We start from the raw sequence: 230,686 nt of genomic DNA, 5'->3' as shown, positions 1-230,686 counted from the left end.
CCGGCGCGTGCAGCCGGTCGTGCGAGGCGGAGTACATCGCCTCCAGCACCGTCCGGGCCGTGTCGATGCCGATCAGGTCCAGCAGGGCCAGCGGCCCCATCGGCAGCCCGCAGCCCAGCTTCATGGCCGCGTCGATGTCCTCGCGGGAGGCGTAGTTCGCCTCGTACATCGCGGCGGCCTGGTTCAGATAGCCGAACAGCAGACCGTCGGCGACGAACCCCGGCCGGTCACCCACCGCGACCGGCTCCTTGCCCAGCTGCCGGGCGAGCGCCGTGACGGCCTCGACGGCCGGCGGCGCGGTCAGCACCGAGGAGACGACCTCGACCAGCTTCATCGCGGGCGCCGGGTTGAAGAAGTGCAGGCCGAGCACCCGCTCCGGGCGCTGCGACTCCGCCGCGAGCCGGGTCACCGACAGGGCGTTGGTGCCGGTCGCGAGGATCGTCGTGGGGGAGACGATGGCGTCGAGCTCCCGGAAGACCTGCTGCTTGATCTCGTACGTCTCCGGCACGACCTCGATGACCAGCTCCGCGTCGGCGGCGGCCTGGAGGTCGCAGAAGGTGCGGAACCGGGAGAGGACGTCGCGCCGCTCCTGCTCGGTGATCCGTCCGCGCTCCACGGCGCGGGCGGTGGAGGCCTCCAGGGACGCGACGGCCTGACGTGCGGCCGCCTCGCTGATGTCGATGCCGATGACCTCGCGGCCGGCCCGGGCCAGGACCTCGGCGATGCCGGTGCCCATCGTGCCGAGGCCGACGACGGCAATGGTGCTGAGCGGGGTGTCCATCACGGGACTCCAGGGATGAGTGACGACTGAGGGACGCACGGCGCGCGGCCGATGAGGGAGGGCCGGGGGCCCGACCGGCGCATGGCGTGCGGGAATTGCCTGTCGTGGTGCTCGGGCCCCGGGCGCTGAGCACGCGCCGGGACCGCGAAAGGGGCGACGGACTCTGTCCCGGAGTCACGTCTCGCAAAGCTGCCGAACCGACAAACACTCCGGGTGGCTGCGTCACCAGGCCACCGGAGCCGGCGGGGGAGTGTCCCGCTCACATGAGGTTAACCGGCGAGTAACGAGCGCGCCAGCCCTCGATTGTTGTGGCCCCCCTCACATTCCCCGTCTCCCTGTGTACGCTGCGTGCCCACCGATACGCTGAGCGTCATGGACGAGGAGTTCCGGTCGCTCGCGCACCGGCTGGCGGACGAGGCGGGGAAGTCGGCGGAGTACCGCAGACTGCTCGCCACCGAGGACGACGAGGAACTGGCCGGGGTGCTCGTCGAGCGCGAACGGCCGCTGTGGGCGCGCGAGATCGCGGCGTACCGGCTGGGCTGCGGCGGCGACCGCCGCGCCTTCGAGACCCTGGTGCTGCTGCTCAACCACCGCGACCCCGAGCGCTGTGTGAGCGCGGCCCACGCCCTGGCCCGCCTCGGCGACCCCCGCACCCCGCGCGCCGCCGCCGCGCTCGCCACCAACTCCCTGCGCACCGCCTACGCCCTGCACCCGGTCCTGCTCCTCACCGAGCTGAGGGCCCCCGAGTCCGTCCCGGCCCTGGTGAGCACCCTGCGCCGGCTGCTAGGCCCCGACGAGGTCCACTGGCGGGTGGCGCTGGCCTGTGTGGAGGGGCTGGGGCGGCTCGGTGACGTACAGGCCCGGCCGGTCCTGGAGGCGGCGCTGCCGCACCCGCGGCTCGGCAGCGCGGCGGAGCAGGCGCTCCGCCGGCTGCCGGCGGACTGACGGGGCGGCCGGTCAGCCCCGGAAGCCGATCATGCCGTGCAGGGCGGCGCCCCTGCCGTCCGCGTCCGGACGGACCGCCGGACGCGCCGACTTGGCGGCCGCCGGCTTCGGGTCCGGCGTCTTCGCGCAGACCGCGTCCACGTCGCCGCGCTTGGCGCGCGGCACCGTGCCCTTGGCCAGATAGTCCGCCAGATAGCGGTCCAGACAGGCGTTGCCGCTCAGCGTGACCCCGTGGTTCCCGCCGCCCTGCTCGACCACGAGGCTCGAACCGCGCAGCTTGCGGTGCAGTGTGACGCCGCCCTCGTACGGGGTGGCCGCGTCGTCCGTGGCCTGGAAGAGCAGCGCCGGCGGCAGGGCGTGGTTGGAGATCCGTACCGGATTCAGCGGCTCCACCGGCCAGTCGGCGCACGGGGCGTTGTACCAGGTGTTGCTCCACGCCATGAAGGGCGCCTTGGCGTGCACCCGCCATGTGTCGCTGCGCCAGACGTTCCAGTCGGCCGGCCACTCGGCGTCCCGGCACTGCACGGCCGTGTAGACCGAGTAGCCGTTGTCGCCCGCCGCGTCGACCGCGCCGAGCCGCTCGTACGCCTTGACGAGCGGCTTCTCGTCCTTGTCGTTCACATAGGAGGCGAACGCCTCGGCCAGCGCGGGCCAGTAGCCGTTGTAGTAGCCGCCCGGCAGATAGGTGTCCTCCAGCTCGCCGGCGCCGACCTTCCTGCCCGCCGGGTGCTTCTTCACCGCGGCCCGCATCCGGTACCAGGCCGCCTCGACCTTCGCCGGGTCACTGCCCAGCCCGTACGTGGCGTGGTACTTGGCCACCCAGGCGGCGAACGCCTTGTGGCGGGTGTCGAACGCGTAGTCCTGGCTGAGGTTGTCCTCGTACCAGACGCCGTCCGGGTCCACGTTCGAGTCGAGGACCAGCCGCCGCACCCGGTCCGGGAAGAGCTTGGCGTACACCGCGCCGAGGTAGGTGCCGTAGGAGTAGCCGAGGTAGTTGAGCTGCCGTGCGCCGGTCGCGCGCCGGATCACGTCGAGGTCCTTGGCCGCGCTGACCGTGTCCATGTACGGGAGCAGGGCCGGGTACTTCTTCCCGCAGGAGGCCGCGAAGTCGCGGGCCCGGTTGCGGTTGGCCTGCTCCTCCCGCAGCGAGCGCGGCACCGGGTCGGGCCGCACCGGATCGGAGTACTTCGGTACGCAGTCCAGCGCCGGCCGGCTCTTCCCGACGCCGCGCGGGTCGAAGCCGATCACGTCGTACTGGGCGGCGACCGCCTTCGGCAGCGACCCGGCGACGAAACCGGCCATCGAGAGCCCGCTGCCTCCGGGGCCGCCGGGGTTGACCAGCAGTGGCCCCTGGAAGGTCTTCGCGGTGTGCGGGACCCGCGTCAGGGCGAGGGTGACCTGCCGGCCCGACGGATCGTCGTGATCGAGCGGGGAGCGCACCGTCGCGCACTGGAGTGTCGGGGACGACTCCGTCCCGCAGCCGGTCCACTTGAGCGGCGCGGCGCGCGGCGCCCCGGTGTCCGCGGTCGCCGGGGCGGGCGCGGCGGTCACCAGACCGGCGACCGTCGCCCCGACGGCGAACAGCATTCCTGAACGATTCGTCATATGGCCTCCCGTGGTGGGGGAACACGGCTGCGCGTGAGGCAGCCCCCGCCGCATGCTCCCCGCATTCGGGGCCGGAAGGACCTGATCCGGTGAGAGATGACCCGTTTGCCCCTGCGGACACGCCCGGGGTCAGAGCAGCGTCAGCTGGGTGGGCTCCGGCCCGGCCGGCGGGGTTTCCGGCTCGGCGCGCGGGACCTTGCGGTGCGCTCCGGGCCGGGAGGGGCCGATGCCGTACTCGGCCGCCAGCTCGTGCACGTACCGGGTGATGCGGCGCTGGTACCAGGTGGGCGCGTAGGCGCCGTCCGCGTACAGCCGCTCGTACCGCCGCACCAGCTCCGGGTGGTGGTGGCCGAGCCACTCCATGAACCACTCCCGGGCTCCGGGGCGCAGATGCAGGACGAGCGGGGTCACCGAGGTCGCCCCGGCCGCCGCCACCGCGCGGACCGTCGCCCGCAGCTGCTCCGGCCGGTCGCCGAGGTAGGGGATGACGGGAGCCATCAGCACCCCGCAGCCGATGCCGTGCTCGCTCAGGGTGCGGACGACGTCGAGCCGGCGCTCGGGGGAGGGTGTGCCGGGCTCCACGGTCCGCCACAGCTCGGGGTCGACGAAGCCGACGGAGACCGAGACGCCGACCTCGGTGACCTCGGCGGCCTGCCGCAGCAGTTCCAGGTCGCGCAGGATCAGCGTGCCCTTCGTCAGGATGGAGAAGGGGTTGGCGTGGTCGCGCAGGGCCGTGAGGATGCCGGGCATCAGCCGGTAGCGGCCCTCCGCCCGCTGGTAGCAGTCGACGTTGGTGCCCATCGCGATGTGCGCGCCGTGCCAGCGCGGCGAGGCCAGCTCGCGGCGCACCAGCTCGGGGGCGTTGACCTTGACCACGATCTGCGAGTCGAAGCCGAGCCCGGTGTCGAGGTCGAGATAGCTGTGGGTCTTGCGGGCGAAGCAGTAGACGCAGGCATGGGTGCAGCCGCGGTACGGATTCACCGTCCATTCGAACGGCATCCGGGAGGCGCCGGGCACCCGGTTCACGATCGAGCGGGCCCGGATCTCGTGGAAGGTGATGCCCCGGAATTCCGGGGTGTCGAAGGTGCGGGTCGTCACCGCGTCCGCGGCGAAGAGCGCACCCGTACCGCTTCTGCTGTTGTTGGCGTTGTTTTCGGCCAGATTGTCCCAGCGCATGGACGCCTCCTCGGTAGCACTGCCCCGAGAATAGAACACTTGTTCCCTTGATCGTTTTCTCCCCTTCGTCCCGGAGCGGATTTTGAGCCCGGCTGCCGAGGTGGTTGGCTCAGCACACCCCGAACAACCGAGTGCTGGAGGAACAGCCATGGCGCAGGTCGAGGCCACCACAGAGCGGATCATCGCGGCGGACGCGGAAGCGGTGTTCGACGCGCTGGCCGACTACAAGGACGTCCGGGGCAAGGTGCTGCCCGGCCACTTCAGCGAGTACGAGGTACGTGAGGGCGGCGACGGCGAGGGCACCCTCGTCCACTGGAAGCTCCAGGCCACCAGCAAGCGGGTGCGCGACTGCCTGCTGGAGGTCAGCGAGCCCACGGACGGTCAGCTGGTCGAGAAGGACCGCAACTCCTCGATGGTCACGACCTGGACCGTCACCCCGGCCGGGGAGGGCAGGTCCAAGGCCGTCGTCTCCACCGTGTGGAACGGCGCGGGCGGCATCGGCGGCTTCTTCGAGAAGACCTTCGCACCCAAGGGCCTCGGGCGCATCTACGACGAGCTGCTGCAGAACCTCGCCGCCGAGGTGGAGAAGTAGTCTCCGCCGCCGTCGGCCGGCCTCACCGGTTCGGGTGGTTTTTCCGGCCGGTCGGTTGTGCGCCGTAGTGGCTCCCACCGGGGGATACGCCCCCTGAGTGCGCCGCCAGCGCCCCCCGTCGCGTTTGCCCAGCCTTGTCGCGCAATGCGAGAAATGGGCGGCGGCAGTGCGACGAGGGGAGCGGCACGTGGTGGGTGGCATCACTCTGGTGAAGGACGAGCCGGAGGGTACGGAGGGCGCCGCGACGGTGCTCGCGGCCGACCCGCCCCCGCCGCCTCCCGCCGAGACGTCACCGGCGGCCCCGGCCCCGGCCGGTGACGGGTCGACCGATCCACGCCGGATCCGGCTCGTCTTCGTCGGGCTGATGCTGACGCTCCTGCTCGCGGCGCTCGACCAGATGATCGTCGCCACCGCGCTCCCGAAGATCGTCGGTGAGCTGCACGGCCTGGAGAAGATGTCCTGGGCGGTCACCGCCTATCTGCTCGCCTCCACGATCGGACTGCCGCTCTACGGCAAGCTCGGCGACCTCTTCGGGCGCAAGGGCGTCTTCCAGTTCGCGATCGTCGTCTTCGTCGTCGGCTCCGCGCTGGCCGGCTGGTCGCGCACCATGGACGAACTGATCGCCTTCCGGGCCATCCAGGGCATCGGCGGCGGCGGCCTGATGATCGGCGTCCAGGCGATCATCGCGGACGTGGTGCCGCCCCGCGAGCGCGGCCGCTACATGGGGCTCATCGGCGCGGCCTTCGGACTCGCCTCCGTGGCGGGCCCGTTGCTCGGCGGCTTCTTCACCGACCACGCCTCGTGGCGCTGGTGCTTCTACATCAACGTGCCGTTCGGCCTGGTCACCCTCGCCGTCATCACCGTCGTGCTGAAGCTGCCCAAGCCCGCCGTCCGGCCCCGGCTCGACATCCTCGGTGCCGTACTGCTGGCCGCCGCCTCCACCTGTCTGGTGCTGCTGACCAGCTGGGGCGGCACGGAGTACGCCTGGGGCTCGCGCACCATCCTGGGACTGGCTGCCGGCGCTGCCGGAACGACTCTGCTGTTCCTCGCAGTCGAGCACCGCGCGCCCGAACCCATCATCCCGCTGCGGCTGTTCCGCGACTCGATCTTCAACGTCACCGCCCTGGTCGGTGCGGTCGTCGGCGTGGCCCTGTTCGGCGCCGCCAGCTATCTGCCGACCTTCCTGCAGATGGTCGACGGGGCCACCGCCACCGAGTCCGGGCTGCTGATGCTCCCGATGATGGGCGGCATCGTCGGCGCCTCCGTCGTCTCCGGCCAGCTGATCTCGCGCACCGGGCGCTACCGCGTCTACCCGATCGCCGGCAGCGCGATCTCGGCGGTGGGTATGTGGCTGCTGTCCCGGCTGGAGACCGACACCCCGCGCATCGAGTACAGCATCGCGCAGGCGGTCCTCGGCCTCGGAATCGGGCTGATCATGCCGGTGCTGGTCCTCGCCGTGCAGAATTCCGTGCGCCCGGCCGACCTCGGCACCGCCACCAGTGCCAACAACTACTTCCGGCAGATCGGCGGCAGCGTCGGCGCCGCGGTGTTCGGCACCCTCTTCGCCGGCCGGCTGGCCGATGCCCTCGCCGTGCGGCTGCCCTCCGGGGCCGGTCTGCCCGACCCCGAGTCGATCACCCCGCAACTGGTGCACTCCATGGCGCCCGCGCTGCGCGACGCCTACATCCAGGCGTACGCCGACGCGATGCCCCGCATCTTCCTCTACCTCGTGCCGGTCCTCGCGCTCGGCCTGTTCTTCGCCCTCTTCCTCAAGGAGAAACCGCTGGTGTCCCACCACAGCCCCGAAACCGCCGCCGAGCCCGCGTCGATCCCCTCCGCCCGCTCCGACTCCGCCGCCCCGTCCGCCGGATACGCCTCCGGGGTCCCGGTCAGCGGCAGCGTCCAGCACTCCGACGGCACGAAGGTCCCGCGCGCCGCTCTCACCCTCATCGACGTCCAGGGGCAGCAGGTCGGCCGGGGCGCCAGCGGGGAGGAGGGGCGCTACGCGCTCAGCGTGCCCGGCGCCGGCTCGTACGTCCTCATCGCCGCAGCCGGGGGCCACCAGCCGCAGGCCGTCAGCGTCACCGTGGGCGAACGGCCCGTGGAACTCGACGTGGTGCTCGGCGGCGCGGGCCGGCTCGCCGGCACCGTCGTGACGGCGGACGGCGTGCCCGTACGGGACGCGGCCGTCACCCTGACCGACGTACGGGGCGAGGTCGTCGCCTCCACCCGCAGCGGCCGCGAGGGCGGCTATGTGATCACGGAACTGGTCGCCGGCGAGTACACACTCGCCGCCTCCGCCCCCGCCTTCCGGCCCGCCGCGCTCCCGGTCAGCGTGCAGGCGGCCCGGGAGACCCGGCAGGACATCGAGCTGGCCGGCGGCGCGGTGCTGCGCGGCACCGTCCGGGCCAGTGGCGGTCGGCCCGTCGAGGACGCCCGGGTGACCCTGCTCGACGCGGCCGGAAACGTCGTCGACACGCTCACCACCGGACCCGACGGTGCCTTCCGCTTCGTCGACCTGTCCACGGGCGAGTACACCGTCATCGCCGCCGGATACCCGCCGGTGGCCACCGTCCTCCAGGTCGCCGGGGGCGGGCGCACCGAGCGCGACCTCCAGCTCGGCCACGAGGACTGAGCACCTGCGGTGAGGTGGTGCGCCGGTGAATGCGCCGGGCGCACCACTCCCGGGGGTGATTCCGCCGATGCCCGGCGGGAGCCGGACACGGAGCCGTACCGTGGGGTCACGCACCGCAGAACCTTGCGGTGAGGAGGGAGCCTTCCACCCATGGAGCTCGGTGTGCCGCCGCAGAGGACACCACAGCCGCCCGCCACCGCGGCGGGCCGTGTGCCGCTCGCCGTGGTCGTCGTCGACACGGACGGCCTCGTCTCGCACTGGTCGGCCGGCGCGAGAAGGATCTTCGGCGTCTCCCGCGAGGAAGCGGTCGGCCACCCCGCCGGTGAACTCCTGCCCGTCGCGGGCGCGTTACGGGAGAGCGGCGCCCCCTCCGGGGCGGCCGCAGCGGATGCGGAATCGGGCCCGAGCCTCGACAGCTCCCTCAGCGGGGCCGTGGCCTTCCAGACGGCGGGCCGCGCCCGGGTGGACGAGCCGGGGCGAGGGCGGATCGACGTCCTGTGGTGGGCCTACCCCCTCGTCGGCCCCGGCCGCGCGCGGCTGCTGGTCCTCGCCGCCGACGCCGGGCGGCTGCGGGACGGCGCGGCGGAGTCGGACCACGACGGTACGGCCGTCGCCCCCGGCTTCGCCCTTGACGCCGACTTCCCCGGTTACCGGGAGCTGTCCGGGCGGCTGCCCGAGATCCTTCCGAGCATGAGCGTCCACGAGGCCACCGAAATCGTCGCCCAGGTCCTCGAACTCGGCTATCCCGTCATCGAATTCAGCCACCTCGACCGGGTCCCCGTCACCCCCGACTGGGGCGTGCCGAAACACTCCGGTCCCCGGCCGTCACCGGACCCGCGCCGCCCCGCCGACCACTCACCCGCCCCGCGCGCCGCTCCCCGCCCCGAGCTGGACCTCGAATACGCGGCGGTCCGCGAACGGCTGGAGTTCCTCAACGAGGTCAGCGGCCGCATCGGCACCTCCCTCGACCTGGAACGCACCATCCGCGAGGTCACCAGCGCCGCCGTGCCGCGCTTCACCGACTTCGCGGGTACGCATCTGCGCGCCGCGGTCCTGGCCGGCGAGGGCTTCCCGGACGGACCGCCCGACGTCACCACGGTCTGGCACCGCGTCTGGGTCGAGCACAACGACGAGCCGGGCCGCTGGGACGACACCGTGCCCGTCGGCGAGTCCATCGCCTTTCCCGAGCACACCCCGTTCTTCCAGTGCATGGTCACCGGCGAACCGGTCGTCATCCCCCACGTCGGCGAGGAGTTGAGCAACCGGATCTCGGGCGCGTTCGAGAAGCGCGACCTGCGCCCCCTGATCACGCACCGCTCGCTGCTCATCGTGCCCCTGAAGGCCCGGGACGTGGTGCTCGGCTTCATGGTCCTGATGCGGCGTCCCGGCCGGGAGCCCTTCGACGCCATGGACCGCACCACCGGCGCCGAACTCGCGGCCCGTGCCGGGCTCGTCCTCGACAACGCCCGCATGTACACGTACCAGGAGAACGTGGCCGACACGCTCCAGGACAGCATGCTGCCCCAGGTCCAACCCCGCACGGCGGGCTGCGACGTCGCCACCCGCTATCTGCCCGGCACCCGGCTCGGGAGGATCGGCGGCGACTGGTTCGACTCGGTGAAGCTTCCCGGCTCGCGCACCGCGCTCGTCGTCGGCGACGTGATGGGACACGGGCTCAACTCGGCCGCGATGATGGGGCAGTTACGGACCGCCGTGCTGACCATGGCCACCATGGAGATGCCGCCGGCCCAACTGCTGCGCACCCTCGACGACCTCGCCCAGCGCCTCGGCGAGCAGTATCTCGCGACCTGTCTCTACGCGGTCTACGACCCGATCGCCTCCGAGCTCCGGATCGCCAACGCCGGACACATCCCACCTGTCCTGGTCCGTGCCGAGGACGGCCGCGCCGAACTGCTCGACCTGCCCACCGGCGCGCCGATCGGCGTCGGCGGGGTCGCCTTCGAGACCGCGACCGTGCGCGTGCGGCCCGGCGACCGCCTGGTGCTCTGCACCGACGGGCTCGTCGAGGTGCGCGGCCAGGACATCGGGGCCGGACTCGCCGCGCTCTGCGCCTCGGCCGCCCACCCCGCCGCCTCGATGGACGACGCCTGCGACACGATCATCCGCGCCCTCAACCCCAGCGGCGGCCGCAAGGACGACGTGGCCCTGCTGATGGCCCGGCTGAACGGGATCGGCGCGGACGACGTCGCCGAATGGCAGCTGGCCCTGGATCCGCGCGAGGTCTCCCGGGCCCGCCGGCTGGTGCGTGGCCGGCTGCTCGACTGGGAGCTGCCGGACGCCGTGGAGGCGGCCGAGCTGATGGTCAGCGAGCTCGTCACCAACGCCGTGCGGCACGGCCGCACCCATCACATCGGGCTCCGGCTGGTGCGCACCGACGCCCTGCTCTGCGAGGTCAGCGACGACGAGCCCGCCCCGGCCACCCTGCTGGGGGTCTCCGCCGACGACGAGGCGGGGCGCGGACTCGTGGTGGTGGACAGCCTCGCCCGGGAATGGGGCACGAGCAGCACGGCACGCGGCAAGACCGTCTGGTTCGAACTGGCGCCGTCGCGGGTCCCCCGCCCCCGGCCGCACCTCTGGTGAACGCCGCATCCCCGGACAGGAGAGTGCACATGGGTGTCTCGCAGCCCTACCGCGAGGCGTGGGAAGGGTACTGGTCGGCCACGTCGGACGCGCCGGGCGAGGCGATCTGGGACGCCGACCCCTCGCTGAGCGCCGTCCCGCACAGCGCGCTGCTGCTGCCGTACGCCGACACCTCGCTGCCCGTCGTCGACCTCGGTTGCGGCAACGGCACCCAGACCCGCTGGCTCGCCGGCCGGTTCGCCGGCGCGCTCGGCGTGGACCTCTCGCACGCCGCGATCGCCCACGCCCGGCGGGCGGACCCCGAGGGCGTCGCCGCCTACGAGCAGCTGGACCTGGCCGACGGGGACGCGGTGCGCGCCCTGGCCGGGCGGATCGGCGACACCAACGTCTACATGCGGGCGGTCATCCACCAGAGCGATCCCGAGGCCAGACCGGCGGTCGCCGCGGCCGTGGCGACCCTGCTGGGCACACGCGGCCGGGCCTTCGTCGCCGAGCTGACCCCCGCCTCCAAGGCCGTGCTCCAGCAGGCCGCACAGGGTCCGCAGGGGCCGCCGCCCAAGCTGCGCCGGGTCTTCGAACACGGGCTGAAACCGGCGGGCGCCACCGACGAGGAGGTGCCGGAGGTGCTGCGGGCGGCCGGCCTCGCCACCCTGGACAGCGGCGACACGGTCCTGCCGCAGACCGAGCGGCTGCCCGACGGGACCCGGATCGACCTGCCGGCGCGCTGGTTCGTGCTGGCCCCGGGCTGAGCCCTCCTCCTACCGGCCCCCGGCCGGTGCTCAGGGCCCGGTCCCGCCCCGCACCAGCGCCATGAGCGCCCGCGCCCCCGGGCTCATGCCCCGCGCCTCGGGCAGCACCACGACGCTCTCGTAGTACGCCTGCTCGGCGCCGTCCAGCCGCACCGCAACCAGGCCCCGGGCCTCCGGCTTGCGGGAGAAGTGGTGCGGCACGACGGCGACGCCGAGCCCTTCGTGCACCAGCTCCAGGAGGCTGTGCACGTCGTTGACCTCCAGGGCCACCGTGCGGCGCACGCCGGCCGCCCGGAACGCCGCGTCGGCCGCGCGGCGCGGCCCGAAGTCCGGATGGAAGTCGATGAACGGCTGGCCGGCCAGCTCCTGCCACCCGGCCCCGTCCGCCGCCGCCAGGCGGTGCCCGGGGGCGCACAGCAGGACCATGGGCTCCCTCGCCAGCGGGATCAGCTCGCCGCGCCAGTCCACCGGGCTGACCGTGGCGGCGAAGGCGATGTCGAGCCGCCCGCCCGCCACCCCGTCCACCAGATCGGTCGTGCCCTCCTGGCGGAGCCGGATCTCCATGTGCGGATGCTCGCGGTGGAAGGCGGCGAGCAGCCGGGGCAGGCTCACCCCGGCCACGCACTGCTCCACGCCCACCGACAGGGTGCCGCGCAGCAGCCCCCGTACCGCGTCGACGGCGTCCTTCGCGGCCCGTGCGCCCGCCAGCGTGCGCTCGGCCTCCACCAGCAGGGCGCGCCCAGCCTCGGTCAGCCGCACGCTGCGCGTGGTCCGGCTGAACAGGGGCGTGCGCAGCTCCTGCTCCAGTGCCCGCACGGAGGCGGAGAGGCCGGACTGCGACACGGCGAGACGCTCGGCGGCCCGGGTGAAATGCTGCTCCTCGGCGACGGCGACGAAATGTTCCAGCTGGCGCAACTCCATGATTGAGCAATATAGGTCCTGAATCCAAGCGGAATCTCCTGTTGGACTGCTGGATCGTTCTGCGCGAGCCTGGACCCCGCACGGCGTACCCCGTCGTGAACCCGCACGATCTCTCCCGTGGAGTCCCGCATGTACATCCCGTCCGCCGACCGCTACCAGGACATGCCCTACCGGCGCACCGGGCGCAGCGGCCTGAAGCTGCCGGCCCTCTCGCTCGGCCTGTGGCACAACTTCGGCGGCGACCGGACCCCCCAGGCGCAGGGAGAGATCCTGCGCCGGGCGTTCGACCTCGGCATCACCCACTTCGACCTGGCGAACAACTACGGCCCGCCGCCCGGCTCCGCCGAGAGTGCGATGGGCCGTGCCCTGGCGGGCGACTTCGCCCGGCACCGCGACGAGATCATCGTCTCCACCAAGGCCGGCTATCTGATGTGGGACGGCCCGTACGGGGAGTGGGGCTCGCGCAAGAACCTGCTGTCCTCGCTGGACCGGAGCCTCACCCGGCTGGGCCTGGACTACGTCGACATCTTCTACTCCCACCGGCCCGACCCCGAGACCCCGCTCGAGGAGACGATGGGCGCCCTGGACTCGGCCGTGCGGCAGGGCAAGGCGCTCTACGTGGGCATCTCCAACTACTCCGCCGAGCAGACCCGGGAGGCCGCCCGCATCCTGAAGGACCTCGGCACCCCGCTGCGCATCCACCAGCCGCGCTACTCGATGCTCGACCGCTGGGTCGAGGACGGGCTGCTCACCGCCCTCGACGAGCTGGGCGTCGGCTCCATCGCCTACTCGCCGCTGGAGCAGGGCATCCTCTCCGACCGCTATCTGCGCGGCATCCCGGAGGGTTCGCGGGCCGCCGGCTCCAGCCCCTTCCTGTCGGCCGACGCGGTCACCCCCGAGCTGGTCTCCCGTCTCCGCGAGCTGGACCAACTGGCCTCCGAGCGCGGCCAGTCGCTGGCCCAGATGGCGCTGGCCTGGGTGCTGCGCGGCGGCCGGGTCACCTCCGCCGTGGTCGGCGCGAGCAGCGTCGCCCAGCTGGAGAACAGCGTGGAGGCGGTCCGCAACCTCGAATTCGGCGACAAGGAACTCGCCAGGATCGAGAAGCTGCTGAAGGGCGCGAAGCGCCGCTGAGGCACACGACGAGGCCGGCACCCCTGGGCGGGGTGCCGGCCTCGCGCGCGTACGACAGGCGCCGCCTCAGACGCCGTCACCGCGCAGCAGCAGGTCCAGCAGTCCGGGGAAGCGGGCCTCGAACTCCTCGCGGCGCAGCCGGTTGAACCGCTTCGGGCTGTGTCGTGCTGTTCGACCAGCTCGCGGACGGGGCGGTCTGCCATGCGTACGGTCGAATTCAAGGAGTACGGCGGGCCCGAGCCCGGCCCCGGACAGGTCACCGTCGACGCGGCCTACGCGGGCGTCACCTTCGCCGACGTCAGGGCCCGGTCCGAGGGATACCGGGTGCCCCGGCTGCCATTCGTGCCCGGCCCGGAGGCCGGGCCGCATCAGGGCCGTCGGTGACGGCGTCCGGGGCCTGCGTCCCGGGCAGGAGGTCGCGGCCTCCCTCGACAGCGGCGGGTACGCGGAGGTGGTGACGGCACCCGCCGCCACGGTCTTCCCGCTCCCGGACGGCGCGAACTCGACGGCGTTGCCGCGATGCTGACGCAGGACGGGTCGCCGCTCACCGCCTCGCTCTACCGCGATGTCGTCCAGGGCGCCACCACGGAGGCCGAACACGTCTTCGGCGACCTGGTGGACCGCGCCCGCTCGCACGGTGTCCGTACCCCGCTGCTGGACCTGGTCACCCTCCATCTGCGGGTGCACGAACACCGCGCCGCGCCGCGCTGAGCGGGCCGGTCCCGGGCCTGCCCGCCGGGACCTCCAGAGGAATGGACCTCTGGAGGTCCCGGCAGCCCTGGCCTGCGGGTTCTGCGACGCGTACCGTGTGGCCGCATGAAGATCCTCGTCAGCGCCGACATGGAAGGCGCCACCGGCGTGACCTGGCCGGCGGACGTGCTGCCCGGCACCCCGCAGTGGGAGCGGTGCCGCTCCCTGTTCACCTCCGACGTCAACGCCGCCGCCCTCGGCTTCTACGACGGGGGCGCGGACGAGGTGCTCATCAATGAGGCCCACTGGAGCATGCGCAACCTGCTGCTGGAGCGGCTGGACGAGCGCATCCAGATGCTCACCGGCCGGCACAAGTCGCTCAGCATGGTCGAGGGCATCCAGCACGGGGACGTCGACGCCGTCGCCTTCGTCGGCTACCACACGGGTGCCGGTACGGAGGGCGTCCTCGCCCACACCTATTTGGCCAACTCCATCACCGGGGTCTGGCTGAACGGGGTCCGGGCCAGCGAGGGGCTGCTCAACGCCCGGGTGGCCGCCGAGTACGGCGTACCCGTCGTGCTCGTCACCGGGGACGACCTGACCTGTGTGGACGCCCAGGGGTACGCCCCCGAGGCCCGCAAGGTCGCCGTCAAGGACTATGTGTCGCGCTACGCGGCGGTCTGCCGCACCCCCGCCCGTACCGCCGCCGACATCCGTGCGGCCGCCAAGGAGGCGGTCGCGCTGGCCGGCCGGTACACCCCGGCCGACGCCGGCCCGTTCACCGTTGAGCTGGAGTTCGACGCCGAACACCTGGCCGCCGCGGCCACCGTCGTCCCCGGTGTGGCACCCTCCGGCGAGAGGCGTGTCGCCTACACCAGCGCGACGATGTACGAAGGAATCCGCACGTTCAAGGCGGTGACGACGATCGTGTCGTCGGCCGTGGAGGAGCAGTATGGCTGAGGCGAGCACCCCCCAGGACGGCGTCGACGCCCTCGCGCTCGACGAATCGGTGACGTTCACCTCGGAACTGATCCGCATCGACACCACCAACCGGGGCGGCGGCGACTGCCGCGAACGCCCCGCCGCCGAGTACGTCGCCGAGCGGCTGGCCGCCACCGGACTCGAACCGGTGATGCTGGAACGCACCCCCGGCCGCACCAACGTGGTCGCCAGGATCGCCGGCACCGACCCGTCCGCCGACGCGCTGCTGGTCCACGGCCATCTGGACGTGGTGCCCGCCGAGGCCGGTGACTGGAGTGTGCACCCCTTCTCCGGCGAGGTCCGCGACGGCGTCGTCTGGGGCCGCGGCGCCATCGACATGAAGAACATGGACGCGATGGTGCTGGCCGTCGTCCGGTTCTGGGCCAGGGCCGGCATCCGCCCCCGCCGCGACATCGTGATCGCCTACACCGCCGACGAGGAGGCCAGCGCCGACGACGGCTCCGGCTTCCTCGCCGACCGGCACGCCGCCCTGTTCGAGGGGTGTACGGAGGGCATCAGCGAGTCCGGGGCCTTCACCTTCCACGCCGGCCCGAACATGCCGCTCTACCCCATCGCGGCGGGCGAGCGCGGCACCGGATGGCTCAAGCTCACCGCCCACGGCAAGGCGGGCCACGGCTCCAAGGTCAACCACGCCAACGCGGTCAGCGCGCTCGCCGCCGCAGTCGCCCGGATCGGCGACCACGAATGGCCGGTCCGCCTCACCCCCACCGTCCGCGCCGCCCTCACCGAGATCGCCGCGCTGCACGGCATCCACCCCGACCTCGACGCCCCCGGCTTCGACGTGGACGAACTCCTCGGCAAGATCGGGCCCGCCGCCGACCTCGTCGCCCCGACCGTCCGCAACAGCACCAACCCGACGATGCTGGACGCCGGTTACAAGGTCAACGTGATCCCGGGCCACGCCACCGCGTACATCGACGGCCGGATGGTGCCGGGCGGCGAGGACGAGTTCCACACCACCCTGGACCGGCTCACCGGCCCCTCGGTCGACTGGGAGTTCCACCACCGCGAGGTCCCCCTCCAGGCCCCCGTCGACTCACCCACGTACGGCAAACTCCGCGCCGCCGTCGAGCGGTTCGACCCCGACGGGCATGTCGTGCCGTACAGCATGTCCGGCGGCACCGACGCCAAGCAGTTCTCCCGGCTCGGCATCACCGGCTACGGCTTCTCGCCGCTGAAGCTGCCCGTCGGCTTCGACTACCAGGCGCTCTTCCACGGTGTGGACGAGCGGGTCCCCGTGGACGCGCTGCACTTCGGCGTCCGGGTCCTGGACCACTATCTGCGCACCGCCTGAACCGCTGGGGGGACTTTGACCATGGGATCCACGCAGGCCTACGGAAGCTGGCCGTCACCGATCGGCGCCGCGCTCGCTGCCTCCCGCGACGGCCGTCCGGAGTATGTCGGCGCGGTCGGCGACGAGCTGTGGTGGACGGAGCCACGCCCGGCCGAGGCCGGCCGGCGTGCCCTGATCCGCAGGTCGCCGGAGGGCACCACCGCCGAACTGCCCGCCCCCTGGAACGTCCGCAGCCGCGTCATCGAGTACGGCGGACGCCCCTGGGCCGGCATCGAGCGCGCCGAGGGCGGACCGCTGATCGTCTTCGTCCACTTCGACGACCAGCGGCTGTACGCCTACGAGCCCGACGGCCCCCGCGAGCCCTGGCCGCTGACCCCCGTATCGGCCGTCGGCGGGGGGCTGCGCTGGGCCGATCCGCGCCCGCGTCCGGAGCAGGGCGCGGCGGGTGAGGTCTGGTGCGTGCTGGAGGAGTTCACCGGCGAGGGGCCCACCGAGCTGCGCCGCGTCATCGCCGCCGTACCGCTGGACGGATCGGCCGCCGACGACCGGTCCGCCGTACGCGAACTCTCCGACGGCCGGCACCGGTTCGTCACCGGACCCGAGGTCTCGCCGGACGGGCGGCGCGCGGCCTGGATCGCCTGGGACCATCCGCGCATGCCCTGGGACGGCACCGAGGTGCTGCTCGCCGGCATCGCGGCCGACGGCACCTTCCACGACGCCCGCGTCCTCGCCGGCGGCCCGGAGGAATCCGTACCGCAGATCCAGTGGACCGCGGACGGGCAACTGCTGCTCGCCAGCGACCGCAGCGGCTGGTGGAACCTGTACCGCGCCGATCCGGACGGCGGCGAGATCGTCGAACTCTGCTCCAGGGAGGAGGAGTTCGCCGGACCGCTGTGGAAGATCGGCCTCACCTGGTTCCGCCCTCTGGACAACGGGCTGATCGCCACCCTCCACGGCAAGGGGTCCACCACGCTCGGCGTCCTCGACCCGGAGACCGGCGACCTCGTCGACATCGCCGGGCCCTGGACCGAATGGGCCGAGACCCTCGCCGTGCAGGGCAGCCGGGTCACCGGCATCGCCGCGAGCCCGCGCAGCGCGTACGAGATCGTGGAGCTGGACACCGCGACCGGGCACACCCGGATCATCGGCGCCCGGCACGAGGACGCGGTCGACCCCGCGTACTACCCCGCACCCGTCGTCCGCACCTTCACCGGCCCCGGCGGCCGCGAGATCCACGCCCAGGTCTACCCGCCGCACAGCCCGGACCGGACCGGGCCCGAGGGGGAGCTGCCGCCCTTCGTGGTGTGGGCGCACGGCGGCCCCACCGGGCATGCCGCCCTCGTCCTGGACCTGGAGATCGCCTACTTCACCTCGCGCGGCATCGGCGTCGTCGAGGTCAACTACGGCGGCTCGACCGGCTACGGCCGTGCCTACCGCAACCGGCTGCGCGAGCAGTGGGGCGTGGTCGACGTGGAGGACTGCGCGGCCGTCGCCGGGGCGCTCGCCGCCGAGGGCACCGCCGACCCGCGGCGGCTCGCCGTGCGCGGCGGCAGCGCCGGCGGCTGGACCGCCGCCGCCTCGCTCACCGGCACCGACGTCTACGCCTGCGGCACCATCATCTACCCCATCCTCGACCTGACCGGCTGGGGCACCGACGAGACCCACGACTTCGAGTCCCAGTACCTGGAATCCCTGGTGGGACCGCTCGCCGAGGTCCCCGGGCGCTACCGTGAACGGTCCCCGATCAGCCGCACCGACCGGCTCGCCACCCCCTTCCTGCTGCTCCAGGGCGAGGACGACCCGATCTGCCCGCCCGTGCAGTGCGAGCGCTTCCTCGCCGCCGTCGAGGGGCGCGGAGTCCCGCACGCGTACCGCACCTATCCGGGCGAGGGCCACGGCTTCCGGCGCGCGGACACCATGACGGACGCGCTGGAGTCCGAACTCGCCCTGTACGCGCAGACGTTCGGCATCGACCGGCCCGATGTGCCGCCGCTGGAGCTGAAGAAGTGACCCTGGTTCCCCTGGCCCGCCCGGCCCGGCTGCGCGCGGGCGCCCGGGTCGCCGTCGTCTCCCCGAGCGGGCCGGTACCGGCCGACCGGCTCGAACCCGGACTCGCGATCCTGCGGGACTGGGGCCTCGACGCCGTGCCGATGCCCCATGTCCTGGACGTGCACCCGGACCTGGACTACCTCGCCGGTACGGACGCGGGGCGCGCCCGGGACCTCCAGGACGCCTGGTGCGACCCGTCGGTCGACGCGGTGATCTGCGCCCGGGGCGGGTACGGGGCGCACCGCATGGTGGACCTGGTCGACTGGGCCGCTATGCGGGCCGCCGGGCCCAAGGTGTTCGTCGGCTACAGCGACATCACCGTGCTCCACGAGGCGTTCGCGCTGCGGACCGGGTTCGCCACCCTGCACGGCCCCATGGTGGGGACGGAGGCCTTCCTCAAGGACCCGCGCACCCAGGAGTCCCTGCGGGCCACCCTGTTCGAGCCGGAGACGGTGCGGACGCCTGGGCTCGACGAGGCGCGGGCGCTCGTCCCGGGCCGGGCGCGGGGCGTCACCTACGGCGGCTGTGTCAGCCTGCTCGCCGCGGACCTCGGCACCCCGCACGCCCGGGCTTCGGCCCGGGGCGGGCTCCTCGTCATCGAGGACACCACCGAGGACCCGTACAGCCTCGACCGCATCCTGACCCAGCTGCTGCGGGCCGGGGCGCTCGTCGGCATCGCCGGGGTGGCCTGCGGTTCCTGGGCCGGCTGCGGGCCGTACGAGCAGGTGCGGGCCGTGCTCGCCGACCGGCTCGGCCCGCTGGGCGTCCCGGTCGTCGAGGAGCTGGGCTTCGGGCACGGACCGACCGGGCTGACGATCCCGCTCGGCGTGACGGCCGTGCTGGACGCGCCGGCGGACGGCGGCCGCGCCACGCTCACCGTCGAGGAGCCGGCGCTGCTCTGACGCCCCGGCCGGAGCCGCCGCCAGGGGCGCGGCCGTGATGCGAAGAAGCTGAACAACCTTCAGGAAACGCTGTCATGAGCGTTGACACCGCCATGACCTGTGTCACAGCATGAGCGCGGCCCAATACTTACCAGTCGGTAAGGTGTCCTCGGTGTGGAGGTCTCGTGTCGCGTGCTGTCCCCGGTTCCCGCTCCCGGTCGAAGTCACTGTCCCGTAAGCCACTCGCCCTCGTCGCCGGCGCGGTGCTCGCCGCACCCCTCGCGCTCGCGGGCACCGCGCACGCGGGAACCGCCGCCGCCGAGGCCGAATACACCGTCACCCCGCTGAAGTTCACCGTCTCCACGGGTGGCCGCTCCTGCACCGTGGACGCGGACCTCTACCGCCCCTCGGGCGCCGATGCGGGGCACCCGGTGCCCGCCGTGCTCGCCACCAACGGCTTCGGCGGCAGCAAGTCGGACGGCTCGACCGACGGCATCGGCAAGGCCTTCGCCGCGCGCGGCTACGCCGGACTCGTCTACTCCGGCCTCGGCTTCGGCAGGTCCGGCTGCCTCATCACCCTCGACTCCCCGGAGACCGACGGCAGGGCGGCGGCCGCCCTCGTCGACTTCCTGGCCGGCACCCGCGCCGCCGACGACGGCACCAAGGCGGACTTCGTCACCCAGGACGGCCCCGGCGACCCCCGGGTCGGCATGGTCGGCGGCTCGTACGGCGGGGCCATCCAGATGGCCACCGCGGCCGTCGATCCCCGCGTCGACGCGCTCGTCCCGCTCATCACCTGGAACGACCTGTCCTACGCGCTCGCCCCCAACAACACCGGCGCGGCCGGCGGCGGTTTCTCGTCCGACACCCCCGGCGTCTTCAAGTGGCAGTGGACCAACGGCTTCTACCTGATGGGGGAGGGGCAGACGATCCTCAGCCCCAGCCTCGACCCCTCCCGCTTCGGCAGCCTCGGCTGCCTGCACTTCGCGGCCCAGGCGTGCGACACCATCCGGCTCCTCAACTCCGGCCGCTACCCCGCGGACAAGGCCGCCGCGATGCTCGACTACGCACGCAGCGTCTCGCCCGCCTCCTACCTGAACCGGGTCAAGGCGCCCACCCTGCTGATCCAGGGCCAGACCGACAGCCTGTTCAACCTCAACGAGGCGACGGCCACGTACAAGACGCTCAAGGCGCAGGGCACCACCGCCAAGATGATCTGGCAGTCCTGGGGCCACAGCGGCGGCCAGGCCGAAGGCGAACTCGACCTGGGTCAGGGCAATCTGGAGAGCAGCTACGTCGGCGGACGCATCCTCGCCTGGTTCGACCGCTACCTCCGCCACGAGACGGCCACCGACACCGGACCGGAGTTCGCCTACTACCGCGACTGGCAGAGCGGATACGGCACGGCGGCCCAGGTCCCGGGCCTCACGCAGAAGATGTACCTCTCCGGCGACGGCAAGCTCGTCGACAACCGCGCCAAGGTCGCACGCGGCAGCCGCCAGTACGCCAACTGGCTGATCCCCACCAGCCATTCGGAGAGCTCGCTCGCCGGACTCATCGGACTGCCCGACCCCGAGCCGTACGACACCAAGGGCACCTACCTCGGCTGGACCAGCGCCCCGCTGGACTCCGCCGTCGATGTGGTCGGCGCGCCCGAGGCGAGCCTCAAGGTCGTCTCGCCGAAGACCGAGCGCGTCCAGAACAGCGGGGACGCCGCCGACAAGCTCGTCCTGTTCGCCAAGGTGTACGACGTCGCGCCCGACGGGTCCAAGACGCTGGTCAACCGGCTCGTCTCGCCGGTACGGGTGCCGGACGTGACCCGCTCCTTCACCGTACGGCTGCCCGGCATCGTCCACCGGTACGAGGCGGGGCACCGGCTGGAATTCGTGATCGCCGCCAGTGACTCCGCGTACTTCGGCAACCGGGGCATCAAGCCGGTCACCGTCGTCAGCGCCCCCGAGGACACCGGAGTGCTGTCGCTGCCGGTGGTCGGCGGCACCCTGAACTGACGCGGCGCGCCCGCTGTACGGCCCTCACCCGGATGGCCGTACAGCACCGCCCCCCTCCGCCCGGATCCGGTCATCCTGGTGGTCCGGGGGGCGGCGCACCACGATCAGGAAGGGGCTGCCTCATGAGCCCGAAGGACGTGTCGAGCAGCGGGAAGAGCGCCAGTGGGGCCTTCACCCCGGCCCGCATCCTGGTCCTCGTCATCGCGGTCCTCTCGATCGTGTTCATCGCCGAGAACACCAAGAGGGTCGAGGTCCGCCTCATCGTCCCGCTGGTGACCGCGCCGCTCTATGTGTGGCTGGTCGTGATGTTCGTGGCCGGCATGGCCTGCGGCGCGTACGTCTTCCGCAGGCGGGCCAAGTAGGGCCGACGGCACCCGGCGCACACGCTCTACGCTGGCCCGATGTCCGACACCACGTATCTGGCCGAGGGGACGCGCACGGCGATCCGCCCCTTCACCGCCGCCGATGCCGAGGAGTTCGCCGCCCGGTCCCGCGAGAGCCGGGAACTGCACCGGCCCTGGCTTTTCCCGCCCGCCGACCCGGACGCGTACGCCGCCTACGCGGGGACCCTCATCAAGGACCCCGCGCGGGCCGGCTTCCTCGTCTGCGAGCGGCGCACCGCCGGCGACCCGGCCGACGGTGCGATCGCCGGGTTCATCAACATCAACAACATCGTGCTCGGCGCGTTTCGCTGCGGTGCGATCGGCTACGGGGCCTTCGCCCACGCGGCCGGGCGCGGACTGATGAGCGAAGGGCTCGCCCTTGTCCTGGCCCACGCCTTCGGCCCGCTCGGGCTGCACCGGATCGAGGCCAACATCCAGCCGGACAACAAGGCCTCGATCGCCCTGGTGCGCCGGGCCGGCTTCCGGCTGGAGGGCTTCTCGCCGGACTTCCTCCACATCGACGGCGCCTGGCGCGACCATGAACGCTGGGCGATCACCGCGGAGATGCGCTGACCGGTCCGCACCCGGTCAGGCCGCGTGCAGCGCCAGCGTGGGGGAGAGGCGCGAGGCCCGGACCGCCGGGTAGAGGCCCGCGAGGGTCCCGATGGCGAGGGTCGCCGCGAATCCGCCGCCGACGGCCCACAGGGGGATCACCCACGGCATGCCGCCGCTGACGGCGTACACCCCGGTGGCCAGGGCGCCCAGGACGATCCCGGCCGCGCCGCCCAGACCGGACAGAATCAGGGACTCCGTGACGAACTGGCCTCTGATCTGGCCGCGGGTCGCCCCGATCGAACGGCGCAGCCCGATCTCGTAACGGCGTTCCAGCACCGAGATGATCATGGTGTTGGCGACGCCGACGCCCCCGACGAGCAGGGCCACGGCCCCGAGCCCGAGCAGCAGGCTGCTGAACGCGCCCTCGGTGGCGGCCTTGGCCCGAAGACCGGCCGACGGATCGCTGACGCCGACATCCCGGGGCGTCCGGGGGTCGACGGCCCGGGGGATCAGGTCGTGCACGGCGGCGACCCGGTCGTCGGCGGAGCGCTCGTAGACGGTGGTGGGGCGGCCGTCGAAGCCCAGCCGTTCCCGGGCGACGTCCTGGCCCACCAGTGCCGAGCGGGCGATCTCCGGCGCGAGCGGCAGCGGGTCGAGGATGCCCAGGACGGTGAAGTACTGGTCGTCGATGTAGACCTGTCCGCCCGCCGACGCGATGCCCAGCCGCCGGGCGGCGACATCGCCGAGCACGACCGATGGATAGCGGCCGGTGGCCTGGTTGAGCCAGGTGCCGCTGCGCAGGGTCGCGCGGAGCGTGGCGGGGAGGTCCTGGCTCGCGCTCTGGACGGTGATGCCGCCGGTGATGGTGTCGGGGATCTTCTCCGAGCGCCGGACCGTGTGGGGCAGCGTGCCGGTGGCGCCGACGTGCTCGACCCCGTCGATGCGGGCCACCCGTCCCGCGGCGTCCGGCGCGAGCGGGATCTTCCGGCCGGTGAGCAGGTCCGTGCCGGGGGTGACGACGAGCATGTTCGTACCCAGCTTGTCGAGTTCGTCCAGGAGCTGCTGCTTGCTGGACGCGGAGATCCCGATCACCGCGATCATGGTGGCGATGCCGAGGGCGATGCCCAGCGCGGAGAGCACGACCCGCGTCGGGCGGCTGCGCATGCCGGCCGAGCCGGTGTGCAGGACGTCCCGGGGGGCGAGCCGCGCCGGTGCGAGGGACGCGCGCCGGCGGCTCATCGGGCGTCCTGCGGGGTACGCCGGCGCGTGTCGGCGACGACCAGTCCGTCGCGGATCCGCACCTGGCGGGGCAGCGCGTCGGCGATCTCGGTGTCGTGGGTGATGACGGCGATGGTGGCGCCCTCCTCGTTCAGTTCGTGGATGAGCCGCATCACGGCCTCCCCGGACGCGGAGTCCAGGGCGCCCGTCGGCTCGTCGGCCAGCAGCAGATCGGGTTCGCCGACGACGGCGCGGGCGATGGCGACGCGCTGCTTCTGCCCGCCGGACAGCTCGTGCGGCCGGTGGGCCAGGCGGTCGCCCAGCCCGACGCGTTCCAGCGCCCGGGCCGCGCGCCGGCGCCGCTCGCCGCGCGGGAGCCCGGAGTAGAGCAGGCCCTCGGCCACGTTGTCCTGCGCGCTGATGCCGGGGACGAGGTGGAAGGCCTGGAAGACGAAGCCGATGTGCCGGGCCCGCAGCGCGGAGAGCCTGCGGTCGGACAGGGCCGCCGTGTCATGGCCGGCGATGCGGACGGACCCGGCCGTCGGGAGGTCCAGGGTGCCGATGATGTGCAGCAGGGTCGACTTGCCGGACCCGGAGGGGCCGACGATCGCCAGCAGCTCACCGCGCGCGACGGTCAGGTCCACCCCGCCCAGCGCCGTCACCCCGCCCGGGTACTCCTTGGTCACGCCCGCCAGGTCCACCACGGGGCCCGGCGCGTTGCCCGGGATGCTCATGTCCTCGGCACCCCGACCTTCGTCCCGGCCCGCAGCCCGTCGCCGGAGACCTCGACGCGGCCCTGCGCGAACATCCCGAGCCGCACCTTCACCTCGCGCGTCCGCCCGCCCTCGACGACCTGCACGCCGAACGAGCCGTCCGCGAGCGCGAGGAGCGCGCTGACGGGGACGCTCAGGACGTCCTCACGGGTACGGCCGGTCAGCTTGACGGTGGCGGGCGACTTGTCGATACCGCCGGCCTTGCCGGGGTCGTCGAAGGTGACCGTCACATCGATGCGCGGCGTCCTGTCGTCCGGGTCGTCACCCGTCGTCGCGGTCGTGCCGACGGAGGAGACCGTGCCCGTCGTGACGGTCCCGTCGGGCAGCTCGACGCTCACCTTGCCGTCGCGCGCGACCAGCGCGGCCTCGGACACCTTCACCTTCAGCCGCACCACGCGCTCGGAGCCGGTCGTGGTGAGGACGGGCCCGCCCGGCGCGGCCCGGTCGCCGGTCGTGACCTCCGCGCTCTGCACGCGCACCGGGCCGGGAGCGAACGCGATCTGCCCGGGGCCCGTGGTGCCGGTCGGCTTCAGCCCGTGCGCCTTCTGCCAGCGGGCGACGGCCTCGGCCGTGCCCCGGGTGAACTCCTCGTCCTCGGTGATCCCGCCGCCGAACCCCAGCGCGATCAGGTTCGCCTTCAGCTGCCGTACGTCGGTGCCCTCGTCGCCCTTCCCCAGGTCCCGGTACATCGGCTCGGCGCCGTACATCAGGCGTATGTCCTCGCCGTCGAGCGCGTAGAGCCGGCCGTCCCGCCCGATCTTCGCGCCGCTGCGCGGCAGCCAGGTCACGGTGCCGGCGGCGCCGGCGTTGATCCGCTTCTTCCGGCCGTAGCCGAGCGTGCCGTCCACGCTCGTCGCGCTGACCAGGTCGCCCCGGACCACGGTGGCGGTCTCCGGCGGCAGCGCGGTCTGCCGGCCGGCCGGGTCCGGGCCCGCGCGCCCCGTCCACTCGGTGGCCGCGAAGCCGCCCGCGGCCACCGCCACGAGAGCCGCGAGCGAACCGGCGACGACGCGGCGCCTCATGCGGCGCACTCGTTCAGCGCCTTCACGAACTTCTCCGGATCGGCGCCCTCGGGGATCTTGAAACCACTCCTCGACCCGTCCGGGCCGACCTTGGGGTCGGGCATGTCGAAGCCCTTGCCCCGCACGCACTCGGCGATCCTGACCTGCTGGTCCTGGTCCTGGTCCTGCCGTGCGTCCTCGCCGCCATCCCCGGGGCCGGTGCCGGAGCCGCAGTCCTCCAGCGCCTTGTGCCACTTCTCCGGCGACACCCCTTCGGGGGCCCCGAGCGCCTGCGCGTAAGGATTGGCGCCCGGTTCGAGGTCGGGGACGTCCATGCCCTTCTCCCGCAGACAGACGCGCAGCTTCTGCGCCTTGTCCGTCGCGTCGCCGCTGTCCGAGCCACCCGCGCCGCCGGAACTGCCGGATGCCTTCTCCCCGCCGCCGTCCGAGCCGGAGCAGCCCGTGGTGAGCAGGGCCAGGCCGGCGACCGCGGTCGCCAGGGCCAGGGTGAGCCTGTGGTTCTTCATCGTCGTCTCCCTCGGAGGGTGCGCTGTCCGTCCGCCCGGACGGATGCGGCAGAGACTCACAGAACCCGCTGTTTCGTTTCCCTTACGGTTGCCGGATGGCCGCCGCCCGCCCCGGCCCGCTGTAACAGCGACGAAAGGGGGGCGTGAGGTACACAGGGGGACATGCGTGTACTGGTGGTGGAAGACGAGGCGTTTCTGGCCGCGATGATCGCCGAGGGGCTGCGGCGCGAGGCGATCACGGCCGATGTCGCCCTCGACGGGCGCACCGGGCTGGAGAAGCTGCGGCTCGGTGACTACGACGTCCTCGTCCTGGACCGCGACCTGCCCGGCGTGCACGGCGACGAGATCTGCCGCCGGGCCGTGGCCGAGGGCCTGCTGACCCGGATCCTGATGCTGACCGCCTCCACCACCGTCCCGGACCGGATCGAGGGCCTGGGCATGGGCGCGGACGACTACCTGACCAAGCCGTTCTCGCACGACGAGCTGCTGGCCCGGGTCCTCGCCCTGGGCCGCCGGGTCCGGCCCGCCCTGCCGCCGGTCATCGAACGGGCCGGCATCGCCCTGGACACCGCGCGCCGCCGGGCCACCCGGCACGGCCGGCCGCTCGCCCTGACCCGCAAGGAGTTCGGCGTCCTGGAAACCCTGCTGCGCGCCGACGGGGGTGTGGTCAGCGGCGAGGACCTGATCGAGAAGGTCTGGGAGGAGCACACGGGCTACGACACCAATCCGGTGCGGGTCGCCCTCAGCCGTCTCCGTACCAAACTGGGCGAACCCCCGGCGGTGGAGACCGTGCCCGGCGCGGGCTACCGCATCCCGCCGGACCCCGGGCCCCCGGCCCCCGGCGGCGTCCCGCAGCCCAAAGCCACCGCTCCCCGCCCGTCCCGGGACCGGCGGGCGGCGCAGTGATCCGCCGGCTCCTCCCGACCACCGAACGCGCCCGGCTCACCGCCCTGTACGGCGGACTGCTCGTCCTCGCCGGATGCGTCCTGGTCGCCGTCATCTACCTGTTAGTCAGCGACGGCCTCGACCACCGCATCCGCGCCGCGTTCACCACCGCCCCGTACCGCCGCCCCGTACCGATGGCCACCAGCACCCCGCCCAGTGAGCTGGTCCCCACCCAGCAGGCGGGAAGATACGCAAGGACCGAGACGGTCGAGCTGATCACCTCGTCGACGCTCACCCGCCTGCTCACCGTCTCCGGGATCGCCCTGGCGGTGTTCGCGGTCCTGTCCGTGTTCCTCGCCTGGTGGATGGCCGGCCGGGTGCTGCGCCCCGTCGGCCTCATCACCGCCACCGCCCGCAGGCTCTCCGGCGACAATCTCCACCAGCGCATCGAACTGGCCGGGCCGCCCGGCGAACTCAAGGACCTTGCCGACACCTTCGACCAGATGCTCGGGCGGCTGGAACACCTCGTCACCGCCCAGCGGCGGTTCGCCGCGAACGCCGCGCACGAACTGCGCACCCCGCTCGCCATCCAGCGCTCCGCCGCCGAGATCGGCCTCGCCGACCCCGACCCGGAGCGCGTGCGGTGGATCCGCAGCGAACTCATCCATGCCGCCGACCGCAGCGAACACCTCATCGAGTCGCTGCTGCTGCTCGCCACCGCCCAGCAGGACCTGGAGCAGCGGCAGCCCGTACGTCTGGAGGAGACCGTAGCCATTGCCGCCGCCGCTGTCCTCGACGAGGCCCGGCAGCGCGACATCACCGTCACGACCTCGGTGGAACCCGCCACCGTCGAGGGCGACCCGGTGCTGCTGGCCCTGCTGGTCCGCAACCTCGTCGACAACGCCCTGCGCTACAACCACCGCGGCGGCACGGTCCGCATCGGCCTCCACGACGGCACGCTCACCGTCTCCAACAGCGGCCCGCTCATCCCGGCCGAGGACGCGCCGCACCTCTTCGAGCCCTTCCGCCGGCTGGGCGAGCGCACGCACGCGGCGGGCGAGGGCGCGGGTCTGGGCCTGTCGATCGTCGCGTCCGTCGCGCACTCGCACGGTACGGAGGCCACCGCGCGGGCCAACCCGGACGGCGGCCTCACCATCGAGGTCGCCTTCACCGCCGCCGGGCCGATGACCGGCTGACCGGACGCGTCGATCAGCCCCTGGGCGCGCACACCGGCCGGTACGCGGCACGGCAGCAGCCACGGGTGTCCGGATCGGCTAAGCTGGCACCGAAGCGGAACCTTGCTCCATTTATGATACGGACCAGCGCTCCGGATATCGAACGGAGCGCTGGTCCGTCGCGACGGCGAAGGGAAGGATGTGGTGATGTCTCCAGCGGGCAAGCCCTCATCGGATGCGGCACGGAGCACGCGGGCCGACGCGGTGCGCAGTCGGCAGAAGCTGCTCGCGGCTGCGGCGGAGGTCTTCGTGGAATCGGGTGTCGACGCGCCGGTCCGTGAGATCGCGGCCAGGGCCGGTGTCGGCATGGGGACCGTCTACCGTCACTTTCCCGCCCGGGCCGACCTCGTCGTCGCCGTCTTCCGTCACCAGGTCGAGGAGTGCGCCGACGCGGGCCCGCAGCTGCTCGCGAGCGCCGACTCGCCGCTGACGGCGCTGCGCCAGTGGATCGACCTCTTCGTCGACTTCCTGGTCACCAAGCACGGACTGGCCCATTCGATGCAGCCCGACAGCAGCGGCTTCAACGCGCTGCACACGTTCTTCCTCGACCGTCTGCTGCCGGTGGCCGAAGAACTGCTCGCTGCCGCGGCGGAGGCGGGCGAGATCCGTACCGACATCCAGCCCTACGAACTCATGCGCGGCATCGGCAACCTCTGCGTCGCGCCGGACGGCGACCCCCGCTACGACCCGCGCCGTCTGATCGATCTGCTCCTGCTCGGTCTCCAGCAAGGAAAGGCGGCGTGAGCCGGCCCGGCTCGGTAGGGGTCAGCGCGGGGCACGCTCCGACGACGTCACCATGGGCAGGGAGACGAAGTCCGCGAGGGCCTGCTGGCCCGCGATGTTGACGTGCACTCCGTCACCGGTGTCGTAGGCGGGGTTGATGCTGTTCGGCTTCACCGGGTCCTTCAGGACCTGGTCGAAGTCGATGACGCCGTCGCACGTACCGGTGCAGGTGCCCCACTTCTTCACGAAGCCGGCCACCTCGTGCCTCGCCCGGTTCGCGGCGTCGCTGTAGCCGGGACGCGGGGTCACGGGCGTGACGTACACCTTGATCCCGGCCGCGTGGAGCCGTGCGAACGTCGCGCGATAGCTCGCGATGACCTGGTCGGCGCCGCACCCCGCCGCGAGGTCATTGGTCCCGTAGTAGAAGAGCACGCCGGTCACCCCGTGCAGCGACAGCACGTCACGCTTCAGACGGGCCAGCGAGTCCAGGCCCCGGAAGTAGGGGTCGGTGCCGGGGCAGTCCGCCGCGCTGGTGGTGCCGATGACCCCGGCGTTGGCGACCGCGAACCGGCGCCCGGCCGGCAGCTCCGTGTCGATCCTGCGGGCCAGGTCGTCGGTCCAGCGCCGGTTGTTGCCCAGCTCGGTGCACCCGGCGCCGCAGTTGGTGCTCCCCGTGCCGTCCACCACGGAACTCCCGTAGGCGACCAGCGTGCCCCTGAGGTCCCTGTTGCGTACGTCCACCGCCGTGACCAGATACGTCGACTCGACGGTCTCGCTGTACGCGCCCGCACCCCTGTCCGCCGTACGGTCACCGGAACCCGGCGCGGAAAGGTAGTTGGTGCGGAAGGCCGCGTCATGGCTGCCCGCGCTCGCCTCGCCCGCCACGGCCAGCGAAACCGCCACGTCGTCCTGTGCCCGGGTCCTCATCGCGACCGCGTCGCTCCAGACCTCGCCGCCCGCCGGAACGACCACTTTCCCCCGGCCCGCGAACGTGACCTTCTGCGGCCGGCCCTCCAGCGCGGCGCTCTGCCCGCCGCTCGGCGCGACGGTGGCCGCATCCACGGTCAGGGGATTCTTGCCGAAGGTGTTCTGTACCCGGATGCGGAGCGCGTCCCCGCCCTGGCTGAGACGGCTGATCATGCGTACGGACTGATCGCGCAGCGGGGTGGGTGCCAGGCTGTGCTGGGCGTTGGCCCACGAGGTGTGCCACGAGGCCGCCCCGGAGTGCTGGGGCGAACGGGCCGCCGGTGTCCCGGCCGTCGCAGCCGTCGCCGTGCAGGTCAGTGCGGCCACGATCATCAGTGCGGACGTAGCTCGAAACATGAGTGCTTCTAGTTGCCCTGGTGGAGTCCTGGGCCGCATACAAGCATGGTTACTAAGTGCTTAGTAAGCACTCGTGCCGAACTTTTGCCCAAGTCCCTTGCCCGGAAGCACCGCAGCCCTCGCCGAGGGGGGCGGCGTCAGGCCGCCCCCGGCCCCCGCGGCCCCTTGTAGTTGATCTTCATGGTGTCCATGTCCGTCGCCGTGGAGCGCAGTTCGCCGTGTCCGTACCCCGCCTCGCGCAGTGTCGTCCCCGCCCGGTCCTCGGCGATCGCGGACGCCATCTCCTTGCCGTCCTCGGCGTCCGAGACCACCACGTACCGGAAGCTGAAGTGCTTGAGTACGCGGTCGTAGGTCAGCGAGCCCTCCTCGCTGAACCGCATCGCGGCCAGGCCGTGGTCCTCCACCTCGGCGAGCAGCCGGGTGCGCGCCGCGTCCGTCAGGTTCTCCCACGTGCCGCGCACGATCACCCGGTACGTGTGCTGCGTGCTCATTGTGTCCCGCCGTCCCTGTCGCGTATGTCCCCCGCCTCGCCGGGGATCCTATGGCGCCCCGGAGGGGACCGAAACGCAATATCGCGGGGGTGAACTCCGTGCTTTGCCGAAGTCTGGCGGCTTCGCCCCTGGTCCGCGCGGCGTCGAGCGTGTTCCATGGTCATCGGGGGGCGCCCGGACCTGCGGCGGCCCGCGCGAGGGAGCGAGGTTGCCTTGGCCACCACCGTACGACGTGCCGTACTGACCCTGCCCGCCGCGGCGACGGGGCCGGAGAATCCGCTGCCCGCGCTGCGGCCTCTGGACGAGATGCATGTCATCGACGACCGGGACCGGGACGGACTGCCGCGCGACATGGCCCGCCAGCTCGGGCACGCGCCGCTGGCCACCGTCCTTCCCGTCCGCACGCTCGACGGGTACGGACGCGAGCGCACGCCCACGGACCTCGACGCGATCGTGATCGAGAACGACCGGCTGCGCGCCACCGTGCTGCCCGGGCTCGGCGGCCGTATCCACTCGCTCGTCCACAAGCCGACCGGCCGCGACCTCGTCTACGCCAACCCGGTGCTCCAGCCCGCCGACTTCGCGCTCAACGGCGCCTGGTTCTCCGGCGGCATCGAATGGAACATCGGCGCCACCGGCCACACCACCCTGTCCTGCGCCCCGGTCCACGCGGCCGTCGTCCCGGCGCCCGACGGCGGTGAGATGGTCCGCCTCTGGGAGTGGGAGCGGCTGCGCGACCTGCCCTTCCAGGTGGACCTGTGGCTGCCCGGGGACTCCGACTTCCTGCATGTCGGCGTACGGATACGCAATCCGCACGAGCACCCCGCGCCCGTCTACTGGTGGTCCAACATCGCCGTGCCGGAGGACGAGGGCACCCGGGTGCTGGCCCCGGCCGACGAGGCCTGGCACTTCGGCTACGAGCGCACCCTCAACCGGGTCCCGATGCCCGAGACCGGCGGCGTCGACCGGACGTACCCGCTGCGCAGCGACTACCCCGCCGACTACTTCTACGAGGTGCCCGACGGCGCCCGCCGCTGGATCGCCTCGCTCGACGGGGAGGGCCACGGGCTCGTCCAGACCTCCACCGAACTGCTGCGCGGGCGCAAGCTCTTCCTCTGGGGCAGCGGCCCCGGCGGCCGCCGCTGGCAGGAATGGCTCACCGAGCCCGGCACCCCCGGCTACGCCGAGATCCAGGCCGGCCTGGCCCGCACCCAGCTCGAACACGTACCGCTGGAGCCGGGCGGCGAGTTCAGCTGGCTGGAGTCCTACGGTCCCCTGAGTGCCGACCCCGCCACCGTGCACGGCGACGACTGGGCCGCCGCCCGCGCCGAGACCGAGCAGCGGCTCGCCGCGGTCCTCCCGCGCGCCGATGTGGACGCCGCCTACGAGGCGTGGCGGCGCTGCGCCGACACCGAGCCGGGCGAGATCCTCGCCACCGGATCGGGCTGGGGCGCCCTGGAAGTGCGGCGCGCCGGGCACAAGCTGCCCGGCACCCCCTTCGCCGAGACCACCCTCGGTGAACAGCAGGCGCCCTGGCTGGAGTTGCTGGAGCAGGGTGCGTTCCCCGAACCTGACGCCGCGACCCCGCCCGGGCCCTCCCTGGTCTCGCCGCACTGGCGGGACATGCTGGAGACGGCCTCCGCCGATCCGCTCACCGAGTACCACCTCGGCATCGCCCAGTGGCACGCGGACGACCGCGCCCAGGCCGTCCGCAGCTGGGAACGCGGACTGGCCGTCGCCCGCTCCCGCTGGCCGCTCCTGCGCTGCCTGGCCGTCGCCGCGCAGGAGGGCGGGCAGGCCGACCGGGCCGCCGACCACTACACGGAGGCGTTCGACGACCTGTGCGCACAGCGCTCCGACGACGGCGAGGCGTGGACCGCGGCCACGGCGGCGCTCGGCCGGGAGGCGATCGAGGCCCTGCTGACGGCGGGCCGGACGGCGCAGGCGCGCACGGTGTGGGCGGGGCTGTTCCCGGAGATCCGCGACCGGGGCCGCTTCCGTCTGCTGGAGGCCCGGCTGCTGCTCGCGGAGGGCGACCGGGAGGCCGCGCGGGCACTGTTCGACAGGGGTTTCGAGGTGGCCGACCTGCGCGAGGGGGCGGAGATCCTGGAGGAGGTGTGGGAGCAGCTCACGGACGAGCCGCTGCCGGACCGGTACAACTACCGCATGAGGCCGCGCACATGACGGGGAACAGGGCGGCGAAAGGGAGCGGCGGTACATGATCGTCTGGATCAACGGGGCGTTCGGCAGCGGCAAGACCACGCTGGTGGCGGAGCTGCGGCGCGGCGCAGACTGCCGGACGCCCTCGTCCACGACCCCGAGCAGACCGGCTTCGTCCTGCGCGCGATCGTGGAGGTGCCGAACGGCAACTTCCAGCACATCCCGCTGTGGCGCAAGCAGGTGGCCTCGCCGGCCCAGGGACTGGTCGAGGAGTACGGCCGGCCGGTCCTGGCCCCGATGACCGTCGTCCGTCCGCAGTACGCGGACGAGATCTTCGGGGCCCTGGAGACGGCGGGCGTGCCGGTCCACCACTTCCCGAAGGTGTCGGCGCCGGTGCTCGAACGCCGGCTGGACGCACGGGTCGTGGTGCCCGGCGACCCGGAGCGCGACGAAGCGGCCCGGCGCTGGGGCAAGGCGCAGATCGCCGAGTGAGTGGCCGCCGCGGACACCCTGCGGGAGGGGACCGTCGTCCTCGACGGCGAGCGCCCGGCCCCTGAGCCGGCCGACAGCGTGCTGGCCCACGCGGGGCTCGTGCCGGCCGGGTCCCCGGGACAGCACACCTAGGCGCCGATGATGCCCCGGCCGCTGAGCCTGCGGTCCACGTACTCGAAGACCGAGCCGTCCGGGTGGACGGCGATCAGGTTGCGGCCGACCGGTGTCGGCACCGGGCCCGCGATGACGCGTGCGCCGACCCGGGTCAGGGCGGCGTGCGCCTCGTCCACGTCCTTGACGGCGATCGTCGCCGTCACCTTCCGCAGGATCTCCAGCTCGGACTCGGGTCCGCTCATCAGCAGAAAGCAGCCGATCGCGGCGACCGAGACCCCGCCGCGCTCGAAGCGCTGCGCCGGACTGGCCGTGAGGCCCTCGTAGAAGGCCACCGCGGCCTCCAGGTCGTCGACGCAGATCCGCAGCGTGGTTCCCAGGATTTCCATGCGGAACAGGTTAGTTGGCCGGTGGGGGCCGTGTGATCGATTCGGGAGGGGCCGCTTCCCGGTTCCCGGCACCGGCCGGGAACCGGGGCCGTGTGCTCAGACGCGGCAGAGCACCTCGCCGTGCGGGACCATGAACCAGCCGTCCTCCTGCTCGCCCCAGCCGCGCCACGCCTCGGCGATCTCGGCCAGCTGCCCGGCGGTGGTGTGGCCGCCGTCGACGGCGAGCTTCGCGTAGACCGAGCCGACGGTACGGTCCGCCCACAGGCCGCTCCACCACGCCCGGCTCTCCGGGGTGGCGAAACACCAGGACCCGGCCGTCGGGGTGATGTCGGTGAAGCCCGCCTGCCGGGCCCAGGAGAGCAGCCGGCGGCCGGCGTCCGGCTCGCCGCCGTTGCCCCGGGCCACCCGCCCGTACACGTCCTGCCAGACGTCCAGCCCCGGCGACTCGGGGTACCAGGTCATCGCCGCGTAGTCGCTGTCGCGGGCCGCGACGATGCCGCCGGGCCGGCAGACCCGGCGCATCTCGCGCAGCGCCTGCACCGGGTCGCCCACGTGCTGGAGCACCTGGTGGGCGTGGACCACGTCGAACGAGTCGTCGGGGAAGTCCAGGGCGTGCACGTCGGCGGTGGCGAACTCGACGTTGTCCAGGCCGCGTTCGGCCGCCGCCGCAGCCGCCTGGTCCAGGATCTCCCGGGTGGTGTCGACGGCCGTCACGCGGCCGGGAGCGACCAGTGCGGCCAGGTCGGCGGTGATCGTGCCGGGCCCGCAGCCGACGTCCAGCAGGCGCCTGCCGGGACGGAGTTCGCCGATGAGGTAGGCCGCGGAATTGGCGGCGGTACGCCAGCGGTGCGAGCGCAGCACCGACTCGTGGTGGCCGTGGGTGTAGACGGCGGTCTCCTTCGACATGGCCGTGCGTCCTCTCTCGAACTCGGTCGCCACGCGGCACACGAAACGCGGACCCGGGGCGCTGATCGGTACCGCCACCGTACGCCCGGATGCCGAATGATGAGATGGGTATCTTGCGATGTGGACAGTGCCGGTCCGGGTGCGCACCCATGCGAAAGGGCGGCCGAATCGGCGTCGGCCGCCCTTCGTCCGCCCGTGACGGGCCGGTCTCACACCGGCCTGGGGCAGTAGACCGTCAGCGCCTCCGGCAGCTTGTCGATCATCAACTCCCGCTGGCTGTGCGCCACTTCACCGTCGTACGCGTAGGGGGTGCCCGGCTTCAGCCCGGCGATCCGCACCCGCTGCCGACGGACGGCGGCGTGCATGGGGGAGCGGGTCAGCGGGCCCGCCACGGCGGTGGCCAGCAGCCTGAGCCCCGGGGTCCGGCCGCCGTGCACGACACGTACGTCCAGCAGTCCGTCCGCGAGGTTGTGCCGCCGCCCCGGCGCGGGCCCGACCCGCTGGAACATTCCGTTGCCGACGAACAGCAGCCACAGCGGCCGCCGCCGGCCCTGCAATTCGGCCTCCAGCGGACGCCGGCCGCGCAGCACATGCAGGGCCGCCAGGACACCGGCCGGCCAGCCGCCGATCCGCGGTGCCCAGTGCTCCCGGGTCCGTACCAGCTCCGGGTACACGCCCAGGCTGAAGGCGTTCAGGAAGTAGCCGTGGGCGCCGCCGGGCCCGGCGGGACCGGGCCGGAAGCGGCCCAGGTCCACCTTGACCGCTTCCCCCGCCGCGAGGGCCGCGCAGGCGTCCGCCACCGTCTCGATGCCCAGGTCGTAGGCGAAGTGGTTGAGCGTCCCGCCGGGGAACACGACGAGCGGCAGACCGTGCACGGCGGCCACCGACGCCGCCTGGTTGACCGTGCCGTCGCCGCCGCACACCCCCAGCGCCCGGCCGCGCCCCGCCGCCTTCTCCAGCTCGTCGGAGAGCAGGGCCGGCGGGACCTCGACCACCTCGGCGTTCGGCAGGGCGTCCCGGACCAGAGCGGCCGTGGCCGTCGCCGTGCCCGACTCCCGGTTGACCACGACCACCAGGTCCTGGCCGTCGGGCAGGGCCGGGGCGTCGCCCGGGGGTCTGCCGGGTGCGGGCAGCTGCCCCCGCGTCGGTACGACTCCGCGCAGGGCGAAGGCCGCCCCTATGCCGAGCGCCGCACCGGCGAGCACATCGCTCGGATAGTGGACCCCGGTGTAGACGCGGGACGCGGCCACGGACAGGGCGATCGGGGCGACGACCGCACCCCAGCCCTTCGACTCCAGGGCCACCCCGGTGGCGAAGGCGGCGGCCGACGCGGCGTGCCCGGAGGGGAAGGACGTGGTCACCGGCTGCCGCTTCAGCTGCCGTATCACCGGCACGTTGTCCAGGATCGGCCGCTGCCTGCGGACCGCGCCCTTGCCGACCGTGTTGATCGCGGCCGAGGCCACGGCCAGCGAGGCGATGCCGCGCAGCGCGGCCCGCCGGGCCCGGGCGCTGCCGCCGAAGGCGGCCATGCCCGCCGCGGCGCCGAACCACAGCAGCCCGTGATTGGCGCTGCGGCTGAGCCTCGGCAGGACGGGTCCGGCGGCCGGCCAGTGCCGCTCGGCCAGATTCTGGAAGACGGCGAGGTCGTAGCGCTGCAGGCGGCCGCGGACTCCGGCGGACCGGGGCAGTCGGGAAGGGATGCTCGGTGACGACATGGGACAGCGAATACCCTGCCCGGCCGTCCCGAACCAGCAGGCGCGCCCGGCGGTGGCCGCCGCAGGACCCGGATCACACCCCGGGCCGGGGCAAACCGGGAGGATCCCGCCGCGCCGCGCCCGGGCCGCGTGCCCGGCCTCACCTCGTCGTTGTCCCCGCAAGTGGGCCGGACATAGCCTGTGTTCGTGATACCGGTCACTGACCGGAATACCGAGGGTGAGAGGGCGGTGCACAGCCATGGGGCGACTCGTTCCCGCGATGACCAGGGCGCTGGACGTGCTCGACCGCGCGTCCGGCCCCGATGCCAGCCGTGTCGCCGCCCCTGTCCGCGACCGGTCCGGACGGGTCGTCGCCGCGCTGTCAGGCAGGCCCGGACACCGGGGGAGCCAGACATGAGGGACCGTCCCGAACTCGCCGTACGGGAGAGCGCCGCGCTCGGCGAGGGCCCGACCTGGGACCCCGCCGCCGGGCGGCTGATCTGGGTCGACATCCTCTCCGCCCGCGTCCACACCTTCGACCCGGCGACCGGCCGGCGGACGGTCATGGCCACCGAACAGCACGTCGGGGCGGCCAAGCCGAGGGCCGGCGGCGGACTGGTCGTCAATCTGCGCGACGGCATCGGCCTGTACGACACGGACGGCGCCTTCCGCTGGCTGGTCCACGACCCCGAGCCGGGCAGGCGCGGCAACGACGCGGCGGTCGCGCCGGACGGGGCGCTGTGGGCCGGCACGATGCGCTACGACGGGACGGAGACCGGCGGCAGTCTGGCCCGGGTCGCGGCCGACGGGACCACCACCCGGGTGCTGCCCCTGGTGGCCTGCAGCAACGGCACCGGATGGAGCCCGGACGGCCGGCTCATGTACTACATCGACACCCCGACCCGCCGTATCGACGTGTTCGACGTCGACGCGGACGGCGCACACGTCACCGGCCGCCGCCCGTTCGCCGTCGTCGAGGAGGGCGCGGGCTACCCCGACGGACTGACGGTCGACGCGGAGGGAGCCGTCTGGGTCGCCCTGTGGGACGGGGCGGCGCTGTGCCGGTACACCCCCGACGGCAGGCTGGAGCGCACCGTGGAGCTGCCCGTGCGCCGGCCGACCGCGTGCGCCTTCGGCGGGCCCGCACTGCGGGACCTCTACATCACCTCGGCCCGCACGGGTCTCGACGCCCCGCACCCGCTCTCCGGATCGCTGCTGGTCCTGCCGGACGCGGGCACGGGCCTGCCGGGGACGCCGTTCGCCGGCTGACGGGCCCGTCGAGTGCCCGGCCGTAGCGCAGGCGCGCCGCCCCATTCCCTCGTATAAAGGGCCGGAGAGCAAAGGGCCGGAGACCGAGCGGCGGCGAAGGAGGCCCGGATGGGCCGGGAGCGGACCGGGCGTCAAGGGCACGGCACCGGCGCGGTCCGGGAGGACCGCGGACCCGTACGGTACGGGCCGCCCGCGCCCGGACCCGGGCTGCCGGTCCTGCCGGAACTCGCCGGGGTGCTCGCCGCCGCGGCGGACCGCGCGGAGCCCGAGCCCGCGGGCGGCTCGGCGGACCTGCGCGAGGCCGCCCGCGCCTACTGGGACCGGCGCGGGCTGCACGGCGGCCCCGAGCACATCGCCGCCGCCCCCGGCACCTCCCCGCTGCTCCTCGCCCTGATCGCCGCGCACGGCGGCGACGTGCTGATGCCGCGCCCCTGTCCCGCCTCCTGGATCCCGCAGGCCCGGCTCCTGGGCAGGCCCGCCTACCAGGTGCCCACCCCCGCCGAGTGCGGCGGAGTGCCCGACCCGTACGCGCTCCTGGAGACCGTGCGCCGGGTGCGGGCCGAGGGCGGCCGGCCCCGCCTGCTGCTGATCTCCGTCGTCGACGACCCCACCGCCACCGTCGCCCCGCCGGAACTCGTCCGTGAGGCCTGCGAGGCCGCCGTCGCCGAGGGCCTGCACATCGTCAGCGACGAGACCTGGCGCGACACCCTGCACCGGCCGCACGACACCGTGCTCCTCAGCCCGGCGGAGATGTGCCCCGACGACGTCACGGTCGTCTCCGACCTGTCCGGCGCGCTGACGCCGTCCGCCTGGCCGGTCGCCGTCGCCCGGTTCCCCGGCACCGAACGGGCGGCGGTGCGCCACGCCCGTACGCTCGACATCCTCACCGCCCTCGGCGCCTTCGTCGCCGGACCCGTCGCGGCCGCCGCCGCCCACGCGCTGCGCGAACCCGACGCCGTCACCGAACGCGTCCGCCGGGCCGCCGCCACCCAGGCCCGCATCGCCGCCGCAGCCCACCGGGCCGTCCTCGCCTCGGGCGCCCTGGCCCGGCCCCCGCAGGCCGGCCGCCACCTCTACGCCGACCTCGGCCCGCTGCGCTCCCGGCTCGCCGCACGGGGGGTCACCGACTCGCTCGAACTGGAGGAGTACCTCAGCGAACGGCTCGGCGCCCCGGCCCCCGGCGGCCACCGCTTCGGCGACGAACTCGGTGCGCTCAGGGTGCGCCTGGGCACCGGCTCCCTGCTCGGATCGACCCCGCGGCAGCAGCTGGAGTCGCTCACCGCGGCGGAGCCCCTCGAATTGCCGCATGTCGCGGCAGCCCTGAGCATTTTCCGAGCAGCCCTCGACGAACTCCGCTGACGCCCCGCGCCGGCGCACTCAGGGACGGGAGCCCCGATGACGGAACAGACCGAGCGCTCCCCGGCCCGGAACACACCCCGCGTGACCTCGGGCGACGTCCTCGCACCGCGTCCGCTCGGCGAGGTGCGCACCTGGCCCCGGAGCTTCGCCGACCGGCTCACCGCCCCGCTCCCCGGAGTCCTCGGCATGTCCCGGCTCGCCCGGGAGCACGCCATCCGGCCCAACGCGGAGGGACTGCGCGGCATCCACCGGCTGCCGTACGCCCCCGAGCCGCTGCCCGAGGTCCCGGCCGGCACCAGCTGCGTCACCTGGGCCGGGCACGCCAGCTGGATCATCCGCACCGGCGGCCTCACCGTCCTCGCCGACCCCGTCTGGTCCCGCCGCATCCTCGGCACCCCGGCCCGGATCACCCCCGTCGGCGTGCGCTGGGAGGACCTGCCGCCCGTCGACGCCGTCGTCATCAGCCACAACCACTACGACCACCTGGATGCCCCCACCCTGCGCAGGCTGCCCCGGCACACCCCGCTGTTCGTCCCCGCCGGGCTCGGCCACTGGTGCCGCCGCCGGGGCTTTCGCCGCGTCACCGAACTCGACTGGTGGGAGTCCGCGCGGCTCGACGGCGTCCGCTTCGACTTCGTGCCCGCCCACCACTGGTCCAAGCGGACCCTCACCGACACCTGCCGCTCGCTGTGGGGCGGCTGGGTCATCGAGGACACCAAGGGACCCGGGCAGCGGATCTACTTCGCGGGGGACAGCGGCTACGGCCACTGGTTCGGCGAGATCGGCCGCCGCCACCCCGGCATCGACCTCGCCCTGCTGCCGATCGGCGCCTACGAACCCCGCTGGTGGCTCGGCGACGTGCACACCGACCCGGAGGAGGCCGTGCGGGCGTACGAGGACCTCGGCGCCCACGCCATGGCGCCGATGCACTGGGCGGCCTTCCTGCTCTCGGCGGAGCCCGTACTCGAACCGCTCACCCGGCTGCGCACCGCCTGGCAGCGGGCCGGCCATCCGCGCGAGCGCCTCTGGGACCTGCCCATCGGCGGCTCGCGGATCCTCGACACCGTGCGCGAACCCCGTACCGCCGGCGGCTGACCCGCCGTCCGGAGCCGGTCAGCCGCCGGAGCGCGCCCGCAGCCGGCGCCACACCGCGGGCGCCCCGCTGATCAGCAGCGTCAGGCCCACCGCCGCCACCACGCCCTGCCACGGCTCCGGGAACAGCGAACCGCCCAGGATCCCGATCAGCTGGTACGTCGCCGCCCACGCCAGACAGGCCGGCACATCGCCCCGGGCGAACCGCCGCAGCGGCATCCGGCCCAGCAGACACGCCAGCATCACCGGAATCCGCCCCGCCGGCACCAGCCGGGACAGCACCAGCACCGTCGCGCCGTGCTCCTCCAGCTTCCGCTGCGCCTGCGCGAGCCGCTCCGGCGCGGCCCGGTCGCTGATCGCCCGCAGCCACTTGGAGCCGTTCTTCGACCGCACCCCGCGCTGCCCCAGCCAGTACAGGCAGACGTCCCCGAGGAACGCGGCGGCCGACGCCACCGCGAACACCACCAGCAGCGCGAACGGCGACGACTGGTGGAACGCCACCACCGCCGCCGAACTCACCAGGGCGCCCGTCGGCGCCACGGGCACCAGCGCGCCCACCGCCACCAGCAGGAACAGGGACGGGTAGCCGACCGCCTGCTGTGTCGACTCCGGGGGCAGCTGCGCGGTCTGCCGGAGGAACTCCCCGATCACCCGGCGGCCTCCGGCCGCACGTGCTCGCCGTGCCCCAGCCGGTGCACCGCCACCTTGGGCGCCCGCACCGCCGCCTGGCGGACGAATTCCTCACCCGGCGCGTGGAACTCGTGCGGCCTGACCCGGTCCATCCCGATCGGCCAGTACGTGCCGTAGTGCACCGGCACCGCCGCGCGCGGCTCCAGCCGGGCCAGCGCCTCGGCGGCGCGCCCCGCGTCGAGGTGGTTGTGGCCCAGATACGGGCCCCAGCCGCCCACCGGCAGCAGCGCCACGTCCACCGGACCGACGGCCTGCGCCATGTCGTCGAAGAGGCCGGTGTCCCCGGCGAAGTACGTACGCGCCCCGCCCTCGACGACGTACCCCAGGGCGGGGGAGCGGTGCGGGCCCACCGGCAGGCGCCGCCCGTCGTGCAGCGCCGGCACGGCCCGTACCCGCACCTCGCCGATCCGCACCTCGTCACCCGCCACCACCTCGGTGATCCGCAGCCCGCGCACCCGGCGCAGCAGCCGCAGCCCCGGCACGGCCCGGACCGCGCCGCGCGGCACGACCAGCCGGGCGCCCGGGGCGATCCGGGACAGCGACGGCAGATGCAGATGGTCGGAGTGTAGATGCGAGATGAGGACCACATCGGCGACGGCGGCCGCCGGGCCCGGCAGGGCGCCGTCGCGCCGCCGCAGATGCGCGAAGCGCCGTACGAACAGCGGATCGGTCAGGACCCGGACGCCCGAGTCCTCGATCGTGCAGGTGGCATGGCCCCACCAGGTGATCTCCACCGGCACGCCGCCACCTCCCGTTCCCCGGACCGCTCCGGACCGCCCCGGATCTGCCGACGAGCCTACGGGCACTGCCCCGCCTCCGGTCCGCGAACCCTGCCGATCACCCCGCCCACCCGGGGGCGCACGCCCATGATCGCGCGCCCCTGACTGCTCTGACGTGCGCCTTCATGGACGCGGGGGCGCCGGGTAGGGTCGGGGAACACCTAGCACGGGAGACGGTCATGGGGGACGTACGCGTGGCGGCCATCGCCAGCCTCACGCCGCTCGAGGAGCTCGACAGCGACCCCTTCCTGGTCGACACCCGCAGCCAGCACGCCATGTGCGCGCGATGGGCCGCCGACCAGGGCTACGTCATCACCCGGCAGCTGCGGCTCTACGCGCTGCGCCCCGACCACCACGCGCTCTGGGCCGACGTCGAGGGCGGCGAGATCGAGCTGTTCGTCGCCCCCAACGAGCGGGTGCTGACCCGCGCCCTGGCCTCCGTGCCCCAGTTCACCGCCGAGTGCGAGCGGCGCGGCGTCCGGCTGGAGATCGCCGGACTCGACGAACCCAGCTACAGCCCCCGGACGAAGGCCGGGGTGCACCGCAGGCTCTCCATGCCGACCGCGGGCTACGACGGCTGCTGACCGGCGGCGGAGTACCGCCTCCGGGCGGCCCGCGGTCCGCGCTGTGAAAAGCTGGGGCGGGGCCCGGAACGGCAGGGCCCGGACGTGAGGTGACAGCGGCGTGGGTGACGGGCGATGGCGAGCGGCCGGCAGCGCCCTGATGCGAGTGATCGCGGTGTGGGCGGTCTCGACGCTCACGATGCTGGCGCTCGCCGGGATCCTGCCGGACTTCCAGCTCCAGTCGGACGACGGCGACAGCATCACCAAGACGGCCTTCACGGCGGCCTGGGGCGCGGGCGCGTTCGGTCTGCTCTCGGCCCTGGTCTGGCCCGTGCTCGTACGGGCCCTGCTCATCGTGCCGGCCTACTTCCTCGGGCTGCTGGTCTTCTTCCTCAACGGCTCGCTGCTGCTGATCGCCCTGCGGCTCATCCCCGACGGCCGGGGCGCCGCCGACCCGGAGACGGCCGTCGTCGTCGCGGCCGTCATGTCCGCCGTCGCCTCCGCGACCTCCACCGCGCTCGCCGTCCGCGACGACAACGCCTACCGCAGACGGCTCTCGCGCCTCGCCGACCGGCGCCGCCGGCGCAGCGGCACGGACGGCGGCGACGGGGAGCCGCCGGGCACCGTCTTCATCCAGCTGGACGGAGTCGGCCACGACGTCCTCGTCCAGGCCGCCGCCGAGGGGCTGATGCCGACCGTCGCCCGCTGGCTGGCCGACACCGACGGCCACCGGCTCACCCCCTGGCGCACCGACTGGTCCAGCCAGACCGGCGCCAGCCAGCTCGGCATCCTGCACGGCAGCAACCACGACGTGCCCGCCTTCCGCTGGTACGAGAAGGAGACCGGCGACGTGATGGTCTCCAGCAGACCGGCGAGCGCCCTCGAACTCCAGCGCCGGGCCGTCGCCCGCACCCGTGACGGCGGACTGCTCACCGTCGACGGCGCCAGCCGGGGCAACCTCTTCAGCGGCGGCGCCGACCAGCTCGCCCTGGTCCTGTCGATGGCCGCCAGGCTCGGCAGGGGCCGGCGGTCCCGGTCCGGGTACTTCGCCTACTTCTCCGACCCGGCCAACGCCGTCCGTACCGCCGGTTCGTTCGTCGCGGAGGTCGGCCGGGAGATCGCCCAGTCGACCCGGGCCCGGCTGCGCAAGGAGACGCCCCGGATCAAGCGCGGCGGGCTCTACCCCTTCATCCGGGCCTTCGCGACCGTCGTCGAACGCGATGTGGTGGTCGCCGCCGTCATGGGCGACATGTTCGCCGGCCGCACCGCGGTCTACGCCGACCTGGTCGCCTACGACGAGGTGGCCCACCACTCGGGACCGCGCAGCCGGGACGCGGAGAAGGTCCTCGCACGGCTGGACCGCTCCCTCGCCCTGATCGCCAAGGTCACCGAGCACACCCCGCGCAGCTACCGCATCGTGCTCCTGTCCGACCACGGCCAGAGCCCCGGAGAGACCTTCGCCGGGGTGTACGGGCTGACGCTCAAGGACCTGGTCCGGGCGGGCAGCGGGCTCCCGGTGCCCCGCCGTGCGCAGCGCACCCGCAGCGGCTCCGAGGCGCGCGACGCGGTCCGGATCGCCCTGCACCGCCCGGTCGCCGAGGGGGAGGAGGCCCAGGTCACGAAGGCCTCCGACCCGGTGGTGCTCGCCTCCGGCAACCTCGGTCTGATCTCCTTCCCGGACATCGAGGGACGCGCCTCGACGGAACAGCTCGACCGCCGCCACCCCGCTCTGCTCGGCACGCTCGCCAACCACCCCGGCATCGGCTTCCTGCTCGTGCGCAGCGAGCGCCACGGCTCGGTGGTCCTCGGCCGCGACGGCGTACGGATCCCGGTGGCGGAGCTGGTGGACGGGCAGGGCCCACTGGCCCCCTTCGGCCCCGGGGCGGCCGACGCGATCCGGCGCACGGACACCTTCCCGCACGTCGCGGACGTGATGGTCAACTCCATGTACGACCCGGTGACCGGCACCGTGCACGCCTTCGAGGAGCAGATCGGCTCGCACGGCGGACTCGGCGGGGACCAGTCCCGGCCGTTCCTGCTGTGGCCGCGCGGGATGACGGACCCCCTGGAGGCGGCGGCCGGCGAGGGCGAGCCGAGAGTGGCCGAGCTGGTCGGGGCGGAGGCCGTGCACCGGGTCCTGCGGTGCTGGCTGCGCGAGGTCTCCGGACCGCAGGTGCCGGTGCGGCAGGACCGCGACCCGGCCGGCCGCACGGCCCGGTGGACCCGGCGCGGGCAGGGCAGGGGCTCCGGCGCGGACGCGGGCACGGGCGCCCGGGGCTGACCCGAGGGCCCCCGGATCAGGCCGACTGGCGCCGTACGAGGGACGGGTGGAAGATCACGGACGGGGCCGGGGCCCCCGGCTTGCCGATCTGCCGCAGCAGCAGCCGGGCCATCTCCGCCGACATCTCCTCCACCGGCTGCCGGACCGTCGTCAGCGGCGGGTCGCAGGCCAGCGCCGCGCTGCTGTCGTCGAACCCGACGAGCGCCACGTCCTCGGGCACGTCCTTGCCGGCCCGCAGCAGCACCGGCACGGCACCCAGCGCCATCAGGTCCGACGCGATGAACACCGCGTCCAGATCCGGCCGGTCCGCGAGCAGCCGCTTCATGGCCGACGCGCCGCCGGCATGGGTGAAGTCGCCCTCGGCGGTGGCCACGTCCCGGATGCCGTGCGCGGCGAGCGCGTCCAGGAAACCCGTGAGCCGCGCCTGGCCGGCCGGCATGTCCTGCGGGCCCGAGACCGTGCCGATCCGGCGGCGGCCCAGCGAGGCCAGGTGGTCGGCGGCCAGCTGCGCCCCGGCCCGCTGGTCCGCCTCGACATAGGTGATCGGCGTCGGCCTGCGGGGCTGTCCCGCGAGCACGGCGGGCAGCCGGGTCTCGTGCAGCAGCCCCGGCAGCGGGTCGTCCGCGTGCGAGGAGATCAGCACCACTCCGTCGACGTGCCCATGGCGCAGGTACGACAGCAACTGGTCGCGGGACTCCCGGTCGTCGGCCAGCATCAGCACCAGCTGGATGCCCGCGGGACGCAGCACCTCCAGCAGTCCGCCGACCACCCGCCCGAAGTACGGATCGGAGAACATCCGGCCGACGAACGGCTCGGGCACCGTGCGGCGTTCCCGCTCCGAGACGACCAGGGCGATCGAGTCGGTGCGCCGGGTCACCAGGGAGCGGGCCGCGCGGTTGGGCACGTAACCGGTGGCGTCCACGGCCTCCTCGACCATCCGCCGCAGCACCGGGTCCACGGTCGTCGCCCCGTTGATCACCCGGGACACCGTCGCCCGTGACACCCCGGCCACTCCGGCGACGTCCTCCAAGGTGGCGGGACGGGCGGGCAGTGGCGGGTCGGCAGTCATGCAGTCTTTATACCGGGTGGTACGACCGGCGCGGAAACGGCCGCGAAGGGCTTGGGAGTACGTTGACCGGGGCATCAGCCGGGGCCGCCGGACACGTCCGGAAGCCGGGCGAGTTCGGTGCGGCGGGCCGACACCAGGGCGGCGGCGAGCCGCTTGGCGTCCTGCCGGGTGCCGGCCCCGGTCTCGGAGCGCGACACCTCGGCGCTCTGGCGCAGATGGTCCCCGATCTCCGCAACCAGGAACCGGTCGAAGGCGGCGCCCCGCACGGCGCGGGCCCGTGCGAGGTCGTCGGCCGTCACCATGCCCGGCATGTCGTGGCCCTCGTGCACATTGGTGTCCGGCAGCCCCATCCGGGCCAGCAGCGGTCGCAGCCGGGCGAGTTCGCCGTTCTGCGAGGTCCGCAGCCCGGCCGCCCAGCTCCGCACCCGGGCGTCCCCGGAGCGCTCGGCGGCGAGCGAGAGGAGCGCCACGGCCTGCTCGTTCATCGGGGTCATCAGCTGGACCCAGGCGGCGTCCGTCGGATCGGCGGGGGCGCCGGAGGCCGGGGGAGCGGACACCGGGGGAGCGGAGGCCGAGGGGGGCGGTGCGGCCGGGCGGCGCGCGTCCGCGGGGGACGCGCAACCGGCCATGAGGAGAAGCAGGGTGAGTGCCGCGGTGGCGCGGGCCGCCTTCGTCACGGATCCGTCCTCGGGGGCAGGGCCCGCCCGGGGCGCGGGGCCCCGGGCGGGCGGTCGACGGGGGAGCGACGGTCAGGGGGTGCCGTCCGCACCGCACTTCACGATGGCGTTGATGCAGTCACGGACGCGCTGCGCCAGGTCGGCCTCGGGCCACACGTTGAAGAAGTCGCCGTGCATCGTGTAGCCGGGTCCGGACGCCAGCCGGAACCGGGCCGGGTCACCGTTGACCGGATACCGCAGCACCTGACGGAGCTTGGGCACCGGCACCGGGTGCGTCGAGGGGCACTCGCCGCCGACCGGGTAGGCCATGTGGCTCTTGTGGTCGGCGGAGTCGAGGTCCTTGCCGTTCCAGCACTGCGGGAAGTCGAGGTACGACTCCAGCATCGCGTCCGCCGGGCAGTTGACGAAGTCGTGCGACGGGTTGACCTCGCCGTGGTGCAGGCACGACCAGCGCGAAATGGTGTTGTCGTCGGGGCCGGTGGCCTTGGCGTTGCCCGCGACGATCCGCAGCCCCCGGGGGAAGGGCTGGATCCGCTGGATGACGTCGTCGCGGACGCCCTCGCCCAGGTAGTAGAACGTCGTGCCGGTGGGCTCGACCTCCTTGTCCCCGTCGTACAGGGTCGGCACCCAGTACGACGACAGGTCGATGTCGGGGGAGCAGCTGCTGCGGGCCTTCTCCAGCGAGGCGAGGTCGGAGTTGCCGTTGGTGGAGTCGTTGCCGAAGAAGCTGTGCATGTGCGAGGCCCCGGGCAGACCGGGGAAGACGATCGGGTCGTCGGGGGCCCGGTGGGTGTAGGGGCACTCGGCGAGGAACTCGGCCACCCGGACGACGTCGGCGGCTGCCTTGGGGGCGGGGGCCGAGGCGGCGGCGGGACCGGCGGAGGCGCTGCCGGTGGTGGCCTGGAGGAAGGTCAGGGCGAGCGCGGCGGCGGCGAGCGCCGCCGTGCGGTAGCGGCGGGGCGGCAGGGCTCTGCGGGGGCTGTCCTCGCCGGTGCGTCGTTGACGGAAGAAGAGCACGGCACTCCTGTTCGGGGAAGTGGGGGATTCCTGATCACGGAGGGTTCCTGATCATGCGAGAGAGCGCTCTCTGCTTGGAACGTAAAAGCGTGTTACGGACATGTCGATAGAGGGTGCAGACCTGCAATTCCCTGCGGGTTGAACGTAGTTGGGGACCCCTGATCGCGGGAGAGCGCTCTCTCACGTGAGGTATCCGCGGATGCCGTCCCATAGGGGGCGCGGGGCGGGCCGAAGGCGTCGCGGAGCGGCGCCCGAAGGCTCTGACCGGGGCGTTGTCAGTGGTGGACGGCAGGATGGGGGTCATGACGAACTCAGCTGTTGTGCTCGCCGATACCGCCGCCTACGCCGCCGCGGTCGAAGAAGCGTCGCAGGCCGCCGCCGCGTACTACGCCACGGGCGAGAGCACGCTCGACGACGACGCCTACGACCGGCTGGCGCGCGGGATCGCCGCGTACGAACAGGACCACCCGAAGGAGGTGCTGGCCGACTCGCCGACCGGCAAGGTGGCCGGCGGCGCGGCAGTCGGGGATGTGCCGCACACCGTGCCGATGCTCTCCCTGGACAACGTCTTCTCCGCCGAGCAGTTCGCCACCTGGACCGTTTCGCTGGAGCGCCGGATAGGGCGGCCCGTCACCGCGTGGAGCGTCGAGCCGAAGCTCGACGGCCTGGCGGTCGCCGCCCGGTACCGCGCGGGCCGGCTGGAGCGGCTGATCACCCGGGGCGACGGCACCGCGGGCGAGGACGTGTCGCATGCGATCGGCACCGTCGCCGGGCTTCCCCGGCAGCTCGCGGAAGCGGTGACGATCGAGATACGCGGCGAGATCCTCATGACGACCGAGCAGTTCGAGCATGCCAACGCGGTCCGCACCGAGCACGGCGGCGCCCCCTTCGCCAACGCGCGCAACGGCGCGGCGGGCACCCTGCGCGCCAAGGACCGTGCCTACACGGTGGAGATGACGTTCTTCGCGTACGGCGCCCTGCCGCTGCCCGACTCCGGCGAGCTGACCGCCACGCTGGCCGAGCTGCCCCACAGCGAGACCCTCGCCCATGTGGCGGGCCTCGGGGTGCACACGGCGGCGGACACGGAGGTGGCGCCGCGCACCGTCGCGACCGTCGAGGAGGTCCAGGCCCGCGTGGAGGAAGTGGCCGCGCTCCGGGCCGCGTTGCCCTTCGGCATCGACGGCATCGTGATCAAGGCGGACCTCGCCGCCGATCAGCGCGAGGCCGGTTCCGGCACCCGGGCGCCGCGCTGGGCCATCGCCTACAAGCTGCCCGCCGTCGAGAAGGTCACCCGCCTCCTGGGCGTCGAGTGGAACGTGGGCCGTACGGGCATCATCGCGCCGCGCGCGGTGCTGGAGCCGGTCGAGATCGACGGATCTACGGTCGGCTACGCCACGCTGCACAACCCGGCCGACATCACGCGGCGCGATCTGCGGATCGGCGACCATGTGATGGTCTACAAGGCGGGCGACATCATCCCCCGCATCGAGGCGCCGGTCGCCCATCTGCGCACGGGCGAGGAGCAGCCGGTCGTCTTCCCCGAGGCGTGCCCGCAGTGCGGCTCGGAGATCGACACCAGCGAGCAGCGCTGGCGCTGCGTCAGGGGCCGCGACTGCCGTCTGGTGGCCTCCGTCTCGTACGCGGCCGGGCGCGACCAGCTCGACATCGAGGGCCTGGGCACGACCCGGGTGGTGCAGCTCGTCGACGCCGGCCTCGTCGCCGACTTCGCCGATCTGTTCACCCTGGAGCGCGAGCAGTTGCTCGCGCTGGAGCGGATGGGCGAGACGAGCACCGACAATCTGCTGGCCGCGATCGACGCGGCGCGGGCGCAGCCGCTGTCCCGGGTCTTCTGCGCCCTGGGGGTGCGGGGCACCGGGCGCTCCATGTCGCGCCGGATCGCCCGCTACTTCGCGGAGATGGACCGGATCAGAGCCGCCGACGTGGAGTCGCTGCAACGGGTCGACGGCATCGGCAAGGAGAAGGCGGCGGGTGTCGTCGCGGAGCTGGTGGAGCTGGCCCCGCTGATCGAGAAGCTGGTAGCCGCCGGGCTCACCATGACGGAGCCGGGCGCGACCCCGCCGCCGGAGCCGGGCGAGGAGGGCGACGGGGACGCGGCGGACGGCGCGGACGCGGACGGACGTCCGCTGACCGGGATGACCGTGGTGGTCACCGGGGCGATGACGGGCGCGCTGGAGAAGCTCTCGCGCAACCAGATGAACGAGCTGATCGAGCGGGCCGGCGGAAAGTCCTCCTCCAGCGTCTCCAAGCGGACCACGCTGCTGGTGGCCGGCGAAAAGGCGGGCTCCAAGCGGACCAAGGCGGAGGAGCTGGGGGTGCGGATCGCGGACCCGGCGGAGTTCGCGGCGCTGATAGCGGAGTTCCTGCCGGTCGAGGTATGACAGAGGGCTCCTTCGATTATGTGTGGGAGTAGCTTTCTTTGCCTGCCTATTGCATAGTGAAGGCTCGGTCATGCCTCGCTATCAGCGGGTCTATGGGTGGGTGAGGAACGATGGCGATGCGTGCTGCGCACGGCGGGCGGTTCGGGGGCGCCACCCGGGGGCTCGCGCTCGACCTCGGCAGCTCCCGCACTCGCGTCTGGATCCCCGGCCAGGGCGTCGTCGCGGACACCGGAAGCGGCCCGGACGGTGCGCACGGGACCGGGCGTCCGGTGCGGCGCGGCCGCATCGTCGACAGGGAGTCGTGCGGCCGGATGCTGGCCCGCATCGCGGAGACGGCCCTCGGCGCCGACCGGGGCGACACGGTGATCGTCCTCAGCCACCCCGTGCTCGCCGGGTCCGGACACCGGGCCGAGGCCCGGGAGTTGCTGCGCGCGCTCGGCCCGGGGAGCGTCGTCGTCCTCGACAGCGCCCGGGCCGCCGCCGCGTACGCCGGCCCGGGGGACGGCGGCCCGCTGCTCGTCGTCGACATCGGCGCCGAGCTGACCGAGGCGACCCTGCTCGTCGACGGAAGGGTGCGCGACGCGCGGCTGGCCGAGACCGGGCTCAGTGACCTGGAACCGGGCGAGCCGCCCACCGCCCTCGTCCGCGCCGCGCTGGACATGGTCATGGCCATGTGGCGGCAGGACCGGCACGGCGCGCTGCTCGGGGCCCTGCGCAGGGGGCCGTTGCTCGCCGGCGGCGGTGCGCTGCGCCCGGACGTCACCCACCGGATCGCGGTTCGCCTGGGCGTCCCGGTCCGGCTCGGGGACGACCCCGCCACCACGGTCGTGCGGGGTGCCGGACTGGTCCTCGGCTCCGTGCTCCGCCACGGCTCGGCCGCACCGGCGTTGCCCGGCCGGTCCGGGTGACCCCCCTCCCGGGGCCACCCCGGGGGAACGCGCCCCCGAGGGGCCTGCCGGACGCCCCGGCCCACCACGGACGCGGCGCCGCCGCCCGCCGGTTCCTGGCCGCGCTGCTGTTCGCCGTCCTCACCGTCGCGGGCGGCGCCCCGGCGGGGGCGGGGCTCCCCACGCGTGCGTCAGCGGCGTTGGCCACGCTGCCCGCGTCGGCCGCCTCAACCGCCTCAACCGCCTCGCCCGCCTCGCCCGCGTCGGCCACCTCTACCACCTCGTTCGCTTCGGCCGCGTCAACCGCGTCAACCGCGTCAACCGCGTCGGCTGCGGCGCCCGGCGCAGGGTTCCGCGAGTCCCGCCCGGCGTCGGCTCCCCGCCCCTGGGCCGCCGCAGGCCATCCCCGTACACCGCAGCATCTGCCGCCGCCGGATCCCGGCACCCTGCTCCCGGGACCGCCCGGCCTTCCGCTTCCGCTCCCCGTCCCCGGTCCGGCTCCCGCCGTGCCCCGCGCCGACGACCGTTTCCGCGCCGCCCTCCCCGGGGTGCGCGGGCCTCCGAGCACTGCCCCGCGCCGGCTGCGGGTCCCGCCCCCATCACCGCCGTGACGCTCCCGCTCCGCCGACCCTCCGGTCGTACGGGGTGCGGGCGTTCGGCGCACCCTCGGAGGAAACCCATGACACGCGCCACCACGGTGCGGGCGGTGCTGGCTGCGGCCGTGCTGCTCGTCTCCGTACTGATCACCCTGACCATGTCACCCCGACTCGGCCTCGATCTCCAGGGCGGCACCAGGATGGTGCTCCAGGCCAAGGACTCCGGCACGGCGAAGGCCGACCGGACGAGCACGGACCGCACCCTGGAGGTGCTGCGGCGGCGCATCGACTCGCTCGGGGTCACGGAGCCGACCCTGACGCGTTCCGGCGAGGACCGGATCATCGTCGAACTCCCCGACGTGCAGGACCCGCGCAAGGCCGCCGACGTCATCGGCAGAACCGCGCAGCTGACCTTTCACGCCGTCACCGGCCCCGGCGCACCGGACACGGAGCAGTCGGACGGCGCGCGGTCCGGCGGCGCGCCGACGCTCCCCGACGAACAGGGCAGGCCCCTCGCGCTCGGCCCCGCCGCACTCTCCGGCGCGGGTGTCAAGGAGGCGTCCGCCGCGTTCGACGCCCAGCAGGGCGCCGGCTGGACGGTCTCGCTCGACTTCCACAAGGACGCCGGCCGGGACTGGACCCGGCTGACGGGGGAGGCCGCCTGCCATCCGGTCCAGGACGAGCGGCGCCGGGTCGCCATCGTCCTCGACCGGCAGGTGATCTCCTCGCCCCAGGTATCCCCGGGCGTCGCCTGCGGCACCGGTCTGCCCTCCGGCTCCACACAGATCACCGGATCGTTCGGCGCGGACGAGGCCCGCGAACTCGCCGTGCTGATCCAGGGCGGGGCGCTGCCCGTCCCCGTCGAGATCGTCGAGCAGCGGACGGTCGGCCCGACGCTCGGCGCCGCCGCCATCTTTGCCAGCGCCCGTGCCGCCCTCATCGGGGCCGCCGCCACGGCCCTGTTCATCACCGTCGTCTACCGCCTGTTCGGCGCACTGGCCGCCGTGGCGCTCGCCGCCTACGGAGTGATCTCGTACGCGGCCCTGGTGGCGCTCGGTGTCACCCTCACCCTGCCCGGGCTCGCCGGGTTCGTCCTGGCCATCGGGATGGCGGTCGACGCGAACGTACTCGTCTTCGAACGGGCCAGGGAGGAGCACGCCCGGTCCCGGCGCACCTCCCCGCGCACGTCCCTGCGCACCTCGCTGACCGCCGGGTTCCGGCACGCCCGGAGCGCCGTCGCCGACTCCAACGTGACGACGCTCATCGCGGCCGGGCTGCTGTTCTTCCTCGGCTCCGGCCCGGTCAAGGGCTTCGGCGTCACGCTCGGCATCGGCGTCCTCGCGTCGATGTTCTCCGCACTCGTCATCGCCCGCGCCCTCACCGAGACGGCCGCCCGGTCCCGGTTCGTCAGCGACTTCCGGGGCGTCAACGGCATCGCGTCCCCCGGCCGGGTACGGACCTGGCTCACCCGGCGCGACCCGCAGCTGATGCGCTCGCCGCACCGCTGGCTGCTCGTCTCCGCCGCCCTGGTCGCGGTGGCGGTGGCGGGGATCGTGGTGCGCGGGGTCGACCTGGGCGTCGAGTTCACCGGTGGCCGCCTCGTCGAGTACGCGACCAGCCGGCCCGTCGACGTCGAGACCGCCCGGACCGCGCTCGCCCGCGCCGGGTTCGCCGACGCCGAGGTCACCACGGCGGGCGCGGGCGACATCTCCGTACGGACCGGGAGCCTCGGCAACGACGGTGAACACACGCTGCGCGCCGCCCTGGCCGAGGAGGGCGGGAACACCGTCAAGGTCCGCGACGAGCTCATCGGCCCCAGCCTGGGCGACGAGCTGCGGCGCAACGCGCTGATCGCCCTGGCCGTCGCCGTCCTCGTCCAGCTGGGCTATCTGGCGATCCGGTTCCGCTGGACGTTCGCCGTGGCCTCGGTCGGGGCGCTGGTCCACGACGTGGTCATCCTGGTCGGGGCGTTCGCCTGGCTGGGCCGTACCGTCGACGGGATCTTCCTGGCGGCGCTGCTCACCGTCATCGGCTACTCCGTCAACGACTCGGTCGTGGTCTTCGACCGGCTCAGGGAGCTGTGGGCGAAGGCCCGGGACCGGCCGCTCGCGGACGTGGCGAACCTGGCCGTCCTGCAGACCGTGCCCCGGACGGTCAACACCGGGATGGGCGCCCTGTTCATCCTCACCGCGCTGGCCGTGCTGGGCGGCGACTTCCTCGCGGACTTCGCCCTCGCCCTGCTGATCGGCATCGTCGTCGGGACGTACTCCTCGGTCCTGACCGCCGTTCCGGCCGCGCTCCTGCTGGAGCGCACCAGCAAGGCCCCGCCGCCGGTCCGCGCCGGCCGCGCCGCGCGCTCCGGGGCCGGGCGCCGGGACCCGCACGACAACGGGGCCCGGGTGTAGCGCCGTCGCACCGCTCCCGTGCCGCGCGGCACGGGAGCGGTCACGGAGCCAGCGACCGCAGACGGTCCGCCGTGGCTCGGTCGGCGGGGAGCAGCGTCTCGATGGCCAGCTCCGCCACCGTCACGTCCATCGGGGTGTTGAACGTCGCGATCGACGCGACGAAGGACAGCACCTGTCCCTCGTGCTCGATGTGCAGCGGCAGCGCGAACGGCACCGACTCCGAGGGCGCCGCCCGGTCCGCGTCCCCGTCCGGGCCCGCCGGTACGGGATAGCCGGCGACCTCCTCGTACAGCTCGCGCAGCTCCGCCGAACGGACCAGTGCGATCTGACGTTCCATCTGCGCCAGCAGATCCGCCCGCCAGGCCCGCAGATTGCGGATCCTCGGTGCCAGCCCCTCCGGGTGCAGGGTGAGCCGCATCGCGTTCATCGGCGGGGCGAGCAGATGCTCCGCCACCCCGTCCAGCAGCCGGACGATCCCCTGGTTGGCCGCCACCACGGTGTACGTCCCGTCGACGACGAACGCCGGGTAGGGGTCGTAGCCCCGGAGCAGGCGGTCCATGCCCTCGCGCAGCGCGCCCATCGCCGGGTCGTCGAGCGCCGTCTCGGCGTAGCGCGGGGCGTAACCGGCCACCACCAGCAGGGCGTTGCGCTCCCGCACGGGCACGTCGAGGTGCTCGGCCAGCCGCAGGACCATTTCCTCGCTCGGACGGGAGCGGCCCGTCTCGATGAACGAGATGTGCCGGGCCGAGGAATCGGCCCGCAGCGCCAGCTCCAGCTGGCTGATCCGGCGCCGCTCCCGCCAGCTGCGCAGCAGCGGTCCTACCTCCGTGTCCAGCGCGACAGTCGTCATACGGAGACCGTAACGTCATCGGCACCGCCGACCGGCATGGACCACCAGTGAGGGAGCCGCCGTATGCCCGCCGCACCGCTGCCGCAGAACGAGATCGAGGACCGGCTGAGCGATCTGCCCGGCTGGACGCTGGAGGGGGACAGGATCGCCTGCACCTACCGGCTTCCGTCGCACTTCGCCGCCGCCGGGCTCACCGTCCATGTCGCCCAGATCCAGGACGAGCTGGACCACCACTCCGACCTCACCCTCGGCTACAACACCGTGGCCCTCTCCGTGAACTCCCACGACGCGGGCGGCAAGGTCACCGAGAAGGACATCACGCTGGCCACCAGGGTCGCGGCGGTCGCCCCCGGGCACGGCGCGAAGTAGGCGCCCCGGCGCGACGGCCCGTCAGGGCGCCGCGCCGAAGCGGGGATGCGTGGCGAGCCAGCGCGTGTAGCTCTCGCTGCGCTCCACCGCCTGGGCGTACGCAGCCCTGGTGTGCCCGCTCACCGCCGCGGCGGCCGCCGAGGCCGCCGCCGAGCGCGGGTGCCGGCCCAGCAGATGGCGCCAGCTCAGCGGCGTGCCGGTCACCGGCACGGTGACCACCCCCGGCGTCGGCGGGAATGTCGCCCGGCACAGCCCGATCGCCCGTCCGACCTGGACCAGATGGACGACGGACGAGGTGTCGGTCTCGTACACCGACACCGGGCTGAAGCCGGCCCGTGCGCACGCGGCCACGAAGCAGTCCGCGAAGCAGCCGTCGCCCGGCACGTCCGCCCAGCACTCGTCCGCGAGCGCGGACAGCTCCAGCTCCGCCTCGCCGGCCAGCGGATGGCTCTCCGGCAGCATCACGAAGACCGGATCGATCCCGACGACCTGCCATGTCAGCCGGTCGGCCACCGGCGGCGGGCTCTCCCCGCAGGTCCCGATGAGCGCGAAGTCCAGCCGCCCGTCCACCAGTTGACCGGCGACCTCGGCCACGGACCAGGAGGTGTACGTGGACACCGGCGCGCTCGGGTACGCGGTGGCCAGCCGGTCGACGAGCCCGCCGAGCAGCGGCCCGTGCGTACCGCCCAGCCGGAACCGCTCCATGGTTCCCCAGGCGTTGGCGAACCGCACCGCCTCCTCCTGGAGTTCGCTGACGGCGGGCAGCACCACCCGGGCCCGCTCCAGCACCAGTTCGCCGAGCAGGGTGGGGCGCGCCCCCGTGTGGTCCCGGTCGAACAGCGGACCGCCGAGCGCCTTCTCGATCCGCCGCAGCTGGGCGCTCAGCGCGGGCTGCGCCAGCCCGAGCGAGGCGGCCGCCTTGGTGAGGCTTCCGGTGTCGGCGATGGCACGCACGGTCCGCAGATGGCGCAACTCCAGCTCCATCACCGCACGTTATGGCCGCCTCGCCCGTGCGGCAATACGGACGCCGGGGTTTGTTCCGGACGAGGCCGCGGCCGTGTCCTAGAGTCGGGCGGGTGCTCGACTACACCAAGGAAGCCGCCGTCTACGACGCCACGCGCGGCGGAGTGCCCCGGGCCGAGGCGGCGGCCGTCGCGGTGCTCTCTCTGCTGCCGCCCGAGGCCCGTTCCCTGCTGGACATCGGCTGCGGTACGGGCCTGGTCACCGAGCGGGTCGCGGCCGGCCGCCCCCGGCTGCGGGTGCTCGGCTGTGACGCCGCGCTCGGCATGGCCCGCGTCGCCCGGCCGCGCGTCGGCGCCGTCGTCCTCGCCGACGCGCGGCGACTTCCGCTTCCGGACGGGGCGTTCGACGCCGTGTCGGCCGTCTGGCTGCTGCATCTGCTGCGCGAGGAGGGCGCCGTGCGGGCGGTGGTCACCCAGGCGGCCCGGGTGCTGCGGCCGGGCGGCGTGTTCGTCACCACCGTCGACAAGGACGCGGCGCACGACGTGGGCAGCGACATCGACGAGGCGTTCGCCCCGTACCTCGCGCCGGACCCGTCCGACGGCGCGGAGCGGGTGGTCGGCTACGCCGCCGAGTGCGGCCTCGCCGTGACGGGGAGCGCCGTCTTCCTCGGCCACGGCCAGGGCCGGACGCCACTGAGCGCGGCCCAGGGAGTGCGCCGGGGCTACTTCACCTCGCGGCTCGCCGTGTCCGGGGCGGCGGCCGAACACCTCGCGCGGGCCCTGACGGCCCTGCCCGACCCGGACCGGCGGCGCGCCGACCCGGAGTACCGGCTGCTGGCGTTCCGGCGCCGCCCCTAGGGCGTGTCGTCGAACTGGCGTCTGCCGGGCGACGCCATGCACGCACTCTCGCCGTACCGGCCCCGGGCCCCGGTACGTCCAGTACAGGGGGCTGGGGCCGGCACGCCGAGGAGCGGGGTCTCCCCTGGTCGAGCGAAGCCGGGAGCTTGGGGAAGCACCTGACGCCGCCCGGCCGCCCTTCGGGCAACGACGCCAGTTCGACGACACGCCCTGGGGCAGGCCGTCACGACCCCCAGGGCATGCCGTCGTGCTGCCGGCCGGCTCCTACGCTCCCCAGGCGCCGTCCCGCGCGGCCTCGTCGGCGAACGCGGTGAACGGCTTCGGGTCGCGGCCCAGGACCTGCTTCAGCCCGTCCGTCACCGATGCGTTGTGCCCGTCCAGGAGCATCGTGAACAGCTCGGCCAGGAAGCCCGCCTCGGCCTGCGGCATGCCGTACTCCACCAGCATCGCCGCGTACTGAGGCCCCGTCACCGGGACGTAGCGCACCTCGCGCCCCGTCGCCCGGGCGAGCTCGGCCGCCGCCTCGGCGAAGGTCAGCGGCCGGGGCCCGGTCACCTCGTGGACCGCACCCGCACCGCTCTCGCCGCAGAGCGCCGCGACCACCACATCGGCCAGGTCGTCGGCGTCCACGAACGGCTCGGCGCTCCCGCCCGCCGGGAACACCAGCTCACCGCCCAGCACCCCGTCCAGCAGGGCGCCCTCGCTGAAGTTCTGCGCGAAGAACGCCGAGCGCACCACCGTCAGTTCGCCGTCCCCGGCGGCCGCCCGCAGCGCCTCCTCCGCTACCACCGCCTGCGGCTCGCCGCGTCCCGACAGCAGCACCAGCCGCCGCACCCCGCATTCCCGAGCGATCCGCCCGAAGGCCGTCATCGCCTCCGGGGCGCCCGGCGCCGCCAGATCGGGGTAGTACGCGACATACGCCGCGTCCGCACCGCTCAGCGCGGCCTCCCACCCCGACGGGTCCGACCAGTCGAAGACCACCTCGCCGTTCCGCGACCCGGCCCGCACCGGCACCCCGCGCGCGGCCAGCCGCTCCACCACCCGGCGCCCCGTCTTGCCCGTCCCGCTCGTCACCAGCACCGGTCGCGTGCCGTGGAGTTCCCGCGTCTCGTTCTCCGTGTTCTGTGTCATGCCTCAAGGCTCGCCGCCCGGCCCCGCCCGCTCCATCCCCGAGCCGCTCAGCCGCCTACGCGTGCGTCTACGCTGCTGCGCATGGACGCACTCGCCGGACTGCTGGACGGGCCGCGGGCCCGGGGCGCCTTCCTGCTGCGGATGGTGATGGAGCCGCCGTGGTCCGTCAGGATCGAGGACCGGGCGCCGCTCTGTCTGATGTCCGTGACGGCGGGCGAGGCCTGGGTCGTGCCCGGCGGGGGCGCCGGACCCGTGTGTCTGCGGCCCGGCGATCTGGCCGTCGCGCGCGGCCCGGAGCCGTACACCGTCGCCGACCGGTCCGGGCGGGAGCCGCAGGCGCGCATCGGCCCCGGCGCCGTCTGCACCACCCTGCGCGGCGAGCCGCTCGCCGAGTCCATGGACCTGGGGGTGCGCACCTGGGGCAATGCCCCGGACGGCTCGACGGCCGTGCTCGTCGGCACCTATCCGATGGAGGGCGAGATCAGCGGTCGGCTGCTGGACGCCCTGCCCCCGCTGGTCGTCCTGCCCGCCGGCACCCGCAGCAGCGCGCTGACCGACCTGCTCGGCCACGAGATCGCGCGCGACGAGCCCGGACAGAGCGTGGTGCTGGACCGGCTGCTGGACCTGCTGCTGATCGACGCCCTGCGCACCTGGTTCTCCCGGCCGGGGGCCGAGGCGCCCGCCTGGTACCGGGCGATGGGCGACCCGGTCGTGGGAAAGGCGCTGCGGCTGCTCCAGAACGACCCCGCGCACCCCTGGACGGTGGCCGCGCTGGCCGCCGGGACCGGGGTCTCGCGGGCCGGGCTCGCCCGGCGCTTCACCGAGCTGGTGGGGGAGCCGCCGATGGCCTACCTCACCGGCTGGCGGCTGGCCGTCGCGGCGGACCTGCTGCGGGAGACGGACGCGACGGTCGAGGCGGTGGCCCGCAAGGTCGGCTACAGCCAGGCCTTCGCCTTCAGCACCGCCTTCAAGCGCGTGCGGGGCGTCAGCCCGCAGGAGTACCGCAGGGGCGGCGCCCAGGAGTGACGCGGCTTGCTGGACCGGCAACAAAGTTTGCCCGATGGTCCCCGTGTGGTGACGCTGGATCCATGAGCAACCACACCGGGCACGGCCACGACCACCACGGCAACGACGGCAACTGCGGACACCGGCACGACAGCGCACAGGGACACCACCACGACCCCGCGGACCCCGACTGGGACGTGATGGGCCCGCTCCTCGAGCGCAACGCCGAACTCAGCAGCGAGCAGTACACCGAGGCGGCCCGCTGGATCGCCGCCCTGCCCACCGCCCCGAAGGTCCGCCGGATCCTGGACATCGGCAGCGGACCGGGCGTGATCACCTGTCTGCTCGCCGAGCTGTTCCCCGAGGCGGAGGCCGTCGCCGTCGACGGCACCCCGGCGCTGCTGGAACGCACCCGCGCCCGCGCCGAGCGGCTCGGCCTCGGCGACCGGGTCACCACCCTGCACACCGAACTCCCCGAAGGGCTCGACGCGCTCGGGCCGGCCGATCTGATCTGGGCGGGCAACACCCTGCACCACATGGGCGACCAGCGTGCCGTCCTGGCCGGACTCGCCGGGCTCCTGAACCCGGGCGGCACCCTCGCACTCGTCGAGGGCGGGCTGCAGCCGCGCCACTTCCCGCGCGACCTCGGCTTCGGCCGGGCCGGCCTGGAGGCCAGGATGGAGGCGGCGCAGGCCGAGCTCTTCGACGAGATGCGCGCGGAACTGCCCGGCGCCACACGGGAGACCGAGGACTGGGCGGCCCTGTTCACCGCCGTCGGCCTCACCCCGCAGGGCACCCGCAGCTTCCTGCTCGACCTGCCCGCGCCGCTCGGCCCCGAGGCGCTCGCACACGTCGTCCAGGAGTTCACCCGCCGCCGCGACATCCTCGCCGAACGGCTCGACGCCGACGACGTGGCCACACTGCAACGGCTGACCGACCCCGAGGACCCGGCGGGGCTGCACCACCGCCGTGACACCTATCTGCTGATGGCCCGCACGGTCCATCTGGGCCGGCGCGACTAGGGCGCGTCCCGCACCCCGGACACCGGCTCCAGCCGCCACCACTGGCCGGGGGAGTCGGTGTCCTCCCACTGCTGGACGGCCGCGCCCTTCGACGTACTGCCGTCGGCGACCTCCAGGACGAGGCCGCTGACGAAGCTGACCAGGGTCACCACGCCCGGCGCCTCCAGATGCCGTTCCACCAGCCACTCCTGGGCGCCGAAGTTGTTGGCGCGCCACTGCTGGATCACCGCGCCGTTCTCCGTCGACGCGCCCCGCACGTCCAGACGCTTGCCGCTGTGCGCGTTGACCACGTGATGCAGGGCCGCGCCCTCGTGGACGGGGGCGAACTCCCAGTGCTGGGCCGCTGTCCCGTCCTCCTCGTTCTGCTGCACCGGTGCGCCGCCGCCCTTCGCGGCGTCCCGCACCTCCAGCACCAGACCGCTGCCCACGTTGCGCAGGCGGTACGGGCCCGCCCCGACGGCGGGCGCCGTGTCCCCGGTCATCTCCTGCGGACCCTTCATGCGGCTCGTATCCATGCGGCTCGTACGGCGAAACCGCCGCCCGGCTCCGGGCCGGACGGCGGTTTCGATCGGTCAGCGGCGGTGGGTCACGCCGGACGGCGCGGTGTCACGCACCGGCGTTGAACTCGCCCGGGTTCGGGCCGAGCCGCTTGCCCTCGTCCAGAGCCGCGAACGCGGCCAGGTCGTCGGCGTCCAGCTCGAAGTCGAACACGTCGATGTTCTCCGCGATCCGCGACGGCGTCACGGACTTGGGGATCACCACGTTGCCCGTCTGGAGGTGCCAGCGGAGCACCACCTGCGCGGGGGTGCGGTCGTGCTTCCGGGCGACCGCGACGACCGTCGGGACCTCCAGGAGGCCCTTGCCGGAGCCCAGCGGCGACCAGGCCTCGGTCGCGATGCCGTGCCGGGCATGCAGCGCACGCGACTCGGCCTGCTGGAGCTGCGGGTGCAGCTCGATCTGGTTGAGCACCGGCACCACGGAGGTCTCGCCGAGCAGGCGCTCCAGGTGCTCGGGGAGGAAGTTCGAGACACCGATGGCCTTGGCCCGGCCGTCGGCGTGAATCTTCTCGAACGCGCGGTAGGTGTCGACGTACGCGTCCTTGGCCGGGACCGGCCAGTGGATCAGGTACAGGTCGACGTAGTCGAGACCGAGCTTGTCCAGGGACGCGTCGAACGCGCGCAGCGTCGAGTCGTACCCCTGGTCGCTGTTCCACAGCTTGGTGGTCACGAACAGCTCGTCGCGGGCGACACCGGAGGCGGCGATGGCCTTGCCGGTGCCCACCTCGTTCTGGTAGCTCGCGGCGGTGTCGATGCTCCGGTACCCGGACTCGATGGCCGTGGCGACCGCCTTCGCGGCCTCGTCGTCCGGCACCTGCCAGACTCCGAAACCGAGCTGGGGCATCTCGACGCCATTGTTGAGGGTGAGGGAGGGGACCTGGCTCACGAGCGGTCGATCCTAACGTTGTGGGGTGTGACGGTGGGACTCCCAGAGTGAACGATCAAGACGGCCCACACATTCCCGGTCCGCGCACGGATCGGGACGCTCAGCGGTAGAGCGCGTTCACCTCGGCCTCGTACGCCGTCTCGATCGCCCGCCGCTTCAGCTTCAGCGACGGCGTCAGCAGACCGTGCTCCTCGCTGAACTGGTGCGCCAGGATCCGGAACGTGCGGATGGACTCGGCCTGCGAGACCGCCGTGTTCGCGGCCACCACCGCCCGCCGGACCTCCATCTCCAGATCCGGGTCCCGCACCAGCTCGCCCGGGGCCATCGGCAGCCGCCCCTGCATGGCGAGCCAGTGCTCCACGGCCTCCTGGTCGACGGTGACCAGCGCCGCGATGTAGGGCCGGTCGTTGCCGACGACGATGCACTGGGCCACCAGCGGATGCGCCCGCACCCGCTCCTCCAGCGCGGCCGGCGAGACGCTCTTGCCGCCGGAGGTCACCAGGATCTCCTTCTTGCGCCCGGTGATCGTCAGATAGCCGTCCTCGTCCAGCGCGCCCAGGTCGCCCGTGGCCAGCCAGCCGTCGTTGAGCACCGCGTCGGTGGCCTTGGGGTCGCCCAGATAGCCGCCGAACACATGGGCGCCGTACACCCACACCTCGCCGTCCTCCGCGATGTGCACGGTGGTGCCGGGGATCGGCTGCCCCACCGTGCCGTACCGGGTGCGCTCCGGCGGGTTGGCGGTGGCCGCGGCCGTCGACTCGGTCAGCCCGTACCCCTCGTACACCGTCACCCCGGCGCCCGCGAAGAACAGCCCCAGCCGGCGTTCCATCCCGGAACCGCCCGACATCGCGTGCCGGATCCGGCCGCCCATCGCGTCGCGCACCTTCTTGTACACGACCTTCTCGAAGAACTGGTGCTGCATCCGCAGCCCGGCGGACGGCCCGGGGCCGGTGCCGAACGCGCGGGCCTCCATCGCCTCCGCGTACTTCACCGCGATGTCGACGGCCTTGTCGAACGGACCGGCCCGGCCCTCCGCCTCGGCCCTGCGCCGGGCCCCGTTGAAGACCTTCTCGAAGATGTACGGCACGGCCAGGATGAACGTGGGCCGGAACGTCACCAGGTCCGGCATCAGGGCCTTCGCGGACAGCTCCGGCTGGTGGCCCAGCTTCACCCGGCCGCGCACGGCGGTGACCTCCACCATGCGGCCGAAGACATGCGCCAGCGGGAGGAAGAGCAGCGTCGAGGCCTCGTCGCCCGGCTTGGAGTGGAAGACCGACTCCCAGCGCGCGGCCATGGTGTCCGTCTCGAATATGAAGTTGGCGTGCGTGATGACACAGCCCTTGGGGCGGCCCGTCGTGCCCGAGGTGTAGATGACGGTGGCCACGGACTCGGGCGTCACCGCCCGCCGGTGGCGGTGCACGACCTCGTCCTCGACGTGCAGCCCCGCCTCGACCAGCTCCGGGACGGCGTCGGCGTCCAGCTGCCACAGCCGCTTCAGCAGCGGCAGCCGGTCGATGACCGACGCGATCGTCATCGCGTGGTCCTCGTGCTCCACCATCACCGCCGACACCTCGGCGTCGTGCAGCATCCACAGGACCTGCTCGGCCGAGGACGTCGGATAGACGGGCACGGACTGCGCCCCGACGGCCCACAGCGCGAAGTCGAAGAGGGTCCACTCGTAGCGCGTACGGGACATCAGGGCGACCCGGTCACCGAACCGCACCCCGTGCGCGATCAGACCCTTGGCCAGTGCCAGCACCTCGTCGCGGAACGTCGCCGACGTGACGTCCTGCCAGTGTCCGGCCGTGTCTTTCCGGCCGAGCGCGACCCGGTGCGGGTCCTCCTCGGCGTAGTCGAACACGCAATCGGCGAGCCCGCCTACGTGGGGCGCGGCCGCCATGGGTGGGACAGTGAACTCGCGCAATGACCTGCTCCTTGTGGCGCTCCGCACAGCGCCGTGACGCTACCCCACCGGGCGCTGCGGCGGGAGGTCCCGGAGTCGTCCGTACAACATGGCGTCTGCACTGGTCAGGGGCCGAAATCCGGCCAGATGGGCAAGGCTCGGGCGCGCTTTGGACCAAGGGGTAAGTGCCTGGCGCGGGAATCTCCACCGAATCTGTACGCCGCGATCACTGCCGTTGTGCACGGCTACGGGCGAATGGTCCCGGTCCGTCGGGTCCGGCCGGGTCGGTCCACCCCGCGCGGGACCGCCGCGTGCCCTCCATTCTCCCCCTTCCCGCACCCCGTCATGCCTCCTCGCGCCCTCGGTCCGCACCGATCCCGCCGGGCGGCCTGATCAGCCGGTCGCCGCCCGCCAGGATCGCCGCCGCCAGCGCGTCCGCCGCCTGCTGCGCCCCGCCCCGGCGGCGGCCGTGCAGCAGGACGAAGTCCACATCGCCCAGCTCGGGCAGCCCCTCCCGGGCCGGAACCGGCGCGAGCCCCGGCGGGATCAGGCCCCGGCTGTGCGCCATCACGCCGAGCCCCGCCCGCGCGGCCGCGATCAGCCCGCTGAGGCTGCCGCTGGTGCACGCGACCCGCCAGGAGCGGCCCTGCTCCTCCAGCACCTCCAGCGCCCGGGCCCGGGTGATGCCCGGCGGCGGGAAGAGGATCAGCGGCACCGGACGGTCCGGGTCGATCCGCAGCCTCGGGGTGCCGATCCAGACCAGGGTGTCCTGCCGGACCAGCTCCCCGTGGGTGTCCCCGGTCCGCCGCTTGGCCAGCACCAGATCGTGCCGGCTCGCCTCCAGCTGCTGGTGCAGGGTCCCCGACAGCTCCACGGTCAGCTCCAGCTCGACCTCCGGGTGGTCGCGGCGGAACGACTCGAGGATCTCCGGCAGCCGGGTCAGTACGAAGTCCTCGGACGCCCCGAACCGCAGCCGTCCGCGCAGCCGGGTGCCGGTGAAGAACGCCGAGGCCCGCTCATGGGCCTCCAGGATCGTCCGCGCGAAGCCGAGCATAGCCTCGCCGTCCACCGTGAGATCGACCCGGTGGGTGTCACGGTTGAACAGCTGCCGCCCGGCCGCGTCCTCCAGCCGCCGCACATGCTGGCTCACCGTGGACTGCCGCACCCCCAGCCGGCGGGCGGCGGCGGTGAAGCTCAGGGTCTGGGCGACGGCGAGGAAGGTGCGCAGCTGCGCGGGATCGTACATAGCGGCCACGCTATCGCGATCCGTGATGACAGTCAGAGCGGTGTACGGGATTCCCGATCTCGGTCATCGGACGCAGGATGGAGCGGGCACGACCTGAACGAGAGACACGTGGAGCACATGAGCCGCCGCACCCCCCAGTTGCCGTCCTGGCTGCCGATCGACCCGTACATCCTGGCCCTGATCGGCACCGTCGTCCTCGCCGCGCTGCTCCCCGCGTCCGGCGCCGCCGCCGAGGTGGCCGGCGGGGCGTCCACCGGGGCCGTCGCGTTTCTCTTCTTCCTCTACGGGGCGCGCCTGTCGACCGCCGAGGCGGTCGAGGGCCTGCGGCACTGGCGGCTGCACCTCACGGTCCTGGCCTGCACCTTCGTGGTCTTCCCGCTGCTGGGCCTGGCGAGCGGGGGGCTGGTGCCGTACGTGCTGACGCCCCAGCTGCAGAGCGGCTTCCTCTTCCTCTGCCTCGTCCCGTCGACGATCCAGTCCTCGATCGCCTTCACCTCGATCGCCCGGGGCAATGTGCCGGCGGCGATCTGCGCGGGCTCCTTCTCCTCCATAGCCGGGATCTTCCTCACCCCGCTGCTCGCAGCCGCGCTGCTCGGCAACAGCGGGGGCGGGTTCTCCGGGGACGCCCTGCTGAAGATCGGCGTGCAACTGCTGCTGCCGTTCGTCGCGGGGCAGCTGCTGCGGCGCTGGATCGGCGGCTTCATCGCCCGGCACAAGAAGATCCTCGGCTACGTCGACCGGGGCTCGATCCTGCTGGTCGTCTACACGGCCTTCAGCGAGGGCATGGTCGCGGGCATCTGGCACCAGGTCACCCCGGCCAGGCTCGGCGCGCTGCTCGGCGCCGAGGCGGTCCTGCTCGCCGTCATGCTCGCGGTGAGCTGGTACGGGGCGAAGCGGCTCGGCTTCGGCCGGGAGGACCGCATCGCCATCCAGTTCGCCGGCTCCAAGAAGAGCCTGGCCTCCGGACTGCCCATGGCCAGCGTGCTGTTCGGCGCGCAGGCGAGCCTCGCCGTGCTGCCGCTGATGCTCTTTCACCAGATGCAGCTGATGGTCTGCGCGGTGATCGCCAAGCGGCGCGCCCGCGACCCGCTGGAGCCGCTCGCGGACGGTGACGGAACCGCCCGGCCCGCGGCGGTCACCACGGCCTGAGCGCGGCCCCTCAGCCCTGGACGGCGGCCGTCTCCAGCGCGATGCGGTGCTCGCCCGCGTACACGTTCATCGAGGGGCCGCGCAGGAAGCCGACCAGGGTGAGGCCGGTCTCGGCGGCCAGGTCGACCGCGAGCGACGAGGGCGCCGAGACGGCCGCCAGCATCGGGATGCCGGCCATCACCGCCTTCTGCGCCAGTTCGAACGAGGCCCGCCCGGAGACCAGCAGGATCGCCCGGGACAGCGGCAGCCGTCCGTCGGTCAGCGCCCGGCCGACCAGCTTGTCGACCGCGTTGTGCCGGCCGACGTCCTCCCGGATGTCGATCAGCTCGCCCGTCTCGGAGAACAGCGCCGCCGCGTGCAGCCCTCCGGTGCGGTCGAAGACCCGCTGGGACTCCCGCAGCCGGTCGGGGAGCCCGGACAGCAGCGCGGGCGCGACCCGGACCGGGGGAGTGTCGGCGACCGGGTGGCGGGTCGTGGTGCGGACCGCGTCCAGGCTGGCCTTGCCGCACAGCCCGCAGGAGGACGTGGTGTAGACGTTGCGCTCCAGCGTGATGTCGGGGACCTCGACCCCGGGCGCGAGCTTCACGTCCACCACGTTGTACGTGTTGACGCCGTCGGCGGTCGCCCCGGCGCAGTACACGATCGACTGCACCTCGGCGCCGTCGCCGATCACGCCCTCGCTCACCAGGAAGCCGGCCGCGAGGGCGAAGTCGTCGCCCGGGGTGCGCATCGTGATGGCCAGCGGCCGGCCGTTCAGCCGGATCTCCAGCGGCTCCTCCGCGACGAGGGTGTCGGGGCGGGCGGAGACGGCCCCGTCCCGGATGCGGATGGTGCGCCGCCGCTCGGTGACCCGTCCCATAGTCCTCGGCCCCGATCCCGTCGTGTCGAAAATCCCTGCCGCGCCCATTGTCCTGTACACCGGGAGCCGGGTGGCAACCGGAACCCCGCGGCCGGGGGCGGCAACACGCTGTTGCCAAGTCTCCAAGCCTCGGCCGGTAATCCTGTGGGATCACGTGTCTCTGTACCGGTCGGTAGCGACCAAGACTGGATGGTTCCTGCCATATGTAGCGAGGGGAACCCGAATATGACCGGCTCACGTGTCGTGGCGCTCGGCCACTATCAGCCCGCCAGGGTGCTCACCAACCATGACCTCGCGGTCATGGTCGACACCACTGACGAGTGGATCACCAGCCGCGTCGGCATCAAGACCCGCCACATCGGCGGACCCGACGAGCCGGTGGACGAGCTGGCCGCGCACGCGGCGGCCAAGGCGCTCGCCGCGGCCGGGCTGCAGGCCACCGACATCGATCTGGTCCTGGTCGCCACCTCCACCGCCATCGACCGCTCGCCTAGCATGTCGGCCAGGGTCGCCGCCCGCCTCGGTATGACGTCGCCCGCGGTCATGGACATCAACGTGGTCTGTTCCGGCTTCACCCACGCCCTCGCCACCGCCGACCACGCGGTGCGGGCCGGCGCCGCCACCCGGGCGCTGGTCATCGGCGCCGACAAGATGGGCGACATCGTCGACTGGACCGACCGCTCCAGCTGCGTGCTGATGGGTGACGGCGCCGGTGCGGCGGTCGTGGTCGCCGACTCCGATCCGGCGGGCAGGGCCGGGATCGGGCCGGTGCTGTGGGGGTCGGTGCCCGGGATGGGCGACGCGGTACGGATCGAGGGGACGCCGCCGCGCTTCGCGCAGGAGGGGCAGGCGGTCTACCGCTGGGCCACCACCCAGCTGCCGCCGATCGCGCGCAAGGTCTGCGAGCGGGCCGGCGTCACCCCCGAGGACCTGGGCGCGGTGGTGCTGCACCAGGCCAATCTGCGGATCATCGAACCGGTCGCCCGGAAGATCGGCGCGGTCAACGCGGTGATCGCCCGGGATGTGGTGGATTCCGGCAATACGTCCGCCGCCTCGATCCCCATGGCCCTGTCCAAGCTGGTCGAACGGGGCGAGGTGCCCGGCGGCGCTCCGGCGCTGCTCTTCGGCTTCGGCGGCAACCTCAGTTACGCGGGTCAGGTGATCCGCTGTCCCTGAGGGGTGTACTGCTCGGTAGACTGTAGACGATAAGCAATTGCTCGTCGCCCGGAGGGGGACCGCGATGTCCACAGGACTGCCGCAGGGGGCTGTACCGAAGCTGGAGCGGCCGGGGCCGCTGCGCGAACGTGTCTACGAGGCGCTGCTCGAACTCATCACGACCCGCGCGCTCCGTCCCGGCCAGCATCTGGTCGAGAGCGAGCTGGCCGGGCATCTCGGCGTGTCCCGCCAGCCGGTGCGCGAGGCGCTGCAACGGCTCAACACCGAGGGCTGGGTCGATCTGCGGCCCGCCCAGGGCGCGTTCGTCCACGAGCCCACGCAGGAGGAGGCCGACCAGCTGCTCACGGTGCGCGCGCTGCTGGAGACGGAGGCCGCCCGGCTCGCCGCCGCCCATGCCTCCCCGGCGGGCATCGCCGCACTGGAGGAGCTGTGCGCCAAGGGGGAGCGGGCCGTCGCCGACGACGACGTGGACCTGGCGGTGGCGACCAACGCCGCCTTCCACGCCAAGGTGATGGAGCTGGCGGGCAATGTGGTTTTGGCCGAGCTGGCCGGACAGGTGGACCGCCGGGTCCGCTGGTACTACACCCCCGTGGCGCGCCGGCGGGGCAACCAGTCCTGGATCGAGCACCGTTCCCTGATCGCCGCCATCTCCTCGCGCGACGAGGAGGGCGCCCGTGCCCTCATGCGGGCGCACACGGAACACACCCGGCAGACCTACCACCAGCGCGACGAAGCGTAGGCGCCCCGGCCCCGGCCCACCCGCCGAACCCCCCTTTGTCCTCAGGGTGGAGAAAGTTGTGGCGGATTCCTGCGCAACTTCTTCCCACTCCCGCCAACCGCTGCTACGTTCCCCTCCAAAGCCCGACGGACAGGCCGATGTGGCGGGGAGGGGCGCGTGAGACGTATGACGGCACGACCCGCGAATGCGCATCAGGCGCGACTGCTCCGGCTGTTGCGCGACGGCGGGCCCAACTCACGGGCACAGCTGGGGGATCAGGTCGATCTCTCCCGCTCCAAGCTCGCCGTCGAGGTGGACAGACTGCTGGAGACCGGCCTTGTCGTGGCCGACGGACTCGCCGCATCCCGCGGCGGGCGTCGCTCGCACAACATCCGGCTCGCCCCGGCCCTGCGCTTCCTCGGCGTCGACATCGGCGCCACGTCGGTCGACGTGGCGGTCACCAACGCGGAGCTGGAGGTCCTGGGCCACCTCAACCACCCCATGGACGTACGCGAAGGCCCCGTCGCCATCTTCGAGCAGGTGCTGTCCATGGCGGCCAAGCTCCGGGCCTCCGGGCTCGCGGAAGGGTTCTACGGCGCCGGCATCGGCGTCCCCGGACCGGTCCGCTTCCCCGAAGGCATCCCGGTCGCCCCGCCGATCATGCCCGGCTGGGACGGCTTCCCGGTCCGCGAGGCGCTCAGCCAGGAACTGGGCTGCCCCGTCATGGTCGACAACGACGTGAACCTGATGGCCATGGGGGAGCAGCACGCGGGCGTCGCCCGCTCCGTGGGCGACTTCCTCTGCGTCAAGATCGGTACGGGCATCGGCTGCGGCATCGTCGTCGGCGGAGAGGTCCACCGGGGCACGACCGGCAGCGCCGGCGACATCGGCCACATCCAGGTCGAACCCGACGGCCGCCCCTGCGCCTGCGGCAACCGGGGCTGCCTGGAAGCACACTTCAGCGGCGCCGCACTGGCCCGCGACGCCGAGGACGCGGCCCGTGCCGGACAGTCCGCGGAGCTCGCGGCCCGGCTGGAGGCGTCCGGGAAACTCACCGCCGTCGACGTCGCCGCCGCCGCGGCCGCCGGCGACGCCACCTCGCTCGACCTGATCCGCGAAGGCGGCAACCGGGTCGGGCAGGTCATCGCGGGACTCGTCAGCTTCTTCAACCCCGGTCTGGTGGTGATCGGCGGCGGGGTGACCGGCCTCGGCCACACGCTGCTGGCCAGCGTCCGGACCCAGGTCTACCGGCAGTCCCTGCCGCTGGCCACCGGCAACCTCCCGATCGTGCTGGGCGAGCTCGGACCCGCCGCCGGAGTCATCGGCGCGGCCAGGCTCATCAGCGACCACCTCTTCTCACCCGCCTGACCCGGCCCACCACACACACCGCCTGACCCCTGCTCGCACCGCCCCGGGCGGCCACCCACCCGGGACCGCACTGCGCCCTGCCCGCTCACCGGCCCTTCCCCGCGCCTCCGGCACCGTCCGGACAGGGAAGACCCCATCCGCCGAGGGGATTCGTCATGGCTCCAGAACCACCGCTGCTCACCATGTCCGGCATCACCAAGTCCTTCCCCGGTGTGCGCGCCCTCGACGGCGTGGACCTGGAGGTCCTGGCCGGCGAAGTCCACTGCCTCCTCGGCCAGAACGGCGCCGGCAAGTCCACCCTCATCAAGGTGCTCGCCGGGGCCCACCAGCCCGACGACGGCGAGATCACCTGGCGCGGCACCCCGGCCGTGCTCAAGTCGCCGATCACCGCGATGCGCCTCGGGATCGCCACCATCTACCAGGAACTCGACCTGGTCGAGGGCCTGTCGGTCGCCGAGAACGTCTTTCTCGGCCATGAACCCACCAGCGCCGGCTTCGTCGTCCGCACCCGCGAGGGACGCACCGCGGCCGCCGCCCTGCTGAAACGGCTCGGCCACCCGGAGATCGACCCCGGCCGCGCGGTCGGTGAACTCTCCGCCGCCCAGCAGCAGATCGTCTCGATGGCCCGGGCCCTCTCGCACGACGTACGCCTCATCGTGATGGACGAGCCCTCCGCCGCCCTCGACCCCGACGAGGTCGACAACCTCTTCCGGATCGTCGCCTCGCTCACCGCCGACGGGGTCGCCGTCGTCTACATCTCGCACCGCCTTGAGGAGATCCGCCGGATCGGCGACCGGGTGACCGTGCTCAAGGACGGCCGGGCCGTCGCGGGCGGACTTCCCGCCGAGTCCACCCCCACGCGCGACATCGTTGCCATGATGACCGGCCGCAACGTCGAGTACGTCTTCCCGCCCCGCCCCGGCACCGTGCCCGATGACACCGGCGCCGCCCCCGTCCTCACGGTCGAAGGACTCACCAGGAAAGGGGAGTTCGCCCCCGTCGACCTGGAACTGCGGCCCGGCGAGATCGTCGGCCTCGCCGGGCTCGTCGGCTCCGGGCGCTCCGAGATCCTGGAGACCATCTACGGCGCCCGCCGCGCGAGCGCCGGACGGGTCACCGTGGCCGGCCGCACGCTCCGGCCCGGCAGCGTGCGCGCGGCCATCGCCGCCGGCATCGGACTCGCCCCCGAGGAACGCAAGGCCCAGGCCCTGCTGATGCTCGAATCGGTCACCCGCAATGTCTCCGTCTCCTCCCTGTCCCGCTTCTCCAGGGGCGGCTGGCTCGACCGGGGCGCCGAACGCAAGGCGGCCCGCGCCGCCACCCGGGAACTGTCGCTGCGCCCCGACAACCCGGACACCCCCGTGCGCACCCTCTCCGGCGGCAACCAGCAAAAGGCCGTCCTGGCCCGCTGGCTGCTGCGCGGCTGCCGGGTGCTGCTGCTCGACGAACCGACCCGCGGGGTGGACGTCGGCGCCCGCGCCGAGCTCTACGCCGTGATCCGCCGGCTGGCCGACGAAGGCCTCGCCGTTCTGCTCGTCTCCAGCGAAGTGCCCGAAGTCCTGGGCCTCGCCGACCGGGTGCTGGTGCTCCGCGAGGGCAGTGTCGTGCACACGGCGCCCGCCCGGGAGCTCGACGAGCACCGCGTACTCGACCTCGTGATGGAAGGGAGCCCGACGTCATGACGCAGCCCGTCTCCTCGGCGCGGCACAGCGGGCCGGACAAGGAAGACACCGTGCCCGTGTCCGCCCCCGCGTCCCCGAAGAAGGACGGACCTCCGCGCGCCCTCGGGCTGCGGGTGGACGTCCGCAACCTCTCCCTGCTCGGCGTGCTCCTCGCCCTGGTCGTCGTCGGCGGGATCACCGAGCCGGACGCCTTCCTGGACACCGGGAACCTCCAGCTCATCCTGACCCAGGCGTCCGTCATCGGCGTCGTCACCGTCGGCGTGACCTTCGTCATCACCAGCGGCGGCATCGATCTGTCCGTGGGCGCCATGGTGGCGCTCGCCTCCGTCTGGGCGACGACGCTCGCCACCCAGGAGTACGGCTTCGCGGGCATCCTGTTCACCGCCGTGCTCGTCGGCCTGGGCGCCGGACTCGTCAACGGGCTGCTCATCGCGTACGGGCGGCTGGTGCCGTTCATCGCGACGCTGGCGATGCTCGCCTCCGCCCGGGGCCTGGCCCTCCAGATCACCGACGGCAAGACCCAGCTGGTCACCGTCGAATCGGTCCTCGACCTGGGTCTTCCGGACTCCTACATCCTCGGCATCCCGCCGCTGGTCCTGATGTTCGCCGCGGTCACCGTCGCCGGCTGGCTGGTGCTGAACCGTACGACCTTCGGGCGCCGCACGGTCGCCGTCGGCGGCAACGCGGAGGCGGCCCGGCTGGCCGGCATCGACGTCAAGCGGCAGCGGCTCTACCTCTACCTGCTGTCCGGGCTGTGCTGCGGCATCGCCGCCTTCATGCTGATCATCCTGTCCGGCTCGGGCTCCAACACCAACGGCAACCTGTACGAGCTGGACGCCATCGCCGCCGCGATCATCGGCGGCACCCTGCTCAGCGGCGGACGCGGCACCATCGTCGGCTCCGTCCTCGGTGTCCTCGTCTTCACCACGATCACCAACATCTTCGCGCTCAACAACCTCCAGAGCGATGTCCAGCAGATCGCCAAGGGCGCGATCATCGTCGTCGCCGTTCTCGTCCAGCGCCGGACCTCGGCCCACGGAGAGACCTGACCCCGGGGCCTCTCCTTCCCGCTACCGCCCCGCAAGCGCACCCGCATACCCGTACACCGGATGAAGGGTTTGACAGCCATGCCAGAAACCAGCCGCAGAGGACTGCTCTTCGGGACCGCCGCCCTCTCCGCGGGCGCCCTCCTGACCGCCTGCACCAGCAACGATCCCAAGGACAAGAACGCCGCGGCGCAGAGCGACGCGCCCGCCGACGACAAGCCGGGCAAGGCCGTCACCATCGGCTTCGCCGGGCCGCAGGCCGACCACGGGTGGCTCAACGCCATCAATGACAACGCCAGGTCGCGGGCGAAGAAGTACTCCGACGTGACCCTGGAGATCACCGAGGGTTCCAACGACACCGCTGCCCAGATCGGCCAGGTCAAGACCCTCATCAACAAGAAGGTCGACGTCCTGGTCATCCTCCCGGCCGACGGCAAGGCGCTCACCCAGGTCGGCCTGGAGGCCATGCGTGCCGGGATCCCCGTCGTCAACCTGGACCGCGTCTTCGCCTCCCCGCAGGCCTACCGCTGCTGGGTCGGCGGTGACAACTACGGGATGGGCCTCAACGCCGGCACATACATCGGCGAGCAGCTCAAGGGCAAGCAGAACGCCAAGGTCGTCGAGCTGGCCGGCATCGACAACCTGGAGCTCACCAAGCAGCGCAGCCAGGGCTTCGCGGACGCGCTGAAGAACTACTCCAACATCGAGCTGGTGGCCCGTCAGGCGGCCGAGTTCACCGTGGAGTCGGGCCAGGCCAAGATGGCCCAGCTGCTCCAGGCACAGAAGAAGTTCGACGCCCTGTGGAACCACGACGACGACCAGGGCGTGGGCGCGCTGCGGGCCATCAAGCAGGCCGGCCGGGACGAGTTCCTGATGGTCGGCGGTGCCGGGGCCAAGTCCGCGATGGATGCCATCAAGGCCGACAACAGCGTGCTGAAGGCCACCGTGCTCTACCCGCCGACCATGGCGGGTTCCGCCATCGACCTGGCCCGCGCACTCGGCCAGGGCAAGGGCGTCGCGGGCCTCGCGGAGCTGGAGATCCCGACCAATCTCACCCTGTACTCGGCCGTGGTCACCAAGGACAACATCGACCAGTACCTGCCGACGGGCTTCAACTGAGCCGCCCCGCAGGAGGGTGCTGACCCGCCTGCCGTACGCACCGAACCACCGACGAGGAGGAAGCCCGGATGGCCCGTAGGGAAGAGACGGAGCAGGAGGCGGCCGCGCCGCCGACGTACCGGCCGATGACGAGCGCACCGACGCTCGGGGTCGGCATGGTCGGATACGCGTTCATGGGCGCCGCCCACTCGCAGGGCTGGCGCACCGCGGGCCATGTCTTCGACCTGCCGATGCGGCCGGCCCTCGCCGCGATCTGCGGCCGCGACCGCACGGCGGTCGAGGCCGCCGCCGGCCGGCACGGCTGGGCGGCGGCGGAGACCGACTGGCGCGCCCTGATCGCCCGGGACGACGTCCAGCTCGTAGACATCTGCACCCCCGGCGACAGCCATGCGGAGATCGCCGTCGCGGCCCTGGAGGCGGGCAAGCACGTGCTGTGCGAGAAGCCGCTCGCCAACACGGTCGCGGAGGCGGAGGCGATGACCGAGGCGGCGGCGCGGGCCGCCGCCCGGGGCCAGATCGCCATGGTCGGCTTCAACTACCGCAAGGTTCCCGCGATCACGTACGCCCGGAAGCTGATCGCGGAGGGCCGCATCGGCACCCTGCGGCACGTCCGGGCCACCTACCTCCAGGACTGGCTGGTCGACCCGGCCTCCCCGCTCACCTGGCGGCTGAAGAAGGAGCACGCGGGCTCCGGCGCGCTCGGCGACCTCGGAGCGCACATCGTGGACCTCGCCCAGTTCCTGGCGGGGGAGCTGCTGGTCGGGGTCTCCGCGGTGAGCGAGACCTTCGTCCGGGAGCGCCCGCTGCTCGCGGGTCCGGCGGGCGGACTCGGCGGGGTCGCCGCCGAGGAGCGGGGGACGGTGACGGTGGACGACGCGGCCCTGTTCACCGGACGGCTCGCCTCCGGCGCCCTGGCCTCCTTCGAGGCGACCCGGATGGCGGCCGGACGCAAGAACGCCCTGCGGCTGGAGATCAACGGGGAGCTGGGCTCCCTCGCCTTCGACCTGGAGCGGCTGAACGAACTCTCGTTCCACGACCACACCGAGCCCGCCACCACGGCCGGCTTCCGGCGCATCCTGGTCACCGAGCCCGAGCATCCCTACCTGGAGGCCTGGTGGCCGCCGGGGCACGCGCTGGGCTACGAGCACACCTTCATCCACCAGGCCCGTGACGTGGTGCGCACGATTGCCGAAGGAGCCCAGCCCGTACCGTCGTTCGCCGACGGGCTGCAGGTCCAGCGGGTGCTGGCGGCGGTGGAGGAGAGCGCCGCGAAGAACTCCGTACTCACCCCCGTACAGCTCTAGGAGGTCCTTCTCATGCCCCGTCCCTTCACCCTCTTCACCGGTCAGTGGGCCGATCTTCCCCTGGAGGAGGTCTGCCGCTACGCCCGTGACTTCGGCTACGACGGCCTCGAACTGGCCTGCTGGGGCGACCACTTCGAGGTGGACAAGGCCCTGGCGGACCCCGGCTACCTGGAGGGCCGCCACCAGCTGCTCGACAAGTACGGGCTGAAGTGCTGGGCGATCTCCAACCACCTCGTCGGCCAGGCCGTCTGCGACAGCCCCATCGACGAGCGGCACCAGGGCATCCTGCCCGCCCGGATCTGGGGGGACGGGGAGCCCGAGGGGGTGCGCCGGCGGGCCGCCGAGGAGATCAAGAACACCGCGCGGGCGGCGGCCGCCTTCGGGGTGCGTACGGTCATCGGCTTCACCGGCTCGTCGATCTGGCATCTGGTCGCGATGTTCCCGCCGGTCCCGCCGCACATGATCGAGCGGGGGTACGAGGACTTCGCCGAGCGCTGGAATCCGGTCCTGGACGTCTTCGACGCGGAGGGGGTGCGGTTCGCCCATGAGGTGCACCCCAGCGAGATCGCGTACGACTACTGGACCACGCACCGCGCGCTGGAGGCCGTAGGCCACCGGCCGGCGTTCGGGCTGAACTTCGACCCGAGCCACTTCGTCTGGCAGGACCTCGACCCGGTCGGCTTCCTCTACGACTTCCGGGACCGGATCTACCACGTGGACTGCAAGGAGGCCCGCAAGCGGCTGGACGGCCGCAACGGCCGCCTCGGCTCGCATCTGCCGTGGGGCGATCCCCGGCGCGGCTGGGACTTCGTCTCGGCGGGCCACGGCGACGTGCCGTGGGAGGACGTGTTCCGGATGCTGCGGTCCATCGGGTACGAGGGCCCGGTCTCGGTGGAGTGGGAGGACGCCGGCATGGACCGGCTGGCGGGGGCGCCGGAGGCGCTGTCGTCGCTGAAGAGGTTCGACTTCGACCCCCCGAGCGCGTCGTTCGACGCGGCGTTCGGGGGTGCCTGAACACACCCAGCCCCCGCCGGCGTCCGAGGCGCGGGGTCCGGGGGCGGAGTGCCAGGGGGGCGATGCGGCCTGCCCGCATACCCCTTTGTCCTCGCTCCGGAAAAAGTTCGACAGAACCGCTGCGCAAGGGCTTTCCGTCCAGGACGAACAGGTCTAGCGTCCATGGCGTGTACATGACATAACCCGCACCGGCCCGTACAACCGGCACTCTCCGGAGGACGCTCGTGCACAGAACCCGCAGCAGGACCCGGACCCGGCTCCGGCTCCGCATCCGCAAGTCCCTCGCCCTGTTCACCGGCGGCCTCCTCGCCGCCGCGACCCTCAGCCTGAGCGCCGCATCGGGCACGGCCGCCGCCCATGAGGACCACCCGGCACCCGCCCCGGCCGCCGAGGACTTCCAGCAGGTCACGCTCGCCAAGGGCGTCGCCGAGACCGGCGAGCCGATGACGCTCGCCGTGCTCCCGGACCGAAGCGTCCTGCACACCGCGCGCGGCGGCGAACTGTGGCTGACCGACAACGGCGGCGACACCACGCTCGCCGGCGTCCTTCCCGTCTACTCCCATGACGAGGAGGGCCTCCAGGGCGTCGGCGTCGACCCGGACTTCAGCACGAACCGGGCGATCTACCTCTACTACGCGCCCCCGCTGGACACCCCGGCCGGGGACGCCCCCGAGAACGGGACGGCAGCCGACTTCGCCAAGTTCGACGGAGTCAACCGGCTCTCGCGCTTCGTCCTCAAGGAGGACGGCACCCTCGACACGGCCAGCGAGAAGAAGGTCCTCGACATCCCGACCTCGCGCGGCATCTGCTGCCACGTCGGCGGAGACATCGACTTCGACGCGGACGGCAACCTGTACCTGTCGACGGGTGACGACTCCAACCCGTTCGCCTCCGACGGCTACACCCCGATCGACGACCGCGCGGACCGCAACCCGGCGTTCGACGCCCGCCGCTCCGCCGGCAACAGCAACGACCTGCGCGGCAAGATCCTCCGGATCAAGGTCGCCGACGACGGCTCGTACACCATCCCGGACGGCAACCTCTTCCCCCCGGGGACGGACAAGACCCGCCCCGAGATCTACGCGATGGGCTTCCGCAACCCGTTCCGCTTCACCGTCGACAAGCCGACAGGCATCGTCTACGTCGGTGACTACGGGCCCGACGCCGGTGCGGCGGACCCGAAGCGCGGTCCCGGCGGGCAGGTCGAGTTCGCCCGCGTCACCGAAGCCGGCAACTTCGGGTGGCCGTACTGCACCGGGGACAACGACCCGTTCATCGAATACGACTTCGCGACCAAGACCTCCGGTGCGGCCTTCGACTGCGCGGCTCCGAAGAACACCTCCCGGTACAACACCGGACTGGTCGACCTGCCTCCGGCCCAGCCCGCCTGGATCCCGTACGACGGCGCCTCCGTGCCGGAGTTCGGCAACGGCTCCGAGTCCCCGATGGGCGGCCCGGTCTACCACTACGACGCGGACCTCGACTCGCCCGTGAAGTTCCCCGAGGCCTTCGACGGCGACTTCTTCGCCGGTGAGTTCGGCCGGCAGTGGATCAAGCGCATCGAGCAGGACACCGACGGCACGGTGCAGTCCATCAACGACATGCCGTGGTCCGGCACCCAGGTCATGGACATGGCCTTCGGGCCCGACGGCGCGCTGTACGTGCTGGACTACGGCACGGGTTACTTCGGCGGCGACGAGAACTCCGCTCTCTACCGCATCGAGAACGCCACCGGCGGACGCTCACCGATCGCCGAGGCGAGCGCGAACAAGACCTCCGGCACCGCACCGCTCAAGGTCGCCTTCTCCTCGCAGGGCACCTCCGACGGCGACGGGGACGCGCTCACCTACAGCTGGGACTTCGGCGACGGCGGCACCTCGACCGCGGCCAACCCCACGTACACGTACAAGAAGAACGGCACCTACACGGCGACCGTCACGGCGAAGGACCCCTCCGGCCGCACCGGATCCGCCAACGTGCACGTGACGGTCGGCAACACCGCCCCCGTCGTGAAGCTGGAACTGCCCGGCGACGGGCAGCTGTTCGACTTCGGTGACGACATCCCGTTCAAGGTGACCGTCACCGATCCCGAGGACGGCGCCATCGACTGCTCCAAGGTCGAGGTCCGCTTCATCCTCGGCCACGACGCCCACGGCCACCCCATCACCTCGGCCCACGGCTGCACCGGCACCATCAAGACCGAGATGGACGGCGGGCACGACCCGAACGCCAACATCTTCGGTGTCATCGACGCCTCGTACACCGACGGCGGGGGCGGCGGCCAGGCGGCCCTGTCCGGTCACGACCAGGCCGAGCTGCAGCCGCGCCACCGGCAGGCCGAGCACTACAGCGACTCCTCCGGCGTCGTACCGCAGAACAAGGCGGAAGCGCACGGCGGCAAGACCGTCGGCGAGATCCAGAACGACGACTGGATCTCCTTCAAGCCGTACCTCCTCGGCGACTCCACCAAGCTGACCGCCCGGATCTCCTCCGGCGGCGCGGGCGGCTTCCTCGAAGTGCGGACCGGCTCGGCCGACGGGAAGATCCTCGGCTCCGCACCGGTGCCGGTGACGGGCAGCTGGGAGACCTTCCAGGACATCGACGTACCGCTGCGCGGTGTCCCGAAGAAGTCCACCGAGCTCTTCCTCGTCTTCAAGGGCGGCGAGGGCGCGCTCTACGACATCGACGACTTCGAGCTCTCCAACACCCCGCCCGACAAGACCGCCAAGCGCGTCCTGGTCTTCTCCAAGACCGCCGGCTTCCGCCACGACGCGATCCCCGAGGGCATCGCGGCCCTGAAGGAACTCGGCAAGGACAGCAACATCACGGTCGACGCCACGGAGGAGGCGGGCCAGTTCACCACCGCCAACCTGGCCCGCTACGACGCCGTCGTCTTCATGTCGACGACGGGTGATGTGCTCAACGACGCCCAGCAGAAGGCGTTCGAGAACTTCATCACCACCGGGGGCGGCTTCATGGGCGTCCACGCCGCCGCCGACACCGAGTACGACTGGCCCTTCTACGGCGGACTCGTCGGCGCCTACTTCGACAGCCACCCCGCCATCCAGCCCGTCACCGTCCGCGTCGAGGACCACAAGCACCCGGCCTCCGCCCACCTGGGCGACGCCTGGGAGCGCACCGACGAGCTGTACAACTACCGCACCAACCCGCGCGACAAGGTCAAGGTCCTCGCCACACTCGACGAGACCACCTACACCGGCGGCACCATGAAGGGCGACCACCCGATCACCTGGTGCCAGACCTACCAGGGCGGCCGCTCCTTCTACACCGGACTCGGCCACACCAAGGAGTCGTACGCCGAAGCGGACTTCCGGGCGCTCCTGCTCGGCGGGGTGCGGTACGCGGCCGGCCAGGTCAAGGGCGACTGCAAGCCCGCCACCGGCTACCGGTCGATCTTCAACGGCAAGACGCTCGAAGGCTGGAAGCAGGCCGGACCCGGAAAGTTCAACGTCGTCGACGGCGAGCTGCGCTCCGAAGGCGGCATGGGCCTGCTCACCTATCAGGCCAAGGAGCTCAAGTCGTACTCCCTGAAGCTCGACTGGAAGCTCGCGGGCGACGACAACTCCGGTGTCTTCGTCGGCTTCCCGGAGTCCGACGACCCCTGGTCCGCGGTGGACAACGGCTACGAGGTCCAGATCGACGCCTCCGACGCCGTCGACCGCACCACCGGCTCCGTCTACACCTTCAAGGCGGCCGACATCAAGGCACGCGACCGGGTGCTGAGGCCGCCGGGGCAGTGGAACAGCTACGAGATCAAGGTGCAGGGTGAACGGCTGCAGATCTTCCTCAACGGAGTGAAGATCAACGACTTCACCAACACCGACCCGGCCCGCAGCCTCAAGGACGGCTACATCGGCCTCCAGAACCACGGGGCCGACGACCAGGTGTCCTTCCGCAACATCCAGCTCAAGGAACTGCCCTCCGCGTAGGGCGACCGTCCGGACGGCGGGCGGGCCCTCACACCCCCGCCCGCCGTCCCCCTCCCGTACAGCGCCACCGCTCTGCCCAGCCAGGACCCCCACCAGGGAGGCAGCCCGTGTCAGCACACGCCGCACGTACCGGAGTCTGGTTCATCGGAGCACGCGGCTCCGTCGCCACCACCGCCACGGCGGGGTGCGCGGCACTCGCGGCGGGCCTCCACCCGGCGGCGGGCATGGTCACCGAGACCGCCCCGTTCGCCGGCAGCGGTCTGCCGCCCGTGGCCTCGCTCGTCTTCGGCGGCCACGACACCCTGGACTGCCCGCTGCCCAAGCGGGCCGAGGCGCTCGCCGCCGGGGGAGTACTGCCGCACGGGCTCCCCTCGGCCGTACGCGCCGAACTCGCCGCCGCCGACGCGGAGATACGCCCCGGCGGCCCCCTGCCCGGCGACACCCGAACGGACGAGGAACTGATCACCGCGTTCGCCGCCGACCTCACCGACTTCGGCCGCCGCAACCAGCTGGCCAGGACCGTCGTCGTCAACGTCGCCTCCACCGAGCCGGCCCCCGCCGACGACGCCGAACGGCTCCCCGCCAGCTCCCTCTACGCCGCCGCCGCGCTCCGCGCCGGCTGTCCGTACGTCAACTTCACCCCCTCCACCGGGCTGCGCACCGCCGCCCTCCAGGACGCCGTCGCGGCCTGCGGACTTCCTCACGCCGGCCGCGACGGCAAGACGGGCCAGACCCTGCTGCGCTCGGTGCTGGCCCCGATGTTCGTCCAGCGCGCCCTGCCCGTACGGGCCTGGTCCGGCACCAATCTGCTGGGCGGCGGCGACGGGGCCGCGCTCGCCGACCCCGCGGCGGCGGCCGCGAAGAACGCGGGCAAGGAGCGGGTGCTCGCCGACACCCTCGGCGCCGCCCCCGAGGGCCAGGTCCACATCGACGACGTCCCGGCACTCGGGGACTGGAAGACCGCCTGGGACCACATCGCGTTCGACGGCTTCCTCGGGGCGCGGATGGTGCTCCAGACGACCTGGCAGGGCTGCGACTCGGCCCTCGCCGCGCCCCTGGTGCTCGACCTGGCCCGGCTGCTGGCCCGCGCCCACGAAACAGGGCTGAGCGGCCCGAGGCCCGAACTCGGCTTCTACTTCAAGGACCCGGACGGCGGACCCGCCGCGCTCCCCGAGCAGTACACGGCCCTGCTCGCGTTCGCCGAACGCCTGCGGGGCGGGAAGTGACGGCACGCGCCTGGGCCGAACTGCTCAGGGTCTCCGCGCTGTTCACCGTCCCCGGCGACGCCCTCGCGGGCGCGGCGGCCGTGGGCCGGCGCCCCGGCCGCTCCACCGCCGCCGCCGTCGGCGCCTCGCTCTGCCTGTACGAGGCGGGCATGGCCCTCAACGACTGGGCCGACCGCGACGAGGACGCGATCGACCGCCCGCACCGCCCGATCCCCTCGGGCCGGATCACCCCGCGCGCCGCGCTCACGGCGGCAGGCGCCCTGACCGGGGCCGGCCTCGCCCTCGCCGCCCGCGCGGGCCGCCCGGCGCTCACGGTGGCCACCGCGCTCGCGGCGACCGTCTGGGCGTACGACCTCCGGCTGAAGCACACCCCGGCGGGCCCGGCCGCGATGGCGGCGGCCCGCGGACTCGACCTGGCACTGGGGGCGGTGGCCACCGGGGTGGGCCCCGGTGGTGCGGAGCGTGCCGTTCCGGCCCGGACCGCGCTGACCGCCGCGGCCCTGCCCGCCGCCCTGCTGAGCGCGCACACCTACGCGGTCACGACCGTCTCGCGCCACGAGGCGCAGGGCGGCTCCACGGGCGCGCCCCTGGCGGCGCTCGCGGCGGTCGCCGCGCTCGGCGGCGCGGTGGTGCGCGAGCGGCCGGGTCCCGCCCGGGGCGGTGCGGTCCGCCCGGCCCGGTCCGCCCCCGCCCGGCTGCTGCTCACCGCGCTCACCGGCGCCTATCTCCGTACCGCCGGGCGCCCCCTCGCGCACGCCGCGCTCAACCCGTCGCCGCCGCTCACCCAGCGCGCCGTCGGCGGCGGCATCGGGGCGATGATCCCGCTCCAGGCGGCCCTGGCCGCGCGCGCCGGAGCCGCCGGGACCGGCCTCGCCGTCATGGGCCTGGTCCCGCTCGCCCGTGCCCTCTCCCGGAAGGTGAGCCCCACATGACCCTGCGCCTCGGCTACGGAACCAACGGGCTGACCGACCTCCGCCTCGACGACGCCCTCGCCCTGCTCGCCGACCTCGGCTACGACGGAGTCGGCCTGACCCTCGACCACATGCACCTCGACCCGATGGGCCCGGACCTCGCGGCCCGCACCCGGCGGGTCGCCGCCCGGCTCCAGGAGCTGGGGCTCGGTGTCACCGTGGAGACCGGCGCCCGCTATGTCCTGGACCCGCGCCGCAAACACGGCCCCTCGCTCCTGGACCCGGACCCCGAGGCCCGCGCCGCCCGCACCGCGCTGCTCGTCCGGGCCGTCGAGGTCGCCGCCGCGCTCGGCGCCCACGCCGTCCACTGCTTCAGCGGCGTCACACCTCCAAACACCGCGCCCGACACCGCGTGGAAACGGCTCACCGAGGCCCTTGCCCCGGTCCTCGACGCGGCCGAGCGCACCGGGGTGCCGCTCGCCATCGAACCCGAGCCGGGCCACCTCCTCGGTGACCTCGCGGGCTTCCACCACCTCCGCGGCCTGTGCGGCGACCCGGAACCCCTCGGGCTCACCCTGGACATCGGCCACTGCCAGTGCCTGGAGCCGGCCCCGCCCGCCGACTGCGTCCGCGACGCCGCCCCCTGGCTGCGCCATGTCCAGATCGAGGACATGCGCCGGGGCGTCCACGAGCACCTTCCCTTCGGCGACGGCGAGATCGACTTCCCGCCGGTGCTCGCCGCGCTCGACGCCCTCGGGGACAGCGGCTACGCCGGACTCACCGTCGTCGAACTGCCCCGCCACTCCCACGCCGGTCCCGAACTCGCCCGCACATCCATGGAGTTCCTGGCGGGGCACCGCCCGCCGGGCCGCTGACAGACGCCGAAGGGAGCACGTCATGACGGAGGACACCACCCCGACGACCGCCCTGCTCACCCGCAAGGAACTCGACACCCTGCTCGGCGGAGCCGCGCGCGCCTGGCTCGACGAAGCACTCGCGGAGGCGGCCCACGCCGCCGGCCACCCGGACGCCGGACCCTCCGGCACCACCTACGCCGCACCCCCGTGGGAGCTGCGGTACGCGGCGGCGGGCCGGCACTGCGGCCTCGAACACGCCGACTCCGTACGCGCCCTGCTGATCACCGAGGCCCGCGCCGAACTGCCCGCCCTGACCCGCCTCTACGAACAGGGCACCGCCGCCGAACGCCGCGCCGTCCTGCGCACACTGCCCGCGCTCGGCCTCGGCGCCACCGCGCTGCCGCTCGTCGAGGACGCCCTGCGCACCAACGACACCACGCTGATTGGCGCGGCCGTCGGCCCGTACGCCGCCGAGCACCTGGACCCGCACAGCTGGCGCCACGCCGTACTGAAGTGCCTGTTCACCGGTGTGCCCGTCGCAGCGGTCGACGGACTGGCCCGGCGCTCCCGGGGCGACGCGGAACTGGCCCGGATGCTCGGTGACTACGCGGCCGAACGCATCGCGGCGGGCCGCCCCGTCCCCGCCGACCTGCACCACGTCCTCGCCCTCACGGCCCCCGCACCCGCCGCTCCCACGGCCCCCGCCGCCCCCACAGCCCCGACGGAGGAGTCCTGATGCGCATCTTCGACCCCCACATCCACATGACCTCCCGCACCACGGACGACTATCGGGCGATGTACGACGCGGGCGTCCGCGCCCTGGTCGAACCCTCCTTCTGGCTGGGCCAGCCCCGCACCTCTCCCGCCAGCTTCTTCGACTACTTCGACGCGCTGCTCGGCTGGGAACCCTTCCGCGCCGCGCAGTACGGCATCGCCCACCACTGCACCCTCGCCCTCAACCCCAAAGAGGCCAACGACCCGCGCTGCGCCCCCGTCCTGGACGCCCTGCCGCGCTATCTCGTCAAGGACTCCGTCGTCGCCGTCGGCGAGATCGGCTACGACTCGATGACCCCCGCCGAGGACAGGGCGCTGGCCGCGCAGCTCCAGCTGGCCGCCGACCACGAGCTGCCCGCCCTCGTCCACACCCCGCACCGCGACAAGCTCGCCGGGCTGCGCCGCACCATCGACGTCGTCCGCGAGTCCCACCTCGCCCCGGAACGGGTCCTGCTCGACCACCTCAACGAGACCACCGTCAAGGAAGCCCTCGACAGCGGCTGCTGGGCCGGCTTCTCCATCTACCCCGACACCAAGATGGACGAGGACCGCATGGTCGCCGTCCTCAAGCTCCACGGCACCGAGCGGATCCTCGTCAACTCCGCCGCCGACTGGGGAAGAAGCGACCCGCTCAAGACCCGCAGGGTCGGTGACGCGATGCTCGCGGCGGGCTTCACCGAGGACGACGTCGACCGGGTGCTGTGGCGCAACCCCGTCGCCTTCTACGGCCGGAGCGGCCGCCTCCACCTGGACACCGCGGCGCCCGAACCGCTCCACGAGGGCAACTCCATCCTGCGCGGCGGGGAGTGAGGCCATGCGCTTCCGCCACCCCGACGGCACCGTCGTCCACCTCGCGTACTGCACCAACGTCCACCCCGCCGAAACCCTCGAAGGCGTCCGCGCCCAGCTGCGCGACCACTGCGAACCCGTACGCAAGCGGCTCGGCCGCGACCGCCTCGGCATCGGCCTCTGGCTCGCCAGGGACGCCGCCCGCACCCTGGTCAACGACCCCGCGCAACTGCGCTCCCTGCGCGCCGAACTCGACCGCCGAGGCCTCGAGGTCGTCACCCTCAACGGCTTCCCGTACGAGGGCTTCGGTGCCGAGGAGGTCAAGTACCGGGTGTACAAGCCGGACTGGACCGACCCCGAACGCCTCGCCCACACCACCGACCTCGCCCGGCTGCTCGCCGTGCTGCTGCCCGACGACGTCACCGAAGGCACCATCTCCACCCTGCCGCTCGCCTGGCGCACCCCGTACACCGGCGACCCCGAGGCCGCCCGCACCGCGCTCGCCGCGCTCACCACCCTCGGCGAGCGCCTCGACGCCCTCGCCGAACTCACCGGGAAGTCCATCCGGATCGGCCTCGAACCCGAACCCGGCTGCACCGTCGAGACCACCGCCGACGCCCTCGCGCCCCTGACCGCCGTCGGCCACCCGCGCATCGGCATCTGTGTCGACACCTGCCACCTCGCCACCTCCTTCGAGGACCCGGACACCGCGCTCGACGCGCTCACCGAGGCCGGCATCCCCGCCGTCAAGGCACAGCTCTCCGCCGCCCTGCACGCCGAGCACCCCCACCTCCCCGAGGTGCGCTCCGCGCTCGCCGCCTTCGCCGAACCCCGTTTCCTGCACCAGACCCGGGTCGCCACCGCCGCCGGACTGCGCGGCACCGACGATCTCGACGAGGCCCTGGGCGGCGAGACCCTGCCCGACGGAGCCCCCTGGCGCGCCCACTTCCACGTCCCCCTGCACGCACCCCCCGCGCCCCCGCTCACCTCCACCCTCCCCGTGCTCCGGGCCACGCTGACCCGGCTGGTCGGCCGGGCCCGGCCGCTCACCCGGCACCTGGAGGTCGAGACGTACACCTGGCAGGCGCTCCCCGCCGAGCTGCGCCCCCGCACCCGCGCCCAGCTCGCCGACGGGATCGCCGCCGAACTCACCCTCGCCCGCGACCTCCTGGTCGACCTCGGCCTCAAGGAGCTGCCATGACCGCCCCCGGGACGACGGACTCACCCACGCCCCTGCTCGTCCTCGACGTCGTCGGGCTCACCCCCCGCCTCCTGGACCACATGCCCCGCCTCAAGGCCCTGGGGCAGAGCGGCACCCACGCCCCGCTCGGCACCGTGCTCCCCGCCGTGACCTGCGCCGCCCAGTCCACCTTCCTCACCGGCACCACCCCCGCCGAACACGGCATCGTCGCCAACGGCTGGTACTTCCGCGAGCTGGGCGACGTCCTGCTGTGGCGGCAGCACAACGGACTCGTCGAGGGCGACAAGCTCTGGGACGCGGCCCGCCGCGCCCACCCCGGCTACACCGTCGCCAACATCTGCTGGTGGTACGCCATGGGCGCCGACACCGACTTCACCGTCACCCCGCGCCCCGTCTACTACGCCGACGGCCGCAAGGAACCCGACTGCTACACCCGGCCGCCCGCCCTCCACGACGAACTCACCCGGAAGCTCGGCACCTTCCCGCTCTTCCACTTCTGGGGACCCGGCGCCGACCTCGTCTCCTCCCAGTGGATCATCGACGCGACCCGCCACATCCTCGGCACCCGCCACCCCGATCTGGCCCTCTGCTACCTCCCGCACCTCGACTACGACCTCCAGCGCTACGGCCCCGACGACCCGCGCTCCTTCAAGGCGGCCGCCGACCTCGACCGGGCCGTGGCCCCGCTCCTGGACGACGCCCGCCGCGAGGGCCGCACCGTCGTCGCCCTGTCCGAGTACGGCATCACCCGTGTCGACCGGCCCGTCGACATCAACCGCGCCCTGCGCCGGGCCGGGCTCCTGGAGGTCCACACCCAGGACGGCATGGAGTACCTGGACCCGATGGCCTCCCGGGCGTTCGCCGTCGCCGACCACCAGATCGCCCATGTCTACGTACGCCGCCCCGAGGACCTGGAAGCCGCCCGCGACGCCCTGGCCGGCCTCCCGGGCATCGAACGGCTCCTCGACGACGAGGGCAAGAAGGCCCACGGCCTCGACCACCCGCGCTCCGGCGAACTGGTCGCCGTCGCGGACCCGGACGCCTGGTTCACGTACTACTACTGGCTCGACGACGCCCGCGCGCCCGACTTCGCGCAGCTCGTCGAGATCCACCGCAAACCCGGCTACGACCCCGTCGAGCTGTTCATGGACCCGCAGGACCCGTACGTCCGGGTCAAGGCGGTCACCGCGGTCGCCCGCAAGAAGCTCGGGATGCGCTACCGCATGGCGGTCGTGCCCCTGGACCCCTCACCTATTCGCGGCAGCCACGGCCGCCTCCCCCTGAGCGACGAAGAAGGTCCGCTCATCCTCTGCTCCACCCCCCACGCGTTCACCGGCCCGGTCCGGGCCACCGAAGTGAAGTCCTTGCTGCTCCAGCTTGCCGGACTGCACTGACAACGCGGATCCCCAGCACCCCCGCACCCGCCGTATCCACGCACCCAGAAGGAGTCCCATGAGCCGCCGCCGCACCCCCGTGGACGCCGAACTCGCCCACAAGCTCAGCAGACGCTCCATGCTCGGCGTCGCCGCCGGAGCGACCGCCGCCGCTCTCGTCGGCGCCGCCGCCCCCGCCGCCAGTGCCCACGGCCAACCGCACGGCAAGCCCCACGGCAGCCCCCTGCTGCCGCCCGGCCGCCTCGGCATCCAGCTCTACACCCTGCGCGACAAGGTCGCGGCGCTCGGCTTCGCCAAGGTCTTCGCCGAGCTGGCGGCCTACGGCTACGACGAGATCGAGTACGCCGGATACACCCAGGGCGCGGGCGGCGGCATCACCCTCGCCCAGCTCAAGCGGCTGGCCCGGGACCACGGGCTGAAGGGCATCGGCAGCCACGTCGGCTACGCGGACGACAACAACCCCAACGCCTATACCTTCGCGCAGAACCTCAACCAGGTCCTCGACGACGCCCAGGCCCTCGGCCTCGCCCACATCGGGACCGCGTCCGGGCCCTTCCGCTACGGATCGACGGTCGACGCCTGGAAGCGGGCCGCCGAGGACTTCAACACCTACGGAGCCGCGGCCAGGAAGCGCGGCATGAAGTTCTACCAGCACAACCACGCCGAGGAGTTCTCCTTCGCCACCGACCGTCCGGACGTCCGGCTCTACGACGTGCTCCTCGCCGAGACCGACCCCGACCTGGTGTTCCTGGAGATGGACATCTACTGGGCCTACGTCGGCCAGTTCCGCTTCGGCAAGCGCGTGGACGGCACCCCCGACTCGTTCGACCCGCTGCACTACGTGCTGAAGCAGCCCGACCGCTACCCGCTGTTCCACGTCAAGGACGGCGAGCACGACGAGGCGGCCCGGGACGGCTACAAGATGGTGGACGTCGGTGACGGCGACATCGACTACAAGCGCTTCCTGACCGCGGTCAACAAGACCAGGGGCGGCCGCCGCGACCACCACTGGCAGGTCGAGCACGACCAGCCGATCGTCGACTCCTTCACCACCGCCCGGCGCTCGGCCGCCTATCTGCACTCCCTGCGGCAGAAGGGCTGCTAGCCACTCCCTCCGGAAGGAGATCCCGCATGTCCGCACGCCCGGCCGGGGCCACCCGGCCGGGCGTGCGCGCATGCGGTGGCCGGAAGCACTCTCCCGGGCACACCCTGGTACTACGGGCCGTTCCAGTCCCGCTGCAGCGAACCCCAGCCCCGTCGCGGCAGCATTCAGCCCCACCCCGCACCCCGAACGCGCCCCGATCGTGCACCGAGAGCGGAGAACCCATGGCCCCCGACGCCACACCCACGCCCACCCTCACCCTCAAGCCCGGGACCGCCTGGTCCGACGCCTGGGACCGCTGCCTGAGCACCGCGCCCGAGGCGTTCCAGGACGACCGCGTCCTGAACCTCTGGGGATCCGTCTGGCAACGCGACGGCCGGGCCCTGCCCGCCACCACCCCCGTGGACGGCAGCCCCATCGTGGGCCCGCCCCGGCTCGACGCCGCGACCGCCGAGCGCGCGGTCCGCGCCTCCCTCGACCAGCACCGCGCCTGGCGTCACACCCCGCTCACCGAGCGCAAGGCCCGGGTGACGGCCACCCTGGACGCCCTCACCGAACACCGCGAGCTGCTCGCCCTGCTCCTCGTCTGGGAGATCGGCAAGCCCTGGCGCCTCGCCCAGGCGGACGTCGACCGGGCCATCGACGGCGTGCGCTGGTACGTCGAGAACATCGACCGGATGCTCGCCGGCCGGACCCCGCTGCCCGGCCCCGTCTCGAACATCGCCAGCTGGAACTACCCCATGTCCGTGCTGGTCCACGCGATGCTCGTGCAGGCCCTGGCCGGCAACGCGGTGATCGCGAAGACCCCCACCGACGGCGGCGTGGCCTGTCTGACCCTGGCCTGCGCGCTGGCGGCACGCGAGGGGATCCCGCTCACCCTGGTCAGCGGCAGCGGCGGTGAACTCTCCGAGGCGCTGGTGCGCTCACCCGAGATCGGCTGCGTCTCCTTCGTCGGCGGCCGCGACACCGGCGCCCGGATCGCCACCGCCGTGGCGGACCTCGGCAAGCGGCACATCCTCGAACAGGAGGGCCTCAACACCTGGGGCATCTGGAACCACACGGACTGGGACGCGCTCACCGCCGTGATCCCCAAGCTCTTCGACTACGGCAAGCAGCGCTGCACGGCCTACCCGCGCTTCGTCGTCCAGCGCAGCGCCTTCGACGCGTTCCTCTCGGCGTACCTGCCGGCCGTCCGCTCGCTGCGCGTGGGCCACCCCCTCGCCGTCGCGGACCCCGCCGACCCGCTGCCCGACCTGGACTTCGGCCCGCTGATCAACGCGGCCAAGGCGAAGGAGCTGGCGGACCACGTGGCCGAGGCGGTCGACCGCGGCGCGGTCCCGCTGTACAGGGGCGACGCCGCCACGTCGGGCGGCCACTTCCTGCCGGGCCAGGACACCTCCGCGTACCTCCACCCGGTCACGCTCCTCAACCCGCCGCCGTCCTCGCCGCTGCACCACGCGGAGCCCTTCGGCCCGGTCGACACGATCATCCTGGTCGACACGGAGGCGGAGCTGCTGGCCGCGATGAACGCGTCGAACGGCGCGCTGGTCGCCACCCTCTCGACCGACGACCCGGCGACGTACGAGCGGCTGGCCCCGCAGATCCGCGCCTTCAAGGTCGGCCACGGCAAGCCGCGCTCACGCGGTGACCGCGACGAGCTGTTCGGCGGCTTCGGCGCCTCCTGGCGCGGGGCGTTCGTCGGCGGCGAGCTGCTCGTACGGGCGGTGACCGACGGCCCCGAGGGGGAGCGCCTGCCCGGCAACTTCCCGGACTACCACCTGATGCCGTAACGCCCCGCCTCAGCCGATGCCCTGCCGGTCGGGCAGCAGGGCGAACTCCCGCTCCGCCGCGTCCGGCACCGTGCGCTCCACCGCCTGCACCAGCAGCGCACGGTGCCGGAGCAGCGGCTTCTGCCGCTCGGGCGACGCCAGCAGCATCAGGTCGTCGATCCCGGCCAGCAGCCGGCGGGTGACCTGCGGGGTGTCCGCCGCGCACTGCCGGATCTCCTCGAACCCGAGATCCACCAGGTCCGGCCAGCCCGGGACGTCCTGCACCAGGCGCACCTCACCCTTCCGGTCCCGGTGGTGCACCTCGCCCAGGGGCAGGCGCACGACGGCCGCCAGGACCTGCACGATCCGGTCCAGGCTCTGCACGGCGGTCGTCGGATCGTTGACCGCGGCGGACAGGGCCCGCAGCCCGATGTCCGCCAGCTGACGCAGCCCGAACGCCAGGTCCTGGTGAAGGGTGCGCTCCACCCCGACGGACACGGTGTACCGCAGCGACCGCCGGGACGGGGCGGCCCCGCCGTGCACCGCCAGCACGGGCGTCCCCGGCACCACGAAGTCCCCGAGCCGGGGGATCAGCCGCAGCACGACCCCCTGGCGCCGCGCGGTCCGCACCAGCCGCACCACATGGACGTCCCGCAGCACCCCGGCGCGCCCCTCGTGGACGATCTGCGCGGTCTCCGCGCCGAGCGGCTCCTCCCGCGGCCGGCCGCTGGGCATCCGCGCCGGCACCCGCAGGGTGTCCCGGGTGATGCGGTCCAGGACCGGTCCGATCTGCATGAGCCGCAGCGTGGAGCTCACATAGGCGATGAACAGCAGCAGACTGAGTCCCACGAGCGCGGCGGTCAGCACGCTCTGCACGAACGGCACGGAGGTGACCCGGCGCGGATCGGTCTCGCTCTCGTACGAGCTGAGGACCAGCAGCGAGAACACGAACGTCGCGAGGAAGACCGACAGCGTGAGCTTGCTGATCCGGCTCCGGACGAAGATCCGCACCACCCGGGGCGTCAGCTGCCCGCTCGCCATCTGCACGGCGACCAGCGAGATGCTGAACACCACACCGATGAAGGTCATCATCGCCGAGCTGATCGTGACGACGATCTGTTTGGTGTCCTCGGCGACCGAGACGAGATCCTTGATCTCGTCGTACGCCTTCTCGCGCCGCAGAAGCGCGATGAGCTGCTCGTCGAGCTCCGAGGCGGCGAACCAGAGCACGATGGCGCAGAGCAGCGTCAGCGTCGGAGCGAACCAGAAGGTCTCGCGCAGATGCTCGCGCAACGGCGACAGCGCGCGGGGAGGACGGGAGCCGCGATCACTCATGCCGGGAACGTAACCCGCCCCGCCCACCCGGGGCCGGACCCCACCGCCGACCCTCCGGAACCACAGCCCGTACGCGCTCCGGGACGGACCGTGCGCACCGCCCCCGCCGGTACCCCCGCACCGCACCGGCCAGGGCGATGACCACCGGATATGCAGGTGAGAGCCACCCCGAACCCCTGGTATTGTTTTCTTTGTCGCCACGGGAGACCGCGGCCGACCACCTGGTCCGGGTGGCGGAATGGCAGACGCGCTAGCTTGAGGTGCTAGTGCCCTTTATCGGGCGTGGGGGTTCAAGTCCCCCCTCGGACACCGGCAGGAACCCCAGTTGACCTGGGGTTCTTTTGCGTTCGCGGCAGCTGGGACAATGGCCGCTCGACCCACCCCCATCTTCACCCGGGAGGACCACCGGTGGCTGTGCAGCGGATCTCGACCCGCAACGCCCGCTTTCAGCAGTTCCAGACGCTGCTCACCAACCGGACCAAGCGCGGACGTGCGGGGGAGTTCCTCGTCCAGGGCGTGCGTCCGATCACGATGGCCGTGGAGCACGGGTGGACGGTCCGGTCCCTGCTGTACGACGCGAGCCGGCCGCTGTCGCGCTGGGCCGAGGAGCTGATGCGCGGGGTGACGACCGAACGCATCGCGATGGCTCCGGAACTCCTCGCGGAGCTCAGCGAGAAGACCGAGGGCGCCCCGGAGGTCCTGGCCGTGGTCGCGATGGCGCCCGACGACCTGTCGCGGATCACGGTCGGCGACGACTTCCTCGGCCTCGTCTTCGACCGTCCGACACAGCCGGGGAACATCGGGAGCATCGTGCGCTCGGCCGATGCCTTCGGCGCCCACGGGCTCGTCGTCACCGGGCATGCGGCGGACGCGTACGACCCGAAGGCCGTACGCGCCTCGACGGGCTCGTTCTTCGCGCTGCCCGTCGTGCGCAGTCAGTCGCACCACGAGGTCATGGAATGGCTGGCGAAGGAGCGCGCCCAGGGCCGGCCGGTGGCCGTGGTGGGCACGGACGAGCACGGGGACTCCGAGGCGTCCGAGTTCGACCTCACCCAGCCCGTCCTGCTGCTCATCGGGAACGAGACATCGGGGCTGAGCGCGGCCTGGCGCGAGGTCTGCGATCACGTGGTCAGCATTCCGATGACGGGCTCGGCCAGCTCCCTCAACGCCTCCAACGCCGCCTCGATCGTGCTCTACGAGGCACGCCGCCAGCGTCTGGCCAAGCTGCGCGCGGCCTAGGGCCTGTCCGCCTCGCCCGCCCAGCGGGAAGCGGTCCTGCGGACAGCCGTCCGGGCGGATCAGGAAGACGGTCGAGCCGGCCGGGCAGGTCGGGCGGTGGAGGCGGGCGAACGCGCCGGCGGTGTCGCGGTAGCCGGGGGCGTCCGGCGGGGCGTCCGCGCGGGGCGGAGGCTGCGAGCCGGGCGGCCCCGGCCGCCCGGCCCCCGGGTCACCGGCCCGACGCGACGACCGGGTAGTGGTCGGAGAGGTTGGTGTACGTGTAGTCGGTGCCCCAGCTGGAGACGGTCCAGGGCGCGCTCTGCTCCTTGACCACCTCGTTCGTCCACCCCGCCGGACGCACGTGGCCCGTGCGGTGCAGGACGTGGTCCAGTTCCTCGCGCGGGTCGTCGGGGTAGCGCTCGGCGGCGATCGAGTTGTCGCGGGTGTCGAAGGAGTACGGGTGGCCGGTGCGGGCGTCGGCCGCGGTCAGCCCGGCGTCCGCGAGCGCCGTGGCGTACTCGGCGGAGCGGGAGTCGACGTTGAAGTCACCGGCCACGATGACCTCTTCGGACGCCGGGATGTTCTTGGCGTCCAGGAACGCGTCGATCTGCCGGAACTGCTTGCTGCGGATCTGCGCCGCCTCACCCGCGCCGCATCCCGGGTCGGTCGACTGGGTGTGGGTCCCCACGAGGTGCACCCGGGTGCCCCCGACATTCAGCTCCACATAGGCGAAGCCCTTGTTGGACCACCAGTCGCTGCCGCAGGCGTCCTTGTAGACGTACTGCTCCTGCCGGACGATCGGCCACTTGCTCAGAACCGTGACGCCGCCGTCCTCCGGAGTGACGGCGGAGTAGGAGCCGCCGGTGGCGTCCCAGCCCGCCTTGCTCCGGCCCACCACCGGTGTGTGGTACGGGTACTGGGCCGACGCGTTGCCCGTCAGCGCGTCCGACGCGGCGTTGTCGAACGCCTCCTGGAGCACGACGACGTCATTGCCCCGGAAGAAGGAGGCCTTCGGGATCTCCGCCGCCCGGTGGGCCTGCCCCCAGTTCGGATACAGGTTCGTGCTCATCAGGAACGTGTTGTACGTGAGCACCCGCAGCGACGGGGCCTCGGCGGCGGACGCGTGCGGTGCGCCGGCCGCCAGGGTGACGGCGGCGAGGGCGGCGGAAAGGGCGGCACCGGAGATACGGCGACGGGCGGAGTGCGGCACGGGGGCTCCTGATTCTGCTGCTGCGGTTGGGGGGACACGTCCTGGAACCCATGAAAGCAGGGGGAGTTACCCGTGGGTAGACGGCGGATGCCGGGAGTCCGTCCCACCGCCGTCCATCAGGTGCCCGTCACATGCCGGTGACGTGTCACTTCCTCGTCGCGTAGACGATCAGGTTGTCGACCGGGTGGCCCGCCGCGTCGAACGCGCCGTCGCAGGTGATCAGCCGCAGCGCGCGCCGGTCGGTCCGGCCGTAGACGCGCGCGGTCGGGAACGCCTTCTTGCTCGCCGTCTCGCGGCCGGTGACCTCGAAGTGGATCTCCGCGCCCCGGTCGTCCCGGACCACGATGTCCGCGCCCTTGGTGATCTTCTTCAGATCGTGGAAGACGGCCCGGCCGTAACGGGTGTCGTTGTGCCCGATCAGCACGGCGGCGCCCGGCTCGCCCGGCACGGAACCCCCGGTGTACCAGCCGGTCGTCATGCCCTTGTCGGCCGGCGGCACCTCCACCGTGCGGTCGGCGTTGAGGCCGAGGCGCATGATGTCGCTGCTCACCCCGAGGGACGGGATGGAGAGGTGCACGGGCGGTCGCGCCCGCTTCTTCGCCGCAGTGCTGCCCGTGGTGCCGGGGGCGCCCGTCGTGGCGGGCGCCCGCACACCGGCGGCCGCCGGCTTCGACGACGCCGCCTGCGAGGGCGAGGAACCGGAGCAGCCGGTCAGCGCCGTGAGCGCGGTCAGCGCGAGGCAGGCGTACACGAGCGGGGCGGTGCGCGGACGGGACGGCGGCGCGGGGGTACGGGTCATGGGGAACGGGCTCCAGAGGGGTCGGGCCACGGCCGCGGCACCGCCCGGTGAGGGACGGTGCCACGGCGTGCTCAGCGGTTGCGGTGCGGGTCAGCCCCGGCGGCGGCCGGCGGAGCGGCGTCGCAGGACGACCGTTCCGGCGCCGGCGACCAGGAGGGCGGCCACGGCGGAGCCCGTGACGGCGGCGGTGTTGTCGCCCGAGGTGCCGGCCGGGTGCTCACCCGCCGCGACCCCGCCGCGCGGGGCGGCCGACGGCACCGCCGACGGCTCGGCCGGGGCGGGCGTCGAGGCGCGGGTGGGGCTGTCTCCGGCGGCCACACCGCCCCGGGGTGCCTCGGAGGGCACGGTGCTCGGTGCCTCGGAGGGCACGACGGAAGGCTCGGCGCTCGGCGCCGTCCGCGAGGGCGCGGGGGTGGGGGAGGAGTCGGCGAACGCCGACGTGGCGGGTACGCATACCGCGCCGGCCGCGACAGCGGCGAGGAGGGCGGTGCGCAGGGACGTACGCAGGGGCATGGACAAGGCTCCGTTCCAGTACGGCCTCGACGGCGCCGCGGTGCGGGTGCGCACCGCGGCGCGAGGCGTGCCGACAGGCTGGCGCGAAGTTGTGAAGAAGCTGTCAGATCGCTGTGGTCATCGAATCAGGGCTCATCGGTCGCGGCGGTGTGCCGGTTCCGCGGCGGCTTCGCGCCGTCGGCCGGGAGGCGCAGCGTGAACACCGAACCCTGCCCCGGGGCGCTCACCGCCGTGGCCGTGCCGCCGTGCGCCTCGGCGAGTTTGCGCACGATCGCCAGGCCGAGCCCGCTGCCCCCCGTGCGCCGGCTGCGGGACTTCTCGGCGCGCCAGAAGCGGTCGAAGACATGGCCGAGGTCCTCGGGCGGGATGCCGCTGCCCGTGTCGGCGACGTCCACCAGCACCGCGTCACCGGACTCGGAGCCGTACGGACGCAGCGTGACCGTCCCGCCGGACGGGGTGTGGCGGATCGCGTTCGACACCAGGTTGCCCACGGCCTGGCGCAGCCGCACCGGATCGGCCGTCAGCCCCGGCAGGGGCCGGTCCGAGGGCGGGGACGCCACGCCCAGTGCCACCCCGGCCGTCTCCGCGCGGGCCTGATGCGCGGCCGCGACCTGCCCCAGCAGCTCCTCGATCCGTACGGGTTCGGGGTGCAGCCGCAGCGCGTCGGCGTCGGCCTGTGCGAGGTCCTGGAGGTCGTCGATGATGTGCTGGAGCTGCACCGCCTCCTCGTGCAGCGACGCGATGAACGCCGGGTCGGGATCGGCCACCCCGTCCTGCGCCGCCTCCAGCCAGCCCCGGATGTTGCTGAGCGGTGTGCGCAGTTCATGGGCGACATCGCTCACCATCGCCTTGCGCTGGGCCTCCAGCCGGGCCCGGTGGGCGGACATGTCGTTGAACGTGGCGGCGAGCCGTCCGATCTCGTTGTCCGCGGTGACCCGCACCGGCGCGCCGTCCTCGCCGTCGCGCATGCGCTGGGCGGCGCCGGTCAGGGCGCGCAGGGGGCGGACGAGCCGGGCTCCGACGAGCATCGAGGCGCCGACGGTGAGCGCCAGGACGAGCGCCGCCGCGCCCGCGATCCGGGCGGTGTTGGCCGGGGAGAGGTCGAAGCCGGGCACGGTGGTGCGCCCGGCGTCGCCGATGAACAGCAGCGCGGGCGAGGCCACGTACGAACCGAGCTGTTCGCGGCGGGCCGTGCCCACGCAGGAGGCGATGGCCCGGTCGTCCTCGCTGTTGCCGACCGCCGGTGACGGGGCGGGGCCCGGCACGACGCCCGGCGGGGAGCTCGGCTCCGCCCCGCGCCGCTCCTGGGGCACGTCGGTCGGCGGGGGGCTGGGCACGGCGCTCGGCGTCGCCATGGCGGTGGCCTCGGCGGGTACGGGCTCCGCCGCCTGCCCCCAGGACAGCCCCAGCCTGAGGTGGACGCCGCTGCGGCCCTGGCGCTTCAGACAGGCGTCGGCCAGCTGGTTGAGGGCTTTGAGGGCCTTCTTCTCGGTCGCCGTCGGCTTGTCCAGCGCGTCGAGGGCGCACCGGGTGTCCTGTGCTCGCTCGGGGTCGTTGCCCACCACCTGGATGAGCGGGCGCCCGCTCGCGCTGGACACCACATCGGCGGCGATCCCGAACTCCCCGAGACAGGCCGCGCTCCGGTCCGCGACCGTCCGCAGCTCGGTGCGCTCCGGCCCGGACAGCCGGAACGGGCCGACCGCCCGCGGATCGACCCGGTCGGCCGGGGTCCCGGACGGACCGGCGTTCTCGGCCGCCAGTGCGGTGTCCACCGCCAGCGGGTCGACGACCGCCGACGCCTGGGCCGGCAGCGCGGCCGAGCCGTCGGGCGCCGCCGAGTCGGCGAGCGGGGCGCGCTGCTGCGTCGTCAGGGCGATCCGCCGCCCCGACTGCCGGGCCAGGTCGCGCACGGTCTTCCCGACGCCGTCCCAGGTGGGATGAGCCGCCGCGTAACCGAGCAGGCTGTGGTAGATCCGGGCGTCGGCCGTGAGGTTCTGCCCCTGCTCCTGAAGGATCGCGCCGGAGGTGGTCTGTACGGCGAGCCAGGCGGTGGCCGCCACCGAACAGGCTGCCACCAGGGCGGATACGGCCAGCAGCCGCGCGAACAGGCTCTTGCGCAGCGGTAGTCGGCCCCGCCGCCCGGCCTCCGCGGACGCGTTCCGCGTCCGGCCGTCACGACGAGGCACGTGCCGCCGCCCTGGCCGGGTCCGTCAGCTTGTAGCCGACGCCGAAGACGGTGAGCAGCCGGGCCGGCCGGCGCGGGGCGGGCTCGATCTTCTTGCGCAGGTTCATGACGTGCACATCGACGGTCCGGTCGCTGATGTAGCGGTCGAAGCCGTGCAGTTCGGCGAGGAGCTGCTGCCGGGAGAAGACCCGGTCGGGCTCGGCGGCGAGCGCGGAGAGGATCCTGAACTCCCCGGGCGTGCACTCCACCGCCTCGCCGTCCACCGACACCACGTGCCGGGCCGGATCGACCACCAGAGCGCCCACCTTCAGCACCCCGGAATCGTCCGGAACCGCCTCACCTGCGCCGCCCGCGCCGCCGCGCCGGCTGCGGCGCAGCAGCGTCCGCACCCGGGCCATCAGCTCGCGCGGGCTGTACGGCTTGGTCACGTAGTCGTCCGCACCGAGGTCCAGACCGAGCAGCAGATCGTCCTCGGTGGTGCGGGCCGTCAGCATCAGTACGGGCAGCTCGCGGTGTTCCGCGCGCAGGACGCGTACGACGTCGAGGCCGTCGGCCCGGGGCATCATCACGTCCAGGACCAGCAGGTCGGGCTCCCGGTGCCGGACCGCGTCGAGGGCCGCGAGACCGTCGCCGGTCACGGTCACGGAGTGCCCCTCCCGCTCCAGGTAGCGGCGGAGGAGTTCGGCCTGCTTCTCGTCGTCTTCGGCGACGATCACGTTTGCGCACACGCGCTCGATCGTAGAGGGGTTCGAACGATGCTCCTCGGCCTCTTGCCGGAAGGCCCTCCGGCCTGCTCTCGTGTACCCGCAGGTAACATGCGGGGCGGCAGGCACGTTTTCCGGGAGGAGGGCGGGCAGCACGGTGGATGCGGCGGCAGGGCGGCACGAGACGGCGGGCGCGGAACCGGTGACCGGAGGGCGCCCCACCGAACTGCCCGAAGGGCTGGCCGACGCGATACGGACGACGGCCGAGGAGATCGCGGAGCTGCTGCGCGGCGCCCCGGACACGGGCGCTCCCGTACCGGGCCTGACCTGGACGGTGGGGGAGGTGGCCGCGCACCTGGCCCAGGCCAACGCGCTGATGGCCGAGCTCGCCGCCGGGCGGACCATCGGCCACGGCGACGGCACCCCGCAGAGCATCGCCGCCGCCAACGAACAGGCCCTCGCGGCGTTCGGCGAGCGCGCGGCCCACCCCCTCGCCGCGATGATCGTCGAGCAGTCCGCCGCCTGCCTGGACGCGATGGCCGGGCGGTCCGGCGACGAGATCCTGATGACGCCGATGGGCCCCATGAACCGCGCGGTGCTCGGCTCCTACCTCCTGACCCACATGCTGGGCCACGGGTACGACCTGGCCCGCGCCCTGAAGCGCCCGCACATGGTCGACCGGGCCCGGGTCGCGCTGACGCTCCCGTTCATGGTCGAGGCCATGCCCCGGGTCGCCGACGCAGCCGCCGCGGCGGGGCTGAACGCCCGTTACACGGTGCGGCTGTGGGGCGGCGGCCGGTTCGGGGTGACGTTCGTGGACGGCGCGGTGACCGCGGACCACCGGCCGCCTGGCCGCCCGGACTGCACGATCTCCATCGAGCCGGTCACGTTCCTGCTGATGGCGCTCGGCCGCTGCGCGCCGATGGGCGCCATGGCCAGGGGCCGCGTCCTCGCATGGGGCCGCAAGCCCTGGATCGGCCCCCGCTTCCCGGAGTACTTCAAGGCGCCGTGACGGGGTGGGGGGAGCGCGGGCCGCCCCGGCTAGGAGCCGTTCCCGCCCGCGCCCTCCGCCTCGCCCGCGAGACCGTGGGACTCCATCAGCTCGTCGTGCGCGGCGACCACGTCCCGGGCGAGCACGGTCACCATCTCCTCCCGGGTCGGTGTGCTGTCGGTGTGGGCGGAGTACAGCCGCAGATCCCGCTGCGCGGACGCCTTCTGGCAGAGTTCGCGCGCGAACCGGGCATTGCCCACGGTGTCGGCCATCCCGCCGTCCACGATCGCCGTGCAGAGGGAACCGAGGACCTCGACGGCCCCGGCATCGGGTTCGTCGCCCTGGGAGGCCAGCACGGACCGGGCGATGAGGACGAGTTCCCCGGCGGAGTACGAGGGGAAGTCGACGCGGGTGTTGAAGCGGGAGACCAGACCGGGGTTGGCCGCCAGCAGCTCGGCCATCTCGTCACGGTATCCGGCGAGCACGACGACGAGCCGGTCCCGGTCGTCCTCGGCCCGCTTCAGGAGCACCTGGAGCGCCTCGTCGCCGAACGCGTCGCCGCCGCTGTAGCCGCTGTTGGACAGGGCGTACGCCTCGTCGATGAACAGCACCCCGTTCAGCGCGGAGTCGATGACCGCGCTGGTCTTGATGGCCGTCGAGCCGAGGTGCTGACCGACGAGGTCCACGCGCTGGGCCTCGATCACATGGCCCGAGCTGAGCAGTCCGAGCCCGGCGAAGACCTTGCCGATGATCCGGGCCACGGTCGTCTTGCCGGTGCCGGGCGGCCCCGCGAAGACGAAGTGGCGGGGCCGCGCCCCGCCCGGGAGACCCTGCTCCTCGCGCAGCGCGGACATCCGCAACTGGGCGATCAGCGTAAGCACTTGGCGCTTCACGGGCTGGAGCCCGATCATCGCGTCGAGCGACTGCTGGGCCTCGGCCAGCAGCCGGGCCCGCTCCTCGGCGGTCGGGCTGCCGGTGCCGCCGTCCGCGCCGGGGGCGGCAGCGGGGGACGGCTTGGGCGCGGCCGGCGGCGGCGGTGCGGCAGGGGGTGCCGGGGGCGTCTCGGGCGCCGGCTCGGGGACGACCGAGGCGACCGGGACGGGCGGCGGGGGCTTCGGCCGGGCCTGGGCGCGGGTGTCCACGTCGAAGAGCCCCGGCGCGCACCGGAAGGCGTACTGGTACCGCTTCAACGCCTCCTCGTGCTGCCCCAGCTCCTCCAGCGACCGCCCGATGAAGTACTTGGTCTCGGCGTCGAACCGGCTGCCCGCTTCCAGCTTCCTGGGCAGCGGCGTCAGCACGTTCACGGCTTCGTGGTAGACGCCCTGGGCGAAGAGCGAGGCCCCCACGTACAACTGCGCCTCGTCGTACAGGAAGGCGTCCCCGATGCCGGTGGCGAACCTCAGGACGAGCGCCCAGTCCTCCTTGACGAACGCGTAGCGGGTGCAGACGAACCGGGTCTCGTCGCAGTCGAGCTGCGCGGTGGACAGCCCGGCCCAGGCCTCGTCGAGCCGCTTCTTGTCCAGGAGCGAGGACATGGCGGCGAGCCACAGATCGCGCGCGTTCTCCAGCCGGAAGGTGACGTAGTGGCCGATCTGGAACGTGGACCGGAACGGCAGCCCGAACTTCGTCCGCAGCGCGCCGAAGGTCGCCGAGCAGCGCAGCATCGCGTCCAGCGACTCCTGCTGGTTCTCCCCGGTCTTGTGCAGCCCCAGCCAGGCGTCGGCCGCGCCGGGGTCGTGCTGGGTGGCGAGGGCGAAGTGCGCGGCGGCCCCCGCGTTGTCCCCGCGCTGCATGAGCATCACCGCCTGGGTCCACGCTTGCTCGGCCTTCTTGACCGACCCCCGGCTCGCGGCACCCTGCACGTGACTCTCCCCTCGACGGGGCGCGGCCCGCGCCGACGGCCACCGGCCGCCGTGATCACCTGGAACGGTGGTCAGGATAGCCAACACGCCCGGGCCCCCGCCGGGTGCGCCCCGGCCCCCGCCGTGCGGCGAACCCGCGGTGAGGGCGGACCGCCGCCCGGTGCCCGGCCTCAGGCCGCCATGGCGACGGCGGACTTGCCGAGGGCGGGCTCGCGTACCCCGTCCGCCGCGCGCTCGCCGAAGACGACCATCCGCAGCAGCGCGAAGCGCCCGATCCCGGCCAGGGCCGACGCCGACAGGTACACGCCCTGCTGGACGAGGGCCGAGGCGTCCGGCCGGAGCGCGTACAGGCAGAACAGCGCCCCGGTCGTGAAGGCGTAGCTCACCGCGACCGTCAGGCCCGATTGGAGGTGCACCCCCCATCCCCGGCGCCCGCTCCGGAACGAGACCCGGCTGTGCAGCTCCGTCGCGATCACCGTGGACACCACGGTCACCAGCGCGTTGGCGAGGACGAGCGGCATCCGGCCGTGCAGCAGGACCAGGACGCCGCTGGAGGCGAGGCCCACCCCGCCGCCACAGACCACGAAGCGCGTGAAGGCCGCAACCAGCGGGTGGAGCGTGCGCGTCGGCCGGGGGGAAGGGGCGGTCACGGGATGGCCTCCGAAGGCGGTGAGGAACGGGGAAGCGGAGCGGTACGAGGATTCCACCGCAGAACCTACGGACCGGGCGTCCTGCGCACGACCCGGTTTCCCCCCGGTTTTCCTAGGGGGCATCCCCCAGGGGACGTGGCCCCGGGGACGTGCCCGGACCTGCCGGGATGCCGCGCTCAGCCCGGAACCTAGTGGAAATGCGCCGGCATGGAGGAAGTTCGGCCTTCTCACTACATGGGCCAGATATGAGCCAGTAGAAACGGGAGGCGATCTCGTGCTCAGCTCCGCAGCACCCGCACCGTACCTGCCCCTGCCGACGAGCCCGCCCCGGCCGGCGGGCGACGTGCGGATCCGGCTCAGGTACCACACCGTCCACGGCTACCGCCGTGCCTACCGCATCGCCGGCGACGGACCGGCGCTCCTCCTCATCCACGGCATCGGGGGCTCCTCCACCACCTGGGAGAAGCTGATCCCCGAACTGGCCCGCGACCACACGGTGATCGCCCCCGACCTCCTGGGCCACGGCGCCTCCGACAAACCCCGGGCGGACTACTCCGTGGCCGGATACGCCAACGGGATACGGGACCTCCTCGGCGTCCTGGGCATCGACCGGGCCACCCTGATCGGCCACTCCCTGGGCGGCGGCGTCGCCATGCAGTTCGCCTACCAGTTCCCCGAGCACACGGACCGCCTCATCCTGGTCAGCGCGGGCGGGGTGGGCCGCGAGGTGACCCCGGTCCTGCGCGCGGTGTCGCTGCCCGGCGCGGAACTCCTGCTCTCGATGCTCCGCCTCCCGGGCATGCGCGGCCAGGTCGGCCTGCTCACCGGCCTGATGAAGCTCCTGGACACCGACCTGGGCCAGGACGCCTCGGAGATGCTCAACGTCGTGGACGCCCTGCCGGACGCGACGTCCCGCGCCGCGTTCATCAGCACCCTGCGCTCGGTGGTCGACTGGCGCGGCCAGGTGATCACCATGCTCGACCGCTGCTATCTCGCCGCCGGCATGCCCACCCAGCTGATCTGGGGCTCCCGCGACAGCGTGGTCCCGGTCCGCCACGCCCACCGCGCCCACGCGGCGATGCCGGGCAGCCGCCTGGAGATCTTCGACGGCGCCGGCCACTTCCCCTTCCACAGCGACCCGGACCGCTTCTGCGCCCTGGTCGACCACTTCATCCGCACCACCACCCCGGCCGACTGGAGCCCCGAACGCTGGCGCATCCTCCTCCGCAAGGGCCGCCCCGGCCGCCCCCTGGGGGTGGTCGCCCAGGCCCACCAGCGCGCGGTGGTCCGCGACCTGCGAGTGGCGAGCGAACGGAGCGCCACGTAGGGCGGGGCGAGGGCTGGCCCGGGGTGGCCGGCTGGTCGGTGCTGATTCGTTTCGTTGCCGTTTGTTTGGCTCGGCGTCATCATGTGCACACTGCAAGGGTCTTCCTTGACGCCTGACGATTCTGGAACACTCCAGTCGCTTTCCCCCACATCCCCTCACCTTGCAGAGGCCCCCACCCATGGCAGAACTCAACCGCCGCCGGCTCCTGAAACTCGCCGGCGGCACGGTCGCCCTCAGTGCGCTGTCGAACAGCATCGCCCGTGCCGCCTCCCTTCCGGCGCGGGGCAGTACGGGCACGCTCCAGGATGTCGAGCATGTCGTCGTACTGATGCAGGAGAATCGTTCCTTCGATCACTACTTCGGCACCATGAAGGGCGTGCGGGGGTTCGGTGATCCGCGGCCCGTCACGCTGCCCAGCGGGAAGCCGGTGTGGCATCAGGCGGACAGCGCCGGCAAGGAGGTGCTGCCCTTCCGGCCGCAGGCCGACAAGCTCGGGCTGCAGTTCCTCCAGGACCTGAACCACGACTGGGCGGGCGGGCACCGGGCGTTCAACAAGGGCAAGTACGACCAGTGGGTGCCCGCCAAGACGGCGACGACGATGGCCCACCTCACGCGTGAGGACATACCGTTCCACTACGCGCTGGCCGACGCGTTCACCGTCTGCGACGCGTACCACTGCTCGTTCATCGGATCGACCGACCCGAACCGCTACTACCTGTGGAGCGGGTACACCGGCAACGACGGCACCGGTGGCGGTCCCGTGCTCGGCAACGACGAGGCGGGGTACGGCTGGACGACCTACCCGGAGCGGCTGGAGAAGGCCGGGGTCTCCTGGAAGATCTACCAGGACGTGGGGGACGGGCTCGACGCCGACGGTTCCTGGGGCTGGATCAACGACGCCTACCGGGGGACGTACGGCGACAACTCGCTTCTCTACTTCAACAGTTACCGCGATGCCGAGCCGGGCGACCCTCTGTACGACAAGGCGCGGACCGGCTCCGACCTCAAGGGCGGGGACGGGCTCCTCGACGACCTGAAGGCCGACATCGCGGCCGGGACGCTGCCCAAGGTGTCCTGGGTCGTCGCCCCGGAGGCCTACAGCGAGCACCCCAACTGGCCCGCCAACTACGGTGCCTGGTACATCTCGCAGGTGCTCGACGCGCTGACCGCGGACCCGGAGGTCTGGGGCCGGACCGCGCTGTTCATCACGTACGACGAGAACGACGGCTTCTTCGACCACGTCGTGCCGCCGTACGTGCCGTCCGGGGCCGCCCAGGGGCTGTCCACCGTGGACACCACCGCCGACTACTTCCCGGGCGACGCGCGCTACTCGGCCGGCCCGTACGGGCTCGGCCAGCGGGTGCCGATGTTGGTGGTGTCTCCGTGGAGCACCGGTGGCTACGCCTGCTCGGAGGTCTTCGACCACACCTCCGTCATCCGGTTCATCGAAGAGCGCTTCGGGGTCCACGAGCCCAACATCTCGCCGTGGCGGCGGGCCGTCTGCGGCGACCTCACCTCCGCCTTCGACTTCGGGAACGCGGACACCTCGGACGTCTCCCTGCCGTCCACGGCCGCCTACGAGCCGCCGGACAAGGGACGCCACCCCGACTACGTACCGGCGCCGCCCGCGACCGGCAGTGTGCCCAAGCAGGAGCGCGGGGCACGTCCCACCCGTCCGCTGCCCTACGCGCCCCTGGCCGACGGGGCCGCCGACATCGCCGCCGGGAAGTACCGCCTGACCTTCAGCGGCGGGGCGGCGGCCGGTGCGCAGTTCCTGGTGACGTCCCCCAACCGCACCGACGGGCCCTGGACGTACACCACCGAGGCGGGCAAGACGATCGCGGACAGCTGGAACACCGTCTACTCCGGCGGAGTGACCGACCTCACCGTCCACGGGCCGAACGGCTTCCTGCGCACCTTCCGGGGCCCCGGCAAGACGGCCGGACCCGAGGTGACGGCACGTCACAACGGCACCACCGGAGGGCTGGACCTCACCTTCACCAACGCCGGCGCCGGCACCGTCAACCTGACCGTCCGCAGCGCGGCCGGCTACGGGGGAGCGGACCAGACGTTCGCCGTGCGCGCGGGTGCGACGGTGCAGCACTCCCTTGACCTGCGGGAAAGCAAGCGCTGGTACGACGTCACCGTCGTCTCCGACGCGGACACGACGTTCCTGCGGCGCTTCGCCGGGCACGTCGAGACGGGCGAGAGCGGCACCAGCGACCCCGGTCTCGTCACCGGCTGAGCAGCGGCCGCACCGCACGGGTGGGAGGGAGCACGCGGGGCTGTTGCAGTCCTGTGTACTCCTGACCACCCGTCGGCCCGCCCCGCCCCGCCTGGGTTAGAGTTTTCTCCGGGTCATGAGTTCCAGTGCGCAGCCCCGGCTTGCTGGACGGCACCCCGCTCCGCTGCGGGTGCTCCGGGTGACGACCTGCCCCGTGCGCAGGGTACGGGGAACAGCGGACCGCGGTGCGGGGCACTCGGGGTCCACCGTCCCGAAAGGCGAGCCTCCGTCATGCTGCGTCATCCCACCCCCCGGAACGACTCCGTCCTGAACGACGGGTGCGCGCGGTACGCCGCAGGGCACCAGGTGCACTGGATCCATGCGAAGAAGTGCCGGCAGGAGCCGGGCCGGGCCGTCGAGATCCTGCTCACCGCCGAGGACGTCCGGGACGACGGATGGGTCGAACTGCGCCCCGCCTTCGACTACGCCGGTGACCTCCCCGGGGTGTGGACCCACGCACCCGCCGCGCTGCGGACGACGCTCGCCGGGCACCGCGGACGGGTGTACTGGCTGGAGCGGTGGCACGCGCTGAGGCTGGTGGACGGCGAGGGCCGGGTGGAGGGCCTGGTCAACGTCGGCTTCGAGGGCGGGGAGCTCTGCGAGCCAGACCGTGACGGGGCGGGCACCTGACACAGGCCTTGTGGAAGGGCTCGCGGAAAGGCTCGCGGAAGGGTGCGCTTTTGATCGCCGTTGACCGTTCCTGGGGTCGCTAAAGTCTTTATAGTGAACGTGCGTTGATCGCATGATCATGACGCTTGCCGCTGTCGACAGGAGTCAGGATTCATGTCGCGCCCTTCTTCCGCCGAGCCCGCGTCCGCCCCCGCGCCGCCTCCCGGCTGTCCGGCGCACACCGGGGCCGTACCGCTCGACGGGCCCGGCTTCCGGACCGACCCGCACGCCGTCTACCGCGCCATGCGGCGCGACCACGGCCCCGTCGTCCCCGTGGAACTCCCGGGCGGGTTCCCCGCCTGGCTGGTCATCGGGTACCGCGAGCTCCACCAAGTCACCAGTGACGGCGGGCTGTTCCCGCGCGATGTGGGCCTGTGGAACCAGTGGCCGCACATTCCGGACGACTGGCCCCTGCTGCCGATGGTGGGGCGCCCGCTGCCCTCGGTCTACTTCAGCGCGGGCGAGGAGCACCGGCGCCACGCCCGCATGGTCGGGCCGGTGCTCGAGGCCGCCGACCCGTTCGAGATCCGCAGGCACTGCGAGCAGTTGGCCGACCGGCTCATCGACGAGATGTGCGGCCGGGGCACGGCCGACCTGGTCGCCGACTTCTGCGAGCCCCTTCCCGTCCTCGTCCTCGCCCGCCTTGTCGGGTTCCCCGACGCCGAAGGCGCCGGCATCGCCCGGGTGTTGAAGGACCTGGCCGACGGCGGCCCGGACGCGCAGAGCGCCCATCTGCGGTTCGGGGAACACATGGCCCGGCTGCTTGCCGCGAAACGGACCGAGCCCGGGAACGACGTGACCTCCCGCATGCTCGCCTTCCCCGAGGCGTTCACCGACGAGGAGTACGTGCTCGACCTGATGGCCGTCACGGCCGCCGGGCACCTCACCACCGCCGACTGGATCAGCAACTCCCTGCGGCTCATGCTCACCGAGGACGAGTTCGCCGACTCCATGGCCGGCGGCCGGCGCAGCATCGGCGAGGCCATGAACGAGGTGCTCTGGGAGGACACGCCCACCCAGATCCTCGCCGGACGCTGGGCCGTACGCGACACCGACCTCGGCGGACAGCGGATCGGGGCCGGGGACATGCTGCTGCTCGGACTGGGCGCGGCGAACACCGATCCCCTCATCCGCCAGGGCGTCTTTGGCGCCGGAGCGGCGGCGCGGGGCGGCAACGGCGCCCATCTCGCCTTCAGCCACGGCGAGTACCGGTGCCCCTTCCCCGCCCAGGAGATCGCCGAGACCATCGCCCGGACCGGCATCGAGGTCCTGCTCGACCGGCTGCCCGACCTCCGCCTCGACGTCCCCGTCGGCGCCCTCGTACGACGGCCCTCCGCGTTCCTGCGAGGCACTGTCTCGCTCCCTGTTCGGTTCACCCCCGTCCGTACGACAGGAGACCTCTCGTGAACTGCCCCCACGCCGCTGCGGCAGCGGCCCACGACGGCGGAACCGTCGTCATCGACCCGATGGTCCAGGACCTGGACGGTGAGACGGCACGGCTGCGCGAGGCCGGACCGCTGGCCCGGATCGAGCTGCTCGGCGTACCGGCCTGGACCCTCACCCGGCACGCGGACGCCCGCCGGCTCCTGGTCGATCCACGGCTGGTCAAGGACCTCGACGCCTGGGGCCTGTGGCAGAGCGGCGAGGTCACGCACGCGTGGCCGCTCATCGGGATGATCGACGCGGGCCGGTCCATGTTCACCGTCGACGGTGAAGAGCACCGGCGGCTGCGGACCAAGACCTCCCAGGCGCTCACGCCCCGCCGGCTGGAGGCGATCCGTCCCGACATCGAGAAGTTCACCGAGGAACTGCTGGACGCGCTCGCCGAGGGCGGCAGGGACGGGGCGGTCGTCGACCTCAAGTCCGTCTTCGCGCAGCCGCTGCCCATGCGGGTCGTCGGCATGCTGATGGGCGTCGATCCCGCCGCGAACGCCATGCTGACGCGCCAGTACAAGGCCTTCTTCTCGATGCTCACCCCGCAGGACGAGCGCCTGGCCCTCCTCGCCGACCTGGACGTCTTCTACGCCGGGCTCGTACGCGAGAAGACCGCCCGGCCCACCGACGACCTCACCTCCGCGCTGATCCTGGCCGACGAGGGCGGTGCGCCGCTGACCGAGGAAGAGGTGGTCGGCAACCTCAAGGCGATGGTCGCGGCCGGGCACGAGACCACGATCGGGCTCATCCTCAACGCGGTACGCGCCCTGCTGGCCCACCCCGGCCAGCTGCGGACCGTCCTCGACGGGGAGGTCTCCTGGGAGACCGTGATCGAGGAGACGCTGCGGTGGGACACCCCGACCACCCATCTGCTGATGCGGTTCGCCACCGAGGACATCGAGGTGGGCGACGGGGTCATCGCCAAGGGCGAGGGCGTGGTCGTCTCCTACCGGGCGATCGGCCGCGACCCCGAGCAGCACGGCCCCGACGCCGACGCCTTCGACATCACCCGCCCCACCCCCGTCCGGCACATGACCTTCGGCCACGGCCCGCACATCTGCCCCGGCGCGGCGCTCTCCCGCATCGAGGCGGGGATCGCCCTGCCGGCGCTCTTCGCCCGCTTCCCGGAGCTGCGGCTCGCCGTGCCGGACGCGGAACTGCGCAAGCTGCCCGTGATGACGCAGAACGACATGGAGGCGTTCCCCGTTCTGCTCAACGCCTGAGTCCGGGCCGCGCCGTTCGCCTCGGGCCGTCAGGCCAGGCCCGCCCCGATCGCACGGCGTACCGCGTCGGCGCGGTCCTTGATGTCCGCCTTGGCGAAGAGATTGTTGATGTGCGTCTTCACCGTGGCCTCGCTGATGAAGAGCTTCTCCGCGATGGCCCGGTTCGGCAGGCCCCGGCCGATCAGGGTGAGGACCTCGCGCTCGCGGGGCGTGAGGTCGGCGGGCAGCTGCTGTCCGGGCGCCGGGGACTTGGTGCGGACCGTGGCGAGGAGGCGGTCCTGGACCTCGCGGTCGAGCACGGACTGTCCGGCGGCGGCGGCGCGGATCGCGCGGGTGATGTCTCGACGCCCCGCGTTCTTGGTGAGGTAGCCGCGGGCCCCCGCGCTCAGCGCGGCGAGGACGGAGTCGTCGTCGGCGAAGGTGGTCAGGACCACGACGGCCACCTCCGGGTGCTCCTCGGTGAGCCGCCGGGTCGCCTCGGTGCCGTCCATGACGGGCATCCGCAGGTCCATGAGGACCACGTCCACCGGCCCGGCGGCGACCGCGGCGAGCACCTCCGTACCGTCCGCGGCGGCCGCGACGACGTCGATGTCCTCGGCCAGGCCGAGGACCGCGGCCAGTGGCTCGCGTACGGCGGCCTGGTCGTCGGCCACCACGACCCGCAACCGCCCGGTGCTCCGCATCGGTTCGTTCATCCCGGAATCACTGCCTCCACTTGCCAGCCGCCCTCGTCCGGTCCCTCGGTGACCGGGCCCGCGGTGATCGTCCCGCCCAGCAGGGCGGCCCTCTCGCGCATGCCGATCAGCCCCATCCCGCTGCCGACGCCCGTGCGCACCGCACGGGTCGCCGGACTGTTGCGGACCTTCAGTGTCGTCGATCCGGCGGCGAACGCCAGCTCCACCCTGACCTCGCCGCCGGGCGCGTGCCGCGCGGCGTTGGTCAGCGACTCCTGAGCGATCCGCAGCAGGTTCTGCGTGGCCCGGGACGGCACCTCCCGGACGGTCCCGGTGACGGTGAGGGCGTCGCGGTGTCCCGAGGAGTCGATCAGCGCGGTCAGGCTCTCGACCAGGGGCAGGGAGTCCTCGCGCAGGGCGTGCACGGTCCACTGGGCCTGTTTCAGGCTCTCCTTGACCATGCTGTGCGCCTTCTGGTTCGCCGCGCGGACCTTCTCCAGATCTCCGGTGTCGAGCAGCGCGTCCGCCAGTTCCAGCTGCATGTTGATGCCGGCCAGGGAGTGGGCGAGGACGTCGTGCACATCACGGGCGATCCGGCCGCGCTCGGTCAGGACGGCGGTACGGGCCTCGGCGCGGGCCGCCCGCTCGGCGGACTCGGCCGCCTCGATCGCCGCCGTCACGGCGCGCCGGCGGCTGCGGTTGACGATCCCCACCACGACCGGGAGGCCGGTGGTCAGGCCGAGGGCCCAGGGCAGCAGGTGGTGGCCGGGGCCGATGCGGAAGTACAGGACGCCGCCGCACAGCAGGCTGCACAGCACCGCGAGGGTGACGGCCCGCCCGACCGGCAGCCGGAATCCGGCGTGGCCCACGAGGAAGTACGCGAAGAGGTAGCTCGAACCGCTGCGGCTGACGCCGATCAGGGCGGCCGCGGCGACGATGCCGAGCGTCATCCAGACCAGGTCCGCGCGGGGCGGGACCCCGGCCTCGGGCAGGTGCCGGGCCGCCAGCGCCAGGGAGTTGACCACGAGGAGCGCCGCGACCGCGAGACCCCGGCCTTCGAGACCGAGCGGGCGGACCGTCGCGAAGGCGGCGCCGATCACGAACAGTGTCAGAACCCACTGCACACGGGGGTCATGGCCGGGAACGGGCCGGGGGCGGGGCTCCCCGTGCGGGGAAGGCCCCGGGCCGGGGCCGTGCCACGTGGTGGGCGCGTCCCGGCCTTCGGGGCTGCTCTCTGCTTCGGGCACGGCGTGACCATAGCCCACGGTCAGGCCGTGCGGTCGAAGGCGGGCGCGGGCGTCGCCGCATCACGCGCACCGGGCCGGGTGACCAGCCGGCTCCTCACGAAGATCGTCGCGAGCCGTGTGACGACCTCGGTGAGCGCCATCAGGACGAAGGCGGCGACCCAGGCCTGATCCGTGGTGATGTGGTGGGCGATGCTGAACCGCGCCACGTCGTCGGCGCCCCCGCCGTGCGAGACCCAGACCTGGAAGCCCATCCGGGCGCCCATGCCGAGCACCCACAGGACCGCGGAGACCGCGCCGGCCTTGATCAGCAGGTGCTCGCCCGCCGCCCGGACGCGGGTGCAGACGCCGCCGGCGATGCCGAGGGCCGCGCCGACGGCCATCAGCGCGCCGATCAGCACCAGGTCGTTGCCCGCGGTGGGCACGCTGTGCAGGTAGGAGTGCGCCACGAAGGCCACGATCCCCAGGGGGAGCAGGAAGGTCTTGAGGTCCAGCCGGCCTTCCCGCAGCTGCCGGAAGACGATCAGGACGAGGGCGATGTCGGTGATCCAGTCGCTGGTTGTCATGCCCTCAAGACTGCTGTCGCGCGGGCTCCCGCACCTGGACCCATGGGTGGAACGACGGGTGGAGATCGGCGCCCGGCATATCGTGGCGGTAGCGCCCGTCGTGGTGCGGTCAGGGAGTCGAAGCGCTTCGACAGTGCTATGGACACGCTGTGCGTGCAGGTCTAGGCTCGCGTCATCCGATGTGTACCGCAGGCGGACAGCGGTGAGTCGAAGCGCTTCGCCCGCGTTTCGCCGTATCCGGCCGAGCCGGTGTCCGACGTCGTCCCGTGATGGAGAGCTGAATGGTCACCCTGGCCGAGGTCGCGCAGCACGCCGGAGTCTCGGCGAGCACGGTGAGCTACGTCCTCAGTGGGAAGCGCTCCATCTCCGGGCCCACCCGCGAGCGGGTGGAGCAGAGCATCCAGCAGCTCGGGTACCACCCCAACGCCGGTGCGCGGGCGCTCGCGAGCAGCCGGTCCAACATCATCGCCCTCATGGTGCCCCTGCGCACCGACATGTACGTGCCCGTGATGATGGAGATCGCCATCGCGGTGGCCACCACCGCCCGCACCCACGGCTACGACGTCCTGCTCCTCACCGGCGAGGAGGGCCCGGCGGCCGTGCGGCGGATCGCCGGGAGCTCGCTGGCCGACGCGATGATCCTGATGGACGTCGAACTCCACGACGAGCGGCTGCCGTTGCTCCGCGAGACCGACCGGGCCGCCGTGCTCATCGGACTGCCCGCCGACACCGCGGGACTGACCTGTGTGGACCTCGACTTCGAGGCGACCGGCGCGCTCTGCGTGGAACACCTGGCCGGCCTCGGCCACCGCGAGATCGCCGTCATCGGCGAGGCCGCCGCGGTGTACGAGCGGCACACCGGATTCGCCGAGCGGACCGTGGACGGGGTGCGGGCCAAGGCGCAGGAGACCGGGGTGCGCGTCCTGCACCGGCCCTGCGAGGGCGGCTACGCGGCGATGGCCCAGACCCTGGCGCGGATCTTCGACGAGCGCCCGGGCACCACCGGTTTCATCGTGCAGAACGAGTCCGCCGTGGAGCCGCTCCTGAATCTGCTGCGGCAGCAGGGCCGGGCAGTGCCCGAGGATGTGTCGGTGGTCGCGATCTGTCCCGAGCCGGTGGCCTCCCAGGCCTCGGTGCGGCTGACCTCGGTGGCGATCCCCGCGCAGGAGATGGGCCGCCGCTCCGTCGAACAGGTCGTCGCCAAGCTCTCCGGCCGGGACACGGACGAAGTCGAGCTGCTGGCGCCCGAGCTGACGGTACGGGAGAGCACCGGGCCCGCTCCGGTGTGAGCCCGAGCCGGCCCCCGTCCCGCGGGGGCCGGCTCCTGTGCGTACGGCTCAGCCGGACGAGACGCCGAATCCGTTCGTCGTGAAGTCCAGCCCGCCCGGCGACGACGTGATCTCGTAGCCGAACTGGACGTCACCGATGGTCTCGTTGCCCCACCAGCCCTTGGTGTCCTTGATCCACTTCAGGATCGGCAGGATGTCCACCGTTCCCGAGGTGGAGTCCGAGGTGCGCAGGAACGAGAACACCTGGTTGGCCCCGTTGTCGCCCTTGTAGACCGTCCAGGTGTGACCGCCGAGCGTGACCGTGCCCTGCGAGGTGCCGAGCGGGCCCACGGCCCCGTTGTAGTTGACCCAGAGCATCACCTCGTAGTCGTAGTCGGTGTCCCAGATGTCGTACGAGGTGTTGTAGGCACCCGACGACGGGACGGTGACGTTGTAGGTGCTGGTGAGCGACGACAGCGAGGTGAGGGACTTGTTGACCACCTTCTTGGCGTTGGGGTACGACTTGATGCCGCCGGTGTTCGGGTGGTCGGCCCAGACCCCCCAGTTGCCGGAGGAGTTGGCCCATATCGACTGCGCACCGGCGCCGGAGCCCCAGATGTTGTTGTAGAGGGTGTAGCCGTCGGAGGTGGTGTAGTTGCCCCACTGGTCCGACGAGGACCAGACCGCGGCCTGGGCGGGGGCGGCGGCGAAGCCGACGAGGGCGGCCACCGCCGCAGCGGGAGCCAGTAGGAGCCTGCTGAGGGTGCGGGTACGTCGTGCCATGGTTGTCCCTTCCATGGTGGTGATGGGTGGGGGGACGTGCTACCGCGGCCCCAGTGCGAGGACGCGGTCCACGCCGGCCGTCAGCTCCAGAGGGGCCGAGGGGGTTCCGGCGGAGGAATCGGTGAGGGTGCTCCCGTGGCCCGTACGGACGTCGATCCGGGCGTCACGGGTGGGGCGCAGCACCGCCGTCGCGGTGCCGTCGGCGGACCAGCGCAGATCGAGCACGGCGCCGAACCTGGTACGTATGCCGCGCAGTTGACCGCTGGGGTAGCCGGCCGGCGGCGCGGGCAGCAGCACCAGGCGGTGCGGGGTGGACTGGACGAGCGACTCGATGACCGCGGCGGGCAGGGCGTGTGCGGCGTCCGCGTTGTACACGTCGCGGTGCGGGTAGTGCGCGCTCATCAGGGAGTCGTGGAAGAAGTCGCCCGCGAGCACGGCCGCCAGCGCGGCCGACGCGCGGGCGCCGTCCCGCAGCCGTGCGGCGATCAGGGCATGGTGCAGATGCCCGTGGGCGGAGTCGTTCTCCGCGCCGCGCAGTTCCAGCGCCCGGTGCGCGGCGGTGGCCAGGGCGGGGGTGTCGTACGGATTGATCGCGTCCAGCGGCCACACCGGGTACAGGTGGCTGAGGTGGCGGTGGTCGTACGTCTCCGCCAGGCCCGGCCACGCCCACTCGGCGAGGGCGCCGTCCTCGTTGACGCGGTAGCCGGGAAGCCGGTCCGCCAGCGCCAGCCGCCGTGCGGATGCGGGGTCGGCGGGGGAGAGGGCGGCCGACGCGGTCAGCGCGTGGCGGGCCGCCGCCAGGTCCATCGTCGCGTTCACCGTGCCCCAGCTCGCGTTGGCCGGACGGTTCTCCGGCGAGTACGAGGGCACGACGGCGACCTTGCCGTCGGGGCCGGTCCGGGTGAGGAAGTCCTCGTAGAACAGGGCCACTTCGTGCAGCGCCCCGGCCAGCCGGGGGTCCGTCGCCCCGGTGGTCTCGGCGTGCTCCACGAGCGGTTCCAGCAGCCAGTCGGCCCCGGCCGTCCACAGATGCAGGGGATACGCCCGCTGGTAGTGGCGGGTGTGGCCGGACTCCCCGTCGGTGTGGGAGGGGGCGACGACGCCCCGCGCCCCGAAGAGGGCCCGGGCGTTGTCCCGCCAGTCGGCGAGCTGCCCGTACACCAGCGCCCCGTGCGCCTCGGACACCTCGGGCAGGGCCGCTGCCGCCGCCGAGGCAATCTGGAGGTTGAGGTTGGCGTTGGTGGTGAACGCGCCCGACCAGGCGGTGTCCCAGCTCCCCGTCCACAGCCCGGTCAGCCGGGGCGGCAGCACACCGCAGGAGGAGAGCAGGTGGTAGCGCCCGGCCGCGCACAGCCGCTCCAGCAGGGCGGGACTGTCCGGCCTGCGTACCAACTCGCTGCCCGGAAGGGCGCGTTCGGCCGGATCCGTATCGAGGGTGAGGGAGGCGCGCTCGAACGCCCGGCGGTGCGGTGCGCTGTGCCGGGCCAGCAGCGCCGGGTAGGCGTCCCCGGGCAGCGCCGCGCACTCCGCGGCGGGATCCAGGGCGCCCGCGTGCCGCCGCACCCGGGTGAGCAGCAGGAGGCCCCTGGCCCCCACGACCCGGATGCCCTCGCCGGCCACCGACACCGTGCCGCCGTCGGTCCGCAGCACGGTCACCCCCGTGTACGCGAGCGCGCTGTCCGGGTAGCCCACGCGCAGCGTCAGCCGGCCGCCGTCCGGAGTCAGCACGGTGCCGCGCCCGACGGCCAGGCGCGGCGGGGCCCCCGGCAGGGCGTGGTCCAGGGTCAGGTCGACCGAGAGCCCCTGGCCGGTGACGTACTGGACGATCACATCGTCCGCGCGCGAGACGAAGACCCGGCTGCACCGGCCCCCGCCGGCCGCCGTGATCTCCCCGGTGGCGAAGTCGATCCGGCGCCGGTAGTCCGCCGGGACCCCGGGGGTCTCGGCGCCCGCGCCAAGCACCGGGCGCAGCCGGGTCTGGAAGCCGGGGTGGAAGGGCTGCACCCACACCAGCGGGCGGCCCGCACCGAAGCGTTCCGCCGCCGCGGCGTCCCCCGCGAGCAGGGCGCTCTGCATCCGGTGCAGCCCGTCCGCGAGCTCGGGCGGGCGGGCGTGCTCGCTGCCGTTGGGCCGGACCAGGGTGTGGTGGTTCACGATCACCCGGTCGTCGGCGGGGTCGCCGTACACCATCGCCCCGTGCCGGCCGTTGCCGCCGAGGAACGCGTCCTCCCAGCGCGCGGCGGGGCGCGGCTCCCACGTGCCGTCGATGTCCGCCCGGCCGGTCACGGCGCGGCGCTCCGCAGCACGGCGACGCCGTAGCGGCCCAGCTCCACCCGTCCCTCGGCCGTCCGGCCCGTCAGCAGGTCCTCGTGGACACCGGGCACGGCCACGGTGACCGTGTCCCGCCCGTGGTGGAGCAGGAAGAGCAGCCCGCCCCGGCGGACCGCCTCCACCCCGTCCGGCAGCCCGGCCGGCACCGGCTCCACCCCGGCCTCGCGCACCACGTCACCGAGGAGGGTCCGCAGCGCCCGGGGCTCCGGAAGCGTCGACACGTACACCGCCCCGCCCCGGCGCAGCACGGCCGGGAGCCCGGCCAGTTCGCCGTCCCGGTAGGCGGCGACCACCTCGGCGTCCTGGGCCGCCTCCAGTTCCTCGGACCACAGGGTGCCCCGGAAGCCGTCGCACTCCACCGTCGTGTCCGCGTCGAGCGGCCACCACTCGTGCAGCGTCCTGATCCCGAACAGCTCGCGCAGCCGGGCGTCCATCCCGCCCGGCCTGATCCGGTCGTCCACGTCCGCGACCCCGGTGAAGAAGCCGCAGACCAGTAGCCCGCCGCCGCGCGCGTACGCCACCAGGTTGTCGATCGCCGCGTCCGTGAGCAGATACAGGTGCGGTACGGCGACCACCCTGAACCGGCTCAGCTCGGCGTCGGGCCGGGCGAACTCCGTGACCACGCCGTTCTCCCACAGGGCCCGGTGCCAGCGCCGCACGACCTCGGTGTAGTCCAGCAGCGAGGACGGCCTGCCCTCCTGCGCGCCGGCCCACCAGGCGTCCCAGTCGTGCAGGACGGCCACATCGGCCGGGACGTCGGCGCCGCCGACCGCCGGGCCGAGCACGGCGAGTTCCGCGCCGATCCGCTTGACCTCGCGGAACGTGCGGCCGTGCTCCCCGGCGTGGGTGAGCATCCCGGAGTGGAACTTCTCCGAGCCCTGCCGGGACTGGCGCCACTGGAAGTAGCAGACGGCGTCCGCGCCGCGCGCCACCGACTGGAGCGACCAGAGGCGGTTCAGGCCCTCGGGCTTGGGATGGTTGACGGCCCGCCAGTTGACCGGCCCGGCCGCCTGTTCCATCAGCATCCACGGGCCGGCGGCCTGCGAACGCGTCATGTCGGCGAGCATCGCGTTGTACTGGCCGCCCTGCGGGTCCTTGGGGTCGGGATAGATGTCCACGGAGACGATGTCCTCCTGGGCCGACCACGCCCAGGCGTCCTGCCCCGACCACAGCGGCATGAAGTTCGTCGTCACCGGGATGTGCGGGGTGTGCCGGGCGACGATGTCCCGCTCCGCGACGTAGCACTCCATCAGGGCGTCGGAGGTGAACCGTCTGAAGTCCAGCACCTGGGCCGGGTTCCGCATGTACTGCGCCTTGCGCGGTGGCAGGATCTCCTGCCACGCGTCGTAGCGCTGGCTCCAGAACGCCGTCCCCCACGCCTCGTTGAGCGCGTCGAGCGTGCGGTAGCGGCTGCGCAGCCAGCGGCGGAAGTGGGCCGCCGTCCCGTCGCACCAGCACTGGGTGCAGTACTCGTTGTTGATGTGCCACACGGTGAGCGCCGGGTGCTCCGCGTACCGCGCCGCGAGGTCCTCCGTCAGGGCGGCCGCACAGCGCCGGTAGACCGGTGAGCTGGCGCAGAACTGCTGGCGCGAGCCGTACCAGACGACCGAGCCGTCCTCCGTGCGCGGCAGCGTCTCCGGGTGCCGCGCGCCCATCCACGGCGGCGGGGACGCGGTCGGGGTTGCCAGCACGACGCCGATGCCGTGGGCGTGCATCAGGTCCATCAGCCGGTCCAGCCAGCCGAACTCCCTTGCTCCTGGGCGTGGTTCGATCTTCGCCCAGGAGAAGACGCCGAGGGTGACGGAGTTGACCCCGGCCTCCTTCATCAGCCGGGCGTCGTCCTCCCACACCTCCTCGGGCCACTGCTCGGGGTTGTAGTCTCCTCCGAAGAGGATGCGGCCACGGGCCGCGTCGCGCAGGGACGGCATGGCGTCTCGCTTCCTTACCGGGGTTCCGCGTACTGGATGCCGCAGCCGTCGGTGCCCAGCCGGACACGGCCGCGGACGTGGGGTCAGCCCTTCACGGCGCCGGTGAGCATGCCCTTCTGGAAGTGCTTCTGGACGAACGGCGACAGCACCGCGACCGGGATCAGCGCGAGGATCATGACGGCCATCTGCACCGAGAGGCTGTTGATCGCCCCGCTGCTGACGGCCGCGCCCATCGCACCCGGCGGCACCTGGTGCTGGAGGACCAGCTGGCGCAGGATCATCTGGAGCGGGTACTTCTCGCTGTCCTGGATGTAGAGCATCGCGTTGAACCACTGGCTCCAGTAGCCGACCGCGTAGAACAGCGAGATCACCGCGATCACCGCACGCGACAGCGGCATGATGATCCGGAACAGGATCCGCCACTCACCGGCGCCGTCGATGCGGGCCGCGTCGATGAGTTCGGGCGCGGTGTCCATGAAGAAGCCGCGCAAAACCAGCACATTGAAGACGCTGATCGCGCTGGGCAGGATCATCGACCAGTAGCTGTCGCTCAGTCCGATACCTGTGACCAGCAGATACGTCGGGATGAGACCGGCGCCGAAGAACATCGTCGCCATCAGGGTCATCAGCAGCGGACGGTGTGCGTACGAGTCGCGGCGGCTGAGCCCGTACGCGCACAGGATCGAGACCGCCATGCTGACCGCCGTGCCGACGACGGTCAGGCCCACGCTCACGGCAGCAGCCCGGGTCACCGCACCCCCGCTCAGCAGCTCCTTGTACGCGACGAACGTGAGGTGCTTGGGCCAGACGACCAGCCCGCCCGCGTCGTTGATGGTTCCGGTGTCGGAGAGGCTGGTGACGAGCACGACCCAGATCGGGACGACGACGACCGCGCAGATCGCGACGAGGCCGAAGCCCTTGAAGGCGAGTCCGGCCCTGGTGGGCTCCTCCTCCCACACCGGGCGCGGTTCGACGCGCAGGGCGCGCCGGAGCGGAGTGCGCGTACGGGGCGCGGGAACGGCCGGGTCCTTCCCGTGGTCCTGGAGAGTTGTCATTTCTTGGAGTACACCCCCTGCTCACCCAGCATGTGGGCGACCTTGTTGGCACCCAGCACCATGGCGACGCTGAACAGCCCCTTGAAGATGCCGGCGGCGGCCGCGTAGCCGAAGTCGCCGGTCTTGATGCCTGTCCACCAGATGTAGGTGTCCAGGATTTCCGAGGCCCCGGCGCCGACCTGGTCGCGCTGGAGCAGGATCTGCTCGAAGTCGAGGTTCAGCGCACTGCCCACCCGCAGGACGAGCAGCAGCGCGATGACCGGGCGCAGCGCCGGCAGCGTGACGTGCCACATGCGCCGCCAGCGGCCCGCCCCGTCCACGGCTGCGGCCTCGTACAGATCGGTGTTGACGGCGGCGAGCGCGGCGAGGAAGACGATCACGCCCCAGCCCGCGTCCTTCCACACCGCCTGGGCGCTGACCAGGAATTTGAAGAACCCCGGATTCGTCATCAGGTCGAACCCCTCGTGGCCGTGTTCGCGCAGCCACTGGGCGACCAGACCGGCGCCGCCGAACATCTGCTGGAAGACGGTGACGACGAGGACCCAGGAGAAGAAGTGCGGCAGATAGACGACGGCCTGCACCCAGGCCCGGACCCGCGCGCTCATGATCGTGTTCAGCAGCAGCGCGACGGCGATCGGGACGGGGAAGAACAGGACGAGCTGGGTGACGAAGATGACCAGGGTGTTGATGAGGACTTCCCAGAAGCGGTAGTCCTCGAAGATCCGGGTGAAGTTGTCGAACCCGACGAAGGGGCTGCCGGTGATGCCCAGGTCGTACACGTCGTAGTCCTGGAAGGCCACGATGTTCCCGAGCAGCGGGATGTAGTTGAAGACCAGCAGCAGCGCGACGGCCGGCAGCGTCATCAGGATCAGCGTGCGGTCGCGCCGCAGCCGCCGGCGCCAGGTGATGCCGCCGGCCTGCGGGCCGCCGCCCGTCGTTCCCCTCCTCTTCGCCGTACGGGGACGGCCGGGGCCGGTCGCCCGGGACCTGCCCGTGCGACCGCCCTTCCCTTCGCCGTCGTCCCTGCCGACGTCACCGATGCCGCTCCTGCCGGCCGGGGCGCCCGCCCCGTCGGGTGTGCGGTCCGGGTCGGTCGTGACCGTGGCCCGTGGCTTCACCGTGTGCTCCCCATGTCGTGCCCTCCGCCCCGGCCGCCGGGCTCGATGCGTCCGGCGGCCCTCTCGCTGTCCCGCGTACGGCTGGTGCGCTCCGTACGCGTCAGTTGCCGGAGCCGTTCTTCTCGAGAATGTCCTGGTACCAGGCGCGCAGCCTCTCGCCGCCGCTGTTCTTCCAGGTGTTCACGGCGTCGTCGATGTCGCCGACCTTCTTGCGGCCGCGCCTGATGTCCTTCTGCAGGTCGTCGAACGGCGTGTACAGGGAGGCGTACCGCTGCGGCTCGACGACCTGCATGCCGAAGAAGAGGGGCTTCCTGATGTGCGGGGCCTGCCGTGCCATCCAGGCCGCGTAGTCCTTGGCCAGCTGCGGCTGGTCCGGGTAGGCGATGGAGGTGGGCGGCGAGGCCAGGAACAGGAAGGTGGAGGGCTGCGCCTCCTCGACACCCTGCGGGGTGTACGTCGGGGCCCCGTCCTTGATCGTGTAGTGGGTGCCCTTCACACCGTAGTTGGTCAGCATGAACTCCTCGGTGCCGTACGGCGCCGCCGCGTAGTCGGCGATGGCGAGGAACTCCTCGATCCGGGCCCTGGAGAGCTTCTTGCTGAGGAAGGTGAAGATGCCCGCCGGGTCGTCCTGCCACAGCAGTGGGTCGCCGCCGTCGTGGCTGAAGAAGTCGAGCGCCTGCATGTCGAACTTCGGGTTGGCGGCGGCCTGTTCGGTGACCATGCCCTTCCAGCCACCGGTGCCGTCGTTGTACATCATCACGTGACCGCTGGTGAAGCGGATCTTGGAGTCGGCGTCCTTGTTGGCCTCGGCGTCCGGGTGGACGTATCCGCCGTCGTGGAGCTTGCGGGCGAAGGCGAGCGCCTCGCGGTATTCCTTGGTCTCGATCTTGTGGACGAGCCTGCCGTTCTCCAGCTGCCAGTAGTGCGGCGCGTCCGGCAGCAGCCCGTAGATCTTCTGGACGCAGGTCCACAGGTCGTCGAAGGCCCATACCTTCTTCCGCGCGTCCGTGTACTCCTTGCCGAACGCCAGCAGGTCGTCGGCACTGGCGGGCACGGCGCCGGAGCCGATCAGGTCCTTGCGGTAGAAGATCGCGTTGCCGATGACCGGCGTCGGCATGGGCAGGCCGCGCAGCCTGCCGCCGAAGACGGAGTACTGCCAGGCGCCGGTGGGGATGTTCGCCAGGTTGGGGTACTTCCTGACGGCGTCGCCCGCCAGGAACGGCGACAGATCCGCGAACTTGGCGGTGATCGCGTTGCGGATCTGCCCCTGCATGTTCCAGCCGGGGATGGTCATGACGTCCGGGATGTCCGAACCGGCCAGCACCGCACCGATCTTGTCCTGGTACGTGTTGCCGTCCTGCGGGTCGAAGTTCAGCGTGGCGCCCACGGCCTTGTTCACGGCCGTGTAGTACGCGTTGTTCTTCTTCGGGACCGTGCCCCACAGCGGCGTCATCACCCGGAACGCCGAGCCCTTGCCCGGGACCGACTTCACCGAGACGACCAGCGGGTCCGGCAGCTTCGTGAAGCCGGGGCTCGAACCGTTGACGCTCGCGACATCCGGCTCGACCAGGTTGAGCGGGGCGTAACCCGGCACGACCTTCTTGAGCGCCTTGCCCGTCGTGGTGCCCTCCTTGGTCCCGGAACCGGAGCCGGAGCCGCCGCACGCGGCGAGCAGCGGCACCCCGCCGGCCACGGCGACGGCCGCGAACGCGCCCGTGGCGAGGAAGCCTCTCCGGCTCGGAGCCATGGAGGAGGGGGAGGAATTCGGCGTCATTGCGTCAACCCTTCGAGGCGCACCAGGACGACACGTGGCGGGCGACCGCCGTTCGGTTCCTGTGTCTGAGGTGGAGCGTTGCTGGCTGAGCCGGTGTCACCGGCCCCAGGTGAAGCGGTTCAACAGGGAGGCGGCAGAGGGTGTCGCCGTCCCGGGAGATCAAGGGCGCCGGGCGCCCCATCGAAACCCTCTCGAAGCTCCGTCGAAGCGCTTCGATGTTGCAGCGAGGTTAAGTGAAGGGTCTCGGCCGCACAAGAGTCCGTTTCCAGATTCCTCCGACCTGTTCCTCCGTCGCTTGCTGACTCAACGAGGGCGCCCAGGCCGGAGAGGCCGAGGACGAGCCCTTGACATGCACGGGGTCGGCCACGGAGCATCGAAGCGCTTCGAAAGATCTTCCGCGGCCCCGCCCGAGCCCTCACGGGGCTCCGGCACCGGAAGACCTCCCACCTCTCCAAGGGGACCCGCACGTGACGGAACAACCGCAGCCCTTCCGCGACCCGCGGCTGCCCTTCGCCAAGCGCATCGACGACCTGCTCCAGCGGCTCACCCGCGACGAACGCATCGCGATGCTGCACCAGTTCGCGCCGGCGGTCGACCGGCTCGGGCTCGGCCCCTTCCGGACCGGCCAGGAAGCGCTGCACGGCGTCGCCTGGATGGGCCCGGCCACGGTCTTCCCGCAGGCGGTGGGGCTGGGAGCGACCTGGAACGACGAGCTGGTGCGCCGGGTCGGCGAGGCCGTCGGCAACGAGGTCCGCGCCAAGCGGCGCGAGGACGACCGCGTCGGGCTCAACGTCTGGGCCCCGACCGTGAATCTGCTGCGCAACCCGCTGTGGGGGCGCGGCGAGGAGGGGTACTCCGAGGACCCCGCGCTGACCTCCGCCGTCGCGGTCGCCTACACCCGGGGTCTGCGCGGCGACCATCCGCTCTACTGGCGGACCGCCCCGGTGCTCAAGCACTGGCTCGCCCACAACAACGAGACCGACCGCGACACCACCTCCTCCTCGGTCCGCCCCAGGGTCCTGCACGAGTACGACCTCAGGGCCTTCCGCGACGCCGTGCGCGCCGGAGCGGTGGCCGGCGTCATGCCCGCGTACAACCTGGTCAACGGCCGCCCCAACCATGTCTCGCCGCTGCTCGCCCGGCAGTTGCGCACCTGGACCGACCGCTCCCTGGTCGTCTGCTCCGACGCCGGCGCCCCGTCCAACCTCGTCGACTCCGAGCACTACTTCGACACCCACGAGGAGGCGACGGCCGCCGCCCTGCGCGCCGGCGTCGACAGCTTCACCGACCACGGCCAGGACCCCACCGTCATGACCGGCCGCATCGAGGGCGCCCTGGAACGCGGACTGCTCGACGACCACGACATCGAAACGGCCGTCCGCCGACTGCTCGGACTGCGCTTCTCGCTGGGCGAGTTCGACCCGGAACTCGCCCCGTACGCGGGCACTGCCGCCTTCGACACCGAGGACCACCGGGCCCTCGCCCTGGAGGCCGCCGAGCAGGCCGTGGTGCTCCTCAAGAACGACGGGCTGCTGCCGCTGGACCCGGCGGCCGGCGAGACCGTCGCCGTCGTCGGGCTGCTCGCGGACGCCTGCAAACTCGACTGGTACAGCGGCACCCTGATCCACCGCTCGACCCCGCTCGACGGACTGCGCGAACGCCTCGGCGCCGACCGCGTCGTCTTCGCCGAGGGTGCCGACCTGGTCCGCCTCAAGTGCGCGGACGGCTGGCTGCGGGTGCCGGAGGCGGAGGCAGGCCGGGAGGAGGCGCGCGGCGCGCAAGGCGCCCTCGACCCGGCGCTGCTCGCCGGACGCACCGACCTGCCCCCGCTGACCTGCGGCGACACCCCCACAGAGCTGGCGCTCGTGGACTGGGGCAACGGCGTGATCACCCTGCGGGAGCCGGCGGGCCGCTATCTCTCCGTCGCCGAGGACGGCTATGTACGCGCCTCCGCGAACGAGCCGGGCGGCTGGATCGTCCAGGAGACCTTCCGGTGGGAGGCGGTGGAAGGACATGCCGGCGGTCACCGCCTTCTGCACAGGGGAACGGGTGGGTATGTCTCTGTCGCCGCCGACGGCGTAAAGGTTGCCGCCCCCGGCGGGGAGAATTCCGGACCCGCCGCGGCGGCCGTCTTCGAGATCGAGGTGGCCGAGCGCGGCGAGGACGCCGTGGCCCGCGCCGCCGCCGGGGCCGGCACCGTGATCGTGGTGGCCGGGAACGACGCCCACATCAACGGCCGCGAGACCGAGGACCGCACCACCCTCGGCCTCCCCGCCCAGCAGGAACGCCTCTGGCGCGCCGCCCACGCCGCCAACCCGCGCACCGTCCTGGCGGTCACCTCCGCCTACCCGTACGCCCTCACCGACGCGGCGGCCACCCTGCCCGCCCTGCTGTGGACGGCCCACGGCGGACAGGCCGCCGGGACCGCGCTCGCCCGCGTCCTGACCGGCGACGTCTCCCCGGCCGGCCGCCTCCCGCAGACCTGGTACGCCTCCGACGCGGAACTGCCCGGCCTGCTGGACTACGACATCATCGGCTCCCGGCAGACCTACCTCTACTACGAGGGCACTGCGCTCTACCCGTTCGGCCACGGCCTCTCGTACAGCTCGTTCGCCTACGGCCCGCTCACCGCGGACCTCGACGGCGCCCTGCTGCGGGCGTCGCTGACCGTCACCAACACCGGCGCCGTCGCCGCCGACGAGGTCGCCCAGCTCTACGTACGGGCGGTGGCGCCCTCCGTCGTCCGGCCGCTGCGCCAGCTGGCCGGACACCGCAGGCTGCGCCTGGCCCCCGGCGCGTCGGAGCGGGTCGTCTTCACCCTGCCCGTCACCGAGCTGGGCCACTGGGACGTGGCGTACGGCCGCTGGACCGTCGAGCCGGGCGCGTACGAGATCCAGGCGGGCGCCTCCAGCGCGGACATCCGGGCCGTCACCGTCGTCACCGTCGGGGGCGAACCGGCCGGGCCGCGGCCTGTCCTGGCCCGGGGGCTGGCGGCGGCCGACTACGACGAGCAGCTGGGCACCGAGATCGTCGACCGGACCAAGGCGGACGGCGACGCGGTCACCGCCGTGGCCGAGCGCAACGAACTCCTCTACCGCCGGTGCGACTTCACCGGCCCGGTGCGCGAGGTCCAGGTGTCGGCGGCGGGAGAGGGGGCCGTGCTGATCACCGTCGGCGGCGCCACGCTCACCGTCCCGGTCGCCGCCACCGAAGGGCCCTACGACTACCGCACCGTGCCGGCCGCGCTGAGCGCCGATGGCGTCGGCGACCTGCGGATCACCCTGCGCGGCACCGTCCGCCTGGCCGGGCTGGCCTTCACGGGGGACGGCGCGTGAACCGTCACCCTCTTCCCTTCCCCCGAATCGCCCCCGGCAAGGAGTCCGCATGAAGTTCACCGACGGCTTCTGGCTGATGCGCGAGGGCGTCCGCGCCTCCTACGCCACCGAACTCCGCGATCTGCGCGTCGACGCCGACCGGTTCACCGCCTACGCGGCGGTCAAGCACGTCGCCGCCCGGGGCGACACCCTCAACACCCCGCTCCTCACGGTCGAGTGCTTCTCCCCGGCCGAGGGCGTCATCGGCGTCCGCACCACGCATCACGCCGGAAAGGTCCGGCGCGGCCCCGACTTCGGCCTCCCCGGACTCGACCCCGCGGCCTCCGGGGCCCGCACCCGGCAGGACGGGTCCGTCACCGAACTCACCAGCGGACCGCTGACGCTGCGCACGGACGGCGAAGGGCCCTGGGGCCTGGTCTTCCTCGACGCGGACGGCCGGCGCCTCACGGGCGCCGACACCAAGGGCACCGCCTTCGCCACCACCGCCGACGGCGCGCACCACATGGTCGCCCAACTCGCCCTGGACGTGGGCGAGAACGTCTACGGGCTCGGCGAGCGCTTCACCCCGTACGTCAAGAACGGCCAGACCGTCGACATCTGGCAGGCGGACGGCGGCACGAGCAGCGAACAGGCCTACAAGAACATCCCGTTCTACCTCTCCTCGCGCGGCTACGGCGTCTTCGTCAACCACCCCGGCAGGGTCTCCTTCGAGATCGGCTCGGAGTCGGTCGGCCAGGTGCAGTTCAGCGTCGAGGACCAGTCGCTGGAGTACTACGTCGTCGCGGGACCCACCCCCAAGGAGGTGCTGGCCCGCTACACCGCGCTAACCGGCCGCCCGGCCCTGCCCCCGGCCTGGTCCTTCGGCCTCTGGCTGACCACGTCCTTCTGTACCTCCTACGACGAGGCGACCGTCACCTCCTTCGTGGACGGCATGGCGGAACGCGAGATCCCGCTCTCCGTCTTCCACTTCGACTGCTTCTGGATGCGCGAGTACCAGTGGTCGGACTTCCTCTGGGACCCCGAGGTCTTCCCCGATCCGGAGGGCATGCTGGCCCGGCTCAAGGAGCGCGGGCTGCGGATCAGCATGTGGATCAACCCCTACATCGCCCAGAAGTCCTCGCTCTTCGCGGAGGGCGCCGAACACGGCTATCTGGTGCGCGGACCGGGCGGCGACATCTGGCAGTGGGACCTGTGGCAGCCCGGCATGGCCCTGGTCGACTTCACCAACCCGGCGGCGCGCGACTGGTACACCGGCAAGCTCCGCGCCCTGCTCGACCAGGGCGTCGACTGCTTCAAGACGGACTTCGGCGAGCGCATCCCCACCGACGCCGTCTGGCACGACGGCTCCGACCCCGAGCGGATGCACAACTACTACGCACAGATCTACAACCGCACGGTCTTCGAACTCCTGGAGAAGGAACGCGGTCACGGCGAGGCGGTCCTGTTCGCCCGCTCGGCGACCGCCGGCGGCCAGCAGTTCCCCGTGCACTGGGGCGGCGACTGCTTCGCCTCCTTCACCGCGATGGCCGAGTCGCTGCGCGGCGGCCTCTCCCTGTCGCTGTCCGGTTTCGGCTTCTGGAGCCATGACATCGGCGGCTTCGAGGGCACCCCGGACCCGGCGGTCTTCAAGCGCTGGCTCGCCTTCGGCCTGATGTCCTCGCACAGCCGGCTGCACGGCAACGTCTCCTACCGGGTGCCGTGGGCGTTCGGCGAGGAGGCGGTGGACGTCGCCCGGAAGTTCACCCTGCTCAAGCACCGGCTGATGCCGTATCTGTACGGGGCCGCCGCCACCGCCCACCGCACGGGCGTCCCGGTCATGCGGCCGATGCTGCTGGAGTTCCCGGGCGATCCGACGACCCGGACGCTGGACCGGCAGTACATGCTCGGCCCCGATCTGCTGGTCGCGCCCGTCTTCACCGAGGACGGGCAGGTCGAGTACTACGTCCCCGAGGGCACCTGGACCGTCCTGCTCACCGGCGAGCCGGTCACCGGACCGGTCTGGCGCCACGAGACCCACGGCTTCGACAGCCTGCCGGTCCTGGTCCGCCCCGGTGCGGTGCTCCCCTGGGGCGCCGACGGCCGGCGCCCCGACAGCGACTGGCTGGACGGGCTCACCCTGCGCGCCTTCGGCCCGGCGCCGGCCGATGGGGACACGACGGTCACGGTGCCGGACCTGACCGGCGCGACCGCCGCCACGTTCCGGGTGGTCCGGGACGGGGACGCGCTCACCGTCACCGCCGAGGGCACGGACCGCCCCTACCGTGTGGTCGCGGAGGCCACCGGAGCGGTGGGGGAGGGGACGGGCACGGTGACGGTGCGCGGCGCCTGAGCGCCGGGCCGCGCACCGGACCGGGGACTCAGCGGACCGCGGCGGCCAGCGCGCGGTCGGCGGCGCCCCGCGAGCCGTGCCACAGCGTCGTCACCGGCTCCCACACCCGGATCCCGCGCTCCATGCCCACCGAGGCCGCGCCGAAGGTGACCCCGTAGTGGGCGGGGTCCGCCGCCACCGAGAGGCTGCGCACCACATGCCCCTGGGTGCTCCCGCGTGCCGCCGTGCGCACGGCGGCGTACCCGCGCTCGCCCGGCGAGAGCACGTAGGGGCCGCTCGTGGCGGGCGGCACGGGCCCGGCCGAGCCGTCCAGGCCCCGGAAGGTGATGCTGGGGATGCGGTCCACGGCGCAGGTGCGCGCGCCCCGGTTGGTGACGGTGATCCGGGCCGCGTTGTGCTGCCCGCCGGGGGATGCGGAGATCCGCAGGGCCTTCTCCTGGCAGGCGCCCGGGCGGGCCGCCGGTGCGGTGGCCGAGGCCCCGGTGGCCGTCAGGGCCACGGCGGCCGCCGCGGTGACGGCGGCGGTGAGAGCTGAGCACAGACGCATGATGGTTCTCCCCTGGATCGACGGGCCGGCGGAGCGGCTGCCTGTGGTCGTGACCGGAGGGTCCCGAGGGCCGGTACGACCGACACGCACATTCTGAACGGTATCCCCGCAAGATGGCGATAGATCGGACATATCGGTTCAGTATCTGCCGCCCGCTGCCGGGTCCCCCGCTACCGGGCCCGCACCGTGGCCATCACCTCGCGGTCCGGCTGAAGGGTCAGCGTCGGCACCGGGCCGATCGCACCCGGGTCCACGTCCAGGTCGAACCGGCGCGCGATCACCGCCAGGATCAGCACCGCCTCCACCATGGCGAACCGGGTGCCCAGGCAGGCCCGGGGGCCGCCGCCGAACGGGAACCACGCGTACTGCGCGATCTCCTCGCCCGCCTCCGCGTCCCAGCGCTCCGGGCGGAACGCCTCCGGCTCGGGGAACCACCGCGCGTCCCGGTGCGTGGCCCACTGGCTGCTCCACACCCGGGTGCCCTTCGCCATCGGCACCCCGCCGATCCGCGCCCCCTCCTTCGCGACCCCGGTGACCAGCCAGATCGTCGGATACAGCCGCAGCGTCTCCTTGATGACCGCCTGGGTGTACGTGAGCCGCGCGAAGTCGTCGAATCCGGGCTCACGGCCGCCGATGACCCGGTCCAGCTCCTCGGTGAGCGCGGCCCGCGCCCCGGGGTTGCGGGAGAGCAGGTACCAGGCCCACACCAGCGTCGAGCTGGTCGTCTCGTGGCCGCCGATGTACAGCGTGACCGCCTCGTCGCGGATCTCCCGGTCCGTGAGGTGCGCCCCGGTCTCGTCGACGGCGGTGAGCAGCCGGCTGAGCAGGTCCGGGCGCTCGTCCCCGCCGTCGCGGTGCCGCGCGACGACCCGCCCCACCTCGGCGTCGATGACGGCGGCGGCCTTCTTGATCCTGGCCCGCCCCGGTGTGGGCACCCAGTCCGGCAGCAGCGCGCCGATCCCCGCGAACTCCTTGCCTATCTCGGTCTGCGCCACGTCCATGGCCCGGCCCATCGCCTCGCTGTCGGCGGGGGTATCGACGCCGAAGATGGTCCGGACGGCGATCTTCTGGGTGAGGGCGGACATCTCCCGCTTGACGTCGACGCGTTCGCCGCCCGCCCAGGTGTCCGCGAGCTCCACCGCGCCGGCCGCCATGGTCGACGCGTACGACCGCACCTGCTTGGGCCGTACGGACGGCTGGACGAGCGAGCGCTTGCGGCGCCAGTCGGCCCCGCGTGCCACGACGACCCCGTTGCCCATCACGGTGCGGAAGGCGATGCCCAGGGCCGGCTGGTCGAAGCTGCGTTCCGTCTCGGCGAGGAGTTCGCCGATGCACTCCGGGTCGGCGACGAACACGCAGGGGTGGGGTCCGAACCGCCAGCGGACCATGTCGCCGCAGCCGCGCAGCCGCTCGAAGAAGGCGAGGGGATCCTTGGCGAACTGGGGCAGGTTCCCGAGCAGGGGCAGCCCCCTGGGGCCCGGGACGATCCTGTGGCCGCGCGGCTCGGCATCGACGGCCGCACCGGTCTCCATGGGCATGAAGGGCCTCCGCTCTGGCTGTCCGGCCGACGGGTCGATCGTCACCGGCCTTGTGGCGTACGTGAGTTGACGAGACTAGCCGGGACATGACATCCGTATGGCCTTAGGTATTTGCCTAAGAGGTGTAGGTAAATGCATAATGGGTGATGTCGAACAAGGAGAAGGCAATGGTGCGTGCGGGGCTGACCGCGGAACGCTTGACCCGGGCCGGGGCGGAGCTGGCCGACGAGGTCGGGTTCGAGCAGGTGACGGTATCGGCGCTCGCCCGGCGGTTCGACGTGAAAGTCGCCAGCCTGTACGCGCACCTGAAGAACTCCCACGACCTCAGGACCCGGATCGCCCTGCTCGCCCTGGAGGAACTCGCCGACCGGGGCGCCGCCGCTCTGGCGGGCCGGGCCGGCAAGGACGCCCTGACCGCCTTCGCGGACGTCTACCGCGACTACGCCCGCGAACACCCCGGCCGCTACGCCGCCGCCCAGTACCGGCTCGACCCCGAGGCGGCCGCCGCCAGTGCCGGCGGGCGGCACGCGCGGATGACCCGGGCGATCCTGCGGGGCTACGACCTGACCGAACCGGACCAGACACACGCCGTCCGGCTGCTGGGCAGCGTCTTCCACGGCTACGTCAGCCTGGAGGCGCAGGGCGGCTTCAGCCACAGTGCCCCCGACTCCCAGGTGTCCTGGGAACGGGTCCTGGACGCCCTCGACGCCCTTCTGCGGAACTGGCCCGCGCCCTGACCGGGCGCCTCACCGATTCAGCCGTACCGACGTACCGACCCCCGGCAGGCAGAGACATGAGCATCACCGAGCCCCTCCCGATCACCACACCCGTCACGGCGGACCTCCTGCGCGGCGCGCTCGACCTGGAGCGCACCGAGGCCGGGCTCCTCCCGCACCGGCTGCCCGCGTGGGCCCGCGCCCAGTGCGCCGACGGCCGGCTCGCGATGGCGGAGGCCCAGCCCTCCGGCGTACGGCTGGCCTTCCGCACCCGGGCCACCGCGATCGAACTGGACGCCCTGCGCACCAGGACCGCCTACCGGGACGCCCCGCCGCGCCCGGAGGGGGTGTACGACCTGCTCGTGGACGGCACGCTCGCCGGGCAGGCCGCGGTGGGCGGCGGCCATGTCCTGATGGTCGACATGACGACCGGGGCGACGGAGTTCCTTCCCGGACCGGTGGGGACCGTACGGTTCGCCGGGCTGGACGGGGACGAGAAGGACGTGGAGATCTGGCTGCCGTACAACGAGCGGACCGAACTCGTCGCCCTGCGCACCGACGCCCCCGTCACCCCCGCGCCGGACCGCGGCCGCAAGGTGTGGCTGCACCACGGGAGTTCGATCAGCCACGGCTCCGACGCCGCGAGCCCGACCGCCACCTGGCCCGCCCGGGCCTCGCTGCTCGGCGGTGCGGAGCTGGTCAGCCTCGGATTCGGCGGCAGCGCCCTGCTCGACCCGTTCACCGCCCGCGCGATGCGCGACACCCCCGCCGACCTCATCAGCGTGAAGATCGGCATCAACCTCGTCAACATGGACCTGATGCGGCTGCGCGCCTTCACCCCGGCGGTGCACGGCTTTCTCGACACTATCCGCGAGGGCCACCCCGAGACCCCGCTCCTGGTCGTCTCGCCCGTGCTGTGCCCCATCCACGAGGACACGCCGGGACCCAGCGCCCCCGACCTCAGCGGGCTCGCCGAGGGCCGCATCCGCTTCATCGCGGCGGGCGACCCGGCGGAACGCGCCGCGGGCAAGCTGACGCTCCACGTCATCCGGGACGAACTGGCCCGTGTGGTGGAGCAGCGGTCGGCCGACGACCCGCATCTGCACTACCTCGACGGCAGGGAGCTCTACGGCGAGGCGGACTTCGCCGAACTCCCCCTGCCCGACGGGCTCCACCCGGACGCTGCCACGCATCTGCGCATGGGCGAACGGTTCGCCGCCCTGGCCTTCGGCGCGGGCGGTCCGCTGGCCACCGCGTAAACGGCTTTCGGTACGCGGCGCGGCCGGGAGAGGATCCGGTCATGGACAACGATCCGCTGATGGCCCGGGCCCGCCGGCTGTGGGAGTCGCTGGCCGGGGTGCCGGTCTCGTTCGCCCCGTCCGGCGGCCCGGTGGTGGTCACGGCCCCCGCGTCCGCCCTGGCCCCGCCGTCCTGGGTGGGCACGGTGCTGCTGGGCGACGCGGCCCTGGTCACCGCGCCCACGGAGGAGGTGGCGCACGGGGTGCGCCGCGCGCTGCGTGGTCTGCCGGCACACGCCCTGACCGAACCCGGCGCGGTGGCCGGGGTGCTGCCGGTCGCCGAGGTGCTGGGGCCGGCCGCGCTCGCCTATCTGGCCCCCGCGGCCTTCCGGCCGTACGAGCCCCCGCAGACCGCCGTCGCCACCCTGCCCGCCGGCCACGCGGATCTGCTGCGGCTGCTCGCCGCGGTGAGCGAGGAGGACGCGGGAGAGTGCGGGCTCGACGAGATCACCTCCCCGGCCTTCGTCGTACGGGAGGGGGCGGGCGTGGTCGCGGCGGCCGGGTACCGGGACTGGCCGGGGGAGGCCGCGCATCTGTGCGTCCTGACCGCACCGCACGCCCGGGGCCGTGGTCTGGCGCGGGCGGTGGCCTCCGCCGCGACCGCGCACGCCCTCGCGGCCGGCCGGCTGCCCCAGTGGCGGGCGCGGCCCGAGGCGTCGCGACGGGTGGCACGGGCCCTCGGCTACCGGGAACTGGGCAGCCAGCTGAGCGTGTTGCCGGGAGCGGCCTCCTGAGCGAGGAGGCCGGGGTGCCGCGCGGGCCCGGCGCAGGCACGGGCCCGCGCGGCACTGCCGTCAGACGCCCGGCGGGACCCGGGACGGGCGGCCCCGGCCGCGCGTCAGGGAGTAGCCGAACACGGCCGCGAGCGCGCCCAGCACTCCGCCGCCCACCGTCCACAGCCAGCGGTCGGTCCACCAGCCCGACGACCAGCCGTCCGCCGGCTCCCCGGCGAGGGGAACCGGGGACGCCGAGGCGTCGTCGGCGGTCTGCTCGGCCCCGGACACACCGGGCACCAGCGGCTTCGAGAGGCTGCCGTCGACATCGGCGGAGCCGCCTTGGCCGGCCGAGGTGACCCGCACCTCGGTCCGCACCGGCAGACCGAGGTCGGCGGAGGGCAGGTCCACGACCGTGAGCCGGACGTAATAGCTGCCCGGCAGCGGGTCGTTGGCCCAGGGCTCGGCCACGGCCCGTACGGTCCGCAGCACACAGGTCAGCTCCACCGAGGCGGCGTCGGCCGCCGCCCTGCCGGTCTGCTTGCCGTACATGCAGGCCTGGCGGCGGCGCAGCCCGTCGTACACATCGACCTGCCAGGTCGACGCGCCGTGCCGGGTGGCGCTTTCGGGCAGGGTGACCTGGGCGGTGACCGTGGCCCGCTGCCCGGCGTCGGCCGGGAAGACCCAGTACAGGTAGTCGCCGGTGGAGGCCCCGGCGGTGGCGGTCTCGTCCTGCTGGAGCGCCGTGGCGGTACGGAAGGCGGTGCCGGCCTCCGTGGGGCCGGAGCCGTCACCGGAGGCGGCAGGGCTCGGGCTCGCCGACGGACCGTCGGCGACGGCGGCCCCCGCCCCGGTCAGCAGGGTGAGACCGGTCAGCAGCGCACCCGCGAGCACGCGTCGTGTACGGGACATCAGCTGGTCCTCCAGACAGCGATACGCCAGCGTGAGATCCAGCCGGTCAGCAGGCCCGCGACCAGGCCCGTGAGGACCAGGACGCCCAGCAGCCACCAGCCGCGGCCGAGACCGAACGCGGCGACGTCTGCGGCCTCGTCGGGGGCGTCCACCAGGTCGACGGTCAGCTCGACCGGCATACCGGGCGCGGTCTTCACCGACGCCGGGGCGGAGAAGGAGTTGCTGACCTGGAGACAGACGGTCTCGGCGGCCGGCTTGGTGTCGCCGCCGGTGTCCTCCTCGGCCTTCGGATAGCGCAGCCCGGACGAGATCGCGTCGGTGCGCCCGGTGCCGGACTCGGAGCCTCTGACGATCTCCCGGCCGTGGGTGGTCACCGCCCGCAGCAGCATCCCGTAGTCGTTGTTGACGGCACGGTCGGCGAACACGCTGACCGAGGCGCGCAGTTCCTGGCCGGGGAGCACGTCGACCTTGTACCAGCGGTGCTCGGCGAACTTCTCGCGGTCGGTGTAGAGGCCCGGGGTGAGCTGCGGGGCGTCGGCGCAGCTGGCGGTGCCCTTCGTGGCGACCGGGGTGACGACGGGCTCCGCCGCGCGGTCCACCAACTGCTGCACACGGCCGGAGAGTTCATCGGTGTGCTGGACGGCGGTGTATGTGCCGCCGGTGGCTTCGGCGATGCAGGTCAGCTGCCGGCGGATCTTCGCGTTCGGCACCAGGCCGAGGGTGTCGATGACCAGGTGGATGCCGCGCGCCGCGATGTCGCGGGCGACCTCGCACGGGTCGAGCGGGCCGCAGGTGTCCTCGCCGTCGCTGATCAGCACGATCCGGCGGGTGGAGTCGCCGCCCTCCAGATCGTCGGCGGCGCCCAGCAGCGCCGGTCCGATCGGGGTCCAGCCGGTGGGGGCCAGGGTGGCGACGGCGGTCTTGGCCTCGGTGCGGTCCAGCGGGCCGACCGGATAGAGCTGCTTGGTGTCCTTGCAGCCCACCTTGCGGTCGTCGCCCGGGTAGTCGGCGCCGAGGGTGCGGATGCCCAGCTGCACCTGCTCGGGCACCGCGTCCAGTACCTCGTTGAACGCCTGCTTCGCCGCGGTCATCCGGGACTGGCCGTCGATGTCGCGGGTCCGCATGGAGCCACTGACGTCGAGCACCAGCTCGACCTTGGGGGAGCCCTGGGCGGGGGGTTCGTCGGCGGCGGCGGGAAGGGCCGAGCCGAGCCCGGCGGCCAGGGTGGCGAGCAGGATGCCCACCCCGGCCGTCAGCCTTCTTCTTATGATCATCGCCGGATAGTAGTGAACATCAGTTCGCTATCCAAAACGGCGGTTGACCGCCGCACGCGCGGGTGCCCGGCGTGCGGCGGGACATGACGGCCGGTCAGCCGGTGCGGTCCGCTCCCAGCAGGGGCCCGGCCGCCCGATCCAGTACGGAACCGACCCGCTCCCAGGTCGTCAGATCCCGTGCGACCGCCTCCAGTCGCAGGTCCTCGCCGGTGTCCCAGCCGGACGCGACGGCGACCGGGTCCTCACCCGTGGCCGCCGCCGCCGCGAGTGCCGCGGCCCCCAGGGCGACCAGTTCGCCGCTGGCCGGCACGGTGACCGGCCGGCCGGAGAGCCGGCGCACGGTCTCCACCCACATCCGCCCCTGGGCGCCCCCGCCGATCAGCCGCAGCGGCCGGTCCGCCACCTCGGGGTCGGCCGGGTCGAGCCCGCAGGCCCGCAGCAGTTCGTCCAGCGCGCGCAGCACGGTGACGACCGCGCCCTCGTAGGCGGCGCCCAGGAGCTGACGCGGCGTGGTGTCGTGCCGCAGCCCGGTGAGGAGGCCGGCGGCGGTGGGCAGATCCGGGGTGCGCTCGCCGTCCAGATAGGGGAGCAGGACGGCCTCGCCGCCGGGGGCCGCGTCCTCGCGGTCCAGGCCGAGCAGTTCGGCGACCTTGTCCACGGCGAGCGTGCAGTTGAGGGTGCAGGCCAGCGGGAGGTACGTACCGTCGGCGGCGGCGAAGCCGGAGAGCGCGGGCGAGGCGGGCCGGGTCCGGGAGGCGGCGAAGACCGTGCCCGAGGTGCCCAGGCTCAGGACCGGGTGGTCGAGCAGTCCGGCGCCGCCGAGTCCGAGCCCGACGGCGGCGCTCATGTTGTCACCGGTGCCCGCCGCGACGGCGATCCCGGCGGGCAGCCCCAGCGCCTCGGCCGCGGTGTCCGTCAGCGAACCCGCCCGCGCGCCGCCGCCGGCCGCCACCTCCGGCAGCAGCGCCGGGTCGATGGACAGGAGGGCGAGCAGTCCGGGGTCGTAGGCGCCGGTCGCGGTGGAGTACCAGCAGGTCCCCGAGGCGTCTCCGGGGTCGGTGACCGCCCGGCCGGCGAGGCGCTCGGTGAGGAAGTCGTGGGGGAGGCGGATCGCGGCGGCCGCCGCGGCGGTCTGCGGCTCGTTCTCCCGCAGCCACTGCCACTTCGCGGCGGTCATGGCGGCCACCGGCACCGATCCGGTGCGCGCGGTCCAGGCGTCGGGCCCGCCGAGCGCGGCGGTGAGGGCGGCGGCCTGCGGGGCCGAGCGGGTGTCGTTCCACAGGAGGGCCGGGCGCAGCGGGCGGCCCGCCGCGTCGAGGACGACCAGCCCGTGCTGCTGTCCGGCGACGGCGATCCCCGCGATGTCCGAGGCCGCGACGCCGGACTCCTTGAGCCCCGCGGCGACCGCGTCGCGCAGCGCCTGCCACCAGATCTCGGGGTCCGTCTCGCGGGCCCCGCCCTCGCCGGTGACCACGTGCGGGGCGCGGCCGACGGCGAGCAGCCGGCCGGTGGCGGTGTCGACGAAGGCCGCCTTGGTGGACTGGGTGGAGCTGTCCACACCGATGACGACGGTATGCGGCGGCATGGCCGGCCTCTCTTCCTGACGTGCGGGTTCCCGGCTGCGGGGCGAGTGCGGCACGGAGCATTTGATCGTACGCAAAACAAATTACGTGATCGCACCCGTGCGGAACAGGGGTCGCTCCGGTTTTCCGTCACAGGGGGGTTACGTCGCCGGGGTGGCCCGTGCATGATTAGTCATGACAGTGAACAAATTGAGGTTCGGCCGCCCGGCCGGCAACGGACCCACGGCACCGAAGGCGGCAGCACGATGACGGAACGCTTCACCCCCACCCCCCAGGACAGGTTCACCTTCGGCCTCTGGACCGTGGGCTGGCAGGGCCGCGACCCCTTCGGCGACGCGACCCGGGACGCGATCGACCCGGTCGACTCCGTCCAGCGCCTCGCGGAGCTGGGGGCGTACGGGGTGACCTTCCACGACGACGACCTGATCCCGTTCGGCTCGACGGACGCCGAGCGCGAAGGGATCGTCAAGCGATTCCGGCAGTCGCTGGACGCGGCCGGTCTCGTGGTCCCCATGGCCACGACGAACCTCTTCACGCACCCCGTCTTCAAGGACGGCGCGTTCACCGCCAACGACCGCGACGTCCGCCGCTACGCCCTGCGCAAGACCCTGCGCAACATCGACCTCGCCGTCGAGCTCGGCGCCACCACCTACGTCGCCTGGGGCGGCCGGGAGGGCTCCGAGTCGGGCGCCGCCAAGGACATCCGGGTCGCGCTCGACCGGATGAAGGAGGCCTTCGACCTGCTGGGCGACTACGTCACCGAGCAGGGCTACGACCTCAAGTTCGCCATCGAGCCCAAGCCGAACGAGCCGCGCGGTGACATCCTGCTGCCCACCGTCGGCCACGCCCTCGCCTTCATCGAGCGCCTGGAGCGCCCCGAGATGGTGGGCGTCAACCCCGAGGTCGGCCACGAGCAGATGGCCGGGCTGAACTTCGCGCACGGCATCGCACAGGCGCTGTGGGCGGGCAAGCTCTTCCACATCGACCTCAACGGCCAGTCCGGCATCAAGTACGACCAGGACCTCCGCTTCGGCGCCGGCGATCTGCGCCAGGCCTTCTGGCTCGTCGACCTGCTGGAGAACTCGGACTACGCGGGCCCGCGCCACTTCGACTTCAAGCCGCCGAGGACCGAGGACTACGACGGCGTCTGGGCCTCCGCGGCGGGCTGCATGCGCAACTACCTGATCCTCAAGGAGCGTGCCGCCGCCTTCCGCGCCGACCCGGCGGTCCAGGAGGCGCTGCGCGCGTCCCGGCTGGACGAGCTGGCGCAGCGCACCGCCGAGGACGGCGTCGCGGGGCTGCTGGCCGACCGCTCGGCCTTCGAGGAGTTCGACGTGACGGCGGCGGCGGAGCGCGGCATGGCGTTCGAGGCCCTGGACCAGCTGGCGATGGACCACCTGCTCGGAGTCCGCTGACCGGATGGCGGGTGAAGGGGGCGCACGCACGCGGCGCGTACGCCCCCTTCACCCGTCTCAGGCCGTGATCCGCCCCGCGTACGCCACCGGGTCGGCCAGCACGTCCGTCATCACCAGCGCCGCCGCTCCCCGGGCCGCGTCGCCCGCCACGGACGAGGCGCGCAGCCGGCCGCTGCCCCGGGTCCACAGCCCCGACACCACCCGGTCCGTCAGCTCCCGGTCGGCGGGCGGCGACAGCCACGGCATCAGGTTCCGGTAGATCCCGCCGAGCACCACCGCGTCCGGGTCCAGCAGATTCACGGCCCCCGACAGCACCCGGCCCAGCATCCGGCCGGCCTCCGCGACCGCCTCCACCGCCCGCTCGTCGCCCGCCCGCACGCGCTGTTCGAGCGCGGCGACCCCGGTCCCGCTGCCGGTCTCCTCGATCCCGGCGGCCCGCAGGAGCGCCGCCTGACCCGCGTACTGCTCCAGACAGCCGCGCGAGCCGCAGCGGCACCTCGGGCCCCGCGCGTCCACCACCACATGGCCGATCTCCCCGGCGAAGCCGTGCGCACCCCGCAGCAGCTCACCGTCGATGACCACGGCGCCGCCGACACCGATCTCACCGGTCAGATAGAGGAAGCTGCGGATCCGCTCCAGCCCGCCGAACCACAGCTCGGCCAGCGCGGCGAGATTCGCCTCGTTCTCCGAGCGCACCGCCAAAGCCGTGCCGCCGGGGCGCTCGGCGGCCAGCGAGGCCGCGAACAGCTCCTCGGCCGGGACCTGGTTCCAGCCCAGGTTCGGGGCCTGGCGCACCGCGCCGCCGGAGACCAGACCGGGCAGCGCCAGGGCCACACCGACCGGGAACAGCTCCTGCTCGCGCGCCGAGTCCAGGGTGCGTGCGGCGATCCGGGCGGCCCGCGCCAGCACCTCGCCGGGCGGCGCGCCCCGGTTGTCGAGATGCTCGGTGAGCCGGACCCGGCCGGTGCCGGCCAGATCCACGACGCACACCGACACATAGTCGATGTTGACCTCGACCCCGAGCCCGGCCGGCCCGGTGCGGGCCGTCTTGAGCGCCGTGCCGGGGCGGCCGGCCTGGCCGCTGAACGTCTTGCCCGACTCGGTGAGGAACCCGCTGTCGATCAGCTGCTCGACCAGCGAGGACACGGCCGCCCGGGTCAGTCCCACCCGCGCGGCGACCCCGGCCCGGGTGGCCTCGCCCTCGCCCTCGTCACGGACGGCCCGCAGCACGAGGCTGAGGTTGCTGCGCCGGACGGTGTCCTTGTCGGCCTTGGGCCCCAGCGGCGTGAGGTTGCTCTTCATATCGCTGGTGAGCCTATGCGATTCCGTACGCCCGTACGGGCGCGATGCGGGCGGACCGGGTGCCGGCCCGGCCGGGCCGGCACCCGGTCGGCTCAGGCGGTGGCGCCGCGCTCCTTGAACATGTCCGCCATGAGCGCGATCTCCGACCGCTGGCCCAGGACCATGCCCGCCGCCAGATTCCGGATCTCGTCGGTGCCCGCCGCGCCGGCGGCGGCCTGTGCCATCTCCGCGCCGGCCCGGTGATGCGCGGTCATCAGCTTCAGGAACAGCACCTCGGCGTCCTTGCCCTTCGCCGCCCGGAGCGCGTCGAGCTCGGCCCGGGTCGCCATGCCGGGCATCAGCGCGCCGTCACCGCGCGGCGTGACCGTGTGCCCCATCCACGCCATGGGCGGCCCGGGGGAGCTCTTCGCCCGGCCCCACATCTCCAGCCAGCCCAGCATCATGCCGCGCTGGTTGGCCTGGGTGTTGATGATGTCGTACGCGAGCCGGCGCACCGCCTCGTCGGAGGTGCGGTCCCGCACGATGAACGCCATCTCCACGGCCTGCTGGTGATGGACGGACATGTCGCGCGCGAAGCCCACGTCGGCCGAGGAGTCGGCCGGCGCGGAGGCCGACGTGCCGGCGGCGGCGGGCGCCGAGGACGAGGGGCGTACGAGCATCAGCGCGACCAGCCCGAGGGCCAGCAGCAGCACCGCCGCGCCCGCCACCACCATGGGGCGTGACGCACGCGCCGAGGACGTCACTTGGCGATCCCGCCCGTGCAGGCGGCGCCCGGCTCGGGGGTCTGCGGGCCCTGGACGTACTTGGTGAAGAACTGCGCCACGCGCGGGTCGGTCGCGCTCTTCACCGTCAGCTGCTTGCCCCAGGCGCTGAGGATCAGCGGCGCGGCCTGGTCCTCCACCGGGCTCATCAGGGAGTACGGCGTGGCCGAGACCCGCTCGGTGAGCTTCTTGACGTCGGCCGGCTTCGCCTTGCTGGTGTACGTGACCCAGACGGCGCCGTGCTCCAGGGAGTGCACGGCGTTCTCCTTCGGTATCGCCTTCGTGTAGACGTCGGCGTCGCAGTTCATCCACACCGGGTTGTGGTCGCCGCCGACCGGCGGGTTCATCGGGTAGTCGACCTTCTTGTCGACATGGTTCTGCGTGAGCTTGTCCCAGCTCTTCTCGCCCGTGACGGGAGAGACCTTCGCGGCGGTCTCGGCCTTGTCCTTCTTGTCGGCGGCGTTCATCAGATAGCCGCCGCCCACGACGAGGCCGGCCACGACGACCACGGCCGCGCCGATCGTGATGATCCGGCTGCGGCGCTCGCGGGCCCGCTCCTTGCGGCGGGCCTCCTCCAGCTTGGCGCGGCGGGCGGCGGCAGGGGTGTTCTGCTTCTTGGCGGAGGCCATGGTGGGTCCTTCGGTCCTTCGGTTCTGCACAACGGATGAGAGGGGGCGGGCGGGTGCTGGGCCCGGCCTAGATCCGTTGGACCTGAAGGCGCAGCCGGTCGACGTCGCCGACGGCTTCGTTGGACGGACCGCGAATGCCGGTGCCGCCCGTGAGGGGGGCGTACGCCGGAGCCGCGGCGGACGTGGAGGGGAGCGCGGCCGGGCCCGGCGGGGCGGGCAGCACGACCGGCGCCGAGTGCTCCGCCGTCCCGTGGCAGGAGCTGCCCAGGCCGTGGTCGCCCGGGGCGTCGATCATCACGAGCTGCACCGCCGGCGCGGGCGCCGCAGGAGCGGCCCGGACCGCGGCCGACGCGGCACGGCCGTGACCGGCGGAAGCGGGGTGCGCGGAGGTGAGCGAGCAGCACGAGAAGAGGGCCAGCAGGACGAACAGCCAGCCGAGCACCACCGGCGGGCGGGTGCCCCGCAGCCGGTCCGCGCCTTCGCTCAGCCTCTTCACCCGGGACATCGTACGGCGTGTGTGAATCTTCAATGAGTCAGGTGCGGGACTCGGGTACAGGACGGCGTGAACCTGTGGATCCCCGGGGAGGGGGTACGCGTTTCGGCCAGGCGGGATAGTGTGCCCCGGTGACAACGCACTCGAACGTATCTGCGGGCTGGTATCCGGATCCGCACGGCGCGCCCCAGCTGCTGCGCTACTGGGACGGTTCCCAGTGGACCGAGCACACCAACCCGGCCGGTGGTCAGCCGCAGGCTCCCGCCCAGCCGCAGGCCCCCGCGCAGGCGCCGGTGCCGCAGCAGCAGGCCGCTCCCCAGCAGCCCGCCGCGCAGCCGCACCCGCAGCCGGGGGTGCCGCCCCAGCAGCAGGGCGCCCCGGGCGGTGGCTCGCTCTTCAATCAGCAGGTCCTGGTGGTGAACCAGAAGGCCAAGCTGATCGAGGTGACGAACGAGTACAGCGTCTTCGACCAGCACGGCAACACCATCGGTTCGGTCGTCCAGGTCGGCCAGGGCGCCTTCCGCAAGGTGCTGCGGTTCCTCACCAGCATCGACCAGTACCTGACCCACCGTCTGGAGATCCGCGACGCCCACGGCCGGCCGCAGCTGCTGCTGACCCGTCCGGCGAAGTTCATCAAGTCCAAGGTCATCGTCCAGCGACCCGACGGGCAGCCGGTCGGCGAGATCGTCCAGCAGAACGCCATCGGCAAGATCAACTTCGCGATCATGGTCGACGGTCAGCAGATCGGCGCGATCAAGGCCGAGAACTGGCGCGCCTGGAACTTCGCCATCGTCGACCACAACGACGCCGAGATCGCCCGGATCACCAAGACCTGGGAAGGCCTCGCGAAGACGCTGTTCACCACGGCGGACAACTACGTCCTCCAGATCCACTACCAGCTGCCCGAGCCGCTGCTGAGCCTCGTGGTGGCGACGGCCCTGACCGTGGACACCGCCCTCAAGCAGGACGCCCGCGGCCTCGGCTGAGCCCGGCCCGTACGCAACCGCCCGCGTCCCTCGCACCCGCGAGGGGCGCGGGCGTCCGTCTGTCCGCGCCCCTGCTCAGCCGTACCGCGTGAACAGCGCCTCGATGTACTCCTCGAGCCGCCCGGCGAGCAGCTCGGGCGTCAGGTCGTCCCGCCCCAGCTCGCGCCAGGGGACCGCCACCTTCTCCGCGTCGGGGGCGAAGGCGAGCGCGTCCAGCAGGCGCCAGTACAGATGGCCGGCGGGGTCCTCGGCCGGCCGGCCGCCGGCGGCGGTGTACGCGTCGGCGAACGCCATCCCGCTCGCGGCGCCGTGCAGCAGGGCCAGCGCGGTCGAGCAGTGCGCCACATCCAGGTCGGCGGGCCCCCAGGACGTCTCCACCCAGTCGACGACACCGGTGATCCGGACGTGCTCGCCCTCCCCGTCGAACAGCACGTTGCCCGGATGGAAGTCCCGGTGCAGAAAGCGGGGGCGGTACGCGGGGGCGTCGCGCCGGATCACGTCCACCGCCCGCCGCCAGAGCCCGGGCCGTGCGGTGGCCTCCGGCACCCGCACCCGGTCGGGCGCGGTCCACGCCTCGTACGCGCGGGGCCGGTCCTCCGCCGTGACGTCGACGGCGTGGATACGGACCAGCTGGGCGGCCAGCAGTCCGGCCCGGTGGCCGGCACCTTCGTCGGACAGCCGCACCCCGCCCGGCAGCAGGGACATCAGCAGCGAGGGGTGATCGCAGTGCGCCGCCGTCGCGTCGACCGCGTGCAGGGACGCGGCGGGGATGTCCGTACCGCCGAGCCGGGTCAGCACATCGGCCTCGCGGGTGAGCAGCCCCTGCGCGTGCCGGACGAAGAACGGCTTGACGAACGAGCGCAGCACCAGCCGGTCGGGGCCCTCGCCGCCCTCCACGCTCAGCCGCCGCATCCGCGAGGTCCAGCCACCGCGCAGCGCTTCCACCCCGGCGATCCGCGCGCCCGCCGGGAGCCCGCTCTCCACCCAGGCGCGGGTGCGCGCCCACTCCTCGTCCCGTTCCTCCGTGCCGGCGTCAGCCATGTGTGCCTCCTCTGGGCGTGCAGGCTATCCGGGCAAGATCACGCCCGTGCCGCCGCCCCGAGCGGCCGGCCAAGTCGTTTACGGGTGTAACACCTGTTAAAGTATTTGGGTGAGCAATACAACGATGCGGTCCCGCCGGCCCTTTGTCCGCAGCCTCCCGCTGACCGGCCCCCTGCGTCTGAACACCCCCTCGGACATGTGGTTCAAGCCGGCGAGCAGCGTGGTCGTGGCCACGGCGATACCCAATCTTGTGCTGCTCCGCGCCGACCGTCTCGACCTCGTGATGTACACGATGGCCGGCTCGCTCTGTGCGCTGTACGGCCACAACCTGCCGTACGCCCGGCGCGCACGCGCCGTCGCCGGCGTCGTCCTCGGGATGGTCCTGGGGCTGGCCGTCTCCCTCGTCACCGCCTCGCTCACCGGATCCACGGCTGTCCTGATCGCCGTCGGCGCGCTCCTGGCCGCCGGGCAGAAGCTGCTCTGCGACGCCACCCGGATCGGGCCCCCGGGCCCGGTCATCTTCACCTTCGTCAGCTCAGCCGCCCTGTTCGCCCCGCAGCGGCTCGGCCAGGTCCCCGGCCATCTCGCGCTGACCCTGGGCGCCGGGGCGGTCTCCTGGGCCGTCACCGTCGTCGCGCCCGCGCTGATCCGCCGGGACGGGCCCGAGCGCCGCGCGACGGCCCGGGCCCTGAACGCCGCCGCGGCACACGCCGCCGAGCCCGGCCACCGCACCCACCGCGCCGCGGTCGCCGCCGTCCACGGCGCCTGGGGCACACTCCTCGCCGCCGGCCGCCCCACCCCGGCGCGCCGTGCCCTGGAACGGCTCGTGGTGCACGCCGAGACGGCCCTGTCCACGGGCGGACCCGACGGGGCCGAAGCCGCCCGGCTCCGTACCTGGGCCCGGCTGACCCGCGCCCGTGGGCCCGTCCCGGACCCGGCCCCCGCACCGGGCACCGACGCCGAACTCCTCGGCGTGGACGCCGAGCGCGCCGCCCCCGAGGCCCGCGGCACCCTGCGCGCCCTGCTCCGCCGCCTCGCCCCGGGCTCCCCGCTGCTGCCGGTCGCGGCCCGCACCCTCGTCGGCTGCGCCCTGGCCGGGTACATCTGCTCGGCCGCCGGCGTCGGCCGCCCCTACTGGGCGATCGTCACGGCGGCCTCCCTCTACCAGGCCAACGTCACGCTCTCCTGGAACCGGACGCTGCAGCGCACCCTCGGCAACCTCATCGGCGTCCTGGTCTTCGCCGCCGTCCTCCCGGTCGCCCGCACCGGCCCCCTGGCCCTGATCGGCTTCTGCCTCTTCTTCGGCTTCGCCGCCGAGGCCCTGATCACCCGCAACTACTGGCTCGGCTCCGTCGCCGTCACCCCGATGGCCCTCCTGGTCCTGGAGTACGCCGGCCGCCACCCGGCGGGCGAACTCATCGGCGACCGGGTCCTGGACACCGTCATCGGCGCGGCCGTCGGCTTCCTCGCCGCCGTGCTCGTCACCAACCGCCGCGCCGCCGGCCGCGTCGAACAGGCCCTCGCCGCCGCCGAACAGGCCCGCGCCCACGCCGTGCGGACCCTCGCGGCCCCCGCGTGCGGCCCCGCCGCCCTCGACGCCGCCCGCCGCCGGCTCACCGGCTCGCTGGTCGAACTGCGCGAGGCCGAGGAGACCGCCGCGGGCGAATGGTGGCAGCGCGACCTGCCCCAGGAGGCGGTGCTCGCTGCCGAGCGGGCCGGGCACCGTACGCTCGCGGCGACAGCGAAACGGCGGGGGCCGATCCTCCCCGCCCAGGAGAACGGAGCGGTGTGACCGACGACATCGTCGCCTCGGTGGTGCGGCAGTGGCAGGCCGTGAACCCGGAACTCGACACCGGACCGATGGAGCTCATCGGCCGGATCAACCGCTGCTCCGCCCTGCTCCAGCAGGCCGAGGACGCCCCGCTGCGGGCGGCCGGACTGACCCGCGCCGAATTCGATCTGCTGGGGGCCGTGCGCCGTACGGCCCGTGAACTCACCCCCGGCGAACTGGCCAGGGAGACGTTCTCCTCCGGCGCCGCCGTCACCAAACGCCTCCGGGTCCTCCAGGAACGCGGACTGATCGCCCGGCGCGGCGACGAACGGGACCGCAGGGTCGCCTACGTCCGCCTCACCGACGAGGGACGCGACCTGGTCGACGGGCTGCTGCCCCGGCAGCTCGCGTACGAACGGGCGGTGCTCTCCGGCCTCGACGCCGAGTCCCGCGACCGGCTCAGCGCCCAGCTCAGCGAACTGCTCGTCCAGCTCGAAGGCCGCATCGGCGGCGCCCGCCGCTGAACCGGCCCCCGGGTCAGGGCCGCCCGGCGCCCAGCAGGGCGGCGGACCGGTGCAGTTCCCGCGCCCGGCGGGCCAGCGCCTCGTCGTCACCCCGGTCCGCCGGTGCGCAGGCGATCAGGACGAGCCGGTCCCGCCAGGTGGAGCCCGTCAGCGCCACGGCGACCGCGTGCACCCCCGGGACCGCCTCGCCCCGGGCGACCGCGTAGCCGCACGCCCGGATGTCCGTGAGCTCCGCCAGCAGCGCCGCCCTCGACGTGAGCGTGGACGGGGTGACCGCCGCCAGCCGTTCGCGCGGATACAGGGCGCGGACCTGCTCCTCGCTCATCCGGGACAGCAGCAGCTTGCCGCCCGCCGTGGCGTGCGCGGGCCGTGTGCCGCCCGCGTCCCGCGTCACCCGTACCGGATGCGCGGACTCCCGGCCGTCGGTCGCGAGGATCTGATCGCCGATCAGCGCGGCGCTCTGCACGGTCTCCCCGGTGCGCCGCACCGCGTCGTCCAGCACGGCGCCCACCTCCGTACGGACCGCGGCCCCGAATCCGGCCGGGCGGCCCAGCCGCACCAGTTCGGGGCCGGCCGAGTAGCCGCGCCCCGAGGCGTCCCGGACCGCGAAACCGCGCCCCTCCAGGGTGCTGAGCACCCGATGGGCGGTCGAGCGGCCGACGGAGAGCCGCTCGGCCGCCTCGGTGACGGTGAGTGAGTCATGGGTCAGGAAGAGCTGCATCAGCCGGAGCCCGGTGTCGAGCGATTCGATGGTGTACCCCCGCGGCTGACCGATGGGACGTGCGTTCCCTTTCTCCGCCTGAACCCGCGCGCCGGTCATGAATCTGCTCCTTTCGATCCACTTCGATCACATGTGCGCCCGTCCCGCCGTCCGGGACGGATGCCTTCAAATCCTGTACAGAATAAGCCGGTTCACGGTATTTCGGATCCCTGATTGTCCCCCTTGCAGGAACGGCGGCAGGTGATTCCGCCCCGTTCGTCCCTCCCGTTACTCCCCGCGTACGCGTGAAGGCGGTGCGTGCAAAAACTGGTGAGTGTATTACCGCGGGAGTGCTCGCGCAGGGGGTTGGGTGAATATGCGGAAGCACTGTTTCGATCTGACTAAGCTCACGCGCAGTGCAGTCGAGTTGAGACGAATTCGAGCGCTTGTTCCCAACTGCCCTGCAAGCGCTGTATCTACGGAATACCGCCCGAATCAACCGCCAGAGGTTTTAGATGGTTCGTGTTGAATCACCGCCGACCGACCGGGAAACCCCCGTCGCCCGCGCGCTGTTGCTTCCCGTCGTCGCGATGGCGGGCGCAACTGCCGCCGCCGCCGCGGTGGTCGCCGAGTCCGCGCGGATACCAGTCGTCTGGTGCGGCGTGTTCGCCACCGTCGTGGTCGCCGTGCTCGCCGTCGAACTCGCCCGCCGGGGACGGACGCTCCGCCGCCGGAGCGCCGAGTACGAACAGCGCTGCGCCGCGCTGGAGCGGCGCATCGCCCATCACGACGAAGAGACCGTACGGATCAGCAAGGAGCTGCTGCCGGCCGCGATCCACCGGCTGCGCGTGGGCAACTCGCCCGACGAGGTGCTCCGCGACGTGGTGGACTCCGACGAGGTCTACCGCCACCTCCCCGACGCCCAGCGCGCCCTCGTCTACACCGTGCTGGACATCATCGACAACGAGGAGGCGACGCGTGACTCCGCGCAGCGCGCCTTCGTCAACGTCGCCCGCCGCGTCCAGGCGATCGTCCACCGGCAGGCCAGTGAACTGCGGGAGATGGAGGAGCACCACGGGCGCAACCCCGACGTCTTCGACGACCTGCTCCGCATCGACCACGGCACCGCGCTGATCGGCCGGCTCGCCGACTCCATCGCGGTCCTCGGCGGCGCGCGCCCCAGCCGCCAGTGGCCCAAGCCCGTCCCGCTGTTCAGCGTGCTGCGCGGCGCCATGTCGCGCATCCTGGAGTACCCGCGCGTCGATCTGCACTCCATCGCCAAGGTCGCCATCATCGGCACCGCGGTCGAGCCGCTCATCCACGCCTGCGCCGAACTCCTCGACAACGCCACGCGCTACTCGCCGCCGCAGACCCGCGTCCATGTCACCGCCGTCGAGGTGCAGACCGGCATCGCCATCGAGATCGAGGACGGCGGCGTCAGCCTCAGCGAGGAGGCCCGCGCACGGGCCGAGAACATGCTCGCCAGGGCCCAGGCCGGATCCAGCATGAACGATCTCGGCGAGTCCCCGCGCCTGGGCATGGCCGTCGTCGGCCGGCTCTCGCGGATGTACGACCTCCAGGTCTCGCTGCGGCAGTCCGCGTACGGCGGGGTGCGCGCGGTCCTCATCGTGCCCCGCGCCATGATCACCACCGGCCCGGCGCCCGGCATCGCCCACGGCATCGGCGCCACCTCGCGCCCCACCAGCGACATCGACCTCGCGGACATGAAGCACGTCGTCCCGGCCCGCAGCAACCGCCGCAAGCCGAGCCCCGTCGCCACCCGCCCGGCCACCGGACCCGTGGCACCCCCCGCCACCCGCCCGGCCACCCCGGCCGTCGCCATGGAGGACGACGTCCCCGTGGTGACCGAGTGGACCGCCGGCGGACTCCCGCAGCGCCGCAGCCGGGGCCGCGCGCCGCTGGGATCGCACAACCTTCCCGCCCAGTCCGCCGACCCCACCGCGGGCCGGACCAACGGCCGGGGCGCCAGTCACGACAACGGCAAGGAACCGCCTCCGGGGATCTGGCTGGAGGCGTTCACCAAGGCCGCCAACGGCGTCCCGCAGGAGCCCAGGGCGGACGAAGACTCTGACGATGCGTGGGACAAGGGAGACCTGAAGTGATCCAGCAGCGGGGCAACATGGACTGGATGCTCAAAGAGCTCGCCGACGACGTCCCCGACATCCACCAGATCGTCGTGCTCTCCGCCGACGGTCTGCGCATCGCCCGGCACGGCGGGGACCCCGACGTCGCCGACCGGCTCGCCGCGGCCTGCGCCGGACTGCAGAGCCTGGCGGCCGCCGTCGCCTCCGAGATCCCGTACAGCGACGGCCGGATGAGGCTCGTCGTCATCGAGGTCACCGGCGGCTTCTTCTATCTGATGGCGGCAGGCGCCGGCGCGTACCTCGCGGTGCTCGCCGGGGAGACGGTGGACGCCGGACTCGTCGGATCGCGGATGCGCGACATGGTCGTACGGATCGGCGCCCATCTGACGAGCCCGCCCCGCCACGACGGGCAGGCCGGATGAGTTCTTCCCGGCGAGAACGCCGCAAGGCCGATCCGGCGCTGAGCGACCCGGAACGGCTGTACGTCATCACCGGCGATCCCGACGGCAGCGAACGGGCAGCACTCGACCTGGTCACCATGGTGGTCTCGAAGTCGGAGCCGTCACCGACGGTCCAGCCCGAGCAGGCCGTGATCCTGCGGCTCTGCCAGGCCCCGTTGTCCGTCGCGGAGATCTCCGCCTACCTCAGCCTGCCGTTCAGCGTGGTGACCTCGCTTCTCACCGAACTCCTCGCGACCGAACTGATCGAATCGCGCGCGCCGATCGTCCGCGCAACCCTCCCGGACAGGTCCCTCCTCGAAGCGGTGATGCATGGACTTCAGAAACTCTGACACGATCACGGGCCCCCGGAGCGAGGACGTCCTTCCCACCACGGCCACCGCCGCGGTGAAGGTCGTGATCGTCGGAGGGTTCGGGGTCGGCAAGACGACCATGGTCGGCTCGGTCAGCGAGATCCGGCCGCTGACCACCGAAGAGACCATGACGCAGGCCGGCGTCGGCGTGGACGACAACTTCGGGGTGGAGAGCAAGACCGCCACCACCGTCGCCATGGACTTCGGCCGGATCAGCATCAGCGAGGAGCTGATCCTCTACCTCTTCGGCACCCCGGGCCAGGAACGCTTCTGGTTCCTGTGGAACGGCCTGTTCGAGGGCGCGCTCGGCGCCGTCGTCCTCATCGACACCCGCCGGCTCGAAGTCAGCTTCGACGTCATCGGGCGACTGGAGGAGCGCGGCGTGCCGTTCGTCGTCGCCGTCAACACCTTCCCCGACGCGCCCAAGCACCCCGTCGAGGCGCTGCGCAGCGCCCTGGACCTGCCCGACGAGGTCCCGATGATCGACTGCGACGCCCGGCTGCGCGCCTCCAGCCGCGATGTGCTGATGACCCTGATGCGCTATCTGCACAGCCTGGCCCTGCCGCTCGGCTGACCTCCCGCACGCGTCGCCCGCACCCGCTTTCGCGCGCCCCCATCGCGTACCCCCATTCGTCCGGCCCTTGGCAGCCTGATCCCTGGAGCGATCGTGACAACCCCATTCCACTATGAGCCCGGCGAGGCCACCGGACCGCTCCCGCCCCCCGAGTGCCCGGCCCACGGCCTCGGCATCGGCCCCGGCGGCCTGCGACGGTTCTACGGCCCCGAGGCCGAGCAGGACCCGCACGGCCTGTACGAGAAACTGCGCGCCGAGCACGGCACGGTGGCGCCCGTGCTGCTGCACGGCGACGTGCCCGCCTGGCTGGTCCTCGGGCACAGCGAGAACCTGCAAATGACCCGTACGCCCTCGCAGTTCTCCCGCGACTCGCGGCGCTGGCGTGCCCTCCAGGACGGCTCCGTCGCCCCGGACCACCCACTGGCCCCGATCTTCACCTGGCAGCCGATCTGCGTGTTCGCCGACGGGGCCACCCATGAACGCCAGCGCGGCGCCGTCACCGACTCCATGAACCGGATCGACACCCGCGGCGTACGGCGTCACGTCAACCGCTACAGCAACCGGCTGGTCAACGACTTCTGCCAGCAGGGCCGCACCGACCTGGTCAGCGAGTTCGCCGAGCGGCTGCCCATGATGGTGATGTGCGCGATCCTCGGCATGCCCGAGGAGTACAACGACCGGATGGTGCAGGCCGCCCGCGACATGACCCGGGGCACCGCGACGGCCGTCGAGAGCAATGCCTATGTGCTCGCCGCGCTGAGCCGCCTCGTCGAACGGCGCCGCCGCGAACCTGCGGACGACTTCGCCACCTGGCTCGTCGAGCACCCCGCCGACATGAACGACCAGGAGGTGGCCGAGCATCTGCGGCTCATCCTGATCGCCTCCTACGAGTCGACCGCCAACCTGATCGCCAATGTGCTCCGCATGGTGCTCACCGACCCGCGCTTCCGGGCCCGGCTCAGCGGCGGGCACATGACCGTCCCCGAGGCGGTCGAGCAGACCCTGTGGGACGAGCCGCCGTTCACCGCCGTCTTCGGCCGCTGGGCAGTCGGCGACACGGAGCTGGGCGGCCAGCGCATCAAGGCCGGTGACGCGCTGATCGTCGGCATCGCCCCGGCCAACACCGACCCGGTGGTGCGGCCCGACCTCAACGCCGACATGGAGGGCAACCGCGCCCACCTCGCGTTCAGCGGCGGGCCCCACGAGTGCCCGGGCCAGGACATCGGACGCGCCATCGCCGACGTCGGCGTCGACGCCCTGCTGATGCGCCTGCCCGACCTCGAACTCGCCGTCGACGAGGGCGAACTGCGCTGGGTCGGCAACATCATGGGCCGCCATCTGGTGGAGCTCCCCGCCGAGTTCGCCCCGCGCTCCCCGCAGGACGACCGGGAACCCCCGTCCATGGGCAAGCCGAACCAGGCCCGCCAGGACTGGGAGGTGCAGTCCGCCGTACGGCACACGGCGCCCACCCCGGTCCGCACCACGGCGCCCCAGGACTTGGGCCGGGCCCCGGTCGGCGCGGTCCCGGCGGGGGCCACCGCCACCGCCGACGGCTCCGCCGACGCCCGGTCCGGGATGATCCCGCAGCAGCGCAGGCCCGCAGCCCCCGCCCGGCTGTGGCGCGTGGTGACCCGCTGGTGGAACGGCTACTGACCACCGGCCGGTGACGCGACGGGCCTCACCGGCCCGCCGCGTCACCGCGCCGCGCCCGCACCCCACGTACCATGCGGAAGCGTGAAGCTGACAATTCTGGGCGGCGGCGGATTCCGGGTACCTCTGGTGTACGGGGCGCTGCTCGCCGACCACGCCGAGGGCCGGGTCTCGGCCGTCACCCTCTACGACACGGACGCCGGCCGGCTCACCGCCGTCGCCAGGGTGCTCGCCGAGCAGGCCGAGGGCGTCCCGGACGCGCCCGCCGTAGTCGCCACCACCGACCTGGACGAGGCGCTGCGCGGCGCCGACTTCGTCTTCTCCGCGATCCGTGTCGGTGGCCTCGCGGGCCGCGCGGCGGACGAGCGGGTCGCGCTCGACGAGGGCGTCCTCGGCCAGGAGACCGTCGGCGCGGGCGGCATCGCCTACGGGCTGCGCACCGTGCCCGTCGCCGTCGGCCTGGCCCGGCGCATCGCCCGGCTCGCCCCGCACGCCTGGGTCATCAACTTCACCAACCCGGCCGGCCTGGTCACCGAGGCCATGTCCCGGCACCTCGGCGACCGCGTCATCGGCATCTGCGACTCGCCGGTGGGCCTCGGCCGCCGGATCGCCCGGGTGCTCGGCGCCGACCCCGGCCGGGCCCGGATCGACTACGTCGGCCTCAACCACCTCGGCTGGGTGCGCGGGCTGTACGTCGAGGGCCGGAACGAACTCCCGCGCCTGCTCGCCGACCCCGAGCTGCTCGGCTCCTTCGAGGAGGGCCGGCTCTTCGGCGCCGACTGGCTGCGCTCCCTGGGCGCGATCCCCAACGAGTACCTGCACTACTACTACTTCAACCGCGAGGCGGTCCGCGCCTACCAGGACGCCGAGCAGACCCGCGGCGCCTTCCTCCGCGAGCAGCAGGAGGGCTTCTACGGCCGGATGAAGGACCCCGCCACGCCCGCCATGGCCACCTGGGACCGCACCCGTGCCGAGCGCGAGGCGACCTACATGTCCGAGAACCGTGAGGTCGCCGGTGCGGGGGAGCGCGAGGAGAGCGATCTGGAGTCCGGCGGCTACGAGCAGGTGGCGCTGGCCCTCATGCGGGCCGTCGCCCGTGACGAGCAGACGTCGCTGATCCTCAACGTCCGCAACCGCACCACGCTTGCGGTGCTCGACGCGGACGCGGTCATCGAGGTGCCCTGCCTCGTGGACGCGAACGGCGCCCTTCCCGTCGCCGTCGACCCGCTCCCGTACCACGCGGTCGGCCTGGTCACCTCGGTGAAGGCCGTCGAGCGCGCGGTGCTCGATGCGGCGGAGAGCGGCTCGGCCGCCGACGCGGTGCGGGCGTTCGCCCTGCACCCGCTGGTCGACTCGGTCTCCGTCGCCCGCCGCCTGGTCGACGGCTACCGCGAGGCCCACCCGGGCCTCGCCTATCTGGACAGGCCCTAGGGCCTGCCGTCTGTCGTCCGGTCAGGGCGCGGAGACCACCCGGCGGCCGCCCGCCGGGGCCCAGGAGGGGGCCACGCCCGTCACCTGGCAGACCATCAGGAAGAGCGGGATGGGCGGGGTGTACGGGGTACGGCTGTCGGGCTGGTGGATCAGCCGGGGCCGTACCGCCGGGACGCAGGTACCGCGCGCATACGCGGCCTGCTCCGGCCAGTCCAGGTCGAGGTCGGAACCCGAGGGCACGATCCACCACCACCGCTCGGCGTCGGCGAAGACGCAGCCGGTGCGCGGCAGGTGCGACATCAGCCGGAAGCCGTAGCGCGCGGGCACGCCCACGGCGTCGCAGCCCAGGGTGGCCGAGAGGGTCGTCGGCAGGGGCAGCTGGACCCGGCCCACGGCGAGGTGTCCGGGCTCGCGGGAGCGGCGGGTTCCGAGGAGATGGGACATGGCGTTCTTCAGCATGTGTGCTCCGAGCCGTGCGGCAGTTCCGCCCAGACGATGCGGCCCGAGCGGTCCCCGGCGTCGCGGGACCCCCAGGCGCTGCACATCGCGTCCACGAGCAGCAGGCCGCGTCCGTGCTCGTCGTCGGCGCTGCGGCCCAGACGCGGGCCGCCGGGCTGATGTCCTTGGTCCTGCACGGCTATGCGCAGCCGGCCGTCGAGGCAGCGCAGTTCGCACACGACCCGCGTGCTGGCGGTGTGCACCACCGCGTTGGTGACCAGTTCGGACACGATGAGGACCGCCGCTTCGCAGGCGTCGCCGTCCAGCCGCCACTCGTCCAGCCGGGAGCGGGTACGGCGTCGGGCACCGGCGACCGACTCGGGGTGCGCGGGCAGCGCGAAGCAGTACCGGAGCGCTTCGGTCCCGGGGCTGAGGTCCATGAGCCGGGGGATGAGCGCACTGCCAGGTGCCACGACCGAATCCTCACAGTGGGGGCTGCGTCACGCATCGCGATCTTGCCGGAAGAGGGCGGGCATGACAGGTCAACTGGTTCTGACACCAACTCTCCCCCTGTCGCGAACACTTGGCAAGGGGCACTCTGAAAAATCCAGAGTGGCTGTGTCTTTGGCGGCATACGCATGGCACACTGCTCGAAACAGCATGGGGAGGTCTGAAGTGAGCGAACCGCGGTCCGCCCCGACCGTGGGTCAGGTCGTTCTCGGCAAGCGCCTGCAGGATCTGCGGGAGCGTGTCGGCCTGAGCCGGGACCAGGCTGCCAAGGTGCTGCGGGTCGCCCCGGCGACGATACGCAGGATGGAGACCGCCGAGGTCGCTCTCAAGATTCCCTATGTGCAGCTTCTCCTGAAGGCCTACGGGATCACGGAGGACGAGGCGGACTCCTTCGTCGAACTCGCGGAGGAGGCCAACAAGCCGGGCTGGTGGCAGCGCTACCACGACGTGCTGCCCGACTGGTTCAGCATGTACGTCAGCCTGGAGGGCTCGGCCGGCCTGCTGCGCATGTACGAACCGCACTTCATCCCCGGGCTGCTCCAGACCGAGGACTACGCACGCTCGGTGCTGCGCACCGGTGCGGTCGGGCAGACCAGGCCCGAGGACATCGAGCGCCATGTGGCGCTGCGGATGCAGCGGCAGTCCCTGCTCGTCCGTCCCGACGCCCCGAAGCTGTGGGTCGTGATGGACGAGACCGTGCTGCGCCGCCCGGTCGGCAGCCCCGACATCATGCGCGCCCAGATCGACAAGCTGCTCGAAGCCACCGCGCTGCCCAACGTGACCGTGCAGATCGCGGAGTTCGCCACCGGCCATCACCCGGGAACCTACGGGCCGTTCGTGCTCTTCCGGTTCGCGGTGCCCGAACTCCCGGACATGGTCTACAGCGAGTATCTGACCGGAGCCGTCTACTTCGACGCGCGCCCGGAGGTGGCCTCCTACCTCGAGGTCATGGACCGCATGGCGGCCCAGGCCGCGACTGCACAACGCACGAAGGAAATCCTCCGGGACTTCCGCAAGGAGCTGTGATGACACCCATATACAACGGCATGCCGGCCACCGAACTCGGCTCCGAGGGCTGGTACAAGCCGTGGAGCGGCGGCAACGGCGGCAACTGCGTCGAGGCCATGAAGCTGGCCGACGGAAGAATCGCCATGCGCCAGTCCGCGGACCCGGACGGCCCGGCCCTCATCTACACCCACCGCGAGATCGCCGCCTTCATCCAGGGCGCCAAGGCCGGCCAGGCGGACTTCCTCCTGACCTGATCCGGCCGACCGGGCCTGTCCTTCCTGTTCGCCGACCCACGGACCCAAGGAGCGCGCCATGACCGGGCACGAGCCCCCCGCCGTCGAGATCGACACCAGCAAGCCGCACCCCGCGCGGATGTACGACTGGTTCCTCGGCGGGAAGGACAACTACCCGGTCGACGAGCAGATGGCCCGGCAACTGCTGGCCCTGGACGCGCGGGGGCGCGACATGGCACGGGTCAACCGGGCGTTCATGCACCGCGCCACCCGCTGGCTGGCCGAGAGCGGCATCCGGCAGTTCCTCGACATCGGCACCGGCATACCGACCGAACCCAACCTCCACCAGATCGCCCAGCGGACCGCGCCGGACGCCCGCATCGTCTACTGCGACAACGACCCCATCGTCCTCGCCCACGCGGCGGCCCTGCTGCGCTCCACCCCGCAGGGCGCCACTGAGTACATCCAGGCCGACGCCCGCAGCCCCGAGGCGATCCTGGAGGCGGCCGGCAAGGTCCTCGACTTCAGCAGGCCGATCGCCCTGTCGCTGCTCGCCCTGTTGCACTTCATCGACGACGAGGACGGCGCCGCCCTGGTGGACCACCTCGTCGACGAGCTGGCACCCGGCAGCTACCTCGTCCTCTCGCAGACCACCGGCGACTTCGACCCGGAGGGCGCCGCGCAGGCGGCCGCCCTGTACCGGGCGCGCGGCATGACGCTGCGCACCCGCAGCCACGCCGAGTTCTCCGCCTTCTTCCACGGCCTGGACCTCGTCGGTCCAGGTGTCTCGCTCTCCGCCGACTGGCACCCCGAACTCGGTGAGGTCATCGACGTCCCGGGCGACGATCCGATCCCCGGTTACGCGGGCGTGGCCCGCAAGGGCTGAGACACACCCGGCCGGCGCCCCGGGTCACAATGGACCCATGTCCCGACGCAGCTCACGCCCCCGGCGCCCCTCCGCCACGAGCCCCCGTGCCGTACCCGCCCCCGAGGTCACCGCGGCCTCGCCGTGCCCGTGCGGGCGGCCCGCCCCGTACGCGGAGTGCTGCGGGCGGCTGCACGCCGGGGCCCCGGCGCCGACCTGCGAGGCGCTGATGCGTTCGCGGTACGCCGCCTTCGTCGTCCGGGACGCCGCGTACCTGCTGCGCACCTGGCACCCGGACCACCGGCCGGACGTCCTCGACCTCGACCCGGGGCTGCGCTGGCAGGGGCTGGAGATCCTGGGGACGACGGACGGCTCGGCCTTCCACACCACCGGGACCGTCACCTTCCGGGCGCACTACCTCGACGACGGCACCCCCGGCTCGCTCCACGAGAAGAGCCGCTTCGTCCGCCACGAAGGGGCCTGGGTCTACGAGTCGGCCGTCTTCACCGACTGACCCCTCACACCGGGGCGCCCGCCGGGGCGGCGGGGGACAGCTCCTGGGTGAGGTCCTCGGCCAGCAGCCGCTTGGCGATCACATCGACGGCGGCGCGCAGCCGCTCGTCGTCCGGGCGCTCGCCGCGCTCGCCCAGCTGCTCGTCGAGCCAGCGGGCCCACGCCTCCGTGATGGTCGCGGCCTCCCGGCTGCCCGCGGCGGTGTGCGTGAACAGATGGCCGTCGCCCGTGAGATAGCCCTCCTCGATCATCCGGTCGAAGACGGGCACCAGGACCTCCGGCGGGATCCGGTGCCGGGCCGCGATCAGCCGGAGCCCCGCGTGGCCGACCATGCGGGTGAACAGCTCGACCTGCATGACCGCCCAGGCTCCCGCCATGTCGAGCCGGGTGTCCGAAGCGGCCACGATCCGCCGGGCCGTGTCCGGGTCCACCCGCCGCAGGATCTTGGCCACGGAGAATTCGAGCAGCTTCGCGGAGTCCCCGGCGCTCGGTGAGGCGAACCCCTCGCCCATGTCCGTCGAGCCGGCCCGTACGGTGTCCCGCAGCTTCACCTGCTTGAGGAACAGCGCCACGACGAAGCCGAGCAGGGCGACCGGCACGGTCCACAGGAACACCGTGTGCAGCGTGTCGGCATACGCCTGGGCCAGGGGCGCGGACTGGGTTCCGGGCAGCGCGTGCAGTCCCTCCGGGCTCTGCGAGGCCTTCGCCAGCACGGCCGGATCGCCGCCCGCGCGGGCCGCCTGCGCGATGCCGTCCCGGAGATTGGGGCCGAGGGCGTTGGCGTAGATGGTCCCGAAGACCGCTGTGCCGAAGGAGCTGCCGAGGGTGCGGAAGAACGTCACGCCCGAGGTCGCCGTGCCCAGGTCCGCGTAGTCGACCGTGTTCTGCACCGCGATCGTCAGCACCTGCATCGAGAGGCCGATGCCCAGCCCGAGCACCAGCATGTACAGCGATTCCAGCCAGACCCCGCTGTCCGGGCCCATCCGGGAGAGCAGATACAGCCCGGCCGCCATGACCAGCGAGCCCACGACGGGGAAGATCCGGTAGCGCCCGGTCTTGCTGACCACGTTGCCGCTGAAGATCGAGGCGGCCAGCAGCCCCACGACCATCGGCAGCGTCCGCACCCCCGAGAGGGTCGCGGAGTCCCCGTCCACGTACTGGAGATACGTCGGCAGGAAGATCATCGCGCCGAGCATCGCGAACCCCACGATGAAGCTGAGGATCGAGCAGACCGTGAAGACGGGGTTGGCGAACAGCCGCATCGGCAGCATCGGTTCCTTCGCGCGGAACTCGACGAGGCAGAAGACCGCGAGCGCCACCAGACCGAGGACGAACAGGCCGATGATGACCGAGGAGCCCCAGGCGTACTGGTTGCCGCCCCAGCTCGTCGCCAGGATCAGGGCGCTCGCGCCGACGGTGACCATCGCGATGCCCAGGTAGTCGATGACCGGACGCCCCGCGGCCTTGACGGACGGGATCGTACGGGCCGCCGCGATGACCACCACGATCGCGATCGGCACATTGACGTAGAACGCCCAGCGCCAGGTCAGATGGTCGGTGAACAGCCCGCCGAGCAGCGGCCCGATGACGGTGGAGACACCGAAGACCGCGCCGATGGCGCCCTGGTACTTGCCCCGGTCGCGCAGCGGGATGACATCGGCGATGAGCGCCATCGAGGTGACCATCAGACCGCCGGCGCCGATGCCCTGCAGACCGCGCCACACGATCAGCAGCGTCATGTTGGTGGCGAGACCGCAGAGGAACGAACCGGTGATGAAGATGACCGCCGACAGCTGGAAGACGATCTTCCGGCCGAACAGGTCGCCGAACTTGCCGACCAGGACCGTCGCCACGGTCTCCGCGAGCAGATAGGCGGTGACCACCCAGGACATATGGGCGGCGCCCCCGAGGTCCGAGACGATCGTGGGCAGCGCGGTGCCCACGATCGTCTGGTCCAGTGCGGCCAGCAGGATGCCCAGCACGATCGTGGCGAAGACGATGTTGCGGCGGCGGGGATCGAGCAGGGGCGGCGCGGCGGCACTCTGCGCGGCGGGGGCGGTCTCGCTGGCAGTGGTCACGTCTACACGCTCACACCGCGCCCTGTCACCCGCATGCCGGGGACCGCCGGACGTGTCAGCCCAGCAGATCCCGCAGCGACGCCTTCATCCGGGCCGCGAAAGCCGCCTGTACGGGCTCCGCCACCCGGTCCAGCGAGAGATACGGATTGAGGTCCTCCAGCTCGACGAGCAGCAGTCCGCCGTCCGCCGTCCGGCACGCGTCGACCCGCTGGATGCCGTGGTCCAGGGTGTTCCAGGCGATGAACGACCGGGCGAACTCCAGGTCCGCAGCGCTCGCCCCGTACGGCTCCAGCACCCAGCGCCGGTCCGGGTGCGGGGCGTGCAGCGCGTACTGGAAGTCCTGGTCGACGAAGTAGAAGGACACCTCGTAGCGGAAGTCGATCCGCGGCTGGATCAGGAGGGTGCCGTCCTCGTCGGGCGCCGGGTCGGGCGTCGTCACGAACCGCAGCCCGACCGAGTCCGCGCCGAGCTTGGGCTTGATCACATAGCTGTCGGCCGCCGGCAGCAGTCGCAGGTCGGCTGCCCGGTCCACGGTGGGTATCACCGGATATCCGGCACGGCTGAGGTCGACCAGATACTGCTTGCCCGCCATGTCTCCCCGGCCGGTCAGCGGGTTGTAGACCTTGGTGCCCAGCTCACCGGCCCGCGCGCGGAAGGCGTCGTACGCCTCCTGGTAGTGGAGCACCGGGCCGCTGTTGCGGACGACGACCGCGTCGAAGCCGTCCAGCAGCGCGGCGGCGTCGCGCGGGTGGCACAGTGCGAGGTCGAAGTCCTCGCGCAGCCGGGCGGTCAGACGGATGTCCTCGTCGCAGTAGCGGCGGCCGCGCGCCTCGTAGGCGAGGTCGGTGACGAAGAGGACGGACGGGCGCGGGCCGGCGGGCATGGCGGTTCCCCAGGGTGTGACGGCGGTCGGACCCGCCCATCCTCGCCAACCCGTCCTGCCGCCCGGCCGCCGCCCCCGTCCCCGGCCGACGCTCAGCGGATGTGACGGCCCGAGATCGCGCGCGCGATGACCAGGCGCTGGATCTCGCTGGTCCCCTCGAAGATCGTGTAGATCTTGGCGTCGCGGTACATCCGCTCGACCGGATGCTCCCGGCTGTACCCGGCGCCGCCGAGGATCTGGACGGCCTTCTCCGTCGCGGACACCGCGAGCTCGCCCGCGCGCAGCTTGGACATGGAGCCCTGGCCGGCGTCGAAGACGCGGTCGTTGCGGGCCATCCAGGCGGCCTGCCAGATCAGCAGCCGTACGGCCTCGATCTCCGTACGGAGGTCGGCGAGCGCGAAGGCGATCGACTGGTTCTCGATGATGGGCCGGCCGAACGCCTCGCGGTCCCCGGCGTACTCCAGGGCGTACTCGTACGCGGCGCGGGCGATGCCCAGCGCCTGGGCGCCGACGGTGGGGCGGCTGACCTCGAAGGTGGCCATCGCCGCCTGGCCCTTGGCGTTGGTGCCCTCGCGGGCGCGGGCGAGGCGGGCATCCAGCTTCTCCCTGCCCCCGAGCAGGCAGTGGCCGGGGACCCGGACGTCGTCGAGGAAGACGTCCGCCGTGTGCGAGGCGCGCAGCCCGAGCTTCTTGATGGTGCGGCTCGCCGCCAGGCCCTCGGTGGCGGGCGGCACGATGAACGCGGCCTGCCCGCGTGCGCCCAGCGACGGATCGACGGAGGCGACGACCACGTGGATCCCGGCGATGCCGCCGTTGGTGATCCACGCCTTCTGGCCGGAGAGGACCCACTCGTCCCTGGCCCCGTCGTAGCGGGCCCTCGTGGTCATCGCGGAGACGTCGGAGCCGGCCTGCGGCTCGGAGACGCAGAACGCCGCCACCTTCGGGTCGTCGGCGTCGCCGTAGCACTGGGGGACCCATTCGGCGAGCTGGTCCGGTGTGCCGGAGGCGAAGATGCCGGCGACGGCGAGCGAGGTGCCGAAGAGCGCCATGCCGATGCCGGCGTCGCCCCAGAACAGCTCCTCGTTGGCGATCTGGAGGGAGAGCCCCGAGGGATCGCCGTACATGTCGGCCAGCGACTCGAATCCGTACAGTCCGATCCGGGCGGCCTCCTGGATCACCGGCCAGGGCGTCTCCTCGCGGGCGTCCCACTCGGCGGCCGCCGGGCGCACCACCTGGGCGGCGAAGCCGTGCACCCAGTTGCGCAGATCCTGCTGTTCCTCGGTGAGCGCGAGGGAGAAGTGACTCATCGGCTCAGGCCTTCGGTATGTCGAAGTAGCGGGTGAGGCCCGAGGCCAGGCCGACGTCACCGGCCACCTTCAGCTTGCGCATCATGAACATCGTCACGGGATTGCCGTTGCCCGACACCAGTTTGAGGAACTCCGCGTCCGCCATCACCAGCGTGGTGCGCGGCTCGGCCTCGGAACGGCCGCGGCTGACGGTGCAGGTGCCGTTCGCGAGGGAGGTCTCGTAGACCTCGTCGGTCTCACCGGTGATCTTCCAGCGGATCAGGGCCGTGAGCGCGCCCGCCGCCTCGGGGCGGAACTGCTGCCGCATCCGGCCGAAGACCTCGCCGAGGATGCGGGTGCGCAGCTCGCCGTGCATGACCTCGCCGAGCTGCTGGCCGGACAGGCCCTTCACGATCCGCGCGAACTCCGGCGGGGAGACGGCCGCGAAGTCGAGTGCGGCCAGTTCACCGGTCAGGTTGCCGCTGCTGTTGTCGGCCACGCCAGTTCCTTACTCTGGAGTAAACTTACTTTTGAGTAAGGTAAGCGTCGCGTCCCGGCCGCGCAAGGCCGGTGCGGCGTTGCGGGAGCGACGGTGCGACGGTGCTGTGGCGTGGAGTCACCAGGAGCTGCCGGGGCGCACCGCCAGCCGGGGGTGATGGGCGGCGAGCACCTTGTTGGCGCGGGCCAGCTCCGAGAGGGCCTGCTCACGGTCGGCCTGGTCCTCGACTCCGAGCCGGGGCCCGCGGAACCTGCGGACCTCGCGTGCGGCGCACTCGGCCTCGAACTCCGCCTCCAGGATGTGCGGCGGGATGCAGGACCCGATGAGCGCGGCGATGCGGTCCGGGATCGGTACGGGTACGAGCAGGTGCGAGGCGGTCATCGGGGGGTTCCCTCTCGAATGGTGGCCAGGAGGTCGGACTTGCGGCCGCCGGGTGGGCGGACGACTCCTCCATGTGTACGGGACGCAGTTCCGGGTTTCTCGTTGAGAACGTCTCCGTGTGGCAACCGTTCGGGACTGACCGGCTATTTCCACTTACCCGTAGGTAAGTTGACCTGTCGTGACGTACCCGCCCCGGCCGTCGCCTCGCGCGGCCGGAGCCCTGCTCGGAGAGGTCAGAGAGGGATGTCCTCGCTGCGCGCGCGCAACTGGAGCGCGCGCAGTACCGCCTCCGTCGAGAACCGGCTCTCCGGATCGATGAGTTGTTCGCCGAATATCGTCTCCAGGTTGCGCATGCGGTAGCGGACGGTCTGCGGGTGCACATCGAGCAGGGCGCCCATGTGCGCCGCTGTGCCCCGGGTGTCGAGCCAGATGCGCAGGGTCTCGATCAGCCGGTCCCGCCGGGTGGCGCTGATGCCCGCGATCGGGGCGAGCTCCCGCTGCGCGAGCTGGTCGAGCAACGCGGGGTCGGACAGCAGCCAGAGCGTGACCAGATGGTTCTCGCACAGCACGAGCGGCGCGTCGTCGATGATCCCGCTGTCGATGAGTTCCAGCACCCGGCGGGCCCAGCGGATGGAGTCCGATGCCTGCGCCGTCGGGACGGTGGGGCCGATCGCCGCACGGGTGCCGATCAGGGCCCGTTCGAGCATCTGTCTGCGGCCCTCGTCCAGCGGTCCCGGTATGAGCAGGTGCGGCTGCGGACTGCTGAGGTCGACCAGCATGTCGCGGTCCGCGTCGACCCGGTCGAGCCCGGCGGGGGCCCGGGCGGCGACCAGGGTGACCTGCTCGGGCAGGGGCCAGCCGGTCTGTTCGCAGAGCTCGGCGATGGCGGTGCGCGGGACCGGCCGCCCGGCGAGGATGAGGTGGAGCAGGCGGCGGCGCGTGGCCTCGCTCTGCTCGCCCGACTGGGACTGGACCTCCAGGAAGCCCTCCCGCGACAGCGCCTCCAGTTCGTCGACGTAGGCGAAGAGGGCGTCGGCGAAGCTGAGCATGAGCGCGGGGGAGAAGCTGTAGCTCTGGCCGACCTTCTTCGCCCTGCGTAACGCCACCCGGGCGCCGAGACGGTAGGCCCCTTGCAGTGCCTCCATGCTCCGGCCCTCGTAGGCCTCGAACCGGCCGAAGCGCCGGCACATGTCGTCGCGCAGGCTGGTGGACGTGGAGGGCTCCGCGACCAGATCGACGAACGAGGAGAGGCTCTGCTCGACGCCGACCCGCAACGCCTGCCCGTTCGGCCCGTCGAGCAGACGGGCGTACTCCGGATACGCCCGCGTCACCTCGACGCCTATTTCCTTGATGAGGCTGGGAAGTTCGGGCCGCATGATTGCGGCGAACTCCTGGGGGAGTGGCCCCAGCGGATCGCCGGCGTCGGACGGATGAATGTGATGCGCCATGACTGTCCCCTTGCTCTCCGGCGCCCGGTGGGGGGTGAGGCAGTGGGGGAAAGCGCTCCCACAAACCGACAGGTGCGTACCAAGTCCGCGATGAAGATAGACCAAGTCAGGCACCGTGCACACCACTTGAACAAGGTCGAAGTGCAGGGGCCACACATCCCGGCCGCGTTGTGGCGCTTCCGTGCAGGTCGGACGCGAATGCTCACTTCAAGACAATGTTTTTCGGCCGTTTACTCTTCTCGGGACAATGAAGTAACCCTGGGTAATGGGCGGGTGGGAGGGCTCGGCGCGATTCGTCGCCCGCACGGAAAGGAGCCGGGAGGTGTCCCATTCCGTTCGGTGCGGCTGTGCGCTCGGGAGTTTCCGATGTCTTGGTATTTCGGGCCGTGTGCGACGAAAGAGATCGGAGGCGCTCATTCCGATATTCGCGCCGCGTCTTCCCCGAAGACCGGGACCTCACTGTCCGTCACCGGGTCCGGCCCGGCCGGCCGGAGGAAGAGGGGGACCCCGTATCGCTCCGCCCCGGGTGGAGGGTCGTCGCGGACTCCGCGATGCCGTGCGGGCGGTGTCCCCCGGGGGGCGGGTCCGCGCAATATCCGAGCGGAGCGCCTCGCGCCTCGCTCATCAACTGACAAAAGTGCCGCCGCCCTTCGGCCGCCGTGAACGCCCGACGGATCGAAGCGGGAAGGGCAACCCGCCCCCACCGGCGCCGATCCGAGGCCTCCGGACAGCGTGAAATGGTGCGGCGTACCCGTATGCGCCGGATCGGGCGGCCGGGGCCTACCGTCCGGCCATGGCCGGGAAACTGCGCAGTAAGTGCTAACCCGTTCGCTCAAATTAGTGACCTGCGGACGAGGAAAAAATCTCTTACGGAGAATCTTGACCGGCAGGATTGTGCTGAAAGTTTCCCGCAAGTAACGTCACGGCCTGTCACAGAACGTGTGTGGCTGAACAGGGCACGGCCCCCACGCAACACGGTTCATCCCGCACTTCCTGCCTCGGTGCAGGATTCCCGGTGCGTCCCCGCAACAGTGCATCCGCATTGTCGAATCGGAGGAACTACTGTGCGCAACTCCCTCAGAAGGCTCGCAGTCGCGACCGGCGCCACCGCCGCCGCCGTCGTTCTCGCCGCCCCCGCCGCAACGGCCGGGGCGACGGCTGTCTGGACCGTCGGTCCCAGCTCGCCCGAGACCTTCTCGGCCAGCACCACCAGCGCGGTGCTCACCCTCAACAGCATCCCGATGACCTGTTCGGGGTCCGCCGCCAGCGGTGTGCTGACCTCGGCCAGCGGCACCACGAACGTCCAGGTGGGCACGATCGCCCCGCTGACGTTCAGCGGCTGCACCAGCCCGTTCGGCACGGTGACGCCGACCACCAACACCTCGCCGGCGTGGCGTCTGGTGGCCAACACCTACAGCGGTGGGGTCACCAGCGGCTACATCGACGGTGTCCAGGCCACCATCAAGGTGCTCACCTGCACCTTCACGGTGACGGGCAAGGTCGCGGCGACCTACACCAACTCCACCGGCAAGCTGGCGGTCTCCAACAACGCCACCTACAAGCTGTCCGTCGCGACGGTCAGCGCCAGCGGCTGCAGCGGCATCGCCAAGGTCGGTGACGTCCCGACGTTCACCGCCTCCTACTCGGCGGTCACCCCGGCCGGCGGCACCACCAAGCCGACCATCGTCTACAGCTGATCCGGCCACTGCGTGATCCGGCCGGAACGGGCTCGCACGGCGGGGGTTTCCCGCCGTGCGAGCCGCCGTCCGGTCCGTCCGAAGGGAGACATCGTCAGTGATGCGCATCCTCACGCCGGGGGTCCGGCGCCGAACCACGGCGCGTGGCGCGGTCGTGGCCACCGCGGTGCTTCTGGGCGGGATGCTGTCCGGCGCCCAGGCGACGGCCGGGGATCACGAGATCGATGCCGACCTCGTCTACACGTGCGCCTTCGCATCGGGCGAGCAGCAGGTCCAGGTGGGTGTCACCGCGACGGTCCCCGACTCCGCCAAGGCCGGTGAGACGATCACGCCCACCGATGTCGTGACGGAGGTGACCCTTCCGGAGGCACTGGTCAAGGACCTGGCCGGGGCGGGCGCGGACACGCTGAGCGCCGAGACCCGGCTCACCATCCGGGTCGGGCAGCAGGATCACCGCGCGGAGACCGAGTGGATCGGCACCACCGGCAGCCCGGTGCCGCTACCCGCCTCGGGCCCGCTGACCCTGAGATCGACCGGCGAGGTCCCCTTCGTCAAGCCTCTGGCGGCCGGTGACCTCGCGTTCGAGGCCGTCGGGCTCGCCGGTGCCCTCACGCCCGGAAAGACCGACGGGACCGCCGTCGAACCGGCCACCACGGCACTCGCCTGCACCCCCGGAGCCGACCGGCCCACCGCGCTGGGAAAGGTGCTGATCACGGGTGAGGAGCCCGAGGCCACGCCGGAGCCCACCTGGCCCGGTGACGACGAGAGCGGCCGGGCCAAACCGAAGGACCCCGCCGCGCCCAAGGTCGGCGCGCGCAAGGAGCGCTCGGCCTCCGCCTCGGCACCGCCCTGTGTGGGTGACCCGGACGACGGGCTGAACATGGTGGCCTACGTGACCGGCTACGCCGACGTGACGAAGCTCAGGAGCGCGACCAAGTTCCCCCTGGCCTGTGCGCAGATCACCCAGGGGGAGACCCGTCCCGACTTCTCCGAGCCCGGATTCCTCCACATCTACCAGGACTCCGCGGTCGTGCTGGACTACCACGGCAGACCCGAGCTGCCACCCGCCTCGGGAACCTTCCTGACCTTCGGCTTCGTACCGACCACGGCGGTCATGGAGATGACCCAGATACCGCCGAAGATCGGCGCCGACGGCATCCCCGTCCCCAACATCAAGTCCGACATCGCGATCGACCTCTCGGACAGTTCCAGCAAGAACATCACGGTCATCACGATGGACTTCATGCTGCGGCTGCGCGATGTCGAGGTCAACGGCGTACCGATGGACGTCGGGGACTCGTGCCGCACGAGCAAGCCGTTCCAGCTCGCGCTGGAGGGGCGGATGACCCGGACGCCGGACGGCGTCGTCGACGGATACACCCTGGTCGGCGGCGGTGTGCTGACCGGCTCGGTCACCATCCCGCCGTTCAGCGGGTGCGGCACCGCAGGTGAGGACCTCGACAGCCTGTTCACGGCGTCCATCTCCGGGGAGTCCGGCCGCGTCAAGCAGACCCAGGGGGCACCGTGCGCGACCGTGAGCGCCGACCCCCTGTACTGCACCCCTGACGGGCAGCCGGTCTCCGTACCCGTCGCGGAGCGCTGAACCGGCTCGCCCCGCGCCACACCAGGCCACCCATCGCACCGAGCCCGGCATTCCACTGATGCGCGAAACGAATCGAGGGAACAATGAGACCTGTCCCGAAGAGCCGGCTGACCGGCCTTCTCGCGGCCGCGGCCACCGCAGCACTGGTCGTACCGGTGGTCGCCTCGCCCGCGGGTGCGGCAGCGGCGGCCCCTCAGCTCAACGGCAACTGGGCGCCGTTCAACCGGTGTCCGGTGGACGCCCCCGCCATGCTGGCCACGGACGGCGACGCCGAGATCGCGCTGTGCGTGACCTCGACCTCCCCCAGCGGCACGATCAAGCTCGGCAACACCACGGCGACGACCGGGGCGACCAATCTCCAGTTCGGTGTCGTCCAGCACCCGGCCGAGGGCACGTACAGCGTCGTACCGCCGGCCGCCGGCTCCGTCATCAGTGACCGGACCACCATCCCCGGCGGGCTGCTCGGGCTGATGTGCCCGAGCAACATCCCGTTCGTGACGAACATCTGCAACCAGATCACCAACGGCACACTGAACAAGGTCACGGCCACGGTCGAGTCGGCGGGTGCGCCGAGCGACTTCGACCTGGTGGCGGGCCTCAGCTCCGGGCCGATCGTCTCCCTGCCGATCAGGATCCACCTGGAGAACCCGTTCCTCGGATCGGGCTGCTACCTCGGCTCGTCCTCCAACCCGATCCTGCTGCACCCGGGCAACCTGAGCCAGCCGGAGCTCGGTGTGACGCTGTTCGACCCCAACGGGGCGACGAACCCGGAGGGTTCGCTGATCCAGTTCGCGCTGACCGGTGCCTCCCAGGGTGACAGCACCTTCTCCGTACCCAAGTCCACCGGCTGTGGGCTGGCGGGCATCCTCAACGGTGTGCTCGACCTCAAGACCGGGCTGCCCGCGGGGTCGGGGAAGAACAACCTGGTGCTGAACAACGCCTCGACGTACACCGCCGGTCTGACCGCGCCGGGGGCCGTCGTCCCCAACGCCGGAAAGGTCCTCTCCGACAACTGGCATTCCGCGGTGAAGTAACCGGCCCCTCCGGAACGGCAGAGCGTATTTGTCACTCCGTGCGTGCTCCCTGCCGTCCCGCGTTCGCGCCCGCCCCGGTCAGGTCATCCCTGACCGGGGCGGGCCGCGTCATGTCCGGGGGTGATGAAATGCTTCCGCGCCGCAGCGGCCGGCCGCCTCGAAACGGCTCACATCCGGATAGTTTCCGGTATCTCTTTACTCACTGCGGGACAAGAATTTCGCGACCGGGGACAACGGCCGAGAAATCTTGCGAACCAGTATTGCGAACTCAGGTTACCGGGCCGTAGCGTCCGCACTGGGGGGCGACGGACATCGTGTCCCACAGGCATGAGGGCCCGGTCACCGCACCTCCGACCGGGATTCCTTCCATCGGAATGACCCCGAACCCGCACCCTGGCGAGGGGAGTCGTACCACCGGTCCGCACGCCGGCGTCGCTTGCGCAGATTCCGACAAGCCCGCCCGAGGGGTTTGTCACTCAGTGACAAGAGATCCGACACGAGCCATCGATTCGTCGATTTCCGCTGTTCAACGGCTTGTCCTGGCGGTTTCGGCGGACATAACGTGCGCCTCCTGGTGCATGTGTGACGAGCCGCCATTGGATTTCTCAGAGCCGGAGTACTGACTGATGTCTTCGTTCACCGACACGACGAGGGAGGGCCGATGGGAATCGAAGTAGTCGTGGAAGGCCTGACGAAATCCTTCGGAAAGCAGAACATCTGGCAGGACGTCAGCCTCACCCTGCCCGCCGGCGAGGTGAGCGTCATGCTCGGTCCCTCCGGAACGGGGAAGACCGTCTTCCTGAAATCCATCATCGGCCTGCTGAAGCCTGAACGCGGCCGCGTTCTCGTCAATGGTGTCGACATGGTGAACGGTTCCGAAAGGGACATCATGGAGGCGCGCAAACTCTTCGGCCTCATGTTCCAGGACGGCGCGCTCTTCGGCTCGATGTCGCTTTTCGACAACATCGCCTTCCCGCTCCGCGAGCACACCCGCAAGAAGGAATCCGAGATCCGCCGCATCGTCATGGAGCGGATCGACGTCGTGGGTCTGCTCGGCGCCGAGGACAAGCTGCCCGGCGAGATATCCGGCGGTATGCGCAAGCGCGCCGGACTCGCCCGGGCGCTCGTGCTGGACCCGCAGATCATCCTCTGCGACGAGCCCGACTCCGGGCTCGACCCGGTCCGCACCGCCTACATCTCCCAACTGCTCGTCGACCTGAACGCCCAGATCGACGCGACGATGCTCATCGTCACCCACAACCTCGACATCGCCTCCACCGTCCCGGACAACATGGGGATGCTCTTCTGCCGCAACCTCGTCACCTTCGGCCCGCGCGAGGTGCTGCTGACCAGCGATCTGCCCGTCGTCAACCAGTTCCTCGCCGGCCGCTGCGAGGGGCCCATCGGGATGTCCGAGGAGAAGGACGCGGCCACCCTCGCCGCCGAGGAGATGAACGGCTACGGCCGCGGCATCAGCTCGGCCAACGCCCCGCGCACCGTCGTCCCCCAGCTGGAGCCCTCGCCGGGCCTGCCGGTGCGTCAGGGCGCGCTGCGCCGCCGGGAGCGGGTCATGTCGATGATGGGGCAGCTGCCGGAGGCGGCCCGTACCGCCATCCTGAACAGCTACAGCCCGGCCGTGGGCGGTGGGCGCCCATGACGGCCCCGCTGCCCGTGCGGCCGCCTCAGCAGCCGGTGGACCGCGTCCCGCAGGACGAGGCCCCCCAGGAGCGGCGCCCCAGCAGGCTGACGGCCCCGCTGCGCGAGACCGGGCGGCTGTTCGCGCTGGCCGGGACCGTGTGCCGGGAGACCTTCCGCCGGCCCTTCCAGGTGCGCGAGCTGATCGAGCAGTTCTGGTTCGTCGCCAGCGTCACCATCCTGCCCGCCGCCCTCGTCTCCATCCCGTTCGGCGCTGTCATCGCCCTCCAGGTCGGCTCGCTCACCCAGCAGCTCGGCGCCCAGTCGTTCACCGGCGGCGCCAGCGTCCTCGCCGTCATCCAGCAGGCCAGCCCGATCATCGTGGCGCTGCTGGTCTCCGGGGCGGCCGGCTCCGCCATCTGCGCCGACCTCGGCTCGCGCAAGATCCGCGAGGAACTCGACGCGATGGAGGTCATGGGCGTCTCGCCCGTACAGCGCCTCGTCGTCCCCCGGGTGCTGGCCACCATGCTGGTGGCCGTCCTGCTGAACGGCCTGGTGTCCGTCGTCGGCACGCTCGGCGGCTACTTCTTCAACGTGATCCTCCAGGACGGCACCCCGGGCGCCTACCTCTCCAGCTTCTCCGCGCTGGCCCAGCTGCCCGACCTCTACGTCAGCGAGATCAAGGCCCTGATCTTCGGCTTCATCGCCGGCATCGTCGCCGCCTACCGGGGCCTCAACCCGCGCGGCGGACCGAAGGGTGTGGGGGACGCGGTCAACCAGTCCGTCGTCATCACCTTCATGCTGCTGTTCTTCGTGAACATGGTCCTCACGGCGATCTACCTCCAGATCGTCCCCGCGAAGGGGAGCTGACCGATGTCCATGCTCGGCTGGCTCGACCGGTCCGGAGACCAACTCACCTTTTACGTAAGGGCCCTGGTCTGGATTCCGCGCACGCTGCGCCGCTACCTCAAGGAGGTGCAGCGCCTGCTCGCCGAGGTCGCCTTCGGCAGCGGCGGCCTCGGGGTCGTCGGCGGCACCATCGGCGTCATGATCGCGATGACCCTCGCCACCGGCACGGTGGTGGGCCTCCAGGGGTACGCGGCCCTCAACCAGATCGGCACCGCGGCCTTCACCGGCTTCATCTCCGCGTACTTCAACACCCGGGAGATCGCCCCGCTCGTCGCGGGCCTCGCCCTCTCCGCGACCGTAGGGGCCGGCTTCACCGCGCAGCTCGGCGCCATGCGCATCAACGAGGAGATCGACGGCCTGGAGTCCATGGGGGTGCGCTCCATGCCCTACCTCGTCACCACCCGGATCATCGCCGGGGTGGTCGCCATCATCCCGCTGTACGCGATCGGGCTGCTCTCCTCGTACGTCGCCTCGCGTTACGTCACCGTCCTGTTCAACGGCCAGTCGGCGGGCACGTACGACCACTACTTCAATCTGTTCCTCTCCCCGCAGGACGTCCTGCTGTCGGTGCTCAAGGTGCTGATCTTCAGCGTGATGGTGATCCTCGCGCACTGCTACTACGGCTACCACGCCACCGGCGGACCCGCCGGGGTGGGGGTGGCCGTGGGCCGCTCGGTGCGCAACGCGATCGTGCTGATCAGCGTCACCGACTTCTTCCTCTCGCTCGCCATCTGGGGCGCCACGACGACTGTGAAGGTGGCCGGCTGATGAGATCCCGGACCACGAGGACCACCGGCCGCAGACTCGCCGGGATCGCTTTCTTCCTCGTCCCCGCCGTACTCGTCTGGGTCTCGGTCTCGGTGTACGAGAAGGACTTCACCGACGATGCCACGGTGACCGTACGCACCTCCCGCGTCGGCAACGAGATGCACGGCAACGCCGATGTGAAGCTGCGCGGCGTCGTCATCGGCCAGGTGCGCGACATCGCGGCCGACGGCGACGGCGCCCGGCTCACCCTGGCGATCCAGCCCGACAAGCTCGACCGCATCCCGGCCGACGTCACCGCCCAGATGCTGCCCACCACGCTCTTCGGGGAGCGCTTCGTGGCGCTCGTCCCGCCCGCCGTGCCCTCCGCGCGGACCCTGCGGGCCGGGGCCGTCATCCCGCAGGACCGCTCCAGCAACGCCATCGAGCTGGAACAGGTCCTCGACAACGTCCTGCCGCTGCTGACCGCGGTCAAGCCGGAGAAGCTCTCCGCCACCCTCAACGCGGTCTCCCAGGCCCTCCGGGGCCGCGGCGAGAAGCTGGGCGACACCCTCGTGAAACTCGACGCGCACCTCCAGAAGTTCAACCCGCAACTCCCCATGCTCAACGCGGACATCAAGGAGCTCGTCAAGGTGAGCCGGGTCTACGCGGACGCCGCCCCCGACGTCCTGGACGCACTCACCGACTTCACCACCACCAGCGGCACCCTCGCCGACCAGCAGGCCGAACTGGCCGACCTGTACGGCTCCACCACCGCCTCCGCCCGCGACCTCACCGTGTTCCTGCAGAAGAACAAGGACAACCTCATCCGGCTCGCGACGTCGGGCCGGCCGACGCTGGAGACCCTCGCGAAGTACTCCTCGGAATTCCCCTGCACCCTGCGCACCGTCGCCGGGTTCGTACCCGCCATGGACAAGGCGCTCGGCAAGGGCACCGGCGAGCCGGGCCTGCACGTCACGCTCAAGACCGTCCCCTCCAGGGGGAAGTACGTGGCGGGCCGGGACACCCCGGTCTACGACGCGACCGGCGGACCGCATTGCTACTCCGTCCCCTACGTCGGCCAGGCCCTGCCGACCGCCGACGCCAGGACGGCCCCGGACCGCGCCACCCCGGCGGCACCGGAGACGGCCGCCCCGAAGGAGGTACCGGCGGCGGACGCCTCGCTCGGCATGCCCAACTCCCCGCAGGAGAGCCGGCTCGTCAACGAACTGGTCGCTCCCTCACTGAAGGTCCGGCCGCAGGCCCTGCCCGAGTGGAGCAGCGTGCTCATCGGGCCGGCCTTCCGCGGTGTGGAGGTGAAGCTTAAGTGAAGCGCCGCTCCCTCGCGGGACCGCTCGCGAAATCGGTCGTCTTCATCCTGGTGACGACCCTGGCCACCACGGTGCTGGCCCTGTCCATCGCCAACACCGGTGTCGGCGACACCCGTTCGTACCGTGCCCGGTTCACCGACGCCACCGGCCTCGTCGTCGGCGACAGCGTCCGGATCGCCGGGGTCAAGGTCGGCCAGGTCGAGTCCATCGAGGTGGCGGACCGGAGGCTCGCCGAAGTCGGCTTCACCGTCCGCAAGGGCCAGAAGCTGCCGGCGTCGGTGACCGCCTCGATCAAGTACCTCAACATGGTCGGCCAGCGCTACATCGACCTCGACCAGGGCGCGGGCCCGGTCGGCAGGAGCTTCGCCGAGGGCGCCACCATCCCGCTCTCGCGCACCACCCCGGCGCTCGACCTCACCCAGCTCTTCAACGGCTTCCAGCCGCTCTTCGAAGGGCTCTCCCCGCCCGACGTCAACGAACTGGCCGGCTCCATCGTCCAGGTCCTCCAGGGCGAGGGCGGCACCGTCGACAGCATCCTCCAGCACGTCGGCTCGCTGACCGGGACCGTCGCCGCCAAGGACCGGGTGATCGGTGAGGTGATCAAGAACCTCAACACGGTCCTGAAGACCGTCAACGACCGGGAGGCCGGGTTCAACGACCTCGTCGACACCCTCCAGCAGCTCGTCACCGGCTTCGCGGGCGACCGCAAGCCGCTCGGCGAGGCCGTCACCGCGATGGGCGCGCTCACCACGGTCACGGCGGACCTCTTCAAGGACGGGCGCAAACCGCTCAAGGACGACATCAAGCAGCTCGGCCGCCTCTCCGGCCAACTGGCCGACAACTCACCGAAGATCGAGAACTTCCTGACGAAGACCCCGGCCAAGATGGAGGCGATCAGCCGCCTCGCCTCGTACGGCTCCTGGCTCAACCTCTATCTCTGCGAGGCCAGGGTCAGCGGTGTGACGACGAGCGACGGCAGCACCCCGCCGACCGGCATCGAGATCACCCAGCCGAGGTGTCTGTCATGAGAATCAAGCCCTTACGCGACCGCAATCCCGTCGCCGTCAGCATCGTCGGCCTCCTCGTCCTCGCCCTCATCGGATACGGCGCCTACCGCGCCGACTCGCTGCCCTTCATCGGTGGCGGCACCACCTACAGCGCCGACTTCACCGAGTCCGCCGGACTCGGCGACGGCGACGAGGTGCGGATCGCCGGGGTGAAGGTCGGCAAGGTCACCGGCGTCTCCCTCGACGGGGCCAAGGTGAAGGTCACCTTCAAGGTCAAGGACGCCTGGATCGGCAACGCCAGCACCGTCGGCATCGCCATCAAGACGCTCCTCGGCGAGAAGTACCTCGCCGTGGACCCGCTCGGCGACGCGCCGCAGGACCCGGACGAGCGCATCACCGCAGGCCGCACCACCTCCCCGTACGACGTCACCCAGGCGTTCAACGGACTGGGCGAGACCATCGGGGAGATCGACACCGAACAGCTCGCCAAGAGCTTCGAGACGATCTCCGCCACCTTCAAGGACTCCCCGCCGGACGTGAAGAGCGCCGCCAAGGGGCTCTCCGCGCTCTCCCGGACCGTCTCCGAGCGGGACGCCCAGCTGGCGACGCTCCTCAAGGGCAGCAAGCGGCTCACCAAGACCCTCGCCCACAAGAAGAGCGGTTTCGAGACCCTGCTGAAGGACGGCAACCTGCTCCTCGGCGAGATCCAGGCGCGCCGCGACTCCATCCATCTGCTGCTCACCGGCACCCGGGACCTGGGCACCCAGCTCACCGGGCTCGTCGCCGACAACAACAAGCAGCTGAAGCCCACCCTCAAGGCACTGGGCCGGGTCACCGCGGTGCTCAACAAGAACCGCAAGAGCCTCGACAAGGTGCTCTCGCTGGCCGGCTCGTACAACAGGCTGGTCGGCAACACCCTCGGCAACGGCCGCTGGTTCGACAACTACGTGTGCGGCGTCGTCCCGAAGAACTACCTGCCGGCCGGCACACCCCCCGCGACCGGATGCATGCCTCCCCGGCAGGAAGGCGGGCGCTGAGATGAGACTCACCCGCGTCATCGGCATCGGTGCCGGCCTCGTCGTCGTGGCCGTCGCGGCCACCTCCGGTGTGATGGCCATGGAGGAGGAGGGCACCACCACCGTCACCGCCTACTTCGACCAGGCCACCGGCGTCTACGCCGGATCCGACCTGCGGATCCTCGGAGTGAGGGTCGGCCGGGTCGAGTCGGTGAAGCCGCGCGGCAAGGACGTGAAGGTCGTGCTCCGCGTCGACAAGGGCGTCCGGGTCCCGAAGGACGCGCACGCCGTGGTCGTCGCCCCCAGCCTCGTGGCCGACCGGTACGTCCAGCTCGCCCCCGCCTACACCGGGGGAGCGGTGCTCGCGGACGGGGCCGAACTGCCCGCCGCGGACAACGCCACCCCGGTGGAGGTGGACCAGCTGTACGCGTCCATCACCGAACTCTCCACCGCGCTCGGCCCGGACGGGGCGAACGCCCAGGGCGCCTTCGCCGGGCTCCTGGACACCGGCGCGAAGAACCTCAAGGGCAACGGCAAGGACATCGGTGACTCCATCGAGCAGTTCGGCAAGGCGACGAAGACCCTCGACAAGAGCAGCGGCAACCTCTTCGACACGCTGGCCTACCTGCAGACCTTCACCAGCATGCTGAAGGACAACGACGGCAATGTCCGCGCCGCCGAGGACCAGCTGAACTCCGTGACCGGCTTCCTGGCGGACGACAAGAGGAACCTCGGGGCCGCGCTCAAGGAACTCGGCACCGCACTCGGCCAGGTCAAGACCTTCATCAAGGACAACCGGGGCGCTCTGAAGGACAACGTGGACGCCCTGGTGCCGATCACCCAGACCCTCGTCGACCAGCGCGCCTCGCTGGCCGAGTCGCTCGACGTCCTGCCGCTCTCGGCGGGCAACGTGCTGAACGCGTACGACCCGGCGCACCGCACCCTCAACGGCCGCACCGACCTCAACGAGCTCAGCATGGGCGGCCCGCTCACCGAGGCGGCGCCCGGCCTCGAAGGGCTCTCCCCGGTGGACGCGGAGCGGCAGCGCTCCCTGCCCGGACTGCCGCTGCCGGCCGTCGGCACCGTCTACGGCACGCCGAAAGACACCCCGGCGAAGAAGAGCAGCGCGAAGGGCAGCGCGAAGAGCAGCGACGAGAAGGGGGCGAACCGATGAACCGGACCCCGCGCCGCCCCGGCGCCCTCGCCACCACGAGCGCACCCGCACTGATCGCCCTCGGCCTGTGCGGCACCCTGTTCCTCACCGGCTGCGGCGCCCCGCACTTCTCCGGCATCGAACAGGTGCCGCTGCCCGGCGGGGCGGACCTCGGCGACCACCCGTACGAGATCACGGCGGACTTCGGGGACGTGCTCAGCCTCGCCCCGCAGTCCTCGGTGAAGGTCAACGACGTCGCCGTCGGGCGCGTCACCAGGATCTCCCTCACCCCGGGCAGCTGGCAGGCTCGCGTCACCATGAAGGTCAACGGGAAGATCGACCTGCCCGCCAACGCCTACGCCCACCTGGAACAGTCCAGCCTGCTCGGCGAGAAGTACATCCAGCTCTCGCCCCCCGCCAAGGGCACCGCGCGCGGCACCCTCGCCGACGGCGACCGGATCCCGCTCACCCGGACCAACCGCAACCCCGAGGTCGAGGAGGTCTTCGGCGCCCTGTCGATGCTCCTCAACGGCGGCGGCATCAACCAGCTGAAGACCATCACCACCGAACTCAACAAGGCACTGGCCGGGCAGGAACCCCAGGTCAAGTCGATGCTCCACCGGGTCGACACCCTCATCACCAACCTCGACGACCACCGGGGCGACATCACATCGGCGCTCGACGGCGTCAACCGCCTCTCCACCACCCTCGCCACCCGCAAACAGGACGTCGGAACGGTTCTCACCGGGCTCAGCCCCGGGATGAAGGTCCTGGAGAAACAGCGCGGCTCGCTGATGACCATGCTCCGCTCCCTGGACACGCTCTCCACCGTCGCCGTCGACACCATCGACCGGAGCAAGGCCGACATGATCGCCGACCTCAAGGCCATCGCCCCCACCCTGCGGGCGCTGGCCGACTCCGGCGACGATCTGCCGGACTCCCTCCAAGTGCTGCTCACCTACCCGTTCACGGACGAGGTGCTGCGCGGTGTGAAGGGCGACTACCTCAACGTGTACCTGGACATGACGGCCGCGCCCGGCACCCAGATCATTCCCGCCTACGACCCGGACGCCGCGACCCCGGGAGGGACCGACGCGCTCGCCGGCGCCGGACTGCCGCTGCCGCTTCCCCCGGCCACCACGCCCCGCACGAACCCGGCCACCGAGGGGGGCAAGCGATGATCACCCTCGCCGTCCGGCTGAAGAACATCGCCTTCCTGATCATCGCCGTCCTGGTTCTCGGCTATCTGGGCGTGCGCTACGCGGACCTCGGCCACTACGTCGGGATGCGCGACTACTACACCGTGAAGATGCAACTGCCGCGCACCGGAGGCCTGTTCACCCACTCCAACGTGACCTACCGGGGAGTCTCCGTGGGCCGGGTCGGCCCCATCGAACTCACCGACGACGGAGTGGAGGCCGAGCTGCGGATCGACAAGTCCGCGCCGCCCATCCCCGACGACCTGAAGGCCGTCGTCGCCAGCCTCTCCGCCGTCGGTGAGCAGTACGTCGATCTGCGCCCGGCCCGCACCGACGGCCCCTACCTCGCCAACGGCTCGGTCATCGACCAGGCCGAGACCACCGTCCCCGCCCCGGTGACGGACGTCCTCACCAGCGTCGACGACCTCGCCTCCTCCGTCGACCTGGAGTCGCTGCGCACCGTCGTCGATGAGTTCGGCACCGCGTTCAGCGGGCGCGGGGACGACCTCCAGGTCCTTCTGGACACCGGCAGCGACTTCGTCGACGCCGCCGACGAGGCACTGCCCGTCAACACCCGGCTGATGGCGGACGGCGAGACCGTGCTGCGGACCCAGGCCGAACAGGGCGAGGCGCTCAAGGGGTTCGCCTCCGGCGCCAAGGAACTGGCGGCCCAGCTCAAGGGTTCCGACACCGACCTGCGCAAGCTCATCGCCGCCGCGCCCGACGCGACCGGGCAGATCAGTGGGCTGCTGCGGGACCTCGACCCGAGCTTCGGGGTCGTCGTCGCCAACCTCCTCACCACCTCGGACGTCGCCGTCACCCGGCAGCGCGGACTGGAGGAACTCCTCGTGAAACTCCCGGCCGTCGCGGCGGCGGGCGCCAGCGCCGTCGACGAGGACGGGGCCCGGTTCGGTATGTCGGTCACCTTCTTCGAGCCGCTGCCCTGCACCTCGGGCTACAGCGGGACGGCCTACCGCAACGGGCTCGACCTCGGTCCCGCTCCCGCCCTCAACACCAAGGCCCGCTGCGCCTCGTCGCCGGGTACCGGGATCAACGTCCGGGGCAGCGCGAACGCCCCGAAGGGCGGGCCGCTGCCCGCACCGGCCAAGCCGGGCACCCTGCCCCTCGGCGTCGACGACACGGCGGACCGGCTGCCCGGAGTGCTCGGTACCGGGACGGACCCCGTCCCCGCCGCCGGGGGCATGGCCGGACTGCTGGGCCTGGCCGGGGGGAGCGGCGCATGAGCCCCCGTACCCGCACCCTCGGCGGCTGGGCCGCCCTGTTCGCCGCCGTGCTCGTCTGCGCGTTGGGCGGCTGGTCGTACGCGCAGGCGCGCGGCGACGACGACCTGGCGTACGCCAAGAGCCGGGACGCCGCGCTGGCGGACGGCCGGCAGGACCTGGCGCGGCTCAACAGCCTGGACGGCAAGGACGCCGCGAGCGTCGACGCCGGGCTCGCCTCCTGGCTGGAGTCCTCCACCGGGCCGCTGCACGACCAGTTGCGGCGGACCCGGAAGAAGGACGCGGCCGATCTGAAGAAGTCCGGCACCACGGCGCGCGGCAAGGTCACCGACGCCGCGCTCACCGAGGTGGACGACCGGGCGGGGACCGCGCTGATGATCGCGACCGTCGACATCGAGGTCACCCCGCGCACCGGAAAGGCGGGCACCGAACGCAAACGCTTCGAGGCCACGCTCGCCCGTACGGCGGACGGCTGGAAGGTCAAGGCGCTCACGGCACTCGGCACAGGGAGCGGCACATGAAGCCGGGCGGCACGACGACGGACGCTGTCACCGAGGAGCCGGAGCTCGTCACGCAGGACACGGAGGTCGTCACCAAGGAGGCGGAGCTCGTCACGCAGGACACGGCCGGGGAGAACCGGTCCGGCCACGAGCCGGAGGATCCGCGAGCCGACACCGACGCGGGCCCCGGCCGGCGGTGGCCGAGGGTGGTGGCGGGGGTGCTCGTCGTCGTCCTGCTCGCCGCCGGGGGCGCGTTCCACGTCGCCGGCCGACAGCTCCGCGACACCCCCGCCACCTCCAACCGGGCGCTCACCGACAGCGCGGCGACCACCCAGGTCGCCGGGGACGTCACCAGCGCACTCGGCAAGGTGTTCTCGTACAGCCCCGGCGAGACCGCCGCCACCAAGGAGTCCGCGAAGCGGCTGCTGGCGGGCAGGGCGCTCCAGCAGTACGCGGCGCTCTTCGGCCAGGTCGAGAAGCAGTCCACCGAACAGAAACTGACCCTCACGACGCATGTCGTGCGCGCCGGAGTGACCCGGCTGACCCCCGACAGCGCCCATCTGCTCGTCTTCCTCGACCAGGTCTACGAGCGCAAGGGCAGGCCCGCGAGCACGGCGGCCGCCCAGCTGTCCGTCACGGCCCAACTGCGCGAGGGCCACTGGACGATCACCGACATCACCTCCAGATAGCGCACCCAGCACCCAGCACACACAGCACACACAGCACAGACCGGCCGGCAGGGAGAGGCAGCGATGGCACGGGTACGGATGACGAGGAATCCGCTGGTGGCGGCGGCGATCGTGCTGACGGTCGCGGCGGTCGGCGCCGCGGGCTGGGGCGGGGTCTCCCGGTACCAGGCGGCGCACGACGGCTCGGCGGCCTACGCGCAGACCCGCGACGACGTGCTGGCCGCCGGCGAGCAGGCCGTGCAGAACATGAACACGCTCGACCACGCGCGGCTCGGCCAGGGGCTCGACAGCTGGGAGGACTCCGCCACCGGGGACCTGCACCGGCAACTCGTCGACGGACGTGACGGGTTCGTGAAGCAGATCCAGGAGGCGAAGACGGTCAGCACGGCCAAGGTGCTGTCCGGTGCGGTCACCGAGCTCGACGACCGGGCCGGGAAGGCCGGGGTGATGGTGGCGCTGCGGGTGACCGTGACCGCACCCAAGGGCAAGCCCGCGGTGAAGGAGAGCCGGATGCTGGGGCAGCTCACCCGCACCTCCGAGGGGTGGAAGCTCAGCGCCCTCGGCCAGGCGCCCGTCGGCAACACCGCCGGCTGACGCGCCCGCTCCCACCCCGCCCCGAGAGGACCCCCGCCATGTCGACCACCCGTCACCTCGTCAACCGGCAGCGCCGCCTGGCCACCGTCGCCGCCGAACGCACCGCCGCACCCCCCGTCGTACGCAAGCCCGTCGGCCGCAAGCCCGCGGAACTCGAACCGGTCGACGAGGAGGTGTCCGGGGGCCCCGGTGAGCCCGGCCCGGAGCCGCAGCCCGAAGGGAAGAAGCCCCGACAGCCCCTCGGCACCCGGCTCCGGATCCGGCTGCCCGTCGTGCTGTGCGTCCTCACCGTGCTCCTGGGCGCCTTCGCCGCCTGGGCGTTCGCCTCGGCGGACAGCCTGCGCGACGAGCCGGCCCGGCGGAACAGCGCGCTCACCGACATCAGCCGCACCAGCGAGGTGAAGGGGCAGATCACCGAGGCGGTCGGCGCGGTCTTCTCGTACAACTACGCCTCGCCCGCGAAGGCGGACGCCGCGGTGAAGAGCTATCTGACCGGCAAGGCGGTCCGGCAGCACGCGGACATGCTCGCCGGGGTACGGGCGCAGGCGCCCCGGCAGAAGCTCGTCCTCACCACGACCGTCAGCGACAGCGGGGTGGAGATGCTCGACGGCGACCGGGCCCGGCTGCTGATCTTCGCCGACCAGAGCAACACCCGTACCGGCAAGTCCGACGAGACCACCTACGCCGCGGCCATGTTCGCGGTGGACGCCGTCCGCAAGGGCGGCACCTGGCGGATCTCCGCCATCGACACGTTCACCCGGTGACTCCGGAGAGGGGAGAGCACGCATGAGGTTCAACGGCACCATGCGCCGCGGACTCGGCGGCACCGCGGCGGCCGTCGCCGCGATGGCCGCGCTCACCGCGTCCCAGGCCCCAGGGCTCGCCGCCCCCGAGGAGACGCCGAAGCAGCGCCGGGCGGCGGACGAGGTCACCTGGTCCGAGGTCGCCAACGACGACGCGTACCACACCGAACTCCCGCCGCTGAAAAGCCCCGTGCCGCCGAAGCCGGGCGTCAAGCAGAGCCCGCAGGCCGTGCGGTCGTGGGCCGAGGCGGGCATCCCCGCCACGGTGCTGGCCGCCTACCGCAAGGCGCAGAGCGCGCTCGGCCGCAGCGACCCGGGCTGCCGGCTGCCGTGGCAGTTACTGGCGGCGATCGGCAAGGTCGAGTCCGGACACGCGGCCGGCGGCCGGGTCGACGCCCACGGCACCACGCTCTCCCCGATCCTGGGGCCCGTGCTCAACGGCGCCGGTTTCGCCAACATCCCGGACACCGACGGCGGGGCGTACGACGGGGACAAGACCTATGACCGGGCGGTCGGCCCAATGCAGTTCATCCCCTCCACCTGGGCCCACTGGGGGCGGGACGGCAACGGCGACGGCCGCAGCGACCCGGGCAACGTCTACGACGCGGCGCTGGCCGCCGGGGCGTATCTCTGCGCCGGGCCGCGCGATCTGAGCGTACGGGCCGACCTCGACCGGGCGATCCTGAGCTACAACCACTCCGACACCTATCTGCGCACCGTGCTGTCCTGGCTGGAGTTCTACCGCCACGGCACCCACCCGGTGGCCGACGGCAAGGGCACCGTCCCGAGGAGCCCCGGCGCGGGCGGCCCCAACGAGCCCGAGCACCCCGTGGACGGCGGCTCCGGCGGCAAGGGCGGCGGCATCGAGGTCGGCCCGCAGCCAAGCCGCACACCGGACCCCTCGGCACCGGCCTCCCCGGACCCGACACCCGGCGATTCGGGCTCCCCGGACCCGGGCGGCTCGACCAGCCCGTCGCCCGACCCCACCGACACCGGTTCCAGCACGCCGGACCCCGGCACCGGCCCGGACCCGAGCACCACGCCCGACCCGGACCCGAGCACCCCTGAGCCCGGCCCCGGCTGCACGACGGACAGCCCGTCACCGGACCCCACCGACACCACCGCACCCACCGACCCGCCCTCGCCCGAGCCGACCGGCACCGACGAGCCCTGCTCCACCCCGACGGTCCCGCCCACCGCCGACTGACCCGGGACCGCGCGACCGGGGTTCAGCCGCCGGACAACACATCGGCCAGGTCGTAGCGCACGACCTCCTCCAGCTGCGTGTACGTGCAGCCGACAGGGGTCCGGTCCGGCCGCCAGCGGCGGAACTGGGCCGTGTGGCGGAAGCGGTCGCCCTCCATGTGGTCGTACGCCACCTCGCAGACCCGCTCCGGACGCACCGCCACCCAGGACAGGTCCTTCTTCCCGGACCAGCGGCTCGGGGCCCCGGGCAGTCGCGCGCCCGCGTGCGCCTCGGCGTCCGCCCAGGCACCCCAGGGATGGTCGGCGATGTCGGTGAGCAGGGGTTCGAGCTCGGTGACGAGTTCCGCGCGGCGCTTCATCGGGAAGGCCGCGCACACCCCGACGTGCTGGAGCGCGCCCCCGGAGTCGTACAGGCCGAGCAGCAGCGAGCCGACGACCGGGCCGCTCTTGTGGAAGCGGTATCCGGCCACGACGCAGTCGGCGGTCCGCTCGTGCTTGATCTTGTACATCGCCCGGGTGTCCGGCCGGTAGGGAAGATCGAGGGGTTTGGCGACGACGCCGTCGAGCCCGGCCCCCTCGTACCGTTCGAACCACTCCCGCGCCTCGGCCGGGTCGGTGGTCGCGGGCGCCAGACGCACGGGCGGCGCGGCGTCGGCGAGCGCCGCCTCGAGCACCCTGCGCCGGTCCGCCTGCGGGGTGTCCATCAGTGAGTCGTCGCCGAGCGCGAGGAGGTCGAAGGCGATGAGGGAGGCCGGCGTCTGCCCGGCCAGCATCCGGACCCGCGAGTCGGCCGGGTGGATGCGCTCACTGAGCCGGTCGAAGTCGAGCCGCCCGTCGTACGCGATCACGATCTCGCCGTCCACCACGCAGCGCGGCGGAAGGTTCTCCCGGAACGCTGCGACCAGCTCGGGGAAGTAGCGGGTGAGGGGTTTGCCGGTGCGGCTGCCGATGACCACCTCGTCGCCGTCCCGGTGCACGATCGCCCGGAAGCCGTCCCATTTGGCCTCGTACTGCATGCCCGGCGGGATCCGCTTCACGGACTTGGCGAGCATCGGCTTCACGGGCGGCATCACCGGCAGGTCCATGCCCCGATTGTGGACCGTACGGCGACCGGAGTCCTCCGATATGCGGCATATGTGTGCCCGGCCTACCGTGTCCGACATGGCAGCAGCGGGCAATGCGGTGGAGCTGGAAGCGGCCGGACGGGCGGTACGGCTGTCCCATCCGGACAAGATCTACTTCCCGGAGAAGGGGTACACCAAGAGGGACGTGGCCGAGTACTTCCTGGCCGTGGGCCCCGGGATCCTCCGCGCCCTGCGCAACCGGCCCACCACCCTCCAGCGCTTCGTGGACGGCGTGGAGGGGGAGTTCTTCTACCAGAAGCGCGCGCCCAAGAACCTCCCCGAATGGATCCCCACCGCCGAGATCGCCTTCCCGAGCGGCCGCAGCGCCCGGGAGATGTGCCCCACCGAGGTCGCCGCCGTCATCTGGGCGGCCAACCTCGGCACGCTCACCTTCCACCCGTGGCCGGTGCGCGGCGGGGACACCGAGCACCCCGACGAACTGCGCATCGACCTCGACCCGCAGCCCGGCACCGACTACGCCGACGCCGTACGGGCCGCCCTCGAACTGCGCTCCGTCCTGGAGGAGCACGGGCTGCGCGGCTGGCCCAAGACCTCCGGCGGCCGGGGCATCCATGTCTTCGTCCCCATCGAGGCGCGCTGGACCTTCACCGAGGTCCGGCGGGCCGCCATCGCGGTGGGGCGCGAGCTGGAGAGCCGGATGCCCGACCGGGTGACCACCGCCTGGTGGAAGGAGGAGCGCGGCGAGCGGATCTTCGTCGACTACAACCAGACCGCCCGGGACCGCACGATCGCCTCCGCCTACTCGGTGCGCCCCTTCCCGCACGCCCCGGTCTCCGCCCCGCTGCGCTGGGAGGAGATCGAGGACGCCGAACCCCGCGACTTCGACATCCGGACCATGCCCGTGCGCTACGCGGAACAGGGCGATGTGCACGCGGACATGGACCAGGAGGCCTTCCGGCTCGACTCGCTGCTGGAGCTCGCCGACCGCCACCGGGCCGACGGCGGCCCCGGCGACCTGCCGTACCCGCCGGAGTACCCGAAGATGCCGGGCGAGCCGAAGCGCGTGCAGCCCAGCCGGGCCCGCCACGACGGGGACGAGGACGCATGACCGAGCCCGGCCCCGGAGCCGGTCACCCCGGACCCGGCGCACCGCACGGCGCGCACGGCAGACCGCCCGCCCGGGGCGCGAAGTGGGCGGCGTTCAAGGAGTCCCCCTACTTCTCGGCGACCGTCCTGCTGTTCATCCTCGCGGCCGCCGCCGGGCTCTTCGCCGGCTCCTACACGTACGCCATGGCCAACCCGACCCCGCACCGCATCCCGGCCGCCGTGGTCAGCCAGCCGGACACCGCGCGCGGCAAGGAGTTCGTCGCCGCGATGGACAAGGCCCTGGACGCCTCGCTCGACATCCATGTCTTCGCGACCCCCGCCCGGGCCCGCCACGCCCTGGAGGAGCAGGAGGTCTTCGCGATCTTCCGGTCCGGCCCGCGCGGGGTGTCGCTGGACGTCGCCGGGGCGTCCGGAGCCGCCGTCGCCCAGCTGCTCGCCGAATCGGCGGTGAAGGTGGGGGACACCCTCCATGTCCCGGTCGCGGTCACGGACGTCAAGCCGCTCCAGAAGGGCGACCCGCGCGGACTCGCGCTCTTCTACATCTCGCTCGCCGCCGTCATCATCGGCTTCGTCGGCGCCATCCAGCTCAGCGTGCACGCCCGCTCGCTGATCCCGGCCGAGCGCATCGCGTTCACCGTGGGCTACGCGCTGCTCGGGGCCTTCGCCATCGCCGCCGTCGTCGACTGGTGGCTGGGCGCGGTCGATCTGCCGTTCTTCGAGTCCTGGCTGATCCTGGCGTTCACGATGTTCACCTCGGGCATGGTCTTCACCATGTTCAACACCCTCATGGGGCGCTGGGCCATGCTCCCGACCTGGGGGGTGATGGTGCTCCTGGGCAATCCGTCCTCCGGCGGCGCGGTGTCCTGGCCGCTGCTGCCCTCGCTGCTCGGGCACATCGGACGCTGGCTGCCGCCGGGCGCCTCCGTCAACGCCCAGCACACTGCCGTCTACTACCAGGGCTATCAGAAGGTCTTCCCGTTCCTGGTGCTCGCGGCCTGGTCGCTGGTCTCGTGCACCGTGTTCTGGGTGTGGCGCCACCGGCACCCGGGAGGCCGCGACCGCATGCACCGGCATGCGGCCGCGGCCGGCTGATCCCGGGAGGTGCCCGGTGGTCACAGCTCCTTGATACGGATGTCCCGGTAGGAGATCACGTCCGAGGTGCTGTGGACCTGGAGCCCGATGTAGCCGGAGGCGTACCGCCGGCCGTCGGTGCCCGGGTCGTCGTCCCGCGGCGGCTCGAAGAGCTGGCCGCCGTTGTTGTCGAACTCGTTGAGCAGGACGCCGTTGCGGTAGACCGAGTAGTGCTGGTCCACCACCCGGATCTCGTAGTCGTTCCAGGTGCCCTTGGGGGTCACCCCGGCACCCGCGAGACCCACCCGGTCGAACCCGTAGACGGAACCCGTCTTGTACATGTCGCCGTCCGGCCGGTCGTTGATCTGGATCTCATGGCCGTACTTGATGGCGACCCACTCCGGGTTCTGCTCCTCCGGGTTGTCGTGGACGTTCGGGAACCGTACGAACACCCCGCCGTTGGCGTTGCCCGTGCCGGGCGCGTCGTCCCGCCACTGGAGCTTCAGCGAGAAGTCCCCGTACTGGCGGCCCGGGAACCACAGCATCCCCATGCCGTCCACGGTGGTGGAGCTGGTGATCGCGCCCTCCTCCTCGTTCAGCGCGAACTGCCCGCCGCCGACCTGCTGCCACTTGGCGAGCGAGGCGGGCGTGCCGTCGAAGAGCTTGCGGTAGCCCTCGTCCTGGCCCGGCTTGCCGATGCCCGACTGCTTGGCCGCCTTGTAGATCTTCTTCTGTTCGCGGGCGTCGATCACCCCGGCGCCGAAGAGCTGGTCGAGGACCTTGTCCACGTGCTTGAGGAACAGCGCGTGCGACGACCAGTCCTTCTCGTCCTCGATCAGCTCGTTGATCGTGCAGCGGTTGCCGGTGATGCGGTTGGGCACCCCGGTGTCGACGGTGCCCACGATGACGGTGCGCCGTTCGTCGAACTCCGGGCAGTTCGGCGCCGGGACGCCGCCGCTCTGCGCGACGGTGAACGAGACGCGCTGGGCCCCGGAGGTGTTGCCCGCCTTGTCCGTCGCCCGGTGGTCGACGGTGTGGTAGCCGACCCGGTCGACGAGGACCGCGGCGGTGTAGGCGAGGTAGGGCCCGCCGTCGAGGGAGTACTCGACCTTGTCCACCCCCGAGTCGTCGTCGGTCGCGACGACCGTCACCTTGGCGCTGGTGAGAAAGGCGCCGTCCGAGTTCCGGTCGCCCTCGACCCGCGCCGATGTCTCCGGCGCCGTCGTGTCCTCGGCCGGCGGCACGACGACGGTGAAGTCCACCTTCTTCTCGGCTGCGGCGTTGCCCGCCTTGTCGGTGGCGCGGTAGCGCACCTGGTGCGCCCCGGCCTCGTGCACCATCACGGGGCCGGTGTACGGCTGCCAGGCACCGTCCGCCCCGAGCGCGTACTCGATGGTGTTGACGCCGGAGCCGGTGTCGGACGCGGTCACGGTGACCGTCGCCATGCCCAGGTACTGCCCCTGGTCGTCCTTCTCCCCGGACACGGTCGCCGAGGTCTCCGGGGCCGTGGTGTCGTCCGTCGGCGGGGCGGCGACGGTGAAGTCCACCTTCTTCTCGGCTGCGGCGTTGCCCGCCTTGTCGGTGGCGCGGAAGCGGATGGTGTGCGCGCCGACCTCGTCCACCACGACCGGCACGGTGTACGGCTGCCAGGCACCGTCCGCCCCGACCGCGTACTCGACGGTGTCGACGCCCGAACCCTCGTCGGTGGCCGCGACGGTGACGGTGGCCTGGCCGACGTAGGCACCGTCGGCGTTCTTGTCGCCGTCGACCTTCGCCGAGGTCTCGGGAGCGGTGGTGTCCTCACCGCCGCCCCCGTCGGTGACGGTCAGGATGCCCTGCATCGCCTCGTGTCCCGGCATGGTGCAGTGGTAGAAGTACCGGCCGGGGGTGAGGGTGACCTCCGCCGTCTGCTTGCCGCCCTTGTCATCGCCCGGGTTGGCCAGCAGGTTCAGCGGTACGTCGTTGTTGAACTCCGGGTCCGAGACGCTGAAGGTCAGCGTGTGCGGCATGCCGGTGGTGTTCCCCGTCGCCTCGCTGTTCTCGAAGACGATGGTCGCCTTGCCGGCCACCGCCGTACCGGGCGCGGAGAGGTAGTGGTCGATCGGGTCGCCCGCCGTCCAGGTGAGCACCTGGTCGGCCGCCGTGTCCGCCGGGGCCGGCGTACGGCCGTACGCCGCCGTCGAGGTCAGCCCCAGCACCATCAGGAACGATCCCAGCAGCGCGAGCCAGAGCCGCGCGGGGCGGTGGCGCCCGCGGAAGAAGATCGAACGGTGTCTCACTTCACTGCCGCCTTCCTGGCCAGGTCCTTGACGGCCGGGGTCGGTGCGCCGCCCTTGTACGTCACGCGCCACAGGGCGGACTTGGAGTCGGAGGTGAAGAAGCCGCGCCCGTAGTCCAGGACGTACAGCGATCCGTCCGGGGCGAACTTCCAGTCCATCAGGTTGCGGATGCCGTCCGCGCCGACCGGGATGATCTCCTTCAGCGACTCGGCATGGGTGGGCAGGCCGCCCTTGCCGACCGTCTTCGGGTCGGTGAGCACCGCGTGCCGGGGCTGGGTGTCGTCGTAGAAGTCACCGACGAACCATTTGCCGTCCCAGTACGAGGGCCACTTGTCGGCGCTGGTGCTCGCCGCGTCGTACCGGTAGACCGGGCCGTTCATCGTGGCCTGGCCGCCGCCCTTGAGCCAGGGCAGCAGTTCCTTCTGGTCCTCGACCTTGTAGCTCGGGATGCCGTTCTCGTCGCGCGGGTAGTCCACGCCACCGCCCTGCGGCGAGTACCAGATGGTGTTGGAGGTGATCGGCGGCAGGTTCACCAGGCCGTCGTTGTTGGGCGACTCGTTCTTGGGGTGGTCGCAGTCGTACCAGCCGAGCGGCTTACCAGGGTCGGGCAGGTTGCGGTCCCGGTAGGGCTGCTTGTTGCCCATGCAGTACGGCCAGCCGTGGTTGCCCGCCTTGGTGATCGCGGCGAACGTGTCGTACTTCGCCGGGCCCCAGGTGGTGCTGGGCTCGCCCGCGTCGGGGCCGACCCAGCCCGCGTACAGCGTGTCGGTCGACTTGTCGATCGAGATCCTCGCCGGGTTGCGCACCCCCATCACATAGATCTCGCCGCGGGTCTTGCCGCCGCCCTCGTCCGTCTCCTTGCCGGTGAAGAGGTTGCCATCGGGCAGGGTGTAGGTGCCGTCGTCCTCGGGGTGGATCCGCAGGATCTTGCCGTTGAGGTTGTTGGTGTTGCCCGCGGTGCGCCGGGCGTCGGCGAACGAAACGCCCTTGTAGTTGGGCTCGGGGTTGTTGCCCGAGTAACCGTCGCTGAATCCGGAGGAGTTGTTGTCCCCGGCCGCGATGTACAGGTTGCCCTTGGAGTCCCAGGCCATGCCGCCGCCCGCGTGGCAGCAGCTGTGGATCTGGACCGGCCAGTGCAGCAGGACCTTCTCGGAGGCGAGGTCCAGCTTGTTCGTCGCCAGGTCGAGGGTGAACCGGGAGACCTGACGGACCGCCATCTGCTTGTCGCGGTCGATCTTGTCATGGGGTGTGTAGTGCAGGTACACCCAGCCGTTCTTCTCGAAGTCCGGGTCGAGCTCGATGCCGAGCAACCCCTCCTCGACCTTGACCAGTTCGTCGCCGCCGCCCTTGTTGCCGAAGACGGTCAGCTCACCGGCGAGGGTGACCTTCCTGGTCGTCGGGTCGTAGACGTGGATCTGGCCCAGGCCCTTGCCGACGTTCGGGTCCTTCCAGTCGGTGACGACCGGCACACTGCTGTCGGCGCCGCCCCGGCCGATGTACAGCACCCGTCCGTCGGGGGCGGTCACCAGCCCGTGCGGCTCGCCGATCTGGTCGTTCCTGCCCGGCTGGTTGGGCTGGGTGACGCGCTCCGCCTTGTAGTTGGAGGTGATCGTCGCCTTGCAGTCGGCCTGCGAGATCCGTGTCGTCCAGTCGAGCGCGCCGCGCAGATGGTCCCGGAAGTCGGCCTCGGCGAAGCTGTCGACCGTACCGCCCATCGCGGTGTAGAAGGACCGGCCGCCGTCGTAGTCGCGGCACCAGGAGACCGGGTGGTCCCAGCCGTTGGCGCTCGTACCCGGCTTGTACGTGATCTCCCGGACGCGCGCCACGGTGTGCACGTCCCCGGAGGGATTGTCCTTCCAGTTCAGCCACTTGTCCGGGCGCTTCCACTCCAGCGGGAGGTTCTTGGTCGCCGGGTGCTGCCGGTCGCCGATCTCGACCGTCGCGCGCTGGACGGAGGTGGGGCTGCCGGCCGCCGGACGGGCACCGACCAGGCCGGTGAACCAGTCCGAGTACGGCTCGGTGCGGGCCGCGTCATGGATGCCGAGGAATCCGCCCCCGGCCTCCATGTACGCCTCAAGACCCGCCTCCTGCTCCGGGTCGAGCACATCCCCGCCGCCCGTCAGGAAGACGACGGCGTTGAACGTGCCGAGCTTCTTGCCGTTGGTGAAGACCGCCGGGTCGTCGGTCGCCACGGTCTTGAAACGTCCCGCCTCCGGTCCGGTGAGCCCGATCTTCTCGATCGCCGCGATTCCGGCGTCGACGGTCGGGGACTCCTCGGTGGCGGAGGCGTGGAACACGAGCACCTTGACGTTGGCGCCGCCGGGTGGCGACGGCAGGGACAACGTTGTCGCCATGGCGCCCGGGGCGCCGGGGTCCGGCCTGGCACTGGCGGCGTTGCCGCCGAGCAGGGATGCGGTCAGTGCGCCGGCCGCCAGGGCCGCCGCAAGTCCGCGTCGCGATCTGGACCTGTGATGTGGTGTGCGCTGCATGTGGTCACCCACCCCTCTTTGGTCACTGCAACAGCGCATGAAGCTAGACCTCTTTTCGCGACTCGCCAATAGCTATGGCAGGGATGGCACCAACTTTGTCCTTAGTGTGGATAAACGAAGATCCCCGGGCTACGGTGTGGCCCGTTCTCCGCAACATCCGTCCCACAGTGGGGAGTTCGACATGGATCGCAGGAGCTTCAACCGGCGGGTGCTGATGGGCGGCGGGGTGGTCGCCGCGACGGGCGTGACATCGTTGTCCCTCGGCGCGATCGAGGCCACCTCCGCGGAGAACCCGCCGCGTACGGCTCCGGCCGGCGGGGTGGTGCGCCATCTCAAGCTGTACGCCGAGAAGCTGGCGGACGGCTCGATGGGCTACGGGCTGGAGAAGGGCAAGGCCTCGATCCCCGGACCGCTCATCGAGATCAACGAGGGCGACACGCTGCACATCGAGTTCGAGAACACGATGGACGTGGCGGCCAGCCTGCACGCGCACGGCGTCGACTACGACATCGCGAGCGACGGCACCCGGATGAACCGGAGCATCGTCGAACCGGGCGAGTCCCGTACGTACACCTGGCGCACCCATGCCCCGGGCCGGCGCAAGGACGGGACCTGGCAGCCCGGCAGCGCGGGCTACTGGCACTACCACGACCACACCGTCGGCACGGACCACGGCACGGGCGGCATCCGCAAGGGGCTGTACGGCCCGCTGATCGTGCGGCGCCAGGGCGACATCCTGCCGGACAAGACGATCACGATCGTCTTCAACGACATGACGATCAACAACAAACCCGCCGACCAGAGCCCCGACTTCGAGGCCACGGTGGGGGACCGGCTGGAAGTCGTCATGATCACGCACGGCGAGTACTACCACACCTTCCATGTCCACGGTCATCGCTGGGCGGACAACCGCACCGGCCTGCTCACCGGGCCCGACGACCCGACCAGGGTCATCGACACGAAGATCGTCGGGCCCGCGGACTCCTTCGGCTTCCAGGTCATCGCGGGCGAACACGTGGGCGCGGGCGCCTGGATGTACCACTGCCATGTGCAGAGCCACTCCGACATGGGCATGGCCGGAATGCTGCTGGTCGCCAAGGCGGACGGCACCGTACCGGGGCACGACGGTCACACGATGGCGTCGACACCGCCGGACGGGCCCGCGAAGACGGAGGCGCACAAGGGCCACTAGGGCCCTAGGCCCCGGCCTTCGCCGCGAGGCGCTGCTGTTCCTCCTCGACGATCCGGCGGGCCAGCGACCCTTCCGACACGTCCACGGCGTCCGGCGTCGTCTCCGCGAGGTCGCTGCGCCGGGCGTAGGCGTCGAACAGCCGCTCCTTGCGGGCCAGGATGTCCAGCATCCGCTGGTCGACGCTGTCCGCGGCGAGGAGGCGGTGCACCTGGACCGTTCGTATCTGGCCCATCCGGTGCGCGCGGGCGACGGCCTGGTGCTCCATCGTCGGCTTGATCTGCGGTTCGCACAGGATGACGACCGACGCGGCCTGCATGTTCAGCCCGACCCCGCCGGCCTGGATCTGGCTCAGCAGCACCGCGTGGCCCTCCACCGCCGCGAAGCCGTCGATCAGCTCCTGGCGCCGGGAAGCCGGCAGGCTGCCGGACAGCGGGCCGAAAACGCCCTCGTCCAGGGCCTGCCGGACCGTTTCCAGCACCTCGCGGAAGTAGGAGAACACGACGACCTTGAGGCCGTTGCCCGCCGCCTCCGCGACCAGCTCCCGCAGCCGGTTCAGCTTCGCGGAGGTGGCCGGGTGCGCGTACGCCGCCCGGCGCATCCGCATGAAGTGCCCGGCGCCCACCGCCTCGCGGTAGGCCAGCAGATCGGCCTCGCTGAACTCCTCCCACTCGTCCACCTGCACCACGGCGGGGAGTTCGGTCAGGACGTCCTGCTGATTGCGCCGCAGATAGGCGGGGGCGACGGCCCGGCGGAACGCCTGCGACCCCGCCACGCCGTGGCCGGCGCTGATCGAGGGCGCCAGCTCGGGCTGGAGGTGGCGCACCAGGGCGCGGAACTCCTCCACCCGGTTCTCCATCGGGGTGCCGGTCAGGAACAGGACGTGCTCGGTCCGCTCCGACCAGCCGGACACCGCCCGGGACCGGCGGGTGGCCGGATTCTTCACGTAGTGCGCCTCGTCGACGACGAGCATGCCGGGGCGCACACCGCTGTCGCCGGCGGCCGGCAGGGTGTGCAGCGCGTCGAAGGTGGTCAGGGCGACCCCGCCGCCCGCGCACCACTCGGCGAACGCCTCGCGCCGCTCGGGGCCGTGGACCGGCAGCGCCCGCAGGGTGGAGCGGGCACGGACCTCGCGCGTCCAGTTGATCAGCACGCTCGCCGGGCACACCACCAGGAAGTGCGTCTGACCGCGCGCCGCGAGATGGGCCAGCGCGGCGATGGCCTGGACGGTCTTGCCGAGCCCCATCTCGTCGCCGATGATCACCCGCTTCTGCGCCAGCGCGAAGCGCGCGCCGAAGGACTGGTAGCCGCGCAGGGACACCCGCAGCCGGGCGTCGTCCAGCCGCAGCCCGCGCACCCGGTCCGCGATCCCGGACGGCAGGAAGCCCTCGGCCGCGTCCCGGTCGGGCCCCGTGCCGGACATCTCCGCCAGCAGGCTGTAGTACTCGGCGGACCGCAGCTCGAAGTCCACCCAGACCGCGACATCGGACTCCGGGGCCCGCAGCAGATCGACCGACACCTGCCCGAACAGCAACGGCAGTTCGCGCTCCACCGCGTCGGCCACGGCCGCCCGCACACCGGCGACGGCCTCCAGCGCCTGCGCGCGGGCCCGCCGCCGCGCGAAGAGCATCCGCAGCCGGCCCCGGGCCGGGCCGGCCGTCTCCAGCAAGGGTTCCAGCCGCCCGGTCAGCCGGCGGGCCCCGTCCACCGCCCGCCGCACGTCCGGCCCGGCCTCCACCAGCCGGTACAACGCCGTGACCAGTGCGGTCGTGGGACCGTCCGGGGTGTCCACGTCTATCCGCAGCGCGACGGTGTCCCGCACCGCGTGCGCGATCTGGCCCGCGGCGGCCAGGGTCTGGTCGGCGGTCTGCGCACCGACCCCGGGGATCTGGCGGAGCTCGTAACGGCTCGTCCCGTACACCTGCCCGACCGTCGTGAAACCTGCCTGCTCGACCGCACCGAGGCGCAGCCGGCCCTCGGTGACGTCCTTGAGCCGGGCGACCGGGATGGACGTCAGCTCGTCCCGGACGAGGGCGTCGAGCAGCGGGTCCAGGGCGGTGCGCACGGCGTCGACCGCGCGGGTGTGGTCGGCCAGCACCCCGCGCGCCGCGCCCAGCAGCTCATCGGCGCGTGCGAGCAGCTCCCGGGCGGCCCGCCCGGTCGGTGCCCCGCCCTGCGTGGACCCCGCCTCAGTCATGTACGTCCCTCTGTCCCCGCCGCCTCGCCGCCGCTCCGTCCGCATCCGCCCGGAGCGACTCATATCGTCCCACGCGCGACTGACAGCCGGAGCGGACAGGCCCCGGGCTCAGCGCGCGGGGGGCCGCCGCTCCGCCGGGGAGAGCAGCAGCACCTCCAGGGCGCGGGCGCAGGCGCGCGCCTGCTCCAGGAACCAGTCGGTGCGGGCCTCGGTGATCACGGACGGGGTGGCCCGGACCGCCAGCGCGAAGCGCGCGTACCCGGCGCCGTCCAGCACCGGCACCGCCAGGGTCCGCACGCCGTGGGCCGACTCCCCGTCGTTGACGGCGTAGGCCTCGGCCCGTACCCGCGTCAGCTCCTTCTCCAGGGCCGCCGGGTCCACGATCGTGCGCTCGGTGAAGGCGGGCAGCGGCGGCAGCGAGGAGGGGCCGCCCTCGCCCGGCCGAGCCCAGGCCAGCAGCACCTTGCCCAGGGCGGTGGAGTGCAGGGGCCGGCGCAGCCCCACCTTGGGCGTCACCGAACCGCCCGCCACGATCACCGCGTGCGGCCCGCTGCGCAGCGCCAGGTCGGCGGTGGCGCCTGTGCGTTCGGCGAGATCGGCCAGCTCGGGGGCGGCCAGATGCAGCCCGCGCTGGTGGTACGAGAGCCGGCCCAGCTCGGTCACGGCGGGGCCGAGCCGGTAGCGGGACGTGCGGGCGTCCTGCTCCAGGAAGCCGGCGCCGAGCAGGGTGCGGGCCAGCCGGTGGGCCGTGGAGACCGACAGCGCGAGGCGGCGGGCGAGATCGGACGCGCTGAGATCGGGGCCGTTGTCGTGGAAACAGTGCAGGACGTCCAGGGCGCGCTGTACCGCCTGCGCTCCGCCCGGAGCGCGTACTGCGGCGGCCTCGGTCATGGTGCTCACTCTCCGCTCGTGGGGATGCGGGTCCTGACGTTGCCACATTACGGGAGCCCCATCGGTCCGATACGGCCTGGTGAAACACTGCGTTCATATGTAATCCCACATCATGGGAAGCGAGTTGTGGGCGGGCCGGGCGCCGTGGCAGGCTGCAGCCGTCATCATCGACGAGCCGAAGGGAGCAGTGCCATGGCCGGCCGCCGAACCGCGACCCCCGCCCACGCCGCTCCGGTCCCGCTCGCCCTCACGCTGCGCCGCCACATCGACCTGGCCCGCGTGTCCAGCGCCGCCTGTCGCTGACCTCCCGCACCGCCCCCTTCTCTTTCCTCCTCGCTCCCTCGCCGCCCGCCGCGCCGGTCCGACGCCGCGCGGGCCCCGCCGCCGTACGCGCCGCCCGCCGAGGGGCCGTGCGAGCCGCGCCCGCCGCCACCCCCGCTTCACCGATCCCCGGGAAGACTCCATGACGTCTGCCGTCCTGCCCCCGACCCTCTGGTTCACCCGCTGTCCCGTGCCCACCGCCACCGGCATCGCCGCCGACCGGCGCTGGCTCACCGAGGAGTTCGCCGCCGACGGCATCGCGGTGCGCTCCCTCCAGGAGGCCTCCCCGGACGCCGACCGCGCCGCCCACTACACCCACGCCCTGCCCGGACTCTTCCGGGAGGGCGGCAACGTGCCCGCCCTGTGGGCCCGTTCGCGCGGCGAGCGCACCCGGCTGATCGGTCTCACCTGGATCGAGGAACGGCAGACCGTCCTGGTCGCACCCGGCTCCGGCATCCGGGGCGCCGAGGCCCTGCGCGGGCTGCGGCTCGCCGTGCCGAAGCACACCATCGCCATCGACTTCTGGCGGGCCATGGCGCTGCGCGGCTTCGAGGGAGCGCTCGCCTCCGCCGGACTCGCGCTCGACGACGCCTCCCTGGCCGACGTACCCGCCGACGGGTACGAGGGCCAGTGGGCCGCCGAACTGGCCGCGCTGCGCCGCGGCGACGTCGACGCCGTGTACGTCAAGGGCGCGCTGGCCGTCGAGGCGGCCCGCCGGGCCGGGGCCGAGGTCGCCGTCGAACTCGACGACCTGCCCGACCGCCGCTTCCGCGTCAACAACGGCACACCCCGCCCCATCACCGTCCACCAGCAGCTGCTGGACGACCACCCGGACCTCGTCGACCGGTTCCTGGCCGTCCTGCTGCGGGCCGCGGACTGGGCCGCCGGACAGCCCGGCGAGGTCGCCCGCATCCTCGGCGCCGAGACCGGGGCCGGCGCCGACGGAGTCGCAGGCGCCTACCGGCCCGGCACCCATCTCACCCTCCACCCCGACCTGTCCGCCGGACGCCTCGCCCTGCTCGCCGCACAGGAGGCAGGGCTGCGCGCCCACGGCTTCCTGCCCGAGCCCGTCGACGTCACGGCCTGGGCCGACCCCGAACCGCTGCGCCGTGCGACCGCACTGGCCCGCCGCACCCCCGTACCCCTGAGCCCCGAGGACCCCTCATCATGAATCTCGCCCGACCACTGCGTACGACCGCTCTCCCGGCGCTCCTCACGGTCTCCGCGCTCGTCGCCCTCACCGCCTGCGGCACATCCGAGGCCGACAGCGCCGACGGGGGCTCCGGCGGCAGGTCCACCGTGACCGTCCGCATCCCCGACCCCGGCAACTCCGGGGTGCTCGCCCTGGGCAAGAAGGACGGCAGCCTGGACAAGGCCCTGGCCAAGGCGGGCGCCAAGGTGAAGTGGACCGGCAGCGCCGGCCCGTTCGCCCCCGCCGCCCAGGCGATGAACGCCGACCAGCTGGACATCGCCACCGGCTCCATCACCTCCGGCATCACCTCGCTCGCCCAGAAGCCCGGCTTCAAGTTCTTCACCGCCGTCGACCCGGACGCCGCCGGCGAGGGCATCCTCGTCCGCGACGGCTCGGGGATCGACTCGGTCGCCGACCTGGTCGGGAAGAAGGTCGCCGTCAACCAGGGCGGTACCGGCGAGTACCTGCTGCTCAAGGCCCTGGCCAAGGCCGGCATCCCGGCGGACAGGGTCACCCGGGTCTATCTGCGCCCCGACCAGACCGCGGCCGTCTTCAACGCAGGCAAGGTCGACGCCTGGGCCGTCTGGGCCACCTACGCGGTCGCCGAGATCGGCAGCGGCAAGGCCCACTTCGTCGCCGACGGCGCCGCGATCGGCTCCGACAACTACAGCCTCAACGCCGTGCGGACCGCGTTCGCCGAACAGCACCCGAAGGTCGTCCAGGCCCTCTACCGGTACCTCCACGAGGCCAGCGCCAAGGAGAAGCAGAACCCGGCCGCCTACCTCAACGTCTTCACCGACGTCGGCCCCACGGCCGTGACAGGCAAGGCCAAGGAGGTCCAGACCGCGTTCACCGCGAAGGGCGGCACGGTCGACCCGATCGGGCCCGAGGACATCGCCCGCTTCGAGGACGTCGCCGCGTTCTACGCCGAGCAGAAGGTCACCAAGGACCGGGTCGACGTCGCCGCGCACCTGCTCGACGTCGGGAAGCTGACATGAGCGACACCGCCGCCGCGCCCGCAGGACTCGTCCGGCCGCGCCCCCGGGTCAGCATGGCCCGCGGCCGGGGCTACGCGCTGACCGTCCGCGCCATCGGCCCGGTGGCGCTGCTGGTCCTGTGGTGGGCGGCGTCCGCCACCGGACTCCTCACCCCCGACGTGCTGGCCTCACCCGGCGAAGTGCTGGGCGCCGTAGGAGAGTTGTGGGGCAACGGGCAGCTGCCCGACGCCCTCACCACCTCCCTCACCCGCTCGGGGCTCGGCCTCCTCATCGGGCTCGCCGCCGGTCTGACCCTCGGGATCACCACCGGATTCACCCGCCTCGGCGACGAACTCCTCGACTCCTCGCTCCAGACCCTGCGCACCATCCCCTTCCTCTCCCTGGTGCCGCTGTTCATGGTCTGGTTCGGGATCAACGAGACCGCGAAGATCCTCCTCATCGCCGTCGCCACCACCTTCCCGATGTACGTGTCCACATCGAGCGGGGTCCGCAACACCGACCCCAAACTCATCGAGGCCATGCGCAGCTTCGGCATGGGCCGCCTCGCCCTCGTCCGCGAGGTCGTCCTGCCCGGCGCACTGCCCTCCCTGCTCGCCGGGCTGCGTCTGTCGATGACCCTCAGCGTGATCGCGCTGATCGCCGCCGAGGAGATCAACGCCACCGCCGGCATCGGCTATCTGATGTCGCAGGCCCAGAGCTACGCCCGCACCGACATCCTCGCCGTGTGCATCCTCGTCTACGGGCTCCTCGGACTGACCGCCGACATCCTCGTGCGGCTGCTGGAGCGCCTGCTGATGCCGTGGCGCACCCCCCAGGGAGCCGCGCGATGACCGATCCCGCCTCGTCCGCACCCGCCGTACGGGTACGGGGCCTGCGCCGCGTCTTCGGTGAGCGCCCCGTCCTCGACGGACTGCGACTGGACATCGCCCGGGGCGAGTTCGTCGCCCTGCTCGGGGCCAGCGGCAGCGGCAAGACGACTCTGCTGCGCATCCTCGGGGCGCTCGACGGGGCCGACGGGGGAGAGGTGTTCGTCCCCGAGGCCCGCACCATCGTCTTCCAGGAGCCCCGCCTCGTCCCGTCGAAGAAGGTCCTCGCCAACGTCACGGTCGCACTGCCCCGCAGCCGCGCCGCCCACGGGCTGCGCGCCCTGGCCGAAGTCGGCCTGGAACGCCACGCCGAGGCCTGGCCTGCCACCCTCTCCGGCGGCGAGGCCCAGCGCGTCGCCCTCGCCCGCGCCCTGGTCCGGGAGCCCGAACTCCTGCTGCTCGACGAGCCGTTCGCCGCGCTCGACGCGCTGACCCGGCTGAAGATGCAGGATCTGGTCGGCGAGCTGTGCCGCCGCCACCGGCCCGCCGTCCTGCTCGTCACCCATGACGTCGACGAGGCCGTACGGCTGGCCGACCGGGTCGCCGTGCTGCGCGACGGGCGGCTCGTCACTGACGAGACCGTCGACGTCGACCGGCCGCGGGACCCCGGCGACCCCGCCTTCGCGGCCCTGCGCCGCCGCCTGCTGGCCGACCTCGGCGTCGAGAGCGCCGCGCCGTCCCTCCCGTCCCCCGACCGTACCGAAGCCGGAGTGATCTGAATGACCCTCACCATCGGTGTCCACAGCAGCAACCCGTCCCTCTACCACCTGTACCACCTCTCCCGGCTGGGCTTCGCCCAGGAGGAGCTGGCGCCGCTCGGCGAGAGCGTCGTCTTCCACCCGTACAGCAACGGCGTACGCACCGGCGAGCTGCTGACCCGGGGCGTCATCGACTTCGGCGGCACCGGTTCCACCCCGCCGGTCACCGCCCAGGCCGCCGGGCACGACATCGTCTACACCGCGGTCTCCGCCCCGCGCCCCGAACACGGCGCGCTGCTGGTCGCCGAGGACAGCCCCGTGCGGACCGTCGCCGAGCTCAGGGGCTCGACCGTGCACCTCGCGATCGGCTCCTGGCAGACCCATCTGATCGCCAAGGCCCTCGACGACGCCGGCCTCTCCTACGCCGACGACATCACCGCCGTCCGCAGCAACGCCGACAGCGAGCAGCTGCTGCGCACCGGCGGGATCGCCGCCTGGGTCGCCCAGGGCGCCGAGCTGGCCGCCGCCCGTCGCACCGGCGGGCTGCGCACCCTCGTCCGCACCGGCGACGTCATCAGCGACCGCTCCGTGTTCTTCACCCGCCGCGACCTCGCCGAGTCCCGGCCCGAGGTCGTCGAGGCCCTGACCCGGGCGCTCCGGCGCGCCGACGACTGGGCGGCCGCCCACCCCCGGCAGGCCGCCGAGATCGCCGCCGCCGACCTCGGCGGATCGGCCGACGACTGGGAGACCGCGCTCGCCTCGCTGCCCTGGACGATCGAGCCCGTCTCCGACGCGTTCATCGCCGAGCAGCAGGAGGCCGCCGACATCTTCCACCGCACCGGGTTCATCGACCGCCCGGTGACCGTCGCCCAGGCCCTGGCCCGGGTGCCTGCCGACAAGGCGGTATGACGACATGGCGACCGAAGTCCTCTGGTACGTCATTCCGCGCGAGGGCGCCTACCCCTGGGAGCCGGCGGGCCGCCGCCCGGTCGACCTCGGCTATCTCGCCCAGCTCGCCGGCACGGTCGAACGGCTCGGCTACACCGGCGCGCTCCTCGCCACCGACCTGTACGACGTCTGGCCGCTCGGCAGCGCGCTGGCCGCCTCCACCGGCACCCGCTTCAAGCCGCTGCTCGCGGTCCACCCCGGACTGATCTCACCGACCCTGCTGGCCAAGATGGCGCTCAGCTTCGACACCCTCTTCGGGGGCCGGCTGCGCTTCAACGTGGTCAATGGTTCAACGAAGTCGCTCCAGGAGTACGGACTCCATGTGGAGCACGACGAACGGTACGAGCTGAGCGCGGAGTACTGGTCGATCGTGAAGCGGCTGACGGCCGGCGAGGTCTTCGACCACAAGGGCCGCTTCTACGACCTGAAGAACGCCGGCGCCTCCTTCCGGGAGCTGAAGCCCGTCCAGGACGGGCACATCCCGCTCTGGTTCGGCGGCTCGTCCGACCCCGGCATCGAGATGGCGGCCGAGCACGTCGACGTCTTCCTGACCTGGGGAGAGCCGCCGCACCTGCTGAAGGAGAAGCTGGACCGGGTCCGGGCCAGGGCCGCCGCGTACGGCCGCACGCTCAGGATCGGCCTGCGGCTGCATCTGATCGTCCGCGACACCGAGGACGAGGCATGGGCCGCCGCCGACCGGCTGCTGGACGTCACCAGCGACGCCACCTACGCCCGGCAGCTCGGCGACCGGACGGGTGAGGACGGTGTGGGCTGGCAACGGCAGTTCCGCCAGCACGGCGGCAGGGTCCCCGCGCACGCCCGTGAGCTGGAGGTCCACCCCAACATGTGGCCCGGCATGAGCCTGTTCCGGCCGGGCCCGGGAACGGCGGTGGTGGGCTCGACGGCCCAGGTCGTCGAGCGGCTCAAGGAGTTCGAGGACCTGGGCGTCGACACCTTCATCCTCTCCGGCAACCCGCTGCTGGAGGAGGCCTACCGGGTGGCCGAGACCGTGCTCCCGGCCCTGGGCATCACACGCTGAGCCCGGTGCGCACGGACTGCGGTTGTCCGTGCCCGGTGCCAGACTCGGACACATCAGGCCGGACCCCTGATGTGTCCGAGGACGGGACCACCGAAGGAGCGCACCATGCTCACCACCCGTTTCACCGACGGAGCCCCCGACTGGATGGATCTCGGCACCCCGGATCTCGAAGGGGCCGCGGACTTCTACACCGCCCTGTTCGGCTGGGAGTACGAGGCCGGAGGCCCCGAGACCGGGGGCTACGGGATGTTCACGCTGAACGGGCGGACGACCGGCGGCGTCATGACGGTCCCCGAGGACCAGGCGGCGGCGTCCTGGTCGGTGTACTTCCAGTCGGGCGACGCCGAGGCGACCGCCAGGACCGTCGAGAAGGCCGGCGGGTCCGCGCTCTTCCCGCCGATGGACGTGCTGGAGTACGGCCGGATGGGCGGGTTCCACGACCCGGCGGGCGCCTGTTTCGGCGTCTGGCAGCCGAGGGCGAACCCCGGGCTCGGCGTCGTCGGCGACCCCGGGAGCCTGTGCTGGGCCGAGCTGTACACCCCGGACGTACCGGCCGCAGCGGCGTTCTATTCGGCCGTTTTCGGCTGGGAGACCGCCCGGACGCCCTACCCGGGCGGGGACGGCGCGTACACCGTGATCAGGACCGCGGGCGGCGGGCAGGACGCCGGATTCGGCGGGCTCGTACCGCTGGACGCCGTACCCGTCCGGGCGGCTCAAGGTCCGCACTGGCTGCCGTACATCGAGGTCGGGGACTGTGACGCCACGGTGGCCGAGGTCGAGCGGCTCGGCGGCAAACTGACCCTGGAACCGCTGGAGATGGCCGACGTGGGCACCTTCGCCGACGTCACCGATCCGTTCGGCGCGGCGTTCGCCGTGATCAGGAGCGCGACCCGGCCCGGGAGCTGATCCGGCCACGGCCGCGGGCGACCGATTGACGCGGCGTTGATCAGTCGTTTATCGCGGCGGGGCATGGTGTGCACCATGCTGATCAACGCCGCTACCGACCCCGCTCTCGCCTGGCAGGAGACCGCGCTGTGCGCGCAAGCGGGCCCCGAGTTCTTCTTCCCCGCCCCCGGCAGCTCCACCCGCGAGGCCAAGCAGCTCTGCAACGCCTGCGAAGGACGCCAGGCCTGCCTGGAGTACGCCCTCGACAACGACGAGCGCTTCGGCGTGTGGGGCGGGCTCTCCGAGAAGGAGCGCGAGCGGCTGCGCCGAGTTGGCCGAGACCAGGGGTGAACCACCCTTGTCCGTGCGAGGTTTCGGCCCGCAGGAGAGCCTGCGGGGCTCCGCCGGTCCGATGGCCCCCTACCCGGGACCGGTCGACGACGACCGCCTGGCGGAGGCGACCAGGTCCGCCGCGCAGACGCTCTACCACCCCGTCGGCACCTGCCGGATGGGCGAGGACCCGGGCTCCGTCACCGACCCGGCGCTGCGGGTGCGCGGGGTGACGGGCCTGCGCGTCGTCGACGCGTCGGTGATGCCGCGCATCACCCGGGGCCACACGCACGCGCCGACCGTCGCCCTCGCGGAGAAGGCGGCCGAGCTGATCAGACAGGACGCCGCGCCTGGGGCCTGTCCGGCCGTTCCCGTCTGCCAGGCGACGCCATCGCGCACTCTCGCCGAGGCGGGCCGGGCGGGTCACGAGGGGACGGTGAAGGTCTCCCCGTACATCTTCCAGGTCAGCGGCGGCTCCAGCGCCAGATTGCCGTCGTCCAGGAACGCGCGCTGGGCGGTGTCGATGCGCGAGGTGTCCTGCTGGTTCCTCTTCGACTTCATCACGGCCCGGGCCGCGTCCAGGAAGGCGTCCAGATAGGCCGCCTCGTCGCCGCCGTCGGTGACCGAGTCCGCCTCGGCGAACGCGGCCCTGCGGATGCCGTAGAACGAGTCCGCCTCGGCGCCGGCCCCCTGGAGCACCATCGTGTCGAAGTAGATGAACTGGCCGAGCGCGCCGAGCCCGTCCAGCTTCGCCAGCCGCACCGCCGGCTCGAAGTACTGCTTGTCCCGCACCTGCTCCTGCGCCCGGCGGAACGCCGGGTCCTCGGCCGCCTTCCTCCACGCGGCCGTGAAGCCCGGGTCCAGGCCCTCGTGCGAGCCGGTGCCGTCGACCGAGCGCAGCGCCGGGACGAAGGGTGCCAGCGGACTGTCCGGATGGTCCTTCGTGAATGCCTCGACGAACGTGAGCATGTCGTGCGTACCGGAACAGAACCCGATGATCCCGGCCGCGTAGCCGGTGCCGTCCCCGTTGTCCTCGATGGCGGCGTACTGGCTGCGCCAGTCCAGCGTCGAACTCTCCGCACTGGACGACAGCTTCCAGGCGATCTCGCGCATCGCCGGATCATCCAGCCCGGCCGGCGCCGCCTTCACCCGCGCGTCCAGCCGGCGGCGCTCGTCCGCGTCCGCCGCCAGATAGGGGTCGGGATCGGTGGCCCGGGCCCGGGCGGGCGACGCCCCGGCCGTGGGGGAGCCCTTGGGGAGCGCGGACCCGCCGCCGCTGTTGAACACGAGGGCGGCGGCTATGAGTATCGGCGCGCCGACGAGCACGACGCGGGTCACAGGTTTCACCGGCACAGAGTACGGTCCGCGCAATCCCGGGGAGGGCCAGGGCCGGGGCCGGGACCCGCACGGCACAATCGCCGCATGACCGACGCCCTGCTGAAGGCCCTCGACCCGCTCCCGTATCCGCGGCGCATGCGCGAACTCGCCGCCAGGGCGCGCGTTCTGTCCGCATCCGGGCGGCTCCGTGCCGTGCTGGACGACCTGGACGACGGCGATGCCTACGAGCGCGAGACCGCCGTCGTCGCGGCGTCCGCCGGACAGGACCGGGACTGGATCGCCGCGCGCCTGGCCGACCCGGACCCCTTCGTGCAGGGGCACGCCCTGCGTGTCGCGCACAGCCTCGGCGTCCCGGACACGGCCTATGAACGCGCCCTGGACGACCTGCCCCGCACCGCACGCCGCAGGCTGCTCCGGGCCGTCGTCACCGACGGGCGCACCGCGCTCGCCGACCGGCTGATCGACCAGGTGCGCGAGGTCTGGGGCGACTCCGAGGCCCTTGTACTGCTGCCGGGCTGCACCACCGCCACCGCGGCCCGGCTGCTCCCCGCGCTCCTGCACGCCGTACGCGGCCCGCGCACCCTCGCGCGCGCCCACCCGGACCTCCTCCTCGACGCGGTGGAGCGGCAGCTCGCCGATCTGCCCGGGGCCCACCGCGCCGACTGGTGGCAGCGGTACGCACCCGGGGTCGCCGCCACCGCGACGATCCGCCCAGGCCGCGTCCTCGACCTGCTCGACCGCTTCGGACCGCCCACCCTGCCCCCGCCGCTCACCGGCCGGCTCGGAGCCCTCGCCGCCGCCGACCCCGCCCGGGTCGCCCGCCTCCTGCTGCGCCCCGGGGGGACCCAGCGGATGCTGTGGGCGGGCACCCTCGGCAGGAGCGTCCTGTACCGGCTGGCCCGCACCGCGCCCGAAGGGCTCCTCGTGGAGCTCGGCCGGACCATGCCGCAGGGCGCCCGGGGGCTGGTCCAGCTGCTCCAGGCCCTCCCGCCGGGGCGCCGCGGCTCCTTCCACGCCTCGGTCGTGGCCGGGCTCGGCCGGGGGGCGGCCGTCACCGTGGACGCCGCGGTGCTCGACGCCCTGCCGCGCAGCGCCGTCGCGGACGAGGCCCGGCGGCTCGCGGAGCGGGCCGCCCGCAGCGGCGCGGAGTGGGGCACCGTGCTGCTCGCGGAGTCGTATCTGCCCGTGGCCGAGGTACGCGAGCGGCTGCTCACCGCCACCCGCAGGCCGTCCGCCGAAGACCGGGCCCTGGCCTGGCCGCTGCTCATCCGCAACGCGGCCCGCTCCGGCGCCCCGGAACCGGTCGCCGCCCTGCTCGACGACATGGCCCGGCTGCGCAACGAACAGGACCCCGTCCGCTCGGCCGCGCTGGGCGCCCTGGCGGCGGTCCCGGCCGCCCTGTTCACCGACGACGTGGAACCCGCGCTGGACCGGACGGCGTCCGACGCCGTCGAGGCAAGGGACTCCTCCCCGGCCACCCGGCACGCGCTGAGCGCACTCGCCCTGCGCCTCCTGCGCGAACACGCCGCGACCCGGCACCGCGCCCTGGTCAACTGGGCCCTGCGCACCCTGGTCCGGATCTCCGGCAACACCGGGGGAGCGGACCTCGGACGGCTCGACCGGACCCTGCGGCGGGGCCAGGAGTCCGAGGTCTTCGAGGCCCTGCGCCCCTGGATGGAGGCGGGCACCGAGAGGGCGGACCACGGGCTGGTGTTCGCGCTGGCCCGGGCGCTCGGCCGCCGCGCGGCCGGACTCCCCGAGCTGCAGGACCTGCTGGAGCAGGCGGTCCGCTTCGGGGAGAACCACGAGGCCAGAACCGCGGTGGGCCTGTGGCTGGAGCCGGTCGCGCACCGCGGCGAGCGCGTCGCACGCATCCTGGCGGCCGACCCCTCCGCCGGCGCCCTGCCCGAGGTGCTGCGGGTCCTGACCCGCAGCCGCACCGACCTCCTCGACCCCTACCTCGCCGACCCGCCGCCGTACGGCCGCTTCCTGCCGCCCGGCACTCCGTGGACCGTGGACCCCGTGGACGTCCGCCGCTGGGTGCCGCGCCAGCGCCGCGCCGCCCTGCGCGCGCTGGAGCGGGCGGCCCGGGACGAGAAGCTGCCGCTGTACGCCCGCGCCACGGCGGTCCGCGCCCTGGCCCGTGTCCCGTCGGCCGGTGCCCGGGCGGTGCTGGACTGGACCGGCTCCGACGACGTGGTCCTCGCCGAGGCCGCCCTCACCGCGCTCGGCAGCACCGACCGGGCCGACGAGGTGCTGCCGGAACTGCTCGCGCACCACGGGGACGACCGGGCCAGGGTCGCCGTCTTCGCGGCCGGCCGCGCCGCGCAGGACGTACGCCCCTCCCTGCTCGCCCCGCTGCTCCGCGCCCGGCTGGCCCCCGGCACCGGGAAGGTGACCAGCCGCAAGGAGACGGTCCGCCTCGCCGTGTCCCGGCTGCCCCGGGACACGGCCGCCGACCTGGTCGCCGAGGCCTGCGCCGCGCCCGGCCAGCACCTCGACGTCCGGGCCGTCTGCGTGGCCGCCGCCGTCTCGCTGCTCGACGACGAGCGGATGTGGGAGCTGCTGACGGACGCGGCCACCGGCGCCACGGTGCTGCGCGCCGCCGTGCTGCGGGTGCGGCCGCCGGACCTGCCCGCGCCGCACCGCGCCCGGTACGCCCGGCTGGTGCGGGAGGCATGCGGTATGCACGACGAGGAGCCGGCCGCCGCCGCCCATGCCGTGGTGGCCCGCTGGGTGCCGTGGGAGCCGGGCGCCTGCGAGGTCCTGGTGGCCGCGACGACGGACCTCGGGCGCCGCCGCTCCTGGCGGTCGGCCGCCGACGCGCTGGTGACCGCGGCCCCCGCCGCGGGCGAGGCCGCGCAGGCACTCGTCCGGACGCTGCGCACCCTCGCGGACGCCGTGGCCATGGACGACGCCGGCAGCGAGCGCGACCGTCCGGAGCGCCAGCGGCTCGTCCACCTCGTGAACCGGCTCGCCTCGTCCGCCGGGGGCCGCACCGGGACGTCCCTGCGGCCCGTCCTCACCACCGCAGGCGAGCTGCTGGCCCGGTACCGGGACCACGCACCCCAGGCCGCCGAGCTGCTGGTCAGGGCGGTGGACCCGGACGAGGGGCCGGACGCGCTGTACGCCGCGCTTGACCGGCTCGCCCGCCTGCACGAGGGCCGGCCCGTCCTCGCGGCCCGTACCGCCGCCGTGTTCGCCAACCGGCTGCCGGCACCGCACGGCCGGGACGGCTCGGACACCCTGCTGGAGGTCGCGGCGCGGCTGGCCGAGGACCGGGGCACCGCCCAGGGGCTGCTGGCCGTGGAGCTGACCGGGGCGGGCGGCCGTCACTCGGACTGGAGCGGGCCGTGGCGCACCCAGCTGCGCCTGCTGCGGCGCCATCCGGAGGCGGAGGTGCGCGACGCGGCGTACGCGCACGTCACGGTCCGGGAATGAGCCGCTGCCCGCAGGAGAGCCCCCTGCGGGCAGCGTGGCGGCCCGGTGTCAGGCCTGGGCGGCGCGGGCCGCCATCCGCGCCTTGCGCGCGGCGAGCTTCTCGTCGAACTTCGACGCCTCGGTGTCCAGCCCGTTCATGTACAGGCCGAGCTCCTCCTGCGCCTGCAGCCCCTCCGGGCCCAGCCCGTCGATGTCCAGCACCTTGAGATAGCGCAGCACGGGCTGGATGACGTCGTCGTGGTGGATCCGCATGTTGTAGATCTCGCCGATCGCCATCTGCGCGGCGGCCCGCTCGAAACCGGGCATGCCGTGGCCGGGCATCCGGAAGTTGACGACGACGTCGCGCACGGACTGCATCGTCAGGTCCGGGGCCAGCTCGAAGGCCGCGCCCAGGAGGTTGCGGTAGAAGACCATGTGCAGGTTCTCGTCGGTGGCGATGCGGGCCAGCATCCGGTCGCAGACCGGGTCGCCCGACTGGTGCCCGGTGTTGCGGTGCGAGACCCGGGTCGCCAGCTCCTGGAAGGCCACATAGGCCACGGAGTGCAGCATCGAGTGCCGGTTGTCCGACTCGAAGCCCTCCGCCATGTGCGCCATCCGGAACTGCTCCAGCTTGTCCGGGTCCACGGCGCGCGAGGTGAGCAGGTAGTCGCGCATCACGATGCCGTGCCGGCCCTCCTCGGCCGTCCAGCGGTGCACCCAGGTGCCCCAGGCGCCGTCGCGGCCGAAGAGCGAGGCGATCTCGTGGTGGTAGCTGGGGAGGTTGTCCTCGGTGAGGAGGTTGACCACGAGGGCGATCTTGCCAATGTCGGTGACCTTGGACTGCTCGGCCTGCCAGGCCTCGCCGTCCTCGAAGATGCCGGGGAAGTTCCGGCCGTCGGAGAACGGGACGTACTCGTGGGGCATCCAGTCCTTGGCGACCTTGAGATGGCGGTTGAGTTCCTTCTCCACCACCTCTTCCAGCGCGTACAGCAGTTGGGCGTCGGTCCACGCCTGTGAACTGCCGAGGTGGGGAGAGGTGATCGTCACGGGGGCTCCTGGGGACGGGAGAATTACCTACGGCTTCGTAGGTTACGAGACCGTAGGTTAAAGCGGCAGTAAGGCCGCCGCCAAGCCCGTCCGGGCGACGCATGCTCACCCAGTGTCATAAGGCCAGCTCAGATGGGTTTACAGAGGGTCAGGACGGGGAGCGGAACGGCTCGGAAAATCAGAAAAATCCCGGCCGGTTTCCGCGCTCCCGCGCCCCCTCCCACCTCTCCTTGCCCGCCGTCTCAGAGTCCGGCGCGCACCTCTTCGGCCGTGGTGTCCCGCAGCGCGCCGTCGAGCAGCAGCCAGCGCGTGATGCCGAGCGACTCCAGGAACGGGATGTCATGGCTCGCCACGATCAGCGCGCCCTCGTACGCGTCCAGCGCCGTGGTCAGCCGGCGCACGCTCGCCATGTCCAGACTGTTCGTCGGCTCGTCCAGCATCAGCAGCTGCGGCGCCGGTTCGGCGAGCAGCAGCGCGGCCAGCGCCGCCCGGAACCGTTCCCCGCCCGACAGGGTTCCCGCCGCCCGGTCCGCGCGCGCCCCCTTGAACAGGAAGTGCGCCAGCTTCGCCCTGATCCGGTTGTCCGTGACCTCCGGAGCGAACCGCGCCACGTTCTCCACCACGCTCAGGCTGTCGTCGAGGACATCGAGGCGCTGCGGCAGAAAGCGCAGCGGCACCTGCGCGACGGCCTCGCCGGAGACCGGTTCCAGCTCTCCGGCGAGCGTCCGCAGCAGGGTGGTCTTGCCCGCCCCGTTGCGCCCCACCAGCGCGATCCGCTCGGGGCCGCGCACATCCAGCCAGCCCCGCACCCGTGCCCCGTAGGCCAGTTCCAGGTCGCGCAGCTCCAGCACGCCGCGGCCCGGATGGACCTTGGTGTGCGGCAGTTCGACCCGGATCTCGTCGTCGTCCCGCACCGCATCGACGGCGTCGCCCAGGCGCTCCTTCGCCTCGGCCAGCCGGCCCGCGTGCATGATGCGGTGCTTGCCCGCCGACTCCTGGGCGGAGCGCTTGCGGGCCCCCATGACGATCTTCGGCTCGCGCTTCTGGTCGTGCATCTTCTGGCCGTACCGCTTGCGGCGGGCCAGCTTCACCTGGGCGTCGGCCAACTCGCGCTTCTGCCGCTGCACATCGGCCTCGGCGACCCGCACCATGCGCTCGGCCGCCTCCTGTTCCACGGCGAGCGCCTCCTCGTACGCCGTGAGGTTCCCGCCGTACCAGGTGACGGTGGAGTCCCGCAGATCCGCGATCTGGTCGACCCGGTCCAGGAGCGCGCGGTCGTGGCTGACGACGACCAGGACCCCGTGCCACGCGTCCACCGCCGCGTAGAGCCGCTCGCGTGCGTACAGATCCAGGTTGTTGGTGGGTTCGTCCAGCAGCAGAACCTCGGGCCGGGCGAGCAGGAGTGCGGCCAGCCGCAGCAGGACGCACTCGCCGCCGGACATCTCACCGATCGTCCGGTCGAGTCCGATGTGGCCGAGGCCGAGCTGGTCGAGCGTGGCGCGGGCCCGCTCCTCCACGTCCCAGTCGTCGCCGACCGCGGCGAACCGCTCCTCGCCGACGTCCCCCGCCTCGATCGCGTGCAGCGCCTCGCGGACGGCGGCGATGCCGAGGGCGGCGTCGACGCGCAGCCCGGTGTCCAGGACCAGATTCTGCGGGAGGTACCCCACCTCGCCCGAGGTCCTGATGTGGCCGCCGGCCGGGACGAGTTCACCGGCGATCAGCCGGAGCAGGGTGGACTTGCCGGCGCCGTTGAGGCCGATGAGCCCCGTGCGGCCGGGGCCCACGGTGAGCTGGAAGTCGTCGAGCACCTGGCTGCCGTCGGGCCAGGCGAAGGAGAGCGACGAGCAGGTGATGTGGGCGGCGGGGGCAGACATAAGGAATCTCCCGGTTGCGAGGAAGGTCAGGGGCAACGGGGCGAGACACCGGCCACTGGCGTTCCACGCAGACGTCCGGGAGTGAAGAATGCCGGAGGTGCGGAGGGACGACCTGGTCACGGAGGACGGCTCGGAGAGCTGAGGTCACACTCGGGCACGCGGACGTGTGCCTGTACGGACAGACAGGACACGGCGTGCGACACGGTGTCTCGAGACCTCAGACGAGCAACGTCCTACTCCGTTCGGCGACAACAAGGACAGCACGAAAGTACGCCGGGCCCCGGATGGGGGCAACCGGATTTACCGCGCCGTGCGCGCGCTCAGCACGGACCGCCGAGCAGGTCCGTCAGATTCCGGTCCAGATCCAGGAAGCGGTACTCGTCGCCCTCGGGCACCAGCTCCTGCGCCCGCCGCAGGAAGCGGCGCAGCTCCGCCGTGCGGACGTGCACCATCGCGATCCCCTCGGCGGCGTGGAACTCCAGCACCGTCCGGTCGTAGCCGAACGGTCTGACCCGTACGTCACCCACCCCCGCCGGTGCCTCCATTCCCGAGGCGAGCAGTTCCCGGGAGAACTCCCAGGACACCTCGGTCCCCTCCAGCGTCGCCGGCGCGGGGAAGACCATGCGCACGGCGAAGGGGTCCTGGCGGTCGTAGGTCAGGACGGCGGGCAGCGTCTCCATCTGCGGGGCTGACGCGACCATGCGGGCCTGTACGGACTGTTCGATAACGGTGGACAAGAACCTGCTCCCTCTCGCGACCGGACGAACGGTTCCCGGCACCCGTAAGGACGACGCCGGCCGTCGATCCGTGCATCGGGGGACGGCGTGAGCTGCGTCACCGCACACCGTCGCCCTGTTCACCTGCCCCGTTACCGGCGGTCCACCCGGACCGCTCCGCCCGGGAGCCCGGCAGCCGCGGGAAGGGAGCCCGCTCAGAGCTGTTGGCGGTACGGGGCGAGCGCTTGCGACGTCTTCGTCGCGATGAACTCGGTGATGCGGTACGCGCAGACGCCGTGCACGACGAACGGATCGGTCGCCGCCAGCCCCTCGATCGCCGCCCGGTCGTCCCCGACGGCGAGGATCACCCCGCCGTCCCGGGGGTTCTTGCGGCCGGAGGCGATGAACACCCCGGCCTCGTACTGCGCGTCGAGCCAGGCGACATGCGCTTCCAGCGCGGCGTCGACACGGTCCAGCAGGGCGGTGTAGGACAACTCGAGTACGAACATGATCCCAGGCTAGGGCGTGTCGTCGAACTGGCGTCTGCCGGGCGGCGCCATGCACGCACTCTCGCCGCACCGGCCCCAGACCCCGGTACGTCCAGTACAGGGGCCTGGGGCCGGCACGCCGAGAGCACGCACCTGACGCCGCCCGGCCGCCCTTCGGGCAACGACACCAGTTTGACGACACGCCCTAGTACGGCGGTTCCCGCGCTCCGGCGGCCCGGTCACAGACTCCGGTAGACCGCGTCGAGCGCCAGCAGGGCCCCGCCCCGGGCGGCCGCCGTGAACCCCAGGGTGGACAGCCGGACCTCGCAGCCGCCCGCGTCGGGTGCCATGACCCGGGTGCGGAGCGAGTCGCGGACGCGGTCCACGACGAGGTCGCCGATGTGGGTGAAGTAGCCGCCGAGCACGACCGCCCGGGGGTTGAGCACATCGGCGAGCAGGGCGAGCCCCAGGCCGAGGTCGTCCGCCAGGCCCTCCAGGGCCTCGCAGGTGCGGGCGTCGCCGTCGCGGGCGCGGCGGTGCAGCTCGGTGAGCCGGGTTTCGAGTGCGACGGCCGGGTCGTGCACCGGGTCGCCGCCGTCCGCGGCCCGGCGCAGGAGCGCGTCCAGGCCGACCATCCCCTCCCAGCAGCCCCGCCGGCCGCAGACGCAGGGCCGCTGCCGGGGGTCGAGCGGCATGTGCCCGACCTCTCCGGCGAACCCGCCGGCTCCCCGCAGCAGCCGGCCGTCGCTGATGATGCCGGCGCCGATGCCGCGCTCCCCGGTGATGCACACCATGTCGTGGATGTCGTCGCCCTGCACCAGGGCGTGTTCGGCGAGTGCCGCGAGCTTGGCGTCGTTGTCCACGGTGATCTGCTGCGGGGTCCGGGACAGCCGGGCCCGCAGCCCGTCGGCGACGGCGATTTCGCGCCAGCCGATGGCGGGCGCGTACGTGACGGCCCCGGTGGCCATGTCGATGACGCCGGGGGCGGCGACGGTGAGGCCGACGGGGCGGATCCCGTCGCGGCCGAGGGCGGCGAGGCAGGCCCTGACCTTCCGCGCGGTGAGGTCGAGCACCGCCTCGGGCCCGGCGTCCGCGACCGCGACGGCCGCGCGGTGCTCGAAGACGAGCCGGCTGTCCAGAGTGAGCGCGAGGACATGGACGTAACTGGTGCTGATCTCCACGCCGATGCCGCAGAGGTCGCCGCCGTCGATGTGCACCAGGGTGCCCGGGCGGCCCACCGTGCCCTCCCGCTGCGCGGGCCCCTCGCGGACCAGGCCGAGGGCGACGAGTTCGGCGACGAGGCTGGTCACCGTGGGTTTGGGCAGCCCGATGTCGGTGGCGATCTGGGCGCGCGAGCGCGGACCCCGGTCGCGCAGGGCGCACAGCACCACGCCGAGGTTGGTGCGCCGGATGGAGGCCCGGTCCCGTGAGCCGGCGGGCCTGGCGGGGGCTGCGTACGGCTGTGGGTCGGTCACTGGATCCTCATCCCTTCGTCGGGCCGTCACCGCTGCGTGGCCGCCGTCGCACTCATGATGGCAAGCCCGCGCACCGGCCGGGGCGCGGGCTTGTATACGGGCGGCCGCCTCGGATCCCTTGACAGCCGTTCCATTAGTTCGGATTCTATTTGAACTAATGAGCACGACGCTGTGAACACCCCCCGCCGTCCGGGGTCCTGATGCGGTATCACCCATCAGTTTTCGGACATCTCGCCGCCCTGGACCGTCTCTCCCGACGGGTGTCCGGGCGCCCTGAGAGGAGTAGCTGTGCCGTCTCGTCCCGGAACAAGAGCCGTCCGTACGCTGTCCTTCATCGGCGCGGTCCTGCTCGGCCCGCTCACCGGCGGTCCGGCATCGGCCGGTCCCCCCTCGGCCGGCGGAACCGCCGAGCCGCCCTCGTACACCGTCTCCGTCGGGGCCAAGGGGCCCTGGACCCACCCCGACGACAGTCCGGCCGCTCCCTACACCGACAAGGACGGGGCTTTCTACTACCAGTCCGCCCACGCCCTGTACGGCGCGGACGACCCCCGCGAGTGGACGTTCTACACCGGCCGGGACTTCGACACGGCGACCCGCTCGGCCGCGATCAGTGACGCGGCCGACCCCGCCCGCCCCGAGGACCGGAACAACGACACCACCTGGCGCTGCGACAACAGCCCCACCGGCCGCGAGGCCACGTTCGCCCCCGCCCCCTCGTCCTACGCGCGGAAGAACTACTGCGACCTGATGGGCGTGTGGGTGGACCCGGACACCGGCGACTGGTACGGCCTGGTGCACAACGAGTTCACCCCGAGCCCCTTCGGCGACGGGCTGCACTACGACGCGATCGACTACGCCGTCTCCAGGAACCAGGGCAGGACCTGGGACATCAAGGACCATGTCCTCACCTCGCCCCACAGCACGGCCCGGGGCGACGACGGGGCGTTCCCGCACGAGACGTACTACTACGGCAACGGCGATCCCCGGCTGTTCGTGGACACCGCGTCCGGATACTTCTACGTCTACTACAACTCCCGGGTGATCCCGAAGGGCGGTGTGCCGGGCGGCTGGACGGACGGCAGCCGGGCGCATGTCGCCCGCGCCCCGATGTCCGCGAAGATGGCCCCCGGCTCCTGGCGCAAGTGGTACGACGGGGCCTGGTCCCAGCCCGGGACCGGCGGCCTGGAGAGCAACATGGAGCCGGTCGACGCCGGCCACCCCACGGGATACACGGCTGTCGAGCACGACTACGACCCGGCCGTCCCCGGCTCCGTGAAAGAACAGCAGGACGCCGGCGAACTGCCCGCCAAGTCCGACCTGCTGACCATGAACATCGCCTACGACGCCCACCTCGGCCTCTACATCGGGCAGCCCGAGGCCGTCGTGCAGGACTCCACCGAGCCGCAGCGCTTCTACGCCACCGACGACCTGGCCACCCAGAAGTGGCGGCTCATCGGCGACACCGGCTCCTACCGCACGGGCTCCTGGTACCGCTGGATGCTCGACCCGGTCAGCGGCACCGGCTCGACCGTCGTGGGCAAGGAGTTCCGCAGCTACTGCTCCTTCCAGTGCTCGGAAGGCGCCGACGGCGAGTACTACGACACCGTCATCGACACCGGCACCCCGGCCGCACCCGTCGAGACGGGCCGGGCCTTCACCATCGCGGCGGGCAACGGCCGCGCCCTCGCCCAGAGCGCCGGCAGCACCGCGACCACCTCGACGAGGGCGCCCGGCGACTCCGCCCTCGCCCGGTGGGTCTTCACCTCCAACGGCGACGGCTCCTACCGCATCGCCAACGCCGCGACCCGCCAACTGCTGGGCGTGGACGCCACGTCCGACGCGGGCCGGGCCTGGGGCGCACGGCCCACCGCGACCGACGCACCGGCGGCGGGCCCCACGGCCGGCCAGCAGTGGTTCGTCGTCCCGGGCTCCGGGGCCGACGGCCGGCCCACCGGCACCTACCGGCTGGTCAACCGCTACAGCGGACTCGTCATCGGCCTGTCGGCCGACCCCGGACGCCGCTCCGAGACCACGCCCACCCGGGCGTGGACCGACCGCACGGGCAACCCTGTCGGCGGCGCCCGCACCGCCGCCGAGCAGACCCTCACGCTCACCGCCGTGGGTCAGGGCCACAGGCCCTGACCCACGCCGGTGCCCCGCCGGGGTGCGCGTCCTGTGGGGGTAACGCGCACCCCGGCCCCGAACCCACCTCGGCTCCCGACCGTGGGTGTCCGATGCCCGCTGCCCCTAGCGAAGGATCCTTGTGCGCACACTCGTTCACCGACCAGCCCTCGTCGCGCTGGCCGCCACCGCGGTCGTCGCGATGACCACGGGCGTCTCCGCGCCGGCCACCGCCGGGTCCGCGAAGAGCCCGGCACCGAAGGCCACCGAGCAGTCACCGCCGCACCGCGTCCAGTTGCTCACCGGCGATGTCGCCGAGGTCACCGACGGCCGCGTCAGCGGCTTCCAGCCCGCTCCGGGCCGGGAGAACATCCCGGTGCACGTCACGAGCGACGGCGAGCGGTCCCTCGTCGTGCCGCTGGACGCCCAGCGCCTGATAGCCGACGGCAAGCTGGACGAGCGGCTCTTCGACGTGGCCGCACTCGACACACCCGCGGCCCGCACGGTGTACCGGAACGGACTGAGGGTCATCGTCGGATACCGGGGCGCCGCCCCGGCCGCCCGCGCCGAGGTGCGGGACACCGGTTCCGTGACCGTGCGCCGCACCCTGGGCGCCCTCAACGCCGAGGCGCTCACCGCACCCTCCGGCTCCCTGCCCGCGCTCTGGAAGTCGCTCACCCGCGCGGGCGACGCCGCCGCACGCAGCGCGGCCCCCGGCATCGACCATATCTGGCTGGACGCGCCGGTCCACTCCCAGCTCGATGTGAGCGTCCCGCAGATCGGCGCCGACAAGGTGTGGGCGGCGGGCTACGACGGCAAGGGCGTGAAGGTCGCCGTCGTCGACACCGGCGTGGACGAGACCCATCCCGACCTCGCGGGCAAGCAGATCGCCGAGAAGAACTTCTCCACCTCCGCCGACGCCAAGGACCGCCAGGGCCACGGCACGCATGTGGCCTCGACCATCGCCGGCTCCGGCGCCAAGTCGGGCGGCACGTACAAGGGCGTGGCGCCCGGAGCGAGCATCATCGACGCCAAGGTGCTCGACGACTCAGGAAGCGGCGCCGAGTCCGACATCATCACCGGGATCGAGTGGGCCGTCGGACAGGGCGCCGACATCGTCAACATGAGCCTCGGCGGCCCGGACGCCCCCGGCGTCGAGCCACTGGAGGAGACGGTCAACCACTACAGCGAGAGCGACGGCGTGCTCTTCGCCATCGCCGCGGGCAACGAGGGCCCCGGCGCCGGCACCGTCGGCACCCCGGGCGCGGCCGACAGCGCGCTCACCGTGGGCGCCGTGGACAGCGACGACAAGATGGCCTCCTTCTCCAGCCGGGGACCGCGCGTCGGCGACGGGGCGATCAAGCCCGATGTGACCGCGCCGGGCGTCGACATCACCGCCGCCTCCGCGCCGGGCAGCGCCATCGCCAACGAGTACGGCGAGAACCCGGAGGGCTATGTCACGATCTCCGGCACCTCCATGGCGACCCCCCATGTCGCGGGTTCGGCGGCGCTGTTGAAGCAGCGTCACCCGGACTGGACGGCGGATCAGCTCAAGGGCGTGCTCACCGGATCGGCCAAGGACACCGGGTTCACCGCGTTCGAGCAGGGCTCGGGCCGGATCCAGGCCGACCGCGCGATCGGCTCCTGCGTCTACGCCGAGGAGACCTCGCTCAACTTCGGCACCGCCGCCTGGCCGCACGAGGACGACGAGCCGGTGCGGCGCACGGTGACCTACCGCAACGCGGGCACCGCCGACGTCACCCTCGACCTCACGGCGGGCGGCACAGGACCCGACGGAACGGCCGCCCCCGCGGGCATGTTCACCGTCAGCCCGGCGAAGATCACCGTGCCGGCCGGACAGACCGCCGAGGCCACGGTCACCGCCGACACCGCGACCGAGGCACCGGACGGGCAGTACACCGGCGCCGTCGTCGCCGCGGGCGCGGACCTGAGCGTGCGCACCGCCTTCGCCGTCGATCGCGAAGTCGCCTCGTACCCGGTCGAGTTGACCCACCTCGGCCGTGACGGCAAGCCCGCCGCGCACTTCCAGACGTACGTCAAGGGCCTGACCGGCGAGGCCGCGGGCGTCGAGTTCCCGGTCGACGAGAACAGCGACTCCGCCACCCTGCGGCTCCCGGTGGGGGAGTACACCGTGCAGGGGGTGATCCTCGCGGACCGCGCGGACTCCACCCGGGGCACCGACTGGATCGCCCAGCCCCGGCTGGTGGTCGACCAGGGCCGGAAGGTCACCCTGGACGCCAGGACCGCGAAGCCGGTCGACCTCACCGTTGCGGACCGTGGCACCGAGGCCCAGCAGGCGTACATGTCCTACTCCGTGAAGAAGGGGTACACGGACTACATGTCCGGCTGGCGGCTGACCTCGTACGAGAACTTCCGCTCCGCCCACCTCGGCCCGGGCGTCACGGACGGTTCGCTCCAGCAGCTGTGGGACGCCGACTTCGCCAAGGGCGAGGCCACGCAGTACTCCCTGCTGTACGGCGGCCCCGTCGAGCGGCTGGCCACCGGCTTCGCACGGCACCCCCGCCGCGGTGACCTCGCCGAACTGAAGGTGGGCATCGGCGAGCCCACACCGGGCAAGGACGCCTTCCTCACCCCGATCGGCTCGCTGCCCGGCTCCCAGCTCGGCTTCGCCTCCGGCCGGACGCTGCCCGCCCCGTCCTCCCAGCGGCTCTTCCTCTCCACCGCCGACGGGGCCAAGTGGAGCACCGGCTTCGAGCAGCTCGGCGACACGCTGCCCAACGGCTGGCAGCTGACGGACTCGCGGTACGGCATCAGCAACGCCGTCTACAGGCCCGGACACACCTACCGGACGGACTTCGATACGGGGGTCTTCGGCCCGGTCCTCGACGGCACTCACGGCCTGGTGCGTTCGGACAACACGCTCTACGCGTTCCTGAGCATGTTCTCCGACGGGCAGGGCCACGACGGCACCACGACCGTCGCCTCGTCGCACTCCACCCTGTACCGCGACGGCGAGAAGGTCGCGGACAACAGCGACGACCTGGCGTTCTCCTCGTTCACCGTCCCGGCCGAGGACGGTTCGTACACGCTGAGCACCTCGCTCACCCGTGACGCGAAGATCGCCCGGGCCGGCACGCGGATCGACGCGAGCTGGACCTTCAGGTCGAAGGACGGCGACAAGAGTCTCCCCGTCTCCGTCGTGCGCTTCCACCCGGACCTGGACCTGCGGTCGCAGGCCCCGGCGGGCCGGCGGATCGCGGTGCCCGTCGAGATCCAGGGCGCGGCGGCCGGCGGCAACGTCCGCTCCCTGACCGTGGAGGCCTCCTACGACGACGGTGCCACCTGGCGCAAGCTGAGCGTCAGGCATGGCGCGGCCTCGCTGCGCGCCCCGGCCAGGGGCAAGGGTGTCGCGCTCCGGGCCGAGGTCGTCGACCGCCAGGGCAACAAGTCCGCCTACGCGGTGCACAACGCGTTCCTCGGACGCTGAGGCAGCGGCGCCGTCGGCGGCCGGACACCTTCCCGGTGTCCGGCCGCCGTGTTCGCCTAGGCTTGGCCGCACCATGACCACACTCCGGATGCCCGCCGACGCGGCCGAAGCCCGCGCCCTCCAGGACACCCTGCGCGACCGGGTGATCCTCGACGAGCCGGGCCCGCCACCGGGAACCGGCCGGGTGACCGGTGTCGACGTCGCCTACGACGACGAGCGCGATGTCGTCGTGGCGGCGGCCGTCACGCTCGACGCGGCCACGCTCGACGTACTGGCCGAGGCGACCGCCGTCGGCCGGATCAGCTTCCCGTACGTCCCCGGGCTGCTCGCCTTCCGCGAGATCCCGGCCGTGCTCGCCGCGCTGGAGTCCCTGCCGGCCGACCCCGGTCTCGTCGTGTGCGACGGCTACGGCAGGGCGCACCCGCGCCGCTTCGGGCTCGCCAGCCATCTGGGCGTGCTCACCGGGCTCCCGGTCATCGGCGTCGCCAAGAACCCGTTCACCTTCACGTACGAGCGGCCCGGCCCCCGGCGCGGTGACTTCTCGCCGCTCCTCGACGGCGACGAGGAGGTGGGCCGGGCGCTGCGCACCCAGGACGGCACCAAGCCCGTCTACGTCTCGGTCGGACACCGCACCGGCCTGGACAACGCCTGCGCGCACACCCTTCTGCTGGCCCGTGACTTCCGCCAGCCCGAGACCACCCGCAGGGCCGACGCGCTCTGCCGCCGGGCCCTGCGCGAGGCGACCGGCCGGGAGGCGTGAGCGCGCGCTCCCGGACCCCTGGGCGGTACGTCAGCGCAGCGCCGCCACCCGGAAGCGCAGCCCCGCCGCCCGCAGCCGCTCCAGCAGCGCGTCGCCCATCGCGGCTGCCGTGGTGACCTGGCCCGAGGTGGCCGGGAGCTCGTCAAGCGCCAGGCACATCGCCGACTCCGCGAGGATCTTCGCCGTCTCGTCGTAGCCCGGATCGCCCCCCGCCACCTCCGTGTACACCCGCCGGCCGCCGCCCTCGCCGACGAACCTGACCGTGAACCAGCTGCGCCGCCTGCGCTCCGCGTCCGGGCCCGCGCCGGGCTCGTACCGGTCCATCAGCCAGGACCGCGCGGCCGGCACCTGCGCCGCGCCGAGCAGGGCGCCGAGCGCCGCCGTGCCGCCCAGCGCCACCGGCAGGTGCTTGACCGAGGCGTAGTGGCGGTAGCGGAAGTCGGGGCCGTAGCGGGGCAGCGCCCGTGCCGAGCGCTCCACGATCTGCGCGTCGAGCGTCGGCAGCGGGAGCGCCCAGGTGCCGGTCTCGGCGCTGAAGCGCGGACCGCCGAGCGGGGCCCGCACCCGGCGGCCGACCAGGCGCGGCTCGTGCAGCCGGCGCTCCTTCGCGGCGTGCAGCATCTGCGGCCCGCGCCCCATCGCGGTGAGCGCGGAGGCGAACGTACCGCCCGAGAAGACCGCGTTGCTGCGGACGAAGCCGTCGACGCGCAGCGGTACGCCCTCGGGCAACTGCCGGACCGTGAAGTACGCGCCGAGGTCGTGCGGCACCGAGTCGAAGCCGCAGGCGTGCACGAGGCGGGCGCCGGTCTCGCGGGCCCGGGCATCGTGCTCCAGATACATCCGGTCCGCGAACTCCGGCTCGCCCGAGAGGTCCGCGTAGTCGGTACCCGCCTCGGCGCAGGCGGCGACCAGCTTCTCCCCGTACCAGATGTACGGGCCGACGGTCGAGGCCACCACATGGGCGGACTCGGCCAGTTCGCGCAGGGATGCGGCGTCGTCAGCGTCCGCCTCCAGCAGGGGGAGGTCCGCGCAGCGCGGGTCGAGGGCGGCCAGCCGGGTGCGCAGGGCCTCCAGCCGGGTGCGGTCGCGCCCGGCCAGCGCCCAGCGGCAGCCGTCCGGGGCATGGGAGGCCAGATACTCGGCGGTGAGCACGCCCACGAAACCGGTGGCGCCGAAGAGGATCACGTCATAGGGGCGTTGTGCCCCGTTCTGCCTGTTCACGAGTGCCTCCGCAGGGGCCGGAGCCGATAGGGCAGGCAGAGGTTAGCGCGGCCCCACGTGGCGGTGTACGGCCGGGAGGGCTTCGTGGGGCAGGATCGAGGGAGAAGGAACTAAGCGCTTGCTCGCCCCAGGGGTTGTGCGGAGCGCGGCGGGTTCTTAGCATCATCGGTGTTACATCAGTTGTGTCATACCGCTGGGGGCTCGATGGCAACGACAGGGAACGGCACGCGCGGCCCGCTGGACGGAGTGCGCGTGGTGGAGCTGGCGGGCATCGGCCCCGGCCCGTTCGCCGCGATGCTCCTGGCCGATCTGGGCGCCGATGTCGTGCGGGTCGACCGGCCCGGCGGCGCCGGACTCGGCATCGACCCCGCCCTCGACCTCACCAACCGCAACAAGCGCTCCGTCCTCGTCGACCTCAAGGCCCCCGACGGTCCGGCCGCGGTCCTGGACCTGGTGGAGCGCGCCGACATCCTGATCGAGGGCTACCGGCCGGGCGTCGCCGAGCGCCTGGGCGTCGGCCCCGACGAAGCACTCGCCCGCAACCCCCGGCTCGTCTACGGCCGGATGACCGGCTGGGGCCAGGACGGACCGCTCGCCGACCGGGCCGGGCACGACATCGCCTACATCGCGCTCACCGGCACCCTCTCCATGATCGGCAGGCCGGACGAGCCGCCCACCGTCCCCGCCAATCTGCTCGGCGACTACGCGGGCGGCTCGCTCTACCTCGTCGTCGGCGTCCTCGCCGCCCTCCAGCACGCCCGTACCCCCGGCGGCGGCGGACAGGTCGTGGACGCGGCCATCGTCGACGGCGCCTCCCATCTCGCCATGATGATCCACGGCATGATGGCGGCCGGCGGCTGGCAGGACCGGCGCGGCTCCAACCTGCTGGACGGCGGCTGTCCGTTCTACGGCTCGTACGAGACCGCCGACGGCGCCTACATGGCGGTCGGCCCGCTGGAGCAGCGGTTCTACGACGAGTTCACCACGCTCCTCGGTATCGACGGCACCGCCCCCGACCGGGGCGACCTCGCCCGCTGGGAGGAGCTGCGCACCGTCGTGGCCGACCGGTTCCGCACCCGCACCCGTGCCGAGTGGACCGAGGTCTTCGACGGCTCGGACGCCTGTGTGGCCCCCGTCCTCTCGCTCCGCGAGGCACCCCGCCACCCGCATCTCGCCGCCCGCGCCACCTTCGTCGAACACGGCGGACTCACCCAGCCGGCGCCCGCGCCCCGGTTCTCGGCCACCCCCTCCTCGGTGCGCACCGGCCCGGCGCTGCCGGGCGCGGACACCGACGCCGTCGCCGCCGACTGGGACGTACCCGGTCTGCGGACCACCCGGAAGGACACCACCGACTGATGCAGCGGCAGATCTTCACCGAAGAGCACGACGCGTTCCGCGAGACCGTCCGGACCTTCCTGGCCAAGGAGGTCCTTCCGCACTACGAGCAGTGGGAGAAGGACGGCATCGTCTCGCGCGAGGTCTGGCGCGCGGCCGGACGCCAGGGCCTGCTCGGCCTCGCCGTGCCCGAGGAGTACGGCGGCGGCGGCACCACCGACTTCCGCTACAGCGCGGTCCTCGCCGAGGAGTTCACCCGGGCCGGCACCCCCGGGGTCGCGCTCGGGCTGCACAACGACATCATCGGCCCCTACCTCACGGGCCTCGCCACCGAGGAGCAGAAGCGGCGCTGGCTGCCCGGCTTCTGCAGCGGCGAGATCATCACCGCCATCGCGATGACCGAACCCGGCGCCGGCTCCGACCTCCAGGGCATCCGCACCACCGCCGAGGACCGGGGCGACCACTGGCTGCTCAACGGCTCCAAGACGTTCATCTCCAACGGCATCCTCGCCGACCTGGTGGTCGTCGTCGCGAAGACCACCCCGGAGGGCGGCGCCAAGGGTCTCTCGCTGATCGTCGTCGAGCGCGGCGCGGAGGGCTTCGAGCGGGGCCGCAACCTCGACAAGATCGGCCAGAAGTCCCAGGACACCGCCGAGCTGTTCTTCCACGACGTCCGCGTCCCCAAGGAGAACCTCCTCGGCGAGCGCGACGGCGCCTTCATCCACCTGATGACCAACCTGGCCCAGGAGCGCATGGGCATAGCCGTCGCGGGCATCGCCGCCGCCGAACACCTCCTGGAGATCACCACCGCGTACGTCAAGGAGCGCGAGGCGTTCGGGCGGCCGCTCGCCAAGCTCCAGCACATCCGCTTCGAGATCGCGGAGATGGCCACCGAGTGCGCCGTCACCCGGGCCTTCCTCGACCGGTGCATCACCGACCACTCGGCGGGCACCCTCGACGCCGTGCACGCGTCGATGGCGAAGTGGTGGGCGACCGAACTGCAAAAGCGCGTCGCCGACCGCTGCCTCCAACTCCACGGCGGCTACGGCTACATGGCGGAGTACCCCGTGGCCAGGGCGTTCACCGACGGCCGCATCCAGACCATCTACGGCGGCACCACCGAGATCATGAAGGAGATCATCGGCCGCTCGCTGCTCGCCTGACCCCTGTTCGCCGAAACCCTGTCGCGCCACCACCCTCGAAAGGCAGCTGTCTTGAGTACCGAAGCATTCGTCTACGACGCGATCCGCACCCCGCGCGGCCGCGGCAAGGCCAACGGGGCCCTGCACGGCACCAAGCCGATCGACCTCGTCGTCGGCCTCATCCACGAGATCCGCGGCCGCTTCCCCGGACTGGACCCGGCGGCCATCGACGACATCGTCCTCGGCGTCGTCAGCCCGCTCGGTGACCAGGGCTCCGACATCGCCCGGATCGCCGCCATCGCGGCCGGCCTGCCCGACACCGTCGCCGGGGTCCAGGAGAACCGCTTCTGTGCCTCCGGCCTCGAAGCCGTCAACCTGGCCGCCGCCAAGGTCCGTTCGGGCTGGGAGGACCTCATCCTGGCGGGCGGGGTCGAGTCGATGTCCCGGGTGCCGATGGGCTCCGACGGCGGCGCCTGGGCGATGGACCCGATGACCAACTACGAGACCGGCTTCGCCCCGCAGGGCGTCGGCGCCGACCTCATCGCGACGATCGAGGGCTTCTCCCGCCGCGACGTCGACGAGTTCGCCGCGCTGTCCCAGGAGCGGGCCGCCGAGGCGTGGAAGGACAACCGCTTCGCGCGCTCCGTCGTCCCCGTCAAGGACCGCAACGGCCTCGTCGTCCTCGACCACGACGAGCACATGCGCCCCGGCACCACCGCCGACTCCCTCGCCGCGCTCAAGCCGTCGTTCGCCGGCATCGGCGAGATGGGCGGCTTCGACGCGGTCGTGCTGCAGAAGTACCACTGGGTGGAGAAGATCGACCACGTCCACCACGCGGGCAACTCCTCCGGCATCGTCGACGGAGCCGCCCTCGTCGCGATCGGCTCGAAGGAGATCGGCGAGCGCTACGGCCTCACCCCGCGCGCCCGGATCGTCTCCGCCGCCGTGTCCGGGTCCGAGCCCACCATCATGCTCACCGGCCCCGCCCCCGCCACCCGCAAGGCGCTCGCCAAGGCCGGGCTGACCATCGACGACATCGACCTGGTCGAGATCAACGAGGCCTTCGCCGGCGTCGTCCTGCGCTTCGCCCGGGACATGGGTCTCTCGCTCGACAAGATCAACGTCAACGGCGGCGCCATCGCGCTCGGCCACCCGCTCGGCGCCACCGGGGCGATGATCCTCGGCACCCTCATCGACGAGCTGGAGCGCCAGGACAAGCGGTACGGCCTCGCCACCCTCTGCGTGGGCGGCGGCATGGGCATCGCCACCGTCATCGAGCGTCTCTGACCGTCCCCGGCCACCCCTGCTTACGGAGAAGACAGACACATGACCGAGAGCACGACCATCCGCTGGGAACAGGACGAGACCGGCGTCGTCACCCTCGTACTCGACGACCCCGACCAGTCCGCCAACACGATGAACCAGGCCTTCAAGGACTCCATCGCGGCCATCGCGGACCGCGCCGAGGCCGAGAAGGACTCCATCCGCGGCATCATCTACACCTCCGCCAAGAAGACGTTCTTCGCCGGCGGCGACCTCAAGGACATGATCAAGGTCGGCCCCGAGAACGCCCAGCAGGCGTTCGACACCGGCACCGCCATCAAGAACTCGCTGCGCCGCATCGAGACCCTCGGCAAGCCCGTCGTCGCCGCCATCAACGGCGCGGCCCTCGGCGGCGGTTACGAGATCGCGCTCGCCTCCCACCACCGCGTCGCCCTCGACGCGCCCGGCTCCCGCATCGGCCTGCCCGAGGTCACCCTCGGCCTGCTGCCCGCCGGCGGCGGCGTCACCCGCACCGTACGGCTGATGGGTATCGCCGACGCGCTGCTCAAGGTGCTCCTCCAGGGCACCCAGTACACCCCGCGGCGCGCGCTGGAGAACGGCCTGGTCCACGAGGTCGCCGCCACCCCCGAGGAGATGCTGGACAAGGCCCGCGCCTTCATCGACGCCAACCCCGAGTCCCAGCAGCCCTGGGACGTCAAGGGCTACCGGATCCCCGGCGGCACCCCGTCGAACCCGAAGTTCGCCGCGAACCTCCCCGCGTTCCCCTCCAACCTCAAGAAGCAGCTGAACGGCGCCCCGATGCCCGCGCCGCGCAACATCCTCGCCGCGGCCGTCGAGGGCTCCCAGGTCGACTTCGAGACCGCCCTGACCATCGAGGCCCGGTACTTCACCGAGCTGGTCACCGGCCAGGTCTCCAAGAACATGATCCAGGCGTTCTTCTTCGACCTCCAGGCCGTCAACTCCGGCGCCAGCCGCCCCAAGGGCATCGAGGAGCGCCAGGTCCGCAAGGTCGCCGTCCTCGGCGCCGGGATGATGGGCGCGGGCATCGCGTACTCCTGCGCCAGGGCCGGCATCGACGTGGTTCTCAAGGACGTCTCCGCGGAGGCCGCCGCCAAGGGCAAGGCGTACAGCGAGAAGCTGCTCGACAAGGCGCTCTCCCGGGGCCGTACGACCGAGGCCGGGCGCGAGGAGCTGCTGGCGCGCATCACCCCGACCGGCGACCCGGCCGACCTCGCGGGCTGCGACGCGGTCATCGAGGCCGTCTTCGAGGACACCGCGCTCAAGCACAAGGTGTTCCAGGAGATCCAGGACATCATCGAGCCGGACGCGCTGCTCTGCTCCAACACCTCCACGCTGCCCATCACGGTGCTGGCCGAAGGCGTCTCGCGCCCCGCCGACTTCATCGGGCTGCACTTCTTCTCGCCCGTCGACAAGATGCCGCTCGTCGAGATCATCAAGGGTGAGAAGACCGGCGACGAGGCGCTGGCCCGCGCCTTCGACCTGGTCCGCCGGATCAAGAAGACGCCGATCGTCGTCAACGACTCGCGCGGTTTCTTCACCTCGCGGGTCATCGGCCAGTTCATCAACGAGGGCGTCGCCATGGTCGGCGAGGGCGTCGAGCCGGCCTCCGTCGAGCAGGCCGCCGCCCAGGCGGGCTACCCGGCCAAGGTGCTCTCCCTGATGGACGAGCTGACCCTCACCCTGCCGCGCAAGATCCGCAACGAGACCAGGCGCGCGGTGGAGGAGGCCGGCGGCAGCTGGGCCGGCCACCCCTCGGACGCGGTCATCGACCGGATGGTCGACGAGTTCGGCCGCCCGGGACGCAGCGGTGGCGCGGGCTTCTACGAGTACGACGAGAACGGGAAGCGCACCCGCCTCTGGCCCGGCCTGCGCGAGCACTTCACGCGACCCGGCACGGACATCTCCTTCACCGACATGCAGGAACGGATGCTCTTCTCCGAGGCCCTGGACAGCGTCCGCTGCCTGGAGGAGAACGTCCTGATCACCGTCGCGGACGCCAACATCGGCTCGATCATGGGCATCGGCTTCCCGCCGTGGACCGGCGGCGTGCTCCAGTACATCAACGGGTACGAGGGCGGCCTGCCCGGCTTCGTGGCCCGCGCCCGGGAACTCGCCGAGCGCTACGGCGACCGCTTCCTGCCGCCCGCGCTGCTGGTGGAGAAGGCGGAGAAGGGCGAGACCTTCCACGACTGAGGCCGTTCCGGAGCGCGTTGACCGTCACTCGGCGGTGAACGCGCTCCGCAGCTCCTCCTTCAGCGACCGCTGAAACGCCGTCACCAGCGCCTGCACCACGATCGGCTGCATATGGGCCGACAGCGACTTCATCGCCGCCACATGCTCCGGGTCGCCCTCGCGCTCCCGGTACGGATTCCACACCTCGTCCCGGAACAGCCGGGTCATCTCCTGCGCGGCGGAGCGGGTGTGCTCCAGCAGGACGGTCCGCGCCGCCAGGATCGTCTCGTGCGCGATCGGCACGTCCAGCAGCTCCACCCCGAGCCGCAGCAGCCCCGGATCCACCCGGTACGCGCCGCCCTCCTCCGAGGGCCGCACCAGCACCCCCATCGCCGCCAGCCGCTCCACATCCGCCGCCGACAGCACCCGCCCGGCCCGCCGCTCCAGCTCGGCCCCGGAGAGGTCCTCGCTCTTGTCCGGCGCCCAGGACGCCACCAGTGCCCGGTGGATCGCCAGATCGTGGGCGCTCAGGTCGGGCGGCAGCTGTTCCAGATAGCGTTCGATCGCGGCGAGCGTCATGCCCTGGTGCTGGAGCTCCTCGATCAGCGCCAGCCGCGAGACGTGGTCCGGCCCGTAACGCCCGACCCGGCGCGCCCCGATGACCGGCGGCGGCAGCAGGCCCCGGGTGCTGTAGAACCGCACGGTACGCACGGTGACCCCGGCCCGCGCCGCCAGCTCGTCCACCGTGAGCGTCGGCTCGTCGGTCCCCGTCGCCATCTCTGCTCCTCGTGTCGGACAGTACTGGTGTCTCACCACCACTGTGAAAGTGTCCGCCACCGGAGCCGCGCCGTCCACCCCGGGCCCGTTGTCAGTGGCGGCCCGTACGGTGAGGTCATGTCGGAGATCACCCATGTACGGGGGGACGTCACGGCCCCGCAGGGCAAGGGCGTCAAGCTGATCGTCCATGTGTGCAACGACCCGGGCGGCTGGGGCAAGGGCTTCGTGCCGGCGCTCTCGCGCCGCTGGCCCGAGTCCGAGGCGGCCTACCGGCGCTGGCACCGGGAGCGCGCGGGCAATGACTTCGCCCTCGGCGCGGCGCAGTTCGTCCAGGTGGGCTCCCACCTCTGGGTGGCCAACCTGATCGGCCGGCGGGGGATGCGCACGGGCAGCAAGGGGGTGCCCGTGCGCTACGAGGCCATCGACAGGGCACTGGCGGCGGTGGGGGAGCGGGCGGCCGGCCTGGGAGCCTCGGCGCACATGCCCCGGATCGGCTGCGGGCTCGCGGGCGGCAAGTGGGACCGGATCGAGCCGCTGATAGAAAACCGGCTGACAGGCCGCGGACTTTCGGTGACGGTGTACGACATCGACTGAGGCCCGGCCGGGCCGCCGACGGGGGTTGTTGTGGTGGTGAACGGGGCGCGTGTGCCCGGGTATGTGCTGAGGCCTTACCGCGGTGGTGAGGACCATGCCGCGATGGCCGCCGTGCGGGCGGGGAGTGCGGAGCACGACGGGGTCGATGCCGGCTCCGTCGTGGAGGGGCTGCCGACCGGGGCCGAGATCGGTGAGGCCTCGGCGAAGCTGGACGATCCCGCCGGGAGCCAGGTTCTGGTCGAGCACGAGGGGAGCGTGGTCGGTTACGTCACGCTCCGGTGGTGGCGGGAGCGGGACGGAACCCGGCTCTATCTGCACCGGGGCCATCTGCTGCCCGCGCACCGGGGCCGGGGCGTCGGCTCGGCCATGCTCGACTGGGCCGAGGGCCGGATCCGCGACCTCGTGGAGCGGCAGGGCACGGCGGGAACGGCCGTGCTCGGTGCGAACGCGACGGCCGGTGAACGGGATGCGACACGGCTGCTGCTCGACGCCGGGTACCGGCGCGTCTTCAGCCTCGTGGAGCTGGAGCTGTCCGATCTCGCCCAGCTGCCCGACAGCGAGCCGCCGCCGGCCGGGGTCCGCCTCGGCCCGGTCGGAGCGGAGGACTACCGCGCGGCGTGGCGCACGGTCGTCGACTCTTACCAGGACGCGGCCTTCACCGAGGAATGGCCGTACGAGAGGTTCCTGGCCACGGCCGACCCGGCCTGCTGGCGGGCCGCCTGGCAGGGCGAGGAGCTGGCGGCCGTCGCCCTGTGCTCGATCCGCCCGCAGGACCGCACGGTGGGCGAGGTCGAGGAGCTGAGTGTCCGGGCGCAGTCCAGGCGGCTCGGCCTCGGGCGGAGCGTGCTGCTGGACGGGCTGCGCAGCCTGCGCGCCCACGGTGCGCGTAGCGCCCGGCTGTACACGGGGACGGCCAATCCGTACCGCTCCTACGACCTCTACGAGAGCGTGGGGTTCCGGCGGCGGAACGAGTACGTGCGCTACCGCAAGCCGCTGGGCGGCTGAACCGCCCGTGCGGATACAGGAGTACGGAACATGTCACTCTGTTCCGGCTTCTATGGTGGGGTGTGGGGTGCACAGGCGGAACGGGGAGGGCCATGGCGGCGCGGAGCACCGACGAGACACTGCCGGTCCTCGGGGCCGGCGCGCAGCCGCCCTCCGACGCGCTGAGCGAACAGATCCTGGACGCCGCGCGTGAGCAGTTCATGACCTTCGGGCTGCGCCGCTCGACCGTCGACGACGTCGCCAAGCGCGCCCGGGTCTCCCGGGTCACCGTGTACCGGCGGATCGGCAACAAGGACAGCCTGGTCTCGGCGTGCCTGCTGCGCGAGTACCGCCGGTTCGTGGTGGAGGTCGACGAGGCGGTGGCCGCGCTGCCCACGGTCGAGGACCGGCTCGTCGAGGGCTTCGCCGCCGTGCTGCGGCACATCCGCGAACACCCGCTGGTCGGCGGGCTGCTGCGGCTGGAGCCCGAGACCATGCTCCCCTTCCTGACCCTGGAGAGCGGACCGGCGTTCCTCGCCATCCGGGGCTACCTGGCCGGCCGGCTGCGCGACGCGCGCGCCGCGCAGGGCGGCCCGGCGAGCGATCCGACCCCCGTCGCCGAGCTGATGGTGCGGATCACCGTCTCCTTCCTCCTCAACCCCGTCAGCTGCTTCGAGCTGGACGACGACACCCAGGTACGGGAGTTCGCCCGCCGCTACCTCGTCCCGCTGCTCGCCGCCGGCTAGGCGCTAGGCCCGGTCGGCGGGCGCCGCCTCGTCCGGCAGCGGCTCCAGGGGGCGGCCGCCCGCCCAGTGCGGGCCGAGGTCGTCGAGCCGCCAGCCGAAGGGGTACGAACGGGGGCGCGGTCGCGACGGCAGGCGGCGCGGCCGGGCCGGCAGCCCGCGGACGCACCGTGCGCGCAGCCGCAGGGCCGCCGACGCCGAGGTCCGCACCCAGCGAGGCTGCGGCCGGAACCCCAGCGCCGTCAGCAGCGGCTCGTCCAGCAGCGCCAGCGCGAAGCGCGCGACGAACGGCCGCAGCGGACGGGGATACCAGCTCGCGATCACCCGGAACGTGGCGCTCGCGACCCGCCGGTTGGCGGGGTCGTACGCGAACATCCGCGCCTCGTAGGCATCGAGAAGCCGCTCGAACCCCTCATAGGTCTCGGGCACCCCCTCGATCCCCATCATCGCCCCCGTCTTCCGCCCGGCCTCCGCCAGCGCCTGGACCTCCTGCGGGCACAGCGGGCGCCAGCCGTACCGGTCGATCCAGCGCTTGGGCCCCACGACCGTGGTCGCGAGGACATAGCGGAAGTCCTCGTCCGGGATCCGGTACTTGCCGTGGATCCGGTTGAGATGGCGCGCCGCGGCCCGCCCGCGCTCCGAGTCGAAGCCGTCGACGGCCATCTCGTACCCGATCAGCACCGTGTCGTCGTACCGCTTCTGTCCATGGCGCTCGAACTCCTGGGTGCGGTCCAGGAGCACGGAGATCCGGGGGACGCCGTAGTCGCGCAGAAAGGCGACGCTCACGCCCTGCCGGTAGTCCCAGGGGAACTCGTACTGAGAGATCAGCCGGAGGATCTCGGCGTAATCGCGGGCGGGATCCATCCGGCGGATCTCGCGCAGGCGGCTGTAGCGGCCCATGGTGCGCCCTCCCTGTCCGTGTCCGGCTCCCAGCGGCCCATGAGCCGTCGTGCCGTCGGCCCAACTCCGGTTGCCCGTAATGAATATGACGGACCATCCGGCCACGAGAGTCAAAGATACAAATACTATCGACTTGTTTCATCGGTCCCGTCAATGCCGCCGTCACCCGCCCCTGCCCCCGGCCTCCCGGGGCCGCCGCGCACCGCCCGTGCGGGGCCCGCATACTGGATCACGTACGGGATCACGCGGAGGCCGGGCGCTTCGGTCCGGCGCCCGCCGACCGCCGGGAGTACCGCATGAGCAGCGCAGCAGCCGCGAACGCCGACCCCGCGCCGCCCCCGCCCGGCGGCGTGCTGTGGAGCCTGTCCGGCGACATCCGGGCCCTGCTGATGCTGCCCGCCGCCCTCACCCTCCAGGTCGCCCACCCCGCCGTCGGCGCCGGTGTCGACGAGCACTCCGTCTTCCGTACCGACCCCTGGGGGCGCGGCGAGCGCTCCCTCCGCTCCCTTCAGCTCTGGGTGTACGGGGGCGAGGAAGCCGCCGAGGAGGGGCGCAGGCTCCGCCGGCTGCACCGCACCATCCGGGGCACCGACACCCGGGGCCGCCCCTACCACGCCCTGTCACCGGCGAACTACGCCTGGGTGCACGCCACCGGCTTCCCCGTCTACCGGCACGGGGCGCACTATCTGATCCGCCCGATGAGCGCGGCACAGGAGCGCGCCCTGTACCGGGAATGGCTCCAGGTGGGCCGGGTGCTCGGCATCCACGACCGGGACATGCCGCAGACGGTCGAGGAGTTCTGGCCCTACTACCGGGGCGTGCTCGCCGACGAGATCGAGAGGACCGTCGTCGTCCGGGAACTCGTCGCCACCGACAGCCCCGTTCCACCGCCGGGCCGGGGGCCGCTGCCGCTCCGGATCCTGCTCAGGGCGCTGTGGCCGGTGCTGCTCCCGCCGCTCGCTGGGTTCCGGGCGTTCCTGACCGTCGGGCTGATGCCGCCCGACGCCCGTGAGGCGATCGGGCTGGAGTGGACCGACGCCCAGGAGCGCGCGCTGCGGCGGTTCTGTTCCGTGGTGCGGGTGGTCGTCCCGGTGCTGCCGGAGCGGCTGCGCTATCTGCCGAGGGCGCGCAGGGCGCGGGCCGCCCACCGGAAGGCGGGCGGGTCCTGGGGCGTGTCGGCGAACTGATGTCTGCCGGGCGACGCCATGCACGCACTCTCGCCGCACCGGGTCCAGTACAGGGGCCTGGGGCCGGCACGCCGAGAGCACCCACCTGACGCCGCCCGGCCGCCCTTCGGGCGACGACGTCAGTTCGACGACACGCCCTAGGCCGACGCGCGGCGGACCAGCTCCGTCGGGGTGATCACCGAATCGGGCCCCGGGTCGCCGTCGCTCAGCCGCTCCATCAGCAGCCGGACCATCAGCCGCCCCATGCCCACCACATCCTGACGGACCGTCGTCAGCGGCGGGTCGGTGGCCTCGGCGACCGACTCCATGTCGTCGAACCCGACCAGCGCCACGTCCTGCGGCACCCGGCGGCCGTGCTCGCGCAGTACCCGCAGCGCGCCCGACGCCATCAGGTCGTTGGCCGCGAAGACGGCGTCCAGGTCCGGCCGCCGCTCCAGCAGCCGGGTCATCGCCCGGGCCCCGCCCTCCGCCGTGAAGTCCCCGTCCTCGACGAGCGCCGGGTCGCCCCCGGGCAGCACGTCGGTGTACCCGTCGATCCGGTCGAGCGCCGAGGTCTGGTCCCGGGGGCCCGCGATGTGCGCGATGTGCCGGCGGCCGAGGGAGACCAGATGGCGCACGGCCTCGCGGGCACCGCCCCGGTTGTCGCAGTCCACGAACGGCACCGCCAGCTCGGAGGCGGCTCCGGGGCGCCCGGGCCGGCCGCCGTAGACGGTCGGTACCCGGAAGCGCCGGATGACCGCGGGCAGCTCGTCGTCCGTGTGCAGGGAGAAGGCCAGCACCCCGTCCACATGGCCCCCGGCCAGATAGCGGCTGACCCGGTCGAAGTCGCCGCTGCCCTCCACCAGGAGCAGCACCAACTGGGCGTCGTGGGCGTTGAGTTCGCGGCTGATGCCCCGGATGTGCTGGGAGAAGAAGGGGTCGGAGAAGATCCGGACCTCGGGCTCGTCGATGATCACGGCCACCGCGCCGTTGCGCCGGGTCACCAGGGTACGGGCGGCGTGGTTCGGGATGTAGCCGAGTTCCTCGACCGCCTTGCGGACCTGGTCAACGAGCGGTTGCCGGACCCCCGCGCCGCCGTTCACCACCCGGGAGGCCGTCGCCCGGGAGACCCCGGCGCGGGCCGCCACCGCTTCCAGCGTGGGGCGCGCGTGGAGAGGGGCATCGGGGCTCGGACCGGGCAAGGGACGCTCCTCAGGGGCGCGGACGGAGGCCGGAAACGGCCGGGGCCGGCCGATCGGCGCGAACCCCGCCAGCCTAACGGCCCGGTCCCCGGCCCCGTCGGCCGCCATCACGGGCGGGCGCCGCACCACTCCCGCCGGCGTTGCGGGCGGGCGCCGTGCCACTCTCGCCCCCTCCGCACCACACACCACACGCGCCCCGGCGCGCGGCCCGTCGTGCGCAGGGCTGTCGCACCGCCTCCGGCAGGAGTATCTTCCGGCCATGCCGATCGCGCCGACAGGCGACGGACGGCGGCCGCCCCGGCGCGGCCGCATCCGCAATCTCGCACTGACGGCGGTGGCCGCCGCCCTGGCCGTTCCGCTGCTCTCCGTCCCCTCCGACGCCGCCCGCACCCCGCCCCGTACCGGCTTCGAGGCCACCGGCGGGGCCCGCTGGACCCGCCCGGCCGAGGAGAGTGCCCTGCTCGAAGCCGCCGGCCGGCACAGCGACCGGGTCTCCGTCGTGCGCATCGGGACGACCGAGCGGGGGCGCCCGCTGCGGCTCGTCCGGATCGGCAGCCGCCGCCCGGACGCGCTCACCGTCCTGCTGGTCTGCAGCCAGCACGGCGACGAGCCCGCCGGCCGGGAGGCCTGTCTGACGACGGTCCGCGATCTCGCCTACGCCACCGACCCGCGCACCCGCGCCTTCCTCGCCCGGACCGAGGTCCTCGTCGTCCCCACCGCCAACCCCGACGGCCTGGCCGCCGGGACCCGGGGCAACGCCGACGGGGTCGACATCAACCGCGACCACCTCGCCCTGCGCACCGCCGGGGCCCGCGCGCTGGCCACCGTACTGCGGGACCAGGAACCCGACGTGGTCGCGGACTTGCACGAGTACGGTGCCACCGCGCCGTACTACGACAAGGATCTGTACGTCCTGTGGCCGCGCAACCTCAACACCGACGGCCCGCTCTACGACGAGGCGCGGTACCTGGTCCAGCGGCGGGTGCGCCCCGCTGTCCTGGACGCCGGGTACAGCGGCGGGGTCTACGGCGTCTGGACCGACCCGGACACCGGCTCCGAGCTCAGACGGAGCGCGGGCGACGGCCAGGAGCGCATCCTGCGCAACGCGGCCGCCCTCAAGCACGCGGTCGGACTCCTGGTCGAATCCCGTACGGACGCGCTCCTCGCCGGCGAACGGGCCGACCCGGCACTCGCCCGCCGCCGACGGGTGGCCTCGCAACTGACCGTACTCACCGAGCTCTTCCTCTACGCGGACGAGCGGCGCTCCGTCATCCGCGACGCCACCGCACGCTCCCGGGCGGCCGGTGCCGGTGCCCGGGGGCCCGTCTTCCTCGGGGGAGCGGACAACGAGGCACCGGCGCCGCACCGGATCCTCCGGGACCCGCCCTGCGGATACCGGCTGACGAGGGAGGACTTCACCCGGGTCGGGGGCGAACTCGCCCTGCACGGTGTCACCTCCCGGCCCGATGGTGACGGTGTGTATGTGCCGCTGCGGCAGCCCGCCCGGAAGCTGATCCCGCTCCTGCTGGACCAGAGGGCGGCATATCACCTCACAAACG

195 protein-coding genes, 1 tRNA gene, 5 pseudogenes and 1 riboswitch (2 of these 202 only partly in view) are annotated in these 230,686 nt (G+C 72.6%); of the genes and pseudogenes, 123 read left to right on the top strand and 78 right to left on the bottom strand.

Translation table 11 applies throughout. The features are described 5' to 3' along the window. A protein-coding gene (locus tag RLT58_RS04935; protein WP_311309154.1) for a 3-hydroxyacyl-CoA dehydrogenase family protein crosses the window boundary here: on the bottom strand, positions 1-781 show its 5' portion. It extends 1,001 nt beyond the left edge of the window; only the first 781 of its 1,782 coding nucleotides appear in the window; it begins with the start codon at positions 779-781; the stop codon falls past the left edge of the window. Positions 782-1,153: 372 nt separating this feature from the next. Here RLT58_RS04935 and RLT58_RS04930 point away from each other — a divergent pair, with 372 nt between their 5' ends. Next, on the top strand, positions 1,154-1,726 hold the full coding sequence (locus tag RLT58_RS04930) for an adenylosuccinate lyase (protein WP_311309153.1): 573 nt from the start codon (positions 1,154-1,156) through the stop codon (positions 1,724-1,726). Positions 1,727-1,738: 12 nt separating this feature from the next. Here RLT58_RS04930 and RLT58_RS04925 read toward each other — a convergent pair whose 3' ends face one another. Then, the gene (locus tag RLT58_RS04925; protein ID WP_311309152.1) at positions 1,739-3,331 is read right to left on the bottom strand and encodes an alpha/beta hydrolase; all 1,593 of its coding nucleotides are present in this window, start codon (positions 3,329-3,331) and stop codon (positions 1,739-1,741) included. Positions 3,332-3,460: 129 nt separating this feature from the next. Next, entirely contained in the window at positions 3,461-4,507 is a 1,047-nt protein-coding gene (locus RLT58_RS04920; protein WP_311309151.1) for an Rv2578c family radical SAM protein, read from the bottom strand. Positions 4,508-4,655: 148 nt separating this feature from the next. On the opposite strand from RLT58_RS04920, the gene RLT58_RS04915 reads away from it, so the two are divergent. The 4 genes from RLT58_RS04915 to RLT58_RS04900 all read left to right on the top strand — a co-directional run bounded on the left by RLT58_RS04915 (position 4,656) and on the right by RLT58_RS04900 (position 11,084). Beyond that, positions 4,656-5,099, top strand: a complete 444-nt coding sequence (locus tag RLT58_RS04915) for an SRPBCC family protein (RefSeq protein ID WP_311309150.1) — start codon at positions 4,656-4,658, stop codon at positions 5,097-5,099. A gap of 187 nt (positions 5,100-5,286) precedes the next feature. Then, on the top strand, positions 5,287-7,734 hold the full coding sequence (locus RLT58_RS04910; RefSeq protein ID WP_311309149.1) for an MFS transporter: 2,448 nt from the start codon (positions 5,287-5,289) through the stop codon (positions 7,732-7,734). Positions 7,735-7,884: 150 nt separating this feature from the next. Further along, a complete protein-coding gene (locus RLT58_RS04905) occupies positions 7,885-10,335 on the top strand; it encodes an ATP-binding SpoIIE family protein phosphatase (RefSeq protein WP_311309148.1) in 2,451 nt (816 codons plus the stop codon). A 29-nt stretch (positions 10,336-10,364) separates the two neighbouring features. After that, on the top strand, positions 10,365-11,084 hold the full coding sequence (locus tag RLT58_RS04900; protein WP_311309147.1) for a methyltransferase domain-containing protein: 720 nt from the start codon (positions 10,365-10,367) through the stop codon (positions 11,082-11,084). Between the two features lie 30 nt (positions 11,085-11,114). On the opposite strand, the gene RLT58_RS04895 is transcribed toward RLT58_RS04900, so the two are convergent. After that, the gene (locus RLT58_RS04895) at positions 11,115-12,005 is read right to left on the bottom strand and encodes a LysR family transcriptional regulator (protein ID WP_311309146.1); all 891 of its coding nucleotides are present in this window, start codon (positions 12,003-12,005) and stop codon (positions 11,115-11,117) included. A gap of 129 nt (positions 12,006-12,134) precedes the next feature. On the opposite strand from RLT58_RS04895, the gene RLT58_RS04890 reads away from it, so the two are divergent. Continuing rightward, positions 12,135-13,136 carry an aldo/keto reductase gene (locus RLT58_RS04890; protein WP_311314417.1) on the top strand — a complete coding sequence of 334 codons (1,002 nt, stop codon included), beginning with the start codon at positions 12,135-12,137 and terminating at the stop codon, positions 13,134-13,136. A gap of 66 nt (positions 13,137-13,202) precedes the next feature. Here RLT58_RS04890 and RLT58_RS04885 read toward each other — a convergent pair. After that, positions 13,203-13,315 (bottom strand): annotated as a pseudogene (locus RLT58_RS04885) (transcriptional regulator); the annotation flags it as partial. A gap of 22 nt (positions 13,316-13,337) precedes the next feature. On the opposite strand from RLT58_RS04885, the pseudogene RLT58_RS04880 reads away from it, so the two are divergent. The 9 genes and pseudogenes from RLT58_RS04880 to RLT58_RS04840 all read left to right on the top strand — a co-directional run. Then, a pseudogene (locus RLT58_RS04880) lies at positions 13,338-13,632 on the top strand (alcohol dehydrogenase catalytic domain-containing protein); the annotation flags it as partial. Between the two features lie 23 nt (positions 13,633-13,655). Then, complete coding sequence (locus tag RLT58_RS04875; protein ID WP_311309145.1) at positions 13,656-13,847, top strand: ketopantoate reductase C-terminal domain-containing protein; 192 nt, start codon at positions 13,656-13,658, stop codon at positions 13,845-13,847. A gap of 105 nt (positions 13,848-13,952) precedes the next feature. After that, complete coding sequence (locus RLT58_RS04870) at positions 13,953-14,786, top strand: M55 family metallopeptidase (RefSeq protein ID WP_311309144.1); 834 nt, start codon at positions 13,953-13,955, stop codon at positions 14,784-14,786. After that, positions 14,779-16,122: a M20/M25/M40 family metallo-hydrolase gene (locus tag RLT58_RS04865; RefSeq protein WP_311309143.1), complete on the top strand. Its 1,344-nt coding sequence runs from the start codon at positions 14,779-14,781 to the stop codon at positions 16,120-16,122. The genes RLT58_RS04870 and RLT58_RS04865 overlap by 8 nt, the downstream gene beginning before the upstream one ends. A gap of 21 nt (positions 16,123-16,143) precedes the next feature. After that, positions 16,144-18,132, top strand: coding sequence for a S9 family peptidase (locus tag RLT58_RS04860; protein ID WP_311309142.1), 1,989 nt, complete (start codon positions 16,144-16,146; stop codon positions 18,130-18,132). After that, positions 18,129-19,073 carry a S66 peptidase family protein gene (locus RLT58_RS04855; protein WP_311309141.1) on the top strand — a complete coding sequence of 315 codons (945 nt, stop codon included), beginning with the start codon at positions 18,129-18,131 and terminating at the stop codon, positions 19,071-19,073. Before RLT58_RS04860 ends, RLT58_RS04855 begins: the two co-directional genes overlap by 4 nt. Positions 19,074-19,237: 164 nt before the next feature. Continuing rightward, positions 19,238-21,061 (top strand): CocE/NonD family hydrolase, encoded by a 1,824-nt coding sequence (locus RLT58_RS04850; RefSeq protein ID WP_311309140.1) that lies wholly within the window; start codon positions 19,238-19,240, stop codon positions 21,059-21,061. Positions 21,062-21,183: 122 nt separating this feature from the next. After that, entirely contained in the window at positions 21,184-21,423 is a 240-nt protein-coding gene (locus RLT58_RS04845; protein WP_311309139.1) for a LapA family protein, read from the top strand. A 39-nt stretch (positions 21,424-21,462) separates the two neighbouring features. Further along, positions 21,463-22,017, top strand: coding sequence for a GNAT family N-acetyltransferase (locus RLT58_RS04840; RefSeq protein ID WP_311309138.1), 555 nt, complete (start codon positions 21,463-21,465; stop codon positions 22,015-22,017). Positions 22,018-22,032: 15 nt separating this feature from the next. Here RLT58_RS04840 and RLT58_RS04835 read toward each other — a convergent pair whose 3' ends face one another. The 4 genes from RLT58_RS04835 to RLT58_RS04820 are packed head-to-tail and all read right to left on the bottom strand — an operon-like array spanning position 22,033 to position 25,518. After that, positions 22,033-23,238, bottom strand: coding sequence for an ABC transporter permease (locus RLT58_RS04835; protein WP_311309137.1), 1,206 nt, complete (start codon positions 23,236-23,238; stop codon positions 22,033-22,035). Then, entirely contained in the window at positions 23,235-23,951 is a 717-nt protein-coding gene (locus RLT58_RS04830) for an ABC transporter ATP-binding protein (protein WP_311309136.1), read from the bottom strand. Before RLT58_RS04830 ends, RLT58_RS04835 begins: the two co-directional genes overlap by 4 nt. Beyond that, positions 23,948-25,012 (bottom strand): peptidoglycan-binding protein, encoded by a 1,065-nt coding sequence (locus RLT58_RS04825; protein WP_311309135.1) that lies wholly within the window; start codon positions 25,010-25,012, stop codon positions 23,948-23,950. Before RLT58_RS04825 ends, RLT58_RS04830 begins: the two co-directional genes overlap by 4 nt. After that, a complete protein-coding gene (locus tag RLT58_RS04820; protein ID WP_311309134.1) occupies positions 25,009-25,518 on the bottom strand; it encodes a hypothetical protein in 510 nt (169 codons plus the stop codon). The genes RLT58_RS04825 and RLT58_RS04820 overlap by 4 nt, the downstream gene beginning before the upstream one ends. Before the next feature lie 162 nt (positions 25,519-25,680). Between RLT58_RS04820 and RLT58_RS04815 the strand changes: the two genes are divergently transcribed. From RLT58_RS04815 to RLT58_RS04805, 3 genes are all read left to right on the top strand, one after another. Next, positions 25,681-26,424 carry a response regulator transcription factor gene (locus tag RLT58_RS04815; RefSeq protein ID WP_311309133.1) on the top strand — a complete coding sequence of 248 codons (744 nt, stop codon included), beginning with the start codon at positions 25,681-25,683 and terminating at the stop codon, positions 26,422-26,424. After that, entirely contained in the window at positions 26,421-27,599 is a 1,179-nt protein-coding gene (locus RLT58_RS04810) for a sensor histidine kinase (RefSeq protein WP_311309132.1), read from the top strand. The genes RLT58_RS04815 and RLT58_RS04810 overlap by 4 nt, the downstream gene beginning before the upstream one ends. Before the next feature lie 186 nt (positions 27,600-27,785). Next, positions 27,786-28,382: a TetR/AcrR family transcriptional regulator gene (locus RLT58_RS04805; protein ID WP_311309131.1), complete on the top strand. Its 597-nt coding sequence runs from the start codon at positions 27,786-27,788 to the stop codon at positions 28,380-28,382. Between the two features lie 21 nt (positions 28,383-28,403). Here the strand turns inward: RLT58_RS04805 and RLT58_RS04800 are convergent, their stop codons facing one another. Beyond that, a complete protein-coding gene (locus tag RLT58_RS04800) occupies positions 28,404-29,660 on the bottom strand; it encodes an SGNH/GDSL hydrolase family protein (protein ID WP_311309130.1) in 1,257 nt (418 codons plus the stop codon). A gap of 161 nt (positions 29,661-29,821) precedes the next feature. After that, the gene (locus RLT58_RS04795; RefSeq protein WP_311309129.1) at positions 29,822-30,175 is read right to left on the bottom strand and encodes a DUF6204 family protein; all 354 of its coding nucleotides are present in this window, start codon (positions 30,173-30,175) and stop codon (positions 29,822-29,824) included. 213 nt (positions 30,176-30,388) lie between these two features. Here RLT58_RS04795 and RLT58_RS04790 point away from each other — a divergent pair, with 213 nt between their 5' ends. Both RLT58_RS04790 and RLT58_RS04785 read left to right on the top strand, forming a co-directional pair. Further along, positions 30,389-32,359: a DUF5107 domain-containing protein gene (locus tag RLT58_RS04790; RefSeq protein WP_311309128.1), complete on the top strand. Its 1,971-nt coding sequence runs from the start codon at positions 30,389-30,391 to the stop codon at positions 32,357-32,359. A gap of 34 nt (positions 32,360-32,393) precedes the next feature. After that, positions 32,394-32,959: pseudogene (locus RLT58_RS04785) on the top strand (AAA family ATPase). On the opposite strand, the gene RLT58_RS04775 reads toward RLT58_RS04785, so the two are convergent. The 3 genes from RLT58_RS04775 to RLT58_RS04765 form a co-directional block, all read right to left on the bottom strand. Then, a complete protein-coding gene (locus RLT58_RS04775; RefSeq protein WP_311309126.1) occupies positions 32,956-33,327 on the bottom strand; it encodes a VOC family protein in 372 nt (123 codons plus the stop codon). The pseudogene RLT58_RS04785 and the gene RLT58_RS04775 sit on opposite strands and share 4 nt — an antisense overlap. A gap of 96 nt (positions 33,328-33,423) precedes the next feature. Continuing rightward, positions 33,424-34,233: a methyltransferase domain-containing protein gene (locus RLT58_RS04770; protein WP_311309125.1), complete on the bottom strand. Its 810-nt coding sequence runs from the start codon at positions 34,231-34,233 to the stop codon at positions 33,424-33,426. Between the two features lie 209 nt (positions 34,234-34,442). Beyond that, the gene (locus RLT58_RS04765; protein ID WP_311309124.1) at positions 34,443-35,948 is read right to left on the bottom strand and encodes a bifunctional phosphatase PAP2/diacylglycerol kinase family protein; all 1,506 of its coding nucleotides are present in this window, start codon (positions 35,946-35,948) and stop codon (positions 34,443-34,445) included. A gap of 283 nt (positions 35,949-36,231) precedes the next feature. On the opposite strand from RLT58_RS04765, the pseudogene RLT58_RS04760 reads away from it, so the two are divergent. From RLT58_RS04760 to RLT58_RS04745, 4 genes and pseudogenes are all read left to right on the top strand, one after another. Further along, positions 36,232-36,312, top strand: a pseudogene (locus tag RLT58_RS04760) (IclR family transcriptional regulator); the annotation flags it as partial. A 29-nt stretch (positions 36,313-36,341) separates the two neighbouring features. After that, on the top strand, positions 36,342-37,196 hold the full coding sequence (locus tag RLT58_RS04755) for an SMP-30/gluconolactonase/LRE family protein (protein ID WP_311309123.1): 855 nt from the start codon (positions 36,342-36,344) through the stop codon (positions 37,194-37,196). 108 nt (positions 37,197-37,304) lie between these two features. Continuing rightward, a complete protein-coding gene (locus tag RLT58_RS04750) occupies positions 37,305-38,555 on the top strand; it encodes an aminotransferase class I/II-fold pyridoxal phosphate-dependent enzyme (RefSeq protein WP_311309122.1) in 1,251 nt (416 codons plus the stop codon). 36 nt (positions 38,556-38,591) lie between these two features. Beyond that, the gene (locus tag RLT58_RS04745; protein ID WP_311309121.1) at positions 38,592-39,650 is read left to right on the top strand and encodes an MBL fold metallo-hydrolase; all 1,059 of its coding nucleotides are present in this window, start codon (positions 38,592-38,594) and stop codon (positions 39,648-39,650) included. A gap of 18 nt (positions 39,651-39,668) precedes the next feature. On the opposite strand, the gene RLT58_RS04740 is transcribed toward RLT58_RS04745, so the two are convergent. Both RLT58_RS04740 and RLT58_RS04735 read right to left on the bottom strand, forming a co-directional pair. Then, positions 39,669-40,295 carry a DedA family protein gene (locus RLT58_RS04740; RefSeq protein ID WP_311314416.1) on the bottom strand — a complete coding sequence of 209 codons (627 nt, stop codon included), beginning with the start codon at positions 40,293-40,295 and terminating at the stop codon, positions 39,669-39,671. Continuing rightward, positions 40,295-41,077 carry an MBL fold metallo-hydrolase gene (locus tag RLT58_RS04735; RefSeq protein ID WP_311309120.1) on the bottom strand — a complete coding sequence of 261 codons (783 nt, stop codon included), beginning with the start codon at positions 41,075-41,077 and terminating at the stop codon, positions 40,295-40,297. Before RLT58_RS04735 ends, RLT58_RS04740 begins: the two co-directional genes overlap by 1 nt. A gap of 218 nt (positions 41,078-41,295) precedes the next feature. Between RLT58_RS04735 and RLT58_RS04730 the strand changes: the two genes are divergently transcribed. Together RLT58_RS04730 and RLT58_RS04725 are read left to right on the top strand one after the other, a co-directional pair. After that, the gene (locus RLT58_RS04730) at positions 41,296-41,700 is read left to right on the top strand and encodes a hypothetical protein (RefSeq protein ID WP_311309119.1); all 405 of its coding nucleotides are present in this window, start codon (positions 41,296-41,298) and stop codon (positions 41,698-41,700) included. A gap of 100 nt (positions 41,701-41,800) precedes the next feature. Further along, a complete protein-coding gene (locus RLT58_RS04725) occupies positions 41,801-43,960 on the top strand; it encodes a phage holin family protein (protein WP_311309118.1) in 2,160 nt (719 codons plus the stop codon). A gap of 16 nt (positions 43,961-43,976) precedes the next feature. Here RLT58_RS04725 and RLT58_RS04720 read toward each other — a convergent pair whose 3' ends face one another. From RLT58_RS04720 to RLT58_RS04710, 3 genes are all read right to left on the bottom strand, one after another. Continuing rightward, complete coding sequence (locus tag RLT58_RS04720; RefSeq protein ID WP_311309117.1) at positions 43,977-45,029, bottom strand: LacI family DNA-binding transcriptional regulator; 1,053 nt, start codon at positions 45,027-45,029, stop codon at positions 43,977-43,979. 74 nt (positions 45,030-45,103) lie between these two features. Beyond that, positions 45,104-45,658, bottom strand: a complete 555-nt coding sequence (locus RLT58_RS04715; protein ID WP_311314415.1) for a DUF305 domain-containing protein — start codon at positions 45,656-45,658, stop codon at positions 45,104-45,106. A 120-nt stretch (positions 45,659-45,778) separates the two neighbouring features. Further along, entirely contained in the window at positions 45,779-46,723 is a 945-nt protein-coding gene (locus tag RLT58_RS04710) for a DUF1996 domain-containing protein (RefSeq protein WP_311309116.1), read from the bottom strand. Positions 46,724-47,016: 293 nt separating this feature from the next. Here RLT58_RS04710 and ligA point away from each other — a divergent pair, with 293 nt between their 5' ends. From ligA to secD, 3 genes are all read left to right on the top strand, one after another. Then, positions 47,017-49,122 carry an NAD-dependent DNA ligase LigA gene (gene ligA, locus RLT58_RS04705; RefSeq protein ID WP_311309115.1) on the top strand — a complete coding sequence of 702 codons (2,106 nt, stop codon included), beginning with the start codon at positions 47,017-47,019 and terminating at the stop codon, positions 49,120-49,122. Positions 49,123-49,238: 116 nt separating this feature from the next. Continuing rightward, the gene (locus tag RLT58_RS04700) at positions 49,239-50,030 is read left to right on the top strand and encodes a type IV pilus biogenesis protein PilM (RefSeq protein WP_311309114.1); all 792 of its coding nucleotides are present in this window, start codon (positions 49,239-49,241) and stop codon (positions 50,028-50,030) included. 658 nt (positions 50,031-50,688) lie between these two features. After that, on the top strand, positions 50,689-53,010 hold the full coding sequence (secD, locus tag RLT58_RS04695) for a protein translocase subunit SecD (RefSeq protein WP_311309113.1): 2,322 nt from the start codon (positions 50,689-50,691) through the stop codon (positions 53,008-53,010). Positions 53,011-53,050: 40 nt separating this feature from the next. Here secD and RLT58_RS04690 read toward each other — a convergent pair whose 3' ends face one another. Then, positions 53,051-53,860 (bottom strand): helix-turn-helix domain-containing protein, encoded by an 810-nt coding sequence (locus tag RLT58_RS04690; protein ID WP_311309112.1) that lies wholly within the window; start codon positions 53,858-53,860, stop codon positions 53,051-53,053. 63 nt (positions 53,861-53,923) lie between these two features. Between RLT58_RS04690 and RLT58_RS04685 the strand changes: the two genes are divergently transcribed. After that, positions 53,924-54,229 carry a 4a-hydroxytetrahydrobiopterin dehydratase gene (locus tag RLT58_RS04685; protein WP_311309111.1) on the top strand — a complete coding sequence of 102 codons (306 nt, stop codon included), beginning with the start codon at positions 53,924-53,926 and terminating at the stop codon, positions 54,227-54,229. 21 nt (positions 54,230-54,250) lie between these two features. Here the strand turns inward: RLT58_RS04685 and RLT58_RS04680 are convergent, their stop codons facing one another. Beyond that, positions 54,251-55,213: a LysR family transcriptional regulator gene (locus RLT58_RS04680; protein WP_311309110.1), complete on the bottom strand. Its 963-nt coding sequence runs from the start codon at positions 55,211-55,213 to the stop codon at positions 54,251-54,253. Between the two features lie 92 nt (positions 55,214-55,305). On the opposite strand from RLT58_RS04680, the gene RLT58_RS04675 reads away from it, so the two are divergent. Then, positions 55,306-56,049 carry a class I SAM-dependent methyltransferase gene (locus tag RLT58_RS04675; RefSeq protein ID WP_311309109.1) on the top strand — a complete coding sequence of 248 codons (744 nt, stop codon included), beginning with the start codon at positions 55,306-55,308 and terminating at the stop codon, positions 56,047-56,049. A 264-nt stretch (positions 56,050-56,313) separates the two neighbouring features. Here RLT58_RS04675 and RLT58_RS04670 read toward each other — a convergent pair whose 3' ends face one another. Further along, the gene (locus RLT58_RS04670) at positions 56,314-57,180 is read right to left on the bottom strand and encodes a Rossmann-fold NAD(P)-binding domain-containing protein (protein WP_311309108.1); all 867 of its coding nucleotides are present in this window, start codon (positions 57,178-57,180) and stop codon (positions 56,314-56,316) included. Between the two features lie 81 nt (positions 57,181-57,261). Between RLT58_RS04670 and RLT58_RS04665 the strand changes: the two genes are divergently transcribed. Together RLT58_RS04665 and RLT58_RS04660 are read left to right on the top strand one after the other, a co-directional pair. After that, the gene (locus tag RLT58_RS04665; RefSeq protein ID WP_311309107.1) at positions 57,262-58,206 is read left to right on the top strand and encodes an AraC family transcriptional regulator; all 945 of its coding nucleotides are present in this window, start codon (positions 57,262-57,264) and stop codon (positions 58,204-58,206) included. Positions 58,207-58,268: 62 nt separating this feature from the next. Next, positions 58,269-59,207, top strand: coding sequence for a class I SAM-dependent methyltransferase (locus RLT58_RS04660; protein ID WP_311309106.1), 939 nt, complete (start codon positions 58,269-58,271; stop codon positions 59,205-59,207). Here RLT58_RS04660 and RLT58_RS04655 read toward each other — a convergent pair. The 4 genes from RLT58_RS04655 to RLT58_RS04640 all read right to left on the bottom strand — a co-directional run bounded on the left by RLT58_RS04655 (position 59,204) and on the right by RLT58_RS04640 (position 63,799). After that, positions 59,204-59,689, bottom strand: coding sequence for an RICIN domain-containing protein (locus RLT58_RS04655; RefSeq protein WP_311314414.1), 486 nt, complete (start codon positions 59,687-59,689; stop codon positions 59,204-59,206). The genes RLT58_RS04660 and RLT58_RS04655 overlap by 4 nt on opposite strands. A gap of 124 nt (positions 59,690-59,813) precedes the next feature. Then, complete coding sequence (locus tag RLT58_RS04650) at positions 59,814-60,650, bottom strand: aldo/keto reductase (RefSeq protein ID WP_311309105.1); 837 nt, start codon at positions 60,648-60,650, stop codon at positions 59,814-59,816. Positions 60,651-60,750: 100 nt separating this feature from the next. Next, positions 60,751-62,550, bottom strand: coding sequence for an AMP-dependent synthetase/ligase (locus tag RLT58_RS04645; RefSeq protein ID WP_311309104.1), 1,800 nt, complete (start codon positions 62,548-62,550; stop codon positions 60,751-60,753). A gap of 346 nt (positions 62,551-62,896) precedes the next feature. Beyond that, positions 62,897-63,799, bottom strand: a complete 903-nt coding sequence (locus RLT58_RS04640; protein WP_311309103.1) for a LysR substrate-binding domain-containing protein — start codon at positions 63,797-63,799, stop codon at positions 62,897-62,899. 117 nt (positions 63,800-63,916) lie between these two features. Between RLT58_RS04640 and RLT58_RS04635 the strand changes: the two genes are divergently transcribed. Beyond that, positions 63,917-64,948 (top strand): bile acid:sodium symporter family protein, encoded by a 1,032-nt coding sequence (locus tag RLT58_RS04635; protein ID WP_311309102.1) that lies wholly within the window; start codon positions 63,917-63,919, stop codon positions 64,946-64,948. Positions 64,949-64,958: 10 nt separating this feature from the next. On the opposite strand, the gene fdhD is transcribed toward RLT58_RS04635, so the two are convergent. Continuing rightward, positions 64,959-65,807: a formate dehydrogenase accessory sulfurtransferase FdhD gene (fdhD, locus tag RLT58_RS04630; RefSeq protein WP_311309101.1), complete on the bottom strand. Its 849-nt coding sequence runs from the start codon at positions 65,805-65,807 to the stop codon at positions 64,959-64,961. Positions 65,808-66,032: 225 nt separating this feature from the next. On the opposite strand from fdhD, the gene RLT58_RS04625 reads away from it, so the two are divergent. From RLT58_RS04625 to RLT58_RS04540, 18 genes are all read left to right on the top strand, one after another. Next, positions 66,033-66,983 carry a beta-ketoacyl-ACP synthase III gene (locus RLT58_RS04625; protein ID WP_311309100.1) on the top strand — a complete coding sequence of 317 codons (951 nt, stop codon included), beginning with the start codon at positions 66,033-66,035 and terminating at the stop codon, positions 66,981-66,983. A gap of 64 nt (positions 66,984-67,047) precedes the next feature. Next, a complete protein-coding gene (locus RLT58_RS04620) occupies positions 67,048-67,722 on the top strand; it encodes a GntR family transcriptional regulator (protein WP_311309099.1) in 675 nt (224 codons plus the stop codon). 165 nt (positions 67,723-67,887) lie between these two features. Beyond that, positions 67,888-69,069, top strand: coding sequence for an ROK family transcriptional regulator (locus RLT58_RS04615; RefSeq protein ID WP_311314413.1), 1,182 nt, complete (start codon positions 67,888-67,890; stop codon positions 69,067-69,069). Positions 69,070-69,224: 155 nt separating this feature from the next. Further along, the gene (locus RLT58_RS04610; protein WP_311309098.1) at positions 69,225-70,751 is read left to right on the top strand and encodes a sugar ABC transporter ATP-binding protein; all 1,527 of its coding nucleotides are present in this window, start codon (positions 69,225-69,227) and stop codon (positions 70,749-70,751) included. Next, positions 70,748-71,800, top strand: a complete 1,053-nt coding sequence (locus tag RLT58_RS04605) for an ABC transporter permease (protein ID WP_311309097.1) — start codon at positions 70,748-70,750, stop codon at positions 71,798-71,800. Before RLT58_RS04610 ends, RLT58_RS04605 begins: the two co-directional genes overlap by 4 nt. A gap of 78 nt (positions 71,801-71,878) precedes the next feature. Next, positions 71,879-72,916: a substrate-binding domain-containing protein gene (locus tag RLT58_RS04600; protein ID WP_311309096.1), complete on the top strand. Its 1,038-nt coding sequence runs from the start codon at positions 71,879-71,881 to the stop codon at positions 72,914-72,916. A gap of 68 nt (positions 72,917-72,984) precedes the next feature. Beyond that, positions 72,985-74,220 carry a Gfo/Idh/MocA family protein gene (locus RLT58_RS04595; RefSeq protein ID WP_311309095.1) on the top strand — a complete coding sequence of 412 codons (1,236 nt, stop codon included), beginning with the start codon at positions 72,985-72,987 and terminating at the stop codon, positions 74,218-74,220. Between the two features lie 12 nt (positions 74,221-74,232). Continuing rightward, complete coding sequence (locus tag RLT58_RS04590) at positions 74,233-75,234, top strand: sugar phosphate isomerase/epimerase family protein (RefSeq protein ID WP_311309094.1); 1,002 nt, start codon at positions 74,233-74,235, stop codon at positions 75,232-75,234. Positions 75,235-75,458: 224 nt separating this feature from the next. Next, the gene (locus RLT58_RS04585) at positions 75,459-79,184 is read left to right on the top strand and encodes a ThuA domain-containing protein (RefSeq protein ID WP_311309093.1); all 3,726 of its coding nucleotides are present in this window, start codon (positions 75,459-75,461) and stop codon (positions 79,182-79,184) included. Positions 79,185-79,291: 107 nt separating this feature from the next. Next, positions 79,292-80,410, top strand: a complete 1,119-nt coding sequence (locus tag RLT58_RS04580; RefSeq protein ID WP_311309092.1) for an inositol-3-phosphate synthase — start codon at positions 79,292-79,294, stop codon at positions 80,408-80,410. Then, complete coding sequence (locus RLT58_RS04575; RefSeq protein WP_311309091.1) at positions 80,407-81,342, top strand: SCO3242 family prenyltransferase; 936 nt, start codon at positions 80,407-80,409, stop codon at positions 81,340-81,342. The genes RLT58_RS04580 and RLT58_RS04575 overlap by 4 nt, the downstream gene beginning before the upstream one ends. After that, positions 81,339-82,196 (top strand): sugar phosphate isomerase/epimerase family protein, encoded by an 858-nt coding sequence (locus RLT58_RS04570; protein ID WP_311309090.1) that lies wholly within the window; start codon positions 81,339-81,341, stop codon positions 82,194-82,196. Before RLT58_RS04575 ends, RLT58_RS04570 begins: the two co-directional genes overlap by 4 nt. Before the next feature lie 22 nt (positions 82,197-82,218). Continuing rightward, entirely contained in the window at positions 82,219-82,914 is a 696-nt protein-coding gene (locus RLT58_RS04565) for an EboA domain-containing protein (RefSeq protein ID WP_311309089.1), read from the top strand. Next, a complete protein-coding gene (locus tag RLT58_RS04560) occupies positions 82,914-83,762 on the top strand; it encodes a TatD family hydrolase (protein WP_311309088.1) in 849 nt (282 codons plus the stop codon). Before RLT58_RS04565 ends, RLT58_RS04560 begins: the two co-directional genes overlap by 1 nt. A 4-nt stretch (positions 83,763-83,766) precedes the next feature. Next, complete coding sequence (gene eboE / locus RLT58_RS04555) at positions 83,767-84,942, top strand: metabolite traffic protein EboE (protein WP_311309087.1); 1,176 nt, start codon at positions 83,767-83,769, stop codon at positions 84,940-84,942. After that, positions 84,939-86,336 carry an alkaline phosphatase family protein gene (locus tag RLT58_RS04550; RefSeq protein WP_311309086.1) on the top strand — a complete coding sequence of 466 codons (1,398 nt, stop codon included), beginning with the start codon at positions 84,939-84,941 and terminating at the stop codon, positions 86,334-86,336. Before eboE ends, RLT58_RS04550 begins: the two co-directional genes overlap by 4 nt. A 58-nt stretch (positions 86,337-86,394) precedes the next feature. Next, positions 86,395-87,441 (top strand): sugar phosphate isomerase/epimerase family protein, encoded by a 1,047-nt coding sequence (locus RLT58_RS04545; RefSeq protein ID WP_311309085.1) that lies wholly within the window; start codon positions 86,395-86,397, stop codon positions 87,439-87,441. A 221-nt stretch (positions 87,442-87,662) separates the two neighbouring features. Next, positions 87,663-89,228: an aldehyde dehydrogenase family protein gene (locus RLT58_RS04540; RefSeq protein ID WP_311309084.1), complete on the top strand. Its 1,566-nt coding sequence runs from the start codon at positions 87,663-87,665 to the stop codon at positions 89,226-89,228. A 9-nt stretch (positions 89,229-89,237) separates the two neighbouring features. On the opposite strand, the gene RLT58_RS04535 is transcribed toward RLT58_RS04540, so the two are convergent. After that, a complete protein-coding gene (locus RLT58_RS04535) occupies positions 89,238-90,542 on the bottom strand; it encodes a DUF2254 domain-containing protein (protein ID WP_311309083.1) in 1,305 nt (434 codons plus the stop codon). A gap of 224 nt (positions 90,543-90,766) precedes the next feature. Here RLT58_RS04535 and RLT58_RS04530 point away from each other — a divergent pair. Then, positions 90,767-90,851, top strand: a tRNA-Leu gene (locus tag RLT58_RS04530). Positions 90,852-90,950: 99 nt separating this feature from the next. Continuing rightward, positions 90,951-91,781, top strand: a complete 831-nt coding sequence (locus RLT58_RS04525; RefSeq protein WP_311309082.1) for an RNA methyltransferase — start codon at positions 90,951-90,953, stop codon at positions 91,779-91,781. Between the two features lie 208 nt (positions 91,782-91,989). Here the strand turns inward: RLT58_RS04525 and sph are convergent, their stop codons facing one another. The 5 genes from sph to RLT58_RS04500 all read right to left on the bottom strand — a co-directional run bounded on the left by sph (position 91,990) and on the right by RLT58_RS04500 (position 97,195). Then, entirely contained in the window at positions 91,990-92,970 is a 981-nt protein-coding gene (gene sph / locus RLT58_RS04520; RefSeq protein WP_311309081.1) for a sphingomyelin phosphodiesterase, read from the bottom strand. Between the two features lie 145 nt (positions 92,971-93,115). Then, on the bottom strand, positions 93,116-93,769 hold the full coding sequence (locus RLT58_RS04515; protein WP_311309080.1) for a class F sortase: 654 nt from the start codon (positions 93,767-93,769) through the stop codon (positions 93,116-93,118). 90 nt (positions 93,770-93,859) lie between these two features. Further along, a complete protein-coding gene (locus tag RLT58_RS04510; protein WP_311309079.1) occupies positions 93,860-94,282 on the bottom strand; it encodes a sortase-dependent protein in 423 nt (140 codons plus the stop codon). Positions 94,283-94,407: 125 nt separating this feature from the next. Next, positions 94,408-96,468 (bottom strand): sensor histidine kinase, encoded by a 2,061-nt coding sequence (locus RLT58_RS04505; protein ID WP_311309078.1) that lies wholly within the window; start codon positions 96,466-96,468, stop codon positions 94,408-94,410. Then, on the bottom strand, positions 96,455-97,195 hold the full coding sequence (locus RLT58_RS04500) for a response regulator transcription factor (RefSeq protein WP_311309077.1): 741 nt from the start codon (positions 97,193-97,195) through the stop codon (positions 96,455-96,457). The genes RLT58_RS04505 and RLT58_RS04500 overlap by 14 nt, the downstream gene beginning before the upstream one ends. Before the next feature lie 178 nt (positions 97,196-97,373). Between RLT58_RS04500 and RLT58_RS04495 the strand changes: the two genes are divergently transcribed. Beyond that, positions 97,374-98,183, top strand: coding sequence for a maleylpyruvate isomerase family mycothiol-dependent enzyme (locus RLT58_RS04495; protein ID WP_311314412.1), 810 nt, complete (start codon positions 97,374-97,376; stop codon positions 98,181-98,183). A gap of 29 nt (positions 98,184-98,212) precedes the next feature. Here the strand turns inward: RLT58_RS04495 and RLT58_RS04490 are convergent, their stop codons facing one another. Next, positions 98,213-100,024, bottom strand: a complete 1,812-nt coding sequence (locus RLT58_RS04490) for an AAA family ATPase (protein ID WP_311309076.1) — start codon at positions 100,022-100,024, stop codon at positions 98,213-98,215. Between the two features lie 170 nt (positions 100,025-100,194). Further along, positions 100,195-100,674: a GtrA domain-containing protein gene (locus tag RLT58_RS04485; protein ID WP_311309075.1), complete on the bottom strand. Its 480-nt coding sequence runs from the start codon at positions 100,672-100,674 to the stop codon at positions 100,195-100,197. Positions 100,675-100,984: 310 nt separating this feature from the next. On the opposite strand from RLT58_RS04485, the gene RLT58_RS04480 reads away from it, so the two are divergent. The 5 genes from RLT58_RS04480 to RLT58_RS04460 all read left to right on the top strand — a co-directional run bounded on the left by RLT58_RS04480 (position 100,985) and on the right by RLT58_RS04460 (position 107,611). Further along, complete coding sequence (locus tag RLT58_RS04480; RefSeq protein ID WP_311314411.1) at positions 100,985-102,001, top strand: alpha/beta fold hydrolase; 1,017 nt, start codon at positions 100,985-100,987, stop codon at positions 101,999-102,001. Between the two features lie 178 nt (positions 102,002-102,179). Next, positions 102,180-104,246, top strand: a complete 2,067-nt coding sequence (locus RLT58_RS04475) for a phosphocholine-specific phospholipase C (RefSeq protein ID WP_311309074.1) — start codon at positions 102,180-102,182, stop codon at positions 104,244-104,246. Between the two features lie 111 nt (positions 104,247-104,357). Continuing rightward, positions 104,358-104,467, top strand: a riboswitch (SAM riboswitch). 49 nt (positions 104,468-104,516) lie between these two features. Beyond that, positions 104,517-104,915 carry a hypothetical protein gene (locus RLT58_RS04470; protein ID WP_311309073.1) on the top strand — a complete coding sequence of 133 codons (399 nt, stop codon included), beginning with the start codon at positions 104,517-104,519 and terminating at the stop codon, positions 104,913-104,915. Between the two features lie 153 nt (positions 104,916-105,068). Beyond that, positions 105,069-106,361: a cytochrome P450 family protein gene (locus tag RLT58_RS04465; protein WP_311309072.1), complete on the top strand. Its 1,293-nt coding sequence runs from the start codon at positions 105,069-105,071 to the stop codon at positions 106,359-106,361. After that, positions 106,358-107,611 carry a cytochrome P450 family protein gene (locus RLT58_RS04460; RefSeq protein WP_311309071.1) on the top strand — a complete coding sequence of 418 codons (1,254 nt, stop codon included), beginning with the start codon at positions 106,358-106,360 and terminating at the stop codon, positions 107,609-107,611. The genes RLT58_RS04465 and RLT58_RS04460 overlap by 4 nt, the downstream gene beginning before the upstream one ends. Positions 107,612-107,640: 29 nt before the next feature. Here RLT58_RS04460 and RLT58_RS04455 read toward each other — a convergent pair whose 3' ends face one another. From RLT58_RS04455 to RLT58_RS04445, 3 genes are all read right to left on the bottom strand, one after another. After that, positions 107,641-108,306 carry a response regulator transcription factor gene (locus tag RLT58_RS04455; RefSeq protein ID WP_311309070.1) on the bottom strand — a complete coding sequence of 222 codons (666 nt, stop codon included), beginning with the start codon at positions 108,304-108,306 and terminating at the stop codon, positions 107,641-107,643. Continuing rightward, entirely contained in the window at positions 108,303-109,409 is a 1,107-nt protein-coding gene (locus tag RLT58_RS04450) for a sensor histidine kinase (protein ID WP_311309069.1), read from the bottom strand. The genes RLT58_RS04455 and RLT58_RS04450 overlap by 4 nt, the downstream gene beginning before the upstream one ends. A 143-nt stretch (positions 109,410-109,552) precedes the next feature. Next, positions 109,553-110,095, bottom strand: a complete 543-nt coding sequence (locus tag RLT58_RS04445; protein ID WP_311309068.1) for a hypothetical protein — start codon at positions 110,093-110,095, stop codon at positions 109,553-109,555. Positions 110,096-110,376: 281 nt separating this feature from the next. Here RLT58_RS04445 and RLT58_RS04440 point away from each other — a divergent pair, with 281 nt between their 5' ends. Then, positions 110,377-111,384, top strand: a complete 1,008-nt coding sequence (locus tag RLT58_RS04440; RefSeq protein WP_311309067.1) for a LacI family DNA-binding transcriptional regulator — start codon at positions 110,377-110,379, stop codon at positions 111,382-111,384. A 48-nt stretch (positions 111,385-111,432) separates the two neighbouring features. On the opposite strand, the gene RLT58_RS04435 is transcribed toward RLT58_RS04440, so the two are convergent. The 6 genes from RLT58_RS04435 to RLT58_RS04410 all read right to left on the bottom strand — a co-directional run bounded on the left by RLT58_RS04435 (position 111,433) and on the right by RLT58_RS04410 (position 120,325). Further along, the gene (locus RLT58_RS04435; RefSeq protein WP_311309066.1) at positions 111,433-112,146 is read right to left on the bottom strand and encodes a GH12 family glycosyl hydrolase domain-containing protein; all 714 of its coding nucleotides are present in this window, start codon (positions 112,144-112,146) and stop codon (positions 111,433-111,435) included. 39 nt (positions 112,147-112,185) lie between these two features. Continuing rightward, entirely contained in the window at positions 112,186-114,432 is a 2,247-nt protein-coding gene (locus RLT58_RS04430) for a glycosyl hydrolase family 95 catalytic domain-containing protein (protein ID WP_311309065.1), read from the bottom strand. Continuing rightward, the gene (locus RLT58_RS04425) at positions 114,429-116,405 is read right to left on the bottom strand and encodes a beta-galactosidase (protein ID WP_311309064.1); all 1,977 of its coding nucleotides are present in this window, start codon (positions 116,403-116,405) and stop codon (positions 114,429-114,431) included. The genes RLT58_RS04430 and RLT58_RS04425 overlap by 4 nt, the downstream gene beginning before the upstream one ends. A gap of 83 nt (positions 116,406-116,488) precedes the next feature. Next, positions 116,489-117,460, bottom strand: a complete 972-nt coding sequence (locus tag RLT58_RS04420; RefSeq protein ID WP_311309063.1) for a carbohydrate ABC transporter permease — start codon at positions 117,458-117,460, stop codon at positions 116,489-116,491. Beyond that, entirely contained in the window at positions 117,457-118,578 is a 1,122-nt protein-coding gene (locus tag RLT58_RS04415) for an ABC transporter permease (RefSeq protein ID WP_311309062.1), read from the bottom strand. The genes RLT58_RS04420 and RLT58_RS04415 overlap by 4 nt, the downstream gene beginning before the upstream one ends. A 100-nt stretch (positions 118,579-118,678) precedes the next feature. Then, entirely contained in the window at positions 118,679-120,325 is a 1,647-nt protein-coding gene (locus RLT58_RS04410) for an extracellular solute-binding protein (protein ID WP_311314410.1), read from the bottom strand. Between the two features lie 494 nt (positions 120,326-120,819). Here RLT58_RS04410 and RLT58_RS04405 point away from each other — a divergent pair, with 494 nt between their 5' ends. Both RLT58_RS04405 and yicI read left to right on the top strand, forming a co-directional pair. Continuing rightward, positions 120,820-123,687, top strand: coding sequence for a glycoside hydrolase family 3 C-terminal domain-containing protein (locus tag RLT58_RS04405; RefSeq protein ID WP_311309061.1), 2,868 nt, complete (start codon positions 120,820-120,822; stop codon positions 123,685-123,687). Between the two features lie 49 nt (positions 123,688-123,736). After that, positions 123,737-126,016, top strand: a complete 2,280-nt coding sequence (yicI, locus tag RLT58_RS04400; protein WP_311309060.1) for an alpha-xylosidase — start codon at positions 123,737-123,739, stop codon at positions 126,014-126,016. A gap of 28 nt (positions 126,017-126,044) precedes the next feature. On the opposite strand, the gene RLT58_RS04395 is transcribed toward yicI, so the two are convergent. Together RLT58_RS04395 and RLT58_RS04390 are read right to left on the bottom strand one after the other, a co-directional pair. Beyond that, positions 126,045-126,563 carry a DUF4232 domain-containing protein gene (locus RLT58_RS04395; RefSeq protein WP_311309059.1) on the bottom strand — a complete coding sequence of 173 codons (519 nt, stop codon included), beginning with the start codon at positions 126,561-126,563 and terminating at the stop codon, positions 126,045-126,047. A gap of 170 nt (positions 126,564-126,733) precedes the next feature. Continuing rightward, on the bottom strand, positions 126,734-128,101 hold the full coding sequence (locus tag RLT58_RS04390; RefSeq protein WP_311309058.1) for a cytochrome P450: 1,368 nt from the start codon (positions 128,099-128,101) through the stop codon (positions 126,734-126,736). A gap of 167 nt (positions 128,102-128,268) precedes the next feature. Between RLT58_RS04390 and RLT58_RS04385 the strand changes: the two genes are divergently transcribed. The 3 genes from RLT58_RS04385 to RLT58_RS04375 are packed head-to-tail and all read left to right on the top strand — an operon-like array spanning position 128,269 to position 130,849. After that, positions 128,269-128,838: a TetR/AcrR family transcriptional regulator gene (locus tag RLT58_RS04385; protein WP_311309057.1), complete on the top strand. Its 570-nt coding sequence runs from the start codon at positions 128,269-128,271 to the stop codon at positions 128,836-128,838. A 56-nt stretch (positions 128,839-128,894) separates the two neighbouring features. Beyond that, positions 128,895-130,076, top strand: coding sequence for an SGNH/GDSL hydrolase family protein (locus RLT58_RS04380; protein ID WP_311309056.1), 1,182 nt, complete (start codon positions 128,895-128,897; stop codon positions 130,074-130,076). Positions 130,077-130,117: 41 nt separating this feature from the next. Then, on the top strand, positions 130,118-130,849 hold the full coding sequence (locus RLT58_RS04375; protein WP_311309055.1) for a GNAT family N-acetyltransferase: 732 nt from the start codon (positions 130,118-130,120) through the stop codon (positions 130,847-130,849). Between the two features lie 60 nt (positions 130,850-130,909). Here the strand turns inward: RLT58_RS04375 and RLT58_RS04370 are convergent, their stop codons facing one another. The 3 genes from RLT58_RS04370 to xylB all read right to left on the bottom strand — a co-directional run bounded on the left by RLT58_RS04370 (position 130,910) and on the right by xylB (position 134,599). After that, positions 130,910-131,740, bottom strand: coding sequence for a hypothetical protein (locus RLT58_RS04370; RefSeq protein WP_311309054.1), 831 nt, complete (start codon positions 131,738-131,740; stop codon positions 130,910-130,912). Then, a complete protein-coding gene (locus RLT58_RS04365; RefSeq protein ID WP_311309053.1) occupies positions 131,740-133,014 on the bottom strand; it encodes a VWA domain-containing protein in 1,275 nt (424 codons plus the stop codon). The genes RLT58_RS04370 and RLT58_RS04365 overlap by 1 nt, the downstream gene beginning before the upstream one ends. Before the next feature lie 94 nt (positions 133,015-133,108). Next, positions 133,109-134,599, bottom strand: a complete 1,491-nt coding sequence (xylB, locus tag RLT58_RS04360; RefSeq protein ID WP_311309052.1) for a xylulokinase — start codon at positions 134,597-134,599, stop codon at positions 133,109-133,111. 243 nt (positions 134,600-134,842) lie between these two features. Here xylB and xylA point away from each other — a divergent pair, with 243 nt between their 5' ends. Beyond that, positions 134,843-136,012: a xylose isomerase gene (xylA, locus tag RLT58_RS04355; protein WP_311309051.1), complete on the top strand. Its 1,170-nt coding sequence runs from the start codon at positions 134,843-134,845 to the stop codon at positions 136,010-136,012. 57 nt (positions 136,013-136,069) lie between these two features. Here the strand turns inward: xylA and RLT58_RS04350 are convergent, their stop codons facing one another. From RLT58_RS04350 to RLT58_RS04335, 4 genes are all read right to left on the bottom strand, one after another. Beyond that, entirely contained in the window at positions 136,070-137,314 is a 1,245-nt protein-coding gene (locus RLT58_RS04350) for an ROK family protein (protein ID WP_311309050.1), read from the bottom strand. Positions 137,315-137,406: 92 nt separating this feature from the next. Next, entirely contained in the window at positions 137,407-138,027 is a 621-nt protein-coding gene (locus RLT58_RS04345) for a DUF305 domain-containing protein (RefSeq protein WP_399131823.1), read from the bottom strand. 26 nt (positions 138,028-138,053) lie between these two features. Further along, a complete protein-coding gene (locus RLT58_RS04340) occupies positions 138,054-138,704 on the bottom strand; it encodes a thioredoxin-like domain-containing protein (protein ID WP_311309048.1) in 651 nt (216 codons plus the stop codon). 67 nt (positions 138,705-138,771) lie between these two features. Then, positions 138,772-139,209: a hypothetical protein gene (locus RLT58_RS04335; RefSeq protein WP_311309047.1), complete on the bottom strand. Its 438-nt coding sequence runs from the start codon at positions 139,207-139,209 to the stop codon at positions 138,772-138,774. A 119-nt stretch (positions 139,210-139,328) separates the two neighbouring features. On the opposite strand from RLT58_RS04335, the gene RLT58_RS04330 reads away from it, so the two are divergent. Further along, positions 139,329-140,183: an LURP-one-related family protein gene (locus RLT58_RS04330; RefSeq protein WP_311309046.1), complete on the top strand. Its 855-nt coding sequence runs from the start codon at positions 139,329-139,331 to the stop codon at positions 140,181-140,183. A gap of 75 nt (positions 140,184-140,258) precedes the next feature. Here the strand turns inward: RLT58_RS04330 and RLT58_RS04325 are convergent, their stop codons facing one another. Beyond that, on the bottom strand, positions 140,259-141,224 hold the full coding sequence (locus tag RLT58_RS04325) for a phosphotransferase family protein (protein WP_311309045.1): 966 nt from the start codon (positions 141,222-141,224) through the stop codon (positions 140,259-140,261). A 124-nt stretch (positions 141,225-141,348) separates the two neighbouring features. Between RLT58_RS04325 and RLT58_RS04320 the strand changes: the two genes are divergently transcribed. Then, complete coding sequence (locus tag RLT58_RS04320) at positions 141,349-143,016, top strand: FUSC family protein (RefSeq protein ID WP_399131821.1); 1,668 nt, start codon at positions 141,349-141,351, stop codon at positions 143,014-143,016. Continuing rightward, a complete protein-coding gene (locus RLT58_RS04315) occupies positions 143,013-143,519 on the top strand; it encodes a MarR family winged helix-turn-helix transcriptional regulator (RefSeq protein WP_311309043.1) in 507 nt (168 codons plus the stop codon). Before RLT58_RS04320 ends, RLT58_RS04315 begins: the two co-directional genes overlap by 4 nt. 13 nt (positions 143,520-143,532) lie before the next feature. Here the strand turns inward: RLT58_RS04315 and RLT58_RS04310 are convergent, their stop codons facing one another. Next, positions 143,533-144,339, bottom strand: coding sequence for an IclR family transcriptional regulator (locus RLT58_RS04310; RefSeq protein ID WP_311309042.1), 807 nt, complete (start codon positions 144,337-144,339; stop codon positions 143,533-143,535). Between the two features lie 395 nt (positions 144,340-144,734). Between RLT58_RS04310 and RLT58_RS04305 the strand changes: the two genes are divergently transcribed. The 6 genes from RLT58_RS04305 to RLT58_RS04280 all read left to right on the top strand — a co-directional run bounded on the left by RLT58_RS04305 (position 144,735) and on the right by RLT58_RS04280 (position 150,790). Next, positions 144,735-146,342 (top strand): sensor histidine kinase, encoded by a 1,608-nt coding sequence (locus tag RLT58_RS04305; RefSeq protein ID WP_311309041.1) that lies wholly within the window; start codon positions 144,735-144,737, stop codon positions 146,340-146,342. Further along, a complete protein-coding gene (locus tag RLT58_RS04300) occupies positions 146,339-146,746 on the top strand; it encodes a roadblock/LC7 domain-containing protein (protein ID WP_024494673.1) in 408 nt (135 codons plus the stop codon). Before RLT58_RS04305 ends, RLT58_RS04300 begins: the two co-directional genes overlap by 4 nt. After that, positions 146,743-147,114, top strand: coding sequence for a DUF742 domain-containing protein (locus tag RLT58_RS04295; protein ID WP_311309040.1), 372 nt, complete (start codon positions 146,743-146,745; stop codon positions 147,112-147,114). Before RLT58_RS04300 ends, RLT58_RS04295 begins: the two co-directional genes overlap by 4 nt. Beyond that, a complete protein-coding gene (locus tag RLT58_RS04290; RefSeq protein WP_148016886.1) occupies positions 147,095-147,709 on the top strand; it encodes a GTP-binding protein in 615 nt (204 codons plus the stop codon). The genes RLT58_RS04295 and RLT58_RS04290 overlap by 20 nt, the downstream gene beginning before the upstream one ends. Positions 147,710-147,802: 93 nt before the next feature. Then, the gene (locus RLT58_RS04285) at positions 147,803-149,362 is read left to right on the top strand and encodes a cytochrome P450 (protein WP_311309039.1); all 1,560 of its coding nucleotides are present in this window, start codon (positions 147,803-147,805) and stop codon (positions 149,360-149,362) included. 81 nt (positions 149,363-149,443) lie between these two features. Continuing rightward, positions 149,444-150,790, top strand: coding sequence for a 6-phospho-beta-glucosidase (locus RLT58_RS04280; RefSeq protein WP_311309038.1), 1,347 nt, complete (start codon positions 149,444-149,446; stop codon positions 150,788-150,790). 21 nt (positions 150,791-150,811) lie between these two features. Here the strand turns inward: RLT58_RS04280 and RLT58_RS04275 are convergent, their stop codons facing one another. Both RLT58_RS04275 and RLT58_RS04270 read right to left on the bottom strand, forming a co-directional pair. Beyond that, a complete protein-coding gene (locus RLT58_RS04275; protein WP_311309037.1) occupies positions 150,812-151,249 on the bottom strand; it encodes a hypothetical protein in 438 nt (145 codons plus the stop codon). Beyond that, positions 151,243-151,701 (bottom strand): ATP-binding protein, encoded by a 459-nt coding sequence (locus RLT58_RS04270; protein ID WP_311309036.1) that lies wholly within the window; start codon positions 151,699-151,701, stop codon positions 151,243-151,245. The genes RLT58_RS04275 and RLT58_RS04270 overlap by 7 nt, the downstream gene beginning before the upstream one ends. Before the next feature lie 202 nt (positions 151,702-151,903). Between RLT58_RS04270 and RLT58_RS04265 the strand changes: the two genes are divergently transcribed. Genes RLT58_RS04265 through RLT58_RS04250 form a run of 4 tightly spaced genes read left to right on the top strand, consistent with a single transcriptional unit; the run spans position 151,904 to position 154,358 of the window. Next, positions 151,904-152,764, top strand: a complete 861-nt coding sequence (locus RLT58_RS04265) for a Sco1979 family transcriptional regulator (RefSeq protein ID WP_311309035.1) — start codon at positions 151,904-151,906, stop codon at positions 152,762-152,764. Beyond that, positions 152,764-153,000, top strand: a complete 237-nt coding sequence (locus RLT58_RS04260) for a DUF397 domain-containing protein (RefSeq protein ID WP_311309034.1) — start codon at positions 152,764-152,766, stop codon at positions 152,998-153,000. Before RLT58_RS04265 ends, RLT58_RS04260 begins: the two co-directional genes overlap by 1 nt. Before the next feature lie 58 nt (positions 153,001-153,058). Beyond that, positions 153,059-153,865, top strand: coding sequence for an SAM-dependent methyltransferase (locus RLT58_RS04255; protein ID WP_311309033.1), 807 nt, complete (start codon positions 153,059-153,061; stop codon positions 153,863-153,865). A 37-nt stretch (positions 153,866-153,902) separates the two neighbouring features. Then, positions 153,903-154,358, top strand: a complete 456-nt coding sequence (locus RLT58_RS04250; protein ID WP_311309032.1) for a YchJ family protein — start codon at positions 153,903-153,905, stop codon at positions 154,356-154,358. Between the two features lie 4 nt (positions 154,359-154,362). Here the strand turns inward: RLT58_RS04250 and RLT58_RS04245 are convergent, their stop codons facing one another. The 6 genes from RLT58_RS04245 to RLT58_RS04220 form a co-directional block, all read right to left on the bottom strand. After that, positions 154,363-156,435 carry an MDR family MFS transporter gene (locus tag RLT58_RS04245; RefSeq protein WP_311309031.1) on the bottom strand — a complete coding sequence of 691 codons (2,073 nt, stop codon included), beginning with the start codon at positions 156,433-156,435 and terminating at the stop codon, positions 154,363-154,365. A 55-nt stretch (positions 156,436-156,490) separates the two neighbouring features. Continuing rightward, positions 156,491-157,318: an ATP-grasp domain-containing protein gene (locus RLT58_RS04240; RefSeq protein WP_311309030.1), complete on the bottom strand. Its 828-nt coding sequence runs from the start codon at positions 157,316-157,318 to the stop codon at positions 156,491-156,493. A 92-nt stretch (positions 157,319-157,410) separates the two neighbouring features. Next, on the bottom strand, positions 157,411-158,625 hold the full coding sequence (locus RLT58_RS04235) for an acyl-CoA dehydrogenase family protein (RefSeq protein ID WP_311309029.1): 1,215 nt from the start codon (positions 158,623-158,625) through the stop codon (positions 157,411-157,413). Positions 158,626-158,629: 4 nt separating this feature from the next. Further along, positions 158,630-159,103, bottom strand: coding sequence for an SCP2 sterol-binding domain-containing protein (locus RLT58_RS04230; protein WP_311309028.1), 474 nt, complete (start codon positions 159,101-159,103; stop codon positions 158,630-158,632). A 117-nt stretch (positions 159,104-159,220) separates the two neighbouring features. Then, entirely contained in the window at positions 159,221-159,484 is a 264-nt protein-coding gene (locus RLT58_RS04225; RefSeq protein ID WP_311309027.1) for a hypothetical protein, read from the bottom strand. A gap of 233 nt (positions 159,485-159,717) precedes the next feature. Then, positions 159,718-160,932 carry a PucR family transcriptional regulator gene (locus RLT58_RS04220; RefSeq protein WP_311309026.1) on the bottom strand — a complete coding sequence of 405 codons (1,215 nt, stop codon included), beginning with the start codon at positions 160,930-160,932 and terminating at the stop codon, positions 159,718-159,720. A 1,064-nt stretch (positions 160,933-161,996) separates the two neighbouring features. Here RLT58_RS04220 and RLT58_RS04215 point away from each other — a divergent pair. From RLT58_RS04215 to RLT58_RS04135, 17 genes are all read left to right on the top strand, one after another. Beyond that, entirely contained in the window at positions 161,997-162,629 is a 633-nt protein-coding gene (locus RLT58_RS04215) for a hypothetical protein (RefSeq protein WP_311309025.1), read from the top strand. 100 nt (positions 162,630-162,729) lie between these two features. Then, on the top strand, positions 162,730-164,232 hold the full coding sequence (locus RLT58_RS04210) for a DUF6801 domain-containing protein (protein WP_311309024.1): 1,503 nt from the start codon (positions 162,730-162,732) through the stop codon (positions 164,230-164,232). Positions 164,233-164,315: 83 nt separating this feature from the next. Continuing rightward, positions 164,316-165,266, top strand: a complete 951-nt coding sequence (locus RLT58_RS04205; RefSeq protein ID WP_311309023.1) for a hypothetical protein — start codon at positions 164,316-164,318, stop codon at positions 165,264-165,266. Positions 165,267-165,927: 661 nt separating this feature from the next. Next, positions 165,928-166,923 (top strand): ABC transporter ATP-binding protein, encoded by a 996-nt coding sequence (locus tag RLT58_RS04200; RefSeq protein WP_311309022.1) that lies wholly within the window; start codon positions 165,928-165,930, stop codon positions 166,921-166,923. Continuing rightward, entirely contained in the window at positions 166,920-167,771 is an 852-nt protein-coding gene (locus RLT58_RS04195; RefSeq protein WP_311309021.1) for an MlaE family ABC transporter permease, read from the top strand. Before RLT58_RS04200 ends, RLT58_RS04195 begins: the two co-directional genes overlap by 4 nt. A 3-nt stretch (positions 167,772-167,774) precedes the next feature. After that, complete coding sequence (locus RLT58_RS04190; protein WP_311309020.1) at positions 167,775-168,578, top strand: MlaE family ABC transporter permease; 804 nt, start codon at positions 167,775-167,777, stop codon at positions 168,576-168,578. Further along, positions 168,578-169,885, top strand: a complete 1,308-nt coding sequence (locus RLT58_RS04185) for an MCE family protein (protein ID WP_311309019.1) — start codon at positions 168,578-168,580, stop codon at positions 169,883-169,885. Before RLT58_RS04190 ends, RLT58_RS04185 begins: the two co-directional genes overlap by 1 nt. Continuing rightward, positions 169,882-170,913, top strand: a complete 1,032-nt coding sequence (locus RLT58_RS04180; RefSeq protein ID WP_311309018.1) for an MCE family protein — start codon at positions 169,882-169,884, stop codon at positions 170,911-170,913. The genes RLT58_RS04185 and RLT58_RS04180 overlap by 4 nt, the downstream gene beginning before the upstream one ends. After that, entirely contained in the window at positions 170,910-171,929 is a 1,020-nt protein-coding gene (locus RLT58_RS04175; RefSeq protein ID WP_311309017.1) for an MCE family protein, read from the top strand. Before RLT58_RS04180 ends, RLT58_RS04175 begins: the two co-directional genes overlap by 4 nt. Position 171,930: 1 nt before the next feature. Next, positions 171,931-173,082: an MCE family protein gene (locus RLT58_RS04170; protein ID WP_311309016.1), complete on the top strand. Its 1,152-nt coding sequence runs from the start codon at positions 171,931-171,933 to the stop codon at positions 173,080-173,082. After that, positions 173,079-174,242, top strand: coding sequence for an MCE family protein (locus RLT58_RS04165; protein ID WP_311309015.1), 1,164 nt, complete (start codon positions 173,079-173,081; stop codon positions 174,240-174,242). The genes RLT58_RS04170 and RLT58_RS04165 overlap by 4 nt, the downstream gene beginning before the upstream one ends. After that, positions 174,239-175,504 carry an MCE family protein gene (locus RLT58_RS04160; protein WP_311309014.1) on the top strand — a complete coding sequence of 422 codons (1,266 nt, stop codon included), beginning with the start codon at positions 174,239-174,241 and terminating at the stop codon, positions 175,502-175,504. Before RLT58_RS04165 ends, RLT58_RS04160 begins: the two co-directional genes overlap by 4 nt. Then, positions 175,501-176,022, top strand: coding sequence for an Rv1363c family protein (locus tag RLT58_RS04155; RefSeq protein WP_311309013.1), 522 nt, complete (start codon positions 175,501-175,503; stop codon positions 176,020-176,022). The genes RLT58_RS04160 and RLT58_RS04155 overlap by 4 nt, the downstream gene beginning before the upstream one ends. Next, positions 176,019-176,690, top strand: coding sequence for a hypothetical protein (locus RLT58_RS04150; protein WP_311309012.1), 672 nt, complete (start codon positions 176,019-176,021; stop codon positions 176,688-176,690). Before RLT58_RS04155 ends, RLT58_RS04150 begins: the two co-directional genes overlap by 4 nt. 63 nt (positions 176,691-176,753) lie before the next feature. Further along, on the top strand, positions 176,754-177,284 hold the full coding sequence (locus tag RLT58_RS04145) for an Rv1363c family protein (protein WP_311309011.1): 531 nt from the start codon (positions 176,754-176,756) through the stop codon (positions 177,282-177,284). A 38-nt stretch (positions 177,285-177,322) separates the two neighbouring features. Continuing rightward, a complete protein-coding gene (locus tag RLT58_RS04140; RefSeq protein ID WP_311309010.1) occupies positions 177,323-178,048 on the top strand; it encodes a hypothetical protein in 726 nt (241 codons plus the stop codon). A 22-nt stretch (positions 178,049-178,070) separates the two neighbouring features. Further along, complete coding sequence (locus RLT58_RS04135; protein WP_311309009.1) at positions 178,071-179,294, top strand: lytic transglycosylase domain-containing protein; 1,224 nt, start codon at positions 178,071-178,073, stop codon at positions 179,292-179,294. Between the two features lie 22 nt (positions 179,295-179,316). On the opposite strand, the gene RLT58_RS04130 is transcribed toward RLT58_RS04135, so the two are convergent. Then, a complete protein-coding gene (locus RLT58_RS04130; protein ID WP_311309008.1) occupies positions 179,317-180,378 on the bottom strand; it encodes an ATP-dependent DNA ligase in 1,062 nt (353 codons plus the stop codon). Positions 180,379-180,475: 97 nt separating this feature from the next. Here RLT58_RS04130 and ligD point away from each other — a divergent pair, with 97 nt between their 5' ends. Next, positions 180,476-181,486 carry a non-homologous end-joining DNA ligase gene (ligD, locus tag RLT58_RS04125; protein ID WP_311314409.1) on the top strand — a complete coding sequence of 337 codons (1,011 nt, stop codon included), beginning with the start codon at positions 180,476-180,478 and terminating at the stop codon, positions 181,484-181,486. Beyond that, entirely contained in the window at positions 181,483-182,577 is a 1,095-nt protein-coding gene (locus tag RLT58_RS04120; RefSeq protein ID WP_311309007.1) for an ABC-2 transporter permease, read from the top strand. The genes ligD and RLT58_RS04120 overlap by 4 nt, the downstream gene beginning before the upstream one ends. A 20-nt stretch (positions 182,578-182,597) precedes the next feature. Here the strand turns inward: RLT58_RS04120 and RLT58_RS04115 are convergent, their stop codons facing one another. Continuing rightward, entirely contained in the window at positions 182,598-184,757 is a 2,160-nt protein-coding gene (locus RLT58_RS04115; RefSeq protein ID WP_399131819.1) for an OmpL47-type beta-barrel domain-containing protein, read from the bottom strand. Positions 184,758-184,831: 74 nt separating this feature from the next. Then, positions 184,832-187,324, bottom strand: a complete 2,493-nt coding sequence (locus RLT58_RS04110; RefSeq protein ID WP_311309005.1) for a ThuA domain-containing protein — start codon at positions 187,322-187,324, stop codon at positions 184,832-184,834. A 181-nt stretch (positions 187,325-187,505) separates the two neighbouring features. Here RLT58_RS04110 and RLT58_RS04105 point away from each other — a divergent pair, with 181 nt between their 5' ends. Next, a complete protein-coding gene (locus RLT58_RS04105) occupies positions 187,506-188,516 on the top strand; it encodes a multicopper oxidase domain-containing protein (protein WP_311309004.1) in 1,011 nt (336 codons plus the stop codon). Positions 188,517-188,520: 4 nt separating this feature from the next. Here the strand turns inward: RLT58_RS04105 and RLT58_RS04100 are convergent, their stop codons facing one another. After that, complete coding sequence (locus RLT58_RS04100; protein WP_311309003.1) at positions 188,521-190,710, bottom strand: DEAD/DEAH box helicase; 2,190 nt, start codon at positions 190,708-190,710, stop codon at positions 188,521-188,523. Positions 190,711-190,818: 108 nt separating this feature from the next. After that, positions 190,819-191,601 carry an IclR family transcriptional regulator gene (locus tag RLT58_RS04095; protein ID WP_311309002.1) on the bottom strand — a complete coding sequence of 261 codons (783 nt, stop codon included), beginning with the start codon at positions 191,599-191,601 and terminating at the stop codon, positions 190,819-190,821. 192 nt (positions 191,602-191,793) lie between these two features. Between RLT58_RS04095 and RLT58_RS04090 the strand changes: the two genes are divergently transcribed. The 10 genes and pseudogenes from RLT58_RS04090 to RLT58_RS04045 all read left to right on the top strand — a co-directional run. After that, complete coding sequence (locus tag RLT58_RS04090) at positions 191,794-191,904, top strand: putative leader peptide (protein WP_311309001.1); 111 nt, start codon at positions 191,794-191,796, stop codon at positions 191,902-191,904. Positions 191,905-192,064: 160 nt separating this feature from the next. Then, positions 192,065-193,093: an ABC transporter substrate-binding protein gene (locus tag RLT58_RS04085; protein WP_311309000.1), complete on the top strand. Its 1,029-nt coding sequence runs from the start codon at positions 192,065-192,067 to the stop codon at positions 193,091-193,093. After that, positions 193,090-194,112 (top strand): NrtA/SsuA/CpmA family ABC transporter substrate-binding protein, encoded by a 1,023-nt coding sequence (locus RLT58_RS04080; protein WP_311308999.1) that lies wholly within the window; start codon positions 193,090-193,092, stop codon positions 194,110-194,112. The genes RLT58_RS04085 and RLT58_RS04080 overlap by 4 nt, the downstream gene beginning before the upstream one ends. Further along, positions 194,109-194,942 (top strand): ABC transporter permease, encoded by an 834-nt coding sequence (locus RLT58_RS04075; RefSeq protein ID WP_311308998.1) that lies wholly within the window; start codon positions 194,109-194,111, stop codon positions 194,940-194,942. Before RLT58_RS04080 ends, RLT58_RS04075 begins: the two co-directional genes overlap by 4 nt. Then, complete coding sequence (locus tag RLT58_RS04070) at positions 194,939-195,697, top strand: ABC transporter ATP-binding protein (RefSeq protein ID WP_311308997.1); 759 nt, start codon at positions 194,939-194,941, stop codon at positions 195,695-195,697. The genes RLT58_RS04075 and RLT58_RS04070 overlap by 4 nt, the downstream gene beginning before the upstream one ends. Beyond that, positions 195,698-196,585, top strand: a complete 888-nt coding sequence (locus tag RLT58_RS04065; protein ID WP_311308996.1) for an ABC transporter substrate-binding protein — start codon at positions 195,698-195,700, stop codon at positions 196,583-196,585. It begins immediately after the preceding gene. A gap of 4 nt (positions 196,586-196,589) precedes the next feature. Then, positions 196,590-197,663 (top strand): LLM class flavin-dependent oxidoreductase, encoded by a 1,074-nt coding sequence (locus RLT58_RS04060; RefSeq protein ID WP_311308995.1) that lies wholly within the window; start codon positions 196,590-196,592, stop codon positions 197,661-197,663. Between the two features lie 105 nt (positions 197,664-197,768). Continuing rightward, positions 197,769-198,569, top strand: a complete 801-nt coding sequence (locus tag RLT58_RS04055; protein WP_311308994.1) for a VOC family protein — start codon at positions 197,769-197,771, stop codon at positions 198,567-198,569. 75 nt (positions 198,570-198,644) lie between these two features. Then, positions 198,645-198,899 carry a WhiB family transcriptional regulator gene (locus RLT58_RS04050; protein WP_311308993.1) on the top strand — a complete coding sequence of 85 codons (255 nt, stop codon included), beginning with the start codon at positions 198,645-198,647 and terminating at the stop codon, positions 198,897-198,899. 58 nt (positions 198,900-198,957) lie between these two features. Next, positions 198,958-199,224 (top strand): annotated as a pseudogene (locus RLT58_RS04045) (GMC oxidoreductase); the annotation flags it as partial. Between the two features lie 77 nt (positions 199,225-199,301). On the opposite strand, the gene RLT58_RS04040 reads toward RLT58_RS04045, so the two are convergent. Next, positions 199,302-200,216 carry a chitosanase gene (locus RLT58_RS04040; RefSeq protein WP_311314408.1) on the bottom strand — a complete coding sequence of 305 codons (915 nt, stop codon included), beginning with the start codon at positions 200,214-200,216 and terminating at the stop codon, positions 199,302-199,304. A gap of 84 nt (positions 200,217-200,300) precedes the next feature. Between RLT58_RS04040 and RLT58_RS04035 the strand changes: the two genes are divergently transcribed. Next, the gene (locus tag RLT58_RS04035) at positions 200,301-203,657 is read left to right on the top strand and encodes a hypothetical protein (RefSeq protein WP_311308992.1); all 3,357 of its coding nucleotides are present in this window, start codon (positions 200,301-200,303) and stop codon (positions 203,655-203,657) included. Positions 203,658-203,705: 48 nt separating this feature from the next. Here the strand turns inward: RLT58_RS04035 and RLT58_RS04030 are convergent, their stop codons facing one another. The 5 genes from RLT58_RS04030 to RLT58_RS04010 all read right to left on the bottom strand — a co-directional run bounded on the left by RLT58_RS04030 (position 203,706) and on the right by RLT58_RS04010 (position 209,236). Then, complete coding sequence (locus RLT58_RS04030) at positions 203,706-204,683, bottom strand: acyl-ACP desaturase (RefSeq protein WP_311308991.1); 978 nt, start codon at positions 204,681-204,683, stop codon at positions 203,706-203,708. Positions 204,684-204,925: 242 nt separating this feature from the next. After that, entirely contained in the window at positions 204,926-206,557 is a 1,632-nt protein-coding gene (locus RLT58_RS04025) for an ABC-F family ATP-binding cassette domain-containing protein (RefSeq protein ID WP_311308990.1), read from the bottom strand. A gap of 320 nt (positions 206,558-206,877) precedes the next feature. After that, on the bottom strand, positions 206,878-207,294 hold the full coding sequence (locus RLT58_RS04020; protein ID WP_311308989.1) for a spore wall synthesis regulator SsgD: 417 nt from the start codon (positions 207,292-207,294) through the stop codon (positions 206,878-206,880). Between the two features lie 194 nt (positions 207,295-207,488). Then, the gene (locus tag RLT58_RS04015; RefSeq protein WP_311308988.1) at positions 207,489-207,782 is read right to left on the bottom strand and encodes a YciI family protein; all 294 of its coding nucleotides are present in this window, start codon (positions 207,780-207,782) and stop codon (positions 207,489-207,491) included. A gap of 218 nt (positions 207,783-208,000) precedes the next feature. After that, positions 208,001-209,236, bottom strand: a complete 1,236-nt coding sequence (locus RLT58_RS04010; RefSeq protein WP_311308987.1) for an ROK family protein — start codon at positions 209,234-209,236, stop codon at positions 208,001-208,003. Between the two features lie 288 nt (positions 209,237-209,524). Here RLT58_RS04010 and RLT58_RS04005 point away from each other — a divergent pair, with 288 nt between their 5' ends. From RLT58_RS04005 to RLT58_RS03995, 3 genes are all read left to right on the top strand, one after another. Then, positions 209,525-211,378: an RICIN domain-containing protein gene (locus tag RLT58_RS04005; protein WP_311308986.1), complete on the top strand. Its 1,854-nt coding sequence runs from the start codon at positions 209,525-209,527 to the stop codon at positions 211,376-211,378. 121 nt (positions 211,379-211,499) lie between these two features. Then, entirely contained in the window at positions 211,500-214,826 is a 3,327-nt protein-coding gene (locus RLT58_RS04000) for a S8 family peptidase (RefSeq protein ID WP_311308985.1), read from the top strand. Positions 214,827-214,899: 73 nt separating this feature from the next. Then, positions 214,900-215,586, top strand: coding sequence for an endonuclease V (locus RLT58_RS03995; RefSeq protein WP_311308984.1), 687 nt, complete (start codon positions 214,900-214,902; stop codon positions 215,584-215,586). Between the two features lie 30 nt (positions 215,587-215,616). On the opposite strand, the gene RLT58_RS03990 is transcribed toward RLT58_RS03995, so the two are convergent. After that, positions 215,617-216,807, bottom strand: coding sequence for a saccharopine dehydrogenase family protein (locus tag RLT58_RS03990; RefSeq protein WP_311308983.1), 1,191 nt, complete (start codon positions 216,805-216,807; stop codon positions 215,617-215,619). A gap of 204 nt (positions 216,808-217,011) precedes the next feature. On the opposite strand from RLT58_RS03990, the gene RLT58_RS03985 reads away from it, so the two are divergent. From RLT58_RS03985 to RLT58_RS03970, 4 genes are read left to right on the top strand one after another with little or no spacing between them, the layout of a single operon-like run. Next, positions 217,012-218,163, top strand: a complete 1,152-nt coding sequence (locus RLT58_RS03985; protein ID WP_311308982.1) for a CaiB/BaiF CoA transferase family protein — start codon at positions 217,012-217,014, stop codon at positions 218,161-218,163. Next, the gene (locus tag RLT58_RS03980; protein WP_311308981.1) at positions 218,163-219,305 is read left to right on the top strand and encodes an acyl-CoA dehydrogenase family protein; all 1,143 of its coding nucleotides are present in this window, start codon (positions 218,163-218,165) and stop codon (positions 219,303-219,305) included. Before RLT58_RS03985 ends, RLT58_RS03980 begins: the two co-directional genes overlap by 1 nt. 51 nt (positions 219,306-219,356) lie before the next feature. Then, on the top strand, positions 219,357-220,571 hold the full coding sequence (locus RLT58_RS03975; protein ID WP_311308980.1) for an acetyl-CoA C-acetyltransferase: 1,215 nt from the start codon (positions 219,357-219,359) through the stop codon (positions 220,569-220,571). A gap of 39 nt (positions 220,572-220,610) precedes the next feature. Beyond that, complete coding sequence (locus tag RLT58_RS03970; protein WP_311308979.1) at positions 220,611-222,782, top strand: 3-hydroxyacyl-CoA dehydrogenase NAD-binding domain-containing protein; 2,172 nt, start codon at positions 220,611-220,613, stop codon at positions 222,780-222,782. Positions 222,783-222,806: 24 nt separating this feature from the next. On the opposite strand, the gene RLT58_RS03965 is transcribed toward RLT58_RS03970, so the two are convergent. Beyond that, positions 222,807-223,538, bottom strand: a complete 732-nt coding sequence (locus RLT58_RS03965) for a MerR family transcriptional regulator (RefSeq protein WP_311308978.1) — start codon at positions 223,536-223,538, stop codon at positions 222,807-222,809. 117 nt (positions 223,539-223,655) lie between these two features. Here RLT58_RS03965 and RLT58_RS03960 point away from each other — a divergent pair, with 117 nt between their 5' ends. The 3 genes from RLT58_RS03960 (at position 223,656) to RLT58_RS03950 (ending at position 225,862) form a co-directional block, all read left to right on the top strand. Beyond that, entirely contained in the window at positions 223,656-224,132 is a 477-nt protein-coding gene (locus RLT58_RS03960) for a macro domain-containing protein (RefSeq protein ID WP_311308977.1), read from the top strand. Positions 224,133-224,234: 102 nt separating this feature from the next. Continuing rightward, entirely contained in the window at positions 224,235-225,137 is a 903-nt protein-coding gene (locus RLT58_RS03955; protein WP_399130859.1) for a GNAT family N-acetyltransferase, read from the top strand. A gap of 92 nt (positions 225,138-225,229) precedes the next feature. Beyond that, entirely contained in the window at positions 225,230-225,862 is a 633-nt protein-coding gene (locus RLT58_RS03950; protein ID WP_311308975.1) for a TetR/AcrR family transcriptional regulator, read from the top strand. Positions 225,863-225,865: 3 nt separating this feature from the next. On the opposite strand, the gene RLT58_RS03945 is transcribed toward RLT58_RS03950, so the two are convergent. Then, positions 225,866-226,759 (bottom strand): oxygenase MpaB family protein, encoded by an 894-nt coding sequence (locus RLT58_RS03945; protein WP_311308974.1) that lies wholly within the window; start codon positions 226,757-226,759, stop codon positions 225,866-225,868. Positions 226,760-227,055: 296 nt separating this feature from the next. Between RLT58_RS03945 and RLT58_RS03940 the strand changes: the two genes are divergently transcribed. Continuing rightward, complete coding sequence (locus tag RLT58_RS03940; protein WP_311308973.1) at positions 227,056-227,946, top strand: oxygenase MpaB family protein; 891 nt, start codon at positions 227,056-227,058, stop codon at positions 227,944-227,946. 137 nt (positions 227,947-228,083) lie between these two features. Here the strand turns inward: RLT58_RS03940 and RLT58_RS03935 are convergent, their stop codons facing one another. After that, positions 228,084-229,127, bottom strand: a complete 1,044-nt coding sequence (locus RLT58_RS03935; protein WP_311308972.1) for a LacI family DNA-binding transcriptional regulator — start codon at positions 229,125-229,127, stop codon at positions 228,084-228,086. A gap of 259 nt (positions 229,128-229,386) precedes the next feature. Between RLT58_RS03935 and RLT58_RS03930 the strand changes: the two genes are divergently transcribed. Then, positions 229,387-230,686, top strand: partial view of a M14 family metallopeptidase gene (locus tag RLT58_RS03930; RefSeq protein ID WP_311308971.1) — the 5' portion only. The gene runs 23 nt beyond the window's last position; only the first 1,300 of its 1,323 coding nucleotides appear in the window; it begins with the start codon at positions 229,387-229,389; its stop codon lies off the right edge, out of view.

The sequence above is a fragment of the Streptomyces sp. ITFR-16 genome (assembly GCF_031844705.1).
GTDB lineage: Bacteria > Actinomycetota > Actinomycetes > Streptomycetales > Streptomycetaceae > Streptomyces.
Note: the sequence above shows the minus strand (reverse complement) of the source record. Positions and strands in the feature narration are given on the sequence as shown.

Coding starts and splice junctions, on each gene's coding strand:
- RLT58_RS04110 (WP_311309005.1), bottom strand. CDS start 187,324: ATGCAGCGCACACCACATCACAGGTCCAGATCGCGACGCGGACTTGCG.
- RLT58_RS04220 (WP_311309026.1), bottom strand. CDS start 160,932: ATGGCGCATCACATTCATCCGTCCGACGCCGGCGATCCGCTGGGGCCA.
- RLT58_RS04545 (WP_311309085.1), top strand. CDS start 86,395: ATGAGCCGCCGCCGCACCCCCGTGGACGCCGAACTCGCCCACAAGCTC.
- secD (WP_311309113.1), top strand. CDS start 50,689: ATGACACGCGCCACCACGGTGCGGGCGGTGCTGGCTGCGGCCGTGCTG.
- RLT58_RS04605 (WP_311309097.1), top strand. CDS start 70,748: ATGACGCAGCCCGTCTCCTCGGCGCGGCACAGCGGGCCGGACAAGGAA.
- RLT58_RS04720 (WP_311309117.1), bottom strand. CDS start 45,029: ATGACTGCCGACCCGCCACTGCCCGCCCGTCCCGCCACCTTGGAGGAC.
- RLT58_RS03970 (WP_311308979.1), top strand. CDS start 220,611: ATGACCGAGAGCACGACCATCCGCTGGGAACAGGACGAGACCGGCGTC.
- RLT58_RS04770 (WP_311309125.1), bottom strand. CDS start 34,233: ATGTCGAAGGAGACCGCCGTCTACACCCACGGCCACCACGAGTCGGTG.
- RLT58_RS04340 (WP_311309048.1), bottom strand. CDS start 138,704: ATGGCCTCCGCCAAGAAGCAGAACACCCCTGCCGCCGCCCGCCGCGCC.
- RLT58_RS04815 (WP_311309133.1), top strand. CDS start 25,681: ATGCGTGTACTGGTGGTGGAAGACGAGGCGTTTCTGGCCGCGATGATC.
- RLT58_RS04240 (WP_311309030.1), bottom strand. CDS start 157,318: ATGCCCGCCGGCCCGCGCCCGTCCGTCCTCTTCGTCACCGACCTCGCC.
- RLT58_RS04375 (WP_311309055.1), top strand. CDS start 130,118: ATGGACAACGATCCGCTGATGGCCCGGGCCCGCCGGCTGTGGGAGTCG.
- RLT58_RS04080 (WP_311308999.1), top strand. CDS start 193,090: ATGAATCTCGCCCGACCACTGCGTACGACCGCTCTCCCGGCGCTCCTC.
- RLT58_RS04440 (WP_311309067.1), top strand. CDS start 110,377: ATGGTCACCCTGGCCGAGGTCGCGCAGCACGCCGGAGTCTCGGCGAGC.
- RLT58_RS04200 (WP_311309022.1), top strand. CDS start 165,928: ATGGGAATCGAAGTAGTCGTGGAAGGCCTGACGAAATCCTTCGGAAAG.
- RLT58_RS03940 (WP_311308973.1), top strand. CDS start 227,056: ATGAGCAGCGCAGCAGCCGCGAACGCCGACCCCGCGCCGCCCCCGCCC.
- RLT58_RS04015 (WP_311308988.1), bottom strand. CDS start 207,782: ATGTTCGTACTCGAGTTGTCCTACACCGCCCTGCTGGACCGTGTCGAC.
- RLT58_RS04730 (WP_311309119.1), top strand. CDS start 41,296: ATGGGGGACGTACGCGTGGCGGCCATCGCCAGCCTCACGCCGCTCGAG.
- RLT58_RS04425 (WP_311309064.1), bottom strand. CDS start 116,405: ATGCCGTCCCTGCGCGACGCGGCCCGTGGCCGCATCCTCTTCGGAGGA.
- RLT58_RS04145 (WP_311309011.1), top strand. CDS start 176,754: ATGGCACGGGTACGGATGACGAGGAATCCGCTGGTGGCGGCGGCGATC.
- RLT58_RS04655 (WP_311314414.1), bottom strand. CDS start 59,689: ATGACCGGGGACACGGCGCCCGCCGTCGGGGCGGGCCCGTACCGCCTG.
- RLT58_RS04320 (WP_399131821.1), top strand. CDS start 141,349: ATGCGGTCCCGCCGGCCCTTTGTCCGCAGCCTCCCGCTGACCGGCCCC.
- RLT58_RS04070 (WP_311308997.1), top strand. CDS start 194,939: ATGACCGATCCCGCCTCGTCCGCACCCGCCGTACGGGTACGGGGCCTG.
- RLT58_RS04155 (WP_311309013.1), top strand. CDS start 175,501: ATGAGCCCCCGTACCCGCACCCTCGGCGGCTGGGCCGCCCTGTTCGCC.
- RLT58_RS04085 (WP_311309000.1), top strand. CDS start 192,065: ATGACGTCTGCCGTCCTGCCCCCGACCCTCTGGTTCACCCGCTGTCCC.
- RLT58_RS04665 (WP_311309107.1), top strand. CDS start 57,262: ATGGACGCACTCGCCGGACTGCTGGACGGGCCGCGGGCCCGGGGCGCC.
- RLT58_RS04595 (WP_311309095.1), top strand. CDS start 72,985: ATGGCCCGTAGGGAAGAGACGGAGCAGGAGGCGGCCGCGCCGCCGACG.
- xylB (WP_311309052.1), bottom strand. CDS start 134,599: ATGCCGCCGCATACCGTCGTCATCGGTGTGGACAGCTCCACCCAGTCC.
- RLT58_RS04875 (WP_311309145.1), top strand. CDS start 13,656: ATGCTGACGCAGGACGGGTCGCCGCTCACCGCCTCGCTCTACCGCGAT.
- xylA (WP_311309051.1), top strand. CDS start 134,843: ATGACGGAACGCTTCACCCCCACCCCCCAGGACAGGTTCACCTTCGGC.
- RLT58_RS04120 (WP_311309007.1), top strand. CDS start 181,483: ATGACCGAGCCCGGCCCCGGAGCCGGTCACCCCGGACCCGGCGCACCG.
- RLT58_RS04140 (WP_311309010.1), top strand. CDS start 177,323: ATGTCGACCACCCGTCACCTCGTCAACCGGCAGCGCCGCCTGGCCACC.
- RLT58_RS04455 (WP_311309070.1), bottom strand. CDS start 108,306: ATGAACGAACCGATGCGGAGCACCGGGCGGTTGCGGGTCGTGGTGGCC.
- RLT58_RS04510 (WP_311309079.1), bottom strand. CDS start 94,282: ATGCCCCTGCGTACGTCCCTGCGCACCGCCCTCCTCGCCGCTGTCGCG.
- RLT58_RS04250 (WP_311309032.1), top strand. CDS start 153,903: ATGTCCCGACGCAGCTCACGCCCCCGGCGCCCCTCCGCCACGAGCCCC.
- RLT58_RS04475 (WP_311309074.1), top strand. CDS start 102,180: ATGGCAGAACTCAACCGCCGCCGGCTCCTGAAACTCGCCGGCGGCACG.
- RLT58_RS04905 (WP_311309148.1), top strand. CDS start 7,885: ATGGAGCTCGGTGTGCCGCCGCAGAGGACACCACAGCCGCCCGCCACC.
- RLT58_RS04170 (WP_311309016.1), top strand. CDS start 171,931: ATGAGACTCACCCGCGTCATCGGCATCGGTGCCGGCCTCGTCGTCGTG.
- RLT58_RS04135 (WP_311309009.1), top strand. CDS start 178,071: ATGAGGTTCAACGGCACCATGCGCCGCGGACTCGGCGGCACCGCGGCG.
- RLT58_RS04600 (WP_311309096.1), top strand. CDS start 71,879: ATGCCAGAAACCAGCCGCAGAGGACTGCTCTTCGGGACCGCCGCCCTC.
- RLT58_RS04295 (WP_311309040.1), top strand. CDS start 146,743: ATGAGTTCTTCCCGGCGAGAACGCCGCAAGGCCGATCCGGCGCTGAGC.
- RLT58_RS04445 (WP_311309068.1), bottom strand. CDS start 110,095: ATGACAACCAGCGACTGGATCACCGACATCGCCCTCGTCCTGATCGTC.
- RLT58_RS04540 (WP_311309084.1), top strand. CDS start 87,663: ATGGCCCCCGACGCCACACCCACGCCCACCCTCACCCTCAAGCCCGGG.
- RLT58_RS03945 (WP_311308974.1), bottom strand. CDS start 226,759: ATGGGCCGCTACAGCCGCCTGCGCGAGATCCGCCGGATGGATCCCGCC.
- RLT58_RS04890 (WP_311314417.1), top strand. CDS start 12,135: ATGTACATCCCGTCCGCCGACCGCTACCAGGACATGCCCTACCGGCGC.
- RLT58_RS04625 (WP_311309100.1), top strand. CDS start 66,033: ATGACCGGCTCACGTGTCGTGGCGCTCGGCCACTATCAGCCCGCCAGG.
- RLT58_RS04745 (WP_311309121.1), top strand. CDS start 38,592: ATGACGGAACAGACCGAGCGCTCCCCGGCCCGGAACACACCCCGCGTG.
- RLT58_RS04055 (WP_311308994.1), top strand. CDS start 197,769: ATGCTCACCACCCGTTTCACCGACGGAGCCCCCGACTGGATGGATCTC.
- RLT58_RS04925 (WP_311309152.1), bottom strand. CDS start 3,331: ATGACGAATCGTTCAGGAATGCTGTTCGCCGTCGGGGCGACGGTCGCC.
- RLT58_RS04255 (WP_311309033.1), top strand. CDS start 153,059: ATGACCGGGCACGAGCCCCCCGCCGTCGAGATCGACACCAGCAAGCCG.
- RLT58_RS04795 (WP_311309129.1), bottom strand. CDS start 30,175: ATGAGCACGCAGCACACGTACCGGGTGATCGTGCGCGGCACGTGGGAG.
- RLT58_RS04100 (WP_311309003.1), bottom strand. CDS start 190,710: ATGACTGAGGCGGGGTCCACGCAGGGCGGGGCACCGACCGGGCGGGCC.
- RLT58_RS04160 (WP_311309014.1), top strand. CDS start 174,239: ATGATCACCCTCGCCGTCCGGCTGAAGAACATCGCCTTCCTGATCATC.
- RLT58_RS04275 (WP_311309037.1), bottom strand. CDS start 151,249: ATGCTGAAGAACGCCATGTCCCATCTCCTCGGAACCCGCCGCTCCCGC.
- RLT58_RS04050 (WP_311308993.1), top strand. CDS start 198,645: ATGCTGATCAACGCCGCTACCGACCCCGCTCTCGCCTGGCAGGAGACC.
- RLT58_RS04465 (WP_311309072.1), top strand. CDS start 105,069: ATGTCGCGCCCTTCTTCCGCCGAGCCCGCGTCCGCCCCCGCGCCGCCT.
- RLT58_RS04115 (WP_399131819.1), bottom strand. CDS start 184,757: ATGGTGCTGGGGCTGACCTCGACGGCGGCGTACGGCCGTACGCCGGCC.
- RLT58_RS04225 (WP_311309027.1), bottom strand. CDS start 159,484: ATGACCGCCTCGCACCTGCTCGTACCCGTACCGATCCCGGACCGCATC.
- RLT58_RS04205 (WP_311309023.1), top strand. CDS start 164,316: ATGAGACCTGTCCCGAAGAGCCGGCTGACCGGCCTTCTCGCGGCCGCG.
- RLT58_RS04930 (WP_311309153.1), top strand. CDS start 1,154: ATGGACGAGGAGTTCCGGTCGCTCGCGCACCGGCTGGCGGACGAGGCG.
- RLT58_RS03955 (WP_399130859.1), top strand. CDS start 224,235: ATGGCCGCCGTGCGGGCGGGGAGTGCGGAGCACGACGGGGTCGATGCC.
- RLT58_RS04130 (WP_311309008.1), bottom strand. CDS start 180,378: ATGGACCTGCCGGTGATGCCGCCCGTGAAGCCGATGCTCGCCAAGTCC.
- RLT58_RS04860 (WP_311309142.1), top strand. CDS start 16,144: ATGGGATCCACGCAGGCCTACGGAAGCTGGCCGTCACCGATCGGCGCC.
- RLT58_RS04150 (WP_311309012.1), top strand. CDS start 176,019: ATGAAGCCGGGCGGCACGACGACGGACGCTGTCACCGAGGAGCCGGAG.
- RLT58_RS04645 (WP_311309104.1), bottom strand. CDS start 62,550: ATGGCGGCCGCGCCCCACGTAGGCGGGCTCGCCGATTGCGTGTTCGAC.
- RLT58_RS03985 (WP_311308982.1), top strand. CDS start 217,012: ATGGCAACGACAGGGAACGGCACGCGCGGCCCGCTGGACGGAGTGCGC.
- RLT58_RS04615 (WP_311314413.1), top strand. CDS start 67,888: ATGACGGCACGACCCGCGAATGCGCATCAGGCGCGACTGCTCCGGCTG.
- RLT58_RS04090 (WP_311309001.1), top strand. CDS start 191,794: ATGGCCGGCCGCCGAACCGCGACCCCCGCCCACGCCGCTCCGGTCCCG.
- ligA (WP_311309115.1), top strand. CDS start 47,017: ATGGGGGTCATGACGAACTCAGCTGTTGTGCTCGCCGATACCGCCGCC.
- RLT58_RS04915 (WP_311309150.1), top strand. CDS start 4,656: ATGGCGCAGGTCGAGGCCACCACAGAGCGGATCATCGCGGCGGACGCG.
- RLT58_RS04690 (WP_311309112.1), bottom strand. CDS start 53,860: ATGACGACTGTCGCGCTGGACACGGAGGTAGGACCGCTGCTGCGCAGC.
- RLT58_RS04515 (WP_311309080.1), bottom strand. CDS start 93,769: ATGACCCGTACCCCCGCGCCGCCGTCCCGTCCGCGCACCGCCCCGCTC.
- RLT58_RS03995 (WP_311308984.1), top strand. CDS start 214,900: ATGACCACACTCCGGATGCCCGCCGACGCGGCCGAAGCCCGCGCCCTC.
- RLT58_RS04750 (WP_311309122.1), top strand. CDS start 37,305: ATGGGCCGGGAGCGGACCGGGCGTCAAGGGCACGGCACCGGCGCGGTC.
- RLT58_RS04680 (WP_311309110.1), bottom strand. CDS start 55,213: ATGGAGCTGGAGTTGCGCCATCTGCGGACCGTGCGTGCCATCGCCGAC.
- RLT58_RS04335 (WP_311309047.1), bottom strand. CDS start 139,209: ATGTCCCGGGTGAAGAGGCTGAGCGAAGGCGCGGACCGGCTGCGGGGC.
- RLT58_RS04775 (WP_311309126.1), bottom strand. CDS start 33,327: ATGGAAATCCTGGGAACCACGCTGCGGATCTGCGTCGACGACCTGGAG.
- RLT58_RS04310 (WP_311309042.1), bottom strand. CDS start 144,339: ATGACCGGCGCGCGGGTTCAGGCGGAGAAAGGGAACGCACGTCCCATC.
- RLT58_RS03950 (WP_311308975.1), top strand. CDS start 225,230: ATGGCGGCGCGGAGCACCGACGAGACACTGCCGGTCCTCGGGGCCGGC.
- RLT58_RS04865 (WP_311309143.1), top strand. CDS start 14,779: ATGGCTGAGGCGAGCACCCCCCAGGACGGCGTCGACGCCCTCGCGCTC.
- RLT58_RS04835 (WP_311309137.1), bottom strand. CDS start 23,238: ATGAGCCGCCGGCGCGCGTCCCTCGCACCGGCGCGGCTCGCCCCCCGG.
- fdhD (WP_311309101.1), bottom strand. CDS start 65,807: ATGGGACGGGTCACCGAGCGGCGGCGCACCATCCGCATCCGGGACGGG.
- RLT58_RS04825 (WP_311309135.1), bottom strand. CDS start 25,012: ATGAGGCGCCGCGTCGTCGCCGGTTCGCTCGCGGCTCTCGTGGCGGTG.
- RLT58_RS04370 (WP_311309054.1), bottom strand. CDS start 131,740: ATGTCCCGTACACGACGCGTGCTCGCGGGTGCGCTGCTGACCGGTCTC.
- RLT58_RS04895 (WP_311309146.1), bottom strand. CDS start 12,005: ATGGAGTTGCGCCAGCTGGAACATTTCGTCGCCGTCGCCGAGGAGCAG.
- RLT58_RS04290 (WP_148016886.1), top strand. CDS start 147,095: ATGGACTTCAGAAACTCTGACACGATCACGGGCCCCCGGAGCGAGGAC.
- eboE (WP_311309087.1), top strand. CDS start 83,767: ATGCGCTTCCGCCACCCCGACGGCACCGTCGTCCACCTCGCGTACTGC.
- RLT58_RS04550 (WP_311309086.1), top strand. CDS start 84,939: ATGACCGCCCCCGGGACGACGGACTCACCCACGCCCCTGCTCGTCCTC.
- RLT58_RS04805 (WP_311309131.1), top strand. CDS start 27,786: ATGTCTCCAGCGGGCAAGCCCTCATCGGATGCGGCACGGAGCACGCGG.
- RLT58_RS04325 (WP_311309045.1), bottom strand. CDS start 141,224: ATGGCTGACGCCGGCACGGAGGAACGGGACGAGGAGTGGGCGCGCACC.
- RLT58_RS04060 (WP_311308995.1), top strand. CDS start 196,590: ATGGCGACCGAAGTCCTCTGGTACGTCATTCCGCGCGAGGGCGCCTAC.
- RLT58_RS04260 (WP_311309034.1), top strand. CDS start 152,764: ATGACACCCATATACAACGGCATGCCGGCCACCGAACTCGGCTCCGAG.
- RLT58_RS04075 (WP_311308998.1), top strand. CDS start 194,109: ATGAGCGACACCGCCGCCGCGCCCGCAGGACTCGTCCGGCCGCGCCCC.
- RLT58_RS03980 (WP_311308981.1), top strand. CDS start 218,163: ATGCAGCGGCAGATCTTCACCGAAGAGCACGACGCGTTCCGCGAGACC.
- RLT58_RS04590 (WP_311309094.1), top strand. CDS start 74,233: ATGCCCCGTCCCTTCACCCTCTTCACCGGTCAGTGGGCCGATCTTCCC.
- RLT58_RS04660 (WP_311309106.1), top strand. CDS start 58,269: ATGAGCAACCACACCGGGCACGGCCACGACCACCACGGCAACGACGGC.
- RLT58_RS04385 (WP_311309057.1), top strand. CDS start 128,269: ATGGTGCGTGCGGGGCTGACCGCGGAACGCTTGACCCGGGCCGGGGCG.
- RLT58_RS04830 (WP_311309136.1), bottom strand. CDS start 23,951: ATGAGCATCCCGGGCAACGCGCCGGGCCCCGTGGTGGACCTGGCGGGC.
- RLT58_RS04350 (WP_311309050.1), bottom strand. CDS start 137,314: ATGAAGAGCAACCTCACGCCGCTGGGGCCCAAGGCCGACAAGGACACC.
- RLT58_RS04185 (WP_311309019.1), top strand. CDS start 168,578: ATGAGATCCCGGACCACGAGGACCACCGGCCGCAGACTCGCCGGGATC.
- RLT58_RS04305 (WP_311309041.1), top strand. CDS start 144,735: ATGGTTCGTGTTGAATCACCGCCGACCGACCGGGAAACCCCCGTCGCC.
- RLT58_RS04610 (WP_311309098.1), top strand. CDS start 69,225: ATGGCTCCAGAACCACCGCTGCTCACCATGTCCGGCATCACCAAGTCC.
- RLT58_RS04380 (WP_311309056.1), top strand. CDS start 128,895: ATGAGCATCACCGAGCCCCTCCCGATCACCACACCCGTCACGGCGGAC.
- RLT58_RS03965 (WP_311308978.1), bottom strand. CDS start 223,538: ATGGCGACGGGGACCGACGAGCCGACGCTCACGGTGGACGAGCTGGCG.
- RLT58_RS04195 (WP_311309021.1), top strand. CDS start 166,920: ATGACGGCCCCGCTGCCCGTGCGGCCGCCTCAGCAGCCGGTGGACCGC.
- RLT58_RS04640 (WP_311309103.1), bottom strand. CDS start 63,799: ATGTACGATCCCGCGCAGCTGCGCACCTTCCTCGCCGTCGCCCAGACC.
- RLT58_RS03960 (WP_311308977.1), top strand. CDS start 223,656: ATGTCGGAGATCACCCATGTACGGGGGGACGTCACGGCCCCGCAGGGC.
- RLT58_RS04700 (WP_311309114.1), top strand. CDS start 49,239: ATGCGTGCTGCGCACGGCGGGCGGTTCGGGGGCGCCACCCGGGGGCTC.
- RLT58_RS04820 (WP_311309134.1), bottom strand. CDS start 25,518: ATGAAGAACCACAGGCTCACCCTGGCCCTGGCGACCGCGGTCGCCGGC.
- RLT58_RS04920 (WP_311309151.1), bottom strand. CDS start 4,507: ATGCGCTGGGACAATCTGGCCGAAAACAACGCCAACAACAGCAGAAGC.
- RLT58_RS04560 (WP_311309088.1), top strand. CDS start 82,914: ATGCGCATCTTCGACCCCCACATCCACATGACCTCCCGCACCACGGAC.
- RLT58_RS04365 (WP_311309053.1), bottom strand. CDS start 133,014: ATGATCATAAGAAGAAGGCTGACGGCCGGGGTGGGCATCCTGCTCGCC.
- RLT58_RS04900 (WP_311309147.1), top strand. CDS start 10,365: ATGGGTGTCTCGCAGCCCTACCGCGAGGCGTGGGAAGGGTACTGGTCG.
- RLT58_RS04175 (WP_311309017.1), top strand. CDS start 170,910: ATGAGAATCAAGCCCTTACGCGACCGCAATCCCGTCGCCGTCAGCATC.
- RLT58_RS04035 (WP_311308992.1), top strand. CDS start 200,301: ATGACCGACGCCCTGCTGAAGGCCCTCGACCCGCTCCCGTATCCGCGG.
- yicI (WP_311309060.1), top strand. CDS start 123,737: ATGAAGTTCACCGACGGCTTCTGGCTGATGCGCGAGGGCGTCCGCGCC.
- RLT58_RS04435 (WP_311309066.1), bottom strand. CDS start 112,146: ATGGCACGACGTACCCGCACCCTCAGCAGGCTCCTACTGGCTCCCGCT.
- RLT58_RS04765 (WP_311309124.1), bottom strand. CDS start 35,948: ATGTCGTCACCGAGCATCCCTTCCCGACTGCCCCGGTCCGCCGGAGTC.
- RLT58_RS04870 (WP_311309144.1), top strand. CDS start 13,953: ATGAAGATCCTCGTCAGCGCCGACATGGAAGGCGCCACCGGCGTGACC.
- RLT58_RS04470 (WP_311309073.1), top strand. CDS start 104,517: ATGCTGCGTCATCCCACCCCCCGGAACGACTCCGTCCTGAACGACGGG.
- RLT58_RS04535 (WP_311309083.1), bottom strand. CDS start 90,542: ATGAGTGATCGCGGCTCCCGTCCTCCCCGCGCGCTGTCGCCGTTGCGC.
- RLT58_RS04670 (WP_311309108.1), bottom strand. CDS start 57,180: ATGACACAGAACACGGAGAACGAGACGCGGGAACTCCACGGCACGCGA.
- RLT58_RS04165 (WP_311309015.1), top strand. CDS start 173,079: ATGAACCGGACCCCGCGCCGCCCCGGCGCCCTCGCCACCACGAGCGCA.
- RLT58_RS04755 (WP_311309123.1), top strand. CDS start 36,342: ATGAGGGACCGTCCCGAACTCGCCGTACGGGAGAGCGCCGCGCTCGGC.
- RLT58_RS04210 (WP_311309024.1), top strand. CDS start 162,730: ATGCGCATCCTCACGCCGGGGGTCCGGCGCCGAACCACGGCGCGTGGC.
- RLT58_RS04420 (WP_311309063.1), bottom strand. CDS start 117,460: ATGACAACTCTCCAGGACCACGGGAAGGACCCGGCCGTTCCCGCGCCC.
- RLT58_RS04190 (WP_311309020.1), top strand. CDS start 167,775: ATGTCCATGCTCGGCTGGCTCGACCGGTCCGGAGACCAACTCACCTTT.
- RLT58_RS04565 (WP_311309089.1), top strand. CDS start 82,219: ATGACGGAGGACACCACCCCGACGACCGCCCTGCTCACCCGCAAGGAA.
- RLT58_RS04025 (WP_311308990.1), bottom strand. CDS start 206,557: ATGTCTGCCCCCGCCGCCCACATCACCTGCTCGTCGCTCTCCTTCGCC.
- RLT58_RS04065 (WP_311308996.1), top strand. CDS start 195,698: ATGACCCTCACCATCGGTGTCCACAGCAGCAACCCGTCCCTCTACCAC.
- RLT58_RS04235 (WP_311309029.1), bottom strand. CDS start 158,625: ATGAGTCACTTCTCCCTCGCGCTCACCGAGGAACAGCAGGATCTGCGC.
- RLT58_RS04685 (WP_311309111.1), top strand. CDS start 53,924: ATGCCCGCCGCACCGCTGCCGCAGAACGAGATCGAGGACCGGCTGAGC.
- RLT58_RS04345 (WP_399131823.1), bottom strand. CDS start 138,027: ATGGTGGTGGCGGGCGCGGCGGTGCTGCTGCTGGCCCTCGGGCTGGTC.
- RLT58_RS04845 (WP_311309139.1), top strand. CDS start 21,184: ATGAGCCCGAAGGACGTGTCGAGCAGCGGGAAGAGCGCCAGTGGGGCC.
- RLT58_RS04570 (WP_311309090.1), top strand. CDS start 81,339: ATGACCCTGCGCCTCGGCTACGGAACCAACGGGCTGACCGACCTCCGC.
- RLT58_RS04095 (WP_311309002.1), bottom strand. CDS start 191,601: ATGACCGAGGCCGCCGCAGTACGCGCTCCGGGCGGAGCGCAGGCGGTA.
- RLT58_RS04715 (WP_311314415.1), bottom strand. CDS start 45,658: ATGGCCGGTTGCGCGTCCCCCGCGGACGCGCGCCGCCCGGCCGCACCG.
- RLT58_RS04840 (WP_311309138.1), top strand. CDS start 21,463: ATGTCCGACACCACGTATCTGGCCGAGGGGACGCGCACGGCGATCCGC.
- RLT58_RS04105 (WP_311309004.1), top strand. CDS start 187,506: ATGGATCGCAGGAGCTTCAACCGGCGGGTGCTGATGGGCGGCGGGGTG.
- RLT58_RS04635 (WP_311309102.1), top strand. CDS start 63,917: ATGAGCCGCCGCACCCCCCAGTTGCCGTCCTGGCTGCCGATCGACCCG.
- RLT58_RS04395 (WP_311309059.1), bottom strand. CDS start 126,563: ATGCGTCTGTGCTCAGCTCTCACCGCCGCCGTCACCGCGGCGGCCGCC.
- RLT58_RS04390 (WP_311309058.1), bottom strand. CDS start 128,101: ATGCCCATGGAGACCGGTGCGGCCGTCGATGCCGAGCCGCGCGGCCAC.
- RLT58_RS04620 (WP_311309099.1), top strand. CDS start 67,048: ATGTCCACAGGACTGCCGCAGGGGGCTGTACCGAAGCTGGAGCGGCCG.
- RLT58_RS04800 (WP_311309130.1), bottom strand. CDS start 29,660: ATGATCGTGGCCGCACTGACCTGCACGGCGACGGCTGCGACGGCCGGG.
- RLT58_RS04410 (WP_311314410.1), bottom strand. CDS start 120,325: ATGGCTCCGAGCCGGAGAGGCTTCCTCGCCACGGGCGCGTTCGCGGCC.